The sequence below is a fragment of the Collinsella aerofaciens genome (genome assembly GCF_002736145.1).
In the GTDB taxonomy this organism is placed as follows: Bacteria; Actinomycetota; Coriobacteriia; order Coriobacteriales; family Coriobacteriaceae; genus Collinsella; species Collinsella aerofaciens_A.
The window spans coordinates 1,556,276-1,786,961 of record NZ_CP024160.1; the positions used below are offsets into that span (position 1 = coordinate 1,556,276).

Annotated in this window: 169 protein-coding genes, 8 tRNA genes, 12 rRNA genes and 1 other RNA gene (1 of these 190 only partly in view); 56 read left to right on the plus strand and 134 right to left on the minus strand. The window is 60.1% G+C overall.

The genetic code is table 11. The annotated features are described in order from the left end of the window. The 15 genes from tsaD to CSV91_RS06925 form a co-directional block, all read right to left on the minus strand. Positions 1-1,640 carry the 5' portion of a tRNA (adenosine(37)-N6)-threonylcarbamoyltransferase complex transferase subunit TsaD gene (gene tsaD, locus CSV91_RS06855; protein WP_099432307.1) on the minus strand. Its footprint begins 745 nt before the window's first position, so 1,640 of the gene's 2,385 nt are visible here — the first part of the coding sequence; it begins with the start codon at positions 1,638-1,640; its stop codon lies off the left edge, out of view. Continuing rightward, positions 1,627-2,133 carry a tRNA (adenosine(37)-N6)-threonylcarbamoyltransferase complex ATPase subunit type 1 TsaE gene (gene tsaE / locus CSV91_RS06860; protein WP_099432308.1) on the minus strand — a complete coding sequence of 169 codons (507 nt, stop codon included), beginning with the start codon at positions 2,131-2,133 and terminating at the stop codon, positions 1,627-1,629. The genes tsaD and tsaE overlap by 14 nt, the downstream gene beginning before the upstream one ends. 12 nt (positions 2,134-2,145) lie before the next feature. Further along, positions 2,146-2,766 (minus strand): uracil-DNA glycosylase, encoded by a 621-nt coding sequence (locus tag CSV91_RS06865; protein WP_089573671.1) that lies wholly within the window; start codon positions 2,764-2,766, stop codon positions 2,146-2,148. An 8-nt stretch (positions 2,767-2,774) separates the two neighbouring features. Beyond that, positions 2,775-3,920 carry an alanine racemase gene (gene alr, locus CSV91_RS06870; RefSeq protein ID WP_099432309.1) on the minus strand — a complete coding sequence of 382 codons (1,146 nt, stop codon included), beginning with the start codon at positions 3,918-3,920 and terminating at the stop codon, positions 2,775-2,777. Positions 3,921-3,922: 2 nt separating this feature from the next. Beyond that, positions 3,923-5,539: an NAD(P)H-hydrate dehydratase gene (locus tag CSV91_RS06875; RefSeq protein WP_099432310.1), complete on the minus strand. Its 1,617-nt coding sequence runs from the start codon at positions 5,537-5,539 to the stop codon at positions 3,923-3,925. Next, a complete protein-coding gene (gene acpS, locus CSV91_RS06880; protein ID WP_099432819.1) occupies positions 5,540-6,079 on the minus strand; it encodes a holo-ACP synthase in 540 nt (179 codons plus the stop codon). It lies immediately after the preceding gene. A gap of 175 nt (positions 6,080-6,254) precedes the next feature. Next, positions 6,255-6,370 (minus strand): 5S ribosomal RNA (gene rrf / locus CSV91_RS06885). 146 nt (positions 6,371-6,516) lie between these two features. Beyond that, positions 6,517-9,490, minus strand: a 23S ribosomal RNA gene (locus tag CSV91_RS06890). Between the two features lie 400 nt (positions 9,491-9,890). Then, positions 9,891-11,396, minus strand: a 16S ribosomal RNA gene (locus CSV91_RS06895). Positions 11,397-12,243: 847 nt separating this feature from the next. Then, a 5S ribosomal RNA gene (gene rrf / locus CSV91_RS06900) occupies positions 12,244-12,359 on the minus strand. A gap of 146 nt (positions 12,360-12,505) precedes the next feature. Beyond that, positions 12,506-15,479 (minus strand): 23S ribosomal RNA (locus CSV91_RS06905). Positions 15,480-15,879: 400 nt separating this feature from the next. Then, positions 15,880-17,385: ribosomal RNA gene (locus tag CSV91_RS06910) — 16S ribosomal RNA — on the minus strand. Together the 16S, 23S and 5S rRNA genes form the textbook arrangement of a ribosomal RNA operon. Before the next feature lie 406 nt (positions 17,386-17,791). Continuing rightward, positions 17,792-19,192: a phosphoglucomutase/phosphomannomutase family protein gene (locus tag CSV91_RS06915; RefSeq protein WP_099432311.1), complete on the minus strand. Its 1,401-nt coding sequence runs from the start codon at positions 19,190-19,192 to the stop codon at positions 17,792-17,794. Positions 19,193-19,349: 157 nt separating this feature from the next. Next, positions 19,350-20,243, minus strand: a complete 894-nt coding sequence (locus CSV91_RS06920) for a homocysteine S-methyltransferase family protein (RefSeq protein WP_055252635.1) — start codon at positions 20,241-20,243, stop codon at positions 19,350-19,352. Between the two features lie 10 nt (positions 20,244-20,253). Further along, positions 20,254-20,676 (minus strand): metal-dependent transcriptional regulator, encoded by a 423-nt coding sequence (locus CSV91_RS06925; protein ID WP_099432312.1) that lies wholly within the window; start codon positions 20,674-20,676, stop codon positions 20,254-20,256. A 120-nt stretch (positions 20,677-20,796) separates the two neighbouring features. On the opposite strand from CSV91_RS06925, the gene pepT reads away from it, so the two are divergent. After that, on the plus strand, positions 20,797-22,044 hold the full coding sequence (gene pepT, locus CSV91_RS06930) for a peptidase T (protein WP_099432820.1): 1,248 nt from the start codon (positions 20,797-20,799) through the stop codon (positions 22,042-22,044). Between the two features lie 346 nt (positions 22,045-22,390). Here the strand turns inward: pepT and CSV91_RS06935 are convergent, their stop codons facing one another. The 30 genes from CSV91_RS06935 to CSV91_RS07080 all read right to left on the minus strand — a co-directional run bounded on the left by CSV91_RS06935 (position 22,391) and on the right by CSV91_RS07080 (position 53,247). After that, a complete protein-coding gene (locus tag CSV91_RS06935) occupies positions 22,391-23,626 on the minus strand; it encodes an LCP family protein (protein WP_089573100.1) in 1,236 nt (411 codons plus the stop codon). Between the two features lie 12 nt (positions 23,627-23,638). Further along, positions 23,639-24,922 carry a UDP-N-acetylglucosamine 1-carboxyvinyltransferase gene (gene murA / locus CSV91_RS06940; protein ID WP_099432313.1) on the minus strand — a complete coding sequence of 428 codons (1,284 nt, stop codon included), beginning with the start codon at positions 24,920-24,922 and terminating at the stop codon, positions 23,639-23,641. 88 nt (positions 24,923-25,010) lie between these two features. Further along, complete coding sequence (atpC, locus tag CSV91_RS06945) at positions 25,011-25,403, minus strand: ATP synthase F1 subunit epsilon (protein WP_006235718.1); 393 nt, start codon at positions 25,401-25,403, stop codon at positions 25,011-25,013. 3 nt (positions 25,404-25,406) lie between these two features. Then, the gene (gene atpD, locus CSV91_RS06950; RefSeq protein WP_006235717.1) at positions 25,407-26,861 is read right to left on the minus strand and encodes a F0F1 ATP synthase subunit beta; all 1,455 of its coding nucleotides are present in this window, start codon (positions 26,859-26,861) and stop codon (positions 25,407-25,409) included. After that, positions 26,861-27,769 carry an ATP synthase F1 subunit gamma gene (atpG, locus tag CSV91_RS06955; protein ID WP_006235716.1) on the minus strand — a complete coding sequence of 303 codons (909 nt, stop codon included), beginning with the start codon at positions 27,767-27,769 and terminating at the stop codon, positions 26,861-26,863. The genes atpD and atpG overlap by 1 nt, the downstream gene beginning before the upstream one ends. A gap of 5 nt (positions 27,770-27,774) precedes the next feature. Next, positions 27,775-29,373, minus strand: coding sequence for a F0F1 ATP synthase subunit alpha (atpA, locus tag CSV91_RS06960; RefSeq protein ID WP_099432314.1), 1,599 nt, complete (start codon positions 29,371-29,373; stop codon positions 27,775-27,777). Then, entirely contained in the window at positions 29,373-29,849 is a 477-nt protein-coding gene (locus tag CSV91_RS06965) for a F0F1 ATP synthase subunit delta (RefSeq protein ID WP_099432315.1), read from the minus strand. Before CSV91_RS06965 ends, atpA begins: the two co-directional genes overlap by 1 nt. Continuing rightward, a complete protein-coding gene (atpF, locus tag CSV91_RS06970) occupies positions 29,839-30,441 on the minus strand; it encodes a F0F1 ATP synthase subunit B (protein ID WP_099432316.1) in 603 nt (200 codons plus the stop codon). The genes CSV91_RS06965 and atpF overlap by 11 nt, the downstream gene beginning before the upstream one ends. Before the next feature lie 15 nt (positions 30,442-30,456). After that, positions 30,457-30,651, minus strand: a complete 195-nt coding sequence (locus CSV91_RS06975; RefSeq protein WP_022094262.1) for an ATP synthase subunit c family protein — start codon at positions 30,649-30,651, stop codon at positions 30,457-30,459. 124 nt (positions 30,652-30,775) lie between these two features. After that, positions 30,776-31,579: a F0F1 ATP synthase subunit A gene (atpB, locus tag CSV91_RS06980; RefSeq protein ID WP_022094263.1), complete on the minus strand. Its 804-nt coding sequence runs from the start codon at positions 31,577-31,579 to the stop codon at positions 30,776-30,778. A gap of 3 nt (positions 31,580-31,582) precedes the next feature. Then, on the minus strand, positions 31,583-31,894 hold the full coding sequence (locus tag CSV91_RS06985; protein ID WP_022094264.1) for a hypothetical protein: 312 nt from the start codon (positions 31,892-31,894) through the stop codon (positions 31,583-31,585). 281 nt (positions 31,895-32,175) lie between these two features. Beyond that, on the minus strand, positions 32,176-32,823 hold the full coding sequence (gene upp / locus CSV91_RS06990; RefSeq protein WP_099432317.1) for a uracil phosphoribosyltransferase: 648 nt from the start codon (positions 32,821-32,823) through the stop codon (positions 32,176-32,178). Between the two features lie 124 nt (positions 32,824-32,947). Further along, the gene (gene glpK / locus CSV91_RS06995; RefSeq protein WP_099432318.1) at positions 32,948-34,489 is read right to left on the minus strand and encodes a glycerol kinase GlpK; all 1,542 of its coding nucleotides are present in this window, start codon (positions 34,487-34,489) and stop codon (positions 32,948-32,950) included. Positions 34,490-34,502: 13 nt separating this feature from the next. Continuing rightward, positions 34,503-35,246 (minus strand): L-threonylcarbamoyladenylate synthase, encoded by a 744-nt coding sequence (locus tag CSV91_RS07000; RefSeq protein ID WP_099432319.1) that lies wholly within the window; start codon positions 35,244-35,246, stop codon positions 34,503-34,505. 134 nt (positions 35,247-35,380) lie between these two features. Next, positions 35,381-35,827, minus strand: coding sequence for a type II toxin-antitoxin system HicB family antitoxin (locus CSV91_RS07005; protein WP_157758008.1), 447 nt, complete (start codon positions 35,825-35,827; stop codon positions 35,381-35,383). Between the two features lie 11 nt (positions 35,828-35,838). Next, positions 35,839-36,024: a type II toxin-antitoxin system HicA family toxin gene (locus CSV91_RS10275; protein ID WP_089573106.1), complete on the minus strand. Its 186-nt coding sequence runs from the start codon at positions 36,022-36,024 to the stop codon at positions 35,839-35,841. A 68-nt stretch (positions 36,025-36,092) separates the two neighbouring features. Further along, a complete protein-coding gene (locus CSV91_RS07015; RefSeq protein WP_099432321.1) occupies positions 36,093-37,343 on the minus strand; it encodes a N5-glutamine methyltransferase family protein in 1,251 nt (416 codons plus the stop codon). A 589-nt stretch (positions 37,344-37,932) separates the two neighbouring features. Then, positions 37,933-39,000 (minus strand): peptide chain release factor 1, encoded by a 1,068-nt coding sequence (gene prfA, locus CSV91_RS07020; protein WP_055252487.1) that lies wholly within the window; start codon positions 38,998-39,000, stop codon positions 37,933-37,935. A 291-nt stretch (positions 39,001-39,291) separates the two neighbouring features. Continuing rightward, positions 39,292-40,719: a M20/M25/M40 family metallo-hydrolase gene (locus CSV91_RS07025; protein ID WP_099432322.1), complete on the minus strand. Its 1,428-nt coding sequence runs from the start codon at positions 40,717-40,719 to the stop codon at positions 39,292-39,294. A 57-nt stretch (positions 40,720-40,776) separates the two neighbouring features. Continuing rightward, positions 40,777-41,562, minus strand: a complete 786-nt coding sequence (locus CSV91_RS07030) for an amino acid ABC transporter ATP-binding protein (protein ID WP_099432323.1) — start codon at positions 41,560-41,562, stop codon at positions 40,777-40,779. A gap of 22 nt (positions 41,563-41,584) precedes the next feature. Then, complete coding sequence (locus CSV91_RS07035; protein ID WP_099432324.1) at positions 41,585-42,733, minus strand: amino acid ABC transporter permease; 1,149 nt, start codon at positions 42,731-42,733, stop codon at positions 41,585-41,587. A gap of 9 nt (positions 42,734-42,742) precedes the next feature. Beyond that, positions 42,743-43,669 (minus strand): transporter substrate-binding domain-containing protein, encoded by a 927-nt coding sequence (locus CSV91_RS07040; RefSeq protein WP_099432325.1) that lies wholly within the window; start codon positions 43,667-43,669, stop codon positions 42,743-42,745. A gap of 280 nt (positions 43,670-43,949) precedes the next feature. Next, the gene (locus CSV91_RS07045; protein WP_099432326.1) at positions 43,950-44,843 is read right to left on the minus strand and encodes an aldose 1-epimerase family protein; all 894 of its coding nucleotides are present in this window, start codon (positions 44,841-44,843) and stop codon (positions 43,950-43,952) included. 79 nt (positions 44,844-44,922) lie between these two features. Further along, positions 44,923-45,792, minus strand: a complete 870-nt coding sequence (locus CSV91_RS07050) for a hypothetical protein (protein ID WP_147579396.1) — start codon at positions 45,790-45,792, stop codon at positions 44,923-44,925. Positions 45,793-45,906: 114 nt separating this feature from the next. Further along, positions 45,907-47,223 carry an ATP-binding protein gene (locus CSV91_RS07055; protein ID WP_232049583.1) on the minus strand — a complete coding sequence of 439 codons (1,317 nt, stop codon included), beginning with the start codon at positions 47,221-47,223 and terminating at the stop codon, positions 45,907-45,909. Positions 47,224-47,404: 181 nt separating this feature from the next. Beyond that, a complete protein-coding gene (locus tag CSV91_RS07060) occupies positions 47,405-48,274 on the minus strand; it encodes a MerR family transcriptional regulator (RefSeq protein WP_099432328.1) in 870 nt (289 codons plus the stop codon). Positions 48,275-48,354: 80 nt separating this feature from the next. Then, positions 48,355-48,933 carry a UbiX family flavin prenyltransferase gene (locus tag CSV91_RS07065; protein WP_099432329.1) on the minus strand — a complete coding sequence of 193 codons (579 nt, stop codon included), beginning with the start codon at positions 48,931-48,933 and terminating at the stop codon, positions 48,355-48,357. A 33-nt stretch (positions 48,934-48,966) separates the two neighbouring features. Further along, positions 48,967-50,454 carry a UbiD family decarboxylase gene (locus tag CSV91_RS07070; protein ID WP_099432330.1) on the minus strand — a complete coding sequence of 496 codons (1,488 nt, stop codon included), beginning with the start codon at positions 50,452-50,454 and terminating at the stop codon, positions 48,967-48,969. A gap of 143 nt (positions 50,455-50,597) precedes the next feature. After that, the gene (locus tag CSV91_RS07075) at positions 50,598-52,055 is read right to left on the minus strand and encodes an SLC13 family permease (protein ID WP_197736862.1); all 1,458 of its coding nucleotides are present in this window, start codon (positions 52,053-52,055) and stop codon (positions 50,598-50,600) included. 244 nt (positions 52,056-52,299) lie between these two features. Next, positions 52,300-53,247: an isopentenyl-diphosphate Delta-isomerase gene (locus tag CSV91_RS07080; RefSeq protein WP_157758009.1), complete on the minus strand. Its 948-nt coding sequence runs from the start codon at positions 53,245-53,247 to the stop codon at positions 52,300-52,302. A gap of 161 nt (positions 53,248-53,408) precedes the next feature. Here CSV91_RS07080 and CSV91_RS07085 point away from each other — a divergent pair, with 161 nt between their 5' ends. The 3 genes from CSV91_RS07085 to CSV91_RS07095 all read left to right on the plus strand — a co-directional run bounded on the left by CSV91_RS07085 (position 53,409) and on the right by CSV91_RS07095 (position 56,708). Continuing rightward, positions 53,409-54,662: an MFS transporter gene (locus CSV91_RS07085; protein WP_232049584.1), complete on the plus strand. Its 1,254-nt coding sequence runs from the start codon at positions 53,409-53,411 to the stop codon at positions 54,660-54,662. Between the two features lie 195 nt (positions 54,663-54,857). Further along, the gene (locus CSV91_RS07090; protein ID WP_099432332.1) at positions 54,858-56,228 is read left to right on the plus strand and encodes an ATP-binding protein; all 1,371 of its coding nucleotides are present in this window, start codon (positions 54,858-54,860) and stop codon (positions 56,226-56,228) included. A 33-nt stretch (positions 56,229-56,261) separates the two neighbouring features. Beyond that, positions 56,262-56,708 carry a low molecular weight protein-tyrosine-phosphatase gene (locus tag CSV91_RS07095; RefSeq protein ID WP_099432333.1) on the plus strand — a complete coding sequence of 149 codons (447 nt, stop codon included), beginning with the start codon at positions 56,262-56,264 and terminating at the stop codon, positions 56,706-56,708. A gap of 161 nt (positions 56,709-56,869) precedes the next feature. On the opposite strand, the gene CSV91_RS07100 is transcribed toward CSV91_RS07095, so the two are convergent. Next, positions 56,870-57,196 (minus strand): TIGR04076 family protein, encoded by a 327-nt coding sequence (locus tag CSV91_RS07100; RefSeq protein ID WP_197736863.1) that lies wholly within the window; start codon positions 57,194-57,196, stop codon positions 56,870-56,872. Next, positions 57,189-58,013: a PfkB family carbohydrate kinase gene (locus CSV91_RS07105; protein ID WP_099432334.1), complete on the minus strand. Its 825-nt coding sequence runs from the start codon at positions 58,011-58,013 to the stop codon at positions 57,189-57,191. Before CSV91_RS07105 ends, CSV91_RS07100 begins: the two co-directional genes overlap by 8 nt. 448 nt (positions 58,014-58,461) lie before the next feature. Here CSV91_RS07105 and CSV91_RS07110 point away from each other — a divergent pair, with 448 nt between their 5' ends. The 4 genes from CSV91_RS07110 to CSV91_RS07125 all read left to right on the plus strand — a co-directional run bounded on the left by CSV91_RS07110 (position 58,462) and on the right by CSV91_RS07125 (position 65,206). After that, entirely contained in the window at positions 58,462-58,968 is a 507-nt protein-coding gene (locus CSV91_RS07110) for a MarR family winged helix-turn-helix transcriptional regulator (protein ID WP_099432335.1), read from the plus strand. Continuing rightward, complete coding sequence (locus CSV91_RS07115) at positions 58,961-60,784, plus strand: ABC transporter ATP-binding protein (protein WP_099432336.1); 1,824 nt, start codon at positions 58,961-58,963, stop codon at positions 60,782-60,784. The genes CSV91_RS07110 and CSV91_RS07115 overlap by 8 nt, the downstream gene beginning before the upstream one ends. Further along, positions 60,777-62,696, plus strand: a complete 1,920-nt coding sequence (locus CSV91_RS07120; RefSeq protein WP_099432337.1) for an ABC transporter ATP-binding protein — start codon at positions 60,777-60,779, stop codon at positions 62,694-62,696. The genes CSV91_RS07115 and CSV91_RS07120 overlap by 8 nt, the downstream gene beginning before the upstream one ends. Before the next feature lie 362 nt (positions 62,697-63,058). After that, the gene (locus CSV91_RS07125; RefSeq protein ID WP_099432338.1) at positions 63,059-65,206 is read left to right on the plus strand and encodes a Tex family protein; all 2,148 of its coding nucleotides are present in this window, start codon (positions 63,059-63,061) and stop codon (positions 65,204-65,206) included. Between the two features lie 381 nt (positions 65,207-65,587). Here CSV91_RS07125 and CSV91_RS07130 read toward each other — a convergent pair whose 3' ends face one another. Then, on the minus strand, positions 65,588-66,292 hold the full coding sequence (locus CSV91_RS07130) for a transaldolase (protein WP_172622463.1): 705 nt from the start codon (positions 66,290-66,292) through the stop codon (positions 65,588-65,590). A gap of 190 nt (positions 66,293-66,482) precedes the next feature. Further along, positions 66,483-67,313 carry an HAD hydrolase family protein gene (locus CSV91_RS07135; RefSeq protein WP_157758010.1) on the minus strand — a complete coding sequence of 277 codons (831 nt, stop codon included), beginning with the start codon at positions 67,311-67,313 and terminating at the stop codon, positions 66,483-66,485. A 75-nt stretch (positions 67,314-67,388) separates the two neighbouring features. Here CSV91_RS07135 and rlmKL point away from each other — a divergent pair, with 75 nt between their 5' ends. Beyond that, positions 67,389-69,956 (plus strand): bifunctional 23S rRNA (guanine(2069)-N(7))-methyltransferase RlmK/23S rRNA (guanine(2445)-N(2))-methyltransferase RlmL, encoded by a 2,568-nt coding sequence (gene rlmKL, locus CSV91_RS07140; protein WP_099432341.1) that lies wholly within the window; start codon positions 67,389-67,391, stop codon positions 69,954-69,956. 94 nt (positions 69,957-70,050) lie between these two features. Here rlmKL and CSV91_RS07145 read toward each other — a convergent pair whose 3' ends face one another. The 7 genes from CSV91_RS07145 to CSV91_RS07175 all read right to left on the minus strand — a co-directional run bounded on the left by CSV91_RS07145 (position 70,051) and on the right by CSV91_RS07175 (position 77,277). Next, a complete protein-coding gene (locus tag CSV91_RS07145; protein WP_232049585.1) occupies positions 70,051-70,764 on the minus strand; it encodes a response regulator in 714 nt (237 codons plus the stop codon). 4 nt (positions 70,765-70,768) lie between these two features. Beyond that, positions 70,769-72,394 carry a sensor histidine kinase gene (locus CSV91_RS07150; RefSeq protein ID WP_099432343.1) on the minus strand — a complete coding sequence of 542 codons (1,626 nt, stop codon included), beginning with the start codon at positions 72,392-72,394 and terminating at the stop codon, positions 70,769-70,771. A gap of 87 nt (positions 72,395-72,481) precedes the next feature. Continuing rightward, positions 72,482-73,333 carry an IS3 family transposase gene (locus tag CSV91_RS07155; RefSeq protein WP_099431659.1) on the minus strand — a complete coding sequence of 284 codons (852 nt, stop codon included), beginning with the start codon at positions 73,331-73,333 and terminating at the stop codon, positions 72,482-72,484. 20 nt (positions 73,334-73,353) lie between these two features. Next, entirely contained in the window at positions 73,354-73,851 is a 498-nt protein-coding gene (locus CSV91_RS07160) for a helix-turn-helix domain-containing protein (RefSeq protein WP_099431658.1), read from the minus strand. 114 nt (positions 73,852-73,965) lie between these two features. Further along, positions 73,966-74,190, minus strand: coding sequence for a hypothetical protein (locus tag CSV91_RS07165; protein ID WP_157758011.1), 225 nt, complete (start codon positions 74,188-74,190; stop codon positions 73,966-73,968). A gap of 31 nt (positions 74,191-74,221) precedes the next feature. Beyond that, entirely contained in the window at positions 74,222-76,249 is a 2,028-nt protein-coding gene (locus CSV91_RS07170; protein ID WP_099432345.1) for a KUP/HAK/KT family potassium transporter, read from the minus strand. Positions 76,250-76,407: 158 nt separating this feature from the next. Next, the gene (locus CSV91_RS07175) at positions 76,408-77,277 is read right to left on the minus strand and encodes a nitroreductase family protein (RefSeq protein WP_099432346.1); all 870 of its coding nucleotides are present in this window, start codon (positions 77,275-77,277) and stop codon (positions 76,408-76,410) included. A 213-nt stretch (positions 77,278-77,490) separates the two neighbouring features. Here CSV91_RS07175 and CSV91_RS07180 point away from each other — a divergent pair, with 213 nt between their 5' ends. After that, entirely contained in the window at positions 77,491-79,791 is a 2,301-nt protein-coding gene (locus tag CSV91_RS07180) for an LTA synthase family protein (protein ID WP_099432347.1), read from the plus strand. 455 nt (positions 79,792-80,246) lie between these two features. On the opposite strand, the gene CSV91_RS07185 is transcribed toward CSV91_RS07180, so the two are convergent. The 10 genes from CSV91_RS07185 to CSV91_RS07230 form a co-directional block, all read right to left on the minus strand. Beyond that, positions 80,247-80,945, minus strand: a complete 699-nt coding sequence (locus CSV91_RS07185; protein ID WP_099432348.1) for a hypothetical protein — start codon at positions 80,943-80,945, stop codon at positions 80,247-80,249. 2 nt (positions 80,946-80,947) lie between these two features. Then, complete coding sequence (locus tag CSV91_RS07190) at positions 80,948-81,517, minus strand: hypothetical protein (protein WP_099432349.1); 570 nt, start codon at positions 81,515-81,517, stop codon at positions 80,948-80,950. Between the two features lies 1 nt (position 81,518). Then, the gene (locus CSV91_RS07195) at positions 81,519-87,014 is read right to left on the minus strand and encodes a hypothetical protein (RefSeq protein WP_099432350.1); all 5,496 of its coding nucleotides are present in this window, start codon (positions 87,012-87,014) and stop codon (positions 81,519-81,521) included. 3 nt (positions 87,015-87,017) lie between these two features. Next, positions 87,018-87,665: a hypothetical protein gene (locus CSV91_RS07200; RefSeq protein ID WP_099432351.1), complete on the minus strand. Its 648-nt coding sequence runs from the start codon at positions 87,663-87,665 to the stop codon at positions 87,018-87,020. Positions 87,666-87,758: 93 nt separating this feature from the next. Continuing rightward, positions 87,759-88,472, minus strand: a complete 714-nt coding sequence (locus CSV91_RS07205; RefSeq protein WP_099432352.1) for a SipW-dependent-type signal peptide-containing protein — start codon at positions 88,470-88,472, stop codon at positions 87,759-87,761. Positions 88,473-88,543: 71 nt separating this feature from the next. After that, complete coding sequence (locus CSV91_RS07210; protein ID WP_099432353.1) at positions 88,544-89,098, minus strand: signal peptidase I; 555 nt, start codon at positions 89,096-89,098, stop codon at positions 88,544-88,546. 511 nt (positions 89,099-89,609) lie between these two features. Next, on the minus strand, positions 89,610-93,698 hold the full coding sequence (locus tag CSV91_RS07215; RefSeq protein ID WP_099432354.1) for a fibronectin type III domain-containing protein: 4,089 nt from the start codon (positions 93,696-93,698) through the stop codon (positions 89,610-89,612). 801 nt (positions 93,699-94,499) lie between these two features. Continuing rightward, positions 94,500-95,051, minus strand: a complete 552-nt coding sequence (bilS, locus tag CSV91_RS07220) for a flavodoxin family protein BilS (protein ID WP_099432355.1) — start codon at positions 95,049-95,051, stop codon at positions 94,500-94,502. A gap of 127 nt (positions 95,052-95,178) precedes the next feature. Continuing rightward, positions 95,179-97,038: an ABC transporter ATP-binding protein gene (locus tag CSV91_RS07225; protein WP_099432356.1), complete on the minus strand. Its 1,860-nt coding sequence runs from the start codon at positions 97,036-97,038 to the stop codon at positions 95,179-95,181. Then, positions 97,039-98,883 (minus strand): ABC transporter ATP-binding protein, encoded by a 1,845-nt coding sequence (locus CSV91_RS07230; RefSeq protein WP_099432357.1) that lies wholly within the window; start codon positions 98,881-98,883, stop codon positions 97,039-97,041. A gap of 209 nt (positions 98,884-99,092) precedes the next feature. On the opposite strand from CSV91_RS07230, the gene CSV91_RS07235 reads away from it, so the two are divergent. Both CSV91_RS07235 and CSV91_RS07240 read left to right on the plus strand, forming a co-directional pair. Further along, positions 99,093-100,103, plus strand: coding sequence for an LPXTG cell wall anchor domain-containing protein (locus CSV91_RS07235; protein WP_099432358.1), 1,011 nt, complete (start codon positions 99,093-99,095; stop codon positions 100,101-100,103). A 299-nt stretch (positions 100,104-100,402) separates the two neighbouring features. Then, positions 100,403-101,395 carry a coiled-coil domain-containing protein gene (locus CSV91_RS07240; RefSeq protein ID WP_099432359.1) on the plus strand — a complete coding sequence of 331 codons (993 nt, stop codon included), beginning with the start codon at positions 100,403-100,405 and terminating at the stop codon, positions 101,393-101,395. 348 nt (positions 101,396-101,743) lie between these two features. On the opposite strand, the gene ffs is transcribed toward CSV91_RS07240, so the two are convergent. Together ffs and tadA are read right to left on the minus strand one after the other, a co-directional pair. Beyond that, positions 101,744-101,839, minus strand: an RNA gene (gene ffs, locus CSV91_RS07245) — signal recognition particle sRNA small type. Positions 101,840-102,292: 453 nt separating this feature from the next. Next, positions 102,293-104,074, minus strand: coding sequence for a tRNA adenosine(34) deaminase TadA (tadA, locus tag CSV91_RS07250; protein ID WP_099432360.1), 1,782 nt, complete (start codon positions 104,072-104,074; stop codon positions 102,293-102,295). Positions 104,075-104,125: 51 nt separating this feature from the next. On the opposite strand from tadA, the gene CSV91_RS07255 reads away from it, so the two are divergent. After that, positions 104,126-104,215, plus strand: a tRNA-Ser gene (locus CSV91_RS07255). A 3-nt stretch (positions 104,216-104,218) separates the two neighbouring features. On the opposite strand, the gene CSV91_RS07260 is transcribed toward CSV91_RS07255, so the two are convergent. Beyond that, entirely contained in the window at positions 104,219-104,803 is a 585-nt protein-coding gene (locus tag CSV91_RS07260; protein ID WP_099432361.1) for a TetR/AcrR family transcriptional regulator, read from the minus strand. A 211-nt stretch (positions 104,804-105,014) separates the two neighbouring features. On the opposite strand from CSV91_RS07260, the gene CSV91_RS07265 reads away from it, so the two are divergent. Beyond that, complete coding sequence (locus CSV91_RS07265; protein ID WP_082421874.1) at positions 105,015-105,566, plus strand: LemA family protein; 552 nt, start codon at positions 105,015-105,017, stop codon at positions 105,564-105,566. Between the two features lie 479 nt (positions 105,567-106,045). On the opposite strand, the gene CSV91_RS07270 is transcribed toward CSV91_RS07265, so the two are convergent. Next, positions 106,046-107,098: a branched-chain amino acid aminotransferase gene (locus CSV91_RS07270; protein ID WP_099432362.1), complete on the minus strand. Its 1,053-nt coding sequence runs from the start codon at positions 107,096-107,098 to the stop codon at positions 106,046-106,048. Positions 107,099-107,386: 288 nt separating this feature from the next. Then, on the minus strand, positions 107,387-108,034 hold the full coding sequence (locus CSV91_RS07275) for a DedA family protein (protein ID WP_099432363.1): 648 nt from the start codon (positions 108,032-108,034) through the stop codon (positions 107,387-107,389). A gap of 223 nt (positions 108,035-108,257) precedes the next feature. On the opposite strand from CSV91_RS07275, the gene cysE reads away from it, so the two are divergent. Then, positions 108,258-108,962, plus strand: a complete 705-nt coding sequence (gene cysE, locus CSV91_RS07280) for a serine O-acetyltransferase (RefSeq protein ID WP_099432364.1) — start codon at positions 108,258-108,260, stop codon at positions 108,960-108,962. A 113-nt stretch (positions 108,963-109,075) separates the two neighbouring features. On the opposite strand, the gene CSV91_RS07285 is transcribed toward cysE, so the two are convergent. From CSV91_RS07285 to CSV91_RS07300, 4 genes are all read right to left on the minus strand, one after another. Next, positions 109,076-111,088, minus strand: coding sequence for an ABC transporter ATP-binding protein (locus tag CSV91_RS07285; RefSeq protein ID WP_099432365.1), 2,013 nt, complete (start codon positions 111,086-111,088; stop codon positions 109,076-109,078). Between the two features lies 1 nt (position 111,089). Next, positions 111,090-112,814 (minus strand): ABC transporter ATP-binding protein, encoded by a 1,725-nt coding sequence (locus CSV91_RS07290; RefSeq protein WP_099432366.1) that lies wholly within the window; start codon positions 112,812-112,814, stop codon positions 111,090-111,092. After that, positions 112,814-113,314 (minus strand): MarR family winged helix-turn-helix transcriptional regulator, encoded by a 501-nt coding sequence (locus CSV91_RS07295; protein ID WP_099432367.1) that lies wholly within the window; start codon positions 113,312-113,314, stop codon positions 112,814-112,816. Before CSV91_RS07295 ends, CSV91_RS07290 begins: the two co-directional genes overlap by 1 nt. A 181-nt stretch (positions 113,315-113,495) precedes the next feature. Continuing rightward, the gene (locus tag CSV91_RS07300; protein WP_055251737.1) at positions 113,496-113,786 is read right to left on the minus strand and encodes a hypothetical protein; all 291 of its coding nucleotides are present in this window, start codon (positions 113,784-113,786) and stop codon (positions 113,496-113,498) included. Positions 113,787-114,080: 294 nt separating this feature from the next. On the opposite strand from CSV91_RS07300, the gene CSV91_RS07305 reads away from it, so the two are divergent. After that, the gene (locus CSV91_RS07305) at positions 114,081-114,602 is read left to right on the plus strand and encodes a nitroreductase family protein (RefSeq protein WP_099432368.1); all 522 of its coding nucleotides are present in this window, start codon (positions 114,081-114,083) and stop codon (positions 114,600-114,602) included. Positions 114,603-114,730: 128 nt separating this feature from the next. Here CSV91_RS07305 and CSV91_RS07310 read toward each other — a convergent pair whose 3' ends face one another. The 3 genes from CSV91_RS07310 to CSV91_RS07320 all read right to left on the minus strand — a co-directional run bounded on the left by CSV91_RS07310 (position 114,731) and on the right by CSV91_RS07320 (position 117,908). After that, positions 114,731-115,306, minus strand: coding sequence for a hypothetical protein (locus CSV91_RS07310; RefSeq protein WP_147579398.1), 576 nt, complete (start codon positions 115,304-115,306; stop codon positions 114,731-114,733). Between the two features lie 84 nt (positions 115,307-115,390). Beyond that, on the minus strand, positions 115,391-116,608 hold the full coding sequence (locus CSV91_RS07315) for a helix-turn-helix domain-containing protein (protein ID WP_099432370.1): 1,218 nt from the start codon (positions 116,606-116,608) through the stop codon (positions 115,391-115,393). A gap of 265 nt (positions 116,609-116,873) precedes the next feature. Further along, on the minus strand, positions 116,874-117,908 hold the full coding sequence (locus tag CSV91_RS07320; protein ID WP_099432371.1) for a YeiH family protein: 1,035 nt from the start codon (positions 117,906-117,908) through the stop codon (positions 116,874-116,876). 193 nt (positions 117,909-118,101) lie between these two features. Here CSV91_RS07320 and CSV91_RS07325 point away from each other — a divergent pair, with 193 nt between their 5' ends. Beyond that, positions 118,102-118,803 (plus strand): GntR family transcriptional regulator, encoded by a 702-nt coding sequence (locus CSV91_RS07325; RefSeq protein WP_050766156.1) that lies wholly within the window; start codon positions 118,102-118,104, stop codon positions 118,801-118,803. 66 nt (positions 118,804-118,869) lie between these two features. On the opposite strand, the gene CSV91_RS07330 is transcribed toward CSV91_RS07325, so the two are convergent. From CSV91_RS07330 to glmS, 3 genes are all read right to left on the minus strand, one after another. Continuing rightward, a complete protein-coding gene (locus tag CSV91_RS07330) occupies positions 118,870-119,721 on the minus strand; it encodes an IS3 family transposase (RefSeq protein WP_099431659.1) in 852 nt (283 codons plus the stop codon). 20 nt (positions 119,722-119,741) lie between these two features. Then, the gene (locus tag CSV91_RS07335) at positions 119,742-120,239 is read right to left on the minus strand and encodes a helix-turn-helix domain-containing protein (protein WP_099431658.1); all 498 of its coding nucleotides are present in this window, start codon (positions 120,237-120,239) and stop codon (positions 119,742-119,744) included. 139 nt (positions 120,240-120,378) lie between these two features. Then, positions 120,379-122,226 carry a glutamine--fructose-6-phosphate transaminase (isomerizing) gene (glmS, locus tag CSV91_RS07340; protein WP_099432373.1) on the minus strand — a complete coding sequence of 616 codons (1,848 nt, stop codon included), beginning with the start codon at positions 122,224-122,226 and terminating at the stop codon, positions 120,379-120,381. A gap of 541 nt (positions 122,227-122,767) precedes the next feature. On the opposite strand from glmS, the gene CSV91_RS07345 reads away from it, so the two are divergent. Continuing rightward, complete coding sequence (locus CSV91_RS07345; protein WP_232049586.1) at positions 122,768-123,880, plus strand: LacI family DNA-binding transcriptional regulator; 1,113 nt, start codon at positions 122,768-122,770, stop codon at positions 123,878-123,880. Positions 123,881-123,990: 110 nt separating this feature from the next. On the opposite strand, the gene CSV91_RS07350 is transcribed toward CSV91_RS07345, so the two are convergent. The 4 genes from CSV91_RS07350 to CSV91_RS07365 all read right to left on the minus strand — a co-directional run bounded on the left by CSV91_RS07350 (position 123,991) and on the right by CSV91_RS07365 (position 128,929). Next, a complete protein-coding gene (locus CSV91_RS07350) occupies positions 123,991-125,418 on the minus strand; it encodes an arabinose isomerase (RefSeq protein WP_099432375.1) in 1,428 nt (475 codons plus the stop codon). Positions 125,419-125,544: 126 nt separating this feature from the next. Further along, positions 125,545-126,375, minus strand: coding sequence for a rhamnulose-1-phosphate aldolase (gene rhaD / locus CSV91_RS07355; protein ID WP_099432376.1), 831 nt, complete (start codon positions 126,373-126,375; stop codon positions 125,545-125,547). A 199-nt stretch (positions 126,376-126,574) separates the two neighbouring features. After that, positions 126,575-128,059, minus strand: a complete 1,485-nt coding sequence (locus CSV91_RS07360) for a rhamnulokinase (RefSeq protein WP_099432377.1) — start codon at positions 128,057-128,059, stop codon at positions 126,575-126,577. Between the two features lie 219 nt (positions 128,060-128,278). Further along, positions 128,279-128,929 carry an HAD family hydrolase gene (locus tag CSV91_RS07365; protein WP_099432378.1) on the minus strand — a complete coding sequence of 217 codons (651 nt, stop codon included), beginning with the start codon at positions 128,927-128,929 and terminating at the stop codon, positions 128,279-128,281. Positions 128,930-129,102: 173 nt separating this feature from the next. Here CSV91_RS07365 and larE point away from each other — a divergent pair, with 173 nt between their 5' ends. Beyond that, positions 129,103-129,981 (plus strand): ATP-dependent sacrificial sulfur transferase LarE, encoded by an 879-nt coding sequence (gene larE / locus CSV91_RS07370; protein ID WP_099432379.1) that lies wholly within the window; start codon positions 129,103-129,105, stop codon positions 129,979-129,981. A 384-nt stretch (positions 129,982-130,365) separates the two neighbouring features. After that, positions 130,366-131,334 carry a DNA/RNA non-specific endonuclease gene (locus CSV91_RS07375; protein WP_099432380.1) on the plus strand — a complete coding sequence of 323 codons (969 nt, stop codon included), beginning with the start codon at positions 130,366-130,368 and terminating at the stop codon, positions 131,332-131,334. A 113-nt stretch (positions 131,335-131,447) separates the two neighbouring features. Here CSV91_RS07375 and CSV91_RS07380 read toward each other — a convergent pair whose 3' ends face one another. The 4 genes from CSV91_RS07380 to CSV91_RS07395 all read right to left on the minus strand — a co-directional run bounded on the left by CSV91_RS07380 (position 131,448) and on the right by CSV91_RS07395 (position 136,285). Further along, positions 131,448-133,523, minus strand: a complete 2,076-nt coding sequence (locus tag CSV91_RS07380) for an elongation factor G (RefSeq protein ID WP_040359539.1) — start codon at positions 133,521-133,523, stop codon at positions 131,448-131,450. 310 nt (positions 133,524-133,833) lie between these two features. After that, complete coding sequence (locus CSV91_RS07385) at positions 133,834-134,598, minus strand: amino acid ABC transporter ATP-binding protein (RefSeq protein WP_269148480.1); 765 nt, start codon at positions 134,596-134,598, stop codon at positions 133,834-133,836. Between the two features lie 173 nt (positions 134,599-134,771). Continuing rightward, a complete protein-coding gene (locus tag CSV91_RS07390) occupies positions 134,772-135,425 on the minus strand; it encodes an amino acid ABC transporter permease (RefSeq protein WP_099432382.1) in 654 nt (217 codons plus the stop codon). After that, on the minus strand, positions 135,425-136,285 hold the full coding sequence (locus CSV91_RS07395; RefSeq protein WP_099432383.1) for a transporter substrate-binding domain-containing protein: 861 nt from the start codon (positions 136,283-136,285) through the stop codon (positions 135,425-135,427). Before CSV91_RS07395 ends, CSV91_RS07390 begins: the two co-directional genes overlap by 1 nt. A gap of 572 nt (positions 136,286-136,857) precedes the next feature. Between CSV91_RS07395 and rlmD the strand changes: the two genes are divergently transcribed. Next, the gene (gene rlmD, locus CSV91_RS07400; protein WP_331219376.1) at positions 136,858-138,072 is read left to right on the plus strand and encodes a 23S rRNA (uracil(1939)-C(5))-methyltransferase RlmD; all 1,215 of its coding nucleotides are present in this window, start codon (positions 136,858-136,860) and stop codon (positions 138,070-138,072) included. 77 nt (positions 138,073-138,149) lie between these two features. Here rlmD and CSV91_RS07405 read toward each other — a convergent pair whose 3' ends face one another. The 5 genes from CSV91_RS07405 to tilS form a co-directional block, all read right to left on the minus strand. After that, entirely contained in the window at positions 138,150-138,971 is an 822-nt protein-coding gene (locus CSV91_RS07405) for a phosphatase (RefSeq protein ID WP_099432385.1), read from the minus strand. A gap of 159 nt (positions 138,972-139,130) precedes the next feature. Further along, entirely contained in the window at positions 139,131-140,321 is a 1,191-nt protein-coding gene (locus CSV91_RS07410; protein ID WP_099432386.1) for a pyridoxal phosphate-dependent aminotransferase, read from the minus strand. 178 nt (positions 140,322-140,499) lie between these two features. After that, the gene (gene ftsH, locus CSV91_RS07415; protein ID WP_269148481.1) at positions 140,500-142,578 is read right to left on the minus strand and encodes an ATP-dependent zinc metalloprotease FtsH; all 2,079 of its coding nucleotides are present in this window, start codon (positions 142,576-142,578) and stop codon (positions 140,500-140,502) included. Positions 142,579-142,639: 61 nt separating this feature from the next. Then, on the minus strand, positions 142,640-143,188 hold the full coding sequence (gene hpt, locus CSV91_RS07420) for a hypoxanthine phosphoribosyltransferase (protein WP_055251779.1): 549 nt from the start codon (positions 143,186-143,188) through the stop codon (positions 142,640-142,642). 147 nt (positions 143,189-143,335) lie between these two features. Further along, positions 143,336-144,877, minus strand: a complete 1,542-nt coding sequence (tilS, locus tag CSV91_RS07425) for a tRNA lysidine(34) synthetase TilS (protein ID WP_172622465.1) — start codon at positions 144,875-144,877, stop codon at positions 143,336-143,338. Between the two features lie 48 nt (positions 144,878-144,925). Here tilS and CSV91_RS07430 point away from each other — a divergent pair, with 48 nt between their 5' ends. After that, positions 144,926-145,735 carry an MBL fold metallo-hydrolase gene (locus CSV91_RS07430; protein ID WP_099432388.1) on the plus strand — a complete coding sequence of 270 codons (810 nt, stop codon included), beginning with the start codon at positions 144,926-144,928 and terminating at the stop codon, positions 145,733-145,735. 81 nt (positions 145,736-145,816) lie between these two features. Here CSV91_RS07430 and CSV91_RS07435 read toward each other — a convergent pair whose 3' ends face one another. Further along, complete coding sequence (locus tag CSV91_RS07435; protein ID WP_099432389.1) at positions 145,817-146,248, minus strand: Hsp20/alpha crystallin family protein; 432 nt, start codon at positions 146,246-146,248, stop codon at positions 145,817-145,819. A gap of 275 nt (positions 146,249-146,523) precedes the next feature. On the opposite strand from CSV91_RS07435, the gene CSV91_RS07440 reads away from it, so the two are divergent. Continuing rightward, positions 146,524-146,991: a hypothetical protein gene (locus CSV91_RS07440; protein ID WP_099432390.1), complete on the plus strand. Its 468-nt coding sequence runs from the start codon at positions 146,524-146,526 to the stop codon at positions 146,989-146,991. Between the two features lie 129 nt (positions 146,992-147,120). On the opposite strand, the gene rrf (CSV91_RS07445) is transcribed toward CSV91_RS07440, so the two are convergent. From rrf (CSV91_RS07445) to CSV91_RS07535, 19 genes are all read right to left on the minus strand, one after another. Beyond that, positions 147,121-147,236, minus strand: a 5S ribosomal RNA gene (gene rrf / locus CSV91_RS07445). 146 nt (positions 147,237-147,382) lie between these two features. Then, a 23S ribosomal RNA gene (locus CSV91_RS07450) occupies positions 147,383-150,356 on the minus strand. 400 nt (positions 150,357-150,756) lie between these two features. Beyond that, positions 150,757-152,262, minus strand: a 16S ribosomal RNA gene (locus tag CSV91_RS07455). Between the two features lie 426 nt (positions 152,263-152,688). Next, positions 152,689-154,383 (minus strand): phospho-sugar mutase, encoded by a 1,695-nt coding sequence (locus CSV91_RS07460; RefSeq protein WP_099432391.1) that lies wholly within the window; start codon positions 154,381-154,383, stop codon positions 152,689-152,691. Positions 154,384-154,631: 248 nt separating this feature from the next. Then, a 5S ribosomal RNA gene (gene rrf / locus CSV91_RS07465) occupies positions 154,632-154,747 on the minus strand. Positions 154,748-154,893: 146 nt separating this feature from the next. Further along, positions 154,894-157,867, minus strand: a 23S ribosomal RNA gene (locus tag CSV91_RS07470). A 400-nt stretch (positions 157,868-158,267) separates the two neighbouring features. Beyond that, positions 158,268-159,773 (minus strand): 16S ribosomal RNA (locus tag CSV91_RS07475). A 777-nt stretch (positions 159,774-160,550) separates the two neighbouring features. After that, positions 160,551-160,623: transfer RNA gene (locus CSV91_RS07480), tRNA-Lys, on the minus strand. Between the two features lie 28 nt (positions 160,624-160,651). Beyond that, a complete protein-coding gene (locus CSV91_RS07485; RefSeq protein ID WP_099432392.1) occupies positions 160,652-161,932 on the minus strand; it encodes an aminopeptidase in 1,281 nt (426 codons plus the stop codon). A gap of 89 nt (positions 161,933-162,021) precedes the next feature. Then, complete coding sequence (locus CSV91_RS07490; RefSeq protein ID WP_099432393.1) at positions 162,022-162,597, minus strand: ABC-2 transporter permease; 576 nt, start codon at positions 162,595-162,597, stop codon at positions 162,022-162,024. After that, positions 162,598-163,476, minus strand: coding sequence for a phosphoribosylaminoimidazolesuccinocarboxamide synthase (locus CSV91_RS07495; RefSeq protein WP_035136481.1), 879 nt, complete (start codon positions 163,474-163,476; stop codon positions 162,598-162,600). A gap of 118 nt (positions 163,477-163,594) precedes the next feature. Continuing rightward, positions 163,595-165,160 (minus strand): sensor histidine kinase, encoded by a 1,566-nt coding sequence (locus CSV91_RS07500; RefSeq protein WP_099432394.1) that lies wholly within the window; start codon positions 165,158-165,160, stop codon positions 163,595-163,597. Between the two features lie 11 nt (positions 165,161-165,171). Further along, complete coding sequence (locus tag CSV91_RS07505) at positions 165,172-165,894, minus strand: response regulator transcription factor (protein ID WP_006236208.1); 723 nt, start codon at positions 165,892-165,894, stop codon at positions 165,172-165,174. Positions 165,895-166,047: 153 nt separating this feature from the next. Further along, positions 166,048-167,259 (minus strand): twin-arginine translocation signal domain-containing protein, encoded by a 1,212-nt coding sequence (locus CSV91_RS07510; protein WP_099432395.1) that lies wholly within the window; start codon positions 167,257-167,259, stop codon positions 166,048-166,050. Further along, on the minus strand, positions 167,259-167,522 hold the full coding sequence (locus CSV91_RS07515; protein ID WP_089572560.1) for a TIGR03905 family TSCPD domain-containing protein: 264 nt from the start codon (positions 167,520-167,522) through the stop codon (positions 167,259-167,261). Before CSV91_RS07515 ends, CSV91_RS07510 begins: the two co-directional genes overlap by 1 nt. A 113-nt stretch (positions 167,523-167,635) precedes the next feature. After that, positions 167,636-169,435 carry a GGDEF domain-containing protein gene (locus CSV91_RS07520; protein WP_099432396.1) on the minus strand — a complete coding sequence of 600 codons (1,800 nt, stop codon included), beginning with the start codon at positions 169,433-169,435 and terminating at the stop codon, positions 167,636-167,638. Then, the gene (locus tag CSV91_RS07525; protein WP_157758012.1) at positions 169,432-170,133 is read right to left on the minus strand and encodes a substrate-binding periplasmic protein; all 702 of its coding nucleotides are present in this window, start codon (positions 170,131-170,133) and stop codon (positions 169,432-169,434) included. Before CSV91_RS07525 ends, CSV91_RS07520 begins: the two co-directional genes overlap by 4 nt. A 276-nt stretch (positions 170,134-170,409) precedes the next feature. Further along, positions 170,410-171,756: an adenylosuccinate lyase gene (gene purB, locus CSV91_RS07530; RefSeq protein ID WP_055251306.1), complete on the minus strand. Its 1,347-nt coding sequence runs from the start codon at positions 171,754-171,756 to the stop codon at positions 170,410-170,412. Between the two features lie 555 nt (positions 171,757-172,311). Next, positions 172,312-172,386: transfer RNA gene (locus tag CSV91_RS07535), tRNA-Gly, on the minus strand. Positions 172,387-172,683: 297 nt separating this feature from the next. Here CSV91_RS07535 and CSV91_RS07540 point away from each other — a divergent pair. Next, positions 172,684-176,115, plus strand: a complete 3,432-nt coding sequence (locus CSV91_RS07540) for a SpaA isopeptide-forming pilin-related protein (RefSeq protein WP_099432398.1) — start codon at positions 172,684-172,686, stop codon at positions 176,113-176,115. A gap of 66 nt (positions 176,116-176,181) precedes the next feature. Here CSV91_RS07540 and CSV91_RS07545 read toward each other — a convergent pair whose 3' ends face one another. Together CSV91_RS07545 and CSV91_RS07550 are read right to left on the minus strand one after the other, a co-directional pair. Further along, the gene (locus CSV91_RS07545; protein ID WP_022094153.1) at positions 176,182-176,400 is read right to left on the minus strand and encodes a hypothetical protein; all 219 of its coding nucleotides are present in this window, start codon (positions 176,398-176,400) and stop codon (positions 176,182-176,184) included. Between the two features lie 21 nt (positions 176,401-176,421). After that, positions 176,422-179,619 (minus strand): hypothetical protein, encoded by a 3,198-nt coding sequence (locus CSV91_RS07550; protein WP_099432399.1) that lies wholly within the window; start codon positions 179,617-179,619, stop codon positions 176,422-176,424. 198 nt (positions 179,620-179,817) lie between these two features. Here CSV91_RS07550 and CSV91_RS07555 point away from each other — a divergent pair, with 198 nt between their 5' ends. Beyond that, positions 179,818-180,840, plus strand: a complete 1,023-nt coding sequence (locus CSV91_RS07555; RefSeq protein ID WP_099432400.1) for a helix-turn-helix transcriptional regulator — start codon at positions 179,818-179,820, stop codon at positions 180,838-180,840. After that, a complete protein-coding gene (locus tag CSV91_RS07560) occupies positions 180,827-181,744 on the plus strand; it encodes a helix-turn-helix transcriptional regulator (RefSeq protein ID WP_099432401.1) in 918 nt (305 codons plus the stop codon). The genes CSV91_RS07555 and CSV91_RS07560 overlap by 14 nt, the downstream gene beginning before the upstream one ends. On the opposite strand, the gene CSV91_RS07565 is transcribed toward CSV91_RS07560, so the two are convergent. Both CSV91_RS07565 and CSV91_RS07570 read right to left on the minus strand, forming a co-directional pair. Then, complete coding sequence (locus CSV91_RS07565; protein ID WP_099432402.1) at positions 181,741-184,635, minus strand: helicase C-terminal domain-containing protein; 2,895 nt, start codon at positions 184,633-184,635, stop codon at positions 181,741-181,743. The two genes, CSV91_RS07560 and CSV91_RS07565, sit on opposite strands and share 4 nt — an antisense overlap. Beyond that, positions 184,629-185,594, minus strand: a complete 966-nt coding sequence (locus CSV91_RS07570; RefSeq protein WP_099432403.1) for a D-alanine--D-alanine ligase family protein — start codon at positions 185,592-185,594, stop codon at positions 184,629-184,631. Before CSV91_RS07570 ends, CSV91_RS07565 begins: the two co-directional genes overlap by 7 nt. A gap of 85 nt (positions 185,595-185,679) precedes the next feature. On the opposite strand from CSV91_RS07570, the gene rlmN reads away from it, so the two are divergent. Beyond that, on the plus strand, positions 185,680-186,732 hold the full coding sequence (gene rlmN, locus CSV91_RS07575) for a dual-specificity RNA methyltransferase RlmN (RefSeq protein ID WP_099432404.1): 1,053 nt from the start codon (positions 185,680-185,682) through the stop codon (positions 186,730-186,732). 199 nt (positions 186,733-186,931) lie between these two features. Here rlmN and CSV91_RS07580 read toward each other — a convergent pair whose 3' ends face one another. From CSV91_RS07580 to rpmH, 9 genes are all read right to left on the minus strand, one after another. Then, positions 186,932-187,186: a hypothetical protein gene (locus CSV91_RS07580; RefSeq protein WP_099432405.1), complete on the minus strand. Its 255-nt coding sequence runs from the start codon at positions 187,184-187,186 to the stop codon at positions 186,932-186,934. Then, positions 187,176-188,081 (minus strand): ParB/RepB/Spo0J family partition protein, encoded by a 906-nt coding sequence (locus CSV91_RS07585; protein ID WP_172622466.1) that lies wholly within the window; start codon positions 188,079-188,081, stop codon positions 187,176-187,178. The genes CSV91_RS07580 and CSV91_RS07585 overlap by 11 nt, the downstream gene beginning before the upstream one ends. Next, positions 188,074-188,874, minus strand: a complete 801-nt coding sequence (locus tag CSV91_RS07590; RefSeq protein WP_022093800.1) for a ParA family protein — start codon at positions 188,872-188,874, stop codon at positions 188,074-188,076. Before CSV91_RS07590 ends, CSV91_RS07585 begins: the two co-directional genes overlap by 8 nt. 134 nt (positions 188,875-189,008) lie before the next feature. Continuing rightward, a complete protein-coding gene (gene rsmG, locus CSV91_RS07595) occupies positions 189,009-189,674 on the minus strand; it encodes a 16S rRNA (guanine(527)-N(7))-methyltransferase RsmG (protein ID WP_232049588.1) in 666 nt (221 codons plus the stop codon). 168 nt (positions 189,675-189,842) lie between these two features. After that, the gene (locus tag CSV91_RS07600) at positions 189,843-190,412 is read right to left on the minus strand and encodes a Jag family protein (protein ID WP_022093802.1); all 570 of its coding nucleotides are present in this window, start codon (positions 190,410-190,412) and stop codon (positions 189,843-189,845) included. Between the two features lie 44 nt (positions 190,413-190,456). Beyond that, positions 190,457-191,227: a YidC/Oxa1 family membrane protein insertase gene (locus tag CSV91_RS07605; RefSeq protein WP_055251326.1), complete on the minus strand. Its 771-nt coding sequence runs from the start codon at positions 191,225-191,227 to the stop codon at positions 190,457-190,459. 29 nt (positions 191,228-191,256) lie between these two features. Continuing rightward, on the minus strand, positions 191,257-191,481 hold the full coding sequence (yidD, locus tag CSV91_RS07610) for a membrane protein insertion efficiency factor YidD (RefSeq protein WP_022093804.1): 225 nt from the start codon (positions 191,479-191,481) through the stop codon (positions 191,257-191,259). Then, positions 191,478-191,816, minus strand: a complete 339-nt coding sequence (rnpA, locus tag CSV91_RS07615; RefSeq protein ID WP_082435526.1) for a ribonuclease P protein component — start codon at positions 191,814-191,816, stop codon at positions 191,478-191,480. The genes yidD and rnpA overlap by 4 nt, the downstream gene beginning before the upstream one ends. Positions 191,817-191,836: 20 nt before the next feature. Then, a complete protein-coding gene (gene rpmH / locus CSV91_RS07620; protein WP_019127408.1) occupies positions 191,837-191,971 on the minus strand; it encodes a 50S ribosomal protein L34 in 135 nt (44 codons plus the stop codon). A 345-nt stretch (positions 191,972-192,316) separates the two neighbouring features. Between rpmH and CSV91_RS07625 the strand changes: the two genes are divergently transcribed. The 14 genes from CSV91_RS07625 (at position 192,317) to typA (ending at position 207,408) form a co-directional block, all read left to right on the plus strand. After that, positions 192,317-193,669, plus strand: a complete 1,353-nt coding sequence (locus CSV91_RS07625) for an ATP-binding protein (RefSeq protein WP_099432407.1) — start codon at positions 192,317-192,319, stop codon at positions 193,667-193,669. 15 nt (positions 193,670-193,684) lie between these two features. After that, complete coding sequence (locus CSV91_RS07630; RefSeq protein WP_099432408.1) at positions 193,685-195,409, plus strand: DnaA ATPase domain-containing protein; 1,725 nt, start codon at positions 193,685-193,687, stop codon at positions 195,407-195,409. Positions 195,410-195,647: 238 nt separating this feature from the next. Continuing rightward, on the plus strand, positions 195,648-196,751 hold the full coding sequence (dnaN, locus tag CSV91_RS07635; RefSeq protein WP_099432409.1) for a DNA polymerase III subunit beta: 1,104 nt from the start codon (positions 195,648-195,650) through the stop codon (positions 196,749-196,751). A gap of 9 nt (positions 196,752-196,760) precedes the next feature. Continuing rightward, positions 196,761-197,867, plus strand: a complete 1,107-nt coding sequence (recF, locus tag CSV91_RS07640) for a DNA replication/repair protein RecF (protein ID WP_099432410.1) — start codon at positions 196,761-196,763, stop codon at positions 197,865-197,867. After that, on the plus strand, positions 197,854-198,417 hold the full coding sequence (locus tag CSV91_RS07645; protein ID WP_099432411.1) for a DciA family protein: 564 nt from the start codon (positions 197,854-197,856) through the stop codon (positions 198,415-198,417). The genes recF and CSV91_RS07645 overlap by 14 nt, the downstream gene beginning before the upstream one ends. A gap of 105 nt (positions 198,418-198,522) precedes the next feature. After that, complete coding sequence (gyrB, locus tag CSV91_RS07650) at positions 198,523-200,553, plus strand: DNA topoisomerase (ATP-hydrolyzing) subunit B (protein WP_099432412.1); 2,031 nt, start codon at positions 198,523-198,525, stop codon at positions 200,551-200,553. 41 nt (positions 200,554-200,594) lie between these two features. After that, the gene (gyrA, locus tag CSV91_RS07655; protein WP_172622503.1) at positions 200,595-203,300 is read left to right on the plus strand and encodes a DNA gyrase subunit A; all 2,706 of its coding nucleotides are present in this window, start codon (positions 200,595-200,597) and stop codon (positions 203,298-203,300) included. Positions 203,301-203,595: 295 nt separating this feature from the next. Then, positions 203,596-203,672: transfer RNA gene (locus tag CSV91_RS07660), tRNA-Ile, on the plus strand. A 67-nt stretch (positions 203,673-203,739) separates the two neighbouring features. Further along, positions 203,740-203,815: transfer RNA gene (locus tag CSV91_RS07665), tRNA-Ala, on the plus strand. Between the two features lie 4 nt (positions 203,816-203,819). Continuing rightward, positions 203,820-203,896, plus strand: a tRNA-Ile gene (locus CSV91_RS07670). A gap of 185 nt (positions 203,897-204,081) precedes the next feature. Next, on the plus strand, positions 204,082-204,582 hold the full coding sequence (locus CSV91_RS07675; RefSeq protein ID WP_099432413.1) for a bifunctional nuclease family protein: 501 nt from the start codon (positions 204,082-204,084) through the stop codon (positions 204,580-204,582). Between the two features lie 33 nt (positions 204,583-204,615). Next, complete coding sequence (locus CSV91_RS07680) at positions 204,616-204,972, plus strand: hypothetical protein (RefSeq protein ID WP_117735835.1); 357 nt, start codon at positions 204,616-204,618, stop codon at positions 204,970-204,972. A 30-nt stretch (positions 204,973-205,002) separates the two neighbouring features. Beyond that, positions 205,003-205,452: a hypothetical protein gene (locus CSV91_RS07685; RefSeq protein WP_089572580.1), complete on the plus strand. Its 450-nt coding sequence runs from the start codon at positions 205,003-205,005 to the stop codon at positions 205,450-205,452. Between the two features lie 117 nt (positions 205,453-205,569). Next, the gene (gene typA / locus CSV91_RS07690) at positions 205,570-207,408 is read left to right on the plus strand and encodes a translational GTPase TypA (protein WP_006235837.1); all 1,839 of its coding nucleotides are present in this window, start codon (positions 205,570-205,572) and stop codon (positions 207,406-207,408) included. Positions 207,409-207,536: 128 nt separating this feature from the next. Here the strand turns inward: typA and CSV91_RS07695 are convergent, their stop codons facing one another. The 4 genes from CSV91_RS07695 to CSV91_RS07710 form a co-directional block, all read right to left on the minus strand. Next, positions 207,537-208,682, minus strand: coding sequence for a bactofilin family protein (locus CSV91_RS07695; RefSeq protein ID WP_099432415.1), 1,146 nt, complete (start codon positions 208,680-208,682; stop codon positions 207,537-207,539). A gap of 106 nt (positions 208,683-208,788) precedes the next feature. Then, positions 208,789-209,478 carry a trimeric intracellular cation channel family protein gene (locus CSV91_RS07700; RefSeq protein WP_229057814.1) on the minus strand — a complete coding sequence of 230 codons (690 nt, stop codon included), beginning with the start codon at positions 209,476-209,478 and terminating at the stop codon, positions 208,789-208,791. 369 nt (positions 209,479-209,847) lie between these two features. Continuing rightward, positions 209,848-209,938: transfer RNA gene (locus CSV91_RS07705), tRNA-Ser, on the minus strand. A gap of 48 nt (positions 209,939-209,986) precedes the next feature. Then, positions 209,987-210,077: transfer RNA gene (locus CSV91_RS07710), tRNA-Ser, on the minus strand. Positions 210,078-210,581: 504 nt separating this feature from the next. On the opposite strand from CSV91_RS07710, the gene rpsF reads away from it, so the two are divergent. The 12 genes from rpsF to carB all read left to right on the plus strand — a co-directional run bounded on the left by rpsF (position 210,582) and on the right by carB (position 225,312). After that, entirely contained in the window at positions 210,582-210,875 is a 294-nt protein-coding gene (rpsF, locus tag CSV91_RS07715; RefSeq protein ID WP_006235831.1) for a 30S ribosomal protein S6, read from the plus strand. A 48-nt stretch (positions 210,876-210,923) separates the two neighbouring features. After that, positions 210,924-211,376: a single-stranded DNA-binding protein gene (locus CSV91_RS07720; protein WP_006235830.1), complete on the plus strand. Its 453-nt coding sequence runs from the start codon at positions 210,924-210,926 to the stop codon at positions 211,374-211,376. A 72-nt stretch (positions 211,377-211,448) separates the two neighbouring features. Next, on the plus strand, positions 211,449-211,715 hold the full coding sequence (gene rpsR, locus CSV91_RS07725) for a 30S ribosomal protein S18 (RefSeq protein ID WP_006235829.1): 267 nt from the start codon (positions 211,449-211,451) through the stop codon (positions 211,713-211,715). A gap of 15 nt (positions 211,716-211,730) precedes the next feature. After that, the gene (gene rplI / locus CSV91_RS07730; RefSeq protein ID WP_022094073.1) at positions 211,731-212,270 is read left to right on the plus strand and encodes a 50S ribosomal protein L9; all 540 of its coding nucleotides are present in this window, start codon (positions 211,731-211,733) and stop codon (positions 212,268-212,270) included. Between the two features lie 218 nt (positions 212,271-212,488). After that, positions 212,489-213,886 (plus strand): replicative DNA helicase, encoded by a 1,398-nt coding sequence (dnaB, locus tag CSV91_RS07735; protein ID WP_099432827.1) that lies wholly within the window; start codon positions 212,489-212,491, stop codon positions 213,884-213,886. A gap of 93 nt (positions 213,887-213,979) precedes the next feature. Next, the gene (locus CSV91_RS07740) at positions 213,980-215,266 is read left to right on the plus strand and encodes an adenylosuccinate synthase (protein ID WP_099432416.1); all 1,287 of its coding nucleotides are present in this window, start codon (positions 213,980-213,982) and stop codon (positions 215,264-215,266) included. Between the two features lie 118 nt (positions 215,267-215,384). Further along, positions 215,385-216,689, plus strand: coding sequence for a phosphoribosylamine--glycine ligase (gene purD, locus CSV91_RS07745; RefSeq protein ID WP_099432417.1), 1,305 nt, complete (start codon positions 215,385-215,387; stop codon positions 216,687-216,689). Positions 216,690-216,710: 21 nt separating this feature from the next. Then, positions 216,711-217,406, plus strand: coding sequence for an NUDIX domain-containing protein (locus CSV91_RS07750; RefSeq protein WP_172622467.1), 696 nt, complete (start codon positions 216,711-216,713; stop codon positions 217,404-217,406). Between the two features lie 184 nt (positions 217,407-217,590). Next, entirely contained in the window at positions 217,591-219,363 is a 1,773-nt protein-coding gene (locus CSV91_RS07755) for an ABC transporter ATP-binding protein (protein ID WP_099432418.1), read from the plus strand. Between the two features lie 19 nt (positions 219,364-219,382). After that, positions 219,383-220,348, plus strand: a complete 966-nt coding sequence (locus CSV91_RS07760; protein WP_099432419.1) for a hypothetical protein — start codon at positions 219,383-219,385, stop codon at positions 220,346-220,348. A 208-nt stretch (positions 220,349-220,556) separates the two neighbouring features. Then, positions 220,557-221,996: a glutamine-hydrolyzing carbamoyl-phosphate synthase small subunit gene (gene carA, locus CSV91_RS07765; protein ID WP_099432420.1), complete on the plus strand. Its 1,440-nt coding sequence runs from the start codon at positions 220,557-220,559 to the stop codon at positions 221,994-221,996. A 1-nt stretch (position 221,997) separates the two neighbouring features. Then, positions 221,998-225,312: a carbamoyl-phosphate synthase large subunit gene (gene carB / locus CSV91_RS07770; RefSeq protein WP_099432421.1), complete on the plus strand. Its 3,315-nt coding sequence runs from the start codon at positions 221,998-222,000 to the stop codon at positions 225,310-225,312. Here carB and CSV91_RS10280 read toward each other — a convergent pair. Beyond that, positions 225,275-226,132, minus strand: coding sequence for a DMT family transporter (locus CSV91_RS10280; protein WP_099432422.1), 858 nt, complete (start codon positions 226,130-226,132; stop codon positions 225,275-225,277). The two genes, carB and CSV91_RS10280, sit on opposite strands and share 38 nt — an antisense overlap. A 53-nt stretch (positions 226,133-226,185) precedes the next feature. Between CSV91_RS10280 and CSV91_RS07780 the strand changes: the two genes are divergently transcribed. After that, positions 226,186-226,512, plus strand: coding sequence for a PDDEXK nuclease domain-containing protein (locus tag CSV91_RS07780; protein WP_197736867.1), 327 nt, complete (start codon positions 226,186-226,188; stop codon positions 226,510-226,512). A gap of 218 nt (positions 226,513-226,730) precedes the next feature. On the opposite strand, the gene CSV91_RS10055 is transcribed toward CSV91_RS07780, so the two are convergent. Further along, the gene (locus CSV91_RS10055) at positions 226,731-227,075 is read right to left on the minus strand and encodes a hypothetical protein (RefSeq protein ID WP_157758013.1); all 345 of its coding nucleotides are present in this window, start codon (positions 227,073-227,075) and stop codon (positions 226,731-226,733) included. 251 nt (positions 227,076-227,326) lie between these two features. On the opposite strand from CSV91_RS10055, the gene CSV91_RS07790 reads away from it, so the two are divergent. Continuing rightward, positions 227,327-228,715, plus strand: a complete 1,389-nt coding sequence (locus CSV91_RS07790) for a glycoside hydrolase family 1 protein (RefSeq protein WP_099432425.1) — start codon at positions 227,327-227,329, stop codon at positions 228,713-228,715. 20 nt (positions 228,716-228,735) lie between these two features. Here the strand turns inward: CSV91_RS07790 and CSV91_RS07795 are convergent, their stop codons facing one another. Then, positions 228,736-229,557 carry a MurR/RpiR family transcriptional regulator gene (locus CSV91_RS07795; protein WP_099432426.1) on the minus strand — a complete coding sequence of 274 codons (822 nt, stop codon included), beginning with the start codon at positions 229,555-229,557 and terminating at the stop codon, positions 228,736-228,738. Between the two features lie 288 nt (positions 229,558-229,845). On the opposite strand from CSV91_RS07795, the gene CSV91_RS07800 reads away from it, so the two are divergent. Then, a complete protein-coding gene (locus tag CSV91_RS07800; protein ID WP_099432427.1) occupies positions 229,846-230,613 on the plus strand; it encodes a ChbG/HpnK family deacetylase in 768 nt (255 codons plus the stop codon). Positions 230,614-230,686 lie beyond the last annotated feature (73 nt).

Sequence of the window (230,686 nt, forward strand, 5' to 3'; positions counted from 1 at the left end):
CCCACCAGGCCCGGACCCTGCGTCACGCCCACGGCGGCAAGCTCGCTGGGAGCAATGGCTCCACCCTCAAGACCAAGCGATGCTGCGGCATCCTCGAGCGCCGCATCCACGACACTCACAATCACCTCAACGTGTTTGCGCGAGGCAATCTCGGGCACCACGCCGCCAAAGCGGGCATGAAAATCAATCTGTGTCGACACCTGGTTGGCCAGCATATTGCCATCCGCATCGATAATCGCCACGGCCGTCTCGTCGCAGGAACTCTCGATAGCGAGCACTAGGCGGCGGCGCTCAATTTCGGCACGCTCCCCCTCGGAGCGCCCAGGCGCAGGCAGCGGCCATACGCGCTGCTCTGCCGCCGTCGGCTCGGGCGAAGCATTGTCGACCGGAAGCACCAGGGGCAGCGGAGCCGTCATGACGATGGCATCCTTGCCGGCACCATAGTAGCCGCGGCGCCGTCCCGCCTCGGTAAAGCCCAGAGCGTTATAAAGCGCGATCGCTCCCTCGTTGCCATCCTCGACCTCGAGCGAAGCCGTGGTGCAGCCGAGCATCTGGGCATCATAGCTCACATGCGACAGCAGCTTGCGGGCAATGCCCTCACGGCGATGTGCCGGGTCGACGGCGACATCCAGAATCTGCACATCACCGTCCACGACCATACCGCCGGCAAGGCCCAGCAGCTTGCCGTCGTCGTGTGCCACCCACCAACTACGCGGCGCAGCGACGTCCTCGCCCAGCTCGGACAGGAACATGCCCGGCGTCCACGCCTTGTGTCCGGCACCTTCAAAGCAGGCAGCCTCCAGCGCGCTTGCGCCCTCGGCATCCGCCGCGCCCATGGGACGGAACTGCAGATGACGACCGGCGAGCTCATCGGCAACGCCCGTAATTTCGCTCTGCGCACTCTCGGCAAGACCAAGACGCTTGCGCTCGTTTTCCTCGGCATCCGAAAGGCGCGTGTAAATCGGCAGGACGCGAGCCGGATCGCCGTCACCCGCAGCGTGCGCAAGCAGCAAGCCCTCGCCCGAAGGCCACCACAGGTCGCGCTCCACGCAGCGGGCGGTCTCGTCCTCACCCAGCAGCTTGCCATAGCGCACGAGACCGTCACCGGTCAGCTGAACCTGGTCCCAGTCCGCTGCTTGGCGCCACTCATCGAGCGCCACGGCGGCCTTGACCACGTGCTCGCGCTCAAATTGACGCTCGGGACCATCATCGACCAGCATATACAGCGCCGGATATACCTCACCGCGCATAGCATCGGCCAAGATACCAAGCTTGCCGCGCACGCCAGCCTTCCACGCCGTCCAAGCGCAAGCATCGAGCGTCGACACGCCCAGCAGCGGAACATTGGCACCACGCGCGAGGCCCTTGGCAGTGGAGATGCCGATGCGCACACCCGTAAACGACCCCGGGCCGCGGCCGACCACGTAGCAACCAACATCGCTGCGATCCAGACCGGCTTGGGCCAACACGCCATCAACGGTATTCACGAGCTCAACGTTGGCGTGACGGCGACACATGTGGTCGCCACTCACGAGCTTCGTCTCGCCCGTCTGCCCATCAATCCAGCTTGCCGCGCAGGCAAGCATGTCGGTCGAGGTATCGAGCGCCACCACCAGCGCGTTGTCGTTATGCAAACTCATCTTGTACAGCCTTATCAATCAAATGGAAAAGCTCCATTGCGCGGTCACCGTGCGCCTCGAGCGTTATCGTTCGCACATCGCTGTCGCCCTCATCACGCTTGAGCGTCACCGAAAGATACTCATCCGTCAGCTCGCCCTGGAATTGTTCGCCCCATTCCAGCAGGCAAGCACCCTCATAGCCCAGCACATCGAAAATGCCCGTATCCTCGAGCTCATAGGCATGCTCCAGGCGGTATAGATCAAAGTGAAACAGCGGAATACGACCTTGATCGTGAACGGCCATGAGCGCGAACGTAGGGCTCGTAACCATATGCCCATCGCCCAGCCCGCGCGAGACGCCCTTGGTAAAGTGAGTTTTGCCCACTCCCAGGCCACCAGTCAGGATGAGCACATCGCCGTCCTCAAGGCACGGTGCAATTAGCTCGCCAAAGTACTCCGTATCGGCAGCGCAAGTCGTTTTGTAAGTACCTACCCCCAGGCGCTCCAGGGACATATATGCTCCTTATTATTCCGAGGCGTCCTCTGGTGCGGGATGTCGCTCCAGATAGTCGCCCAGCATCTTAAAGTCTTCCTCCAGCAGCTCCTGCCACGCCGGATTGCGTAGCGCTGCTGCCGGATGGAACGTGGGCATTACCACAAAATGCCCCATCTGGTGGAACCTGCCGCGCAGCTTAGTAATGCCGATCTCGGTCTTAAGCACAAAGTGCGTCGCGGGATTGCCGAGCGTCACGATGATATCGGGCCAGATGCTTCGAATCTGCTCACGCAAAAACGGCGAGCAAGCCAGCACTTCCTCGGGACGCGGATTGCGGTTTCCCGGCGGGCGGCACTTAAGCACGTTGGCAATGTAGACGTCTTCGCGTTTGAGCCCCGCCAGCGACAAAATGCCGTTGAGGTCCTCGCCTGCCGCCCCCACAAAGGGCTCGCCCTGCAAATCCTCATTGCGGCCCGGCGCCTCGCCAATAAACATCACGCGAGCGTGGGGGTTTCCCACGCCAAATACGATGTTATGGCGCGACTGGTAAAGCTGGCAAAGGTGACAATCGCCCAGAACGGCCTCGATCTCCTCGAGTGCGACCTCACGCGGCGCCTGATGGCTATGGCCGGGGATGTGCATGACGCCCATAGCGACTCCTACACGTAGACCTTGTCGAGACGCATACCAAAGCCGCAAGCGACCTCGTAGTTAATCGTGCCGCGTAGGCGCGCCATCTCGTCCATGGTAATCTCGGCATCTCCATCGCGGCCAACAATGATCATCTCGTCACCATACTCGGCCTCGGGAATCTCATGCGCCGGGTTGGACTGAATGGCGACCATAAACTGGTCCATGCAGATATTGCCCACCTGACGCACACGCTCGCCGCGATACAGCACGTCCATACGATTGGAAAGCGTACGCGAAAGGCCATCGGCATAACCGATCGGAAGGGTGCAGATCTGAACGCGCGTGCGCGGTACGCGGTAGGTAAAGCCGTAGCCCACGCCCTCGCCCATCGCAGGATGCGCCACGCGCGTCACACGCGCGTGGACGCTCATGACGGGATCAAGCTGCATCACGCGGCCACTCAGCTCGCACGGCTGCATGCCATACAAGCCAACGCCGGCGCGGATCATATCAAAATGCATCGAGGGGTCGAGCATCGAGGACGGCGTGTTGGCGCAGTGCACGATACCGCACTCAAAACCCGCATCCTTAATGGCCTGAACGGCCTCGGTAAAGCGCTGACACTGCAGCTTGTAGTCCCAGCCCGAAGGTTCATCGGCCGTGGCGAAGTGCGTAAATACGCCGTCGCACTGAATACCGCGATGGAAACTGATGCCGCGTACAAAGTCGAGCACCTGCGTGTAGTGAACGCCGATACGATTCATGCCCGTCTCGATGGCGAGATGATACTTGCCCACTTTGCCCGCCGCGACGGCACATTCGCCATACGCAAGAGCAAAGTCAGACGTATAGACCGAGGGCATGATATCAAACTCGAGCAACGTCGGAATGGCCTCGATAGGCGGCTCGCTTAGGATGAGGATGGGTTTCGTAATCCCGCCCTGTCGGAGCTCAACGCCCTCGTTAACCGTCGCCACGGCAAACATGTCGGCACCGGCCGAATACATGATCTTGGCGCACTCAACAGCTCCATGACCATAAGCATCGGCCTTGACCACGCAGCACAGGCGCTGACGTGGATTCAGCAAGTTCTTATAGGCCCTCGTGTTGCGACGGAGCGCCCCGCGGTCGATCTCGACCCAGGACCAGCGCGTCAAATCGGCTTTATTCATGATTAGTCATCCGACCCTTCGTCCATGATTCCCAGATCTTCGAGCGCATCCTTTGCCGCCAGTTCCATGGCAGGACCGATCAAGTCGATAAGATCGGTCGCGATGACGCTCTTCTCACCATACTCCGTCGCCGCGGCAAAACCAGCATAGCTGTGAAGTGCAACGGCGTACGAATACAGTAACTCCCAACGATCCATCTCGTCGCGCATGGTGGCAAGCGTGCCGGCCAAAATACCCGCGAGAACATCACCCGAACCGGCAGTTGCCAGAGAAGCCGGACCCGAGAGTGGCAGCAGCACGCGCTCAACGCCACAGATAGCCGTCGTCGGCCCCTTGGCTATGACCACCAGATTGTCGGAGCCTGCAGCCCAGACAACCTTCTGCGCAGCTGCAATCGCGGTACCAAGGTCGTTCACCTCGTCACCGGCAACCAGACGCGAAAGCTCACGATAGTGCGGCGTCATAACCAACGGCTGCTCGCGACGATACATCTCGGGGTTACTATCAATACCGTCAATGGCAATCTTAGCAAGGCAGTTGAGTGCATCGGCGTCCAAAATTAGCGGTACATCAAGCTCGAGCAAGCCCGAAACCACCTGCATAGCGCCAGCAGACGTCGTCATACCGGGACCGCACAGCACGCAGCTGTACTTCTTTGCGATCTCGCACACCGTCATGCGCGCAGCGGCGCCAAAGGAGCCGCGGGAATCAGACGGAATAGCAAAGACGGGAATCGAAGGGAGTGCCATGCGAATGAGATTAGCGCAGGCGTCAGGAGCCGCGACTGCCACGTAACCAGCACCCGCGCGAGCTGCAGACTCGGCCGCCATAATGGCAGCACCAGGATATTGCGCAGATCCGGCGACAATAAGCACGGAGCCACGGGAATACTTATCGATATTCGATGGTAGCGGAGCAAAGTAATCAACTAAGTCACCGGGCTCGACAATCTCGGCGGCGTGGTCGACATCATCGATGACTTCGTCAAGACGGTCGTAAAGATTGCCGCAGATCAAATCGCCAGCATACTCAGGGCCATCAGCGCTATACAGACCAATCTTGGGCGCAATCATCGTCACCGTGCGCTCGGCACGAATGCAGTCGTCATCAACAACGCCCGTCTCGGCATTCAGGCCCGAGGGGACATCAATGGATACGACACAATCGGCGCATTCATTGACCGTAGGAATCCAAATGGAGAACGGCGCACGCAGATTCCCGTGGAAACCGGTACCAAAAATGGCATCGACAACAACATCGGCCTTATCGATCAAAACCTCGAGTTCGTCACGCGAAGGACCGACGCAAACGTGCACATCGCGACCGGCAGTTCGACGAGCAACATGACGTGCCAGAGCAGCAGGAATCTCATCCGGCTCAACCGGAGAAACGATATCCACGTCCACACCCTTGTGGCTCAGGATATCGGCGGCAACCCAACCGTCGCCGCCATTATTACCAAAACCGACCAGAACGAGAACCCGATCGGGATTGAGCTTCAAGACCTCGTTGGCGGCAAACTCACCCGCTAGCTCCATAAGCTCGGCCTTCGAAGTCCCTTCGCGTTCGATGATATCCTCGAGACGAACGACTTCTTCGGTACTCAAAACCGGTTTCATCTATGCTCCTAGCGTATCTTGCGAAGCATCGCCCAGGTGCTCCGTCAATGCTGAATTCTGCAGCTGTTCAAGCTCATCTAAAACAGAGCGAGCCTCTTTAAATGTCTGCGCAACGCGATTCTTGTTGCTCACTTTTTCTTCCTTAGGCTTAGGTCGAGCATCCTCGGTGATTGCAATGGCATTAGCGACAGCCAAGTCACCCGTAAGGGTAATAGAAAGAGCGACCTCGACAACACCCAAATCCTGGGCGATTTCGAGAGCACGACCAGAAAGCAGAGCCTTCGGTTTGCCGAGTTTATCACGCGTTACCGAAACATCCTTGCGACCCACGCCTTGACTAAAACCCGTGCCGAGAGCTTTAAGCACCGCCTCGCGCGAAGCAAAGCGGCTCGCATAGTGAGCAGCGGGACGCGATGATGCATCGCAATACGCACGCTCTTCTTCGGTAAACACACGCCGAGCAAACGACGGCGTCTTTTCAAGAATTGATTTCATGCGGGAAATCTCGACGATATCAACGCCGATACCAGCTTCAGCCATGTTCACCTCCATATCGCACAGACTAAGTTATTGTAGCCCGTTCACAGAAGAAGCGACAAACGAGGGTTATAAAACACAGCTACTATGTGAGACAAATTGCCCGAGATACAAAAAAGGGGGAGGCCGCGAGGCCTCCCCCTTCTTCATTCTCGATGACGGCTCGGTGCCGTCCACCGGTCAGCGGCGCCCTGGCCTCCCACGGGCTGACCCCGCAGTACTCTCGGCGCGATGGGGCTTAGCTTCCGGGTTCGGAACGGGACCGGGCGTGCCCCCCATGCTCTGGCCGCTGACCGGTGGGCGGCGCCCACCGTTACGGTGTCCGGTGTCTACTCACGTGCCCTGGGGGCCGCATGGCGCATAGGAAAGTATGACTCGGGGGCATCCTCGTGCCCGGACCGCGCGCATGAGCGCTCAGTCCCGCGGGCCGCGAGGTGCGGTTCCGGAAGAGCTCGGGCGATTAGTGCGGCTCGGCTGAGGCTGTCGCCAGCCTTGCACCTGCCGTCTATCGACCAGGTAGTCTACCTGGGCCCTTACCGGAAGGAGAACTAATCCCTGGAACGGCTTCCCGCTTAGATGCCTTCAGCGGTTATCCGCGCCGCACGCGGCTACCCGGCCGTGCCGTTGGTCGACAACCGGTTCACCGGAGGTGCGTCCACCCCGGTCCTCTCGTACTGGGGGCAGCCTCCATCGATTCTCCTGCGCCCACGGAGGATAGGGACCGAACTGTCTCACGACGTTCTGAACCCAGCTCGCGTACCGCTTTAAACGGCGAACAGCCGTACCCTTGGGACCTGCTCCAGCCCCAGGATGCGATGAGCCGACATCGAGGTGCCAAACCTTGCCGTCGATGTGGACTCTTGGGCAAGATCAGCCTGTTATCCCCGGAGTACCTTTTATCCGTTGAGCGACGGCCCACCCACTCGGGGCCGCCGGATCACTAGAGCCTGCTTTCGCACCTGCTCGGCTTGTGGGCCTCGCAGTCAAGCCCGCTTGTACTCTTGCATTCAAAAGGACGGTTGCCGACCGTCCCGAGCGGACCTTCGCGCGCCTCCGTTACCCTTTAGGAGGCGACCGCCCCAGTCAAACTGCCCGCCTGGCACGGTCCCCGAGCCGGTTGACGGCCTCGGGTTAGGACGCCGGTCGCGCGAGGGCAGTATTCCAAGGGCGGCTCCCCGGGGGCTGGCGCCTCCGGATCTGTGCCTCCTGCCTATCCTCTACACGCGGGACCAGCGGCCAATGCCAAGCTGCAGTGAAGGTTCACGGGGTCTTTCCGTCCTTCCGCGGGTAAGTCGCATCTTCACGACCAGTGCAATTTCACCGGGTCCATGGTCGAGACAGCGCCCAAGTCGTTGCGCCTTTCGTGCAGGTCGGAACTTACCCGACAAGGAATTTCGCTACCTTAGGACCGTTATAGTTACGGCCGCCGTTTACCGGGGCTTGGCTTCGGGGCTTCGCCTTGCGGCTAACCCCTCCGCGTGACCTTCCGGCACCGGGCAGGCGTCAGACCCTATACGTCGCCTTGCGGCTTCTGCAGAGTCCTGTGTTTTTGGTAAACAGTCGCTTGGGCCTCTCCACTGCGGCCCGCCTCCGCTCCCCGGGCAAGCCGGTTCACGTACGCGCGGGCACCCCTTCTCCCGAAGTTACGGGGCCATTGTGCCGAGTTCCTTGACCATGGTTGACCCGATCGCCTCGGTATGTTCTACCCACCCACCTGTGTCGGTTTGCGGTACGGGCGCGCACGCGCCTGCCTAGGGGTTTTTCTAGGGACCTCGGGCTCACTCGCTTCGCTCAATCGCTTCGTCCGGAGCCTCGCCCTCGTGCGGACCGGATTTCCCTGGTCCGCGGGCCGCGCTCCATCACGGGGACGTCCAGAACCCCGCCGAGCCACCCCCATCCGTCGCCCCGTCGGTCGTAGCGCCGCGTGCGCGGTGCAGGAATGTCTGCCTGCTGCGCGTCGGCTACGCCTACCGGCCTCGCCTTAGCCCCCGACTGACCCTGGGAGGATTAGCCTTGCCCAGGAAACCTCGGGTTCACGGCGGACGAGTTACTCTCTCGTCTCTCGCTACTCATGCCAGCATTCTCACTCCCATGCGCTCCACCGTCGGTCGCCCTCCGGCTTCTCCGCCCATGGGAAGCTCCCCTACCGATTCTACTTAGGTAAAATCCCGCCGCTTCGGTGTCCAGCTTAGCCCCGTGTATTGTCGGCGCATGTCCACTCGACCAGTGAGCTGTTACGCACTCTTTGAATGCATGGCTGCTTCTAAGCCAACATCCTGGTTGTCTGGGCGGACGCACATCCTTTGCCACTCGGCTGGAACTTGGGGACCTTAGCGGGCGGTCCGGGCTGTTTCCCTCTCGAGCACACAGCTTAGCCCACATGCTCTGACTGCCGCGCTCTGGGCCGCCGGCATTCGGAGTTCGGTTGGATTCGGTAGGCGGCGAAGCCCCCTCGTCCATCCGGTGCTCTACCTCCGGCGGTGAACGCGCGACGCTAGCCCTAAAGCTATTTCGGGGAGAACGAGATATCTCCGGGTTTGATTGGCCTTTCACCCCTATCCGCAGGTCATCGCCGCCGTTTTCAACCGACGTGCGTTCGGCCCTCCACGGGGTCTTACCCCCGCTTCAGCCTGCCCACGGATAGCTCACCCGGCTTCGCGTCCGCGGCGCGGGACTCAAGTCGCCCTGTTAAGGCTCGCTTTCGCTCCGGCTCCCTTTCGGTTAACCTCGCCCCGCGCCAGCGACTCGCTGGCTCATTCTACAAAAGGCACGCCGTCACACCACAAGGGTGCTCCGACTGCTCGTGGGCGCACGGTTTCAGGTACTGTTTCACTCCCCTCCCGGGGTGCTTTTCACCTTTCCCTCACGGTACTGGTGCGCTATCGGTCACAGGGTAGTACTCAGGCTTGGATGGTGGTCCACCCAGGTTCGGACCGGGTTTCACGTGCCCGGCCCTACTCAGGGACCGCGTCGCGCCGTCCGGTCTGGGTTCGCGTACGGGGCTGTCACCCGCTGCGGCCGGCCCTCCCATGCCGTTCCGCTCCCCAGCCGGACCTGCGCCCGGGGGCGGCAGCCCCCGGATGCGCGGCCCTGCAACCCCGTCGGCGGAACCCCTGCCGGGTATGCCCGCTCGACGGTTTGGCCATCGGTCCCCTTTCGCTCGCCGCTACTCGGGGAGTCTCGAGATTGATTTCCTCTCCTCCGGGTACTTAGATGTTTCAGTTCCCCGGGTTGTCCTCCCCCCGCCTATGTGTTCAGCGGGGGGATATGCACACTGCTGTGCATGGGTTCGCCCATTCGGAGACCCCCGGGTCGAAGGATGTGTGCTCCTCGCCGGGGATTATCGCAGCTTGCCGCGTCCTTCATCGGCTCCCTGTGCCAAGGCATCCGCCGTGCGCCCGTGGTATCTTGCGGGACCGCATCGGGCCCGCGGGATATCCACGTGTCGCTAATTAAGTCAATTAATCGATATCATGAATAGCGCTCGTATGTCGCAATTCGGGTATCTCATACCGCGGCACAGTCTTGACTGTGCTCGCGATCAGATGCTCCTCACTCATAATTAAGTGAATTCTTCTTGTTTGGATCGGATGAATGATTGCTATCATTCTGTCTTTAAATCGCAGAAAAGAATCGAGTCTGGAAGATTCGGATCTTCCATCTCTCTCCTATCGCTATGCGGCTCTCAAGGTACGCGGGTGCGACCCCGGGGACCGGGTGCTGCGGGGAATCATCCGTGGCGGGACATCTACCGGACGGGCTCCTGCCCTCTATTCGAGTTAAAGTGTTTCTCTCTAAGAATGTATCTCCCTAGAAAGGAGGTGATCCAGCCGCACCTTCCGGTACGGCTACCTTGTTACGACTTCACCCCCCTCACCCTCCACACCTTCGGCGCCTCCCCCCTTGCGGTTGGGCCGGCGACTTCGGGTGCAGACGACTCGGGTGGTGTGACGGGCGGTGTGTACAAGGCCCGGGAACGCATTCACCGCGGCATGCTGATCCGCGATTACTAGCAACTCCGACTTCATGGGGGCGGGTTGCAGCCCCCAATCCGAACTGGGGCCGGCTTTCCGGGATCCGCTCCCCCTCGCGGGGTGGCATCCCTCTGTACCGGCCATTGTAGCACGTGTGCAGCCCAGGGCATAAGGGGCATGATGACTTGACGTCGTCCCCGCCCTCCTCCGCCTTGACGGCGGCGGTCCCGCGTGGGTTCCCGGCATCACCCGATGGCAACACGCGGCGGGGGTTGCGCTCGTTGCGGGACTTAACCCAACATCTCACGACACGAGCTGACGACAGCCATGCACCACCTGTATGGGCTCCTCTCGGCCACGGGGTCTCCCCCGCTTCACCCATATGTCAAGCCCTGGTAAGGTTCTTCGCGTTGCTTCGAATTAAGCCACATGCTCCGCTGCTTGTGCGGGCCCCCGTCAATTCCTTTGAGTTTTAGCCTTGCGGCCGTACTCCCCAGGCGGGACGCTTAATGCGTTGGCTGCGGCACGGGGGGATCGTCCCCCCACACCTAGCGTCCATCGTTTACGGCTGGGACTACCAGGGTATCTAATCCTGTTCGCTCCCCCAGCTTTCGCGCCTCAGCGTCGGTCTCGGCCCAGAGGGCCGCCTTCGCCACCGGTGTTCCACCCGATATCTGCGCATTCCACCGCTACACCGGGTGTTCCACCCTCCCCTACCGGACCCAAGCCGCGGAGGTTCCGGGGGCTTCGGGGGGTTGAGCCCCCCGCTTCGACCCCCGGCCTGCCGGGCCGCCTACGCGCGCTTTACGCCCAATGAATCCGGATAACGCTCGCCCCCTACGTATTACCGCGGCTGCTGGCACGTAGTTAGCCGGGGCTTCTTCTGCAGGTACAGTCTTGACTCTTCCCTGCTGAAAGCGGTTTACGACCCGAAGGCCTCCGTCCCGCACGCGGCGTCGCTGCGTCAGGGTTCCCCCCATTGCGCAAGATTCCCCACTGCTGCCTCCCGTAGGAGTCTGGGCCGTGTCTCAGTCCCAATCTGGCCGGTCGGTCTCTCAACCCGGCTACCCGTTGTCGGCACGGTGGGCCGTCACCCCGCCGTCTACCTGATGGGCCGCGGAGCCATCCCCTCCCGTCGGGGCTTTAGCCGGGGTGCCATGCGGCACCCCGGGGTATCCGGTATTACCCGTCCTTTCGGGCGGCTATCCCGGGGGAGGGGGCAGGTTCTCCACGTGTTACTCAGCCGTTCGCCACTCGCTTCCATCCGAAGATGGGTGCCGTTCGACTTGCATGTGTTAGGCGCGCCGCCAGCGTTCATCCTGAGCCAGGATCGAACTCTCCGTCCAAAATGTATGGGCTTCGAGCCCGTCCGGTCCTCTCAGTTCATCGCTGATCGGTTCCGTTCGATTCATATGGTTTTAGTATAGGAAAAGGAATTTCTCGGGGCCGCCTCTCGGCGGCCTTGCGAAAAACAAATCCAAGTTAGACCATTTCAAATGGTTCGATGTCTGCCCGGATGCGACACTGAATGTGTCCATCCTCGCAGTATCCGGTTCTCAAGGTGCACGCCTGGCGGCTGGTCCGGTCCGACCGGGCCGCGCGGCAAGGAGATATATTGCCAGACCGGAGGGGCCCCGGGGGCGGGAATCTCGCACTCCATATTTTGTTCACAAATCAATTAACTGGGCTCCGAGTTGCTCGGAGTCACACATATGGTCATAAACCTTGGACAGACCGTATGACCTCGGGAATCTTGCTGTCCACTGTAGACATAGCATCTTTATACCCTCGTCGGTCACCGCTAGTTAGCCCGTTATAAATTGAAGGACAACGTTAACAAATCTATAAAACGCCAGCGGGGGCTCTATCACTAATTAGGTAGAGCCCCCGCTGGCAGAGTGTATTTGATTGAAACAACGTCCCCTAATTGATTTACTGGAAATAAGGAGCAAAAGATCCGTCCGGATATACGTGGCGACAGAACCCTGGAGCCGACTGAGCGCCACCAGAAAGCGACATAAGCAAAAAGATCGGCTCTACCTCACCGCGAACGACAACGATGCCCTCGACTAAAGACAATCCGAGCACTCCTGAAACAGATAGGGCAAATGTCAGCTTATATAGCGCAAAAAAGGGGGAGGCCGCGAGGCCTCCCCCTTCTTCATTCTCGATGACGGCTCGGTGCCGTCCACCGGTCAGCGGCGCCCTGGCCTCCCACGGGCTGACCCCGCAGTACTCTCGGCGCGATGGGGCTTAGCTTCCGGGTTCGGAACGGGACCGGGCGTGCCCCCCATGCTCTGGCCGCTGACCGGTGGGCGGCGCCCACCGTTACGGTGTCCGGTGTCTACTCACGTGCCCTGGGGGCCGCATGGCGCATAGGAAAGTATGACTCGGGGGCATCCTCGTGCCCGGACCGCGCGCATGAGCGCTCAGTCCCGCGGGCCGCGAGGTGCGGTTCCGGAAGAGCTCGGGCGATTAGTGCGGCTCGGCTGAGGCTGTCGCCAGCCTTGCACCTGCCGTCTATCGACCAGGTAGTCTACCTGGGCCCTTACCGGAAGGAGAACTAATCCCTGGAACGGCTTCCCGCTTAGATGCCTTCAGCGGTTATCCGCGCCGCACGCGGCTACCCGGCCGTGCCGTTGGTCGACAACCGGTTCACCGGAGGTGCGTCCACCCCGGTCCTCTCGTACTGGGGGCAGCCTCCATCGATTCTCCTGCGCCCACGGAGGATAGGGACCGAACTGTCTCACGACGTTCTGAACCCAGCTCGCGTACCGCTTTAAACGGCGAACAGCCGTACCCTTGGGACCTGCTCCAGCCCCAGGATGCGATGAGCCGACATCGAGGTGCCAAACCTTGCCGTCGATGTGGACTCTTGGGCAAGATCAGCCTGTTATCCCCGGAGTACCTTTTATCCGTTGAGCGACGGCCCACCCACTCGGGGCCGCCGGATCACTAGAGCCTGCTTTCGCACCTGCTCGGCTTGTGGGCCTCGCAGTCAAGCCCGCTTGTACTCTTGCATTCAAAAGGACGGTTGCCGACCGTCCCGAGCGGACCTTCGCGCGCCTCCGTTACCCTTTAGGAGGCGACCGCCCCAGTCAAACTGCCCGCCTGGCACGGTCCCCGAGCCGGTTGACGGCCTCGGGTTAGGACGCCGGTCGCGCGAGGGCAGTATTCCAAGGGCGGCTCCCCGGGGGCTGGCGCCTCCGGATCTGTGCCTCCTGCCTATCCTCTACACGCGGGACCAGCGGCCAATGCCAAGCTGCAGTGAAGGTTCACGGGGTCTTTCCGTCCTTCCGCGGGTAAGTCGCATCTTCACGACCAGTGCAATTTCACCGGGTCCATGGTCGAGACAGCGCCCAAGTCGTTGCGCCTTTCGTGCAGGTCGGAACTTACCCGACAAGGAATTTCGCTACCTTAGGACCGTTATAGTTACGGCCGCCGTTTACCGGGGCTTGGCTTCGGGGCTTCGCCTTGCGGCTAACCCCTCCGCGTGACCTTCCGGCACCGGGCAGGCGTCAGACCCTATACGTCGCCTTGCGGCTTCTGCAGAGTCCTGTGTTTTTGGTAAACAGTCGCTTGGGCCTCTCCACTGCGGCCCGCCTCCGCTCCCCGGGCAAGCCGGTTCACGTACGCGCGGGCACCCCTTCTCCCGAAGTTACGGGGCCATTGTGCCGAGTTCCTTGACCATGGTTGACCCGATCGCCTCGGTATGTTCTACCCACCCACCTGTGTCGGTTTGCGGTACGGGCGCGCACGCGCCTGCCTAGGGGTTTTTCTAGGGACCTCGGGCTCACTCGCTTCGCTCAATCGCTTCGTCCGGAGCCTCGCCCTCGTGCGGACCGGATTTCCCTGGTCCGCGGGCCGCGCTCCATCACGGGGACGTCCAGAACCCCGCCGAGCCACCCCCATCCGTCGCCCCGTCGGTCGTAGCGCCGCGTGCGCGGTGCAGGAATGTCTGCCTGCTGCGCGTCGGCTACGCCTACCGGCCTCGCCTTAGCCCCCGACTGACCCTGGGAGGATTAGCCTTGCCCAGGAAACCTCGGGTTCACGGCGGACGAGTTACTCTCTCGTCTCTCGCTACTCATGCCAGCATTCTCACTCCCATGCGCTCCACCGTCGGTCGCCCTCCGGCTTCTCCGCCCATGGGAAGCTCCCCTACCGATTCTACTTAGGTAAAATCCCGCCGCTTCGGTGTCCAGCTTAGCCCCGTGTATTGTCGGCGCATGTCCACTCGACCAGTGAGCTGTTACGCACTCTTTGAATGCATGGCTGCTTCTAAGCCAACATCCTGGTTGTCTGGGCGGACGCACATCCTTTGCCACTCGGCTGGAACTTGGGGACCTTAGCGGGCGGTCCGGGCTGTTTCCCTCTCGAGCACACAGCTTAGCCCACATGCTCTGACTGCCGCGCTCTGGGCCGCCGGCATTCGGAGTTCGGTTGGATTCGGTAGGCGGCGAAGCCCCCTCGTCCATCCGGTGCTCTACCTCCGGCGGTGAACGCGCGACGCTAGCCCTAAAGCTATTTCGGGGAGAACGAGATATCTCCGGGTTTGATTGGCCTTTCACCCCTATCCGCAGGTCATCGCCGCCGTTTTCAACCGACGTGCGTTCGGCCCTCCACGGGGTCTTACCCCCGCTTCAGCCTGCCCACGGATAGCTCACCCGGCTTCGCGTCCGCGGCGCGGGACTCAAGTCGCCCTGTTAAGGCTCGCTTTCGCTCCGGCTCCCTTTCGGTTAACCTCGCCCCGCGCCAGCGACTCGCTGGCTCATTCTACAAAAGGCACGCCGTCACACCACAAGGGTGCTCCGACTGCTCGTGGGCGCACGGTTTCAGGTACTGTTTCACTCCCCTCCCGGGGTGCTTTTCACCTTTCCCTCACGGTACTGGTGCGCTATCGGTCACAGGGTAGTACTCAGGCTTGGATGGTGGTCCACCCAGGTTCGGACCGGGTTTCACGTGCCCGGCCCTACTCAGGGACCGCGTCGCGCCGTCCGGTCTGGGTTCGCGTACGGGGCTGTCACCCGCTGCGGCCGGCCCTCCCATGCCGTTCCGCTCCCCAGCCGGACCTGCGCCCGGGGGCGGCAGCCCCCGGATGCGCGGCCCTGCAACCCCGTCGGCGGAACCCCTGCCGGGTATGCCCGCTCGACGGTTTGGCCATCGGTCCCCTTTCGCTCGCCGCTACTCGGGGAGTCTCGAGATTGATTTCCTCTCCTCCGGGTACTTAGATGTTTCAGTTCCCCGGGTTGTCCTCCCCCCGCCTATGTGTTCAGCGGGGGGATATGCACACTGCTGTGCATGGGTTCGCCCATTCGGAGACCCCCGGGTCGAAGGATGTGTGCTCCTCGCCGGGGATTATCGCAGCTTGCCGCGTCCTTCATCGGCTCCCTGTGCCAAGGCATCCGCCGTGCGCCCGTGGTATCTTGCGGGACCGCATCGGGCCCGCGGGATATCCACGTGTCGCTAATTAAGTCAATTAATCGATATCATGAATAGCGCTCGTATGTCGCAATTCGGGTATCTCATACCGCGGCACAGTCTTGACTGTGCTCGCGATCAGATGCTCCTCACTCATAATTAAGTGAATTCTTCTTGTTTGGATCGGATGAATGATTGCTATCATTCTGTCTTTAAATCGCAGAAAAGAATCGAGTCTGGAAGATTCGGATCTTCCATCTCTCTCCTATCGCTATGCGGCTCTCAAGGTACGCGGGTGCGACCCCGGGGACCGGGTGCTGCGGGGAATCATCCGTGGCGGGACATCTACCGGACGGGCTCCTGCCCTCTATTCGAGTTAAAGTGTTTCTCTCTAAGAATGTATCTCCCTAGAAAGGAGGTGATCCAGCCGCACCTTCCGGTACGGCTACCTTGTTACGACTTCACCCCCCTCACCCTCCACACCTTCGGCGCCTCCCCCCTTGCGGTTGGGCCGGCGACTTCGGGTGCAGACGACTCGGGTGGTGTGACGGGCGGTGTGTACAAGGCCCGGGAACGCATTCACCGCGGCATGCTGATCCGCGATTACTAGCAACTCCGACTTCATGGGGGCGGGTTGCAGCCCCCAATCCGAACTGGGGCCGGCTTTCCGGGATCCGCTCCCCCTCGCGGGGTGGCATCCCTCTGTACCGGCCATTGTAGCACGTGTGCAGCCCAGGGCATAAGGGGCATGATGACTTGACGTCGTCCCCGCCCTCCTCCGCCTTGACGGCGGCGGTCCCGCGTGGGTTCCCGGCATCACCCGATGGCAACACGCGGCGGGGGTTGCGCTCGTTGCGGGACTTAACCCAACATCTCACGACACGAGCTGACGACAGCCATGCACCACCTGTATGGGCTCCTCTCGGCCACGGGGTCTCCCCCGCTTCACCCATATGTCAAGCCCTGGTAAGGTTCTTCGCGTTGCTTCGAATTAAGCCACATGCTCCGCTGCTTGTGCGGGCCCCCGTCAATTCCTTTGAGTTTTAGCCTTGCGGCCGTACTCCCCAGGCGGGACGCTTAATGCGTTGGCTGCGGCACGGGGGGATCGTCCCCCCACACCTAGCGTCCATCGTTTACGGCTGGGACTACCAGGGTATCTAATCCTGTTCGCTCCCCCAGCTTTCGCGCCTCAGCGTCGGTCTCGGCCCAGAGGGCCGCCTTCGCCACCGGTGTTCCACCCGATATCTGCGCATTCCACCGCTACACCGGGTGTTCCACCCTCCCCTACCGGACCCAAGCCGCGGAGGTTCCGGGGGCTTCGGGGGGTTGAGCCCCCCGCTTCGACCCCCGGCCTGCCGGGCCGCCTACGCGCGCTTTACGCCCAATGAATCCGGATAACGCTCGCCCCCTACGTATTACCGCGGCTGCTGGCACGTAGTTAGCCGGGGCTTCTTCTGCAGGTACAGTCTTGACTCTTCCCTGCTGAAAGCGGTTTACGACCCGAAGGCCTCCGTCCCGCACGCGGCGTCGCTGCGTCAGGGTTCCCCCCATTGCGCAAGATTCCCCACTGCTGCCTCCCGTAGGAGTCTGGGCCGTGTCTCAGTCCCAATCTGGCCGGTCGGTCTCTCAACCCGGCTACCCGTTGTCGGCACGGTGGGCCGTCACCCCGCCGTCTACCTGATGGGCCGCGGAGCCATCCCCTCCCGTCGGGGCTTTAGCCGGGGTGCCATGCGGCACCCCGGGGTATCCGGTATTACCCGTCCTTTCGGGCGGCTATCCCGGGGGAGGGGGCAGGTTCTCCACGTGTTACTCAGCCGTTCGCCACTCGCTTCCATCCGAAGATGGGTGCCGTTCGACTTGCATGTGTTAGGCGCGCCGCCAGCGTTCATCCTGAGCCAGGATCGAACTCTCCGTCCAAAATGTATGGGCTTCGAGCCCGTCCGGTCCTCTCAGTTCATCGCTGATCGGTTCCGTTCGATTCATATGGTTTTAGTATAGGAAAAGGAATTTCTCGGGGCCGCCTCTCGGCGGCCTTGCGAAAAACAAATCCAAGTTAGACCATTTCAAATGGTTCGATGTCTGCCCGGATGCGACACTGAAGTAAGTGTCCATCCTCGCAGTATCCGGTTCTCAAGGTGCACGCCTGGCGGCTGGTCCGGTCCGACCGGGCCGCGCGGCAAGGAGATATATTGCCAGACCGGAGGGGCCCCGGGGGCGGGAATCTGGGCGTACACATTTCCTACACAGTTTGGGATCCGACTAACGTTTGCCAGCCGTTAACTACCGCTCGCCGAGCATCTCTTTATATAAGGCAGTCTCATGGTTAAAGCGGATACGTTCCCCTAGCTAAAGCACAGCCAGCATCGAGCAACTCATCACGTTCTTCCACCGAGAACCCCTCGGCGTAGACGCGCACCACTGGTTCGGTCCCGCTAGGACGGACCAGCAGCCACGTGTCATCCTCGAATGCTAAACGCAAGCCATCCATATGACTAACGTTTTGCGGCACCTTGCCACAAATCGACTTGGGGTTTACGCCCGGCAGCAGGGTTCGTAACGTTTCGGCATCTTCGGCCTCAAGGCGCAAATCGCGTCGACCGTAACTCGTCTTACCAAAACTGTCCTCGAGTTGGTCGACCAGAACGCCCAAAGGCGCGTCCGTCTTTGCCATAAGCTCACACAGAATCAGACAGGCGAGGATTCCATCGCGCTCGGGCATATGCGCGGCGATGCCGATACCACCGGCTTCTTCGCCGCCCATGAGGACGCCGCCCTTCTTCATCTCCGCCGCTATATATTTGAAACCGACTGGTTTGACGGTCACGCGGCAGCCAAGCGCCTCGGCAATGCGACGCACGAGCGTCGAGCATGAAAGATTGACGACGACGCGCCCCTCCAAATTACGAAATTGAACCAAGTCGCCTAAAACGAGCGCCATGATCTGATGCGGATGTATATATCTGCCGCGCTCGTCAACCGCGCCGATACGGTCGGCGTCGCCGTCGGTCACCAGGCCAGCGCAAGCTCCGTCCTCGATAACCGTGCGCTCGCAAGTGTCCACCCAAGGCTCAACGGGGTCGGGGCAGATATCTTCTTGATCAGACGCCTGCCCGGCGTGAATCTCGTGCACCTCAACGCCAAGCTCGCGCAGCAAGTCGGCTAGATAGCCCTGGGCTGCGCCGCCCATGGGGTCGACAACCACGCGCAAGTGCGCGGCGCGGATGGCTTCGGCATCGACAAACGATGCCACCGCTTGCATATAGTCAGGAATGATATCCGCGGTGCGATATTGCCCCTCGATCCCCATTGGCTCGGGAGCCATGGTCTCTTCGAGCTCTTCGATGACATCCTGGTTGGCGGTCGAGCCGTCACCCATGCGAATCTTGAGGCACAGATAACCCTGCGGATGATGGGACCCCGTCACCATGAGCGCGCCGCACGCCTCACCGTCATAAGCCGCCGCCCACGTAAGGGCAGGGGTCGGAACAGGTCGCGAAGCGAGCACGGTGTCCAGCCCGTGCGCTGCTAGCACGCCCGCCGCAAGCTCAGCGAACTCGCGCGCCAGGGGCCGGGTGTCGAACCCTATATATACCGTTTTGCCCGGATTGGTCTTTTGCCACAACTCGCCGACGGCATCGGCGATACGGGCAACGTTATCGGCAGTGAAGTCCTTATCGACGCGAGCGCGCCAACCGTCAGTTCCAAAATGAATTATCGCGCACACGCGCAGACACCTCACAGTGTTTGGATCATGGTACGCATGGGGTATACCCGCAACATGCACTCGGCAACCTGCCGGCACCAGCATTCACCATTTGGGCAAATGCTGCCGAGGACATGCAAGCAATAAAAAACCGCCCCGTATGGAGCGGTTTTGCCCTTTATATATCGAGCGCCTCGGCCATCGCTGCCGTAGTGATTGCCGTGGTTCCACAGCAACTGCCCACCATTGCGGCACCGGCATGTCTCCATTCGATGCATGCGCGCGCGAAAGCTTCGGGGTTCTCGTGCCATACGGGGCCATCCTGAGTCTGGACCGGATCGCCCACGTTGGGACGCACCGTGACGGGAGTAGTCGCCGATGCAACCATCCTGGGCACCGCCGCGTTCGCGGCCGCAAGCGAACAGCAATTAACACCAACCGAGTTTGCGCCGTGTTTTTCGGCGTACAAAACGGCTGCCTCGATGTTGAGGCCATCGCCCAACAGGTCGCCCTTATCGTCAACGACAAAACTCACCAGAACAGGCATGCCGTCGGCGGCATCTCGGGCGCCGGCAAGCATGGGCTGCAAATTACGGATAGACGTCACCGTCTCGATCAGCAGACCGTCAACACCAGCATTGAGCAAGGCGTGCGCCTGTTCGCGCGCAATGCCTCGGATCTCACGAAACTCGGCCGAGTCCTCGGCAAACCACTCAATACCGATCGGACCCATCGAGCCTAGCAGCAGCTGAGGGTGCGCCTGGCGGGCATCGTCGACGGCCCCGCGATTGACCTCCGCCACGGACGGCGCAATCTGGTCGTGCTTGAGGGCATAGCTTGATGCCTGAAAGGTATTGGTAATGAGTACCTGCGCGCCGGCGGCGACATACAAGCGATGGATACGAGAAACGGTCTGCGGCTCTGCCAGATTCCAAAACGCCGGTGGAATATCGGCGGCATCGTACTCACTCAACAGAACACTGCCCATGGGGCCCTGCGCCAACAAGGTCTCGCTCGACAAGCGGCGCGTAAGTTCCTCGGCACCAAAGCGATTGTAATAACTCGTATCCATATATATCCCGCTATTCCTCGACGCTGATTCCCTGCTTTTCGAGATAGGCGAGCCAGCGGTTCATCGTGTCCTCGGATAGCGCATGCTCCATCATGCAGGCCTCGGAATCGGCTCGCTCAAATTCGACACCGAGCTCCTGAACCAAAAACGTGCGGATGAGGCGATGACGGTACCAGATAGCCGTGCCAACCTCGCGGCCGCGATCGGTCAGGATTACCTTGCCGTAGTGCGATTGCTCGACAAGCTCGGATGCCTTGAGCGCCGAAACCGCTTTATTGACCGATGCCTTGGAGACGCCAAGGCGCTGCGCGATGTCGACCGATCGCACGCCGTTGGTTTCCCCCTCTTCGTTTTCAATGCGAACCATGCACTCCAAGTAGTCTTCGTTCGCCACCGTCAGATGTAGTTCGCGCGAGCTATTTGTCGTATCCATGATCTTCCGTCCCTTCTGCATTCAATGGCTGATTCTACCCCATCCAAGCGTCGCGGTATGCCGTGGCATACCGTGCTAGAGTTCTTGTTGCACACGACGACCAAGATTGGAGCGGTCTTTATGGAAAACACCACCACGAACCCCGATGTCCTCGAGCGCTTTTTGCGCTACGTCCAGATCAACACGCAGTCCGAGGATGCAAACTGCGACCAGGTACCCTCGAGCGCCGTTCAGTTTGACCTTGCCAACGTGCTGGCTGAAGAGCTGCGCGAGCTTGGTGCGGAAGATGCCCACGTGACCGAGCACGCCTATGTCTGCGCGCATATCCCCGCAAGTGCGGGCGCTGAGAACAAGCCCGCCCTGGGCCTGATCGCCCATCTCGACACCACCGAAGTTGCACCGGGCGCCGGCGTGAAGCCGCACATCGTACACTACGAAGGCGGCGACCTGGTCTGCGGCACGGTTGACGGTAAGCCCGTTGCCATGAGTACCGCCAAGCTTCCCGCCCTGAACGACCTCGCGGGTGAGGACCTGGTCTGCAGCGATGGCACCACGCTGCTGGGCGCGGACGACAAGGCAGGCGTCGCCGAGATCATGTCGCTTGTCGCGCGTATCGCTCAGGACCCCTCTCTGCCCCATCCCGCACTCGGCATTTGCTTCTGCCCTGACGAGGAGATCGGCCACGGAGCCGAGCTGTTGGATATCGATACCTTTGGCTGCAAGTACGCCTACACGGTCGACGGCGGCCCCATCGGCGAGCTGGAGTGGGAGTGCTTTAACGCCGCCGAGGCGACCATCCGCTTTGAGGGCCAGTCCATCCACCCGGGCGACGCCAAGGGCCGTATGGTCAACGCAGGCAATCTGTTCTGCGACTTCAACGCGTTGCTCCCCTACGTGCAGCGCCCGGAGTATACGGAGGGCTACGAGGGCTTTTATCACCTTGAGGGTGTATCTGCGACCGTCGATCACGCCACGGCGCGCTATATCGTCCGCGACCATGACGCCGCCAAGTTCCAGCAGAAACTCGACCTTATTGATGCCGCCGCCTCGATGCTCAACCAGCGTCTGGGTGAGGAGCGCGTGACGGTCGAGATTAAGCAGCAGTATCGAAATATGGCCGAGATCGTTCGTGACTATCCCGAGCTTATTGATGTTGCCAAGGAAGCCTACCTTGCCTGCGGCGTTGAGCCCCAAGTGCTGCCGATTCGCGGCGGCACCGACGGCGCCCAGCTGTCGTTCCGCGGTCTGCCCTGCCCCAACCTTTCCACCGGCGGCTATTGCTACCACGGCGTCAACGAGTTCGTCCCGGTCAGTTCGCTCGTCAAGATGACCGACGTGCTCCAGGAGCTCGTCGCCCGCTTTGCATAAGGAACTCGAACAATCTAGGTAAGCAAAACCGCCCCGTCCTCAAAACCGAGAACGGGGCGGTTTTTGGCGCAAAGGGAGTAGTCAGCACCGCAGGTTGAGCCAACGTCAGCGAGCGACGTCCAAGGCGAACAAGTTGGCATGAAAAAGGCAGGGCATTGACCTTCTGGTCATGCCCTGCCTTTTGAATGACAAATTGTCGCCTTGGGCGGCGCGCAGCGTCGAGCCGTTACGGCGTTTGGTAAAACGCCGTAACTTTTTGATCATGCCGCCGAAGTTGAAAGGCAGATTGCCGCTCTGGCGGGTTTGCAGCGTCAAGCGGTTACGCGGTTTGGTAAAACCGCGTAACTTAGTAGTTGGCTTCGTAGCCGTTGCCGTCGCCGGTGGGCTCTTCGTAGTAGTCCGAATCGCTCGAATCGCTTGAGTCATCAGAATCGTCAGAGCTGACCGATGAGGTTGCGGTACCGTTTGCGTAATCGTCAGACGTGTTGTTGTTCAGGTCGCCGATCGTAGAGCTGGAACCGTCGGAAAGACCCATGGTGTTGGGACCCTTGGGATCCTTGCCAGCATCGACGCGCTCCATCATTTCCTTAAGCTCGTCTTCGTAGACAAAGACATAGCTCACGCCGTCGATCATGGTGCTGTCGTCGGCGTACGAGGGCAGGTTGGCCGAGTAGATACCGTCGACATCCATACCGCGCATGGCATTGACCGTAGCCACGATATCCTGAACGCTCATATCGGTTACGAGCATATCGGACAGCGAATTAACCAGGCCAAAAATCTTCGTGGCATCGAAGTTATTGAGAATCTGGTTGGCAAGGGCGCCAAGCACCTGACGCTGGTGGCGCATGCGCGTGTAATCGCCGTCGGCATAGGTGTAGCGGCAGCGGGCATAGGTAAGGGCGGTGGCACCGTCCATATGCTGCTGACCAGCGGTAATCTTAATATCCAGGTGCTCGGGGTCGTCAACATCATCGGTTGCGTTAATGTCGATACCGCCAACCGAATCAATCAGCGCCTGCATACCGTCGAAGCTGACCTCGGCATAGTGGGAAATCTGAACACCGCACAGCTCGTTGACCGCCTCGACCATGGCCTCGGCGCCGCCAACGGTATGGCAGGCGTTGATCTTCATGGTCTCGCCCTTGTACTCGACCTTGGTGTCGCGCGGAACGGAAATGAGCGTCGCCTGCTTTTGCGTGGGGTCGATGCGTGCCAGGATAATCGAGTCGGCACGATACGTATCTTCGCCCGGACGGCCGTCGGTGCCAAGAAGCAGCACGTAGAACGGATCCTTTGCCTCATCGGTGTCAACCAGAACCCGACGCAGATTGTCGGTAATGACATTAGAATCGCCGAGCTTGCCCATAATGGTGGCAAACCACAGGCCGGCAGCGGTAGTGGCACTCAGCAGCACGCCAAGCACGACAATGAGCGCGACGTGACGAATCGTGTGGCTACGACGACGTTGACGAGCGCGCTCGGAATAGCGAGCCACGTTATCGCGACTATAGATCTTGGCCTGCGCACCAGTTGAGGGTCTTCGGGTGGTGGTATCCGCGAGGGGCTTTTTATTAAACATAGGCAACCTGTATTAGTAGATGACGGGATCGGGGACGGTAGCATGCTCGACATGCGCGCCGAGCGCCTGCAGCTTTTCGACAAACTGCTCGTAGCCGCGCTTGATATGATGGATGGCCGAAACCTCGGTCGTCCCGTCGGCGATCAAGCCCGCTACGACGAGGGCCGCTCCGCCACGCAGATCGGGCGAGGTAACCTGTGCACCCGAGAAGCCCTTGACGCCATGAATCATGGCATGATGGCTCTCGATACGAATGTTGGCACCCATGCGCACCAGCTCAGAGGCAAACATAAAGCGATTCTCGAAGATGTTTTCGGTAATAACGGAACTGCCGTCGGCAAGGGCGGAGAGCACCATAATCTGCGCCTGCATGTCGGTCGGGAAACCGGGGAACGGAAGCGTCTGGATGTCGACCGGCTTGATACGCCCGGCACGGTTCACATGGACGCCATCCTCGACGCGCTCGCAGTCGATACCCATGAGCTCCATCTTCTTGAGCACCATGCCCAAATGAATGGGGCAAAAGCCCGTGACATCGACACCGCGATCGTCGGCCATCAACGCACCGGCAACGATAAAGGTACCGGCCTCGATGCGGTCGCCCACCACGCGATGGATAACGGGATGGAGCTCTTCCACGCCTTCGATAGTCACGACGGGCGTACCGGCGCCAACAATCTTGGCGCCCATCTCGTTGAGCATGTTAGCGAGATCGACGATCTCGGGCTCGCGGGCGGCATTGTCGATAACCGTGGTGCCCTGTGCGCGCACAGAGGCCATGATGAGGTTCTCGGTCGCACCGACGCTGGCGAACTCGAGCGTGACGGTGGTACCGCGCAGACCTTGGGGCGCATTAGCGTTGATGTAACCGTGGGCGGTATCGAACTCAACGCCCAGGGCCTCGAGACCCAGAATATGCATGTCGATCTTGCGAGCACCTAGGTTGCAGCCACCCGGCATGGCGATCTTGGCGCGATGGAAGCGACCCAGCAGGGGCCCCATGACGGCGGTGGAAGCACGCATCTTGGCAACGAGCTCGTAGGGGGCCTCCCAAGAATCGACCTGAGAGGTATCGATCTCGAGCGTGTGCTCGTCGAGGACATCGATCGTGGCGCCCATGCCCTTGAGCACCTTGCCCATCACGTGGACATCGGAAATATCGGGCACGTTCTGCAGCGTCGTCTTGCCCGGCGCCAGAAGCGTTGCCGCCATGAGTTTGAGCGCGGAGTTCTTGGCACCCGAGACGGGCACGGAGCCTCCGATGGCGTGGCCACCCTCAACGCGGATAATATCCAAGGTCTACCCTTTCAAAAAGCATGCCCGGGGTGGCTGGGCCATCCCGGGCATGATGTGTTCGCAAATGGTCGAACGCTAAATCGTTTGACTATTGGGCAAGCTTGAGCTTACACCATGCGATTTCATTATAGAGGTAGGCGCGGCGTGCATCATCCTCCGACAAATTACCCAGCTTCTCTTCAAAACCTTGAATATCAGCTTTAAGCTTGTCGGCATCGACGGTCGCCAAATCGCAAGCGCGCTCGGCGAGAACGGTCACGACATCGTCCGCAACCTGGGCATAGCCGCCGGCCACGGCAAACGTGTGGTCAACAGTGCCCATGGCCTTATCGGAAACGCGAACGTAACCGCGGTCGATCGTGCAGATCTCGCTGGAGTGAGCAGGCAGAACGCCAAACTCGCCATCCGTGGACGGAATCGACACAAACGCAGCGTCGCCCTCATAGGCGCAGCTCACGGGGCACACGATGCGGATACGCATAACCTACTTCTCCCCCATCTTGCGGGCGCGCTCGCGCACGTCCTCAATCGTGGAAGCATAGCGGAAAGCCTGCTCGGGCAGGTCATCGGCCTTGCCGTCGACAATCTCGGCGAAAGAGCGGACGGTATCCTCGACGCGGACGTAGACACCGGGGTTGCCGGTGAACTTCTCGGCGACGTGGAAGGACTGGGAGAGGAACTGCTGGATCTTACGGGCACGGTTGACCGTAAGGCGCTGCTCCTCGGACAGCTCGTCCATACCCAGAATGGCGATGATGTCCTGAAGGTCGGAGTACTCCTGCAGGAGCTCCTGGACCTTGACGGCGACACGGTAGTGCTCCTCGCCGACGATCGAGGGATCGAGAGCGTCGGAGGAAGACGCGAGCGGGTCGATAGCCGGGAACAGGCCGAGCGACGAAATGCTACGCGAAAGAACCGTAGTGGCGTCGAGGTGCGTAAACGTCGTGGCAGGCGCCGGGTCGGTCAGGTCGTCTGCGGGGACGTAGACAGCCTGGACGGAGGTAATGGAGCCCGTCTTGGTCGAGGTAATGCGCTCCTGGAGGTCGCCCATCTCGGTTGCCAGCGTGGGCTGGTAACCAACGGCGGACGGCATACGGCCCAGCAGTGCGGAAACCTCGGAACCTGCCTGGGAGAAGCGGAAGATGTTGTCGATGAACAGCAGAACGTCCTGGCCGCGATCACGGAAATACTCAGCGGTGGTAAGGCCGGCCAGACCGATGCGCAGACGCGCTCCGGGCGGCTCGTTCATCTGACCATAGACCAAGCAGGTCTTGTCGATAACGCCAGACTCGCTCATCTCGAGGAACAGGTCGGTGCCCTCGCGGGTACGCTCGCCGACGCCGGTGAACACCGAGGTGCCGCCGTGCTCCTGGGCGAGGTTGTTGATGAGCTCCTGAATCAGAACGGTCTTGCCAACGCCGGCGCCGCCGAACAGGCCCGTCTTGCCGCCACGGATGTAGGGCTCGAGCAGGTCGACGGCCTTGATGCCGGTCTCGAAGATCTCGGTCTTGGTGGTGAGCTCGTCGAAACGGGGCGCTGCATGGTGGATGGGATAGAACTCCTCCACCTCGGGCATGGGCTTGCCGTCGACGGGCTTGCCCATGACGTTCCAAATGCGGCCGAGCGTCTTAGGACCAACGGGCATCTTCATGGGCTCACCGGTATCGGTGGCGATGAGGCCGCGCTGCAGGCCGTCGGTCGAGGACATGGCGACCGTGCGGACCACACCGCCCGGAAGCTGGCTCTCGACCTCGAGGATCGTGCTCAGATGACCGATCGGGGTCTCGGCCTCGACCGTGAGCGCGTTGTAGATCGGGGGCACCGCACCGTCAAACTTGACGTCGACGACAGGGCCGATGATACGCACGATGCGACCATCACCGGCAGTCGTCTTCTTGGTGGCTTCCTCGACCGCAAGCTTTACGGTGTTATTAGCCATTACTGTTCCTCCAATGCTGAGGCTCCACCGACGATCTCGTTAATCTCGGTCGTGATCGAAGCCTGACGCACGCGACTATACGTGCGGGTAAGGGTCGAGATGATCGCGGTGGCGTTTTCCGTCGCGGAGTGCATGGCCTTGCGGCGTGCACCCTGCTCGGCAGCCGCCGAATCGATCAGGGCCTGGTAGATGACCGTCAGGATATAAGACGGCACAAGCTTGCCGAGAACATGCTCGGGAGAGGGCACGAACTCGAACGTGGACGAGATGCGCTTAGGGGCGTCGGTCTCGTTCTTACGCGGACCGTGGGCCATAGCGATCATCTCGGGGTCGAGCGGCAACAGATGCTCGACGCGAAGCTCCTGATCCACGCGGTTCTTGGCGTGGTGGTAGACAAGCTCGACACGGTCAAGCTCACCGGCACGATACGCATCGCAGATATGAGAGGAGATCATGCGGGCCTGATTGAAATCGGGCTCAGAGGAGTTGCCCTCAAAGTGCATGACGACGTTTGCGCGGTCACGGAAATACGTGGCCGGCTTACGCCCGCACGCGATGATCTCGCACTCGATGCCGTCGTTCGCCCAAGAAGCGGCGAGCTTTTCGGCCGTGCGCTCCACCGTCGTATTGAAACCGCCGGCAAGGCCGCGGTCCGAGGCAATAACGACAATCAGGCCATGCTTGACGCTCTCATGCTTCTGCAGCATGGGATCGGTGCCCGAACAGGAGGCGTCGCCGGCGACCGTCAACATGACGTCGGTCAGCGCCTCCTTATAGGGCTCGGCCTGCTTGGAGCGATCGAGGGCACGACGGATCTTGGCCGTAGAGACCATCTCCATCGTGCGCGTGATCTGCTTGGTCGTGGTAACCGAGGAGATTCGCTTCTTAATGTCGCGAAGGTTGGCCATGGGGCTTAGTTCTCCTCTGATCCAGTCGTATCGGCATGGTGCTTGGCCATGAACTGCTGCTTGAAGTCGCCGATGACGCGCAGGAGCTCAGCCTTGGTGTCATCGTCGATCTTCTTGGCGCGAACCTTGTCGAGCAGCGAGCCAAAGCCATTGTCCATGTACTCGACGAGCTCGGCACGGAACGGCAGCACGTCGGCGATCTCCAGATCGTCCAGGAAGCCCTCGTTGCCGGCAAACAGCGTAACGATCTGCTCGCCAACCTCGAACGGTTTGTAGCGCGGCTGCTTAAGGAGCTCGGTCATGCGAGCACCGTGGGTAAGCTGCTTCTGCGTAGCCTCGTCAAGGTCGGAGCCGAACTGCGTGAAGCCGGCGAGCTCCTGGTACGAAGCGAGGTCCAGACGGAGGTTGCCGGCGACCTGCTTCATGGCCTTGGTCTGTGCGTCGCCACCGACGCGGGACACGGAAATGCCCACGTCGACTGCCGGGCGCTGGCCCTGGAAGAAGAGCTCGGACTGCAGGTAGATCTGACCATCGGTAATGGAAATGACGTTGGTCGGAATGTAGGCCGAGACGTCGCCGTCCTGGGTCTCGATGATCGGAAGAGCCGTCATGGAGCCATAACCGTTCTTCTTGGACATCTTGACTGCACGCTCGAGCAGACGAGAGTGCAGGTAGAAGATGTCGCCAGGATAGGCCTCGCGTCCGGGCGGACGATGCAGCGTCAGCGACATCTGACGGTAAGCCACAGCCTGCTTGGACAGGTCGTCGTAGATGACGAGCACGTGGCCGCCGGGGTTGGTCTCGCTGGCGGGCTTGCCGTCCTCACCGTTGTACATGAAGAACTCGCCGATAGCGGCACCGGCCATAGGCGCGATGTACTGCATAGGGGCGGAATCGGCAGCGGTGGCCGAAACGATAATGGTGTAGTCGAGCGCACCGTGCTGAGCGAGGGTCTCGCGGATGTTGGCAACCGTAGAGGCCTTCTGGCCGATGGCGACATAGATGCAGACCATGCCCTTGCCGCGCTGATTGAGGATAGCGTCGATGGCAATGGCGGTCTTACCGGTCTTACGGTCGCCGATGATGAGCTCACGCTGACCGCGGCCAATAGGCACCATGGAGTCGATAGCGAGCAGACCGGTCTGAACCGGCTCACACACCGGGGTACGGTCGATGACGCCGGGGGCCTTGAACTCGATGGGGCGACGGTGCGTGGCGACGATGTCGCCCAGGCCGTCGATGGGCTGGCCGAGCGGATTGACGACGCGGCCGAGCATGGCGCGGCTCACAGGGATATCCATAATGCGGCCAGTGGTGCGGCACTCGTCGCCTTCCTTGATGGAGTCGACGGCACCGAACAGAACGGCACCGACCTCGTCACGGTCAAGGTTCTGGGCAAGGCCAAAGACGGTCTCACCGGTATCGGAGCTCTTGAACTCCAGAAGCTCGCCTGCCATGGCGCTCTTGAGGCCGGAGACGCGCGCGATGCCGTCGCCTACCTCGTCGACCGTTGAAACCTCATGCGTATCGACCGTCGCGGAGAGGCTCGTGAGCTGCTCCTGCAGTTTCTTGGCGATATCCTGGGCATTGAGGGTTTCGGACATTAGGCTTCACCTCCGTACGAATTAGCAGAGTTTGCGAGGGTCTCCTGCGCGACGCGCAGCTGCGTCTTGACGGAAATGTCACGACGCTCGCCGCGTGCCTCGAGCACCAAGCCGCCCACGATAGACGGGTCGACCTGCTCGATAAGGAATACCTTGCGGCCGAAGTCCTGCTCGCATTTCTTAGTGATGGTTTGACGCAGCTCGTCGTCGAGCGGGATCGCCGTGGTGACGGTCACGCCCACTACATCCTCGTCTTCCTCGGCAACATACTTAAAGGCAGCTGCCACCTTGGGAAGAAGGTCGAGCTGGTCGCGCTTGGACATGGTGTCGAGCACGGCGATGATCTCGGGGCTGGCAGAAGCCAGGCGCTCGATCATCTCGAGGTCCTCGAACACATGGTTCTCGGCCTTAGCGGCTTCCAGAAGGGAGCGCGCGTAGGTCTCGAGCACCTTGTCCTGATAGCGGCTAGTCGGCATTCAGGCTACCTGCTTCCTGGATGTAGCGCTCGATGAGCTTCTTCTGCTCGGCCTCGTCCTCGAGTGCCTCGCCCACGATCTTGGTGGCGACGGCAACGGACAGGTCGGCGATGGAGCTCGCGGCACCGGCGTAGATGGACTTGCGCTCGTCCTCGACGGTCGTATGGGCCTTGGCGATGATCTCCTCGGCCTCCTTGTGAGCAGCCTCGATGATACGGGCGCGCTCGGACTCGGCGTCCTTACGGGCCTCGAGAACGATGTCGGCAGCCTGACGACGGGCGTCGGTGACGATCGAGTCGGACTCAGCGCGCTTGGCGATAGCCTCCTGCTTGGTCTTCTCGGCCTCGTCGAGGCTCTCCTCGATCTTCTTGCCGCGCTCCTCCATGGTTTTGATGATGCCCGGCAGGGCGACCTTGGCCAGCACGATCCAGATAATCAGGAAGGCGATAAGCGCCGGGATGAACTCCGCCATCTTAGGGATGAGGATGTCCGCACCGGCAGCGCCGTCCTCGGCGAACGCGGAAACCGGCATGAGCAGCGCGGCCGCGGACGCGGAGAGTGCGATCGCGCTCTTCTGGGATGAAAGATTCATACTTGACGCTCCGTGCTATTTAACGATCAGCGCGACAACGAAGCCGATCAGAGCCAGAGCCTCGCCGAAGGCGGAGCCCATGATGAAGACGGTGAACACGCGGCCCTGGACCTCAGGCTGACGGGCCATAGCACCCGTAGCACCCAGAGCAGACAGGCCGATAGCAAGACCAGCGCCGATAACACCGAGACCGTAACCGATAACTCCCACGATTCCTCCTTTGTCGTGCGTGTCTTATTTCACGCAGGATAACCTTTTTATAACTGCCGGGCTCCATGGGTACGGGCACCGGCGGTTTAACGAATTGCCTTACCTTTAAGGCGCGAACGGAAGGCTACTCCTCCTCCGCGACCTCCTCTGCCTCGGAGACATACACGGCGGTAAGGACCGTGAAGACGTAAGCCTGGATGGCGCCGACCACAAGCTCGATCGCATAGATCAGGATGAGGATGGCAAGCCAGGCCAGCGAAGGCAGGGCGCCGACGGCGTGGGCCGCGGAAACCTGCTGAAGCAGCGGCTGCATGAACATGCTCGCCATGATGGCGAACGAGCCCATGACCACGTGTCCTGCGAACATGTTGCAGAACAGACGGACGGCGAGCGTGATGAGGCGCAGGAAGGTCGAGAAAAGCTCGACGACCCACACGAGCACGTTCATCGGGAAGCTCACGCCCTGCGGGGCGAGGCTCTTGATGTAGCCGATCACGCCGTGAGCCTTGCATCCGTAGTAGATGAAGTACACGAAGGCGAAGATGGCGAGCGCGGCGGTGGAGCCGATTGCGCCGGTGCCGGGCTTCATTCCCGGGATCAGGCCGATCATGTTATTGATCAGGATGAACAGGAAAAGCGAGCACAGGAACGGGAAGTGCTTCTTCCAGTTCTCACCCACGACGCCCTTGCCGATATCGTTCTCGACGTACTCGATGATGTACTCGAAACCGTTGACGAAGAAGCCCTTGGGAACCAGGGTCTGCTTCTTCTTGAACACGGCCAGGACGATCAGGAGCACGATCGTGGAGACGATCAGCCAAAACGAGTACTGCGTGATGCCGCAGCTCAGATCGCCCACGACAGGGGTGGAGCTGAACTCGCTGACCAGATGATTAATCTCATCAGGCAGCTTTTCAAAAATTTCCACGACTTACCTTTCGACCTCATGAGGATCTCGCAGCGCCTTGGCGACGCGAACCGTGCAGGCGGCCATAAAGGCCACGAAGCCGATCGCCTCGCCCAGGAGGAACATGCGAAATGCCTCTCCGAACAACACAAACACAACCAAGGTAAAGACGAGCAGGGCGATTGCCGAGACCGCCAGACTCACCATACCCTTGAGCATGTCCGCATTCTGTTTATCGTCAAGAACCGGCTTGAGCGTAAAGACAAAGGGAAGGAAGGCAATTGCGCCCGCGATGGCGCCTGCAACGATAGCGAGCAGATCGGCTATCTGAAACACTGGCGTCCTCACTTTCCTTTTTAACGCTTCACAGAACAGTTCCCGCCAAACATTGGTGACTATTGTACGAGCCAATCGCTAAAGTACAACCGAAAAAGCATCGGTTAATACGCACCTGTTCGTTTTCTTAAGACCTTCTTTATGCCGCAGGTACGGTAATACGTTTTTCTCGAACCCTGCAGGGCAAAACGTCCGTTAACAGGAGTGCGCGCGGTCGCCTTTTGTTCGTCCGCGCGCACCGTTTCTTCGTATTTGCAGCCGCGGCCGTCTTAGCCCAGCGACTAGAGCGTGCCGTAGATGCGGTCGCCGACGTCGCCGAGGCCGGGAACGATGTAGGCAGCCTCGTTGAGATGGTCGTCGATGGCGCAGGTATAGATATGCACATCTGGGTCCTTCTCGGTCAGCGACTTGAGACCCTCGGGGGCCGCGACGATGCACAGCATGCGGATGTCCTTGACACCGCGCTCGCGCAGGTAGCTGATGGCCATCTCGGCCGAACCGCCCGTGGCGAGCATGGGGTCGACGACCAGGCAGATACGCTGGTCGATATCCTTGGGCATCTTGCAGTAATACTCGTGCGGCTCGTGGGTGACCTCGTCGCGCTCCATGCCGATGTGGCCCACGCGAGCGGAGGGCACCAGGTCGAGGATGCCGTCGACCATGCCAAGGCCCGCACGCAGGATGGGCACGATGGCGAGTTTCTTGCCGGCAAGCTGTTTGAACGTGGCGGTAGTGATGGGGGTCTCGACCTCGACGTCTTCCATAGGCAGGTCGCGCATGGCCTCGTAGCCGTCAAAAAGCGCGAGTTCGCGCACGAGCTGGCGGAACTGGTTGGTGCCGGTGTTTTTATCGCGCAGGATCGACAGCTTGTGCTGAACGAGCGGGTGATCGACAAGCGTCACACGGGACGCATCGTAGGTGACGGTCATGGGTTGATTGCCCCTTTCGTTGCGGCCGCAAAACGGCCTTGCTGACAAGGGCGCGCAGCAATGTCGCTACCGCACGCCATGCATTAGTTTAGCGGTTTGTTGTATCGAGCAGCTCATCGCGGCCCTACTGTGCGGTACTGAGCGAGCGCTTGACTGCATCACGCCAGCCCGCAAGGTTTTGCTCGCGGCGCTCGGCGGACATGTGGGGAAGGAAGGTCCTAACGATCTGGGCATTTTGCTCCAGCTCTTCCAGGTCTTCCCAATAGCCGACGGCAAGACCCGCCAAGTACGCGGCACCGATTGCCGTGGTCTCCACCGTCTCGCATTGCAGCACGGGGATATCCAGCAGGTCGGCCTGGAATTGCATGATGAACTCGTTGCGCGAGGCACCGCCATCGACAGACAGGCGCTCGATCGAAAGCCCCACGTCCTGCTCCATGGCGCGCAGCACGTCGTAGCTCTGATATGCCATGGATTCGCAGGCGGCACGTACGATGGTCGCACGGCTCGAGGCGCCGGTCAGACCGCACACGATACCGCGAGCATGCGGGTCCCACCAGGGAGCACCCAAACCCGCAAAGGCGGGAACGAAGTAGCAGCCCTCGTTGTCGCTAATCGAAGCGGCGAGTTGTGCCGACTCGCTCACGCTCGAGATGATGCCCATGTTGTTGCGAAGCCAGTTCATCGTTGAGCCGGCGGCAAAAATAGAGCCCTCGAGCGCATAGCTGACTTTGCCGTCCGCAGCGATACCGATGGTGGAGACCAGGCCATTCTTGGATTCGACGATCTCGTCGCCGGTGTTCATGAGCATAAAGCAGCCAGTGCCATAGGTGTTTTTGGTCTGGCCGGGACGGAAACAGCAGTGGCCGAACAGCGACGCCTGCTGGTCACCCGCCACGCCCATGATGGGCGGCATGTTGGTCATGATGTCGCTCGCGACGCGGCCGTAGTCGCCCGAGCTCCAGCGAACCTCGGGCATCATGGAACGTGGAACGTCAAAGAGTGCCAGCAGGTCGTCGTCCCAATCGAGCGTATGGATATTAAAGAGTGCCGTGCGGCTGGCATTGGTGTAGTCGGTGGCAAAGACCTGGCCGCCGGTGAGGTTGTAGATGAGCCAGGTGTCGATGGTGCCAAACATGAGGTCGCCCGCCGCCGCGCTTTCGCGTGCGCCGTCGACGTTGTCGAGAATCCACTGCACCTTGGAGGCCGAGAAATACGGGTCGAGCGTGAGTCCCGTGCGGGAGCGCACCAGCCCTTCTGCGCCCTGCTCGACCAGCTCGTCGATCAGAGGTGCGGTACGGCGGCACTGCCATACGATGGCGTTATAGATCGGCTGACCGCTCACACGGTCCCAGACCACCGTGGTCTCGCGCTGGTTGGAGATGCCGATGGCGGCAATGCGGTCGGAGTGGATACCGCTCTTAAACTGGACTTCCATCATGACCGCGATCTGGCTGGCAAGGACCGCCATGGGGTCTTGCTCTACCCAACCGGGACGCGGGAAGCTGGTTTTGACGCTGCGACGTGCCTGCGCGACGATGCAGCCGTACTCGTCGACGATGGTCGCAAGTACCGAGGTGGTGCCGCAGTCGAGCGCCATGATGTAGGAACCGCCAAAGTCAAACGAGGCATCTTCCATGCCCAGGCTGCCCAGATTCAACGACATCGCTTAAACCTTTCTATTGCATCGGGTCGGACAGGACCCGTTCGATCTCTGATGCGGGAAGTGCGCCTTGGCGCAGGATCTGGAGCTCGCCGTGCTGAAACGACACGATGGTCGAGGCGTCGCGACACGGGGTCTCACCGGCGTCGACGGCAACATCGACCCCCTCCAGGATGCGACCCTCGACGGCGGCAAAGCTTGCCGGCGAGGGTGCGCCGTGCGTATTGGCGCTCGTGCAGGCAAGTGGACTGCCGCAGGAGCGGATGAGCGCTTGGACCACGGGAGAGGCCGAAGCGCGCAGGGCCACGGTGTCGTCGGCAGCACGCATAAAGGTCGGCACGCAGGGGGCTGCCTTGACCACGATGGTCAGGGCTCCCGGCCAGCATCGTCGCGCGAGTACGCGGGCATCTTCCGGGATATCCACGCCATAGCGGTCGAGTGCTTCGACACCATCGACCAGCCAAGCCACAGTTTGCGTGAGTTCACGTTGCTTGAGAGTGAAGATACGGCGATAGCCGGTACCGAGCGCAGGGACTGCGGCGCCATTGACGGCAGTCTGCGGATCGCGCGACCACGATGGGAATTCGCTTGTATCTTGGGGGACAGCATCGGAGAAGACGTTGACCGCCACGGCGACACCGTAGACTGTCTCGGTCGGGATCAGGGCCAGGCCGCCGCGGCCGAGCACCTCGGCCGTGCGCTCGACGGCAAGCCGATGCGGCTCGCGCGTTCCCTCGTATACCCGATAGACCGTCTGCATGCGTATGCCAGCCCCTTACGCTCTAGTAAATGTTTGTTTGCTGAGGGGCATTTTCGCACGAAACGTTTAACCCATTTGCCCAGAGCGCATGTTGGTTTGGTGAGCGGCCGTAGTAGTCGGTGAAAGTGAGGGGGTTATTGGACGGCTACGAACTTCTTTGGTCTTCCGGCGTGACGTTCTTGGGCGGCGTAGCGCTCGATGCTGTTTATCGTTATCATCCGACGGCCGTCGACAAGCTCAACATCGAGTTTGCCGGCTTTGACCAGCGCGGTGATCCGCGGTGCGGAGACTTTGAGGTCCAGCGCTGCGTCTTTAAATGTTCGGCACGCCGCTTCCCGAGCGTCCTCGTGGTCGATTTCGACTGAAAGGGCCACGACCTCGGCCGAGCGTTCGTACCCCGCCGGAGTCAAACCGTTGTTGAGGTCATCGGCCAAAAACGCCATCAGTGCCTCGGTGGCATGGGCAATCGCTTCTTCGCGCGTATCGCCATCGGCAAAGGCGCCGGGAATCTGCGGGAAGCTGGCGCAGTAACCGTCGTCTTCTTTTATGAGAACGCAGTCATAGGTAAATCGCTGCCTCATTTTGCCTCCAACTACCATCCAGCTTGGCGACGAATACTTGCCCATGTGCCCTTCTTTGGTCGATCGCCACCAGAGCCGTTCACGGTGACAACACGGTCACCAGAAACATACTTAGCATGACTACCGACTTGCGCGACCTTCACGAATCCATCGTGCTTGAGTAGGGCAATGATTTCCCGAAAGGTAGGGGGTTGCATGGGCCGACCTCTTTCAGCCGTCCTAATTATAAACTACTTTATAATTTTTGCTAACCAGTTAATAAATATTACTGGCGCTGTTTGGGCTCGGTGACGATGGCTCGGACGATGCGGGGGCGATCGGTGAGGTCGTGGACGATGCGCACGTCCGAAAGGCCCGCCTGGCGGCAGAGCTCGGCCGCAGCGTCGAGCGCGCCCTCGTAGAGCTCGCAGGCAAAGAGGCCGCCGGCGCGCAACATGTAGGGCGCCGCGTTGAGCAGGCGGCGGAAGATATCGAGGCCGTCGGCGCCACCCTCGAGCGCCAGATCGGGCTCAAAGTCCTTGACCTCGTGCGGCAGTGAGCGCATGACATCGGTGGGGATGTAGGGCGGGTTGGAGACGAGTACGTCAAAGGTGCCCCACTCTTCACGGGGAATGGAGCTCACCAGGTTCGTGAGGCTGAAGGCAACCTCGTCGGACGTGAGGCCAAGCGCATCGCGGTTTTTGGTAGCAAGGTCGATGGCGCGCGGCTCGACATCGGTAGCAGTGCAGGTGACGTGGCCGCGACGCTCCCAGGCGATCGAGAGCGAGATACAGCCCGTGCCGCAGCCGACCTCGAGAACGCGGGCAGTGCGGGGCTCGGCTGGGGCAGGCGCAGCGGCATCCTGAGCTGAAGCCGTCTTCTGGTCGGCACCCTCGATGGCGATGCCGTATTCGTCGAGCTCGGGCTCGGCGGCTTCCGCGGCTTCGGCTTCTGCTGCTTGCGCGGCGGCTTCCTCGGCCTCGCGGTCGGCCAGCTCCTCGGCATAGGCACGGCTACCGAGCACGTCGCTACCCAGCGCAGCCTCATCGGCGGCCGTCAGGTTGGCAGCACGACGCTCGGCGGTCGCGCGTTCGTCGGCCAGCGCCGCCTCGGCTTTGCGGGCCTGCTCGACCTCATCGTTCCAAGGCAGCTCAACACGCTGACGGGCAGCGACCTCGGGGCTCAGCACCTCGGTATCCAGATAGTTCAAGACTTCTTCGACGAGCATCTCGGTCTCGGGGCGCGGGATGAGCACGCCGGGGGCGCACGCGACATCGATCATGCGAAACTGCGTGCTGCCGGTGATATACTGCAGCGGCTCGCCTTTGGCGCGACGAACGACGGCCGCGTGCATGGTCTCGAGCTGGGCCGCGTTAAGCGTCTCGTCCATGCGCATATACAAGTCGATACGCGCCAGGCCCGTGGCCGCGCACAGCAGCCACTCGGCAGAAAGACGGGGATGCTCCTCGCCGCGCTCGGCCAGGTACTCCTTGGTCCACTCGAGACAACGCTTGATGGTCCAGATCTCGTTTGCCATGGGGCCCTCCCCTCTTAAGCGCCGGGCGGCGCGCGAATGTCGGAGCAGATTGTACGCGAGGCCAGCGCTTGGCAAGGGACGATTAAAGGCAATTATCGAGAATCAGCCCAGATTTTTGTACCGGGCTTGCTCAAAGTGTTCATTCGCTGACGTCTAAATTTGCATTCGTCAAGCTTTTGGCAAGGTTGACCCAAAACTGACCAATATCTAACCAAGAACTTGCCAAATCACTTGACGCACGACGCATCAAAAAATGCACTGCGACTTCTTGAACGATATTTTGAGCAATATTTTCGATAGCGGACTTATGCCGTCAATTGCCTTAAGCAGGTAAGCAGCTCAAATGACATCACAGCCGGCTGAATAAAATATCAAGGCAATGTCACCAATGACTCCCTACGGATCATTTGACAACCAAGGAAACGCCGATGTTTTGGCAATGCCAGCGAGCGACGTCCAGAGCGAACAAGTTGGCATGAAAAAGGCAAGGCATAGACCTTCTGGTCATGCCTTGCCTTTTGAATGACAAATTGTCGCTCTGGACGGCGCGCAGCGTCGGCTGGTCCGCCGTTCGGTTGAACGGCGGAACTTAGACTGCCTGTGCCAGCTTCTCGGCACGCTCGGCGGCGGCGAGCGCCTCGATGACGGTGCCGAGCTGGTCGCCCAGAAGGACGCCGTTGTAGGTGGAGTTGAAGCCGATGCGGTGATCGGTCACGCGGTCCTGGGGCTGGTTGTAGGTACGGATCTTCTCGGAACGGTTGCCGTGGCCGATCTGGCTCTGGCGCTCGGCACCGAGCTCCGCCTGCTGCTTCTCGAGCTCCATCTCGTACAGACGGGCGCGCAGCATCTGCATGCAGACTTCGCGGTTCTGGATCTGGGAGCGCTGTTCCTGCGACTGCACCACGGTGTTGGTGGGCAGGTGGGTGATGCGCACGGCGGAATAAGTGGTGTTAACGCACTGACCGCCAGGGCCGGAGGCGCAGTAGGTGTCGATGCGCAGGTCGGACTGGTTGATCTGGACGTCGATTTCCTCGGCCTCGGGAAGTACGGCGACGGTCGCCGTGGAGGTCTGGATACGGCCCTGGGACTCGGTCTTGGGAACGCGCTGGACGCGGTGCACGCCGGACTCGAACTTCATGACGGAGTAGACGCGGTCGCCCTCGACCTTGAACTCGATAGACTTAAAGCCGCCGGCCTCGCTGGGGCTGGAGTCGAGCACGGTGGTCTTCCAGCCGCGCGACTCACAGAAGCGCTGGTACATCTTGTACAGATCGCCGGCAAAGATGGCCGCCTCGTCGCCACCGGCGGCGGAGCGAATCTCGACGATGGTGTTCTTGTCGTCGTTGGGGTCGCTCGGAATGAGCATGTACTTAATGTCTTCCTCGAGCTGGGGAAGCTTGGCCTCGTTTTCGGAGATGTCCATCTGGAGCATCTCCTTCTCATCGGCATCGGTAGTATCGTGGAGCATTTCCTTGGCAGCCTCGATGTCATCGAGCGCGCCGATGTACTCGCGCGAGGCGGCGATGAGGTCGGACTGGTGCGCGTACTCCTTGTTGAGACGCGTGAACTCCTTGATATCGGAGGCGACGGCCGGGTCGGAAAGCTTCTTCTCGAGCTCCTCGTAGGCCTTGATGATCTTTTCGAGCTTGTCGCGCATGACGGGACTCCTTTATATGCGTGAAGGTGAAAATCGGCAGAATTGATGGGGCGCACGGCGCCACTGCGGGGGTAAGTCCAGCTAGAACATGTCGATCTTCAGATACATGCGCATCCCTTCGCGTACGGGGTACATAGTTGCGGTCTAACCCATACATGATAGCGTGCGCAGGCAAACCTGCATATAACCCGCACGGAATGAGTGGACGTAGCCGTTGGGGACGTTCCTTAACGGCTAGTCGTTTAAGAACGTCCCCAACGGCTAACAAAGGGAGCGTCGCTTTGTCACATTCTAGAGCGTTTGAAGCAGGGCGATGAGGAAGCGAACACCCTGGAGGTAGGCGCGACGGGTGATGCGCTCGTTGGTGCCGTGGACGCCGCGGTCGCATTCGTCATCGTCGACCACAAAGGCGGAGAAGCGGATGCACTCGTGGCAAATGCGCTGGTAGTTGGCGGCATCGGTTGCACCAATCACGGTCGAGGGCACGATGCTCATCGGCTCTTGGCCCACCGCAGACGATCCGTTTTCCTCCGTCGGCTTGGGATCACGGAAATAGCGGGCGGCGATGGCGCGGACGGCCTCGAGCCCCGGACCGCCCACGCGCGGGGACGGCGAGGGCTCGGAGCTGCCGGGGCCCAGCTCGACCTCGACTCGGCCGGCGAGCCCAGCGGTGGCAACGGCCTCGCGGCAGCAGGCCACGACATCGGCCACGCTCGTACCCTCGAGCATGCGGAAGTTGATATTGACCCACATATCTTGCGGCATTACGTTGGCACCGGTACTGCCGCCCTCGATTTGCGTGGGCGCACAGGTGGTGGTCACAAGCGGGTACAGCTTTTTGCTGGCAAGGCAGTCGCGCACGATGGCATCCTTGCTGGCAGCAATCTCGTCTGCGGTATAAAGCCCCAGCTCGACGAGCTGCGCGGCAAGCAGATCGGTCACACGCGCCGGCCACTCGATATCGCAAATCGCGGCAATAGCGCGGCTGAGCACTTCGAGCGACGTGCCACCGTAAGGGTTGGAAGAATGCCCGCCCTCGCTCTTCGTCCTGAGCACGATATCGGCATAGCCCTTCTCGGCAAGATCGGCATGCATAAGCCAACCCTCGCCTGCGCCGTACTCGGCAGCCTCAACGATACGATAGTCACCCTCGTCGATCAGGTACTCAAGCTCAACGCCGCGCTCCTCGAGCACGCGGCCAATGGCACCCGCGCCGCACTGCGTGGTCTCCTCATCCTGGCCAAAGGCCAGCAGCAGGGTTCGTTCGTGTTGCCAGCCGTGCGCCAGCGCATACTCAACGGCCTCCAGGATGCCTGCGACCTGGTCTTTCATATCGATGGCGCCGCGACCCCAAATATAGGTGTCGTCCACGTGCCCGCTAAAGGGATTGTGCGTCCAGTCTGTCTCGGTGCCCGGCACCACGGGAACCACGTCCATGTGGCCCATGAGCATGACCGGCTTGAGGGCGGGGTCGATGCCGGCAAGCGTCACGAGCAGCGAATGGTCGATGAGCTCGACCTCGCCCGCCGCAAACACGCGCGGCCAGGCCTGCTGCATATAGGCGCGCAGGTCGGCAAACGCCTGCCAGTCCACCGTCTGGGCATCCATGCTCGAAATCGTCGGAAACGACAGCACGCGGCCCAGGCGCTCGCACGCGCCGACCTCGTCGATATCGGCAAAATCATCCTCGTGCGCAAAGAAGCGCCAAACCTCGGCCATGCCTTCCTCCAAAAACAACGTGGCAAAGAGGCGGTCCCTTTGCCACGTTCGCTTGCATTATTTGTCGTTGAGATAACGCGAGAGGAACTCGCGGGTGCGCTGGTGCTTAGGATTGCCAAAGAGCTCAGCCGGCGCGGCGTCCTCGAGCACCACGCCCTGGTCCATAAAGACCACGCGGTCGGACACGGTACGCGCGAAGGCCATCTCGTGGGTAACGACGACCATGGTCATGCCGTCGGCGGCGAGCTTGCGCATAACGTCGAGCACCTCGCCCACGATCTCGGGATCGAGCGCAGAGGTAGGCTCGTCAAACAGCATGATCTGCGGGTTCATGCACAGGGCGCGGGCGATGGCCACGCGCTGTTTTTGACCACCGGACAGACGACCCACGGCGGCGTGCGCGAACTTTTCGAGTCCCACGCTCGTCAGATGCTCCATCGCAATTTTTTCAGCCTCGGCCTTGCTCATCTTTTTGAGCGTGACGGGCGCGAGCGTGCAGTTGTCGAGCACATCCATGTTGTTGAACAGGTTAAAGCCCTGGAACACCATGCCGATGTCCTCGCGCAGCTTGTTGATGTTGCAGCGCTCGGCCGTGAGGTCCTGGCCGTGGAACCAGATGTGGCCCGCGTCCGGGGTCTCGAGCAGGTTGAGGCAGCGCAGGAAGGTCGACTTGCCCGAACCCGAGGCGCCGATAATGGTGACGACCTCGCCGGGGTTAACGGACAGGTCGATGCCCTTGAGCACCTCGAGCGAGCCGAAGCTCTTGCGCAGGCCCTCGACGCGGATGAGCGGCTCATTGGTCTGTGCGGCGGCCGCAACGCCGGTAGTGGCGGTATCTGCCATGATGATTCTCCTCGTCTTGCGCCTAGTTGGAGCTGGGCAGCGTGGCAGGGGCCTCGGCGCCCAGCTTTTTGCCAAAGGCTTCGAGCAGGCGGCTCGCCACGAGTGTCAGGATCAGGTAGACCACGAGCGCCACGCAGTAGACCTCCATCTGGCGGTAGTACACGCCGGCGACCGTGGTAGTAGCGTACATAAGGTCGAACACGCCGATGACCGAGAGCACCGACGAGTCCTTGATGTTGATGATGAGCTCGTTGGTGAGCGCCGGAATCGCGTTTTTAATGCCTTGGGGGAACACGACCTTGCGCATAGCCTGCCACTGCGACAGGCCCAGCGAGCGTGCTGCCTCGGCCTGGCCGGGATCGATGGACTCGATGCCGCCGCGCAGGACCTCCATCATGTAGGCGGTGGAGTTGAGCGAGATGGTGACGAGGCCAGCGGTAAAGGTGCTCCAGATCTGGTTGGCCTGGGCGGTCTCGAAGCCCATGCCGCGCAAAACGGTGAAGCCCGCGTAATAGATGAGCAGGCCCTGGACCATCATGGGCGTACCGCGCACGATGGTGGAGTAGACGGTCGCAAAGCCGCGGCCGATACTCTTAAAGAAGCGCACCAGGTCGTTATCCACGCGGTCGAACGTCTGAATACGCAGGAACACAAAGAGCAGTGCCAGGAAGAATGCGATGACCGTGCCGAAGGTGGCGAGCGCGATGGTGATCTCGATACCGCGAATGAAGAAGTCGCCGCTCTTGTAGGTCATGTAGACCAGGCTCGACAAAAAGTCGCTGGGGTTGGAGTCCGAGACAATGCTCACCTGCACCAAATCGATAAACGACATGACGCAGCGGTCCGCGAAAAAGATCGCCGCGATGGCGACCACGACATAGCTGCCCAGGCGCGCGCCGCGACGGAAGCGCTCGGATGCGAACGGCGACGTTTCGCGATAGTCGCTCCAGTGCATAAGCTTGGTGACCAGCGCCGCCGCCGACACGACGAGCCAGGCCCAAAGGATCGCCCAGAGGCAGTCTTGGAACACGCCCGTAGGCGCCAAGAAGCTCAGCGGCGTGGGGTTGCGTTGGCTAAATGCCAGGCCGAGCGCCGCGATAACGCTCGTGCCCAGGTATACATAACGGTGGTCGGCCTTGATAAAGGAGGCCAGGCGATTGATGGTTTTCATGCTGCCTCCCTATGCCGGCTGACGGTCGAGGCACGCGTCCCACATTTGGTCGCGCTCCTCTTGGCTAATGCCCTTGAGTGTCTTGTCGATGAGCTTAAGCAGCTTGTCCGAGCCCTTGCGGCAGCCGACATTTGCCGTGACCTCCTGCTTAAAGCCCTCGCCCTCGGCAAAATGGATGGGGACGATACCGGGATTTTGGGCCATATAGCCCTTCTCATTCTCGGTGTTGTAGGTCACGGCGTCGCACGTGCCCTGCAGCAGATTCGAGAACACCGTGGGGACGGAGTCGACCGGGTTTTTGTGCACAACACCCGGGATCTCGTCGATGACAGTGTCGAGCATGGTGTCCTTTTGGCCGAGCACCGTAGCGCCGCTAAAGTCGCTGAGCTTGGTGGCGTTTTGGTAGGGCGAGCCCTCTTTTACGAACAGGCCAAAGTAGCCGATGAAGTACGGGTCGGAAAAGCCGACGGACTCCTCGCGCTCGGGCGTGGCGCTCATGCCGGCGATGATGAGATCGATCTGGCCGTTGTTGAGCGAATCGATAAGACCCGAGAAGCTCTGCTTGACGGCAACGGGCTCGCCACCGAGAGCCTTGCAGACAATCTTGGCGATCTGCACGTCGTAACCATCGGCATAGGCGCCCTGCACGTTGTCGATGGGGATGGTGTACTCGCTGGCTTCGGAAACTTGCCAGTTGTACGGGGCGTAGGCTGCCTCCATACCGATGCGGATCTTGTCCTTGCCGATAACGGAATCGGACAGGTCGTCGCGACCGCCGCCCGTCGTGGGCTGAACTACTTCCAGCGTGGAGGGGCGCTGGCAACCGGCAAGTGCGCCGGCGACGACAGAAGCGCTCGCAGCGAGAGCGCTACCCAAAAAGATGCGACGGCTGCATACCGGCTGTGGATGCGCGTCGCGTTGATGGGGAGAATGCATAATCTGCCTTCCCTGTTGAATCGTATGCTGACGACTTTACAGGATATACGCCAGCGACCAGCAGCGCAGCACAAGCTCGAAAAATTAATAGACACACGGTAGTCATTGGGAGCGTCGATGTTTTGGCAATGCCAGCGAGCGCCGCCCAGAGCGAACAAGTTGGCATGAAAAAGGCAAGGCATAGACCTTCTGGTCATGCCATGCCTTTTGAATGACAAATTGTCGCTCTGGGTAGCGCGCAGCGTCGACCGGCCCGCCGTTCGTCAGAACGGCGGAACCTCTAGAGCAAGGTGACGCTAAAGCTGCGGACGTCCGTCTCGCCCGGCGCCAGCGTAATGGTGTTGACCTTGTGCTCAAAGACGTCGTCCTCGGTGTCCATGGTGGTATGACCGGTCCAGGGCTCGAGCGCCACAAACGGAGCATCGTTGGCGGCAGACCACACGCCGATGTACTTAAAGCCCTCAAAGTCGATCTTGACGCCGTGGCCCGACTTGCGACCGCGCAGCGTGAGCGTGGAGCCCGGGGTATCGGTGAACATGATGGCGTCGTTATCGAAGCTACGGTGCGTGATGGGCAGCACGTCCGAGTTATCGGGGGCCTTGTAGCTGCCCTCGAACGTCATGAGGCCATCGGGCGTGATGATGGGGGCCTCGTTGGTCCAAGCCTCGGTAAATGCCAGCTCGTAATCCTCGAACGTCTCGTCCTCGGCACCGGAGACGGGCACGTTAAACGCGGGGTGGCCGCCCACCGAGAACGGCAGGTCCACGTCGCCGGTGTTGGTGACGGCAAAGGTCTGGGTAAGCGTGGCGTCACCAGTCAGGGCATAGGTCATGTTGAGCTTAAAGTGGAACGGGAAAGCCTTGAGCGACTCGGGCGTGTCGGTGATCTCGTAGGTGACGGACGAGCCGTCCTCGGAGACCTCGACCAGCTTGTGCTCGACGATGCGCGCGAGGCCGTGGCGCGGCATCTCGCAGGTGCCGGCCGCAGACGTCGCCGTGTTGTTGCGCAGCGATCCCACGATGGGGAACAGAATGGGCGCGTGCTTGCCCCAAAAGGCCGGGTCGCCCTGCCACAGATACTCGTTGCCGTTGAGGGCGAGGCTCGTGAGCTGGGCACCCATGGAATCGATGGCCGCGGTGAGGCCGCCGCGCTTGATGGTGGTGACGGTGGACATGCTACTTCCTCCAAAAGTAAACAACAGTGTCGAGGGCTATTGTCCCACTCTTGGCGGCAAGGAGAAGCGGCAGGCGCAGTTATTGAGCGATTGCGTAAAGGTCAAACCCGCCCTGCGGTGTGGTGTCGACCGTGTCGGGCGCCTGTGAGTTAAAGCTCGCGGGGACCATGCGCTTTGAGGCGCGGAAGCGCGTGCCGTCGGTGGCGACGGGCGGTTCATCGACCGTGAGCTCGTAGTCGCCAGGCTTGAGCTCGATGCCGTCACCAGCGGAGTTGACATATTGATACTCGTCAATCGTCTGCCCTTTGAGCGTGCGCCCCACGATGTGGATGAGCATTTGGCTGTCGCCGCGCGCGGTGTCCCACGTCGCGCCGTCCTTGACCTCGACCGACACATGTACCGAGCGCGTACGACCGAGCGATTGCTCGACGGACATCTCGACCTTGGCGGCGTCTTTTCGCTGTTGCTCGACATGGCTCCAGACGTTTCCAATTGCTGAGCAGGCGATAACGCCGGCCATGAAGGCGATAAGGATGGGGCCAAGCGGAGAACGACGTCCTGCATCTTCCTCGCGAGACAGATTGGGGCGATGCGTGGGCGCGGGCGCCTGGGCACCCTGCGAGGGCACGTCGAGAATGCTGAAGGACGCCGTGCTGCCGGGATCGATGGTGTGACGCGGCTGCGGGGTCTTTGCCGGCGAGATGGACATGTCGGCTGGCTCGCCGAGCGTGGCCGTAGCGTCGGCCTTGGCCTCGTCTGCCTCGGCCTGGGCCCAGGCCTGTTCAAAGGTTAGGGGCTCGACGGGGTCGAGGGCGGCGTCCGAGTCGGCGGCGACGACGTTGCCGGTCTCGTCCTCGTCGCTCGACACGTCACGCGGCGCGGGCTCGTCCCACTCTTCGTCCGGAGCCTCGCCCTCGCTATACCACCATTCAAAGTTATCAATATCCATACGGGGCGCCCCCTTGGCCTCGCAAATAAACACTTGCCAGCCTTATACCCCCAGATGGCACGGCGGCTCGCATGGAATGTAACAAAGGGACTATCCCTTTGTCACATTTTGCGTTTAGCCGTGGGCGATCTTGTTTCTCAGCAAGAAGTCGACCGCCCCTACGATTCTGATGCCGTCGATGTCTGTTGGATGCTCACCATCCCTGACGATCAGGATCTTCTCGTACGAATCAGGGATTTTTCCCAGCGTGTTTAGTTTGAGCGGTCGCAGCTCGCGCTCTCTGGTCGCCTCGGCATCGATCCGTTCGGTAACCTGGATATATTTACGGTCCGATCCCTCGCCGATTGCGACAAAGTCGATTTCCCCCGCGCGCAGATGGCCGCAAAACACTTCGTATCCTTCAAAGACAAGCTGGTTGTAGATAACGTTCTCGAGCATCCTTCCGCTATCGCTGCCTCTATATCCGTCAAGATAGCTGCGGATTCCCGTATCGGCTATGTAATATTTACCGCCTGTCTTGAGAAGCTCCCGCCCCTTGACGTCATACCTTTTTACCTTGGTAAACAGGTACGTCTCTTCCAGAGCGTAAATATACGCCGACACCGTCGATGCGTTGGTCTTACCGCCCGATGATTCGTTGAGCGTCCCTACGATTTTGTTGACCGAGGTTTGATTGGAGATGTTGTCTGCCAGATACGCACAGAGCCGCTCGAGAACGTCGCGCTTGGTGATAGCTCCGCGACCTCTACGCGTCGCGCGCAATAGGATATCGCGCGCGACAATCGTCTGATAGAGGCTGCGGATGTAATCGCGGCACGGTTCGCGTCTCGGCTCGTCATGAGCCAGAAACGGCATGCCGCCATAGGTTATGTACTGCTCGAGCACGGTGTTTGAATTAAGGCGATCGCCCGTCTTGGAAACGAGCTCAACCCTCTCGCCAAGCCCTTCGGCGACGACCGCATCAATCGAGCGAAAATCAAGATACTCGCCAAACGTGAGCGGCTGCATCTTGACCTCGATATACCGGCCCGAGATAAGCGTTGCAAGCTCGCTCGATAGCAAAAAGGCATTGGAGCCCGTGACATAGATATCGCACGGCAAATCGATTCGGAGCGAGTTAACCGCCTTTTCCCAGCCCTCGACATTCTGGAGCTCGTCAAAGAACAGATAGGGGCGATCGACACCGTCAACGCGCTCCCGAACCATGCGATAAAACGTCAGGTAATCTGTAACTCCTGCATACTCTAGAGATTCCATCTTAAAGGTCAGCAAACGCTCGGCCGGCACCCCCTGTTGCGCCAGGTGCTCCCTCATCATGTCCAATAACGTGGATTTGCCGCAACGGCGTATACCCGTCACGATTTTGATGAGGTCGGTATCCTGAAAAGCAATGAGTCGATCAAGATAGCGGCTTCGGCGAACGATGTTCATAGAGTCTCCCTAGCGCCCGTCCAGACGTAACATCTTATAAACTTGCAGATTTTACAAGTTTATAAGATGTTACCTTACAAACTTGCAAATAATGCGAGTTTATAAGAAATGAGCCGCCTCCTCCGCTTTAAAACAAACTCGCGGTGCCGCTCGTCAATGTGACAAAGGGACTATCTCTTTGTCACATCTGGAGGGTGACGGGGATTTGGATGCAGCAGAAGTCTTCTTGGTGGGACTCGTCGTAGCTCGTGGTATCGAGGTAGCAAAAGTCGAAGGCGTTGCCGATGGGCTGGAGTGCGTGCTCGTCCATGCATGCCACGATGGCACGAATGCCCTCGGGTTCGTACGGCATGCCCCAGCGGCTCATGCACAGGTATGTGCCCTCGGGCAGCACTTCGATGCCGATTTCTGCCAGCTCGGCGGGATCGCTCGGCAGTAGCCCCTCGGCACCGCGCGGCAGCACGGCAAAGGAGCCGGCGCCGGCGATGGGGTCGTCGGAATGCAGTGCCTCGCGACGTAGCATGGCGCCCCAGCCGCGCATGGGGCGCGTGCCCGTCAACGTACGCATGCGCAGAATCGCCCGCATGAGCGTGGGGTGAAGCATCGAGCGGCCACGCTCGATATCGCCTGGAAACTCCTCAAAGACCACGTAGCGGCGCTCAAACTGCTTGAGCTCCGGCCTGCCCTCGCGCTCGCGCCAGTAAACCGCCTCGTCGTAAAAGCTCAGGCGCTCCTGCACGCTCGCGCGCTCGGCTTTGAGCTCGGCGATCTGCTCATCGAGCGCCTGCACCCGTGAGCGCAGGTGATCGGTCATCTCGCCAATGTCGAACGTCGAGGTCAGACGGTCGATCTCGTCGAGTTCGAGCCCCAGGTCGCGCAGCATGCAGATCAGACGCATGAGCGGGATCTGCGTGGGCGAATAGAAACGGTAGCCCTTTTCGTTAACCACGGCGGGCTTAAACAGACCGATCTTGTCGTAATAGATGAGCGTTTGGCGCGAAACGTTAAACAAGCTCGCCATCTCGCTAATCGCATACATGCCCGTCTGCATAGATCCTCCCGACACACCAAAGCCCGCCGCCCACAGGGGCAGCGGGCTCAAACACTACTCGTATCCTACCCTAAAGACGCCTATGACCAGCGCTTATAGTTTGCGCATGACACGCCAACGGCCTCGAGTGCCTTGGCGGCGATGTGATGCACCGCGTCGTCGAGCGTGGCGGGGCCGTTGTAAAACGTGAGCATGGGCGGCATGAGCATGACGCCCGGTACGCGCGCCAGGCGCGCCATGTTGTCGACGTGAATGGCGCTGAAGGGCGTCTCGCGCACCATGAGCACCAGGCGGCGCTGCTCTTTCATCTGCACGTCGGCCGCACGCAGCAACAGATTGTCGCTGTAGCCGCTCGCGATGCCGGCGAGCGTCTTCATGGAGCAGGGAGCCACGATCATACCGTCGACCGGATAGGTGCCGCTTGCGATGGCGGCGCCGATATTCTTGTTGTCGTAGACCACATCGGCATGCGTGGCATACTCGTCGAGCGTCATGCCGAGCTCCTGCTCGATGGTGATCTCTCCCCCGCGCGTGACGACAAGCGCCGACTCGTCACCGGCCTGACGCAGGCATTTGAGGCACTCAAGGCCCAGCGTGGCACCGCTAGCGCCAGACACGCCAACGACAATGCGACGGGGACGGCCAGAAGACTCAGGCATGACAACTCCTTAACTACTTGGTAGGGCTACGTACTAGAAAGAAAGCTCTGCTGCCCACTTATCTGTATCGATCTCCATGAACTGCGAGCGGATGAAGTTCTTCTTGAGGTTGAACGGGACCGTGCAGTCGAAGATGGCCTTGCAGGCGATGCCGTGCTCGCGGATCGAAGAATCGAACGCGGGGTCGTTGGACGGGTCGAGCACGTGGCAGTGGCAGCCGGGGATGGTGATGAGGTCGACGTCGGCCTGGAAGCGCGTGGTCATGGCCCACATCACGTCGCTCATGTCGAAGATGTCGACGTCTTCGTCAACCAGGATCACGTGCTTGAGCTCGGAGAATGCCGAGAAAGCGAGCATGGCGGCGTTGCGCTGACGGCCCTCGTCATTTTTGCTCGACTTCTTGAACTGCATGATGGCAACGAACTTGCCGCCGCCGCAGGGGGCAGCGTGAACGTTGAGCAGGCGGCCCGGGATAGCAGTCTCGACCATCTTGTAAATAGAGGCCTCGGTGGGGATGCCGGCCATGGACACGTGCTCGTGCGAAGGGCCGATGCAGCTCTCCATGATGGGATTGACGCGCGTGGTGACGGCGGTGATCTTGATCACCGGACAGACCTTGGCGCCGCCGGTGTAGCCGGGGAACTCGGGCATGGCGTAGCCGTGGCCGTTAACGTCCTCGTTGATGGTCTCGTCGTGCATGAGGTAGCCCTCGAGCACGTACTCGGCATTGGCGATGCACTTCTGCGGAACGGTGACGCAGTCGGCAAGCTCGACGGCGTGGCCACGCAGGGCGCCGGCAATCTGCAGCTCGTTAAAGCCGAGCGGCGTGGTGGGAGCCTCGAAACCGCAGCACATGTACACGGCGGGGTCCAGGCCGATGGAGATGGAGATGGGCATGTCCTCGCCGCGCTGGCAGTACTCGTCAAAGAACGCGCCAAGGTGACGGCTGCCGGGGGTGATCCACATGGCGAGCTTGTCCTTGTCGACGCAGGAGAAGCGGTGGATGGTCACGTCGGACTGGGAGCCGTCGGGGCTCGTGCCATAGGCGAGGCCCATGGTGATGTAGGGGCCGCCGTCGACGGGCGTGTTGGTGGGAGCGGGGACGATCTTGCGCAGGTCAAAGCCCTCGTCGGTCGCCTTGTACACGACCTCCTGGCAGTCGACGTGCGCACCCTCGGCGATCTGCTCAGGCGCGATCAGGTTCTCGAAGCGCTTGCCGATCTCGAGGCCCAGGTGCTCCTCGTCCAGGTCGAGCAGGGCGGCAACGCGCTTGCGGCTGGCAAGCATGCCGATGCAGACCTTGGCATCGTCAAAGCCCTTGACGTTGTTGAAGACCATCGCCGGGCCCTCTTTGGTCGGGCGCATAACGGTGCCGCCGGCACCGACGTGGCGATAGACGCCCGAGACCTCGGCATCGGGATCGACCTGGGTGTCGGTCTCGAGCAGCTGGCCCGGCATCTCGCGCAAAAAGTCGAGCGCGGAGCGCAGGTCGTGGATCTGGGAAGCATCGGTAGTGGACATAGCATGCTCCTTTCGGGAGAGTGCCCGGCGGCGAGGATGCCGCCGGGCTGGGTAACGTAGTGGGGCCGCGGCGCTCATAGATGGGACGCTCGGCCACTCGCAGTTCGAGCACTCGGCTGCTTACAGCCCAAGCGCTCGACCGCTTACATCAGGCCAAAGAGGTGGAACCAGGCGGCCTCGACCAGCACGACGATAAAGACGACCGCGGTGAGGGGAATACCCATGCGCATGGCCTCTTTGGAGGTGTAGCCGCCGGCGTCCTTGCCCTCGCCGATAAGGATCGGCAGGTTGTGGAACGGCAGGATGTAGTGGATGTTGATGGACGTGAAGACGATGAGCGCCACGGCGAGCGGGCTTACGCTGGAGCCGGCCGCGAAGCTGATGAACGCCGGCACGCACACACCGAGCACGGCCATGACCGAGCCCATGAACATGTGGATGATCATGGAGAGCGCGGCGACGAGCAGGGCGAACAGGAAGATGTTCTCGGGCACGGAGCTGGGAAGCACGACATCGGCGATCCAAGCGTTCATGCCGGTGGCACCGCCCACGGAACCCACGGCCATGGCAGCCGTCAGGAACATGAGGGACTTGATGTCGACGGCGTTCCAGCTGGCGGGCGTGAGGACCTCGCCGATGATGGGCATGGCGAGTGCGACGCCAATGGCCAGGGTGACCCAGCCGATATAGTCGCCCGAGACGGTGAGCCACAGCGCAATGGCGATGACAAGCCACACGATGGTGCGGATCTCCTTGACGGAGAGCTTGCCGAGCGCGGCCTGCTTGGCCACGATCTGCTCGCGATCGTAGACGAGCTCCTTGCTGGGCTTAAAGAGGAAGAGACCCAAGAACAGGGTGCACAGCAGCGCGACCAGCATAGGCACGCTCATGTACAGGAACCAGTCGACAAAGGACGGGCTCATGCCGCCGGCCTCGGCGCTGTACTGCGCAACGAGCGGGTTGAGCGTGGAGTCGCCCGTCAGGAAGAACATGGAGCCCGGGGCGGCAGCGGCAAACACGAGGAAGCCGAGCTTGCCGCGGTCGTCGTCACCGTAGCCGGCGGACTCGGCGATGACCGAGACGACGGCGAGGATGAGGAAGGCGCGGGGGAACGGATGCGGAATCAGCAGCGACAGCACAAAGGTGAGCGCGAAGATCGAGATGATGAGCGACTTGGCATCGCGCACGAACTTGAGCATAAAAGCATAGGCGATGCGCTCGCCCAGGCCCGACTCCTTGACCGCGCTGGCGATGAGATAAGCGCCGATGACGAGCCACATGGTGGCTTTGGTCCACGAGCTAAACGTGGAGGCGACCGTCGCCGAGATGCTCGCGGCGCCCGTGTCGTCCACGCACACCTTAAACAGAACGAGCAGCGCGCAATAGAGCAGGCCCACAAAGCCCGGCTGTGCCACGCCACACGCCCAGAACACCACCGTGGCGAGTGTCAACGCCAGACAGGTCTGACCGCCGACCGTGAGCTCGACCGTCGAGCTCAGCTCCGCCAAAGGAAGAAACTTCACCAGCAAAAAGACAACGATACCCAGCACAAAGCCAATTTCGCGCTTGGTAATCTTAAACGCCTTCTTTTCCGCTTCCATCTCCCCACCTTTCTTGTTGGGGGCGCTCCGGATTCGCAGCCACGTTGCCACTTAAAAAGGGGCGCCCGTTATCGGACACCCCTTACGTTGCGCTGTGTTGCGGCAATACAGTCAAGCGGATTTTTTTGGATGAGAAGCGATCCTCTGGGCAAAAACCGTCACAACATTCGACGCTTTTCCTCGTTTTCGAGATTTTCGTCGAATGTTGCGACGGTTTGGATATGGCAAAGGAACTGTACCCTTGTTACATAGCGAGGGCCGTACGGATGGATGGGTCGCTGAGTGCCTCGCGGAGCCAGGGGGCCAACTGCTCGGGGTGACCCTGCAGGTAGCCGCCGAGCTCGGACGGGGCCACGCGGCGCACCTCCGAGATCTCCTCTTGGTTGATATGCAGCTCGCCCGGCTCAACATGGGCTGCGAACACCTCGCACCATTCGCACTCGCAGCGGCCGTCGCCGTGGTCCTCGCGGTACACCACGTGTCCGAGGTGCTTGAGCTGATCGGGCTCGCGCGTGATGCCAAGCTCTTCGTTGATGCGGCGCGCCGTCGCGGCGGTAACGTCCTCCCCGGGGAGCGGATGGCCGGCACAGCTATCGGCCAGCACCCCGCCCCACAGTCGTTTGAGAGGACTGCGGCGACAGAGCAGCAGGCACGCGTCTTCGCCCCGGCCCTCGACCAGAAGCGTCAGAAATGCCTGATGCAGAATGCCCTCATCGGCATGGGCATCGATGCGGTCGACGGGGCCAAGCGTCTCGCCGGTCGCGGCATCGACCGCCACGACCTCGACGCCCGCGCCGCCCTCATCCCAGCCGGCACGCAGAATGCGCGTGGCGGCTTCCTCGAGCGCGGCGATGAGCTCCTTGGTGGTGTCGAGCACGCGCTGCAGGTCGTCCTTGCTCGCCTGCTCGACATGAAAACCTGTGCTCGCCGTAACGGGCACGCCAAAGCGCGTGGCCAGCGCCGCCGCGATATCGTGCGCCGGAATCTCGTCTCGATGGCACGGAACGGCCAGGATGCTCACCGTCGCCGTGCGGCCGGGCTCGGGACGCGGAATGGCCTGCGCCGTGGCGCCCAGATGCGCGTACTCCGGCGAGCAAGCGTACACCGCCATGCCCCGCGGCGTCACCATCAGCTGGGCCTCGAGCGCAAACTCGCCCTCGCCCACCGCAATCTTTATCGTGTGCATACCCATGGGATCTCCTGTCGCCCGCGATGTACCTGAGACCATCTTCGCCTGTATTGCGACTATACAGGCAAGCGCAGCCTGCGACAAAGGGGGCGGGCACCTGACACATTCTGTTAGAGTTGCAGGGATTGAATCCCGCTTATTCATGCGACATTGGAGTGACAACCTTGACCGCCGCAACCACGTCTAAAAGTAAATCAACCGCCACCGCGCTCTCCCCCGCGCGCACCAAGCTCTGCCTGGCGCTGCTCGTGCTGTTGGGATTCTCGCTCGGCTGCTCCGAGTTCGTGGTCATCGGTATCGAAAGTGACTTGGCGACGGAACTCGGCATATCGCTTGCCACTGCGGGCCAGCTCATCAGCGTTTTTGCACTGGTCTACGCCATCGCGACGCCGGTGCTTGCGCTCAGCACGGGGCGCTTCCGTCGTTACCAGCTGCTCGTGTGCTACAGCATTATCTTTGTGCTCGGCAATCTGGTCATGGCGTTGGCGCCCAACTTCCAGGTACTGTTTATCTCGCGCATTGTCCTGGGATCCGTCTCGGGCGCACTGCTCGCCGTGGGCGTGACGTACATCCCCGAGTTGCTGTCCCCGCAGCAAACTTCGCTTGCCATCTCGGTGGTATATGGTGCGTTTTCCGTGGCAATGGTCTTTGTCACTTCGATCGGCAAGTTCGTGGCCGACACGCTCGATTGGCACGTGGCCATGTACGGCACGCTGACCTTTGCCGTTTTGATCTGCGGAGCGCTCGTGGCGTTTATGCCGCGCGCTGGGCAAACCGACGAGCCTGCCACCTTTCGCGAGCAGGCGGGGCTTCTACGCGAGCCGAGCATCATCACCGGCATGCTCATCTTTTTGTTTGGTGTGGGCTCGGTCTACGTATTCTACGGCTACGTGACGCCTTATCTTGAGCAGGTGCTGGGCATGGGCACTGTTCAGGCGAGCACCACGCTCATGGCCTACGGCGTGTTCTGCCTGATCTCGAACATCCTGGGCGGATGGATCGATGCGCGCTTTGGCATGAAGGCGCTACTTGTGACGTTTGTGCTGCAGGCTGCGGCGCTGCTCGGGCTGTTTGCCGTGGGCGGCACCATGCCGCTCGCGCTGGTCTTTGTCTTTAGCTTGGCGTTGCTCATGTACCTGTTCTCGGTGTCGTGCATCACGCACTTTATGGACGTGGCTCGCAGCCGCCATCCCAAGTCGATGGTACTCGCAAGTTCGGTTGAGCCCATGGCGTTTAACGTCGGCATCTCGTTTGGCACTGCGGTGGGCGGCGCCGTGGTAAGCAGCGTTGGCATTGCCTACGTGGGCGCGGTTGGTGCCGTGTTCTCGCTTGTGGCCTGGGCGCTCACGCTGGTGACGATTAAGCTGGCTCGCCGGGAGCGCCGTCGTCAATCAGCACAGCCCCGGATACAGGCATAGGGGCGAACATAGCCCAAGGTGGCGAGCAACCGGTGAAAACCGTCCCATACGAGTAGTGTTTATCCGCCTGCAAGCTCCAGCAGTGCAATTTCGTGTATTTCAGATACACGCTTTTCTACGATTTCGTGTATTTTAAGTACACGAAATCGTACTAAACTATGTATCTGAAGTACACGAAATCGGAAAGGCGGCCCCATGCGCAGATCAATCGAATCCGTTATCGAATCATGGGCGACAAAGGACGCCTCACGCCCCCTCCTCATCCGTGGTGCGCGACGCGTAGGCAAAACGTACGCTGCCGAGGAAATCGGCAGGCGAATCGCCGGCGATGCGTTTGTCAAACTCGACTTTCAGACCGATCTTGAGCTGATCGCCCCTCTGTTCGACTGTTCCACCGACGACGTTGACACCATCGTGGCGCGGATTTCAGACTATAAACGCACCCCCATTCGCAAGGAAACCGCCTTCATCCTGTTTGACGAGGTGCAGCTCTGCGAACGGGCGCTCAACTCGCTTCGCTTTTTCTCGGATTCGGGCTGGCGCATATGCGCGACCGGCAGCCAACTCGGTGTCGCCACGCGCAAGCGCAAGTTGCCTTTTCCCAGTGGCGTTCGTCAAGAGACCATGCATCCCATGTCGTTCGAGGAGTTTCTCTGGGCGCTCGATGAGGAGCAGATGGCCGATGCTGTTCGTACCCACGCCGGCACGCTCGATGCTTACGCCGCGCACCAAGCCGCGCTCAGCCTGTTTCATCGATACCAGATCGTGGGCGGCATGCCCGCCGCCGTCAACGCATATCGCAAGACGTTATCCATCGAAGACGCGCGCGTCGAGCAGCGCGAAATCGACGAGACCTACACCGCCGATATGACCGACCCCGAAAACGGGATCAGCGGCGTGGCGGCGCGCAAGGTCTGGCGCTCCATTCCGTCCCAGTTGCTGAGATCGTCCACAAAGAAATTCAAGTACTCCGAGGTCGAACGCGGAGGCCGTCGCGCCAAGCTTATCGAGCCGCTCGACTGGCTCGAAGGCGCCGGCATCATATCGGTCAACAACCTGACCGAAGGCATCGAACCTCCCCTCGTTCCCTTCGACGACGAAGACGGAAGTTTCTTTAAGGTCTATCTTCTCGATACGGGTCTCATGTTCTACAAACTCGGTATCAACCCGCGGCTCTGGCTCGACCTCAAAGAGGATTCCGCCATAGCACTGTCTTCCGACTTTCGAGGTGCCCTGGCTGAAAACTCGGTCATGCAGGCATTTTCGAGCAATGGTCTGCGGACGTACTATTGGGTGCCGCCGTCGTCTTGGAAGACGAGCGGAGAGCTCGATTATCTACTTCAGACCGACCGAATGGAAATTGTGCCCGTCGAGGTAAAGTCCGCACGCAACGTGCGCACAAGAACCCTCAGGTCGTTTATGGACAAAGCCCGGTCGCCATATGCCTACATTTTGTCCGAGAACAATTTTGCCCGCAGCGAAACTGATGACGGGCGCGAGCTACGCCACCTCCCCTTGTACGCAGCGGGTTTTATCGGAGCAAACTGTCTCAAGGGCAGTCTGTAAGCCCCGCACGACCGCCCAGAAAGGAAACCGCTCATGCAACGCATTCTTTTTATCTGCTATGGAAATATCTGTCGCTCGACGATGGCTGAGTCGGTGTTTACCGAGCTGGTGCACCGCGCTGGGCGCGCGGGCGAGTTTGTCATCGATTCCGCGGCGACCTCGACCGAGGAGCTTGGCAACCCACCGCACCGTGGCACCGTCGCCAAGCTGCGCGAGGTCGGGATTCCCGTCGTTGCCCACCGCGCGCGACAGGCGCGTCACGCGGAGTATGGCGACTGGGATCACATTGTCTATATGGATGCTGAGAACGCGCGTGGCCTGCGTCGCATCTTTGGCGACGACCCCGACGGCAAGATTACGCGCTTGCTCGATTGGACCGAGCGCCCCGGCGACGTGGCCGATCCCTGGTACACCGGCAATTTCGATGCCACCTACCGAGATGTGCTCGCCGGTTGCACCGCTATGCTCGAGCAGCTGTAGGCAAGCGAGCTCGCGGGCCACGCCTTCGGCGCGAAACAAGCGTGGATAATTTCCCCCATGAAAAATGAGCGTGGAAAATCTCCCACTTTGAGCGTTCAAGTGCGCTCTAAACGGGAGAAAATCCACGCTCATTTTCTCGGTGGGAGATTATCCACGCTCACCTATTCGTCGACGATCTCGGCAAGCCAGACGTTCAGCGTATCGACCTCGGGGCAGCAGAACTTTGCCGTACCAGGCTCGTTGCCAGGCACGGTTCCGCCATAGCGCAAGATATCGATATAGGGAAAGCCCACGTGGCAGGCCATGGCGCACATCTTGCCGCGGTCTCGGTCGAAGTCAAAGACGTCGCCCGGCTTGTGACCATGGTGGCAGCGGCACGCACCCAGCTGGTCCACGCAGCTCACGCGGATACGCGGACGCTTGCCGCGCGGCGCGCCGAGCGGCTTGTTCCCGCCCGCAGGCCTGACGCCCTCGCCAGCGTTACTCATGGTCGATCACGTCCAGGCAGGCCTCGATGGGCAGACCGGCCGACTTGTCCTCTTGGTCGGCATTGCGCTCGATAAGCTCGGCTACCACGCGCATGGCATCGCTCGTCGCGCGCTGCAGGCTCCAACCGGCCATAACGCGACCGACGAGCACCGCCGAGAACGTGTCGCCCGTACCTGGGAAGTAGACCGGGATCAGGTCGAAGGGGATCGTGAAGTACTCCCCCGCCACATGGTCGTAACCGATGACGACATTCGCACCGTCGACCACAGCGCTCGTAATGACCACCGACTTGGCGCCCAGGGCACGCACGGCATCCACAAGAGCGCGGCCCTCATCGGGCGTGATTTGCTCGGCAATGGGCGTATCGGCGAGCAGACACGCTTCGGTGTAGTTTGGCACCGCATAGTCGGCGCACTCGAGCAGACTGCGCATGAGGCCGATCGTGGACTCGGGCACGCCGGCATAGAGCTTGCCGTTGTCGCCCATGATGGGATCGACGAACACCTTGGTGCCCTTTTGCGCGCGGCGGTGGCAAAAGTCCGAGATGATACGCGTCTCTTCCTCGGTCACGATAAAGCCGGTCGAGATGGCGTCGAACTCAAAGCCAAGCTCCTCCCAGATAGCGAGGCTTTGACGCACGTACTCGGTGGTGTCGTGGATGTAGAACTTGGGGTAGTTGAGCGTATCGGAAACGAGCGCCGTCGGCAGGTTATGGATACGGTAGCCCATGTGCGACAGCACCGGCAGCATGGCGGAAAGCGCGACCTTGCCGTAGCCGCACATATCGTTGATCAGCAGCAGCTGAGTGTTCTTCATGAGAGTCCCCCCTTAGTTCGGGCGCGGCGCGGCAGCGCCACAGTGCGACTAAGTGTAGCGCAGGGGACGTTGTGAGCGGAGGCGAGCGGTGCGAAGTGCAAATTGTTGCGGAAAGGTTTCGGAAAATGATCCCTTTTCCTCCGTCCCCAAGGGATCACATGCACCGAAGCGGACCGTGGCTGAATCACAGGTTGAGAACGGACAGCGAAAGCGTTCCTAAGCGAGCAAGGTGACGTGAAAGAGGAGGGCATAGGCCTTGTGGCCATGCCCGACGATTGAACGTCAGATTGCCGCTTAGGAACGCTTGCAGCGTCGAGCGGTTACGGCGTTTGGCAAAACGCCGTAACTTAATAAGTTTGGTACCTTGACATTCATTTCTCATGCTCCTAGATTGGTTAGGCACAAAACAATTCCACTACCTAACTAAAGAAAGGAGCAACACTAATTCATGTGCGATGAACCTCTTAACCTTTGTTCGCACGAGCCCGGCGGCGACCCGTCACAGCCGGCGGATGCACCCGAAGCGGTTAGCTCAGAAGACAAGCTTGCCAAGCGCATCCTCAATGGCCTGGGCTTTTGCGGCCATTACATGCATTTTCATGGCGGAGGCGTGTCCGGCAAGGCGCCCATCATCTGCCTGCTGGCCAAGCAACCCGGCGGCGAGATGTCGCAGCAGGAGCTCGGCATGCACTTCGACCTCAAGCCGGGGTCGCTTTCCGAGATCCTGTCCAAGCTCGAGCTCAACGGCCTCATCGAGCGCAGCCGTAACCCCAAAGATCGACGGCAACTCACCATTCGCCTGACCGAAACCGGCCGAGAAAACGCCCGCATCGATCAGGCGGCCCGCATTCGCTTTAGAGAGCAGGCCTTTAGCGCGCTCACCCACGACGAGCGCGAGGACCTCGCCGAAATGCTCGAGAAAATCCGCGTAACCTGGGAGGAACTGGATGATTAAAACCCTTATGGGCAGCATCCGCGATTACATGAAGGTCACGATCGCCACACCGCTGCTGGTGCTTGGCGAGGTAATCTGCCAGATGATGATCCCGTTTATCACCGCCGACATGATCGACGCCATCAAGGACGGCACCGCCGTTACCGAGATGCTGCCCACCGCCGGCCTTCTGGTGCTCATCGCGCTGACGTCGCTCGCCTTTGGCGCCGCCGCGGGCATCACCTGCAGCCATGCGAGCTGCGGCTTCGCCAAGAACCTGCGTCACGACCTGTTCTACAAGATCCAGACGTTCAGCTTTGCCAACATCGATGAGTTCTCGAGCTCCTCGCTCGTCACCCGCCTCACCACCGACATCAACAACGTGCAGCAGGCCTTTATGATGATCATCCGTATCGCCGTGCGCGCGCCGCTGGTATTGATCTTCGCCTTTACCATGGCGTTTATCATGGGCGGCAGCGTTGCCATGGTCTACCTGGTCATCATTCCGCTGCTGGGCTTTGGACTGTTCTTTATCATCTTTAAGGTGCGCCCCATCTTCTCGCGCGTCTTCCACAAGTACGACGCGCTCAACGAATCCGTTGAGGAAAACGTCACCGGCATGCGCGTGGTCAAGAGTTACGTGCGCCAGGACTACGAGAAGGAGAAGTTCGCCACCGCCGCGCGCGACGTCCAGATGGACTTCACCCGCGCCGAGAAGCTGCTCGCCTTCAACAACCCCATGATGAACATCTGCGTCAACGGCGCGTTCGTCGTCATCATCTACCTGGGTTCCAAGCTCATCATCACGAGCCAGGGCACCCTGTTCGACGTGGGCCAGCTCTCCTCGACCTTTACCTATGGTTTCCAGATTCTCATGAGCCTGATGCAGCTGTCGATGATCTTTGTCATGGTGACCATGGCCGACGAATCGGCACACCGCATTACCGAGGTGCTGGCTGCCGAGCCCACGATCGCCGATCCCGCCGAGCCCGTGCTCGAGGTTGCCGACGGCTCCATCGACTTTGACCACGTGAGCTTTAAGTATTCCGAGTACGCGAAGCGCCAGGCGCTCGACGATATCGACCTGCATATTAAGAGCGGCGAGACCATCGGCATTATCGGTGGCACCGGCTCGGCCAAGTCGACGCTCGTAAACCTGATCGCCCGCCTGTACGATGTCACGGAGGGCACCGTGCGCGTCGGCGGCGTGGACGTGCGCGACTACGACCTGGACGCGCTGCGCCACCAGGTAGCCATGGTGCTGCAGAAAAACGTGCTGTTTAGCGGCACCATCGCCGAGAACCTGCGCTGGGGCGACCCGAACGCCACCGACGAGGAAGTCCGCGAGGCCGCACATCTGGCCTGCGCCGACGAGTTTGTCGACGGCTTCCCCAAGGGCTACGACACCTGGATTGAGCAGGGCGGCTCCAACGTTTCCGGCGGTCAGAAGCAGCGCCTTTGCATCGCGCGTGCCCTGCTGCGTCGCCCCAAGATCTTGATCCTGGACGACTCCACGAGCGCCGTCGACACCAAGACCGACGCCAAGATCCGCGAGGGCCTGGCGAGCTATCTGCCCAACACGACCAAGCTCATCATCGCCCAGCGTATTAGCTCCGTGCAGGATGCTGACCGCATCATCGTCATGGAGGGTGGCCGCATCAAGGACATCGGCAACCATGACGAGCTGCTCAAGACGAGCGAGATCTACCGCGAGACCTTTACCTCGCAAAACAAGATGAGTGCCGAGGGCGAGGAGGCGGCCGAGACCGTCGCAGCCGACACCGAGGCATCCGCACCGCAAGCTCAGACCCAGGAAGGAGGCGAGGCACATGAGTAAGGCAGCTACCGCCGAGCGCGCACGCAACCGCAAGGGTGGCACCATGACGCGCCTCATCAAGATGCTCTTTGGCTTCTACCCGGTGCTTTTGCCCCTCGTCGTCGCCGGCGTGGTGCTCTGCGCCATCATCAATTCCATCGGCGCGACGTTTCTCCAGAGCGCGCTGCAAGTCATCAGCGAATCATGGCAGTCGGGCGACTGGACGGCCGCGCAGCCCAAAATTCTGAAGCTTGTGACCACCCTCGGCTGCATCTACGCCGTGGGCGTCACGTCTTCGCTCTTCTGGAACCGCGCCATGGCCGTCATCACGCAGGGCTCGCTCGAGAAGCTGCGCGAGAAGATGTTCAACCGCATGCAGGACCTGCCGATTCGCTACTTCGACACGCACCAGCGCGGCGACATCATGAGCCACTACACCAACGACATCGACACGCTGCGCCAGATGATCAGCCAGTCGCTGCCCAACCTGCTCATGACGATCATCGTCATCGTCACCGTGTTCTTCATCATGCTGTATTACAGCGTGTGGATGTGCCTGGTCATCATCGCCGGCGTCACCTTTATGGCCTTTATGACCAAGCTGCTCGGCTCCAACTCCGCGCGCTTCTTTATCGCGCAGCAGACCGAGCTCGGCGTGGTCGAGGGCCATATCGAGGAAGTCATGAACGGCCAGAAGGTCGTCAAGGCGTTCTGTCACGAGTCCGCCGCCGAGGCCGATTTTGACGAGCGCAACGAGAAGCTCTTCGAGGTCTCGCAGAAGGCCAACATGTACGCCAACATCCTCATGCCGATCCTCGGGAACCTGGGCGACCTGCTCTACGTGCTGGTCGCGCTGGCCGGCGGCATCTTCCTGGCGCTGGGCGTGCCCAACCTGAGCCTCTCGGGCATGGCGCTCTCCATTGCCGTCGTGGTGCCGTTCCTCAACATGACCAAGCAGTTCTGCGGCCAGATCGGCCAAATCTCGATGCAGATCAACGCCGTGGTCATGGGCCTTGCCGGCACCGAACGCATCTTTGAGCTGCTCGACGAGGAGCCCGAGGCCGACGAGGGCTACGTGACGCTTGTCAACGCGCAGGTGAACCCCGAGACCTGGGAGCTCGAGGAGGCCGACCACCACACCGGCATGTGGGCGTGGAAGCATCCGCACCGCGCGACCGGCGAGATCGAGTACGTGCCGCTGCGTGGCGACCTGGTCATGGACAACGTGGACTTTGGCTATACGCCCGACCACGAGGTGCTGCACGGCGTGTCCGTGTTTGCCAAGCCGGGCCAGAAGGTCGCGTTTGTCGGCGCCACCGGTGCCGGCAAGACGACCATCACCAACCTCATCAACCGCTTCTACGACATCGCCGACGGCAAGATCCGCTACGACGGCATCAACGTCAACAAGATCCGCAAGGCAGACCTGCGCCGCTCGCTGGGCGTCGTGCTGCAGGACGTGAACCTGTTCACCGGCACCGTGATGGATAACATCCGCTACGGCAACCTGGACGCCACCGACGAGGAGTGCATCGCGGCGGCCAAGCTCGCGGGCGCCGACGACTTTATCACCCGCCTGCCCGACGGCTACGACACCATGCTCACCGGCAACGGCGCCCAGCTGTCGCAGGGTCAGCGCCAGCTGATCTCAATCGCACGCGCTGCCGTCGCCGATCCGCCGGCGATGATCCTGGACGAGGCCACGAGCTCCATCGACACCCGCACCGAGGCCATCGTGCAGGCGGGCATGGATAAGCTCATGGAAGGGCGCACGACGTTTGTCATCGCGCACCGCCTGTCCACCGTGCGCAACTCCGACGCGATCATCTGCCTGGACCACGGCCGCATCATCGAGCGCGGCAACCACGACGAGCTGATCGCCAAGCGCGGGTATTACTACCAGCTGTACACGGGTGCGTTTGAGCTGGAGTAGGACCGGTTACTGACGGAGGGCGCCCCGGGGGCGGGCGGGGTAATTCCTCCGTGCTCAAACATTCTCGCTTCGCTGCGAAACTGCGCGCGGAGGAAATACCCCGCCCGCCCCCGGGGCGTCCTCCTGCGCGCGATCAGCCCGTCATTTAGAACGGAATAAAAGTTTGCGAGGCCCTGGCCGTTTGGCCAGGGCCTCGTTTTGTAAGGATGATTTTTATATCCCCGTCCCAGAAAAATCATCGCGCAGGCTAGACGACGAAAGTAGCTAAAAAGCCCCGTCCCAAAAAGACTGCTTTGGTGGAGTGGCAAGTGGTATCCTTGGTAGCTCTGTGCTGCAAACGCACCTTAAACGCAAGGAGTCCCATGGATCTTATCGCCCAGCTCGCCCGCGAGCTCAACCTTAAGGCCGGCAACGTCGAGGCGGCTGTCAAGCTCATCGACGAGGGCAACACCATCCCCTTTATCTCGCGCTACCGCAAGGAAGCCACGGGCGGCATGGACGATGTCGCCCTGCGCGCGCTCGACGAGCGCCTGTCCTACCTGCGCAATCTTGAGCAGCGCAAAGAGGACGTCATCCTGCTCATCGACGCCCAGGGCAAACTCACGCCCGAACTCGAGCAGCAGATTCGCGAGGCCACGCAGCTCCAGCGTGTCGAGGACCTCTACAAGCCCTACCGCAAAAAGCGCATGACCCGCGCGCAGAAGGCCCGCGAGGCCGGCCTGGAGCCACTCGCCAACATGATCATCATGCAGGCCTCGGCCAAGGGCAGCGCACTCGACGCCGCCGCGGCATACGTCAACCAGGAAGCCGGCTTCGACACGCCCGAAAAGGCGCTCGCCGGCGCCGCCGACATCGTTGCCGAGACGGTGGCCGAAGACCCTGAGAACGTCGCCGACCTGCGCGCCTTTACGCAAAACACCGCCGACATCGTCGTCGAGGCCACCGACCCCGCCGAGAAGACCCCCTACGAGCCCTACTACAACTTTGACGAGCCGCTACGCCGTATTCCCAACCACCGCGTGCTGGCTATCGACCGCGGTGAGCGCGAGGGCAAGCTCCGCGTGCGCGTGAACGTCGACGGCGCCGCCGCCACGGCACGCCTCGGCAGCCGCTGGCCCCGACGCCAGGGCGTCTTCGCGCCCGTCTTTGACGCCGCCATCACCGACGGTTACAAGCGCCTCATGGCCCCCTCGCTGGAGCGCGAGGCCCGCGCCAAACTCACCGTTCGCGCCCAGACCGAGGCCATCAACGTCTTTGCCAAGAATCTCGAGGGCCTGCTCTCGGCGCGCCCCGTACGCGGCGCCCGCGTGCTCGCGCTCGACCCGGGCTACCGCACCGGCTGCAAGGTCGCCGTCATGGATGAGACCGGCAAGCTACTCGACCACGGCGTGGTCTACCCCACCAAGCCGCGCCACGACGTCGCCGGCACCAAGCGCGAACTCGCCCGCCTCGTCAAAAAGGACGGCGTCAACACCATCGTCATCGGCAACGGTACCGCCAGCCGCGAGACCGAGGAAGTCGTCTCGGAGTTCATTGCCGAGCAGGCGCCCGGACTGCAATACACCATCGTCAACGAGGCCGGCGCGTCGGTGTACTCCGCCTCCGAGCTCGCCAGCCAGGAATATCCCGACCTGGACGTCACCGTGCGCGGCGCCATGAGCCTGGGCCGCCGCCTGCAAGACCCGCTGGCAGAACTCGTCAAGATTCCGCCCCAGTCCATCGGCGTAGGCCAGTACCAGCACGACCTCGACCAGGCCGAGCTTTCACGCACCCTGGGCCACGTGGTGGAGGACGTCGTTAACCGCGTGGGCGTCGACGTCAACACCGCAAGCGCGAGCCTGCTGGGATACGTATCGGGCATCACGCCGAGCGTGGCCAAGAACATCGTGGCATACCGCGAGGAAAACGGCGCCTTTACCGATCGCCGCCAGCTTAAGAAGGTCCCCAAGCTGGGACCCAAGGCATACCTCAACGCCGCGGGCTTCCTGCGCATCAGCGGTGGCAAGAACCCGCTCGATGCGACGAGCGTCCACCCCGAGAGCTACGAGGTGGCCACGTCCGTCCTGGAGCGTGCCGGCGTTGCGGCAAGCGAGCTCAGCCGCGGCGGCGTGCCCGACATCGAGCGCCGTCTGGGCAGTATCTCGGCGCTGGCAAGTGACCTGGACTGCGGCACCCTCACGCTCATCGACATTGTCAACGAGCTCAAGAAGCCCGGCCGCGACCCGCGCGACGACGCGCCCGAGGTGGTCTTTAGCCGCTCGGCGCTTTCCATCGACGACCTGGAGCCCGGCATGGAGCTCAAGGGAACGGTGCGCAACGTTGTGGACTTTGGCGCCTTCGTCGACGTGGGCGTGCACCAGGACGGCCTCGTGCACATCTCCAAGCTCGCCAACCGCTTCGTCAAGCACCCGAGCGACGTGGTGCGCGTCGGCGACACGGTCAAGGTGTGGGTCGAAAAGGTCGATCGCGACCGCAAGAAAATCTCGCTCACCATGGTGCAGGGGAAGTAAACCGCCAAAGCAAGGGTACCCCCTGCAGCGACGTGCAAAATCGCGAGTATTCTGCAATTTCCACCGTTCCGGATGCCCCTCAGAGACGAAAAAGCAAGAAACAGCCCCCGTTTTAGCGTCATCAGAGCCAAAACGAGGGCTGTTCCGTGCTTCGGTTAACTGGTAAAAGCCTTTACCTTGCTGAATACTCTCAATTTTGCACGGCGCGGGCGGGGGTACCTTTGTCCACGGCAGGATATGGAAGCCTATCACCAACCTACCGGCAAGCTCGTGTCGGCAGCCCCGGCCTTTCCTTTGCCTAGCGCGACCCTCGCGAAGCGCGTGAGCGATAGGGAAAGGAAAGGCCGGGACGAGCAGCCCGCGGCGTAGTCAGTGTTCGCGTTACGGCAGGATATGGAAGCCGAGCGAGGCGATATCCTTGGCAAAGCCGCGGACGGTGTCGAGCGAGACCTCGTACGGATCGCGGCCGATGTTCTTGCGCTTGGCCAGGATGCTGTTGGGCACCGTAATGATCTGACAACCGCATCCTTCCGCCTGGTAAATATTGATAAGCTCACGCGTGGACGCCCACAGGACCTCGCAGTTGGGCTTGGCGGCGGCCTTCTTGACCGACTCCGTCATAAACGGAATGGGGTCGACGCCGGTGTCGGCGATGCGGCCGGCAAAGAGCGAAATGATGGACGGCGTCTCGGCGTCAACGGCCTCGACCATCTCGTCGACCTGCGCAGGCGTAAAGATGGTGGTAACGTTGACCTTGATGCCGTCGGCCGAAAGCTTGCGGACCAGCTCGGCGGTGGACTCGCCCTTGGTGGTCACGCACGGAATCTTGACGTAGACGTTATCTGCCCAGGTAGCGATCTCGCGGGCCTCGATCTCCATGGTCTCGACGTCGTCGGCAAAGACCTCAAACGACACGGACACATCGGTGATGTGGGCCAGGACCTCCTTGGCAAACGCGCGGTAATCCGTCACGCCGCCCTTCTTCATAAGGGACGGGTTGGTCGTGAAACCCTGAACGTTGCCGTTCTCGTACATGTCGAGCATGCCCTCGAGGTTTGCACCGTCAGCGAACACCTTGATTGCCATCTGCCTGATTCCTTTCGTTTGCACAAGGCCGGTAAACTGCTAAACACTTTACCTACGTTTATCAAGGTGTGAGCTGCGGTTTTTTATCTTCTCGGCGAACGGTATAAACGCCTCAGTGTTTGGATTGATAAATCGATTGAGCATGCAAAAGCAAAGAGTCGCAGTTTGAGCAAACGTCAGAAGGCGAGATTCATGAGATGAGGCCGAAATGTTGCATCGCTGTGACGGTGCCGTCGTGGACGACATCGTCGGTCACGTAGTCGGCGACTGCCTTGACCTCGGGCATGGCGTTGCCCATGGCTACAGCCGTCTCGACGGCGGCGAGCATGCCCAGGTCGTTGCCCGAATCGCCAAAGCCAAAGGTGCGCGCGTTGCCGGTGCGGCCCAGATACTCCAGCGCTCGCGCCACGCCCAAGCCCTTGTCGATGCCTTTGGGGCTCAGCTCGCGATTCTGGCCACCGGTGTTGCACAGCTCAAACTCGCGATCGATAAAGCCATCATCGTTGGCTACGCGAGCCAGGTCGCACGCGTTAATGCACACCTTGCCTACGCGCAAGCGGCCATCGACGCGCATCTGGTCAACGCCGTGCACCACGCCGGCGCCTAGCAGAAATGACTGTTCGACGCCAACTGGCTCAAGTGAATAGGTGGCACCGTTCGTCTCGAACAACGCCTCGCCGCCCGCCACAGTAATACGACGCGCGAGCTCCGCGATAACGTCCTCGTCAAAGCAATCCTCGTGCACCACGCGGCCCTCGACCTCGAGCGTAGCGCCTGCCATGGCAACGATACCCGCCGGGTTCAGCGCACGCAGGCCATCGGCAATCAGCCACAAGGGGCGACCCGTGCAGATAAATGCCCGGTGACCCGCATTGCGCAGTCGACCAAATGCATCGACAACAGCCTTCGACGGATGGACTGCATTGAAGTCCTTATCGGTCATATCGTCGGGATCGAACGACGTCAGCGTGCCGTCCACGTCAAAAAAGAGCACGGCGGAATCGGGGCACGCATCAATCATATGGGTTCCTTTCGAGGATAAGGGCAAACGAAGCATCCATCATATAATGGAGCGACGCAATCAGAGAGGTCACCCATGGAATTTTATGCAAGCTGCCCCGAGGGCTTTGAATCCGCACTCGCCGACGAGCTCAAGTGGCTCGGGCTTTCGCATGTCCGCCGCCTGAAGGGCCGCGCTACGTTTGAGGGCGAGCTCGAAGAAGGCTACCGCGCCTGTCTGTGGTCGCGCCTGGCCAGCCGCGTGTTTGTGGTGCTTGGGCGCTTTGAGGCGCAGGATGCCGATGAGTTGTACGACGGCGTTTACGACATCGCCTGGGAGAGCATCGTCCGCCCCAGCGCCACCATCGCCATCACCGCCCGCGGCGTGACCGAGCAGTTGCGCAACACGCGCTTCTCGGCCCTGCGCGCCAAGGACGCGCTGTGCGACCGTCTGGCCGAGACCACGGGCCGTCGCGCCGATGTCGATGCCGCCGATCCCGACGTCCACCTGCTGCTTTCGCTGCGTCAGCGCCGCGCGAGCATCAGCCTGGACCTTTCGGGCGACCCGCTGTTCAAGCGCCTGCCGCCCGCCGCGACCCGCGCCGGCGAGGGCACACACGTGCTGCGCCCCGACTACGCCGCCCTGGTGCTGGCGCAGGTCGGCTGGACTGCACTGTGCGAGCGCGAGCTGACGGCCGACGATTACGAGAACGAAGCCCTGCCCACGCTGGTCGACGCTTCGTGCGCCGGCGGCGGTCTGCTGCTGGAGGCAGTGAATATCCTAACCGACCGCGCCCCGGGCGCCACACGCGAGCGCTGGGGCTTTGAGGGCTGGCAGCTGCACGACGCCGCCCTGTGGGAGCAGCTGCTTGCCGAGGCGCGCGAGCGCGAAGCGGCAGCGCGCGAGCGCCAGGCGCGCATCGTGGCCGTAGACATCGACCCCGCCGCCCGCAAGACTGCCGAGCGCATGGTCAAGTGCGCCGGCTACAAGCGTTTTGTCGACTTTTGTGCCGCCAAGCCCGCCACCGTGCTGGACCACGCAGGTGCCGTTGCCGGTGCCGCCGTGGTCGCAGACACCACCGAGACCCCGCTTTCGCTCATGCACGACGCCATGACGCTGGTCGGCGAGCTGCGCCGCGCGCCCGAGCTCGCTTCGGCACCGGTCGCCGCACTCACCCGCGATGGCCTTATGGCCCGCGCGCTCCACGCCGAGCCCGCGCGCTCCATCGCCGTCATGCCCAATAATGAAGAGGCAACTATTGAGGTTTGGCCCTCGCTCGACCACGCCGCCGCAGCGTTTGAGGCTGCGACCAGTGCGGATGCCGAGGCCGAGGCTGCGGATGCCAACGAAGTCAACGATGAAGCCGCCGCTTCCGCCATGCCCGAGCCTGCCGCCACACTCGACTTGGGCGACGGCAAGCCGCTGCCCGTGCTCATCCCGGAGTCCGAGCAGTTCGCCAACCGCCTGCGCAAGAACGCCCGTCTGCGCCGCAAGTGGGCCAAGCGCGAAGGCGTGAGCTGCTACCGCGTCTACGATGCCGACCTGCCCGACTACTCCGCCGCCATTGACCTGTACGAGGGCTGCCCGCAGACGCCGGGCCGCTGGCTCGTCATCGCCGAATACGCCGCGCCCAAGACCATCGACCCCGCACTGGCCCAGGCCCGCATGCTCGACATTCTGGCCATCGCGCCGCGTATCCTAGATGTCCCGGCCGAGCACGTGCACGCCAAGGCCCGCATGCGTTCGCGCGGCGGCTCGCAGTACGGCAAGCAAGGCGCCGGCAAGGGCGGCTCGGGCGAGCGTGCCAATATCGCGCGCCGTCGCCTGCCGCTCATCGAGGAGGGCGGCCTTACCTTTGCCGTCAACTTTGACGACTATCTGGATGTGGGCATCTTCCTGGATCACCGCGTCACCCGCAACCTAGTGCGTGAGCACGCCAAGCAGGCGCGCCGCTTCCTCAACCTGTTTGCCTACACCGGCACCGCCACCTGCTACGCGGCAGATGGCGGCGTCGAGGAGACCGTGACGGTCGACCTCTCCAACACCTATCTGGACTGGGCCGAGCGCAACATGCGCCAGAACGGCTTTGTGGGGCCTCAGCATCATTTTGTGCGCGACGACGTACTCGCTTGGATTCGCGACCAGCGCCAGACGCGCAACCGCTGGGACCTGATCTTTGTCGACCCGCCCACGTTCTCGAATTCGTCCAAGATGGGCCACCGCACCTGGGATGTCCAGCGCGACCATGTTGAGCTTTTGGCCGGCGTATCGCGCCTGCTCGCGCAGGGCGGCCATGCCATCTTTAGCTGCAACCTGCGCGGCTTCCGCCCCGAAACGCGCAAGCTCGCCCGCGCGGGCGTGGTGCTGGAGGACATTACGGCGCAGACCATCCCCGAGGACTTCGCGCGCAACCAGAAGGTGCACCACTGCTACATCGTGCGCCGCCTGCCCATCGAGGACGCCATGGCCGAAGTCGGCTTTAGCGCCGAGGAAATTGCCGAGCGCGTCGAGGAACTGCGCAACCCCGAGGCCCGCAAGCCCCGTGCGGCAGTACCCGCGCACGCGCAGGCCGGCAACGGCAAGTCCAACTTTGCCGGCAAGCCCTTCCCCGCCGGCAAGCCCAAAAAGAAGAAGTTCTACGCCAGCAAGCCCAAGGGCAAATAACAAAGTTGCGGTGGAATACGGACTGTTTTGCCTGGAATTAGGCAAATTTAGACCGTATTTCACCGCAACTCATATTGGGATGATGGTTGGCGATCTAGCCTTGGGTGACCAGGCGATAGCCGATACCCACATGCGTCTGGATATAGCGCGGATGCGCGGGGTCGGACTCGATCTTCTTGCGCAGCGTGCCCATAAAGACGCGCAGGCTCGCCAGGTCGCTCTTGGTCGCCGTACCCCAAATCTCGTGCAGGATAAACTGGTGCGTCAGTACCTTGTCGGCGTTATGCGCCAGCAGGCACAGGAGCTTATACTCGATCGGCGTCAGATGCAATTCCTCGCCATCCATCGTGGCGATGCCGGCATCAAAATCGATATGCAGCTCACCGGTATCGAACGAGCCCTCGGAGACAACGCCGCCCGTCTGCGCATACGAGAGACGCCTGAGCGTGGTGCGAATGCGCGCGAGCAGCTCCTCGACCGAAAACGGCTTGGTCAGGTAGTCGTCGGCACCGGCATCGAGTGCCCGGATCTTGTCCGCGTCCTCGCTGCGCGCCGAGACCACAATGATTGGCATGCCCGACCATGTGCGCACCGACTCCACCACCTTGACGCCGTCCATATCGGGCAGGCCCAGATCGAGCAGAACGATGCTCGGCGCCTGCGACGAGGCGGCGGCGATAGCGGCATGGGCGGTCTCCACAGCCATATGGCGCAGGCCGTGCGCCTCGAGCGCGGCAACGATGAGGTTGCGAACGGCGGGATCGTCCTCGACAACCAAGATGAGCGGTTTTACGGCAGAGTTCGGCACGGCGCTACTCCTTATCAAACGAAACATCGGCGACGGGAAGCTCGATCGTAAAGACCGAGCCGTGCGGGTCCGCCGCGGCAACCTCTATGCTACCGCCATGTGCCAGCGCAATGGAGCGGCAAAGCGAAAGCCCCAGGCCCACGCTGCGGTGGCTGTCGGCCAGGCCATGGTTGGCGGTGTAGAACGACTCAAAGATGCGCTCACGGTCCTCGGGCGCAATGCCCGGCCCGTCATCGGCCACCGAGCACGCCACGTGCCCATCGTCGACGCCAATCGAAATCACGATATGCGAGCCTGCGGGCGTATAGGTGATGGCGTTGTTCACCAGGTTTACCACCAGCTGCACCATCAGACGCGCGTCGACGTTGACGAGCGCCGGCTCATCGCACGCCACCACCTTAAGGTCGTGCTCGCGCACGGCCGGATTTACATGGCGCAGCGCCTCCTCGACGATATCGTCCATAAGCTCGAGCGTTGTCGACAGATGCATGCCGCCGCCCTCGAGCTTGGTGATGGCAAGCAGGTTCTCGACGGTGGCGTTGAGCCACAGCGCATCCGAGCGAATGGATAGCAGCAGGCCGCGGCGCGTCTGGGCATCGAGCACCGCGGTGCCGGTCGAGCCCTGGTCGAGCAGCACGTCGGCATTGCCCGAAATACTGGTAAGCGGCGTGCGCAGATCGTGCGAGATCGAGCGCAGCAGGTTGGCGCGCAGCTGCTCGTTTTTGGCGAGCACCGCCGCCTCCTCGCGGGCCTCCATGGCGCGGGCGCGATCGAGTGCCAGCTCGCCTTCGCTCACGATGGCATCGGCAAGTGCCCGCTCCTCATGCGTCAGCACGTCGGGCTCGGCAACGATAGCCAGCACGCCCACCACCGAGGCGGGGTCGCCCGAGCGCACGAAGCCGTCGCCCGCGCGAACCGTCAGGTAGATGCCATAAAACGCCGAGCCGCCATAGGTGGCATCGAGCGGCGTTCCCACATAGGCGGACGCCGAGAGCCGCGGCGGCATCTGCGGCGCCAGCTCGTGCACCGGCACGGCATCGCCCACGGCCGTGTATGTCGCACGCGGCAGCAGGTCATCGCCCTCGGCGTCGGCGCCGTACCACACGACCGGACGGCCCGAAAGACGCGCCAGCTGCGTGGCCATAGCGTGAACGATCTGCTGCTGATCGGCGCAGCGCTGCAACATGCGGTTGGTCTCGAGCACCATATGCGTGCGGCGGTCGCTGGCGGCAGCCTGTGCCAAGGCGCGGCGCAGGGCCAACGCAATCGAGCTCGACACAAGCGAGACCACGAACATGATGAAGAACATGCCGGGATAGACGCGGTCGATAAGCGACAGCGAGTAGCGCGGGTCGACAAACAAGAAGTTGTAGAGCGCCACGGCGGCAGCCGAGCTCAGCAAGCAATACAGGCGACTCCAGGTAAAGAATGCGCACAGCTGAACGGCGAACACATAGACGATCATGATGCTCGGCGCGAGACCCGGATGGTCGAGCAGCGCGCCCACAATCGTCGCCGCGACCAGCAGCCCCACCGATACGCAGGCGTCATACAGAGGAGTGCGGCGCGTCAGCGTTGTACGCCGCCACCAAAAGCTATCGGCAATATCGCCGTCCGTACGGACGTCCATCAGCGCCCCGCCCCTCTCTCAAAAACAAAAACCACCACAAAGGGGACAGTGAACTGCGCCCCGAAACTTGGACTGAATAAATAGCGACTACGCCGCAAGGGCCCGGTCCCGGAACTCCTCCGGCGTCAGGCCCTTCAATCTTACCTGCCTGCGCCGCGTGTTCCAATGGACTATGTACTCCTCCAGGTCGCGCTTGAAGTCCTCGAAGCTGCCCCACTCCCTGCCGCGGTAGAACTCGTCCTTCACGTGGCCGAAGAGCTGCTCGGTGGCGGCGTTGTCGACGCAGTTCCCCTTGCGCGACATGCTCTGGGTGATGCCCGCCCCCTCCAGCCTGGAGGTGTAGGACTCGTGCTGGTACTGCCAGCCCATGTCCGAGTGCATGGTCGGTGCCGCCCCGTCGGGCAGGGCCTCGAGGAGCCGGTCGAGCATCCTGTGCTGCTGGGCGAGGTCCGGCGAGGTCGATATGTCGCTCGCCACGATCTCCTTCGTGCAGAAGTCGAGCACCGGGGCCCAGTAGGCCTTGGCGCCGGCGACCTTGAACTCGGTGACGTCGGTGCCGAGCTTCTGCCACGGCCCCTCGGCGCCGAAGTCCCTCGCGATGACGTTCTCGAACGTGCTCCCCACGAGCCCCCTGTAGGAGCTGTACCGGCGGCGGGAGCCCCGGCGGCGTATCCCGCACCGGATGCCCATCTCGCGCATCATCTTGAGCACGGTCTTGTCGGCCACGACCGCGCCCAGCTCGGCGCGCAGGCACATGGCTATCTGCCGGTGCCCGCAGCCGTTGGCGGTGCGCGAGAATATCTCGGCCGCGGCGTCGCGCAGCTCGGGCCTGGTCGGCCTCCGCGGGTGCGCCAGCGCGTAGTAGTAGGTCGACCTCCTGAGCCCCGAGCACTCCAGCAGGTGGCGCAGGGAGTGCCCCTCCGCCCTCAGCGCCCCCACCGCCTCGGCCGCCGCCCTGGTCAGAGCCCGTCCCGCTCGACCAGGGCGCGCAATTTTTTTAGGTAGGCGACCTCGGCCTCGAGCCTGCGGCAGCGCTCCTCGAGCTCCTGCTCGCGGGTGCGGGCCCGGGGTTTCGACCTCGACCCCCTCGGCCTGCCCTTCGGTCCGGGCCGCAGCGCCTCGGCGCCGCCCTCGCGGTAGAGCCTGCACCAGCGCTCCAGCGGGGACTTCGACCTGATCCCGAACTCGGCCATGGCGTCGGTCTTCGCCATCCCGCCGTCGACCACGGCCGATGCCGCGGCGACCCTCTGCTCGAATGTGTACCTGGATTGTTTCCCGCCCATGGACAGCAGCGCCTCGCTTCCGAACGCCCGGTATACCCACTGCCATTCTCTCACGGTCTCGCGGGGGACGGACAGGGCCTCGGCCGCCGGTTTGCAGCCGACGCCGGCGTCGAAGAGCTCGACGGCCCGCCTCCTGGACTCCAGGTCGTGCTTCACCCTGAGGTCTATACTCATGGAAAACCTCCCATTTCCCGATGTCCAAGAAATGGGAGGCAGTTCACAGGCACCTTTGTGGTGGTTTTCCCTCGTGGTGGTTCTAAGTGTAAAGCCTTCTACGACCGGCAGCCGCTAGACAAACAGCACGTGCGCGAGCAGGGCACACACGCACACCGCTCCAAATACCAGTGCCACGATCGAAATTACGCGATCAGCCATGTCCATGTTGGCACGATTCGTAAAGAACCGATCTTCGGCGGCGTCGGCGCGTGCCTCACGCACCATCTCGGCAACCACCTCGCGGCCATCAAGCATCTTTGCATCCATGTTTGCCTCCCCGGCCCCAATCTTGTCCATCGAAAACCAACTCCATGCAACCCGTCGGCGCCTACGGGCGCTCGTTGGGAGCCAGGCGCTGCATCTTGCTCACAGCCTTAAACTTGGTGAACAGCGGCACATACTCAAAGCTCACGTTGGAGTTCTCCAGGCCGTACCAGCGCGCAGGCGTGCCGGCGGCGCGGCGGATGATGTACTTGAGCGTGATGGCCGTACGCTCGCTCGGCTCCACGTCGCTTTCGGGTGCCAGAAGCTTACGGATCATGACGAACTTGAACGTGCCGATGTTGCCCGGATCCTTGTAGACCGAGTAGTCATGCGTCTGCGCCGGCAGCTCGCCGGTGGCAGCCAGGTCCTGAACGACCTGACGCAGGTAGGCATTGACGCGCTGGTTGATCTTGTAGCCCAGGTACAGATGCACGCGGAACACGTAGTCGGTGCCGAACGTCTCGACCGAATAGGCAAAGGTATGCGGCTCGTCCATGGTCTCGACATTCACGAACCACCAGGCGCGAGCGCGCTTGGGATGCTTGTCCAAGATCGAGTAGACGATATCACGGTCGATGTAGTCGGTATGGGTGTCCTTGGTCAGGTACACGATGTTGTCGCTCAGGCGCTCGTAGCGATCGTCATCGCGCAGCCGCTTGAGCTGCGGCAGGTAGCTGCGCAGCGGCAGCAGCGTAAACTGGCGCTGCTCGACCGCCGTGCCGTTGTACCAGCACACCATAATGCCCATGATGAGTGCAGCCATGAGGATGGTGAAGTAGCCGCCGTGGAAGAACTTGGTGAGCGAGCTCACGAAGAAGAAGCCTTCGAGCAAAAGGAAGAAGGCCGCGAAGATCCACGGAGCAACCTTGAGCTTGCGCTCCTCGTGCAGGTAGAAGAAGAGCAGCAGCGTGGTGCACATCATAGTCAGCGTAATGGCAAGGCCGTAGGCGGCTTCCATATGCGCCGAGTTCTGGAACAGCAGCACCACGATAACGCAGCCGACAAGCATGACGTTGTTGACCATGGGAATGTAGAGCTGGCCTTTGGTCTCGGCAGGGTAGAAGACCTGCATGTGCGGCATGAGGTCCAGACGGCTGGCCTCGGACACCAGCGAAAACGCGCCGGTAATGAGCGCCTGCGAGGCAATGATGGCCGCGATGGTTGAAAGGCCGACAGCAAACGGGCGCAGGCCCGGGGCGAGCATCTGGTAGAACGGGTTAAGGTCGGCAATGCCCATGAGCTCGGGGTTGGCAGCGTTGTTGATAAGCCAAGCGCCCTGGCCCATATAGGAAAGCAGCAGGCAGCACTTAACGAACGGCCAGGTAGCGTAGATGTTGCCGCGGCCGACGTGGCCCATGTCGGAGTAGAGCGCCTCGGCACCGGTGGTGGCGAGGAAGCAGCTGCCCAGAATCATGATGCCCGCATGGTTGTTGGGGCTCAGCAAAAAGGCGATGCCGCGCACCGGGTTGAGGCACAGCAGCACGGCGGGGTGCTGGAAAACAAAATACAGACCCGTGCCGCCCAGGAACAGGAACCACAGCGTCATGATGGGACCAAAGGCATGACCGATCTTGGCCGTGCCGATGCGCTGAACCAAGAAGAGCACGATGATAATGGCGAGCGTAATGGCGACGACGCGGCCCTGGTCATCGCCCAGCACGGTATGGACCGCCGGGATGGTGCGCAGGCCCTCGATGGCTGTGGTAACGGTAACGGCCGGCGTCAGGATGCCGTCGGCGAGCAGCGCGGCGCCACCCAGCATGGCGGGGATGATAAGCCACTTGCCGCAGCGCTTGACCAGGCTGTACAGGGCAAAGATGCCGCCCTCACCATGGTTATCGGCACGCAGCGAGATCAGCACGTACTTGATGGTCGTCAGCAGCGTGACCGTCCACACGACAAGGGAGAGCGCGCCAAGCACGAACTCCTCCGTGACGCTTCCGATGCCGCCGTTGCCGGCAACGAGCGCCTTGGTTACATACATAGGGCTGGTGCCGATATCGCCGTACACCACGCCCAGCGTGACGAGCATCGCAGAGATGCTCACAGGAATCGCAGCGTGCGAGGCTGCCTCCTTGGCCTTTTGTTCCATAAGCCGGTTTCCTCCCAACTTTAATGTTCGAAGGGATTATAGGTAATCGGCCCATGTTTGAATGCACTGTTTTCCCAGCTAGATAAAGATTTATACAGTCTTTAGACCACCGCGACGATATGGAATGCGGCAAAGGGACTGTCCCTTTGCCGCATCCGTCATTTTCCGAGCCAGTTTTTGAACCACCACTCCATGGAACGGCTCATCTCGGCCATAAAGGGGCTCGTGTGCTTGCGGGTGTAGATATCCACCACGCGCTCGCCCACCTCGCGGGCATGTGGACGGAACATCGCGTCCATCTCGGCCACCTGCGCGTCCATGGTCGCGGCATCGGCCCGGCGATAGCGCTCCTCGTGCACCAGGTTCACCACGGGATGAGCAATCGCCGGGCGCTCTTTGCGAGGCGTGCCGATGATGAGCATCGATAGCGGCATGGTATAGGGCGGCAGATCGAGCAGCTCGGCAACTTCCTCGGCATTCTCGACGATATCACCGATGTAGCAGCTCCCCAGCCCCAAGGCCTCGGCGGCAACCACGGCGTTTTGCGCGGCGATCACGGCATCCTGCGCCGCGATGGCAAAGTCGCCCAAACCCGGCGCGCGGCGGGGCGCCTTGCCCGTGCGCTCGGCAAACTCGGGCTCAAAGCAACCCACGTGCTCAAACAGATCGATCCATTTGGCATAGTCGACCACAAATATTAGTGCCCAGGGCGCCTTGGCGATCATGGGCTGGTGGTCGCACAGGTCGGCAAGACGATTCAGCGTAGCCTGCTCGCGAATGCTCACGATGGAATACATCATCATGGCGCCTGCCGACGGCGCGCGACTCGCCGCATGCAGAATCGCCGCCCGCTGCTCGTCGGTCACCGCTGCGGGACGGTCGTCGTCATCACGCGCGAAGGCACGCGTAGACGAGCGATGCTCCAAAATGTCCAGCACCGCGTTGCCCGTAGTCTCGACCGGATAGCCGCACGTATCGACCGCCGCTCCGTCGCCGCCCATGTCCGCCTTGCAAACCTGCTCGCTCATCGCCCTACCCTCGCCATTTCTTTAAGAAGCCTTTACGTTTCCGTGTAATTCCCGTCCATTATCGCGCAGGTCGCCGCTACATTGCGCAACACCGCCACGCACGCGCGTTATTATGGCTGGTTGTTGTGCGCAGTCACCAAATGCAGCGCATATCTTGGTAACAATCGGGTAAACCCCCGCTTTCGTAGGTTTTAGTTTGTGAGGAGTCTCAGCATGTTCGCTGCCGCCATCTCGCTCGTCGGTCTTGCGGCGACCGTCTACCTTGTCTTGCGCGAGGCCAAGGCCATTCGCGCACAGTCGGGCACCGTCACCAAGGGCGCCTTCGCCTGGAGCGTCGCCTTTGGCCTGTTCCAGCTCTTTTTGACCGTCTGGGGCGCCGTGGGCCTCGTCGCCCAAAACGAGCCGCTCGCCTTCGTGATGCTCATCCTGACCAATGCCATCCTTACTGGATGCGCCTGGGCCAGCATCGCCCGCGACCGCATCGCCCCGCGCGTCTTTGCGTTCGCCGGGTCCGATGCCCCCGTCCCCACCGGCAAGCTCGCCCGCCTGCGCGGAGCCTTTGTGGGCAAACCGCTCGTCGCCGCCGTCCTGTGCCTGCTGCTCGCCGGCGTCTTTGCGCTGCTGGGCATGGAGGTCTCGTCCAACCACGACTTTACCTGGGTCTACCCCCTGTGCATCCTGCTCGAGTGGGCCATTATCACCGTGCTCATGATCGGCTTGTTCTTCCTATTCCAGCGCCACGGCGCAGCTCCCGCGGTCCTGGCCTTTGCCCTCTTTGTCCTGGGCATTGCCGAGTTCTTTGTCATCACGTTTAAATCCATGCCCATCCAGCCGGGCGACCTTTCGGCCATCTCCACCGCCGCCGCAGTCGCCGGCACCGGCTACACCTTCTCGATCTCGCTGTTCTGCGTGCTATCCATGGGCTTTACCGCCATCGCCATGCTGCTGTGCGAGTACGCCGACCTGGTCGCGCCGCACCGTCAGAAGGGCGCCGCCAACGCCAAGCGCATGCTGCTCACCAACCTGCTCGTAGCGGTGCTGTGCCTGGGCGGCGTGACCGCGCACGTCACGCTTATCGACTACTACAACACCCTCGGCATCACCGTCTACACCTGGCGTCCGCTCGAGAGCTACTGGCGCGAGGGCTACCTGCCTGCCTTTATTAGCGCGGCACAGTCCATCAAGCCGCCCAAACCCGCCGACTACTCCGTCGACGACGCCAAGGCCACGCTCAAAAAGTACGCCAAGGCCTACGACAAGTCCGACGCCGCCAAGAGCGACGAGCGCGCCGCCGCAAAGGAGCAGTTCGACAGCGAGAAGCCCACGGTCATCGCCATCATGAACGAGACGTTCTCGGATCTGTCGATCTACCAGAACATGCGCGCCGGCTACGAGGGTCCGCAGTACTTTAAGAGCCTGTCCAACTGCCTCAGCCGCGGCAAGCTCTATGTGAGCGCCTACGGCGGCGGTACCGCCAATACCGAGTTTGAGTTTATGACCGGCAACTCCATGGCCAACCTGGGCTCGGGCGTGTACCCCTACACCATCTACAACATGGAAACGACTGGGAACCTGGCAGAGCAGTTCAAGTCGCTCGGATATTCCACCACGGCCATGCACCCCAACCACGCGACCAACTGGAACCGCGAGAACGTCTACAAGGACTTTGGCTTTGACCAGTTCCTGTCCATCAACGATTTCCAGGGCGCCGATACCCTGCGCGGCATGGTGACCGACCAGGCTACCTACGACAAGATTCTTGAGCTGCTCGACCAGAACGCCGATCCGCAGTTTATCTTCGACGTGACCATGCAGAACCACTCGGGCTACGACACGGGCCTGTTGCCGGTCGACAAGCAGATGCACCTGAACATCGACACGACCGACCTGGACGCCAAGACCGTCGAGGACGGCACGCTCTCCGATGTCGACGAGTATGTCTCGTGCATCGAGCAGTCCGATCAGGCGCTTCGCTACTTCCTCAACGCCCTGAGCAAGCTCGACCGTAAGGTGGTCGTGGTGTTCTGGGGCGACCACCAGCCGTTCTTCCCGTCCAAGTTCAACGACAAGTGGTTTACCGGCGAGGACGACGCCACCCACCAGGAGCGCTTGTGGCAGACCGACTACATCATTTGGGCTAACTACGACGTTGCCGGTTGTGACCAGACGAGCGAGGTCGACGACCTGTCCACCAACTACCTGTCCACCCAGCTGATGCAGCTGATCGGCGCACCGCTGACCGACTACCAGAAAGCGCACATGACGCTGCGCGAGTCACTGCCCGCCATCAACTCCGTGGGCTACGAGGACGCCAGCCTGCGCTGGGCGCTCTCCTCCAACGTCACCGGTGACGACGCCGCTGCCGCAGCCGCCACCAAGGCGCGCGAGGATTACGCCAAGATGCAGTACTACGAGATGTTCCGTGACGGCAAGAACGTGTACACCGAGCACTTCCAGACCGAGGCCAACGAGACCGACCCCAACCTGGCACCGGGCACGACCAAGATCAAGTAGCGGGTCTATCGACCTGGTTCGTCCGCCCGGGCGGCGCGGAACGTAAGGTTCCCTGCTCGGACAGTCCTGCTCGCACGGAGAGCACATTAAGTGCTCTCCGGCTCGTGCGGAACTCGCGATGAACCTTACGTTCCGCGCCGCCGAGCAGACGCCTCGGTGTTGAGGCGCGGCTTGTCATGAGAGCATCCGCAACATATGTAAGTTGAAGGCCACATTAAGTGGCCTTCTTTGTATTCGGAAAGCCCATCCCGCTCTGAATACATCCGGGCATGGAATATCCGCTTATTAGGCCTTCCATCAATAAAGGGGCGCCCTCCCGGACGGCGGGCACGAAGTTTATCGCGAGTTCCGCACGCAAAGAAGGCCACTTGATGTGGCCTTCGTCTTGCGCAGGACTGTAGAGCAGGGAACTTCGTGCCCGCCGTCCGGGAGGGCATTGCATTTAGAAAATGGACCTAGCGCTTATCCCTCCGGGACAAAAGCAGCGCAGCCATGAAAGCGATAATCGCTAGCGTTAGCAGCGTCAAAAGCAGAGCGAGCGAGTTGTCGCCCGTCGCAGCCAGGCCAAACAGGCCGGGCTTTTTGGAGCCAGCGGGCTGCACAGGAATTGTTTTGCCATCGTCCTCGGCGGTAATCTCCCAGCGAATTGCCTTGTTTGCGTCGGCAAGTTCGTTGCCCACCGACGTCGGGACACTTAGTTGCAAATTGAGCACCGTGCTGCCATCGCTCGTAAACGTTGCGACCTGCGTGGGGTAAGCAAACACACTGCCCGGCGTTCCCGTCTGGAGCCAGCCTGCAGACGCATCGCCCGCCGACGCCGTTAAGGTAATGGGCGACAGCAAGTGTGCCGTCTCGTGATCGACAACGGCCCGCACAAACACGCGTACCTGGGACTTTACGCCCGTGGCACGAACCTCAATCTGCTGCTCACGCACATCGCCGGGCATTAGATCTTTAAAGGCGGGAAACAGATCGGGGTCCCCCGAGGAGCCCGTCGCCCCCGAGACCGTCAGCTGACGCGCATTTCCGTCATAGGCAATCGCGGGAGTATCGGCAAACGCACGGGCGGGAACAGCGAGCGCGACCACGCAGAAAATGGCCGCGACCATGCAACGCAAGGAGCGCGCAACACCTTTGCGAATTGGGAACGCCATACTTACGCACCTCCATGCGGCGGCACCAGCACGCCATCATTGACCGTGCAGTCCCATGCATCGTGCACGGCCTCATCGGGCGTCGCCTGGACCGCCTGAGTGGAGATATCAACGACAAGATTGCGACCTTCGGTTGCCTTGAGCTCGGTAACTCTATTAATGAGCACGCCGGTTTCACCGCCGGGAGCAACGGGCGACGTCCAGTAATAGAACCCGTCGCTCGCCTTAACCCAGTTATCAGCCGAGTTCGCGTCCGAGGCATCAGCCACGCTCCACGCAATCTCGTAATCCGCCTCCTCCTTCGGCTCCTCCCACAGGCGGGCACCGTTTCCATCCTGCCAGTAGATATCCACTGCAGCACGAATATAGGCGGGCGCAGTACCCGTGTTCTGTGCCTTGACATCGCTTTTCACATTGCCGTTGAGCGTTTCCTGAACCGATGGCGTCACCGATCCGATGCCGAACTGGTTGACCAGCACGCCCGTAACCGAAAGCCAGGCCAGCGTGCCTGCCGTACCGGCCAGGAGGATAACCCCCACCAGCAAGGCGATGATGCGCTTGCGCTTGGACATGCTAATCCTCCTTCTTTGCTACGTTGTCGTTGCTCCAAACGTTATGGGCACGATCGCTGCCATCGATCCATTTGTCGTTCACACGCGTGTTCGTGCAGGTGAACGTGGCATCGTTCGCGCTCGATGCAGCGGAGATAGTCGCCTGCGCCTTATCGCCCGGCTGCTTGCCAGGGACGCCGATTTGGCTGCTGTAGCGCCATGCCCACGCTGAGTCCTCCTCGACGGTGTAGATACCCGCCGGGACCGCAAGCTCGATAGCGCCGGAGTACCAGGCGGAACCGTCCTTCAGCTGCGCATCCGATGACACCGTTACCTCAACCGTGCGCTCATCCAAGGCGTTGCCGTCCATGTCGGCCCGGGAAACCTTGAAGCGGAACGTCTTGCCCTTCGCCCAGCTATCCTGGGTTTGCTTGACGATCTTGAGCGTATGCGTAGCGGCGAAATCGAACACCGCATTGCCATCGCCCTGAGTGCCGTCGCCCGTGAGCTTGTAGTCCAAACGGTTCGTCAGCTCAAACGAGCCCTCGCCCGAACCCGAGCTGTAAAGCGATACATACTTCCCGTTGACAGGCGTAGGAGTCTGGCCAGAAAGACCATAGCCCACACGGTCAACGTGCACCGTCAGTTGCGTGCCCATGAAGGGCTTTGCAAAGCAAGCCTTGAACGGCGCCTTATCGCTCTTGTCATCTACCGTGTTCGCGGCATTGGGATCAAGCAGCCACTTGAGCTGCCCGGTCACATTCTTAGGGCTCGCAGCTTCCGACGTGTCGTTAGCGACGACCTTATACGTCACCGGATACAAATCCATGTCGGCCTTAACCGGTTTACCCTTGAAGTCGCTCCACGCCACTGCTTCGTCGCCATTAACCCACTGCCACTCCAAGAACAACTCCTTCAAGCTGCTATCCGCTCGCTCGCCCAGGAATGAGACGATTGCGGAGTAGGCTTCGGGATCGTAGGCCACTTCCTTTGGCTCCATGACGGGTTCACCCTTGTTGTCATAGACCGGGTTGCCGCTCTCATCCATCTTGGGCACTTCGACCGTCTGAACAAAGCCGGCATTACCATCCTGGCCACGCAGATCCCCCGTATCGTTCGGGTCTACCGTAGCGGTGTAGATGACCTTGCCATCGGTGTCGTGATAGCGCACTTTAAGCGGCGTCTTCTTGTACACCGCAGTGTAGGTCACGCTCTCAAAGGGCTCGCTGCCCTCGAGGGGATACTTCTCATCGTCAGTCATCAGGGTGTACTGCCCGTCATTGACATAATCGCGCGACCAGCCGACAAAGTCGTACTTGGTGCCGTCAGTGCCCTCAACCTCCTCGGCGGCCTTGACCTCAAGAGAAATCTGGTCGTCGGAATCAGTGCGGCCGAGGCTACGGACAAGATCGGGATTCGCAAGTTTAGAGTCGATGTTCGATTGAACGGTAACCAGGCTGGGACGGTAGACCGGGTACAGCTCCATGGGGGCCTTGACCACGGTAGAAGCACTCACCATACGGATGCCCTCCGACCAAGCGACATAGCCCTTGTCAGGTGCCGGCTGGGCTTCCGTCCAGCCCACGAAGACGTTGATCTTACCCGTATCCCCATCGATAGTGCGGACGTCATAAGTAGGCTTCGGGATGCCGCCATCAAGGTTGCCGAGCATATCGCCTTGCTGAGCAACTTTGCCGTCCACATCCGTGGCATTGAGGTGGTACACAACCGCCAACGGCGAATAGTACGCCACGAATGTATAGGCTCCGCCAGGTTCCACCGGATAAGAGCAAGTACCATGCTCCACATCGTAGGGAAGCGTCTTGATCTCGCCGTTCGGAAGCTCGATCTCAACCTTCTGCAACTTATACAGCTCACCGCCTGCTTTATAAACCATCGTTGTAATGTCAGGGGTCACCGTTGCCGTAGCAGGATCGGTGTCCGCGTTGATAACGGGAGCGATGTTGTAGCTAGGCACATTGACCTTGTCCGTGCCCTTAAAACCTGCGCGATACAGGTTGGTGGTGTACCTAACATCGTACTTCGCGTACACCGGATAGGCATCCTGGTACTGGGTGACCTTGAAATCTGGTTTCACCAGATACGGTTCGGCCTTATCCGGGTCGGACGTAGTGAAGGAGTCGCCATTCACGTCATAAATATAATTCCAGACCGCAGAGTCCTTCCGAACCTCAGCCGTAGAGATCCAGCCCAGGAACTTATGACCCGGCACCGCCATCTCGGTATCGGTCGGAGAGGCTTCGAGCGTCAGATTGGGATTGACGTCACCATCCTTTCCGTCGTAGGGCTTTGTATTAACCGTCCTATCCTTATAGAGATGCGGATAGCAATACAGGAACGTCGGATCACCTTCCGCCGTTTTCTGCTGAAGCAAGTTGCTTTTATAGCGTCGAGTAGCAGCCTGCTTGACGTTGCCACTCTTGTCATAGAAGTTGACGTCCGTGGTCACCATAGCACGGACATAATATTGCTCCGTCGTTTCAACAAAACTCGAAAAAGGATTCTTTATATAAGTCCAGGAACCGTCGTCGGGTCTTTCGAGCGTCCAAAAACTGAAGTGGTATCTATCATGCGCGGGGGTAAATTGAACTTTAATACTTGAGGCTTTCCACTCATCACTCAGTTTACCGGCTCCTGGAAAATCAGTGTCGGCAATCATATCCTTGAGAGTGTTTGCGCCAGTGTCATTACGCACATTATGCGAGTAGGCGTTAATAGGCGCAACGATTTGCGTCGCATCAGAGAGAGCGGTGGTGCACTTATCTGCTGGATTCTTATCATCGTGTAGCACATGGGCGGAGTCGTCCGCGCCAGCACCCCAATGGATAATGTTTTCACGAACATATGTCGCGCCGACGTTTTCCTCAAAGGGCGACTTGTATTTATTCCAAATCGAGCACAACTTCTTGCTGTCCGTTAGACCGCTATTTGTGAATGCCCGAACGTAATAATCCACGCGATACTCAAAGCGCGCCGTATAGGTATGTCGGACGGTCAGATCGACGTTTGCGGGAAGCGTGTAGCTGAGGTCACGGCTTACGCGGACCTCAACCGTGGACCCATCGGCGGCCTGCTTGTTTTCGTACCAGCCCAGGAAGCGATACCCATCGGGCAGCTCGTCGTCTTTGGACAGGGGCGTATCGTTCGTGTCGCACACCTGTACCGTGTAGACGCTGGCGCCGCCCCCGGCAGTCTTGACGTCGACTTTGGTTGTGCCCACGCCAACGCGCTGACGCACATCATCGAGCTCATCCTGCTCATTGCCCTCGAACACCGTTATGATGTTCGACGCGTAGTCGCTGTACACGGGATAGAAGTCGGTTGGACGGACAACAGTAATCTCGCTACCCGCAGGATAAAAAGCTCCCTGATTTTTAAGATTGGCTAACTTATCCGAGGTGATGGCAGCATAGCCACCATTCATCCCCGCCTCGCTGCTAGGCTGCGTGGTCCAGCCGATAAATTTCGCGGTAGGCTTCAACCTGCCGCGATCGTCGGGGGCAGCTGGCGTCAAACCGACGCCATAGCGGTACCAATCCGTGGACTGATCAGGTTGTGCCTTGCCGTCATTCCAATTGAGCGTCTCGCCCTTAACGTTATAGAACAGCACCTGCGCCTCGTATGAAGCGATAAAGAGGTCATTACCCTTGAAGCCCTCACTCGCGTCATGATCCTTGCCGTTGTCGGCAGTATAATAGGTCGGCGTTTTGTCGTACTCCTCGTTCTTCTGGACCTGCTTGCCAGCAGCCACAGCATCGGCATCGGTCTTGCCGTCAAACCAGCTGTTGTCTTGTCCAATTCGGTTCACACGCACATCGGGCTCGCGGAACCAGCCCATAAAGCGGTAGCCACCGTTAGCCTCGGTCAGGCCTGCGGGCTTCGCCGAGGCATCCTGCTTAAACGTTACCGACGTATCGCCCGTGGCAAGGCCCTGGGCTGTTCCCGCCAGCACGGCGCTCACGGCAAAGGTGTACGGATCGCTGGTAGATTGATCTTTTCCCAACATGGTTGCCAGAACGGTTGCCGTACCCGCGCCGGGGAAGTCGGTCGTCGTCTTCACGCTTTTGCCGTGTACGGGGATATTCAGTTTGTAGTCCATCGCCCATTCGTTTGTATGCTTGTCCCCCAAGAGCAGGTCATTGGCAGTAGAGCGTATGGTGCCGGCACAGAAGTCGTAATCATGCTGCTCCCACAGCTCACGTGTGACGTAGCGTTCGTCGTCCCAGGGACCGAATCCGGCACCGGATACCGTGCCATCACCCGCAAGGGCGTAAATCTTCTTCTTGGCTGCCGTACCCTGGCTAAACCCGGATAGGCTGACACTAGGCTTGAAGTAGCAATCAGTGATAGTCGCATCACCCGCGTTAGCGCGTGCAGCAATACCGCCCAGGTTCACGTCGTTTTGAATAATGGGGATCACGGCGATGGGGTTGTACTGGCGCGAGCTCAAATCGCCGGCGAAATGGCTGCGAGCGATTTCATTACCGCTCTTAGACAAGATGCGGCCTGCAAGACCGCCCGTCCAAGCGCGCGTTACGGAAACAACGCCCACGTAAGAAGCAGCATAGCTATAGCATTTCGCCGTTGAAAAGCAGTCAATGACTTTAGCGCCTTCTGCCATGCAGCCGACGAAGCCCGAAGCGTACACGTTGTTGCCGCCCAGGGCACCAATGGCCACATCGTATTTATTGGTAACGTCGGTCATTCCCTTCTCGGCAATCGAGCCATCCTCGTTGCGCGTAGGCGTCACACGGCAATACTCGATGGTCGAGTTCTCGACGTAGCCGGCAAACGCCGCCATATACAGGCCCTCGCCACCGATTGCCTGTACGCCCGAAGTCGTGTTGTTAACGGCGCGGCCACCACGGACCTCGCAGTTGTAGAGGGTGCAACCGTTGAGCTCGCCGGCAATCAGGCCTCCCTCAAAGCCCGCATTAGTAATCACATTGAGCATGTTGTTGGCGCACGTAACGTGCAGGGTGCTCTCCATGACCATAACGTTTTCGAAGTGGGTGTTGACGGCCTTGCCCACGATAATGCCGCCGCGGAAGTCAGCCCAAATGTTGGCATCCTTGACCAGGAAGTTCTTGATGGTGGCGCCATCGGTCTCGGCAAAAAAGCCCGTATCGCGCTCGGGATCCAAGACCTTATTCTCGTAGTTCAGGCCCTTCACGGTATGGTTTTGACCGTCAAAGACGCCCTTAAAGGGATGCTCTTTGTTGCCAAAGGAGAGGTGCTTGACCGTATCCTCAACAATGGCGTTCATATCATCATCGTTAAGAACGATATCGTTATCGAGATAGACGAGCCACTTCGACGTGTCGCGCTGTCGCGACAGCGCGACACACGCCAGGAAGTCGTTCCTGTTTGTGATATGGAATTCGGTCTGATCCTCGGCATGCGCCACCGCCGGCAGCACCATAACGCAGCAAAGGGCGATCGCCGCCACAGCGATCAGCCTACCGAGCACACCTCGGTTTCTGTTCTTGATTTCCATGGGCTAGTTCGCCTCCGGCCAGCCCACGACGTCAAGCACGTCGAGGACGGTATCGTTTGCCTGCTGATTTTTGGCCTGCACGGCCTGGACGTCGATATCGAGCCTGTATGAGCCGCCGCGCGCGGCATCGTGGTAGTCGCCCACAAATCGCAGCGAGTCCATGAGGCTCTCCGTCATGGCGCCGGAATCGAGCACGCCCCCGCGTCCGGCCAATCCGCGGTAGTAGTACCACCCATCGCCGCCATCGATCCACGGGGACCCCTCGCCCGCGTTCACGTGAAAGGCGACGTTGCCCGAGGCGTCCGCACTCGTACCGTCGGGCGCCACCGACGTCATGCGCAGGCGAGCGCGAACGTACTCAGGCTGCGCGCCGGCGTTCTCCACGCGCACGATGCGGCTGATGTCAGAGCCCCCGGCCTCGGTGTCGGGATAGTCCCCGTGCTCGTCGGCCTCAAACGGAATCTCCTCGCCCTGCTCGTTTAGGGTGTATTCGCAGACTCGTACCTTCACGCTGCCAAACGATAGGACGTTGTTCGCCGGAACCATATCAACGGTGAAAGCCAGCGTGCCACACAGGCACGCCAGGGCCAACAGCGCCATCGCGGCAAGCGCCAAGGTGCGTTTCTGATTGTCGGAAAGATTGTTGAGCATTACGTTCGCCAATCGTCAATCAAAGGGGGACCGAGATCCCGACCCGAAAATGGGGATGGGGAGCGGGCCGGGATCTCGGTGGAGGGGGTTGGATTACTTCAGGTGGTTATTCGGGTCGTTAACCCAAGCCTTGGCCTGCTCGATGGCGTTCTGGGCATCACCCTGATCAGCGCCGAAAATGTAGCAGGAGACCGTCATAGCGGGATCGGTGACGACATCCGTGCTGTTCATAGCAGCCGGGATATGCACGGTGCTGAACAGCTCACCGGTGTAAGCGGCCTTGCCATCAGCGGGAGTAAGCTGGGCGGGCTGGCCGGTGCCACCAGCGGTATACATAAACAGACCGCTCACGTACTGGCCACCGGTGCCGTTGGTCGTCACCTGGTCATCAGCAACCGGCTTCCAGTTATTGTTAAGCGTGAAGTACGGGGTCTTGGCAAGCGCGCCTTCACCGTCCTTCACGATGGCGTTCTTGACGTAGATGAACACATAGGACTTATCAGAGTCCTTGCCGATACCGACGTTGGGGTTCTTATTGATGTCGGTGTCGGGAATCATCTTGGATTTATTGGTCCAGTTGGTCTCGAACAGATAACCATCCACTGAGGGGTTCGTGGGATCAGTGCCGGGCTTGTCCGGATGATCGGGGTCGGGCTTCACATCGGGCTTGTCGATGCTGCCAACCGTGAACTCATTCTTCACCTGATCGGTTGCCGACAGCCATGCGTAGGTGCCCACGCCGGCGGCCAGTACCAGCAGCAGCAAGGCGGCAATGATGCCGTAGCGTTTTTTCTTCTTGCTTTCCATCGTTCTCTTCCTTTCGAAAATCGACTTCCCCGGCAACGGCCCTTGCCGTTGCCGACACCTCTCCCCTGCCGCTATGAACGCCGCTCCCTCGCATGCGTGCGGGCATGCTTGTCCGCAGGCTCGTCGGGAACCATCCGATCGAGCACTATCGACGCCGCGACCAGCAGCGCCAGAACGGCCACCACAACAAGCAAACCGGGCATCGTCGTGCAATATGCGTTAACGAAGCCCAGGTAAGGGACACAAAAAGAAACGACACCGATCACGCGTGAAAAAGGCGTCTGCTCGGCGTCGTGCATGATGGTTCCATCTGCATTTTTGTTTGCGATTCCCTGCGTGCTGATCGTCCGCGCCACAGGGTCGACCTCATATACCTGGTGCGTCACCACGGCGCCGTCGGATCGGTAAAAAGTTACACTGTCGCCCGCGGCAATATCCGTCGGCTCAACTTGGCGAACAAACACCATGGAGCCAACGGGCAACTCGGGCTCCATAGAGCCCGAGAGCACGGCGAAGGGCATGTAACCAAATGCACGGGGAGCGAAAGAAACGACGGCAAGGGCTATGACAAGCGCGAGCGCCATGCCACTAAGAAGTGAAATAAATCGTCTGAATCCGCGCGCCATCAAAATGATTATTTCATCCCCATCGAAGCTACATTCGATCCCTTCAAGGATCAGACACTTTCCTCAAACAGCGCAAGGCCCTTAAAAATTAGGTTCGAAAAAAGCCAATTTGAAATCCTTTTGTAGTAAAAACCATAGCGATGTCCTACACGTTTATCAACGTTTTAGCGCCAAATGCTACTATTTTTGGCGTAAGCGGTCATTTATACACATATTCGTCTGCTTTGTCCCATACCCGCGGCTAACCCCCCCCTGCGCAACTTCTTCACAGAGGGTACAATATTTGCATAGCTCAGATATCGTACCCCCCCCCCCACATTAAATTTAAACTGCTTCAGGTACCATTTATTTTCAACCCCCCCTTCTTCGGTAAGCTCCATGCGCCTTGCCCAACCGCCGCTCGACGGCATGCCGAAGCCCGCCGCAACTTGAGCCGCGCAAAGAGAAAACCCGGGTAGCCAAGTTGTTTGGCTACCCGGGTTTTTGGGTTGTCGATATGTTCGACTGGCTACTAGTGGGTCTTGCGGCGCTTGATCAGCATGATGAGGGCTATCACTACGAGCGTTGCTCCCGCTGCTGCTGCGGTGGCGACTAGGGCGAATGTTTGGTCGCCGGTGTTTGCGAGGTTCTTCGCTGTGGTCGTAGTCTTGACCTTGGTGTCGGTCTTAGCTCCGTTGTCGGACTTGGGCTTGTCCGGGTTCGTCGGGGTCTCAGGAGTCTCGGGGTCCTTTGAGCCTTCGGAATCGGTTGGGCCGGCGGTGTTTACCAGCGTATGGTCCAGGAACTTCTTGGCGCCCGCACTTGCCTGTGAGAACAGGCGGCGCGTGCGGATCGGGGTGGCGTTCACCGTTGTGGGCGCCGTCTCCTCGGCCTCGATATTCACGAGCGTCGTGCCGGTGTCGAGGCCCACGTCGTTGTATCCCACGTGGCAGTAATACTGCGCACCGTCATCGTCTGCGGTCAGGTCAATCTCGAGCTTTGAGGCCGTTCCAGCCGCGAGGTTGCCATCGGCACCCACGAGCTTAAACTCTGTCTCGCCGCGGCCCTTGCGGTACCACATATAGGTCGGTGCCAGCCCTGTTTCGCTATCGTCGGCACCGAGTTGCTTCACATGGCCAATCGCCGAGAGCGTCAGGTGGCTTCCCGCCGTGCGCTCAACCGAAGAGTCGTATCCAAAATCCGGCCCCTCCGCAGCATCCGCCGCAGGTCCGCTCACGGTCATCGTCATGCCATCGGGCATGGTCTTGACCGTGATGATTGCCGAGCGAATACCTGTTTCGGTCGTGGATCCATTCTTAACGGCGGCGATGGCGAATCGATACTCCGTATTGGGCTGCAGCCCATCCCACTTGAGCGAGGTCTGCGTGTTGTCGGCAATCTTCCAGCTATTGACGACCGCATCCGCCGCATTGCTCTGCAGCATGCCCACGCCGTAGCTAAAGCCACTCTTGTTTGCGAGTACATCGTCCCAGCTAAACGTAACGCTGGTCGAATCGACGGCGTTTGCCGTAAAGCCCGTCACGGCCGGCGCGTCGGGCATCTCGACGTCCTTAACGTCATAGCCCACGATCCAGAACTGGTCGGTGTCCTTGGTGCCGAGCTTGTCGCCCGAGTCTGCCTCGAACTTGTCGACATCCACCGCGTTGACGCCCAGACGCCACACAAAACCGTACTTGCCCTGCGCGGCCTCGGGCAGGTTGTCGACGGTGCCGCCGTATTCGGTCGATTCACTCGAGGAGTTACCCGTAGTAAAGCCGGCGTTGGCACCAAAGCACAGGCCGCCAAACAACTCGTGCTTTGCGAGCTTCGCGCCCATGACAACGCTGCCGTTCAGCGTCAAGCCGAGCTCGAGCTCCTGCTCCTTGCCCTCCTCGACTTCGATGGTCTGCTCAATGCTCGCCCCCGACTGCGCGGCGGCGCCGTTAAACCCATCGTGCGTGTAGGCGCGCGTTACGCCAGGCTTGCCCAGGCCAAAGGAATCCCCAACGGGAGTCTCGCCGTTGAGCGTCGTTTGATAGGTTCCGGGTTCTCCCGACCGGTTGGTCAAAAAGTAGCTGAGCGGCGTCATATTGTGCTGTTTGGCAATGCGGTCATAGGCCTCGACATTAACGACCGAGGTCTGCGCGCCGAGCGACACGGGCGCCGCCATCACGCCCTTGCCACCAGTTTCCTCATTTTCGATCTCATACTCGTAATAGACCATCGGAATCGTGTAGAGCACGGCCTTGTCACCCTCGCCGGCATGCGACTCATAGCTTACGCTTGTGCTGACCGTGCGCTCGCTCCGGTAGTCATAGCATCCCTCGGCGGCAAAATCGACTGAAGCATTCATCGCGACCAGGGGCGGACCGGTCTGCACCTCGACGGCAACGCCCAACTCGGCGCCAATGGTATAGCCCTGGGATGTCCCCGTGCCCTTTTCCTCTCCGTATGACGTGCCGCCCAACACCAGATAGCCGTATGCCTGCTCCAGATCCTCAACATAGGGCGCATCCTGCAGCACGGCAAGCACGCGCGGGTTGGTATAGACCTTGTAGCGGTCCTTGTACGTGATCTTGACGCTGTCGTTGTCGACATCGGGCAGCGCGAGCGAGATAAATGTGCCGTAGGTAGTGCCGCGACGGTTGCTCTCGCTAATCACCTGCTCCTCGCCGCGGCGCACCTTTCCGTTCTCGTCGAGCGAAAAATGCGAGGCGGTCATCCAATAGTAGTCATCGTTCTTGCGCAGGTCCTCGTCGCGGTGCTTGCCCACCACGGCGATAAAGCTCTCGTTATAGCGGTCCGAACCCGAGACGCTGCCCGCCTTGACGTCGCTGATCCACACCTGCTCTATACCCTTGTGGTCATGCTTGTTGCTGCTGTTGTATTGCTGACCGCTCATGCTCATGGTTCCGACCATGGACCCCAAGCCCTGAGCCCCGCTCTGTGCCGTGTTGCAGGCAAAGTCGCGGAACACATCGCCGCCCACGAGCACCTCGTCGACCGCCAGCTGCTCGGACAGGCCGTCAAGGTTGGCAGTGGCAAGGGCAATAGGCGCCAAGGTGCACGGATAGCGCTTATCCTGAACGCTATCCTTCCATGCGCTGTTGGGCACATGCATCAGCCCATAGGAGGCGAGGAGCCCGTCTCTGTATTCCTTGCAATCGGAAAGCTTGAACTCGCCAGACTCCGAGTCAAAATACGCGTAGCGGTACAGCGCGCCGTACAGCCCCTTGCTGCCGTCAGAAGCGCCGTAATCAAAAGCGCTGCGTTGCCAGTCATAGCCCGCAAGAATAAGGCCCGTGACGGTTTCACCCGTCTTCTTTCCTTCTTCATCGTAGGCGGCAAACGTGCCGAACGTCGCATTCGCAGCGACCATGGTCTTGCCGTTCGCGGAGAGGGAGATTGCGCCCGCGTCGCCCAGAGCATCGACATGGACGAGCGCACCCTTGGATGCATCCCACGAAAACAGCTCGCAATGCGTCGACTTATCAATATTCTTCTTGCCGTAGGGTGCCGAGACCACGATGGCGAGGTCATCGCAAAAATCGCGATCGAGGTCGCCGGCCGCTAGCGAAACGACAGGAGCTGACTGAAGCTGCGTCCAGGAGTCGCTCCCGCCCTTGTTGTGCGTGGTGTAGTCCGCGGCGTTACCGGCATCGATCTTGACGACGCTTTGCTTCCAGTTGCCGCCCTCCAAGTCATACATGTCGACTACAGCCTTGCGCACGCCGTTCTCGTCGACATAGCAGCCCGCGTAGACAAAAAGCTCGTCGACGCCGTCGCCATCGACATCGCCCGCCTCGACATCAAAGACGGCGTCGTGCTCTTGCAGGTAACCGGCATCCAGGTACTTAAAACGGCCTTCGTACATCATATTAGTGTTGACCGTCACCGGCAGGTGTGTGTCGAGAGTGCGCGTACGCCCGTTGCTAAACGAGTAGAGGACCAGCTCAACCTTTCCGGCGTATGACTTGCCGTCAATCGTCGTGGAGGAACTGTCGCCGTAGGCACGGAGCTCGGCAACGCGGCTCTTTTTGCCCGTGCTGGCGTCGCTGCAGAACTCAACACTCGTGGCGTGAATGCCCGAGAAACCGTTGTTGTCGTTGGCGAGTACTGTTGAGGACTCATTGTTGCTTAGGTACGACCAGGTGCCGCCACCGTAGTCGCTATGCTTGTAGAGATCGCTGTTCGTATCGAAGTTGTTGACGTTTTGCCAGAACTTTGCGGCGCCCCACACACTTCCATAGCCATCGGTGAGTTTGCTGCTGCCGCCAATGTCACCGCGCTCGACGTTCTCGAGCTTGTCGCGCAGAGTGTAGCGATTGCCATGGCTACCGTTAGCTGCCATATAGACCTCGCTGCGCGTGGCAAACGTCGTGGGGGTATCAGTGGAATAGGGGCCAACGGTATCGGCCGGAATGTCCTCGCTCGTGCCCAGACCCAGGGCTTGATAATCCTGCTCGGTCATATCGGTGATTGCGGGCGCGTCTGCCGCCTGGGCAACCTGGGGCGTGGCCGTGAAGCAGGCGACGCTCGTGGCGATCAACGCAGCAAGCGCCGCCGTCCCAACAAGCGGGATTTTCGACAGCCTACGGATACGGGAGTGTGGAACGTACATGAGGGACCTCGCTTTATTCGAATGGAGTGGACTCATTTTTGCAAATGATACGTCCGATGCCCGATATCACGTGTCTCATTTTCGCCAACGGCGTGTCTCATTTTTGAGAATCCGAGATGCCGCGGAAATCTTATCCCAGCTCAAAGGCCATTTCTGGGATGTATTTTCCGTCGAGTGCCTCATCGGGAAACTGCATCCCATTTCAAGCGTCGATTCTGGGACGCACTTTCCCCTTAGACCCTCAACCGGAAACCGCATCCCACTTTGAGCGCAAATTCCGGGATGCATTTTCCGCTTGAGCCTCATCGGGAAACGGCGTCCCACTTTGAGGGCTGATTGTGGGATGCATTTTCCGTTTTTGCTCTCATTGGGAAAATGCATCCCGTTTCTTGACCGAATAATGGGACGCAATTTCCCGTTGGAGCGCCTTTGGGAAAGTGTGTCCCACTTCGACCGCCCAGAGTGGGATGCACTTTCCGCAAAGCACCTCAACGGGAAACTACGTCCCATTCCAAAGGCAAATTCCGGGACGCATTTTTCGAAAGCCTGCCCATCCGGAAAGCCCGTCCCACTTTGGACGCATCCGGGCACGGAACCATCGACCTATCAGGCCTCCCATCAATAAAGAGGCGTCCTCCCGGACGGCGGGGCACGAAGTTCATCGCGAGTTCCGCACGCAAAGAAGGCCACTTAATGTGGCCTTCGTCTTGCGCAGGACTGTAGAGCAGGGAACTTCGTGCCCCGACGCCCGGGAGGACGTTTCATTTAGAAAGATGGACCAATCGCCGTCAGCGATGGGAGCTACTCCCCCAGCACGGCCTTTTTGGCGGCTGCAGCCATGTTGTCCAGATCCTCCTTGGTGGGGTGATCCTTTGCGGCAACCCAGTTGTCGAGCAGCATCTTAAATCGGGCGTTGTCGGGATCTTGCTCGAGCATGGCCTCGTAGCGCTGCTTGACCGCGGGGCCCATCTTGCCCTGGCACATCGCCCAACCCGCAAGCTCGGCATCCCCAGCCAAATTGGAAGTTACGCGGTCGATAATCTGCTGATAATAGCTCTGGTCGGCCCCAAAACCGCAGGTGCCAAACAGAAAGACGCGCTTGCCGTGCAAGGCGGAGAGCAACGCCGCGACCGAAGGCGTGCACGCGCCCTTGTCGCACCAAAAACCGACGAGCACTGTGTCGGCCGCGCAGGCGCCCTGCGCCTCGAGCGCAACCTGATCTGCATCCGCATCGTCGCTCAACGCCGCGGCATGGACAAACTCAACGCCCGCAGCCTGCAGAGCGCGCTTGATCGCGCCCGAAACCATCCTGGTATTACCGCTCTTGCTGTTAACCACCAAAGAGCACGTCATAGTCACGTTGCCTCGTTTCCCCCAAAACTAAAGCCACTAATGCAATTTATTAGATGAATATCTTAGTACTAACGTGACAGATGTAAACCACCGTCTGTCGATTGATTAATTTGCCCCACGGGCTTGCTCACTGGGCGAATTGGCTGCGGTAGAGCTCGGCGTAGAAGCCGCCTGCCGCCAGCAGCTCGTCATGCGTGCCGCGCTCGATAATCTGGCCGTCGCGCATCACCAGAATGCAGTCGGCGTTGCGGATGGTGCTCAGGCGGTGCGCCACGACAAAGCTCGTGCGACCAGCCATGAGCTCGTCGAATGCCGCCTGCACCTGCAGCTCGGTGCGGGTATCGATGCTCGACGTTGCCTCGTCCAGCAGCAAAATCGCCGGGTCGGTGAGCATGACGCGCGCGATGCACAGCAGCTGTTTTTGACCCTGGCTAAACGTGCCGCCGTCCTCGCCGATCACTGTGTCGTAGCCTTTCGGCAGCTGCACGATAAACTTGTGCGCATGCGCGCGCTTGGCCGCCTCGATAACCTGTTCGCGTGCGGCATCGGGACAACCGTAAGCGATGTTTTCCGCCACCGTGCCCTCGAACAGCCAAGTGTCCTGCAGCACCATGCCAAAGGCACGGCGCAGGCTTGCGCGCGTGTAGTCACGCGAGGAACGGCCATCGACCGCAATGCGACCGGCATCGATATCGTAAAAACGCAGCAGCAAATTGATGAGCGTTGTCTTTCCGCAGCCCGTGGGGCCAACGAGGGCAAAGCGCATGCCGGGCTTAGCCTCGATGCAGATGTCCTGCAGCAGCTTGCGGTCGGGCACGTAGCTAAAGTCCACATGCTCAAAGGCGACCTCGCCCTGCGGCGCGGCAAGCTCTACAGCGTCCGACGCGTCGGGCTCCTGTTCGCGCGCATCGAGCAGCGCAAACATGCGGCGCGCCGAGGCGTACGCGGTCTGGATCTGCGTAATGACGTTGGTGACCTCGTTGAACGGCTTGGTGTACTGGTTAGCATAGGACAGGAAAATCTGCACACCGCCCACCGTAAGCGCCGCGGGCACGCCCGTGATCACGCCCGCGCAGCCGATCACAGCGACCACGGCATAGATGATGTTATTGATAAAACGCGTGCCGGGGTTGGAGAGCGAACCCATAAACTGCGCGCACTCGCCCGCGGTGTAAAGCTCGGCATTGAGGGCATCGAAGCGCTGCTGAGCGTGCGGGCCGTAGGCGAAGGCGTCGACAAGCTTCTGCTCGCCTACGTACTCCTCGATATGACCACCGAGCTGCCCTTGAATACGCTGCTGCGCCGTAAAGCTCTTGTTGGAGAGCTTGGCAATAGCACCGGCTGCAAAAATGGAAAGCGGCGTGACGAGCACCACCACGAGCGTCATGGTCAGGTTAATAGAGAGCATAAACGCGAGCGTGCCAACGATGGTGATAACGCCGGTAAAGAGCTGGGTAAAGCCCTGCAGCAGACCGTCGCCGACCTGGTCGACGTCGTTGACCACGCGACTCATAAGGTCGCCGTGGGCATGGCTGTCGATAAAGCTGAGCGGCATACGGCTGAGTTTGTCGCTCGCCTCCACGCGCATGTCACGCACCGTCTCGTAGGACAGACGGTTGACGCAGTAGCCCTGCAGCCACTGGAAGGCCGCGGCTCCCACCACGACGAGCGCTAATTTGGTAACGAGCGGCAGCAGCGCATCGAAGTCCACCTGCCCGGTGGCGACGATCAGGTCGATGCCCTCGCCGATGAGGATGGGCGTGTAGAGCTGCAAGATCACCGAGACAGCGGCACTCACAAACGATGCCGCAAACGAAATGCGGTGCGGTCGGACATAGCCCAGCAGGCGGCGGGTCACCGCGCCCACGGGATAGCGCTCGGGATCGCCGGGCTGGCGCGGACCGTCGCCCAGGTCGTTAAGGTTATCGTTACCGGACACATTGGCCGTCATCGTGGCGACCGAACCGGAAGAAGTATACGGATTCATCTAGCAGCCCTCCTTTGCGCAGACGGATGCGGGGACGGTTGGGGCAGACGCGGGCGCCGCACTCCCCTGCTGGCCCTCGAGCTCCTCGCGGCGAAGCTGCGACTGGCAGATCTCTCGGTAGAGCTGGCAGCTTGCATACAGCTCGTCATGCGTGCCCAGGCCCGCAACCGAGCCGTGATCGAGTACGCAGATCATGTCGGCATCGCGCACGGTCGAGACGCGCTGGCTCACGATGACGGTCGTGAGCGGCAGCCCGCCCTCGGCGGCACCGCGCACGCTACGCTCGCGGACGGCATGGCGAAGCGCCGCGTCGGTCTTAAAGTCGAGCGCCGAGGCGGAGTCGTCCATGATCAGAACCTGCGGCGAGCCCACTAAGGCGCGCGCGATGGTCAGGCGCTGGCGCTGGCCACCGCTAAAGTTCTTGCCGCCCGCCTCGACCGGGGCGTCGAGCCCCTGCGGCTTGTTGCGCACGAACTCGCTCGCCTGCGCCATATCGAGCGCCGCCCAGAGCTCATCGTCGGTCGCCGACTCGTCACGCCAGGTCAGGTTGCTGCGAATGGTGCCGCTCACCAGCGACGTGCGCTGCGGGACGGTCGCGACCACATGGCGCAGCTGGTCGAGCGGCCAAGTGCGCACGTCGGCACCCATCACGCTCACGCTGCCGGTGCCCGCATCGTACAGGCGCGGGATAAGCGAGACGAGCGTAGACTTGCCGCTGCCCGTGCCGCCGATAATGCCGAGCGTTTTGCCCAGCGGCAGCTCCAACGTCACATCGCTCACGGCATTTGCCGCGCCCACGCCAAACGAAAAGCTCGCATGGTCAAAGCTCAACGCAGGAACGGGAGCGACATTGCCCGGCTCGGGCAGCGCGACCGGCTCGTTGTCCTCGTCAGTGATGCTCGGCACGCAATTGAGCACCTCGTTGATGCGCGACGCGCTGGCGCTCGCCTTGGTAAAGACCACGACCAGGTTGGCAACATACACGATGGAGGTGAGGGTCTGCGTCATGTAGTTCACAAACGCCATGACCTGACCCTGCGTGAGCTCGCCCACGTTGACCTGGATGCCGCCGACCCACAGGATGGCGCACACGCCCAGGTTCATCACAAGAAACGTGACGGGGTTGAGAATCGACGAGAGCTTGCCCACCGCGATGGCAGTATTGGCCTGGTCATCGGCGGCCTGCGCAAAGCGCTCGCGCTCGTGATCTTCACGCACAAACGCACGGACCACGCGAGCGCCCGAAAGGCCTTCGCGGCAGATAAGCGCGATGCGGTCGAGCTTTGCCTGCAGCTGCTTGTAGTACGGAATACAGCGCGCCATGACAAACCAAAACACCAGGCCAATGGCGGGCGTGCAAATCAAAAAGATGATGCCGAGCTTAAGGTCGATGGCAAGGGCCGCGCACATGGAGCCCACCGCTAGAAAGGGCCAGCGGATGAGCATGCGCACGCCCAGCGCCACGGCAAGCTGCACCTGGTTGACGTCGTTGGTGATGCGGGTGATAAGCGACGGCGTGCCAAAGCGGTCGAGCTCGGCATAGCTCAGCTTATTAATGTGCTGGTAGAGCGCGCCGCGAATGTCGGTGCCCATGCCCTGCGAGGTGAGCGCCGCCATCTTTTGACAGACGAGCGTAAACGAGATGCCGATCACGGCCATGGCGGCGAGCACCACGCCGTAACGGACAACGGCGTTGACATCGTGCGCGCCGATGCCCTTATCGATCATCTGGGCAATCACCAGCGGCGTAAGCAGGTCAAAGATCACTTCAATCAGCTTGCACGCAGGGCCAATCACCATATACCGGCGAAACTTACCACCAAAACGCCTGAGCAGCTCAATCATAAAAAGGCGCTCCCTATCATCATTCACACTCAATTCGAACCATGATAGTACGGTGAGCCCAAAAGAAGCGTAAACAACTCGTCATTTCTAACGGGATTCAGTTTTCAGAGGGGTATACGCGCACGCCCGATCAATGGCGGGCAAACCGCCTGATATACTTACATTAGTGCTACCAGCTGAGTCGCCAACCCTTGAAATGAGGTGCCGAGATGAACGACATTCTCGCAAGAAGAGCAAGACGAGCAACCGTGGGCATCGCCCTTTCCGCGGCACTTGTCGCGGGAATCGCCCCCGTAACGGCGATCGCGGCAGAAACCAGTTCCCCCACCGGCGCAGTTGCCTTGCAGACGGAAGATGCGGCCGCCGCAAAAGAAAAAGCGTATGCAGCCATGCAGGAAGCGCTCAAAAACCTCGAGGCCGCAAAAGACGCCGCAAGTCCCGAGAAAATTGCGAGATTCAATGATGACATTGCCCGTTTTCAAGAGCTCCACGACAAGATGGCGGCGCAAGCCACCGAATTGAGGGAATCCCTTCCCACCATGCAAGCGGACGTCGATGCAGCCCAAGCCAAATACGACGAGGCCATCAACCGGGTAAGCGAGCTCCAGGCAGAATTAAAGGCACTTGAAGCACTCGGCGACGAGGAGCCCAGCATAACTATTAAAGAGCATATTAAGCAGTTGCGAAGTGAGATCATGGCGGCAAAAGCGCAAGAAGACTCTTGCGAAACGGAGCTCCGCGAGCGCCGCGACGGCCTCAAAAAGCAGGAAAGACGAGTTAATGACTGTGAACTTGCTGCAGAGAAATATAAAGCCCATATCGACCAGTTCATAGCCTGGCGAGATGCGCTCCTCGACAATTTGAAAAAAGCGCAAACGGCCTATGACGACGCCTGCAAGGCATACGAAGAGGCAAAGGCCGCGGCAGACAAGGCCACCTCGCCCGAGATAACGCAACCGACCGAGACGACGCCTCCCTCCAACTCGGCGCAACCGGCCGAGGCGACACAGCCCACCGGCTCGTCCGCGACCGGCAAAAATACCCCGCCAAGCTCCATCAAGCAGGCGAACTCGAGCAGCGGCAAGCAAGCAGATACGACCGCTGGCAAGCTCGCGAACACGGGCGACGCAGCGCCGAGCGCAATCGTACTCGCAGGAATCGCCGCCGCAGGCCTCGGAATAACCGCCACGGGTGTACGCCGCCTCAAGAACTCAAAATAGCCGCCAGAGCATACCACCTTCGCCAATCCACAAACCCAGAGACAAAAGAGGCCCGTCTCCCCAACCCAGGGAAACGGGCCTCTTTACTTGAAAAAACAGATGGTAATGCCGCCGTCTCTTGAACCGCGCAGCCATCAATGCCCAGACAACACTAGCAAGCCGCATTCCTTAAGGGATAGATTTAATGGCCGTTAATCAAGGGGTATACGCGCACGCCCGATCAATGGCGGGCAAACCGCCTGATATACTTACCTTAGTGCTACCAAGTTAGTCGCCGACCCTTGAAATGAGGTGCCGAGATGAACGACATTCTCGCAAGAAGAGCAAGACGAGCAACTGTGGGCATCGCCCTTTCCGCGGCACTTGTCGCGGGAATCGCCCCCGTAACGGCGATCGCGGCAGAAACCAGCTCCCCCACCGGTGCAGTTGCCTTGCAGACGGAAGATGCGGCCACCGCAAAAGAAAAAGCGTATGCAGCCATGCAGGAAGCGCTCAAAAACCTCGAAGCCGCAAAAGACGCCGCAAGTCCCGAAAAACTTGCGGAAATCGATAATGACATTGCCGCATTTCAAGAACTCTACGACATGGTGGTGGCGGAAGCCGCCAAACGGAGGGAACCCCTTCCCGCCATGCAAGCGAACGTCGATGCAGCCCAAGCCAAATACGATGAGGCCCACAACCGGACAAGCGGCCTTCAGGCAGAATTAAATAAGGCAATCGACGACGGAGCTTCTAGCGAAACTATTAAGCAGTTGCGAAGTGAGATCATGTCGGCAGAAAGGCGAGAAAAATCTTGTGAAGATGATCTTCACTCCTACCAACACCGGCTCGAAAGCCAGGAAAGACAGGTTCAGCATTTCGAAAGTGAGGCGGAGGAAGCTAAAGCCCACATCGATGAGGACATAGCCAAGCGAAATGCGCTCCTCGGCGATTTGGAAAAGGCGCAAGCGGCCTATGACGACGCCTGCAAGGCATACGAAGAGGCAAAGGCCGCGGCAGACAAGGCCACCTCGCCCGAGGTGACGAAACCCGCCGAGACAGTGCCTCCCTCCGGCTCGACGCAACCCGCCGAGACGGCACAGCCCGCCGGCTCGTCCGCGACCGGCAAAGACACCTCGCCAAGCTCCACCAAGCAGGCGAACTCGAGCAGCGGCAAGCAAGCGGATACGACCGCCGGCAAGCTCGCGAACACGGGAGACGCAGCGCCGAGCGCAATCGCACTCGCAGCAATCGCCGCCGCAGGCCTCGGAATAACCGCCACAGCCACACGCCGCCTCAAGAACTCAAAATAGCTGCCAGCGGCTATTGTCTCCGCCAATCCACAAGCCCAGAAACAAAAGGAGGCCCGTTTCCCCACCTAGGGAAACGGGCCTCTTTAACTGCAAAAATTCAAGCAACAGCACCGCCGCCTCTTGAACCACATAGCCACCGCGCTCCAGACAACGCCAACGAGCAGCAAAAGGCACGGGATTAAATTATTCAGATAAATGTGACCCTTCAGGCGGTTTTGGTCGGCTACCCGCGAGTGCCGGCAGGGCGCTTGGTAGTCGAGCGATCCCGCAGGCGAAGCCGAGGACCAGCGAGACACCAAGCGCCCTGCCGGCACTCGCGGGTAGCCGCGGCACCAAAAAACGCCTGCGCACTCGATGGATTCGGATGCCCGACAGAGGCTCCTTATGGCTGCTTCCTTCCGGACCTGACCAGATTCGGAACATGTCGTCATCCGAACCCATCGAACGCGCTAGGCGCTCGGTATATCTTACCTGCTCCCGCCCGATGGGGCAAGACAGCTAATTTGGGACGGGGCCTTTTTGACTACTTTTTGACTGGGGGCATCAGGGTGGCGAAAGTAGTCAAGAAAGCCCCGTCCCAAATAGACTGATCCGGTGCTGCGCCACGAAAAGGGCCTATCTACTACGTTTTGGTCGCATGGGTCGACCATAGCCGACTTTTTCGGAAATCGGCAAGCTCTCTACCTGCAGTTTTAATTTCACAAAATCCGGGATGGTCGAGGTAGCTCGGTCAAACGTAGCAGATGGCCGCATTTCGTGGCAAACGGTCCGACTCGAGACCCATGTCGACCAGCCTCGGATAGCAATTCACGAAGTTGCGGTGGAATACGGACTGAATTGGCACCTTAAAGGCAAAAACACTCCGTATTTCACCGCAAGTTATTGGGGGGATTGGTTTTAGAGGCGACCGAGGTCGTAGGCTCGCGCGGCAGACTCGCCGGCGCAGATGAGGTTGGTTGTGGCTTCTTGCGGATCGAGTGCCCGCTCCAGGTCCATGGGCTTGCGACAGATCGGCAGTACAAGGTCGATGCCCTGCTCGTACACCGCATCCAGGTTGTCGGCGCGACCACCCACGACGGCGACTACCGACTTGCCATATCGCTTGGCGCGACGCGCCACGCCCACCGGCGCCTTGCCGGCGGCGGACTGCTCATCCATATTGCCCTCGCCCGTTATGACCAGGTCGACATCGCGCACGTGCTCGTCAAACCCAATCAGATCGAGCACCGTCTCCACGCCCGAGCGTAGCTCCGCGCCGAGCGCCAGCAGCGCGGCGCCCAAGCCACCGGCAGCGCCCGCACCGGGCACGCCGAGCACCGAGCCAAATGTCCGTGCGCTCTCAGGTGTGCGCAACAATCCCTGGGCTCGAGCTCCGGCAATCGCAGCGTCGAGCAAGCGACCGTAGCCGACCATCCAGCTGTCGCACCTGTTCAGCGCCTCGGCATCATCCGCCGGCAGGCCTTTCTGCCCACCGAACACCGCCAGAGCGCCTCGGCGTCCCACGAGTGGATTCTCTACATCCGAAAGCACAACGATACGAGTGCCATCCAAAGCCTGCAGCGCTGGCGCCAAATCAACGCTCGCCACCTGCTCGAGACCCGCAAGACCGGGGGCGACAACGCAGCCCCGATCATCGACCACACGCGCGCCCAGCGCCTGCAGCATACCGGCGCCGCCATCGTTGGTAGCACTGCCGCCCAAGCCAATATAGATAGTCTTTGCGCCCGTGCGAACCGCGCGAAGCATGAGCTCGCCCACGCCATAGGTTGTAGCGGCCAGCGCCGACGACTCCGTGCAAGGCGAATACCCAATGCCGGCGGCCTCGGCCATCTCGATGACCGCGGACTCGCGCTCGACATCAACCAGCATCCGGGCAGGCACACGCTCGCCCAAGGGACCTGCAACCTCGCAGGTCACAAGCTCGCCACCGCAGGCGGCAACGGCGTCGAGCGTTCCCTCGCCGCCATCTGCCAGCGGCAAAGCGGCCACCTGGGCATCGGGCCACACACGGCGCACGCCTTCGGCAACCGCCGCCTCCGCCTGCGCACTCGAAACGCTGCCCTTAAAGGAATCGATCGCCAACAGCACACGGCGGGGCCGGCGGCACGCGGCACCAAAATCGACCGCCTCAACGGCGATATCTTCGGCACACGCGAGCGCCTCAGCGTGAGCGGCATGTGCCTCAAGATCGTCCCCACAACCGCAGCCAGCACCATCGTTGCCACGCAGCCCACTAAAATAGCTGCTCAACACCTCACGACACTCGTCTGCCAGCACGCCGGCGGTCACATTAAACCGGTGATTCAGGCGCGAGTCGGCATTCAAATCGTACAGGGATCCCAACGCGCCCGCCTTGGCGTCGCTCGCGCCATACACGCAGCGCCCCACGCGCGCGTTAACCATAAGCCCCGCACACATGCAGCAGGGCTCGAGCGTCACGTAGACCGTACAGTCGGAAAGGCGCCAGCGGCCAAGCACCTGGGCAGCGGTGCACAGGGCCGCGAACTCTGCATGCGCCGAAGGGTCCTGGTCGAGCTCGCGACGATTATGCGCCCTCGCGACGACCTCGCCGTCGCACACCACTACGGCTCCGATGGGCACCTCGCCCACCGCCGCGGCGGCTCGCGCCTCCGCCAGCGCCTCGCGCATGAACTTCTCGTCGATTTCGGTGATCGTCATCGTTCGCCTTCCCTGTTGCAAATTCAAAACGATGCTATCATTACGACTCACGGAGAGATGGCAGAGCGGTTGAATGCGGCGGTCTTGAAAACCGTTGAGCGCGAGAGCGTTCCGGGGGTTCGAATCCCCCTCTCTCCGCCACTTTTAGTGATGCACCGGCGTCATGGTCCGCTCGAACAGCGCATCGACCACGTCGGCCATCTCGGGTCGACGCTCAAGATCGTGGCCCGATTCCCACCATATCGTGAAAAGTCGAATAATACCGCCGGCGACAAACTCAGACGTCGTCTCGAGCGACACGGGGGCCAGGGCATCCTCGGCAAGCACGTTCATCACACGCTCGCGGATGGAGCGGGCAATACGGTCGCAAATAACGTTGGTCAACATACCCGACATGCTGCTAGCCAAAATGTTATCCATGAGCTGCTCGTGCGCCAGAATCAAATCCATGGCATCGTCCAAAATCGCGTGCCGAAGCGCGCGCACGTCCTCGGCAGACACTGTGCCGGCCTCATCGGGCTGTTTTTGCGGCAAACCCGACATGAGCTCATCGATATAAAAGGCAAAGTAATCGTTCTTGTCGCGAAAGTGCTTGTAGAACGTCGTGCGGCGAATCATGGCGCGGTCGCACAGCATGGCAACCGTCAGGTCCTCAAAACGATGCTCCTCGAGAAGCTCGGTGAAGGCATCGAATAGGGCGCGGTAGGTTTTCTTAATGCGAAGGTCCACTGGTATCGCCATCCTCAGGGCAAAGACAACACTCGTCAATCTGTCGCATATCTTACACCTGTACCTCGCGCGTTTTACCTCGGTGCCGACCCCGCCGAAAACATAACGCTTACCGGAAAGTTCGGCACGGCAAAACGTTGCGGGTATACTAGTAGCGTTATACCAACGGCAGCTGGCGCATGCCGCCGCGGCCATTCGAAACGGAGACATCATGATTACCGTCATCATCGGCATCGTTGTTGTCATTGTGATTGTCTGCGCCATCGCCGGCATCTACAACAACATGGTCACCAAGCGTAACCGCATCGATAACGCCTGGCAGAACATCGATACGCAGCTGCAGCGCCGCAACGACCTGATCCCCAACCTGGTCGAGACCGTCAAGGGCTACGCCAAACACGAGCAGGAGACGCTCTCCGCCGTGATCAGCGCGCGTAACACCGCCGTCAAGGCCACCACGCCCGAGGCCAAGATGGAAGCCGACAACGTGCTGACCGGTGCGCTGCGTCAGCTCTTCGCCGTAGCCGAGGCCTATCCCGATCTTAAGGCAAACACCAACTTTACGCAGCTGCAGGCATCGCTCGAGGATACCGAGAACAAGATTAGCTATGCACGCCAGAGCTACAACGATTGCGTGCTCAGCTACAACAACGCCATTCAGACGTTCCCGGCTGTCATCTTTGCCGGCATCTTCCAGTTTAAGGAGCGCCAGGGCTTTGAGGCCGCCGAAGCAGCCCGCCAGGCCCCGACCGTCAAGTTCTAACAGATCCGCAGCGTATCCTTAATCGGGTAGATGCATAAACCGCCCCGTCGAATGCATACTTCGACGGGGCGGTTGCTTTTTTAGCGAAGGTCCCCCTCTAAGCACCGTGCATTTTTGGGAGTATTCAACATAACCAAGAGCTTCGGGCGCCACGATAAATGCCAAAGACCGCGAATATCCCTGCAAATCAAGCGCTGTCGGCCCATAACCCCGCCTATTATTCGCGAAAAGCATCGACGAGCACGGATTTTTGCCCGAACGTCGGTATGCAGGGGCCTTCGATTGCAGAATACTCGCAAAAATGCACGTCGCCACCACCCCCACATGGCGCGAAGCAAAACAAATGCGCAACCTTCCTTTTCGGCGCACTCCGCAGGACGAAAGAACCTCCGCCGCACGAAGTGTGCAGCGGAGGTTCTTTCATGTCCGAGGACGCGCCGGAAAGGAAGGTTGCCCTCGGGCCGAACAGCTATGGCAGCTTACGCGACGGTGTAAACCCAGTTGTGCTTATCCTCGACAGCACCGGACTGGATACCAGTCAAGGTCTCGCGAAGCTTCTTCATCACAGGGCCGATCTCGGTGTAGCCAGCCGGGAAGGTCACGGTCTCGTCGGCGCCATAAACCTTGTTGTCGATCTCGCCAACCGGGGAGATGACGGCAGCGGTGCCGCACAGGCCGCACTCGACAAAGGTACCGGCCTTGACCTCGGCCCACTCGACGGGACGCTCGTCGACGGTGATGCCCAGGTCCTTGGCGACCTGAACGAGCGAACGGCGGGTGATGGAGGGCAGGATGGAGTCGGTGTGCGACTGCGGAACGACGAGGGTGCCATCCTCCTTCACGAACAGGACGTTAGCGCCACCGGTCTCCTCGACATAGGTGCGGGACTCGGAGTCGAGATACAGGTTCTCGGCATAGCCCTCGCGATGAGCCTCCATCGTGGGCTTGAGGGACATGGCGTAGTTCAGGCCGGCCTTGATGTTGCCGGTGCCGTGCGGTGCGGCACGGTCATACTCGGAAACGCGCAGCTTGACGGGCTTGAGGCCACCCTTAAAGTACGGACCGACCGGGGTCACGAGAATGCGGAACGTGTACTCAGGAGCGGGAGCCACGCCGATCACGTCACCGGAGCCGATCATAAACGGACGCACGTACAGGGTCGCGCCGGAACCGAAGGGCGGAACCCAGGCGGCGTTGGCAGAAACGACCTGCTTGACGGCCTCAACGAACTTGTCCTTGGGGAACGGGGGCATCTCGAGGCGCTGCGCAGAGTTGTACATACGCTCGGCGTTCATGTCGGGACGGAAGCAGACGATGCTACCGTCCTCGGCGGTGTAGGCCTTCAGGCCCTCAAAGACCTCCTGGCAGTAATGGAAGATGCCACCGCACTCGGAGACATGCAGGGTGTGGTCGGTGGTCAGGCCGCCCTCGTCCCACTCGCCATCCTTCCAATGAGCCTCGTAACTGTAATCGGTCTTCATGTAGCCAAAGCCGAGGCTACCCCAATCGATATCCTTCTTCTCGACAGTCATATGTCGCTCCTTACATACACAGTTGCAAACTCGCGAACCCGCACGCGAGGACCGAGGCCGACCGCGTCGCAACGTCGCACGTCCGGAGCGTAGAGCCGGACGGGACACGCGAACGGCATCAAAGCCGATGGCACGTCGATTCGCATGCACGAGATTGTACTCCCCGTACGCGTCTGATAAAACGCTTTTCTTTAACTAAGTAAAGTATTTTCATTTGACCGAAGCAAAAAGGCCCGCCACCGTAAGCGGTGACGGGCCTCAATGGCACGGTTTGCGCGCTGGCTCGAGCTACGCGTTCTTTTTGCCCAGCTTTGCCTTAACCAGACCGACCACGGTCGGGATGATCGACACGGCGACGATGCCGATAATCAGCAGCTCAAAGTGGTCCTGCACAAAGGGAATGCCGCCAAAGAAGTAGCCCAGCAGCGTAAAGAGCGTTGACCAGGTAATGCCGCCCAGCACGTTAAAGATGACAAAGTTGCGCCAGTGCATGCCGCCCATACCGGCAATAAAAGGCACAAAGGTGCGGATAAACGGGAAGAAGCGGCCCAGGAAGATGGCCAGGTGACCCCACTTGTCCAGGAAGTCCTCGGACTTTTTGATACGCTCGGGCGTCATGGCCTTGACCTTGCCCGAGGCAATGATCTTTTTGCCAAAGAAGTGACCGATCATAAAGTTGCACTGATCGCCCAAGATGGCAGCGGCCCATGCAACGGCCAGCAAAGCCACGATGTTAAAGCCACCGTTGTGGGCAAAGAAGCCCGAGGCAAACAGCAGCGAATCGCCGGGAAGGAACGGGAAGAACACCACGCCCGTCTCGATAAAGATAATCAGGAACACGCAGCCGTAGGCCATAAGCGGGCCGGCGGCAATCCAGCTAGCAATCGCGGTGCGCGGGTCTTTGAGCAGCTCGGCGATAAAATTAATGAAACCCATGAAGTAAAACCTCTCAGTTGTGGGCGCGGACACGTCCAAGTTGACCAGTATACGGTCGCAGCGCCCCCTCGTGCGCAACCCCACAAAAGCATGACTCCATTACCAGCAAGTTTGCATAACTGACACCTGTTGCGCAATGCCGCCAAGATTGTTCTTCCTAATCCCTAGCGAATCGCTATACTTTATTGAATCGCATTGCCTTGGCGCTAAGGGAGGGCGGCCGGTGAGCTTTATCAATACCATTCGCGAGGACATCAAGACCGTCCAGGCGCAGGACCCCGCCGCGCAAAACGGCCTGGTCATTTTCCTTTCTTATCCCGGCCTGCACGCCAAGTGGAACCACGTACCCGAGCACTGGCTCTGGGAGCACGGTCATCGCTCGCTCGCCCGTGTGCTCTCGCAAATCACTCGCCATATCACCGGCGTCGAGATTCATCCCGCTGCAAAGATCGGCAAGCACTTCTTTATCGACCACGCCATGGGCGTCGTCATCGGCGAGACCACCATCGTGGGCGACAACTGCGTGCTCTACCAGGGCGTCACGCTCGGCGGTACCGGCAACGAGACCGGCAAGCGCCACCCCACCCTGGGCAACAACGTCACCGTGGGCACGGGCGCCAAGGTGCTCGGCAACATTCGCATCGGCAACAACGTCAAGATCGGCGGCAACTCGGTCGTCGTTAAAGACGTGCCCGACAACTGCACCGTCGTGGGCGTGCCGGGACGCATCATCAAGCGCAACGGCTGCCGCGTGTTCGAAGAAAGCTTCGATGCCAAGCAGCATCGCGAGTACATGCCCGATGACGCCGCCGAGCAGAGCGCCCTCAACCGCCAAGGCATCACCGAGAATGCCCGCCGCGTCAAGGAACTCGAGCGAGAGGTGGCCGAGCTCAAGGCCCTCGTCGCCAAGCTCGTGGACGAGCACTAGGAACGCGAGCGGCACAAAAACAACATCGACACCGACGCAAAAGGCGCGCCAGGGAATCAATCCCCGGCGCGCCTTGTTTCCAATGTGACATGCGGGACTGTCCCTTTGTCACATTATGCGAACTGACTCAGATAGAGGTCGGCGTAAGCACCCTCGGCAGCCAGCAGTTCCTTATGCGTGCCTTGCTCGATAATGTTGCCGTGATCCATGACCAGAATCAGGTCGGCGTCCACGATCGTCGACAGACGATGTGCGATCACAAAGCTCGTGCGCCCATGCATGAGCGCGTCCATGGCACGGCCGATGGCAAGCTCGGTACGCGTGTCCACGCTCGACGTCGCCTCGTCCAAGATGAGAATCGCCGGGTTGTTGAGCAGCACGCGCGCAATGGTCAGCAGCTGACGCTGGCCCTGGCTGATGCTTTCGGCATCATTGGCCACGCGCGTGTCGTAGCCCTGCGGCATGGTGCGCACAAAGAAGTCGACCTGCGCGGCACGGGCAGCCGCCACGATCTCCTCGCGCGTTGCCTCGGGGCAGCCGTAGGCGATGTTCTCGGCAATCGTGCCGTCGAACAGCCAGGCGTCCTGCAGTACCATGCCAAACTGCTGACGGAGCTCACCGCGGTTCATGCGGCTCGTATCCACACCGTCGAGCGTAATGCGGCCGCCGTCAATCTCGTAGAAGCGCATGAGCAGGTTGATGAGCGTGGTCTTACCCGCACCCGTGGTTCCCACCACCGCAATCTTCTGACCCGGTTCGGCGGTAAACGACACGTCGCGCATGAGCGGCTTTTCGGGCGTGTAGCCAAAGCGCACATGCTCAAAAGCGACGCGGCCCTCCACGCGACCCGGCAGATTGGCAGCCTCGCCCGGCTGCGGATCGGCCTCCATCTCGGGCTCATCGAGCAGGTCGAACACGCGCTCCGCACTCGCCAGCGCGCTCTGCAGCGAGTTGAAAGTGAACGACAGCTGCGTCATGGGTTCGGACGCCTCGTAGATAAACTGGAAGAACGCCTGGAACACGCCGACGGTCATATGACCGGCGACCAGCATGCTGCAGCCCACGAGCGCAATCACGATCTGCGCCAGGCGACCAATAAAGCGAACCGCGGGTCCGACGGCGTTGATCATAAAGTCGGCCTTGGTGCTCACGCGGGCCAGCTCGCCCGAGGCCTCGTGCACCTCGGCAGAGCTCTGGTGCTCGCGATTGAATGCGCGAATCACCAAGCGGCCCGAATAGCCCTCCTCGACCGCGCTCGTGATTTTGGACACCCATTCCTGACGCTCGCCCGTCACATCATGCGTACGGCGCGAAACCACCTTGGTCACCAGCAGCGATACCGCCGTAAAGCCCAAAAAGACCAACGTGAGCTTGACGCTATAGACGAACATCATGATGATGGCACCCGTCACGGTACCGATCGATACCAGCAGCTGCAGCAATCCGCGCTGCATACTCTCGGACATCTTGTCCAAGTCGTTGGTCGCGCGGCTGACCACTTCGCCGGGGCGATGCGCGTCAAAGTAGGCGAGCGGCAGGCGGCTGAGCTTTTGCGCGATGCGGTTGCGCAGACGCAAGTTGAGTCGCTCGGCGACGCTCGACATCAAAAAACTCTGCAGCGCATAGAACGATCCGGCGGCCGTCCAGATCAAAAAGTAGACAAAGATGGTCTTGCCGCATTGGTCCCAGGTGATGCTGAAGGTGGTTCCGCTGGCAAACGCCACCTGTATATGGCCCCACAGCTCGTCGATAACATGAGCGCTATATGCCGGCGCGGCGGTGTTAAAGATGACGTAGAACACGATGCTCGCAAACACGATGTAGAAGCGCCAATGGTCGCCGGCGGCCTCGCTCCACAAGCGGCGCGCCGTCGCCCAGGTATCCCGGGGTTTCTCGTCCTCTTCTTCGTCGTCCACGTCGCGCATACGCTCCGCTTCGGCACGGGCGCGCTCGTCCTCGGCACGCTCGTTTTCCTCGTACAGCGCTTGGCGGCGAGCCTCACGCTCGGCCGCGGCCTTGGCAACGTCATCCAGCTCGGTCGACGTGGCAGCCTGCTCGACCGCTTCGACCGCGTCCACAACGACGGCATCGATAGCGTCGCTGCGCTTCTTGAGCTCCCCGGTCATGCTACTCACCTCCCTTCATTTGCGATTCCGCGATGGCGCGGTATACCTCACAGGTTTCCATAAGTTCGCCATGCGTGCCCAAGCCCACGACCTCGCCATCCTTGAGCACGACAATCTGGTCGGCGTGCAGAATCGTCGAGATGCGCTGCGCGATGATGAGCACCGCGGCGTCGCGCGTCTCGTCCTGCAGCGCATGGCGCAGGGCCGCATCGGTCTTAAAGTCTAGGGCCGAAAAACTGTCGTCGAAGATATACAGGTCGGCACGCTTCATGAGCGCGCGAGCAATGGCCAGGCGCTGGCGCTGACCACCCGAGAAGTTCGTACCGCCCTGGGCAACCGGGGTATCGAGCCCCTGCGGCTGATCGAGCACAAAGGTGCTCTGGGCAGCCTGCAGCGCATGAAGCATGTCCGCCTCGGTCGCGTCCTCGTTGCCAAAGCGCAGATTGCTTGCCACGGTGCCCGAGAACAGCCATGCCTTCTGCGGCACATAGGCGATGCGCCCGCGAATCTCACCTTGCGAAAGCTCGCGCAGATCGACGCCGTCCAGGCGAATGACGCCCTTGGTGGCATCGTGAAAGCGCAGCAGAAGCTTTGCCACCGTCGACTTGCCCGAGCCCGTCGAGCCCACAATCGCGGTCGTCTGACCGCGACGACAGACAAAGCTCAGGTCGCACAGGGTGTCCTCATCGGCATCGTCAAAACGAAACGACATGTGATCGAACTCAGCGACCGCATCCGCATCGCCCCCGGAGGCAGGCGCTCCGTCACCCAGCGTACGCTCGCCGTCCACGATGCTCGGCTTAATCTCCAGCACCTGCTGTGCGCGGTTCAGGCACGCGGCAGCACGCGGAAGCGTCAGCACCACCATCTGGGCCATCATCACAAAGAACAGGATCAGAAGCGCGTACTCCAGCACCGCCGAGATGCTCGCGATCTGCATGGCGTGGGCACCCACGCGGTTGCCGCCCACCCACAGTACCGCCACCTCGGCGATATTCATCAGAAAGAAGGTGGAGCTGTCGAGGCCCACAAACAGATGGTTGACTTTTATGGCGTTGGCGGCGTAGTCGCTAAACACCTCGTCCAGGCGCTGTTCCTCACGACGCTCCTTGTTAAACGCACGGATGACGCGCACGCCCACGATGTTTTCGCGCAGCACCACGTTCATGCGGTCGATAAAGCTCTGCAAGCGCATAAAAATCGGAGCCGCGTTGGCAACCGTAAAGACCGCCGCAACCAGCACGATCGCAACCACGACGCCCAGAAGCATGCCCATGGCCGGATCGATGAGCCAGGCGAAGATGATGCCTGCCACCGCCAGGAACGGCACCGGCAGCACCAGCTGAATGGTCTGCAGAATCGCCTGCTGAATCACGTTGATGTCGTTGAGCGAGCGCGTGATCATCGAACCCGTGCCAAAGCGCTCAAAGTCACTGGCAGACAGCTCGAGCGACTTGTCGTAGACGGCATTGCGGATATCGCAGGCCACGTTGGCGGCCAGGCGCGCCGAAAGATAGCAGCCCAACACCGCGCCGCCGCTGGCCATGCCGGTCGCGATAAGCATGTAGAGACCGTTGCGCAAAATGTAGTCGACATCGCCCGTGGTGATACCGGTGTTGACCATGTTCGCCAACATCGTGGGTACCAGCAGTGTGCCAACGTTGTCGATTAGCAGCACCAACAACGTCACCGCGACAAGCCTGCGATACGGCTTCATAAACCTCATTAAGAGTCGCACGACTCCCCCTCACCTTGATTCTCGGCCTGGCTCTCGGCAGCGATATGCTGCTTAAAGGCATCGCACTCATCGCCGAGCGCATGGGAAAATTTTCCGATCAAGCGCATGATTTCGCGTTGCTCACACGGCTCAAGCGCGCCAAAGGCTCGCTGCTCGGCCTTGAGTGCCGGCAGCGCATAACGCTCGGCAAACCGCATGCCCGCTTCGGTCAAACGCACAACCTTGTTCTTACGGCTGCCTTCGGCAAACTCCAACGTTGCAAAGTCCCGCGCCGTCAAGGTTTTAATGGCCGAGTTGATGGTCTGCTTGCTGTAGAACCATTCGCTCGTCAGGCGGCTTACGGCAATACTGCCGCCCGCCGTGCTGGTATCGACGAGCATCCAGTAAGCGCAGTCCGAAAGACCGCAGGCGCGCGAGAACTCCGAATAGATATGGTCGAGTCCATTGAGCAACCGGTCGAAGTCGACCAGCGTAACCGCACTATTCATCTATCCCACCATTCGATTGTCCGATTTTTGACCAATTTTGTATCTCTAGATTAGTCCGAGTTTTGACTATCGTCAACAGGCTCTCCGCAAATGCTTGCACTTTTATGGCCTATCGGCATAAAAAGACCGCCGGCGCGGGGACAGCGCCAGCGGTCACGTGAAAATCGGGTTTTATTGCCCGTTAAGCGGCGACGGCCTCATAGACCGTAGCGCCCGAGAAGCTGTCATGCAGGCTCTTGCCAGCAATCCACGGCAGCTCGACGACCTCGCAGACCGTGTTGACCAGCTCGGAGCAGTCAGTAAAGTGGCCCTTATCGTTGAGGGCCTCGCAATCCTGAACACGCCAATAGCCATCGGTGTGCGTGATGTAGTACTCGTGATCATCAATCGTCACAAAAGCGCGCGTCTTGGAACGCAGCAGCTTCAGAAATCCTTCGAAGTCGGTCTCGACGACATCTCCAGCCTGGAACATGATGTTACCTCCTGGCCCGGCGCCACCACGGCGCATTGATAAACGTTGGTACTCCTTTAGTAAAACCTTTATCAGAGGTTATGCGTTCGTCATTTAGGCAAGTGGTAAAAAACCGCAGGGTAGACGGGATAAAACGTTTAACCATCCCATTTGTTTGTCACATTCTGAAGGCACTTTTATGCAAACCTACTTTCCCAATTGGAATCTATCCTTTTGGCCGGGCAATTGACCGTCTATCGTTTAAGCCCGACGGGTATGAACGGGGCATCTGCAACGCCACTACAAGGAGACACCATGGAGACTATCGAAGCGCTCATCCACCGCCGCAGCTGCCGCAAATACAGCGATCGTCCCGTCGAGGCCGAAAAGCTTGCACGTATTATCGAAGCCGGCCAATATGCACCGAGCGGCATGGGCCGCCAGCCGGTGACGTTTGTCGCCGTCACCGACCCCGCGACCGTCGAGCGTCTCTCACAGCTCAACGCCCAGGTCATGGGCGGCAGCAGTGACCCCTTCTATGGCGCCAAGACCGTTGTGGTGGTGCTGGTCGACCGCAGCGTGCCCACGCATCTGGAAGACGGCTCGCTCGCCATGGGCAACTTGCTCAACGCCGCCTATGCACTGGGTGTCGATTCGTGCTGGATTCACCGCGCGCATGAGGTCTTTGACTCGCCCGAGGGCCTGGAGCTGCTGGCCAGCTGGGGCCTGCCCGCCGACGGCAGCCTGCGCGGTGTCGGTCACTGCATCCTGGGCTATGCCGATGACGCGTTACCCGAGCCCAAACCCCGCCGCGACAACGTGGTGTACGTAAAGTAGGAAGGTCCGCCGTTCTACCGAACGGCGAACGCTCGCTGTTGGTGACTGACATCGGGTGCGCCACTGGTGACATCTGGCACTTGAGCAGCTAAAAGGCCCAATCCCAAATTTGCTGTCCCGCTCGCAACTTATCTTGCCGATGGAGTTGTCGTCGTTTCGTTCGTTTGAGTCGTTTCGGCGCCGTCGCCCTGTTCACCCTCGTCCTTTTGAGCGTCGACGATGGTGGAGGCTGCCGCAACGATACCGCGTTGGGGCGCGACGCCCGTCTGGGTCTGAGCGCCCTCGACAACTTCTGTGCCTGCATGCGCGAGCTCGGGCGATTTAAACATCGCGTCCAAGTTGGCACCGCCGCCGGCGTAGCCAAGCGCAGCGAGTGCGATGACGATCACTGCAACGACGACCGCGATCGGAACATAACGATGCCAACCAGCCGGATTGAGTCCGCTGCGACGAGCCGCCCCGCGGCTGATGTAACCGAGCGTTCCGTCGTGCTTGAGCTTTGAGCCCACCACGCGTTTGCGGCCCCACAACGAGGACTCGGCCTGCATGGCCAAGCGAGCGCTTGCCGAAGGATAGCCGTATTTAGTGCGCTTGAACGAGCCATCAAACCCCGAGGCGTGTTTGCCCCACGTCACCGATGTCGTGCGTCGGTTGACCGGCGCGGCACTCCGCCTTCTGCGGCTCGGTTTTGTAGTCTCAGCCATACGCCCCCGCACGCCGTAACCAAATCGAAACAATAACGCTTTGGACTGTAGCACACGCGTCGCGCGCGGTCACGGGCGCCTCGCTCAACGGTCATCGTCCTTCAGCAAGCGCCACAGCGTTGTTCGGCTTATGCCCAGCACCTCCGCCGCACGGGTTCGGTTGCCATGGAGATGGTCTACAACCAGATGCGCGATATCTCGCTCGGTATCGATCAACGGTCGCAGGATATACAGGTCGCTTTCGAGTGTCGGGGCGCCAAAGGTTGCAGTCTTAATCACGTCCTCTTGGGCTAGCACTTCCTCCGCCACAGCGCGATCCACCGTGCCCGCCCCCACCAATATATACAGTCGTTCCGAGACCTCGCGGAGCTGCAGATAGTTGCGCGGCCAGCGGTAAGCATCGAGCGCCTTCGTCGCCGCGGCAGACAGCGTGGGCGCTGCCGTCCCAAATGCATCAGCGAGATATTCCAAATACCGCGCAACCTTCGTCGACGCGGCTCCCTGCTCGGCGATTGCCGGTGCCACGCCCACCGCACAGGCGAAGCGCTCGGTCACAAAGGCGGCTTGATCACTTTCGCTGCCACCCGGCATGTCATTCGCCGTCAGCACCACATGACAGCGCGTCGCCAACGCGGTGTCGGCCATCGTGGAAACGAGCTCGCGGAGGCGCTGGGGGCCAACCGCATTCCAGCCCGCAATGCAAAGTGTCAGCCCCGTTTGGAACAGCGGCGATTCGGCGCTTTTGAGCACGTGGCGCCAGCCGCGATCGGTGAGCTCATCGAGCGCAACGGCAACAAAGGGCTGATCGGCAAAAGGGCCATCCAGATAGAGGCGCTTGGCAATCTCGACCTGGCCCGCGCCCAGCTCGCCCTCGAGCATAAGGGGCACACCTCGCGCATAGCTCTCGGCGACCGGCGCAGCCACCGCGGCCGCCCCCTCAACGATGCCGTACGCGCTCGATTCGTAGCGGGCCTCAACTTCGTCGGCATTGAGCCACTCGACGCCCGCATGTGCCGCGGCGCCGCGCACCTCGCGGACCACGACGACCCAAAGGCCCCCGCCCTCTTTGTCGGTGGGGCGAACGGTCAGGCTCAAGCGCGTACCCGCACGTCCCATAACCAGACGCGCGCCGTCTCCTATACGGTCGAGGCGTTCGGCAACAAAAGCCGCCACACCCCGCTCAAGCGCCGCGTCATTCATGGTCGAAATCGCGACGTCCCCACGCGCATCAATTGCCAATGCCGAGGCCCCGGCAGCAGCCAGGGCCTCGGTCAAGATGTTCAGCTTGGCATCGCTGTCCATGGTTCGCCCCGTCTCCAGCCACGACCCTTATCTGTGGCTTGGCATCTCAAGTGTTTCAAAATTGAACGATATTGCTCACCAAACACTATAGGGCAGAAAGCGCCGTCCTGCGAGTATAGGTGTTGCCCCGCATCGCCATCCTGGCGGGGCGATAAGAGCTCTTCGGGACTTATAAACCTGCGGACAAGCCATACCCGCAAGAGCTCCTATCGCTCCACCGCAAGCTTGCGCTCACCGGCAACCAGCACGCAAATAAGCTACTTCTCTACCAGATTCCCAGCACGTGCTGCATTCCCAAACTCATGCACGCAATGCCAATCCAGCAGCAAAAGCCCAGCGCGATGGGCTTGCCGCCCTTTTTGACCAGCTCGACGATATCGGTATTAAAGCCAATAGCCGCCATGGCCATCACGATAAAAAACTTCGACAGCTCCTTGATGGGCGCCGTGATGGACACGGGAAGCTGAAGCACCGTGGTGATTACGCTCGCCAGCACAAAGAACAGCACAAACATGGGAAACGCGCGTTTCAACGAGAACGTGCTTTTGGCGTCGCCCCCGGCCTTGCGCGCCAGATGCATCTGCCAGCACGCAAGGACCAACGTGATGGGGATAATGGCCAACGTCCTGGTGAGCTTGACCACCGTGGCGCTCTCGAGCACATTGGCGCCGGGATGCATGCTGTCCCAAGCGCTCGCCGCAGCCGTTACGGACGAGGTGTCGTTGATGGCGGTGCCGGCAAACAGGCCAAAGCCCTCGTTGGTCAGTCCGAGCATGCCTCCGAGCGTTGGAAACACGAGCGCCGCGATAACGTTAAACAGGAAGATGACCGAAATAGCCTGGGCAATCTCTCGATCGTCGGCATCGATGACGGGTGCGGTCGCGGCGATGGCCGAACCGCCGCAAATCGACGAACCCACACCCACAAGCGTCGCAATCTTGCCCGGCACGTTCATGACGCGGCAGAGCACAAAGGCGATGACAAGCGAGGTCGAGATCGTCGCCACGATAATCGGCAGCGACTGGGCGCCCTTGGACAGAATCTGGGAGAGGTTCATGCCAAAGCCAAGCAGGATAACCGCGTACTGCAAAACTTTTTTGGACGTATAGGTAACACCGGCGGCGAGCTGTTCGCGACGATTCTTGGGAAAGACAAGCGCCAGGACCATGCCAAAGAGGATGGCAAATACCGGCCCGCCGACCACCTCAATCTGTTTGCCGAGCAGCGTTGCGGGGATAGCGATGATCAGGCAGAACAAGACACCCTTCCAGCGCTCGCGTACGGTATTCGCCAGTTGCATATGGGATTCCTTCTTTCTATTTCACGTTTGCGACGGCTTATGATACGGCAACATCGAGCACAGTCTCGCGCAAACAAAGACTAAGATGCCGCAATAGTTCTCGGGCGACAGTCGAATTACTCACCGCGGAGAGCTGATTCGCGGCATAATAAACAACTGACATATGAGTTTGATAGAACGGTTGCGAGGCACTATGGAAGAATCGATGCACGTCGGCGAGCAAGAAACAAGCCTACAAGACCAGTCCTACCACACCATTCGACGCAAAATCGTCTATCTGGACTATAAGCCGGGCGAAAAGCTAGGCGTCAAGCAGCTTTGCGACGACCTAGATATGGGGCGCACCCCCGTGCGCGAGGCTTTGGTTCGTTTGGCGCAGGAAGGCCTGGTGCGTACCGTGCCCCAAAGTGGCACCTATGTCTCGCCCATCAACCTCACCCTTGCCGAGAGTGCCTGCTACATTCGCGAGCACCTGGAAAAGCAGGTAATTGTGGAGTGCTGCGCCCGTGCCACCTCGGCCGGCATCGAGCAGCTCGACCGCGCCATCGTGCTGCAGGAAAAGGCCATGGCCGAAGAGGATCGCATCGGCTTCTTTTTGAGCGACAACCTCATGCATCACATGATTTTTAGCATCGCATGTCGCAGCACCGTGTGGTCGTGGCTCGAAGAGACCAATGCCGACCTGGAGCGCTTCCGCTGGCTGCGCGCCGCCACGCAGGTTCTCGACAATCAGGACATCGTGAACGAGCACAAGCAGATTCGCCGCGCTATTGCCGGTCGCGACCCCATCGAAGCGAGCTTTTTGGTCAGCAAGCACCTGCACATGATGTTCCGCAACCAAACCGAGGTTCTGGACCAGTTCCCCGAGTACTTCGAGACCAGCAAGCTCCGCTAACCTGCCAAAACCACCACAAAGGGGACAGTGAACTGCGCCCCGAAACTTGGACTGAATAAATAGCGACTACGCCGCAAGGGCCCGGTCCCGGAACTCCTCCGGCGTCAGGCCCTTCAATCTTACCTGCCTGCGCCGCGTGTTCCAATGGACTATGTACTCCTCCAGGTCGCGCTTGAAGTCCTCGAAGCTGCCCCACTCCCTGCCGCGGTAGAACTCGTCCTTCACGTGGCCGAAGAGCTGCTCGGTGGCGGCGTTGTCGACGCAGTTCCCCTTGCGCGACATGCTCTGGGTGATGCCCGCCCCCTCCAGCCTGGAGGTGTAGGACTCGTGCTGGTACTGCCAGCCCATGTCCGAGTGCATGGTCGGTGCCGCCCCGTCGGGCAGGGCCTCGAGGAGCCGGTCGAGCATCCTGTGCTGCTGGGCGAGGTCCGGCGAGGTCGATATGTCGCTCGCCACGATCTCCTTCGTGCAGAAGTCGAGCACCGGGGCCCAGTAGGCCTTGGCGCCGGCGACCTTGAACTCGGTGACGTCGGTGCCGAGCTTCTGCCACGGCCCCTCGGCGCCGAAGTCCCTCGCGATGACGTTCTCGAACGTGCTCCCCACGAGCCCCCTGTAGGAGCTGTACCGGCGGCGGGAGCCCCGGCGGCGTATCCCGCACCGGATGCCCATCTCGCGCATCATCTTGAGCACGGTCTTGTCGGCCACGACCGCGCCCAGCTCGGCGCGCAGGCACATGGCTATCTGCCGGTGCCCGCAGCCGTTGGCGGTGCGCGAGAATATCTCGGCCGCGGCGTCGCGCAGCTCGGGCCTGGTCGGCCTCCGCGGGTGCGCCAGCGCGTAGTAGTAGGTCGACCTCCTGAGCCCCGAGCACTCCAGCAGGTGGCGCAGGGAGTGCCCCTCCGCCCTCAGCGCCCCCACCGCCTCGGCCGCCGCCCTGGTCAGAGCCCGTCCCGCTCGACCAGGGCGCGCAATTTTTTTAGGTAGGCGACCTCGGCCTCGAGCCTGCGGCAGCGCTCCTCGAGCTCCTGCTCGCGGGTGCGGGCCCGGGGTTTCGACCTCGACCCCCTCGGCCTGCCCTTCGGTCCGGGCCGCAGCGCCTCGGCGCCGCCCTCGCGGTAGAGCCTGCACCAGCGCTCCAGCGGGGACTTCGACCTGATCCCGAACTCGGCCATGGCGTCGGTCTTCGCCATCCCGCCGTCGACCACGGCCGATGCCGCGGCGACCCTCTGCTCGAATGTGTACCTGGATTGTTTCCCGCCCATGGACAGCAGCGCCTCGCTTCCGAACGCCCGGTATACCCACTGCCATTCTCTCACGGTCTCGCGGGGGACGGACAGGGCCTCGGCCGCCGGTTTGCAGCCGACGCCGGCGTCGAAGAGCTCGACGGCCCGCCTCCTGGACTCCAGGTCGTGCTTCACCCTGAGGTCTATACTCATGGAAAACCTCCCATTTCCCGATGTCCAAGAAATGGGAGGCAGTTCACAGGCACCTTTGAGGTGGTTTCTCCGTACAAAAAGGCCCGGCTCCGTCTGATGACGCGGAGCCGGGCCTTAGTCGTTAGAACGGCGGAACCAACTACTCGACAGTAACGCTTTTCGCCAGGTTACGGGGCTGGTCGACGTCGCAGCCGCGCAGGATGGCGACCTCGCGGGCGAGCAGCTGCAGCGGGACGCTCGCCGTGATGGGGCTGAACACGTCGCGGACTGCCGGCACGCGAATGATGCAGTCGGCAATCTTGTTGATTTCCTCGTCGCCCTCGGTGGCAACGACGATGACCTTAGCGCCGCGCGCCTTGCACTCCATGAGGTTCGACACGGTCTTGTCGTAGGTGGCACTCTTGGTGGCCACGGCAATCACAGGGAAGCCCGGGTCGATCAGGGCAATGGGGCCGTGCTTCATCTCGCCGGCGGCGTAGGCCTCGGCGTGCAGGTAGCTGACCTCTTTGAGCTTGAGCGCGCCCTCGTAGGAAATAGCGGCACCCATGCCGCGACCCACGAACAGTGCGGACTGCGCGTCCTTGCACAGCAGGGCGGCCTCATGAACGGCCTCGGTTTGGGTATCCAAAATCCACTGGATCTGCTCGGCCGTATCGGAAAGCTCGCGGAACAGCATGCGCGCCTGCTTGGTGGTCAGGCGGTACTTGACCTGCGCCAGCAGCAGAGCCAGCAGCGTCAGGCTCACAACCTGGCCGATAAAGCTCTTGGTCGAGGCAACCGCGATCTCCTTGTTGGCCTTGGTGTAGATGACGCCGTCGCTCTCACGCGCCACGGGGCTGCCCACCACGTTGGTGATGCCGAAGACCTTGGCGCCCTTGATGCGCGCGTCGCGAATGGCGGCAAGGGTGTCGGCCGTCTCGCCCGACTGGGACACGGCGACGACGAGCGTCGTCGGCGTGATGATGGGATTGCGATAGCGGAACTCGCTGGCCGCCTCAACCTCGGTGGGGATGCGAGCCCAGCCCTCAATGAGATTCTTAGCAATGAGGCCAGCGTGATAGCTGGTGCCGCAAGCGATCACGTAGACGCGGTCGATGTCGTTGAGCTCCTCGAGCGAAAGGCCCAGCTCGTCGATGTCGAGCTCGCCGGCCGGCGTCATACGACCGACCAGCGTGTCGCGCACGACGCGCGGCTGCTCATGGATCTCCTTGAGCATAAAGTCGGGGTAGCCACCCTTTTCGGCCATGTCCAGGTCCCAGTCGATGTGGGTGACCTTGGGCTCGATAACGTTGCCGGCCTCGTCGGTGTACTCGACGCCTGCGGGCGCGAGCTTGGCAAACTGACCGTCCTCGAGCACCACGACATCGCGAGTGGCGTCGATGAGCGCGATGACATCGGAAGCAACATAGGAGCCGGTTTCGCCCACGCCGACTACAATCGGGGAATCCTTGCGGGCCACGGCGATCACGCCAGGCTCGTCGGCGGAAACGGCGGCCAGACCATAGGCACCGACCACATGGGTGCAAGCCTCGCGCACGGATGCCATCAGGTCGTGCGTCTCGGCATAAGCCTCTTCGATCAGATGCGCGAAGACCTCGGTATCGGTCTCGCTCTTAAAGTGGTGGCCGCGACCCTCCAACTCTTCGCGCAGCTCGGCGAAGTTCTCGATGATGCCGTTGTGGACGATGGCGATACGACCGTCGCAGCTGGTGTGGGGATGAGCGTTAACGACGGAGGGCTTGCCGTGGGTGGCCCAACGGGTGTGGCCGATACCGCAGGTAGCGTCGCTGTCGATGTTGGAAAGCTCGCTCTCCAGGCCCGCGACCTTGCCCACGCGGCGGATGACGTCGAGGTGCGCCGCGGCGCCCTCGCCCACCTCGAGCGCGACGCCCGAGGAGTCATAGCCGCGATACTCCATACGCTTGAGGCCCGTGACCAGGATGTTCTTTGCAATATCAGAGCCGGTGTAGCCGACGATTCCGCACATAGGATAAATCCCTTCGTTCGCGTGACTGCAAGACGTCCACGCACAGGGGGCGCTGAGACGTATAACGTTCGAGTATTGTACTCACGCAAACGCAAGCTGATATACCAGAAGTGGTATCTCAACTTAGATACCACCCGATGCACACACGTCCAGCCGGTCCAAACCACCACAATGGGGACAGGCACCTTTGTGGTGATTTGGATCGGGGCGGCGCTCTGTCCCAGCGAAAGATCTCGATCTGTAACATCTGGGGCTCCGGAAGCCGGCTTAGTGTTACAGATCGAGACATTACAGTTCGGCCCCTGCACTATGTCTCGATCTGTAACAGGTAGAGCCGGTTTTGCCGTCCAGATGTTACAGATCGAGACAATTGAAGGCCCGGGCAGCTCAAACCACCACAAAGGTGCCTGTCCCCTTCGTGGTGGTCGCGCCGGCAACGGCGTTTCCCCAGATAAAACCTGCCAAAATAAACCTGTCCCTTTTTGGTAGGTTTGGGATGCTACAATCTGGCTTGTACTTGAAACGCATCAAAGGGGCCGCTATGGCAAAGGTAAAAATCAGCGACGTCGCGCGCGAGGCCGGGGTTTCGTTGGGCACGGTGTCCAACGCGCTCAACCATCCCGAAAAGCTGCGCCCCGAGACCCTCAAGCTCATCAACGAGACCATCAATCGCTTGGGCTACCTGCCCAACCAAAGCGCTCGCCAGCTGGCCGGCGGCACCACCAAGTCCTTTGGCCTGGTCCTCCCCCGTCTCGATCACGGCTTTTCGCTCCAGATTGCCAGCGGTGCCCACAACGAGGCACGCAAGCACGGCTATGACTTGCTCATCGCCAACGCCGACAACGACGACATTCTCGAAGACCATTACCTGCGCTACTTTATGGGCACGCAGATGTCCGGCGTCATGGTTCAGCCCATGGCGTCCCCTGACTGGCACCCCGCCATGGCCAAGATGCCCGTGCCGATCGTCCATCTGGACATCCACTGTTCCGAGCCCGGTTATTACGTGGCCGCCGACAACGAGGCACAGGGGCGCATTATCGCCGAACTCGCCATCGCCCGCGGCGCGCACCATGTCACCGTTGTGGGCAGAGCAGCATTTATGCAGCTCACCCTGCGCGTGCTTGGCATTCACAAGGCCCTTGCCCTGCACCCCGATATCAAGATCGAAGTCATCGACGCCGGCGAATGGAATACCGCTGCCGACGGCTACGGCATCGGTGCCCAAATCGCCGAGCGCCCTGCGGACGAGCGCCCCGATTTTGTCATCGGCCTGACCGACGTACTGGCGTCGGGCGTTATCTCGGCGTTAATCGACAAGGGCATCTCCGTCCCCGAGCAGGTCCGCGTGGCAGGCTGCGACGGCAATCCGCTCGCCTGGAGCGGGTCGGTCCCACTGACCACAGTAGCGCCTCCGGGCTACGAGATTGGCCGCAAGGGCGTTCAGTTGCTGATGGAGCAGATCGAGAACAAGCCCGCCGCCAAGACCAAACGCGTCCGCATCGGCTCTGCCGCGCGCACCGTCACCGCGGTCACGGCCATCGAGGACATCAACCGCCAAGAGCTCGTGCGGCCGTTCCTGCTGGAACGCGCCAGCACTCAAGCAAGCAGCCAGGCCGAAGCCACCGCCATCAACCTGGGCGCCTACCTGTAGCATCTTTCCTCAACAATCCAATCCATCGCCGAACAAAAAGAGCCCGACAAGCAAACACTTGTCGGGCTCTTCCCTATCGTTTCAGCCGAAGTTAGAACGGAGGAACACAGCTAGCGGCAGACAACGTCCACGGGCACGTTCAGGATCTTGGCGACCTTGAGGATCGTGTCGGTCTGGCTGCCCAGGCAGGCGGCCATGTGGTGGGTCGGGCCCGTCTCGTTCCAGCGGTCCATGAACTCACGGGCGCCGATCGAGAACTTCATGCGCATGTTGGTGTCGCCGAAGGTAAAGATCGGGCCGTCGACGTTCTCACCCTCGGCAACCACGAACTTAAAGTTGCCGTCGCCGTCCTGCGTGATGCCCAGGAAGGTGATGGTGCCGTGGCCGGGATAGAACTGGGTGAGGTAGCCGCCGCCGGTCTTGCCGTGAAAAACGGGGACAACTTTGAGCGTCGGCTTCTTGGCGGTCGAGATATCGGCATCGCCAGAGCCGGAGTGACCGATGATGACGATGTCCTCGGGGAAGTCGATGGAGTACATCTCGGAAAGCTGGCCGGTGCCAGAGATGGTCTTGAGGATGCTCATGGCGATGGCCACCTTCATATCGCCCTCGACCGCGCAGCTCGTGCCCTGCTTGATGAGCATGGAGAACGCCGGGATGAGCATGGAGTCGAGCACGCCGGCCTGACCCTTGGCATAGCCGTCGTAGTGGCTAGCAACCAGACCGATCTCCTCGTCCTTGACCCACTGCTCAAAGGCGATGACGTACTTGGCCATCTCCTGGATGGGCTCGTCGGTGACCTTGGCGCCGCCCTCAACGTCGAAGGTGTCGAGAATCTCGGCAGCCTTGGCGTCCACGGCAGCCTTGTCATCGATGTTGTCGGCGATAGCCCACATCTTCTCCCAGTCAAACTGCTTGGTGTAGAGACCCAAGCGGTTGTAGAGGTTGGTCTCGTCGATGTAGAGGTCCATCATGCCCGGGTACGGACGGCCGATCTGGGCAATGTTGGTGCGACGCAGGCGACGACGCACCTGGGCGGCACGGCACCACTGCTCGAGCTGCTCGGCCACAGCCGGGTCGCCACCCTCGACGACGCCGGTCACGACGGCATGACGCTTGCCGGCGCGGTTAAGGTCGGCCACGACCTCGCCGGGAGCGCCGCAGGCGTACAGATCGCCCAGCCACGTGGGGATGTCGGTGTTGGCGTAGTCGGGCTGGGCCTTCTTCTGCACGTTGACCACGACGACGGGCACGTCCAGGTCGCGCACGACCGGCAGCACGTTGTAGCTCGTGGCATAGGTGAGCATCTGCAGGATAACCAGATCGACGTCCTCGGCGCGGAACTTGTCGCCAGCGACCTGGGCCTGCTCCTTGGTGGTCACCATGCCGCCGTCGATAAGCTCGACAGTCGTGGGCAGCGTGGCCTTAAAGTCCTCGTACTGCTGCTCAAAATTGGGAACGAGCTGCGGGAACTGCGGAAGATAGGCACCGAGGGCGATCGAGAAAACGCCAACCTTGGCTTTGGTGTTAACGAGCATGATTTCCTCCCATGAGAAAAGTTGATGTTTGCAAGCAAGCGGGCGCGGCGGTTATCAGATCAGCAGCAATTAGACGGCGGTTTCCACGAGCTCCCCAGCAACCGGAACCGCCGTTTTTCTTACTTGCTAGTCAACAAATGCCTCGTTGATCTTGATACCAAAGTCGCGGCAGGTGTCCCTGAGGCCCTTGTCGCTAATCTTGTTGAGGAAGTCGTCCGAACCACCGTTGGCGGCACGCGCGGCCAGGTAGATCTCGGCGGCCTTCTCGACGGTGTGCGCCAGGCCAAAGGTCGTGTCAAAGTCAGGACCGGCAGCAAACAGACCGTGGTGAGCCCAGACGATGGTGTCGTAGGTCTTCATGAGCTCGGAGCTTGCCTCGGCGATGGCCGGACCACCGGGGACCATCCAGGGCACAACGCCCACACCGGTCGGGAAGACGACGACGCACTCGGTCATCATCTGCCACAGGATACGGGTGAAGGCACGGTCCTCCAGCGGCACCACAAAGGACATCTCGATGATGCCGGGGGTGTGGGCGTGGTAAATCACCCGGTCGGCGCCATCGGTACGGGCGGCGGCGACACAGTGGTTCATATAGTGGCTCTCGAACTCACTGGTCGGACGGGCGCCGTTGGCAAGGCCCCACACAATGCGGAAGGCGTCGCCGGTCTCGTTGATCTCGACGATGCCGATGTTGGCATACGGATCCTCCAGGACATTGCGCATATACTTGCCCGAGCCGGTGCTCACAAAGTACTGGCCGGCAAGATTCTCGCCGCGCACGCCCATCTTGACCCACTCGCGAGGCTCCTCAAAGAACGGCTTGGCCTCGGCAACCTCCTCGTCGGTCATACGGTAGGTGAGGTTGCCGCCGTTGCGCTCATGCCAGCCCTGCTTAAAGCCGTCATCGCATAAGCGGCAGAAGCCCTTGATAAACGCCAGATCTTCCATTGCCATTGTTTGTCTCCTCTCCGGGACCCGCAGGTCCAATTGAAAAACTTAGGTAAGCCGATTGACGACGGCGCGGAGCATGGTTCGTGTAGGGCCTCCGCGCCGCATGTCATCGGAGAGAGCCGCTCGCGCCCGGCAGAAGTCGCTTGCCGCGCGCGGGGCTGGGGGTAGGTAAAAGGTGAGTCGGGGCGGGCCCCGCGCTCGTTTAGGCCTGGGCGTCCTTGGGGTCGATGCGCTTGACATCGAAGGAGCGGGCAACGCAGGCGCGGGCATCGGCCAGGTCGGTAAAATCGCCGCCGGCGATCATCTGCACGATAAAGTTGCCGATGCAGGTGCCCTCGATGGGGCCGGCGAACACGGGAAGCCCGCAGGTGTCGGCCGTCATCTGGTTGAGGTAGTAATCCTGGCAGCCGCCGCCCACGATGTTGATGCTCGTGTAGTCGTGGCCCGAAAGCTCGCGCAGGCCCCCGATGGCCTTGGCATACGAGCGGGACAGGCTGCAGTAGTTGGTGCGCATGATCTCGCCCACGGTCTGCGGAACCGGCTCGCCGCCCTCGGCGCAGGCCTGCTTAATCTCCTGGATCATGGAGTCGGGAGCCAGGAAACGGTCGTCGTCGACATCGACATACGCCTCGAAGGGCTCGGCCTCGCGGCAGAGCGTGCGGAGCTCGTCAAAGCCAACCTTATGATCCATGAGAGCCTTGTGCGAGGTCTTGCCCTCGACATAGTCGACGCCGTTGATCTCGCGGCGGACGGATTGGTTCATCCACAAGCCCATGATGTTCTTGAGGAAACGGTAACGCTTGAGGTAGCCGCCCTCGTTGGTAAAGTTCTGCTTGCGAGCGAGCTCGTTGGTGATGGCGTGCTGGTTCTCAACGCCCAGCAGGCTCCATGTGCCGCTCGAGATATAGACGGCATTGTCATCCTTGGCGGGTACGGCCAGGAAGGCAGAGCCGGTGTCGTGCGTGGCGGGCAACACAACGGTCGCGGAGTAGCCGATCTTCTCGGAGATGTCGGCCGTGAGCTCACCGAGCACGGCGCTGGGCATGGTCGGCTCCAGGAAGATGCCCTGGGGAATACCAAAGCGCGAAAGGATCTCGGTGTCCCACGTGCACTTCTCGGCATCGAGCATACCGGTAGTGCTCGCGTTGGTGTACTCGTTGGCCTTGATGCCGGTCAGACGCCAGTTGAGATAGTCCGGGATCATCAGGAAGGTGCGAGCTGCCTCGAGCTGCTCGGGATGCTCGTTCTTGAGGGCGAGCAGCTGATAGAGCGTGTTGAAGGGCTGACGCTGAATGCCGGTACGGGCATAGACCTCGGCCGGATCCATAATTTGGTCGGCAACTTCGTAGATGCCGTCAGTGCGGGCATCGCGGTAGGCAACCGTATCGCCGACGATCTTGTTGTGCTCGTCGAGCAGCACGAAATCAACGCCCCAGGTATCGATACCGATGGCGGCCGGAGCCTGTCCGGTCTGATCCTTGACGGCGCGCAGGCCTGCGACGACATGGTCGAACAGAGCCTCAACGTCCCAGCAGTCGTGGCCGTCTACGCGCTTTTGCTCGTTATCGAAGCGGTAAACCTCCTGATAGGACATCTTGCCGTCCTCGACCCAGCCAGCAAGAACGCGACCGCTCGAGGCACCGATATCGACCGCCGCGTAATGCTTGGACTCGATGCGACTCTCCATGTGCTCTCCCCTTTTTGAAGCGGTTCATTTACAGTTTTCATTATTATTTGAACCGTTTCAATTTCAATATGAGTCAACCTCGTTCCTGTGAGCGGTTGTTATTAGACGGTAAACGGTAGTTTTTGATTGAAAATGCTCCCAAATAAAAAGATGCGGCCACCCGCGCTGAGCAGGTGACCGCATCTTTAAAATGATATTGAAATGGCTCGGATGCAAACGCTAGCGCACGGCCTTGACCGCCGCCGTCAAATCGAACAACGTATCGAGCACGGCCTCGCAGCCGTCCACGACGTCCTGCGGCAGCGGCACGATATCGGGAACGGCAAAGACGTGGCAGCCAGCCGTGATGCCCGAGACGCAGCCGTTGCGTGAATCCTCGACCACGGCACATTCCTCGGGAGCAAAGCCCGCGCGCTCGCAGGCAAGCAGATACATCTCGGGGTCGGGCTTGCCGTGCACGACGTCCTCGCCGCAGGTCACCGTTTCAAACTTGTCAAAGAGGCCGACCATCTTAAGGTTGCGTTCTGCCGTGACATGGCGCGATGACGTCGCAAGGCCCACGTGATAGCCCGCAGCCAGCAGCTCGTCTATGCACTCGGCGGCGCCGGCCTTAAGCTCCAGGTCGGTCTTGACCATCTCGTCGCGAATCTCCTTGTGGCGATGATAGAGCGCCTCGGCGGTTTCTCTGCTGCCGTAATGCGCCTCAAGGATGTCCATGACATCGGGCAGCGTGCGACCGATAAACTGATGGATCAGCGCTTCATCAATCGCGACACCCAGCTCAACAGCGGGCGCTTTCCATGCCTTGATGCCCAGACGCTCGGTATCGACCAGCGTTCCGTCCATGTCAAAAATAACAGCCTTGATCATATCGGTCCCCCATCGACTCTCGCTGTCGCATTGCCGAAACTCTACCGCATTTGGCAACTTGTATATAACGTATATACCATATTGCACTTTCGTTACATAGATAGAAGTCTTATGACAAGCAGTCCAGTAGGATTATAGTTTTCGACCGAGTACTCAACGATAAGGAACGTTTCATGATTTTAGACACCGCGGCACCCGCAGAGGAGCTTCAAGACAAGCTATCGGCGCTCGAGCAGCTGCTTTTGGCATACGGGCGCGTGGCTATCGGGTTTTCCGGCGGCGTTGACAGCAGCTTTTTGGCCGCCGTATGCGCCCGCATCATGCCTACCAATACCCTCCTCGTCCATCTCACCACGCCGCTCATCGGCACGCCCGAGCAGGCTTCGTTTGAGCGGTCCGTTGATGGACAAGCCAATGAAGGGGCGCATTTTAAGCTCCCCGTGCTCAATCTTTCGGTCGATCAGCTGCAGCTCCCCCAAGTAGCCTGCAACGATGCCAATCGCTGCTACCACTGCAAGCACGCCGGCTTTACCGCCATCGTCAACCACGCCAAGTCGCTCGGCTTTCCCACCGTCATCGATGGCAGCAATGCAAGCGATCGCGGTGACTACCGCCCCGGCATGCGTGCGGCAGAAGAGCTCGGTGTGCGCTCGCCGCTTATGGAGGTCGGCTTTACCAAGGACGAAGAGCGCGAGCTGCTGCGCACATGGGGCTATCCCGTTTGGAGCCTGCCGGCGGGAGCCTGTCTTGCCACGCGCGTCCCCACGGGCGAGGAGCTTACGCGCGAGAAGGTCTCCCTGATTCGCGCCTGCGAGGATTACCTGCACGATCTTGATCTGGCACAGGTACGCGCGCGCTTGGTCGGCGGCTGCATGCATATCGAGGCCGCACCCGCAGATGTTGCCAAGATTGCCGCCCTCGGCGGTGCCGCCGTCGACGACAAGGGCAAGACCCCGCTGCCCGCCGCTATCGAGTCCGCGCTGCGCGAGCTGGGCTGCGGTCACATCTCCCCCGAGGTCACCCCCTACATCCACGGCAACATGAACCTGTAGGTTGCGCCGTTTTACAAACGGCGTAACTGCTCGGCGCTGCGCAGGCCCCGGACGCGGCAATCTGACGTTCAACTGCACGGGCGCGACCAAAAGGTCCGCGCACGCTTGTTTCACGTCACCTTGCCGCGCCCGGAACCTGCTCGCTCGCGTATGCTCAACCTGAACCACATTAATAGTTGCCGACCTTCCGAAAGGGGACAGGTTTATTTTGGCAGGTTTTATCTGAGGAAACGTCGAGCCCCACACGTCCCAACCATCGCAACCCCTTCTAGGGCAAATGGATCGATAGCGCGTCTCCCAATCTTTAAGTATTTGTTCGGTAAAGCGGCCCCTGCCGGCTCCTGCTAGACTGGTAGATTCCCAACCGTCCATCCAGGAGCCGCAATGTCGCGCAAGTCCGCCTACAAGCAAGTACTTTCCATCGGCACCGCCGTGGTGCTGGGGTTTGCGTTGTTCACAGGGTCGCTCGACGGAGCGCCCAAGTTGTTGTCGCCGCAAAGCGATGAGCAGGCGACGGCTCTGGCCGAAAAACAAAACGAGAGTCCCAGCCGCACCGACGACGAGGCAGACCTGGTTGCCCGGCTCGAATCGGGAACAGCAAGCTCCGAGGACTCCGGCGATGGCTCCGAATCCACCGCGACCAACACCAACGGCAACGTTGCCTCCGCGGACAGTGCCGCCACCCCCATCGACGAAGTGGAAAACCCAGATCTCAACCGCGCCCGCGGCGTATATCTCAGCAGCATTCCCGACTACGCCGGCAACCCCTACGTTGCCCTTCGCGCCGACAGCACGCACCCGCTCGGCACGCCATCATTCACGCTCGACGAATACGAGCGAGCTACCGAAGAGGGCTGCTTTAAGAAGTTCTCTAAGCTCGATAGCCTGGGCCGCACCCGCAAAGCGCTCGCCTGTGTGGGTCCCGAGTCGCTCGGTCAAGGCAAGCGCGGGGATATCTCGCGTATCCACCCCGCCGGATGGCACCAGCAGCGCTACGACTTTATTCCGGGTCAAAGCCTCTACAACCGCTGCCACCTTATCGCCTGGTCGCTCTGCGGCGAAAACGCCAACCGCAAGAATCTCCTCACCGGCACGCGCTATCTCAACGAAACGGGCATGCTGCCGTTTGAAGAGCAGATCCTCGACTACATCCACGACACAGGCAACCATGTGCTCTACCGCGTCACGCCCATGTACAACGAAGAGGAACTTGTCTGCCGTGGCGTGCGACTTGAGGCGCAATCGGTCGAGGACCACGGCAAGACGCTGTGCTTCCACGTATATTGCTACAACCTGCAGCCGCATGTGCAGATCGACTACTCCACCGGCCGCAACCAGGCCTCGGGTGATTAAGCCCCTAACCGCGACAAGAATCGATTTGCAGTCCCCAAGAGATCAAATGAGGCCGCCCCGGTTACCCGGGGCGGCCTTTTCGTCAGCACCTATATTGCAGGCAAAGCCACGCGCTACTTGGCGCGACCCTCCTCATAGCGCTCGACCAGCTTGGCCTGAACGTCATAGGGCACCTGCTCATAGCCCGCAGGCTTCATGGTAAAGTCGCCCGTGCCGCGCGTGATGGAGCGCAGACGCGTCGAGTAATCCGTCAGCTCGGCCAGCGGCGCCTGGGCAATGACCACGGTGTCGCCGCGCTCATCGGTCTCCATGCCCGTCACGCGACCGCGCGAGGCCGAGATGTCGCCCATCACAGCGCCGGCGTAGCTCTCGGGGATAGTCACCGTAATTTCCTCGATAGGCTCCAGCACCACTGGATCGGCATCGGCACACGCCTTGCGCAGGCCGATGCGAGCCGCCGCGCGGAACGCCATCTCGTTGGAGTCGACGCTGTGATACGAACCATCGTACACAGCCACGCGAATGCCCGTAAGCGGGTAGCCGGCAATGATGCCGTCCTTCATGGTCTCCTGGACACCCTTGTCCACGGCGGGGATGAGCGAGCGCGGGATGCGGCCGCCCACGACCTCGTCCACAAACTCATAGCCGTCGCTCGTGCCGTCGGGCCCGATGAGCGGCTCAACGCGCAGCCAGCAGTCGCCATACTGACCGGCACCGCCAGTCTGCTTCTTGTGGCGGCCCTGGGCACTCGCCGTGCGGCGGATGGTCTCGCGATACGGAATGCGGATCGGCACGCTCTTGGCCACGACCTTGGTACGATCCTCCAAACGGTTGAGTAGCACCGAAACCTGCGCCTCACCCACGGCGGAGATGATAGTCTGACCGGTCTCCTCGTCACGATCGATGCTCATGGTCGGATCAGCCTTGCACGCCTTCTCGATAAACGTGTAGAGCTTCTCCTCGTCCCCGCGATTCTCGGCCTCAATGGCGATGCGGTACTGCGAGTTGGGGAACTTAAACGCCGCCGCCTCGACCTTACCGGTAATGGAGAGCGTATCGCCCGTCTCGGCAGCCAGCTTGGGCGCCACGATGATGTCGCCGGCATAGGCGTGACCGACCTCGGTCATGTCGCGGCCGCACATCACATACAGGTGAGCCAGACGGTCGCTCTTGCGGGTACGTGCGTTGATGAGCTCAAGGCCCGGCTCAAGCGTGCCCGTCAGCACCTTGATAAAGCTGATGCGGCCCTGCTGCGGATCGGCCAGCGTCTTAAACACAAACGCCACCGGGCGGTCATCGTCGCTCGAAATCTTGAGCGAATCGCCGTCGATGAGCGGCATCTCGCCATAGTCGGTCGGTGCCGGGAAGTACGTTGCGATGTCGTCCATCAGTGAGTTGACGCCCTGCTCCTTAATGCAATCGCCCGCAAAGACCGGCACAAAGATGCGCTCGGCGATCGCCTTTGACAGCAGGCCTTCAAGCTCCTCCTGCGTCAGCGTCTCCTCGCCTTCCAGGTACTTCATCATCAGCTCGTCGTCGGCCTCGGCCACCAGCTCGCACAGATGGTCATGGGCCTCCTCGGCCTGGGCACGATACTCCTCGGGAATCTCCGACTCAACGGCTTCGGCGCCGTTGCAATGGCGCGCCTTCATGCGCACGAGGTCGATGATGCCGTCAAAGTCCTCGCCCTCGCCCCAGGGAAGGGTCACGGCGCCCAGGCGCGTACCAAAGCGCTCCTGCAGCAGGTCCATGGTGGTCGCAAAGCTGGCCTCGGAGCGCGACAGGCGGTTTACGAACACCGCACGCGCCAGGCGCAGGTCCTCGGCGGCATACCAGAGCTTAACCGTCGTAGGCTGCGGGCCGGCCTCGGCGTCGACCACAAACAGGGCCGTCTCGCAGACGCTCATCGCGGCAAAGGCGTCGCCGATAAAATCGGGATAGCACGGGGCATCGAGCACATTGATGCGAGCGCCCTTCCAGTCGATCGGCGCAATGGTCGTCGAAATGGAAAACGCACGCTTGACCTCTTCGGGGTCATAGTCGAGCGTGGGCTTGGTGCCGTCGTGGCCGCCCAGGCGGGCGGTCTTGCCGGAAAGGTGGAGCATGGCCTCGGCGAGTGAGGTCTTGCCCACCCCGCCTTGGCCTACGAGCACCACGTTCCTTACGTTACCGGTCTTGGGAGCACCCATGATGACCTCCTTGCAGGGCCGCGCGCAATGCGCGACGCCAACGGGGAGAGTTCGCGGTCGGTGCCGTCCCGGGAGCAGCATGGTCGGCAGCCGAGCCGACTCACCCTCCAAATGTCCTATGCCACCACCCTACCCTCACGGGCGGCTGTCCATGCATACCTTTCGGCACACGTATGAATACAGGCGGCGAGAGGAAGAGACAAGCTTGTGAGGCAATTATTGAACCCCGTCGATGTAAACAAAAAGCCGCCACAGACCGTAAGACCTGTGGCGGCTTCGCCTCGATTAATAGTTGAGTAAATACCTGAGCCTATCCCTCGATGCGGCTCAAGAACTCACGCGTGCGCCGCTCGCGCGGATGGTCGATGACCTGCTCGGCAGGACCCTCCTCGACAATACGACCGCCATCCATAAAGACCACGCGGTCGGCAACATCGCGCGCAAACTGCATTGCGTGGGTCACGATCACCATCGTCATGTTCTGCGCAGCGAGGTCCTTAATGACACGCAGCACCTCGGCCGTCAGCTCGGGATCGAGCGCCGAGGTCGGCTCGTCAAAGAACAGGATCTCCGGGTCGAGCGCTAGGGCGCGGGCAATACTCACGCGCTGCTGCTGACCGCCCGAAAGCTCACATGGCACCTTGTTCTCGTTTCCCGTCAGCCCCATTTGTGCAATCAACTCGTGAGCGCGGGCTTCCGCCTGCTCGCGCGGACGCTTAAGCACGCGAATCGGCGCATCGGTGATGTTTTTCATCACCGTATAGTGCGGGAACAGGTTGTAATTTTGGAACACCAGGCCGAATCGCGAGCGCGCCTGCTTGGGCACATCGCCCTTCGCATAGACCGCGCCCGAACCCGCATCCGTCGCAACGGCAAGGTCGCCAAACGAGAGCGAGCCTCCGTCGAGTGTCTCGAGCAGCGTGGCACACCGCAGCAGCGTAGACTTACCGCCACCCGAAGGCCCGATAATCGCCACGACCTCGCCACGCTTTACCTCGAGCGAGATATCCTTGAGCACCTCATTGCCGCCAAACGCCTTACGCGCGTTCGATATATTCATTACCGTTCCGGACACGGGAACCTCCATGTGTTTGAGAAGTCAGCGAGCGTGTGGATGACGAGACAATGTGCTTCGAAAGAGGAGCGCCGCGTACTTCTGTACGCAAGCGACGGCTTGAGAAGCAGATTGGCCGTCAGACACGCGCGCAGCGTCGAGCAGTCCGCCGTTCGTTAGAACGGCGGAACGATCTAGTCATGATAATAGTCCAGCTTCTTTTCGGCGGCGCCCAGCAGCATCTCGACCACAAAGTTAAAGACCCAGTAGATCAACGCCGCAATCGCAAACGGCACCATGCTCACCTGCGAGGCGACCAGCGCCTTGGCGGTCGAGAACATCTCACCCACGCCAATGGCAAACGCCAGCGACGTGTCCTTGACCAGTGTGATGATCTCGTTGCCCATCGCCGGCAGAATACGCTTGGCGACCTGCGGCATCACGATATACAGAAACGTCTGCAGACGCGAGTAGCCCAGCACCTCGGCGGCCTCATATTGACCACGCGGAATCGACTGCAGGCCCGAGCGATAGATCTCGGCAAAGTAGCCGGCGTAGTTGATGATGAACGCCACAACGCACGCCGTCCACTTGGAATCGGGCGTGAGCGAAATGCCGAATACGTAGTACGGGGCAAAGTAGATGGCAAACATCTGCAGCATGAGCGGCGTACCGCGCATGACCGAAATATAGATGCGCGCAATCCAGCGGAGCGGCGCAATTTTGCTCATGCGCATGAACGCCACGGGGATTCCCAGCGGAATCGACCCGAGCAGCGTCAGCACAAACAGCTGCAAGCTGACCAAGAATCCCTGGCCAAGCATCTGCATCATGACCTGAATAGACATTACTTGAGCACCCAATTATCGAAAGATAGACCATAGCTTGAATACTTATCGCACAGGTCCTTGACCGTGCCGTCCTCGTAGAGCGCCTTGAGCGACTCGGTTACAGCATCGGCCGACTTGGTGTCGCCCTTCTTAAAGCCGACGGCGTAGTGCTCGCTGGACAGCGGCTCATCAAGCTGCGTGTAAGCATCGGGCTTGGCGGCAAGCTGATACTGGGCAATCGAAAGGTCGCACGCCACGGCATCGACCGCACCACTCTCGAGCTGCATAAACGCCGTGTTGTACTCACCGATGGTATCGAGCGTGGCAAACGTTGCGGCCAGATCCTTCTGGTCGCCCTCGAGCACATCCTGCGCAGCGGAATCAGTCTGGGTAATCACGGTCTTGCCGGCAAGATCGTCCCAGCTCTTGATACCCGCGTCCTTCTTGACCACGAGCACCTGCTCATTGAGCATGTACGGCTCGGAGAACGTGTAGTCGTCCTCGCGGCCCTCCATGGTAAAGCCGTTCCAGATGCAGTTGATGGCGCCTGAGTTAAGCAGCGTATCCTTGGCGTCCCAGTCGATGGCCTCGTATTTGACCTCCCAGCCCTGCTTATCGGCAACAGCCTTGGCCAGATCGAGATCAAAGCCGGTGTACTCGCCATCGTCGCCCACAAAGCCGTACGGAGGATAGGACTTATCAAAGCCCACCACGAGCTTCTTGGACTCCGCGGCGCCCTTCACATCCTTGGCCGCGGCAGAACCAGCAGCGGAGCCCTTGCCGGCACCACCGCCGCAGCCGACAAGACCAAGGCCAAGCACCGTGGCAAGCGAGCCGGCTAGACCAACAAACTGACGACGAGACATATCGGTATTCATGGTATTCCCCCTCGATAGCACTTTAGTTAGGTAAAGTGAGTCATGTAACGTTCAGAATCATACACTTTAGCGTGATAGAGCACAAGGCGAGTTTGCCCGCCGCGTGAGGGGTGTGGGGGTTAAGTTTCCTGCTCTACAGTCCTGCTCACGACGGAGGCCACATTAAGTGGCCTCCTGTTCGTGCGGAACTCGCGATAAACTTAACCCCCACACCCCTCACGCGGCGGGCAACCGTCGTTGGGCTTATCACTGGCACGAATAAACCGCTTGCATATCGTCTGCTGGCTTGGCACGGTACAATACTTGCAGCTTAAATTTATGAATTAGTGGAGTTATTGATGGCAGAATCTCGTGCGGAGCGTAGGGCTCGTCGTGCTTTGGTGGAAGCGGCTGAGGGGTCAAAGGAGGAGAAATCTTCTACGAAATCCAAGTCTTCTAAAGCTGCAAAAAGCAAATCGACCAAGAGCAGGGCTAAGACCAAGCGTTCTGGCTCTCGTCGGGGCGGGGATAAGGCGCCTCAGGCTCGCCCCAAGCGCCCGCTTAACGATTCGGTTCCGTCCTCGCGTAAGGCCGTGGATCCCAAGTCGCCTTGTTCCATCATGCGGGCTTGTGGTGGGTGTACGGCGCTCAATCGTCCTTATAAGAAGCAGTTGGCGGCCAAGCAGGCTGCTATGGAGGAGCTGTTTGCTGAGCTCTGTGAGCGCGAGGGTGTTGCCGTGGATCCCATTCGCGGTATGGGTGTTACCCTGGGCGACCCGGGCAAGTATCCTGCGCCGCGTGGTTTTCGTCATAAGGCTGCCACACCGTTTGCTCCCGGTAAGGAGGGTGCTGTCCGCTGCGGCTTCTTTGAGCGCGGCACGCACAAGATCGTTGCCGTACCCGAGTGCCCTGTCGAGGCGCCGGGCGCTCGTCAGATTCTCAACGGCATCGCTCGCGAGGCCGAACGTCTGCACATTCCCGCCTTTAACGAAGACAAGCATCTGGGGCTGCTTCGCTATGCCGTCGTTCGCTGCGGCTGGCGCACCGACCAGATTATGGTCACCCTTGTGACCGCCCAGCGCGACTTACCACATGCACAGGAATTCTTTGAGGCCGTTGCCGCACTCGACCCGCACATCGTCGCCGTTGCGCAGAATATCAACGGCCGTCCCGGCAATGCCATCCTGGGCGAGGAGACCCGCATCGTCTATGGCGCCGAGTGCATGCGCGATCAGCTGCTCGGCTGCGAATTCGACATCTCCCCCACCGCGTTCTATCAGACTAATCCGCAGCAAACCGAGTTGCTCTACCGACTCGCCATTGACGGCATGAATTTGCAGCAGGGCGACGTACTCATGGATGCCTACTGCGGCAGCGGAACCATCGGTCTGTGCGCCGCAAAAGATGCCCAGGACAAAGGCGCCGGCATTATGCTGCTCGGTGTAGAGCGCAACCCCGCCGGCATTGCCGACGCACGTCGCAACGCCGGGCTCAACGGCCTCACCCGCAACGCGTGGTTTATGGCTGACGATGCCACTGACTACATCCTCGATGCCGCCGACAACAACGAGCGGATCGATGTCCTTTCCATCGACCCGCCACGCGCCGGCTCCACACCAGAGTTCCTCGAAGCCGCTTGCGCACTCAAGCCGCGCCGCATCACCTACATCAGCTGCAATCCCGTCACCCAAGAGCGCGACCTACACCAGCTCCTCGACGGTGGTTATCGCCTGCTCAAGATCACGCCGGTCGACATGTTCCCTCACACCGACCACACCGAGACCGTCGCGGTCCTCGAGCGCCGCTAATCCACCCCAGTAGATTTTTGGGACAAGAAGGGGACGACCCATCTGGGCCGCCCCCTTTACTTGGTTTATGAACGCCGTTACATGCCCTTGCGCAGGTCGCATACACCGGCCGCCGCCATCTCGCGCAGCAGCGTCTCGCGATCGCGCGTCACGATCAAATCCAGCGGGAAGTGAATCTCGTCGAGCATCTTGCGCGCGTGATCGAGCTTGCCGATGGCCATGCCAATGTGGGCATCGGTCGACACGCCAATGCCCACGCCCAGCTCGGCGCAGCGCTCGGCGATCTTGCGGCATACGGCCCAATGCTCGGTGTCGGCACCGTGCTCAAGACTATGGTTGTTGATCTCGATAATCTTGTGCTTGGCCTTAGCCGCCAACAGCACCTCGTCGATATCGAACGACACGCCCGAGCGCCCCGTGTGGCCCAGCATGAACACCTTGGGATGTTCTAAGGCATTGATATACATCTGGGTCGTTTGAGCCAGCGTCGCGCCCTCGGCAAACTGCGGATTCTGCACGCTTGCCACCAAATAATCCAAATTGCGCGTCACCAATTCGAACAGTGAGTGTTGACGACTGTACGAATCGCCGGCGATATCGAGGTCGACGGGAATATCCTCGCCAAACAAGCTGCCGTCCAGCGAAACGATATCGGCCTCGGCGCCGCGAAGCACCAGCACGCCGCTCCAAATGCGTGGCCAGATATCCTGGTTAATAAAGAATTGGAAACTGCGCAGGTCATTGGGACAAGGCGTAACCATCGAGCTTAAATGATCGGCGGAACCGAGCACCTGAAGGCCGCGCTCTGCCGCCCAATAGATGTTCTCCTCGATGGTTGAGTACGCATGCGCAGAGAACATCGTATGAGTATGAATATCACAAGAAAGAAGGTAGGGCATCGGGTCTCCTTGTCCAGTATGGCCGTCGCGTATATTCATTGTACGCATAGCTTTCGGCAGTCGTAAAACTGCTTCATCCCAATCACACAACGGCATAGACAACGGGGTCTGGCTTAAAACCAAACCCCGTTTCACGTAAAACATTGTAAGCAGAGCGCTTTACTTTCGACGATATTCGTCGGCCAGTTGCTTCCAGGCAGGCAACGAATTGACGATGGTCTCGTAGCTCACACAGTAGCCAAGGCGGAACCAGCCCGGCATGCCAAAACTATCCGAAGGCACCGCGAGCAGTTCGTACTTCTTCGCGCGCTCGCAGAAAGCGTTCGCATCGGGCTCCAGCGCCTTCACCCACAAGTAGAATGCACCATCCGGCTCAACATAGGTGTAGCCGTACTCCGCTAGTGCATCGGTAAGCGCGGTGCGGTTGCGCGCATAGGCCTCGACATCACTCGGCTCATCAATGCAGTCGATGATTACACGCTGGAAGAGGGCCGGTGCGCACACGAAGCCCAGCGTGCGGGCGGCACCGGCAACGGCCGGCATCAGGCGAGCAGCCTGCGGATTGGTATTGGGAACCAAAATCCAGCCCACGCGCTCGCCCGGTAGCGAAAGCGACTTGGAATACGAGTAGCACACCACGGTGTTCTCGTAGATCGAGGGCACCCAAGGCACCTCGGCGCCATAGACAATCTCACGATACGGCTCATCAGAGATGAGCATAATCGGATTCTCGGGATCGCGCTGAGCGTTAGCCTCGCGCAGAACATTGGCCAGTCGCGTCAGCGTGTCGCGTGTATATACGGCACCGGTCGGATTGTTGGGCGAGTCGATGATGACGGCAGCCGTCTTATCGGTAATCGCCTTGAGCACGTTACTCACGCTCAGCTGGAACGTATCTTCATCGGCGAGCGCCTCGATACACGTACAGCCGGCCTTCTCAATCCACACGCGATACTCCGGGAAGTACGGGGCGATAACAATGACCTCGTCACCCGGGTTCGTAACGGCATTGAGCGTGCAGGTGAGCGAAGCCGCGGCACCCACCGTCATAAAGACGTCCTTGCCCTCATAGCTCGTGCCAAAACGGCGGTTGAGCGACTCGGCCACGGCGGTACGGCACTGCGGCAGACCCGGTGCAGGCGTGTATCCATGCAGCTGGTCGCTCGGCAGCTCCAAGGCCTTCTTAATGGACTCAGCCACGGCGGCAGGTGCCGGAACGCTCGGGTTACCCAGTGAGAAATCGAACACGTTTTCCGCGCCGATCTGCGCTTTGCGCTCAAGGCCGTAGCTAAAGATCTCACGGATGATGGAGCTTTCCGCACCGCGAGCATACATAGTTTCGTTGATCATCTGTTCCCCTTTCGCATAGGCGCTATTGTACGCTTTAGCTGAGCAAAGTGCCGCAGCAATGTTGATTGGGGACAGACTTAAATGCGTGAAAACGCTCATTTAAGTCTGTCCCCAATCAACATATCGCTCAAAAGAAAAGCCTCCGCAGGTTTCCCCGCGGAGGCTTTCGCCACAAAGACTATTTTTCGTCGTCGGTGTCGGCACCGGCATTGACGGCACAGTCATCGCCGGCATCATCGGATGCGGCCTCTGCATCTTCCTGCATGGCCGCCTGCGCAAATGCCGCGGCGTCCGCCGCCAGCTCCTCCTCGCTCATACGAGGCGCGCGCTTCTTGGTCGGCATACCGGCCGCTTTGGCATTGCGCTCCTCCTTGGCCGCCAGGATATCGCCCTCGCGCTCAAGATAGGCATCCCACTCGTTGTCGAGCAGGGCGTTCACGGCGTCGCCTTCGACGGTCTCGCGCTCAAGCAGCACCTTCGCCATCAGATTGAGCTGATCGCGACGGGCATCCAAAATCTCGACCGCACGGCGATGGGCCTCGCGCATGATGCGCTGAACCTCGATATCGATGCGGCGCGCCGTCTCCTCGGAGTAATCCTGGTGATCGGCGTAATCGCGGCCCAGGAATACCTGATGCTGCGCCTCACCAAACACTTGCGTGCCCAGCTCCTCGCTCATGCCCAGGCGCGTGACCATCTCGCGCGCCATCTTAGTCGCGCGCTCCAGATCGTTGCTCGCGCCCGACGTGATGTCGTCGCACATGAGCTCCTCGGCAACGCGACCGCCCAAGAACACGGCGAGCTCGTCGAGCGTCTCGTTCTTGGTCTTGAGGAAGTGATCCTCCTGCGGAAGCTGCAACGTGTAGCCCAGAGCCTGGCCGCGGCTGACAATCGAAATCTTATGAACCGGATCGGAATGCTCCAAGATGTGGCCCACCAGGGCGTGACCGCTCTCGTGGTAAGCAATCGTGGTGCGCTCGGCTTCGGTCATCACGCGGCCCTTGCGTTGCGGTCCGGCAATCACACGCTCCATCGACTCCTCGACCTCGTCCATCGAGATCACAGAACGATGACGGCGAGCGGCCAGCAGCGCAGACTCGTTGAGCAGGTTCGCCAAATCGGCACCAGTAAAGCCAACGGTCATCTGGGCGAGCTTCTCAAACTTAACGTCCTCGTCCATCGGCTTGTTCTCAGCATGCACGCGCAAGATCTGCTCGCGGCCCTTTACGTCCGGGCGGTCAACCGTGACTTGGCGGTCAAAACGGCCGGGACGCAGCAACGCCGGATCCAGAATGTCGGGACGGTTGGTCGCGGCGATCAGGATGACCGACTCGCTTTCCTCAAAACCGTCCATCTCGACCAGCAGCTGGTTGAGCGTCTGCTCGCGCTCGTCGTGGCCGCCGCCCAAACCGGCTCCGCGCTGACGTCCCACGGCATCGATCTCGTCAATAAAGATGATCGACGGAGCCTGAGACTTGGCCTCCTTAAAAAGGTCGCGCACGCGGCTGGCGCCGACGCCCACGAACATCTCGACAAAGTCAGAGCCCGAGATGCTAAAGAACGGCACGCCCGCCTCGCCGGCAACGGCCTTGGCCAGCAACGTCTTACCGGTACCCGGAGGACCCACCAGCAACACGCCGCGGGGAATCTTGGCGCCCAGCTTGCGATAGCGGTCCGGGTCGCTCAAGAAATCGCGAATCTCTTCGAGCTCCTCGACCGCCTCATCCACGCCAGCGACATCCTCAAACTTGACCTTGGGACGCGTAGCCTCGTTGGTCTTGGCATTGGTCTTGCCAAACTGCATGTTCCTGTTGTTGGCACCCATCATCTGGCGCATAAAGTAGAACATGATGGCGATCAAGGCAATCGTCGGAAGCACACTCACCGCCAAGTCGCCCCAAAAATCGGGATCGTTGGTGTTGACGATGTACTTGGTATCGGGGTGCTCCGCCATGAGCTCGGCAAGCGAATCGGAACCGACATAGGTCGAGGAAAAGCTCTTGAGCTCGCTCGTGTCGCCCTTGTCCTTTTTCGTCTTCCAGTAATGACCCGTCACGCTTCCGTCCTGAACCGTATAGGTCAGATCTTCGACGCGATCCTGCTTGATGGCGCTGACCATCTCGCTCGTCGCGAGCTTTACGGTATTGCTGGAATTGGCAAAGCCGGAGCCCATGTTAAAGAAGGCGTAGCCCAGAAGCGCGCAAGCCAAAATAAAATACAGCCAGCCCGTACGCGTGGGCTTCTTGCCTCCGGGCATCCCCGGGATCTTAGGCTCCCGGGGAGTCTGGGAATTGTTATCGTTACGGTCGTCGGGCATCTTACGAATAAACCTCCGGTTTCAAAATGCCCAGATACGGAAGGTTACGATAGCGCTCGGCATAGTCGAGGCCGTAGCCCACCACGAAGGCATCGGGGCAATGGGTTCCAACATACTTGGGCGTGACGGCCGAGGTACGGTCCTCAACGTCCTTCCACAGGAAGGCGGCGACCTCCAGAGAAGCGGGCTTGCGGCTCTCGAGGTTCTTCATCAGGTACTTGAGCGTCAGGCCCGAGTCCAGAATGTCCTCGACGATCAGCACGTCGCGACCGCGGATGTCGATATCCAGGTCCTTAATGATACGCACGATGCCCGAAGACTTCACACCGTCGCCATAGCTCGAAACAGCCATGAAATCGATGTTGGTCGGCAGCTCGATCTTGCGCATCAGGTCGCCCATAAAGACCACGGCGCCGCGCAGGACCGCAATCAGTACCAGATCCTTACCCGCGTAGTCGCGCGTAATCTGCTCGCCTAGGCGAGAGACGATACCGTCGATATCCTCCTGCGTAAACAGAACCTTCTCGATATCCGGATGTTGAGAAGCCATGACAACCCTTTCTTGTGCTTATCGCCCACACACCGCCGTATGGACGCGAACTACACATTCTAGCAGCGCACGGGGTATATTTTCCAGCCCGCGCACCATCAGTGCGGGAATACCGTCAACGCCGCACAGAAAAGCTGGTGCGAGGGGCTAATCCGCATCAACCACGCGAAGCAGATAGGCCACGCGCGTCGCCGCCGTGCACTTAAAACGTTCGTCCGCGCGAACGCCCGCGACCCATACTACGGCACCTCCCGGAGCCGTTCTTACCACGGGTACGCCAGAGCGGTCTGAAACAGGAATACGCGCCTCGTTCAACAGGTCTGACACTTTCTTGCTTCGACCGTTCATCCCCAACGGGCACATCACGTCTCCCGGCACAGGGCTATCCACCCACAGGCGCGCCAATCGCGCCTCGGCGGGAATCTCCCCACGCGAGCCCGCCAGGATCCGCTCGCTATCGCTGTCGGCAAAACCCAGGGCAGCCGCGTCTACCAAAGCTGTCGCTTCCCCGGCAGCCGCAAGCTCACGGGCGCGGCGCACGATATCGCATCCCGGCTCAACGGCCATCGGTTCTGTGACCAGCATACGTCCCCCGCCCAACGGCAAGCGACCGGGTACGGTAACCCAGTCCGCGACCAGGCCCTCGCGAGCCACCGGCGCCTTGAACGCCAGCATGCCAAACTCCACACGGGCATCAATTCCCGCAGGAAGCGTTACCGAGCCCGAGCCCGCAGCGACACAGGAGAGCACGCGCTCCACGTGCCGCATCTCCGGTCGCGCGTCGGGATCGATGCGCTTAATCGCCAACCGCACGATACGCCGTGCAATCACAACCTCAGCGGCGGCAAGACGGCGCGCATCGAGCACCAGTGCGCCCGCCGCTTCCTTGCGCAGGCAACTTCGAAACGACTGTGCCGAAAGCTGGGAAAGAAAGGCGTCTTCGTCGCCCAGAATTTCGCAAGCGGCGCCAATCGTCTTACAGACGTTCGTGTTGCGCTGCGCCACCACCGGCATCACCCGATGGCGCACATAGTTACGCAGGTACGAAACGTCCTCGTTGCTTTCATCTTCCCGCCATGGCTGACCGTGCACCTGCAGATAGCTCACGAGCTCATCATGCGTGAGGTCGAGCAAGGGGCGCACCACAATGTTCCGACGTCGTGGAATGCTTGATAGACCCGCGGGACCCGACCCTTTAATGGCATTCATCAAAAATGTTTCCGCGCGGTCCGACGAGGTATGCGCGGTACAGATACGAGCCGCCGTCCGCGGTGCGCCCGATTCGGCACAAAGTTCGCGAACATATCTCCGTGCCGCGGCATAGCGCACCTCGCGGGCCGCGGCCTCGATATTGCCCGATTCGTCATCAAAATAGGCATGCTCAACGCACAGCGGCAAGCCGTATTGCACGCACAAATCACGTACAAAGGTCTCGTCGCCATCGGATGCCTCCCCGCGCAGATGATGGTTCACATGCAGCACGTGCAAACGCTCGCGTGCAATGGAAGCGATGCCGCGCCCGTCCTGGATATCCAGCTTTGATGTGCAAGCCATAAGGAGCAGCGCCGTCGAGTCCGCACCGCCTGATACCATGAGCACTACGGGGGCAGCGGTCTGCCGCGTTGCCAGAACGTTCTTATCCGTCCTCGGCGCGGCATGATGTCCATAGTGCTGAGATACCGTTGGCATTCGCTTCCTCCTCTATTCGTCCGCACCCATTGTATCCTTTGGAATCTTATGTCTCGCCTGCACCTTCATATCCTCGGCAGCGGCTCAAAAGGCAACTGCGCACTCGTCGAGGGGCCTCAGGGGCTCATCATGATCGATAACGGCCTGTCCCGCCGCGAGACACTTAAACGCATGGCGGAGCTTGGCCTCTCGGCAGACGACGTCGCCGCTCTTGTAATCACTCATGAGCATGGAGACCATATCAAGGGGCTCGATGTATGGTGCAAGCACTGGCATGGCCCCCTCTTTGCCAGTAGGGACACCCTTTCATGCAAAGAAAACCTCGCACACCTGCCCGTGGAGGAATTTGACCCCGGTGACACGCTCCCCATTGTCGGCATCCAGGTACAAACCTACTCAACATCGCACGATGTCATCAATCCTGTCGGCTATCGATTCAATGCTCTCGATGATTCCATTGGGTTTGCCACCGACACCGGAGAGTTGTCGAGCAAGGCCATAGGCATCCTCAAAGACTGTCGAGTTCTCGCGCTCGAAAGCAACCACGATGTAACTATGTTGCGCGAAGGACCGTACCCACGCTTTCTTCAGGAGCGCATCCTGTCCACAAAGGGGCATCTCTCCAACAACCAGGCCGCCGATGCCGCGCGCGAACTTGTTACCGATCGCACCGAACAGCTCATCGCCATGCATATCAGCCAGGACAATAATCGTCCAAGCCTTACCGTCAAAAGCTATGCCAACGCGCTTGATGCGAGTCTCGATGATGAACTCGGCAGCTCAGCCACCTGTCTTCAAGGGCCACGGAAGCTCTCGATACGCCCTGCAAGTCAGTATCAACCGACAACTATTCAATAGCCCACTCAAGACAACAAAAGGGGGCTGGGAATCACTTCCCAGCCCCCTTAATTCATACTCTCGATTGAAGCAGAGCCATCGTTAGTCGATAGAAATCTTCGTGACGTTCTTCTTCTCGACAATCTTAGGAACCGTAACGGTCAGGATGCCGTCAGCATACTTAGCCGAAAGGCCCTCGCTCGAAGCGTCCTTCAGATACACGCCGCGCGTCGCGCTGTACGAGCCGAACTCCTTCTGGAGGAAGTTCTTGCCCTCGTTTTCGGCGCTCTCCTCGACGTTCACACTGATCGACAGGCGACCCTCATTGAGCTCGACGTCGATGTCATCCTTGGCGACACCGGTCAGATACGCCTTGACCTCGTAGCCATCGCCCTTGTCCTCGACGTCAACGGGGAACGCCTTGGAGGCAATCGAGCTATTCGCCAGGTCGGTCATGTCATCAAACAAATCGAACAGCGAACTTGCAGAAGGACGGACGCCAAAAACCGAACGATAAGGAACCATGCTTGCCATGTTTACCACTCCTTGTAAGGACTGCCGAGCCATCTTCTAGGTGACTGGGACTTCTTTTGACGCTCTTATATATGCCCAGCCGCTTCTTATATATACATCGACTATAAAGTTTTTTAAGTCTATTGATATAAGCATATCTAAGTCTGGTTGACTAAGGTTTTGTCTAATAAACGGAATTTGAACGAAGGCTTAAATAATGTATGCAATCCCATCAAAACTAGACGGCTGGCTTACAATGGGCGCATACACGATATTGATGACGAACTAAGGGCATCATGGACGATCAAAAACAGGACAACACGTTTATGCCGGAGCAGGACGAAGCATCCAGCCCGCAACCGATTCGATTCCATCGCCCCCACATCTCGCAAGAGCCCATCAATGACTCAGAGCCCGAATATGTGACAAGAAACCGATATCAAACACTCGAAGATGCGCAAACGGGGCACAAACATATGGGCGTCGCCTCGGGAGACCCTGTATATCTGAAAGACGCACCATTATCTAAATACAGCGTAGCTAGTGATGAGCCGATGAAAGCATCCGCCGCTCATCAACAAAGAGGGCCTCGACCCAAGCAAACCTTGACGCATTCGGCTCGCTATCTCGAAACGCCAAAACAGGGAAAATCAATCTTCGTTTCGTCAAGTAAACGACGCAAGCAACATCGACTGACAATCCTGCTTTTGATCATTGCGGCCATAGCAGTTGCCCTCGTTATTCGATTTATTTTCTTTAAATAAAAGCTCAATACCAAAAACGATAAGATCATCTGGTGTAATTGAGTCATTTACGCCCGGTAAACGAAAAAAGGGGGAGGCCGCGAGGCCTCCCCCTTCTCAGTTCAAGCGTACGGCTCGGTGCCGTCCACCGGTCAGCGGCGCCCTGGCCTCCCACGGGCTGACCCCGCAGTACTCTCGGCGCGATGGGGCTTAGCTTCCGGGTTCGGAACGGGACCGGGCGTGCCCCCCATGCTCTGGCCGCTGACCGGTGGGCGGCGCCCACCGTTACGGTGTCCGGTGTCTACTCACGTGCCCTGGGGGCCGCATGGCGCATAGGAAAGTATGACTCGGGGGCATCCTCGTGCCCGGACCGCGCGCATGAGCGCTCAGTCCCGCGGGCCGCGAGGTGCGGTTCCGGAAGAGCTCGGGCGATTAGTGCGGCTCGGCTGAGGCTGTCGCCAGCCTTGCACCTGCCGTCTATCGACCAGGTAGTCTACCTGGGCCCTTACCGGAAGGAGAACTAATCCCTGGAACGGCTTCCCGCTTAGATGCCTTCAGCGGTTATCCGCGCCGCACGCGGCTACCCGGCCGTGCCGTTGGTCGACAACCGGTTCACCGGAGGTGCGTCCACCCCGGTCCTCTCGTACTGGGGGCAGCCTCCATCGATTCTCCTGCGCCCACGGAGGATAGGGACCGAACTGTCTCACGACGTTCTGAACCCAGCTCGCGTACCGCTTTAAACGGCGAACAGCCGTACCCTTGGGACCTGCTCCAGCCCCAGGATGCGATGAGCCGACATCGAGGTGCCAAACCTTGCCGTCGATGTGGACTCTTGGGCAAGATCAGCCTGTTATCCCCGGAGTACCTTTTATCCGTTGAGCGACGGCCCACCCACTCGGGGCCGCCGGATCACTAGAGCCTGCTTTCGCACCTGCTCGGCTTGTGGGCCTCGCAGTCAAGCCCGCTTGTACTCTTGCATTCAAAAGGACGGTTGCCGACCGTCCCGAGCGGACCTTCGCGCGCCTCCGTTACCCTTTAGGAGGCGACCGCCCCAGTCAAACTGCCCGCCTGGCACGGTCCCCGAGCCGGTTGACGGCCTCGGGTTAGGACGCCGGTCGCGCGAGGGCAGTATTCCAAGGGCGGCTCCCCGGGGGCTGGCGCCTCCGGATCTGTGCCTCCTGCCTATCCTCTACACGCGGGACCAGCGGCCAATGCCAAGCTGCAGTGAAGGTTCACGGGGTCTTTCCGTCCTTCCGCGGGTAAGTCGCATCTTCACGACCAGTGCAATTTCACCGGGTCCATGGTCGAGACAGCGCCCAAGTCGTTGCGCCTTTCGTGCAGGTCGGAACTTACCCGACAAGGAATTTCGCTACCTTAGGACCGTTATAGTTACGGCCGCCGTTTACCGGGGCTTGGCTTCGGGGCTTCGCCTTGCGGCTAACCCCTCCGCGTGACCTTCCGGCACCGGGCAGGCGTCAGACCCTATACGTCGCCTTGCGGCTTCTGCAGAGTCCTGTGTTTTTGGTAAACAGTCGCTTGGGCCTCTCCACTGCGGCCCGCCTCCGCTCCCCGGGCAAGCCGGTTCACGTACGCGCGGGCACCCCTTCTCCCGAAGTTACGGGGCCATTGTGCCGAGTTCCTTGACCATGGTTGACCCGATCGCCTCGGTATGTTCTACCCACCCACCTGTGTCGGTTTGCGGTACGGGCGCGCACGCGCCTGCCTAGGGGTTTTTCTAGGGACCTCGGGCTCACTCGCTTCGCTCAATCGCTTCGTCCGGAGCCTCGCCCTCGTGCGGACCGGATTTCCCTGGTCCGCGGGCCGCGCTCCATCACGGGGACGTCCAGAACCCCGCCGAGCCACCCCCATCCGTCGCCCCGTCGGTCGTAGCGCCGCGTGCGCGGTGCAGGAATGTCTGCCTGCTGCGCGTCGGCTACGCCTACCGGCCTCGCCTTAGCCCCCGACTGACCCTGGGAGGATTAGCCTTGCCCAGGAAACCTCGGGTTCACGGCGGACGAGTTACTCTCTCGTCTCTCGCTACTCATGCCAGCATTCTCACTCCCATGCGCTCCACCGTCGGTCGCCCTCCGGCTTCTCCGCCCATGGGAAGCTCCCCTACCGATTCTACTTAGGTAAAATCCCGCCGCTTCGGTGTCCAGCTTAGCCCCGTGTATTGTCGGCGCATGTCCACTCGACCAGTGAGCTGTTACGCACTCTTTGAATGCATGGCTGCTTCTAAGCCAACATCCTGGTTGTCTGGGCGGACGCACATCCTTTGCCACTCGGCTGGAACTTGGGGACCTTAGCGGGCGGTCCGGGCTGTTTCCCTCTCGAGCACACAGCTTAGCCCACATGCTCTGACTGCCGCGCTCTGGGCCGCCGGCATTCGGAGTTCGGTTGGATTCGGTAGGCGGCGAAGCCCCCTCGTCCATCCGGTGCTCTACCTCCGGCGGTGAACGCGCGACGCTAGCCCTAAAGCTATTTCGGGGAGAACGAGATATCTCCGGGTTTGATTGGCCTTTCACCCCTATCCGCAGGTCATCGCCGCCGTTTTCAACCGACGTGCGTTCGGCCCTCCACGGGGTCTTACCCCCGCTTCAGCCTGCCCACGGATAGCTCACCCGGCTTCGCGTCCGCGGCGCGGGACTCAAGTCGCCCTGTTAAGGCTCGCTTTCGCTCCGGCTCCCTTTCGGTTAACCTCGCCCCGCGCCAGCGACTCGCTGGCTCATTCTACAAAAGGCACGCCGTCACACCACAAGGGTGCTCCGACTGCTCGTGGGCGCACGGTTTCAGGTACTGTTTCACTCCCCTCCCGGGGTGCTTTTCACCTTTCCCTCACGGTACTGGTGCGCTATCGGTCACAGGGTAGTACTCAGGCTTGGATGGTGGTCCACCCAGGTTCGGACCGGGTTTCACGTGCCCGGCCCTACTCAGGGACCGCGTCGCGCCGTCCGGTCTGGGTTCGCGTACGGGGCTGTCACCCGCTGCGGCCGGCCCTCCCATGCCGTTCCGCTCCCCAGCCGGACCTGCGCCCGGGGGCGGCAGCCCCCGGATGCGCGGCCCTGCAACCCCGTCGGCGGAACCCCTGCCGGGTATGCCCGCTCGACGGTTTGGCCATCGGTCCCCTTTCGCTCGCCGCTACTCGGGGAGTCTCGAGATTGATTTCCTCTCCTCCGGGTACTTAGATGTTTCAGTTCCCCGGGTTGTCCTCCCCCCGCCTATGTGTTCAGCGGGGGGATATGCACACTGCTGTGCATGGGTTCGCCCATTCGGAGACCCCCGGGTCGAAGGATGTGTGCTCCTCGCCGGGGATTATCGCAGCTTGCCGCGTCCTTCATCGGCTCCCTGTGCCAAGGCATCCGCCGTGCGCCCGTGGTATCTTGCGGGACCGCATCGGGCCCGCGGGATATCCACGTGTCGCTAATTAAGTCAATTAATCGATATCATGAATAGCGCTCGTATGTCGCAATTCGGGTATCTCATACCGCGGCACAGTCTTGACTGTGCTCGCGATCAGATGCTCCTCACTCATAATTAAGTGAATTCTTCTTGTTTGGATCGGATGAATGATTGCTATCATTCTGTCTTTAAATCGCAGAAAAGAATCGAGTCTGGAAGATTCGGATCTTCCATCTCTCTCCTATCGCTATGCGGCTCTCAAGGTACGCGGGTGCGACCCCGGGGACCGGGTGCTGCGGGGAATCATCCGTGGCGGGACATCTACCGGACGGGCTCCTGCCCTCTATTCGAGTTAAAGTGTTTCTCTCTAAGAATGTATCTCCCTAGAAAGGAGGTGATCCAGCCGCACCTTCCGGTACGGCTACCTTGTTACGACTTCACCCCCCTCACCCTCCACACCTTCGGCGCCTCCCCCCTTGCGGTTGGGCCGGCGACTTCGGGTGCAGACGACTCGGGTGGTGTGACGGGCGGTGTGTACAAGGCCCGGGAACGCATTCACCGCGGCATGCTGATCCGCGATTACTAGCAACTCCGACTTCATGGGGGCGGGTTGCAGCCCCCAATCCGAACTGGGGCCGGCTTTCCGGGATCCGCTCCCCCTCGCGGGGTGGCATCCCTCTGTACCGGCCATTGTAGCACGTGTGCAGCCCAGGGCATAAGGGGCATGATGACTTGACGTCGTCCCCGCCCTCCTCCGCCTTGACGGCGGCGGTCCCGCGTGGGTTCCCGGCATCACCCGATGGCAACACGCGGCGGGGGTTGCGCTCGTTGCGGGACTTAACCCAACATCTCACGACACGAGCTGACGACAGCCATGCACCACCTGTATGGGCTCCTCTCGGCCACGGGGTCTCCCCCGCTTCACCCATATGTCAAGCCCTGGTAAGGTTCTTCGCGTTGCTTCGAATTAAGCCACATGCTCCGCTGCTTGTGCGGGCCCCCGTCAATTCCTTTGAGTTTTAGCCTTGCGGCCGTACTCCCCAGGCGGGACGCTTAATGCGTTGGCTGCGGCACGGGGGGATCGTCCCCCCACACCTAGCGTCCATCGTTTACGGCTGGGACTACCAGGGTATCTAATCCTGTTCGCTCCCCCAGCTTTCGCGCCTCAGCGTCGGTCTCGGCCCAGAGGGCCGCCTTCGCCACCGGTGTTCCACCCGATATCTGCGCATTCCACCGCTACACCGGGTGTTCCACCCTCCCCTACCGGACCCAAGCCGCGGAGGTTCCGGGGGCTTCGGGGGGTTGAGCCCCCCGCTTCGACCCCCGGCCTGCCGGGCCGCCTACGCGCGCTTTACGCCCAATGAATCCGGATAACGCTCGCCCCCTACGTATTACCGCGGCTGCTGGCACGTAGTTAGCCGGGGCTTCTTCTGCAGGTACAGTCTTGACTCTTCCCTGCTGAAAGCGGTTTACGACCCGAAGGCCTCCGTCCCGCACGCGGCGTCGCTGCGTCAGGGTTCCCCCCATTGCGCAAGATTCCCCACTGCTGCCTCCCGTAGGAGTCTGGGCCGTGTCTCAGTCCCAATCTGGCCGGTCGGTCTCTCAACCCGGCTACCCGTTGTCGGCACGGTGGGCCGTCACCCCGCCGTCTACCTGATGGGCCGCGGAGCCATCCCCTCCCGTCGGGGCTTTAGCCGGGGTGCCATGCGGCACCCCGGGGTATCCGGTATTACCCGTCCTTTCGGGCGGCTATCCCGGGGGAGGGGGCAGGTTCTCCACGTGTTACTCAGCCGTTCGCCACTCGCTTCCATCCGAAGATGGGTGCCGTTCGACTTGCATGTGTTAGGCGCGCCGCCAGCGTTCATCCTGAGCCAGGATCGAACTCTCCGTCCAAAATGTATGGGCTTCGAGCCCGTCCGGTCCTCTCAGTTCATCGCTGATCGGTTCCGTTCGATTCATATGGTTTTAGTATAGGAAAAGGAATTTCTCGGGGCCGCCTCTCGGCGGCCTTGCGAAAAACAAATCCAAGTTAGACCATTTCAAATGGTTCGATGTCTGCCCGGATGCGACACTGAAGTAAGTGTCCATCCTCGCAGTATCCGGTTCTCAAGGTGCACGCCTGGCGGCTGGTCCGGTCCGACCGGGCCGCGCGGCAAGGAGATATATTGCCAGACCGGAGGGGCGCCGGGGGCGGGAATCTGGGCGTACACATTTCCTACACAGTTTGGGATTCTCAGCTGTATTTACCAGTAATAAAGAGGGGACCTCGTTTCCGAGATCCCCTCCTCCGTCTATCTATAGAAATTGGCTTTCAAAGCCTTAGGCCAAGAGCTTGCGACCGGACTCCTCGATCGCGTCAAGTGCTGCATCAGCCTCGGCGGCATCCGCGCCCTTAGCGAAGATGTACAGCTTAATCTTGGGCTCGGTGCCAGAAGGACGGACGATACCCTTGTTGCCACCCTCGAGATCGAACTCAATGACATTAGCCTTCGGCAGGCCGTTCACGCAGGTGTTGTAATCCACGACGGCCTCAATCTTGGACCCAGCAAGCTCCGCAGGCGGGTTCTCGCGCAGACCGGCCATGATGCCGGCCATCTTTGCCGCACCCTCAGCACCCGGATAGCTCAGCGAAATCGTCTTATTGTGGTAGTAGCCATACTTCTCGTACAGCTCGTGCATCGCGTCGGCGAGGTTCTTACCCTGCAGCTTGTAATACTGAGCCATCTGGCAAATCAGCAGCGAAGTGCTCACAGCGTCCTTGTCGCGCACGTGGTCGCCAGCCAGATAGCCGTAGCTCTCCTCGAAACCGAAGACAAAGCGATCGACCTCGCCAGCATCGGAAAGAGAAGTAATGATGTCGCCGATGTACTTGAAGCCCGTCAGGCAGCGGCGGAGCTCAAAACCGTACTCGTCGGCCAGAGCGTCAACCATGGCGGAAGAAACGATAGTAGTAACGGCAACCTTCTTAGTAAGGTCCTCACCGCGGGCAGCACGGGTCTTGCAGATATAGTCGAGCAGCAGAACGCCCATCTCATTGCCAGTCAGCAGCAGATAGTCATCGCCATTCTTAACGGCAACGCCAACACGGTCGGCGTCGGGATCGGTTGCAAGCAGCAAATCAGGGTGAACCTGCTCACAGAGATCGATACCCTTCTGCATGGCCTGACGGATCTCGGGGTTAGGATACGGGCAGGTCGGGAAATCGCCGTTAGGCTCCTTCTGCTCGGGAACAACCGTGACATCGGTGATGCCAGCGCGCTCGAGAACCGTCGTGACGGGAATGAGGCCGGTGCCGTTGAGCGGAGTGTAGACGAGCTTAAGCGGAGCGCCAGCGATCTCCTCGGCAGAAAGGTTAGTCACGCCGCGGGCGAGAACGGCGTCGTAATAGCGCTCGAGGCACGAGTCATCGATCCATTTGACCAGACCCTGCTCAAGAGCCTCATCGAAGTCCATGGACTTCACGCCGGTGAACGTATCGGTCTCGGCGATAGCCTTAGAAATTGCATCGGCGGCCTCGCTGGTGATCTGGCAGCCGTCGGGGCCATAGGCCTTATAGCCGTTATAAGGAGCCGGATTATGACTAGCGGTCATGCAAATGCCACCGGAGCACTTAAGGTCGCGGACGGCCCAGGAGAGCGTCGGCACAGGAGAAATCTTGGGATACACGAGGGCAGTCACGCCGTTTGCTGCAAGAATGGCAGCCGTCGTCTTGACGAACAGCTCACCTTTATTGCGGCTATCGCGAGCGATGGCGACCGTCGGATGCTCAAAGGTCGCATTGAGGTAGTCAGCGAATCCCTGGGTCGCACGACCGACCGTATAGATATTCATACGGTTAGTGCCCGCACCGATAGTGCCGCGAAGGCCGGCAGTACCGAAGGCGAGATCCTGGAAGAAAGCGTCGGTGATGGCGTCCTCATCACCCTGCTCCTTCATCGTGTTGAGCTCAGCGAGGAGCTCCTCGTCCTTGACATTGGCAATCCAAGTATCAAGCAGCTCATGAACATCTGCCATGTGAGTCCTTCCGTCACAATCAATAAAACGACCCGTGTAAAAACAGGACAAGCGCAGCAGTGCGCTAAAGCAAATATTAGTCCATTGAGAACAGAGAACCGGCCAAAGAACGGTGAACGTCTATATTCAGCGGTGGATGATTAAATTGATTTAATTGCATAAGGAATGTTGCCCGTAAACGCAAAAAAGGGGGAGGCCGCGAGGCCTCCCCCTTCTCAGTTCAAGCGTACGGCTCGGTGCCGTCCACCGGTCAGCGGCGCCCTGGCCTCCCACGGGCTGACCCCGCAGTACTCTCGGCGCGATGGGGCTTAGCTTCCGGGTTCGGAACGGGACCGGGCGTGCCCCCCATGCTCTGGCCGCTGACCGGTGGGCGGCGCCCACCGTTACGGTGTCCGGTGTCTACTCACGTGCCCTGGGGGCCGCATGGCGCATAGGAAAGTATGACTCGGGGGCATCCTCGTGCCCGGACCGCGCGCATGAGCGCTCAGTCCCGCGGGCCGCGAGGTGCGGTTCCGGAAGAGCTCGGGCGATTAGTGCGGCTCGGCTGAGGCTGTCGCCAGCCTTGCACCTGCCGTCTATCGACCAGGTAGTCTACCTGGGCCCTTACCGGAAGGAGAACTAATCCCTGGAACGGCTTCCCGCTTAGATGCCTTCAGCGGTTATCCGCGCCGCACGCGGCTACCCGGCCGTGCCGTTGGTCGACAACCGGTTCACCGGAGGTGCGTCCACCCCGGTCCTCTCGTACTGGGGGCAGCCTCCATCGATTCTCCTGCGCCCACGGAGGATAGGGACCGAACTGTCTCACGACGTTCTGAACCCAGCTCGCGTACCGCTTTAAACGGCGAACAGCCGTACCCTTGGGACCTGCTCCAGCCCCAGGATGCGATGAGCCGACATCGAGGTGCCAAACCTTGCCGTCGATGTGGACTCTTGGGCAAGATCAGCCTGTTATCCCCGGAGTACCTTTTATCCGTTGAGCGACGGCCCACCCACTCGGGGCCGCCGGATCACTAGAGCCTGCTTTCGCACCTGCTCGGCTTGTGGGCCTCGCAGTCAAGCCCGCTTGTACTCTTGCATTCAAAAGGACGGTTGCCGACCGTCCCGAGCGGACCTTCGCGCGCCTCCGTTACCCTTTAGGAGGCGACCGCCCCAGTCAAACTGCCCGCCTGGCACGGTCCCCGAGCCGGTTGACGGCCTCGGGTTAGGACGCCGGTCGCGCGAGGGCAGTATTCCAAGGGCGGCTCCCCGGGGGCTGGCGCCTCCGGATCTGTGCCTCCTGCCTATCCTCTACACGCGGGACCAGCGGCCAATGCCAAGCTGCAGTGAAGGTTCACGGGGTCTTTCCGTCCTTCCGCGGGTAAGTCGCATCTTCACGACCAGTGCAATTTCACCGGGTCCATGGTCGAGACAGCGCCCAAGTCGTTGCGCCTTTCGTGCAGGTCGGAACTTACCCGACAAGGAATTTCGCTACCTTAGGACCGTTATAGTTACGGCCGCCGTTTACCGGGGCTTGGCTTCGGGGCTTCGCCTTGCGGCTAACCCCTCCGCGTGACCTTCCGGCACCGGGCAGGCGTCAGACCCTATACGTCGCCTTGCGGCTTCTGCAGAGTCCTGTGTTTTTGGTAAACAGTCGCTTGGGCCTCTCCACTGCGGCCCGCCTCCGCTCCCCGGGCAAGCCGGTTCACGTACGCGCGGGCACCCCTTCTCCCGAAGTTACGGGGCCATTGTGCCGAGTTCCTTGACCATGGTTGACCCGATCGCCTCGGTATGTTCTACCCACCCACCTGTGTCGGTTTGCGGTACGGGCGCGCACGCGCCTGCCTAGGGGTTTTTCTAGGGACCTCGGGCTCACTCGCTTCGCTCAATCGCTTCGTCCGGAGCCTCGCCCTCGTGCGGACCGGATTTCCCTGGTCCGCGGGCCGCGCTCCATCACGGGGACGTCCAGAACCCCGCCGAGCCACCCCCATCCGTCGCCCCGTCGGTCGTAGCGCCGCGTGCGCGGTGCAGGAATGTCTGCCTGCTGCGCGTCGGCTACGCCTACCGGCCTCGCCTTAGCCCCCGACTGACCCTGGGAGGATTAGCCTTGCCCAGGAAACCTCGGGTTCACGGCGGACGAGTTACTCTCTCGTCTCTCGCTACTCATGCCAGCATTCTCACTCCCATGCGCTCCACCGTCGGTCGCCCTCCGGCTTCTCCGCCCATGGGAAGCTCCCCTACCGATTCTACTTAGGTAAAATCCCGCCGCTTCGGTGTCCAGCTTAGCCCCGTGTATTGTCGGCGCATGTCCACTCGACCAGTGAGCTGTTACGCACTCTTTGAATGCATGGCTGCTTCTAAGCCAACATCCTGGTTGTCTGGGCGGACGCACATCCTTTGCCACTCGGCTGGAACTTGGGGACCTTAGCGGGCGGTCCGGGCTGTTTCCCTCTCGAGCACACAGCTTAGCCCACATGCTCTGACTGCCGCGCTCTGGGCCGCCGGCATTCGGAGTTCGGTTGGATTCGGTAGGCGGCGAAGCCCCCTCGTCCATCCGGTGCTCTACCTCCGGCGGTGAACGCGCGACGCTAGCCCTAAAGCTATTTCGGGGAGAACGAGATATCTCCGGGTTTGATTGGCCTTTCACCCCTATCCGCAGGTCATCGCCGCCGTTTTCAACCGACGTGCGTTCGGCCCTCCACGGGGTCTTACCCCCGCTTCAGCCTGCCCACGGATAGCTCACCCGGCTTCGCGTCCGCGGCGCGGGACTCAAGTCGCCCTGTTAAGGCTCGCTTTCGCTCCGGCTCCCTTTCGGTTAACCTCGCCCCGCGCCAGCGACTCGCTGGCTCATTCTACAAAAGGCACGCCGTCACACCACAAGGGTGCTCCGACTGCTCGTGGGCGCACGGTTTCAGGTACTGTTTCACTCCCCTCCCGGGGTGCTTTTCACCTTTCCCTCACGGTACTGGTGCGCTATCGGTCACAGGGTAGTACTCAGGCTTGGATGGTGGTCCACCCAGGTTCGGACCGGGTTTCACGTGCCCGGCCCTACTCAGGGACCGCGTCGCGCCGTCCGGTCTGGGTTCGCGTACGGGGCTGTCACCCGCTGCGGCCGGCCCTCCCATGCCGTTCCGCTCCCCAGCCGGACCTGCGCCCGGGGGCGGCAGCCCCCGGATGCGCGGCCCTGCAACCCCGTCGGCGGAACCCCTGCCGGGTATGCCCGCTCGACGGTTTGGCCATCGGTCCCCTTTCGCTCGCCGCTACTCGGGGAGTCTCGAGATTGATTTCCTCTCCTCCGGGTACTTAGATGTTTCAGTTCCCCGGGTTGTCCTCCCCCCGCCTATGTGTTCAGCGGGGGGATATGCACACTGCTGTGCATGGGTTCGCCCATTCGGAGACCCCCGGGTCGAAGGATGTGTGCTCCTCGCCGGGGATTATCGCAGCTTGCCGCGTCCTTCATCGGCTCCCTGTGCCAAGGCATCCGCCGTGCGCCCGTGGTATCTTGCGGGACCGCATCGGGCCCGCGGGATATCCACGTGTCGCTAATTAAGTCAATTAATCGATATCATGAATAGCGCTCGTATGTCGCAATTCGGGTATCTCATACCGCGGCACAGTCTTGACTGTGCTCGCGATCAGATGCTCCTCACTCATAATTAAGTGAATTCTTCTTGTTTGGATCGGATGAATGATTGCTATCATTCTGTCTTTAAATCGCAGAAAAGAATCGAGTCTGGAAGATTCGGATCTTCCATCTCTCTCCTATCGCTATGCGGCTCTCAAGGTACGCGGGTGCGACCCCGGGGACCGGGTGCTGCGGGGAATCATCCGTGGCGGGACATCTACCGGACGGGCTCCTGCCCTCTATTCGAGTTAAAGTGTTTCTCTCTAAGAATGTATCTCCCTAGAAAGGAGGTGATCCAGCCGCACCTTCCGGTACGGCTACCTTGTTACGACTTCACCCCCCTCACCCTCCACACCTTCGGCGCCTCCCCCCTTGCGGTTGGGCCGGCGACTTCGGGTGCAGACGACTCGGGTGGTGTGACGGGCGGTGTGTACAAGGCCCGGGAACGCATTCACCGCGGCATGCTGATCCGCGATTACTAGCAACTCCGACTTCATGGGGGCGGGTTGCAGCCCCCAATCCGAACTGGGGCCGGCTTTCCGGGATCCGCTCCCCCTCGCGGGGTGGCATCCCTCTGTACCGGCCATTGTAGCACGTGTGCAGCCCAGGGCATAAGGGGCATGATGACTTGACGTCGTCCCCGCCCTCCTCCGCCTTGACGGCGGCGGTCCCGCGTGGGTTCCCGGCATCACCCGATGGCAACACGCGGCGGGGGTTGCGCTCGTTGCGGGACTTAACCCAACATCTCACGACACGAGCTGACGACAGCCATGCACCACCTGTATGGGCTCCTCTCGGCCACGGGGTCTCCCCCGCTTCACCCATATGTCAAGCCCTGGTAAGGTTCTTCGCGTTGCTTCGAATTAAGCCACATGCTCCGCTGCTTGTGCGGGCCCCCGTCAATTCCTTTGAGTTTTAGCCTTGCGGCCGTACTCCCCAGGCGGGACGCTTAATGCGTTGGCTGCGGCACGGGGGGATCGTCCCCCCACACCTAGCGTCCATCGTTTACGGCTGGGACTACCAGGGTATCTAATCCTGTTCGCTCCCCCAGCTTTCGCGCCTCAGCGTCGGTCTCGGCCCAGAGGGCCGCCTTCGCCACCGGTGTTCCACCCGATATCTGCGCATTCCACCGCTACACCGGGTGTTCCACCCTCCCCTACCGGACCCAAGCCGCGGAGGTTCCGGGGGCTTCGGGGGGTTGAGCCCCCCGCTTCGACCCCCGGCCTGCCGGGCCGCCTACGCGCGCTTTACGCCCAATGAATCCGGATAACGCTCGCCCCCTACGTATTACCGCGGCTGCTGGCACGTAGTTAGCCGGGGCTTCTTCTGCAGGTACAGTCTTGACTCTTCCCTGCTGAAAGCGGTTTACGACCCGAAGGCCTCCGTCCCGCACGCGGCGTCGCTGCGTCAGGGTTCCCCCCATTGCGCAAGATTCCCCACTGCTGCCTCCCGTAGGAGTCTGGGCCGTGTCTCAGTCCCAATCTGGCCGGTCGGTCTCTCAACCCGGCTACCCGTTGTCGGCACGGTGGGCCGTCACCCCGCCGTCTACCTGATGGGCCGCGGAGCCATCCCCTCCCGTCGGGGCTTTAGCCGGGGTGCCATGCGGCACCCCGGGGTATCCGGTATTACCCGTCCTTTCGGGCGGCTATCCCGGGGGAGGGGGCAGGTTCTCCACGTGTTACTCAGCCGTTCGCCACTCGCTTCCATCCGAAGATGGGTGCCGTTCGACTTGCATGTGTTAGGCGCGCCGCCAGCGTTCATCCTGAGCCAGGATCGAACTCTCCGTCCAAAATGTATGGGCTTCGAGCCCGTCCGGTCCTCTCAGTTCATCGCTGATCGGTTCCGTTCGATTCATATGGTTTTAGTATAGGAAAAGGAATTTCTCGGGGCCGCCTCTCGGCGGCCTTGCGAAAAACAAATCCAAGTTAGACCATTTCAAATGGTTCGATGTCTGCCCGGATGCGACACTGAAGTAAGTGTCCATCCTCGCAGTATCCGGTTCTCAAGGTGCACGCCTGGCGGCTGGTCCGGTCCGACCGGGCCGCGCGGCAAGGAGATATATTGCCAGACCGGAGGGGCGCCGGGGGCGGGAATCGCGCACTCCATATTTTGTTCACAAATGAATAGGTCCCTCAGTCGCATCACTGAGGTTAAAACTGAAGCATTGGCTTCTGATATTGGCGATGACCAGCTGGTTTATAGGTGTTAAGGCATCGGTCATCTCTGGAGCGCCACTTTACTCCAAAAGCATCAGCTATTTGTTTCCCGTCGGTAAAAGGCAGGTTTTGTTCGCCAAGCGTTGTTATATATAGAGAAGTTCGGGTTCGAACCCGTGTCGCGGCAACAAAAAGCGGCCGGCATCCGCCAGTCGCTTTTTTAGTCTATGGTGGGCCGTCAGTGGTTCAGCCTGCTCCGCAGGCGGCCGCTGCGGCGCTTTCGCGCCTTGCGCGCTGCGCTGGCAAACGCTCACGCGTTTACTCAGCTCCGCGCCCCGACGGGTTCGAACCCATGAAAGGGCGACAAAAAAGACGGCCAACCGAAGTTAACCGTCTCAACAATCTTTGGGTGGGCCGTCAGGGGTTCGAACCCTGGACCTTGGGATTAAAAGTCCCCTGCTCTGCCAGCTGAGCTAACGGCCCGCGGGTGGCATTGTACCACGGTCTGGGACTATTCCCAACTCCATTGACCGTTCTGGAAAATCACAACTTCACGTCCATCAGGCGTAATGCCCGTAATATCGATGTCGTCCGTGCCAATCATAAAATCGACGTGCGTGCTCGAGACGTTAACGCCATGCTCCAGGAGCTCCTCCTTGGACATGTCATACCCACCTTCGATGCATTCGGGGAAACCGACACCCAGCGCGAGATGGCAGCTGGCGTTCTCATCATAGAGCGTGTCATAGAATAGAACGCCACTTTCACGGATCGGCGTGTTCTTGGAGATAAGCGCGACCTCACCCAGATGAGCGGCACCTTCATCGGTGTCAATAATGCTCGCAAGCGTCGCCTTACCCACGCGGGCATCGTAGTCCACTACGCGGCCCGCCTCAAACTTAATCCAAAAATCGTCAACCTTGTTACCGTGGTGAATGAGCGGCATAGCCGAATACACGATACCGTCGGCACGCATACGGTCAGGCGAGGTGAAGACTTCCTCGGTGGGAATGTTGGGGAAGAAGGGGTGCCCATCGGGCGTCTTGCCCTTGCCGCCGGCCCACTCGTGACCTTTCGTCATGCCGATCGTCAGATCGGTTCCATTTGCCGAGGTGTAATGCAGGTAGTCGAAACGATTGTCGTTCAGGAAACGCAGGTTCTTTTCGAATGCGGCGTCATGGAGTTCCCAGTCGCTCTCCGGGTCCTGGCCATCGGCGCGAGCGGTGTGCAGAATCGCATTCCACAGCTTATAGATTGCAACCTCATCGGCGTCTCCCGGGAACACCTCGCGCGCCCAGGCGACGACCGGCGCGCCGGCGATGCACCACGGGTTGATGTTGTAGTCCAGTCCGCGGCGGAAGACCTTGCACTGCGTGTTCCTTGCCTTAGAAGCTGCAGCAGGCTTAGCGGGATCGATGCCCTTCAGAGCCGCAGGGTCCGCGCCCTCGATAAAGATAAAGCAGGCGCCGTCCTGGGCCAACGAATCCAGCTGCATGCGCTTCCACTCGGGCGTCTGCTCAAAATAGCTTTTCTCGACATGCTCGTACGTGAGCCTCGTCACGGCATCATCGGCCCAAATGACCGTCACGTGGCCGGCGCCGGCAGCATAGGCCTCCGCGACCACCACGCGCGCAAACGGCGCGCACTCGACCGGAGACTGAACGACGACCTCCTGGCCGGGCTTGACGTTTACGCCCTTGCGGACGACCAGGCGCGCGTAGTTTTTAATCTTGGGCTCCAGGGCCTTCATGCCCTCCAGAGCCTCTTCGACCGTCAGGGCAGCTCGAATCATGTGCCACTCCATCTATCTATAGAACAGTAAAAAGGCGCGCCGCAAAAACGACGCGCCTTATATCTTAGCGATAAGTATGTATGCAAACGCTACTTCTTCTTGGAGTCCTTCTTGTCCTCCTCGGCAGCCGAGCGCTCGATAAGAGCGTTGAGCTTATTGTCGGACATGCCCTCGGCCTGCGTGCGGTACATGTTGCGCAGGGGACGAATACGAACGAAGTCGTAGATAAAGTCACCCAAAATGACGACGTAGGACAAAACGATGCCGACCATCTGGACGGGGCTGGACACCATGCCAGCGGGAGCGAAGTACAGCGAAGCCCAAATGGCCACGACGAGCACCATGCCGATAGTGAGCACGGCCCACCAGATGCGGCGGCGCTTGGTGTAGTCCTCATCCTGCTTGAGAAGGATATTCGACACCGTGTAGATGCGGTCCTCCTTGGCGCGCTGCTTAGCCTTGCGGGCGCGCTTCTCCTCTTTAGAGAGGCCCTCGAGGTTCTCGCCCTTCTCGAGCTCTTTGCGGCGTGCCTTAGACGAAGCCGGCACGACGCGGACAGAGCTCGCTGCCTGACGGGCGGGCTTGGCGGATGCGGCGGACTTGCGCGCAACCCCGGTAACCTCGTGGGATTGCGTGCGCTTGTTCGTGGCGCTACGGGTACTCACTTATGCGTTCTCCTTCATGCTTGTGAACTGGGAGCCCGTAATGATCTGGAAGGCCTCGCGATAGCGCTCGGACGTGCCATCGATGACCTCGGCGGGCAGGTGCGGGGTCTCCCCCGTCATATCCCAGTTGGCCTTGAGCCAATTGCGGACGAATTGTTTGTCGTAGCTAGGCTGGATCTTGCCCTCCTCGTAGCTGGCAGCAGGCCAGAAACGGCTGGAGTCGGGCGTGAGGCACTCGTCGATCAGCGTGACCTTGCCATCGATGACACCGAACTCGAACTTGGTGTCGGCGATGATGATGCCACGGGTCGCGGCGTACTCGGCAGCGGCCTTGTAGATCTTGAGAGACAGGTCGCGAATCTGCGTGGCGATGTCCTCGCCAACGATCTCGCAGCAACGCTCGAACGAGATGTTCTCGTCATGGTCACCGATCTCGGCCTTCGTGGAGGGCGTGAACAGCGGTTCGGGAAGCTTGGAAGCCTCGGTCAGGCCCTCAGGCAGTTGGATGCCGCAGACGGTGCCGTTCTCGTCGTAGGTCTTCTTGCCCGAACCGGTCAGATAGCCGCGGACGATGCACTCGATAGGAATCGTCTGCGCCTTCTTGACCAGCATGGCGCGACCAGCGAGATAGTCACGGTACTCAGCAAACTCCTCGGGGAAATCCGCCGGGTCGATGGAGACGAGGTGGTTGGGAACGATGTCGGCAAACTTATCGAACCAGAATGCCGAGATGCGGTTGAGCACCTCTCCCTTAAACGGAATCTCGTCGGGAAGAATAAAGTCGAACGCAGAAATGCGGTCGGTGGCGACCATCAGCAGGTTTTCACCGGCATCATAGATATCACGAACCTTGCCACGGGAATCCGGACGACGCTCCATCGTTGTCACGTGAGTCACTCCTTACCAAAATACGACAGTAATGCGGGTTCTTTCCCGCATGTTTTCGCAAACTCGGAGCGGCAGGGACGAAACCCCTCCTTCACCGAATAGCGAAAAGCTAGTGCTCCATTGTAGTAGATGCCGCGTCCGCCGTGTGCTCGCGAGGCAGATGAATCGTAAAAGTCGTACCCTTTCCAAGCTCCGACTCCACGGAAATATAGCCATGGTGGCGCTCGACGATTTGCTTGGTCACGGCGAGGCCCACGCCCAGACCGCCCGCCTCGCGGGCGCGGCTGGCGTCGGCACGCCAAAAACGTCCGAAAATACGCGACAGGTCTTCCTTGGCGATACCGATGCCGGTATCAGAAACGGCGATGCTGACGTGTTTGCGGTCACTGAGCACCGACACCACGACCCAACCGCCCTCGGGGGTGTAGCGCATGGCGTTGCTCATGAGATTGATGACGCATTGTGTGATCATGTCGGGATCGGCTTCGACGACATCGTCGTGACCTTGGGTCTCGTCAGCAAAGCGCAAGCGCAGATCGCGGTCGACAAACAGGCGCTCCTGGGCATTGACGATGGAACGCACGAAAGGAACCATGTCCACCGGCTCAAGGTTGAGCGGAGCCGTGCTGTTTTCCATGCGCGACAGGTCGAGCATCTGCTGCACCAGACGAGCCAGGCGACGCGTCTCGGAAGCAACGGTCTCCAAATGCTCATCGTCGGTGGGATACACGCCATCCTGCATGGCCTCGACCGTTGCGAGCATGGCCATAAGCGGCGTGCGAAGCTCGTGTGCAACGTCTGAAGTCAGGCGCTTCTCGTGTTTCATATCCTTCTCGAGCGAAGTGGCCATCTCATCGAAGGTCTCACCCAGCTGATCGATCTCGTCATCACCGCGCAGTCCCGTGCGAGCCGACAGGTCGCCGTCACGGATTTGCTTTGCGGTACTGGTGATGCGATGAATCGGCTTGGTGAGCATGCGCGACACGAGCGATCCGATAGCGACCGAAATGCAGATTGCAACAACCGCGGCGAGGGCCATGGCGTTAAAGGTCTTCTCCCTAAACGCAGAGTCCGCCTTGGTGAGCAGAGCGTCGGAGCCGATGGCCCACAGCTTTACCTGTCCGACATGCTCGCCGGAAGACGTTACAATCTCGACGTTAGCAACGCTATCGGAGTCGGTTGGAGCAGACGAGACCGGGCTATGCGATGCCCTCTTGCCGCTCGTGTCGTCGGTCGTAGCCTGGTTTTCGCGTACATCGGCGGTGGCGCTTGCCGAGGGCCAGGAATCGTCATAAACGATCACGCCCTTTTTATTGACGACCTGCATGCCCAGATCGTCGGAAACCAAACTCGACGTTGCGACCGTGCGCAGTTCTCCCGCGGTCCAAGAGCCGTTTTCCTCATATGAGGTCGCCAACTTCTCGGCAGCGGAATTTGCGATTTCGACGATATTGGAGCGCGTGTAATCCGAAAAGACCGTGCCCCACACAACAGAGACCACGCCCACCAGCACCAATACCGTCATGAGCGATGTCAGAGCAAAAGCAAGTGCCATGCGCGAGGGATAGCTCATCGTTGGCCGTGAATCGGAACGAGGCGTGTTCCAACTAGCCTTGGAACCCGCCTCGCTCTCCTGCTTGTGCTTTTGTCCGATTTCAAAGCGCGCAGGTGTCATATGTGATTTCCCTATTTCTCGTCCGACTTATCGGTCTTGGCCGGAGCCTCGAAGCGATAGCCGACACCGTGGACGGTGTAGAGCCACTTGGGCTTCTTGGGATCATCGCCCAGCTTGGCGCGAAGGTTCTTCACGTGGCTATCGATGGTGCGCTCATAGCCCTCAAAGTCGTACCCAAGCACCTTCTCGACCAGCTCCATACGGTTGTAGACACGGCCGGGATGACGAGCAAGCGTGGTGAGCAGCTTGAACTCGGAAGCCGTCAGATCGACTTCCTTGCCTTCGACCAAGATCTTGTGGCCCGAGATATCGATGACCAGATCGCCGAAGTCGAGTACCTCGACGGCGGGCTCGTCGGCCTGATGGGCACGACGGAACAGGGCGCGTACGCGGGCGACAAGCTCGCGCGGCGAGAACGGCTTAATCAGGTAGTCGTCGGCGCCGAGCTCAAGACCGATAATACGGTCCTCGATCTCGCCCTTGGCAGTCAGCATGATGATGGGAACATCCGAGGTATCGCGAATGGTGCGGCAAACGCGCTCGCCGGGGATCTTGGGGAGCATAAGATCGAGCACGACCAAGTCGAACTGATGCTTCTCGAACTCCTCGATCGCGGACTGGCCGTCGCCGACGCCCACAACCCAGTAGCCTTCGCGCTCGAGATAGGCAGCGACGGCGTCACGGATTGCCTTCTCATCCTCGACCAGCAGAATCTTTTTTGCATCTGAAGCCATAACACGGCCCCCCTGTCTCAATTAGCTAAGAACAAGCCCATTTTAACGCACCTGAGCCCGCCGGATGCCACTATGACGCGGCAGCTCGGCGGGCGGTACTCACAATTACAACGCGTTTATTCCCCTGTTGGCGCCTTTTTAACCCCTCTAAGCTTAAAGAGAGAATAGGCGTGCAGCGACCGTCTCTGGTATACCCTGGCTGTTGCGCACCGTGGCGTACGTAAGGAATGAGTCCGATTTTCCCGCCGTAGCTGGATAATCACCATACTCCAAAGCGCGGTCGGGCGACAGCAGCGAACCATAGGTCTTGGCAGAGGTGTCGATCAGGAAATGCGATGCCTGTACCTTAACAAGGTATTTATTCTTCTTGCCAGCCGCACATGCGAGAGGCTCGCGGGACAGGAAGAGGTACGGCCCTCCCTCATTACCGATATACGTGCCCATGTTGCCCAAGCTGCCCACGCCACTATAGGTCGCCTCGATAGAAAACACGAAGGTATCGCCCATATATACGGCCTCGAAAGGCGAGACTGACGAGGGAAGGACTAGCTGGGCACGTTTGGTGTTGTTGCCATCGGTCAGATCGATTGCCGTTATGCCGTAGTAGACGCCCTCGTCGTTGCGGACACGCGGCGAGATGGTCAAAATGCCGTCGCTCGCGCGTGGGGCCGACGCAAAGCGGCCCGTCGATTTCCAAATTGTCTCGGCCTTAGATTCATCAAGCGAGCGACGATAGCAAAACGAATCGTTACTCGTTTTATTGCCGCCTGCCGAAGGCATTTTATACCAGATGACTGATGACCCGAACGCCGTAAACAGTGGCGGATCGTAGTCCTTGCCACCTCGATCGAGCTCAACCACGTCGCCAGAGAGCGAAGCGCCCGACAGATTTTGAGCGTAGAGCTTCCACGATGAATTGGCAAAGTTCATCTCAACCCACGCAAACACGCCATCGCCAGCACGGACATCGTAAAAAGCATATCCCGTGCCCTCGATAGGATCCTCAATTAATGTGGTAAGTGAGCCATCGCCCAGGTTGAGCACACCGAGTGTGTTGGCGTGCAGTGCCGATGCGGGCGCCATCATTGCCGCAGCATAGTCACCCTCGCAGTAGTACAGCAACGTGCCCAGCGGCAGCGTCCACGATGCCACCGGCTCAAGATCGATGTCGACTGCCTCGTACTCATCCGTAATCGAGATGATCTTGGAATCGTCCTTGATAACCTGCGGCTCGCCAGCGGCATCATCACTGGTGCCTGTTTTTTTCGAACATCCGGCAAGCACCGTGGCAGCGCCCGCGGCAGCTCCACCGAGCACAAAGCCGCGGCGCGATATTCCGTTCTTGATGTGGTCGGCGATACCCATTAGGCGATCTCGGCGCGGGCGGCCTCGATAGCGCGCGTAAGCTGATCGGCGCAAGAGGTCTTCTTCATGCCGCAGGTATTGCCGGCAAGAACCTCGATCACACGGTCGGCAGGAGCGCCCTCGACCAGTTTGGAGATGGCCTTGAGGTTGCCATCGCAGCCGCCGGTAAACTCGACGCCCAGTACCTTGCTGCCGTCGTCGGAAAGATTGAGATGGATATTGCGAGAGCACACGCCCTGAGGCTTGTAGTCAAAGCTAATCATTGAGATCCCCTCTCATAGAGAAATTTCAGATGTCTATTATCCCCGCCCGGGCCGATATAGTATCGCGGGCACCGATTCAACATCCTACGATGCACAAACCGGTGACTGCAATACTAACGATTCGCGTCCTGAGCGTGAACTTCACGCTTCTCTTGATACATGTTATGGTCGGCAACGCGGTATATCTCGGCCAGCGTACAGCCGGGTGTCTCTACCGTCGCGATGCCAAATGACGCGCTGACGGCCAGCGCATCATCGCTCGCCGCAGCAAGACCGCGGCGAAGATCTTGCACCAATTGACGCGCGGACTCGCGATCAGTGTAGGGGCATATCAACAAAAACTCATCTCCACCAACGCGCATGGGCACAAACTTCTCGCCTGCCACCCGCCTCAATACAGACGCCGTACGCCGCAGCAACTCATCACCCATTTCGTGACCGTAAAGATCGTTGGTGCGCTTGAGGTGGTTGCAGTCCATCATGATCACACTCACGGGCAGGGATTTGTTCACCGAGTCGTCGCCAAGGGACTCAAGGTAATTTCTATTGCGAAGCCCCGTCAGTTTATCCTGAAAAGAAAGCTCTTCGGCGCGCTTTGCCATCGAGATGTTATGCGTCGCCACGACGACCGATTCCAGTCGGCCCCGCTCATCGCGACGCTGCGGAACAACCTGCAGCGAATACCAAGCACCTCGGCAATCTCGCACCTTGGCATCCAAGTGCGGCACGCCCTCCATACGGTCCCGAAGCGTACTTGTATCTATAAGCTCCATGACCACTTCGCGGCTTTCGGGACTCACAACGTCTCGACAAACCGTGTCCAAAAAGTCATATGCCTCGGTATGCTCAGCAAATATTTTCGCCATCGACGGCGACATGTTAATTCCCTCGATCTCGACCGTATCGAGATGCAACAGGAAGGTCGACTCATACGCAGAACTGATGGCATTGATGATGCCGAGCTGCTTGTCCTTTTCGGCCAAGTTGCGACGGTCGGCAATAGTGCGCACCAACAGCACTACGACCCAAAACGCCAGGCACGCCAGCACGCCGGCAGCGACAAATGCAATCCTGCCAGACATGACCTCAGATTTGGGGTAGAGCGCAAACAGGCGGTAGTCCTTATACGCCGCACGCACGGCATACCAGGTAGTTCCCTGATATTCGACGCGCGTTAGGCTTTCGTCTTTCCAGTCAGTTCCGCTATCGGCAAGAAGTCGGGCAAGGGCTATATCGACGGTCGAATCGTTTGAGGATACGATTTGCGCATCGCGCATCACGAGCACCGTTGGACCCTGATGGAACGTGTTGTTCACGAGCACGTCGGCGATAACGTATGAATAGTCATCGGAGGGCTCAGCCGCAAGCGATTGATACCCCAACGCCACCCCATCACCGTACGGAATGGCACTCACGGCAAAGTCGACGCCGCGACGCTCTACGACGGTCGAGTAGGACACTTTGGAGCCTCGATACATCGATGCGACCGGCGAACAGGCCAGCTCCTCTCGCCACAGCATCAGAGGATCGCGACCGTCGACATCGTAATGAGCGGCCATATGGCCGTCGGCGTCCATGACCAACATTCCCGAAAGACACTCGGTATGGACATATTCCTCGACCAGATCGTCGTTGACTTCAACGCGATCAGGCGGCAAGAACGCCGCAAACGACTCGAGCGCAGCATCCAAATTGTGCGTCGCCTCGGTTTTTCTTCCCTGTTCATATCGGTCATATTTTTTGCAGGCGTTTTTTAGAAACACCATGGTTTCCTGGCCAAACCCAAGCGTTTTATCGAGACAGCGATGCGTGCCGACCATGTAGAGCAAACTCAATAGGACAACGCTGGCCACAACGCCGATAGCCGCGGCGACCAAACCCTTTCGACGCAAGCGGCACTTGTCATTTGTCATGATTCCGCCCTTTGCCCGTCCGCCGTCGCTCCTGCCTTGTAATTGCTCACAATACGATCAATCGTGCCGTCCCGATCCATGTCGAACAGCACGGTATTGAGGTTTTTGACGTACTCCCCTTCATAGCTGTTCTCAAACGCAACGCCCAGGTCAACTGTCATAACGTCGTCGGCAAACACGCGATAAACACCGGGATACTGCGCGACGAGCCGGTCGAGCGATTGAACGTCCGCCATCCAACAGTCAACATAACCTTTGACCAGGGCAGCTTTGCAGAGTTCGGCAGAGCCATATGATTTGACGTGCACATCCGGCGAGATACCCAGGTCCCCGGCAAGCAATCGGCGTTCACTCACCGAACCCGCAATCACCGCAATGGTCTTGCTTTCATCGAGAGACGTCAAACCCTTAATACCACTCGTTTTCTTGGCGGCGACCGAGACTGTCACGGTCAGATACGGCTCAGTCCAGCAATAAACGTCTTCGCGATAATTGGGCGAATAGTCGCACCACAGACAATCGATATCGCCGTTTTTGAGCAGGCGATCGCGATCATTCCAAGATATGTCAACAAATTGCGGTTTGATTCCAGCACGCTTGCAGGCCTCGCGGGCGATATCGATATCGATACCGGCGTAATCGCCTGTGGTATCGACATACACATAGGGGTCATTATCCGTAACGCCAATCTTGAGCACCGGGAGATCTTTATCGGCTTCATTCGAGGAGGAAGGACTGCGTCGAACGGTATACGTCAGGGCGCCCGCACAGACGGCAACAAAGAGTATGAGCACAAACGAGACGATAGCGCCTCGTTTAATACGTCTGGGCACGTGCCTCCTTTCATCAAAACAGCAGCCGAATTTTCATTCTATTACCGGAGCCTGCGGCAGCAACGAAAAAAAGCGCCTCGCCCAAGACGGGCAAGGCGCCAATGGTTGAAATGTATCCGCAAGCGGTCGAATAAAGCCAGCCTACTCGAAGCTCAGCTGCTCCAGACGATCAAAGACCGTGTCGATACGGGTGAGGAAGTCCCACGGATCAAAGATCTCGTCGAGCTTCTCCTGGCTGACGGTGCAGCGCGGGTCGGCCTCGAGACGCTCCTTAAAGGTGGGGCCGGAGACACAATCCTGCACCTCGTGCCAGGTTGCCATGGCGTTCTCCTGCACAATGGCGTACGCGTCCTCGCGGGTGATGCCCGTGTCGACGAGGGCCAGCAGCACCTTGGAGGAGAAGATGAGGCCGCGGGTCTTATTGAGGTTGGCCATCATGCGGGCAGGGTACAGCTGCAGGCCGTCGATAACGCGGATGAGGCACTGGAACATGTGGTCGAGGGCGATGAAGCTGTCGGCCTGAGCGACACGCTCGGCAGAGGAGTGCGAAATGTCACGCTCGTGCCACAGGGCGACGTTATCGAAGGCAACCTGGGCGTTGGACTTCACGACGCGCGACAGACCGCAGACCTTCTCCATGGTGATGGGGTTGCGCTTGTGCGGCATGGCGGAGCTGCCCTTTTGGCCCTTACGGAACGGCTCCTCGGCCTCGAGCGTATCGGTCTTCTGCAGATTGCGAACCTCGGTAGCGATGCGCTCGCAGGTGGCCGCGGTGGTGGCGAGAACGCCGGCGAGATAGGCGTGATGGTCGCGGCTGATAACCTGCGTGGACAGCGGGTCGTGAACCAGACCCAGGTGCTCGCAGACATACTCCTCGACAAACGGTTCGATGGAGCTGTACGTGCCAACAGCGCCCGAGATGGCACCGAAGGCAACATTCTTGCGGGCGTCCTCAAGACGATCCAGATCGCGCTTGAGCTCCCAGGCCCAAGAGCCGAATTTCATGCCGAAGGTCATCGGCTCGGCGTGGATGCCATGAGTGCGGCCGGCACAGAGCGTGTTGCGCTCCTCAAAGGCGCGACGCTTGCAAATCTCGCCGAGCTTCTTGACGTCCTCGATGATCAGGTCGCAGGCCTGGGTGAGCTGGTAGCACAGAGCCGTGTCGCCCAGATCGGAGCTGGTCATGCCATAGTGAACCCAGCGGCTGGGCTTGGGGTCGCCCTCGGGAACATCGGCGTCGATGTACTCCTTCATGTTGGTCAGGAAGGCGATGACATCGTGGCGCGTGACCTCCTCGATCTCGTCGACCTTTGCCTTCTCAAAGTTGGCATGGTCGCGGATCCACTGGGCCTCGTCTTTAGAAATGCCGATCTTGCCGAGCTCCGCTTGGGCCTCGCAGGCCAGGACCTCGATCTCCTGCCAAATGGCGTACTTGTTCTCGAGGGAGAAGATGTGTCCCATCTCCGGGCGGGTATAGCGATCGATCATAGCGGCTCCTTTTTGGTTATTGGCACGTTGGTCGTAACCCAACCATTGTACCGTGCGCAGGTGCAAGTATGGGCAGCAGGCATTAACCTAACATTTTGGAATTGGAGCGGGCAACGGGACGTCCGCGTATTTGCTTCGCAAATCCGCACCGGCTGCGATCGATCTCCTCGGATTCACGGAGACGATGGGGAAGACTTTGTTGAATTGGCCGTCCCAAGGTCTCCCGCGCTCGATGGAGCGGGCAACGGGACGTCTGCGTATTTGCTTCGCAAATCCGCACCGGCTGCGGTCGATCTCCTCGGATTCACGGAGACGATGGGGAAGACTTTGTTGAATTGGCCGTCCCAAGGTCTCCCGCGCTCGATGGAGCGGGCAACGGGACGTCCGCGTATTTGCTTCGCAAATCCGCACCGGCTGCGGTCGCCTATCGGCGACCTTGCCTGCTCGCTATAAACGCTTCGCGTTTATTTAACGCTCGCACCCTGTCGGGTTCGAGTCCCGGCACTTTATTGAAAAAGGCACGGTAGCGAAACGTTACCGTGCCTGAAATTCGAATGGAGCGGGCAACGGGACTCGAACCCGCGAGTGTCAGCTTGGGAAGCTGATGCCTTACCACTTGGCGATGCCCGCTTGTGTGTTGGCTAGTATAACGCGGTTGTCTTGTTCGATACAAGGGTGGCGATGCTTGTTTTAGCTGTGGAGATTCGTTTGAAAATCGCATCAATTGTGGAGACGAGGACCTTTGGCCTCCTGTTCTCCTTATCTTCTACCTGCGCTTTTGCCTGATTGTTGTATTCGAGCTCAATTTGTCAGGAATTGGGCAAGCTTTTGGTCAGGCTCCGGTACTTACCCGCATGAACCTCGGGGGTAGCCTCATCCTACGCGTCGCAACCTCCCCATGCGGCGCACGAGGGATAAGGAGCAGCCATGTCCAACGCACCCACGCACTCTGTCCACAGCGCAATCGCAACAGGTCCGCTGCTCCTGCTCCTCTTCCTGCTGTTCGGCTGCCTAGCACCGGGAGCCGCATTTGCCGTCGATGGCTACGACCAGCTCGGCTTCCGTACTATTAGCGATGATTGTGGGCCCTTCTTCATCGGCAAATATGAAGCTCAAGACGCCTCGATTGCCTACTGCATGAACCAGGAACGCCCCGGGCCCACCAAGCCGGGCGGCCCATGGCTCAACTTTGATCAAGGCTGGGTGTGGCTCGACGACGAGTTCGCGGCAATCGTTTGTCACGGATATCCTACCGCCACGTCGTTTGGCGGTTACCATCTTTCACCCGATCGCGCCCGCGCCGCCACCCAGCTTGCCGTATGGATGCTCAACGGCACTACCCATGTCGACGGCACCTACTCCTACACGACCGCTCAGGGCAAAACCAAGAGTGGGCACTTTACCGCCGACAATGAAGTCGTGGCGGCTGCGCGGTGGCTCCACGACAGCGCAAAATCAGGAAGCATCAAAGCCGCTCCGCACCGCGCGCGGCGCTATATAGGAACCGTATCGGGCGGCAGCAAACGTCAAGACATGCTCTATGTACTGCCGGCGGTCTCTGTTTCCTTCCAAAAGCAGTCTGCAAACGCTGCCATTACCAGCGGAAACAATACTTATCAGTTTGACGGGGCAACATTCGATGTTTTTGAGAGCGCCAGCGGCGCGCGTGTCGGCACCGTCCAGATGGACAGCAACGGTCGAGCGCGGGCAACACTCCTACCCAACACGGCATACTACCTAGTTGAAACAACAGCGCCAGCTGGTTATATCCCCCTGCACGATCGCATTACCTTTACCACGACGGATAACGGCGGATACGTCACCATTGATGAACAACCCGGCACCATTACCTTGCGCATTGTAAAGCTCGACGCCGCAACGAATGCAGGCCCCCAAGTTGGGGCTTCGCTCGCAGGAGCAGAATTCGTGTGCGTATCGCAATCAACCCCTGGATGGACACAAACTCTCAGGACCGATGAAAGCGGTCGAGCTACCCTCACCGATGTCCCCCTGGGAACCTTTACCATCTATGAATCGAAGGCGCCCGAGGGCTATTTGCCCTCCGGTGACAGTTGGTCTTACACCGTTGGAGCCGACCAACTCGGCGATTCAGGCGTGGTCGAGATCGAATCTCGCGTTTCCGATATCCCTATTGCGTTTGACCTTGAGATTTCCAAATTCAAGGACTACGGCAATAGCGATCAATCCGGCCTGGAGCAGCCGGCAGGAGATGTTGTCTTTGAGGTTGTCAGTAACAGCTCTCAGCAGGTTGTTGGCACACTGACTACAAACATCTATGGCTTTGCCTCCACCAAAGACCAGCCCGAAGCATGGTTCGGCACAGGCAAGCGACCAGCCGGTGTCCACGGAGCCGTCCCATACGACCGCGCCGGCTACACGGTTCGTGAGGTTCCGGAAACCGTCCCCGAGGGTTTTAAACGTGCGGGGGAATGGACCGTCGAGGCCAATCAGATTTCCGACGGCGCCGAGCTTCAATATATCGTGGACAACCACGCTCTGTCGACGCATCTCCAGATTGTAAAACGCGATGCCCAAACAGGCGCTTCTGTTCCCCTAGCCGGATTCACCTTCCAACTCCTCGACAGCAATCACAAACCTGTCTCACAAACATGCTGGTATCCAGCACATAACGTAATGGACACCTTTACGACTGACGCGACCGGCACCGTCACACTGCCCGAATCGCTCGTGCCGGGCACCTATTATGTACGCGAAACCTCGGCCAAAGAGCCCTATCTTGTCGGCGGAGAGATCGAGGTAAACATACCCGCCGATATAAACCTAACGCCCGTTGCAATCGTCTCGTATTATGACCACGCCGCGACCGGAAACATCAGGATCGTTAAAACCGATGCCGTAGACGGCAGCAGCCTCGCGGGCGCCATCTTTGAGATCCGTGCCTCAGGTGATATCGTGCGCCCCGACGGTAGCATTGCCGCGCTCGACGGTGAGACTGTCGCTACCGTCACGACGGATGAAACTGGAGAAGCACGCGCGGACGACCTCCCGCTGGGATCTGGCACCGCACGCTACGAGGTTGTCGAGACTCAAGCGCCGACCGGCTTCTTACTCGACCGGACGCACCATATCGTCGACCTTACCTATGCCGACCAGAAAACACCCGTTGTGGAAGCACGGCTTAACGTATCCGACGATTACACCAAGGTTGATATCTCCAAGGTCGATGCAAGCGGAGAGCAGGAAGTGAAAGGCGCACAGCTCACCTTATATGGTCCCGATAAAACCGAAATAGACTCCTGGACCTCATCCGACAAGCCGCACCGCATCGAACATCTTGCACCCGGCACTTACTCGTTGCGCGAAACGATGTCTCCGCGGACCTATGACCTTGCCGAGGAGATAGCGTTTGAAATAAAGGATACGGGAGAAGTCCAATCCGTCGCGATGAAGGATGCGCCCATCGAGATCAAAGGACAGGTCGACAAGCGTCAGGAACTTGTCCAACCTATCGGGAAGGGTCTGTTGGCTAACGGCGATGGAAAAAACCGCGCCGCGATGCAAACCAATACGGATGGGCTTTTCTCCTATACCATCGATGCTCGAAACGATTCCGCTACCTGGGTTGATGAGTTTACGATTACCGATGATCTTGAGTGCGCCAAAGACGGTACGGCGAGATTCGTCTCAATCGAAACCCCCGTCGCCATCGGCGACCTCAACGGTCTGTGCAACGTGTGGTATCGCACGACGCCGTTGGACTCGACAGACGTCGATGAGCCGGCAAACGCGACGCTTGACGATGGGCACGAAAATCCTTGGCTTGAGTCCGACGAAGTAAAAGAGAGTCTGGGTGAAGATTGCCGCCTCGTCGATTACGACGGCTGGCACCTCTGGAAGGCGGATGTCTCGACCACGGAATCCGCCACACTCGAGGCGAAAGAACTCGACCTTGCATCCAATACCGTCGTAACGGGCATTCGCATTGAATACGGTGCGGTAGCCGCCGACTTTACGACTCGAAGCGATACGGATTCTTGGACCCGTGATGATCTCAAAGATGAGCACGACGACCTTGACGATGCCAAAGCAATCCTTGGCACAGATGCTTGGGGCGCAGTCGTGCACATGCAGGCAACGTCGGCTTATACACCCCAAACTGCACTCACCAACAGCGCACGCGTCGATCTTTGCCGCAACGGCGGCGGCGATAAACTTGAGTCACATGACGAGGACCGTGTCATTCAACGCTGTACCCTACCGCAGGACCTACCGGCAACAGGATCAGCTCCCATCGCCGCTTGCATCACCGCGCTCCTGACCTCGGGTGCCGCAGCCCTATGGTTCGCTCGCCTTAGGTCAATCCCAAAGAAGCGCTAGCGCGATGAAAAAGCGGGCGAGCCAGTCCCCCGGCTCGCCCGCTTTCAATCATTTAAATCGCCGTATCTACTCTGCAGACGAAGATCCACCATCAACGATTGCCTGCTCGGACTCAGGAATCCCATCGGCACCTGTGCTCTGTTCTTGCTCCACCTCTTCGCTGATTGCGGAGGCGGGGGTCGAGCCCTTCGCGCCCACGATGTAGGCAGCTCCAAACCCTAACGCAATGGCAATCAAGGTCAAAATCACGTAGACAGGCCAATGGCGCTTAATATACGAAAACACGTTGACTCCTTAGAGCTCCGTCTACGAACGGCGGATAACCTCGGTCACGACCTCGGATACCGTGGCAATGTTCGTCGGGTTGACATTGTGGGGCAGGTCGTCCTCGGTACGAGCGCAAGCCAGACGCGTGCCGTCCACGCCCGCGATGGTGAGGGCTCGGCGGCTCGCCTCGAGCGCGGCGTAGGCATCGGTCTTGGCATAGGGCATCTCGAGCGCGCCACAATCGACATGGAACGACTTGCACACCTTGCTGACCAGGTTCATGATGCGGCGATCGCCCTTGAGCAGCTGCTGTTCGCCCTCAACCGTCACCACCGAAAGCCTACCGGCGCCGACGGATTCAAGATTGATGAAGAAAACGCCGCGGAGCTTATCGCGATGCGAAGCCAAGAAGGCCTTCATGCCGGCGCCATCACAATCCAAGGCGCCCGTTGCCACAAACCAGATATCGTGACCGAGCAGTTCATCATCGCCCATAGAGGCGACAGCCGAGAGCATATCTTCGGAAGAAGCGCCGTCGGAAGACGTAGCGCCGCCCTTCCAGCCATCGTTATCGTCCTCGAAATTATCCCACGAACCGATGCCGCGACCGGACTTCTTGGCATCGTAATCGTCTTCGACGCCCAGCCAATCACTCATGCTGTCCTGTTCGTTTTTCTTTTTACGACCGAACAGGCCGCCCAGACCGCGCTTGCGAGGCTTGGGTGCCGCCGGGGCGGGAGCCGAAATGGTCTCGATCGGCTGCGCGCCCGACGCAGCGGGCATAGGAGGCGCAACGGGTGCCGATGTGGGTTCGGGACCCTGAGCGGTAGCAAAGGGGTCGTTGACCTGGGCAGAGGGATCGGGAAGGTCGAACAGCGACGTGCGAGACGCAACGTTTGCCTGCTTCATAGACGGCAGCGACGGATCGGGGACCGAAGCCAGCGGAGACGAGGAAGGTGCGGGCGACGGAGCCGACGCCGGATCGGGAACATTCATCTGCGGGCGTGGTGATGCCTGGGAGGAAATCTGGGCCATAAGGGAATCGACTGTTTCGTCCTGGGTGGGAGAAACATCGGCAACCGTGGCACCGGAACCACTCGGGGTCGGCATGGTGAAAATCTGCGTGGAGTAAGGCCTCGACTCATCCGTCTCGGGAGTCTCGGAAACCGCAGACACTTCCTCCTGCTCGACCTCGGTCGAATCATCTTGCTCGGCTGCCGCGTATTGCTCTTCGTCAGAGTTGGCCTCGACGGGCTCGTCCTCGGCAGCATCCTGAATTTCGGCAGCATCAATGGGCTCGTCATCGTCTGCCGCGTCGTCCTGCTCATCGGAAGCAGGAAGGGGCTCGGCAATCGCGGTGCCTTGCTTTTCAAACGTTATCGTGGAATCGAACTTCGCGGCATCAAACGACATGGTGCTATCGACGTGCTGCTGAGCCTCGAAAGACGTCGTCGCCTCAACAACATCCGCGGACGCCGGTTGCTGGGACTCAAAGGACGTTGTAGCTTCGGCAGCGTCGACGGGCACGGACTGCATAGTCTCGTTCTGCTCGAACTCTTGCGCCGCGCGCTCACGTGCCGCCTCGGCTGCCTGCTGCTGAGCGATAGCCTCCTGCTCGGCAGCCTCGCGTGCGGCAGCGCGCTTCTCCTCGAAATCGTCGACAAATTTCTTGCCCTTTGCAAGCGCACCCTTAAAGAAGTTGGAAGCACTGGCGCCAATCGAAGAGAACGCGGATGCAATATCGGCATGGGGCGTTGCCGCGGGAATCTCGGCCGAGAAATCAGTATCGCTCTCGTAAGACACGCGCCTCGGCTGTTCAACGTAATCGTCGTCAGACTCGTCCGCAACGTCTTGCGCCGGCGCGGCGGGGGCCAAAATGTCCAGTCCTGCCGCGGGATCGATCGCGGACACCGCCTCGGGCTCGGCAACGGCAGCGGTAACCGCGGCAGACTCATCATCCACGGCGACAATGGGCGCAGGTGCAGTCACGACGGGGGCAGGCTCGGGCTCAAACGTCGGCTCCTCGCCTTCCTCGTAATCGAGCGTGCAGGACTCGGGAAGCATTCCGAGCGCACGGATGGCATCCGAACCAAAGCGGATGTTGCCGGCGGCATTGCGATAGAGCTTGGGCTCGGGCTCGGCCGCGACAGGCTCCTCCGCCGGCTCGGCAGTGGGAACCTCGTCATTGAACTCTTCGGCCTGGACAGCCTGATTCTGATCCTCGGGCACGATGGCGCCAATCAGCGTCTCGTCGGCAGACGCACCCTCAAAGCCCTCGATCTGCTCGTCGAAAGCCTCGCCCTGTTCGGGCTCGGTCTGAGCGTCGGGAGCAATCGGCTGACCGAACTCGTCCTCGGCGTAGGTAGGCTCTTCATACTCGATGGTGTTGCCGTAGTCGTTTTGCTGTTGGGCCGCGGCATACTCCGCTGCTGCGCGCGCCATCTCCTCGGCACGACGCTTCTGCTCCCCAAAATAGGTATCGAACGGAACATCGTCGGGAAACTCGTTTTCGCCCTGGAAGGGAGCAACGTTGTCCATAACGCCGAGCATAGCGGCGACAGAAGACTTGTTGCACACCGCGCCGGACGTATAGGGAAGAATGTAGCGGTTAGAAATGATGTTTGCCGCGTTGGCGAGCGCAACGAGGGAAGCGAGGATCGCGACAATCCACAGCAGAACCTTGAGCGCGCCGGGGAGCGGCAGGATACGCAAGATGGCAACGGCAGCAGGGGCAACCGTGGCAACGGGCAACAGCTTGGCGATGAGCGCACGATACGAAGCATAGGGCTCGCGAGCGAGCAGCTCAGCACGGGGAGAGTCGTAGTGTGCGACAACGACCACCGGGCGGTTGCGCGGAGACGCGAGCGGGCCCGAGGCCTTGTGATAGGCGATGACATTTTGGCTCACGCCCGTCTTGCCCAGGCGCGAAACCACAGGGTGGCCCGTGCGCTCGAGCACGTAAAGAACGGCGCCGACAATGGCCAGCAAGGTGCCGACCAAGCCGATGCCGCCGCCGATGCCCATCAGCAGGGCGCCGGCAAACGCAAGAATACCGGTAACGGCAAATGCCAACCTACTGGGCGCCGGGGCATTGAACTCCTGAACCTCGGGATCAAAGCCGTGGTTGCGGAAGATCTGAGCGATATCCTCGGCAGCCAAGCGCTCTTCTTCGCTGCATGCCGGCGTAATGCCGGTGTTCTGCAGCAGGTGGTTAATATAGTTCTGGGTGTTCGCCATGTGCGCTCCACATCCATAATCCGACAAATAGGCCCAATGCATGCACATTAGAACCGTATATAGTCGAAAGTATACCCCGAGCGAGCGCAAACGACCGAATTCGGGCCATCTTAACGCCCCGAGCGGACAAGGATATAGCCTAATCTCCATATCGGACTAAAATCATGGCAGCAAACCACCTTCTCATGCGAGGACTCTATGACGGCAAGCGACGCGACCGCGACAATTAAACAGGAAAATTCGGAGCCCAGTTTCGATAAAACGGCTCAGCGCATCCTCAATCTTTTCTTTGTGCTCAACAGCTCCCCCGAACCGCTGACGACCGAGCAGATCGTCTTGGATTCCGACCTGGGATATGGCTCGGGCAACATCGACTCGGATAAGCGCAAGTTTCGGCGCGATCGTGACAAACTGCTCGAACGTGGCATCTTAATCAAGGAGGTTCGCCCCGCCGGTGCGCAGGAGACCGAGGAAAGCTCGTGGACAATCGACCGCGAGCACACGTTTGCAGCAGGCGGCCTCATCACCGCAGACGACGCCGACATCCTACTCAACGCCATCGACCAGACGCTAGCGGCCGGCTCTTCCACCTTTGCCGCGCCGCTTGCCGATATTCGCTCCAAAATTGCCTACCTCACCGGCATGTCGGCGGTGGACGAAGCACCGATCCGCCGCTCTCCCACCGTCGATGCGGTATGGAGCGCCTTTGCCGAGCGATGCGCGCTGCGATTTTTATATCAGAACGGACGCGGCGAGCAGAAAGAGCGTACCGTCTGCGTCTACGGCATGTTCGAGCGCGAGGGCGTGGCGTACTTCTGCGGCCTCGACAATGCCACCGACGACATCAGGACATTCCGCTGCGACCGTATCGTTCGCGCTTGGCGTCCTTCGAAGACCTACACCATCCCTGCGGACTTCAACCTCAACGACTACCTGTTCTTTGAATTCGATTTTGCCGACCGACCGCCCGTTGCAGCCACGTTCTCATTCGCCCCTCAGACGCAGATCGATATGATCAACGGTCTCACGCGCGGGCGAGGTAAGCTCGCACACACCGATGCGGGATGGATCTGGACCGTTGACGTGCGCGACCTTGAAGCCGCCGCTTCATTTTGCATGGCCCACGCCATGGACGGCATGAGGCCCATGGCCCCCAAATCGCTCAAACAGGCGTGGAACCACCTCATCGAAAGGACGGTGCACGAGCATGCCCGTGCGTAAACTCACCAGCGAGCAGAGGCTCTCGCGCGCCATCGACCTCATGGAGGCCCTCTACGCCGCCGGCGAGAACGGCATGACTCGAAACGAGATTTGCAGTCGCTTTGACATCACGGGGGCGTCGCTCGACGAGATTCTCGAGATCGTCTCGACGCTCGCGGACCGAGAATCGGGTGCGCGTATCATCTGCGAATGCCACGGCGAGCGTGTGGTCCTCACCGGTGACGCCGGACGTGTGCTACCGTTGCGCTTGAGTGCCGCCGAGGGCGCCGTGCTCAACCACGAACTTGAATCGTTGGGGATCGAGCCGCAGACGGCAGCTCGGATTCGACACGCTCTTCTACCCGAAGAGCTCGGCTATAACCAGCGCGTCTTTGACACCGTCAACCACGGGTCGCACTGGCAGCAGCTGAGCTGCGCCATTCAGGACGGCGTTCGCTGCCTCATCTCGTATCGTTCGATGGACGATGCACGGCCACGCGAGCGTCTGGTCGACCCCTTGCGCATTACGGCAAACGGCGACCAAACATACCTGATTGCCTGGGACATCGCAGTCGATGAGCAGCGCACCTATCGCATGGATAAAATCGAGGGACTCACCTTGACGGAAGACTCCGTCGTGCCTCACGCACCGGACGTTGCATCCCTCCACGATTCCCTTGCCCGGACGCAGCGTAGCGCAAAGCTCTTGATGCCATTCGATATGGCGGAGCATCTGGACTGGGCCGGCATCACCCTCATCGAGCGCAGCGGGGCAGACATGGCAACGGTAACCGTGCATTACGGCTCCGAGCGTTGGCTACTGAGCCAGATAATCGCAGCGGGTGGAGCCATCCGCATCTTGGATGACCCCACCCTGTCAAAGCGTCTGTGCGATATGGCAAAAACCCTCGTCTGTCCGCTTTAGCGCCGCCGCTCGTGGCGTGCGCGCCACAGTTGCAGATAGTGACCGATCTGTGCCGATTCGATGCGCTGGTAGGAGCTCGTGGGCAGCGACGTTAAGAACTTCTTTCCGTAGCCCTTCGTCACCAGGCGCGGGTCGGCCAGAATCAGCACGCCGCAATCGGTCGACGAGCGGATAAGGCGGCCGGCCGCCTGCTTGACCTCGAGCACTGCCTCAGGCAGCGAATAGCGCGCCCAAGCGCGGTCTTCGCGCAGGTTGCGCTCGCACGAGAGCGGGTCCGTGGGGCTCGAGAACGGCAGCTTGGGAATGATGACGCAGCGCAGCGTCTCGCCGCTGGCGTCAAACCCCTCCCAGAAGGCCTTAAGCGCAAAAAGCGACGAGGTTGGCTCGTTGATAAACCGGTCGCGTAGGCGACGAGGAGATGAGTTGCGCTGCTGGCAGTTGAGCTCCAGACCCGCACGGGCCATCTTGGGCTCAACGCGGGCGTACAGGTCTTCCATGTCGCGCCGATTGGTGAACAACGTGAGCACCGATCCGCCCATGGCAAGATGGGCGTCGACCAGCACGCGCTCGAGCGCCGTAAGATAGCTCTCACGATCGCGCGGATCGGGGATATCGCCCGCAACGACTACAGCCATGTTCGAATCGAAGTCGTAGCTCGAGTCCAAGTGCAGTGATGAGGATGTTGAAGCACCGATGCGATCGAGGCCGACCGCGTGGTTAAAGTGTTCAAAGCTTTTGGACACCGTCATGGTCGCCGAGGCAAAGATAGCCGTGTGAACCTCGGGCAGCCACTCGGTTGCCAAGGCCTCGCCAATGTCGATGCGCTCTGCGGTCATAGACTCTCCGCCGGCACGCAGCCTGCGATTGACCTGCAGCGAATACACGTAGTGTTCATCGGTACCATCAATGATGAGCTTGAGGTTCTCGGCCAGCTCGTGCAGGCGGCGCGAGATATCACCCAGGTCGACAACAACCTCTGGCTTGTCGGCGGCGACGGCTTGCACCAGCGCGTCGACGCTCTTGTCAGCTTGTTCCAATGCGTCGATGCCAGTGTAGGCCGACGGTAAGAAATCATGCCAGTCGTCAGATTCGCGCAGCTCGGGGCCAATCCATAGATTGGCATTGTCATAGCCCCCACGGGCACGGCGACCGAGCTCGCGAACGCCATCGAACACGCCGGCGATCGCCATGCTCGCGCGCGCAACCGTCGACGTCGCCTTGGCAGTAAGGCCCAGATAGAGCGTAGAGCCCTCGGAGGTTGCCAAATCACGGGAAACCTGGCTTAGCGCGCCGGTGCTCGAGCCACCCAGACGCTCAAACAGAACGCGTGATTCGTCCGCCGACACCACACGCGCCCACTGACGGCGCGCCTCGCGCTCGATGGAATGGGCCTCGTCGATTACCCAATGACGAATCGGAGGCAAAATCCTGCCCTCGGCCGCGACGTTGCGGAACAGCAGGGAATGGTTGGTGACCACCACATCGGCATGCGCCGCACGACGGCGAGCGCCGTGGACCAAACATTTATCAGGGAAAAACGGGCAGAGGCGACGAGCACACTCGCGCGAGGCCGTCGTAAAGTCGGGACGGTTGACGCTGCGCCACCGAATGCCGAGCGAGTCGAGGTCGCCATCGGCTGATTGGCAGACGTACGCCATAATGACCGCGACCGCCGTGAGCGTGTCCGCCGGATCGCGCTTGGTGGTAATCTCGACCTGGCCGCGGCTCATGCGCTCAAGCTTGCGCAGGCACGGATAGTGGTCATACCCCTTGAGAGCGCAAAATGACAGACCACCGTCCAGTTGCTCGGCAAGTTTTGGCAGCTCATGGTACATGAGCTGGTCGGCAAGATTGTTCGATTTGGTCGCAATACCAACCGTGATGTTGTTACGGCGTGCTGCCTCGGCAAAAGGCACCAGATAGGCCATCGATTTGCCGACGCCTGTGCCTGCCTCAATTACTCGATGAGTGCCCGTGACCAGCGCATCGCGGACCTCGAGCGCCATCGCGATCTGCTCATCACGCGGCTCGTAGGTGGGATACATGCGATTGACCAGGCCACCTGGCGCATAGTCTGCCTCAATCTCCTCACGACTCGGCATCTTGAGAACCGGCAGTTCATCGGCGTCCACCCGATCGTCGGCGCGATCGGCCTTGAGAACGTCAGCACGAGCGGCGCTGAGAGAGAAGATAGAACCAGGGTTCTGCCCTGCCAAGAATGAGAAGATAGGACGATAGGACCAAGGCACGTCCGGATGCATGTCGGCTAGGCGCGCCATGAGGCCCTGGGGCAAGTCGGTGAGCGCCACGAGCAACACGCGCCATACGCCACACAGGGCGTCGACATCGGCATTGGCACGGTGTGATACCGAGTCGCAGCCAAACAGATCGGCCATAAAAGACAGCTTGTGCGAGGCCAGGCGCGGAAGCGCGATGCGCGACAGCGCCAGCGAATCGATCCAAATATCGCTCACGTTGACGCCGCCTTTGACCGACTCGATAAACGAGCGGTCGAACGTGGCGTTGTGTGCGATCACCGGGCAGCCACCGACAAAATCGGCGAGAGCGGCGACGGCCTCAACCGCCGACGGGGCATCTGCCACATCGGCATTTGTAATGCTCGTGAGCTCGGTAATCTCGGCGGGAATCAGCTGCTTGGGATGCACGAAGGTATCGAAGCGGTCGACGATCTCGCGGCCCGAAAGACGGGCCGCCGAGATCTCGATCAGCTCGTTGTCCTGCACCGAAAGACCCGTGGTCTCGGTATCGAGGACAATCACATCTTCCTCGATAAGGCCGAAGGACTGCGTTTTGGCGCGGTCGGCAAGCGTGGCATAGGAGTCGATGACAAACTGCGGCGTTCCTGACGAAACCGCGTCCTCGATTAGCATGCAATGCCCGCTCGACGAAGGCCCATACGGATCAGGCTGTCACAGACCTGCGGGAACGTCATGTCGTCGGTGTGGCGGATCTCATCCGGATACAGCGACGTATCGGTCATTCCGGGAATGGTATTGGTCTCGAGGATAACGGGGCCGTCCTCACTCACAATAAAGTCGCTGCGCGAGATGCCCAGGCAACCGAGGGCCTTGTGAGCGGCGCAGGCAAGCTCCTGAGCGCGAGCGTAATTCTCGGGTGAAATCTGCGCCGGAATGCGATGGATGTCCGTAGGGTCAACATACTTCACGTCCAGATTGTAGAACTCGCAGTCCTCGGGCTTACGAATCTCGACAATCGGCAGGGCGCGCACGTCATCTTCGCCGTATACGCCGACGGTGATCTCGGTACCCTCGATGCACTTCTCGACCAGCACTTTGTCGCCGTACTCAAACGCCTTGGCGATTGCCGCGGGCAGCTCGGAGGGCTCATGGACCAGGGAAATGCCATAGCTGGAACCGTTGACGGCCGGCTTCACAAAGCAGCGCTCGCCACAAACCTCGACGATATGATCGATATCGACTTCGTCGCCCACCTCGAGCGCAAGGCCGGGGGCAATGGGAATGCCCGCCTTGACGTATAGGAGCTTAGAGACCTCCTTGTCGGCACCGCAGGCGCTGGCAAGTACGCCCGAGGCCGTGTAGGGGATACCCAGGGTCTCCATGGCACCCTGCATGGCGCCATCCTCACCGCCGGCGCCGTGCATGGCGATAAATGCCACATCGAATCCGCTGGTCGCCATGGTTACCATAAAGTCATCAGCGGCCGTGTCAAGCAGCTCCACCGAGGTGTAGCCGGCTTCCTTCAGTGCCACCACAACGTTCTTTCCCGAATCGAGCGAGATCTCGCGCTCGGCGGAATGACCGCCCGCCAAGACCGCTACGTGCATGTTCTCTAGGCTTTTACCCGGCATGGGCAGACTCCTCCTCTATAATTTCTGCAGCTGATACCATATTGTAGCGATACCCTCTACGTTTCCCCAAAATCGAAAGGCTTCCATGAATCCCAGGACTAAATCTCAGGACATTCGCGACTTGAGCCAAAACGATATTCGCGAGCTCGTGGCCGAACTTGGCCAGCCCGCCTTCCGCGCGAAGCAGCTCATCGAATGGGTCTTTGAGAAGAACGTTTGTTCGTTTGACGATATGACCAACCTTCCCAAGGCTTTCCGTGAGCAGCTTAAAGAGGCTTTTGCCTTTGATACGCCGACTGAACTCACCAAGCAGGTTTCCAAAGATGGCTCGCGCAAGTATCTGCTCGAGTACCACGATGGCATTTCCGTCGAGACTGTCGGCATGCCCCGTCGTAACAAGCTTTCTGTCTGCGTTTCCACCCAGGCAGGCTGCGGCATGGGCTGCGCCTTTTGCGCTACCGGTCTCAACGGCCTCAAGCGCTCTCTGACCGCTCAAGAGATCGTCGACCAGGTGCTTCATGTATCCAACGACTTTGGCGAGCGTGCCACAAGCGTTGTCTTCATGGGCCAGGGCGAGCCGTTTGCCAACTACAACGAGGTTCTCAAGGCATTGCGTATCCTAAACGACCCCGATGGCATCGGTATCGGCGCTCGTCACCTCACCGTCTCTACCAGCGGCGTTATTCCCGGTATTCGCAAATTTGCCGATATCCCCGAGCAGTTCACTCTTGCAGTTTCCCTGCATTCCGCCATCCAGTCGACGCGCAATAAGCTCATGCCCGGTGTTAAGAAGTACACGCTGCTTCGCCTTCACGAGGCGCTTCAGCTCTACACCGAGAAGACTGGCCGCCGCCCGACCTATGAGTATGCCATGATCGAAGGCGTCAACGATACGAATCCCGAGATGCAGGCGCTCTGCGACTTCTGCGAGGGAACGCTGTGCCACGTTAACCTCATTCAGCTTAACGACATCGAGGGCAGCCCGCTCAAGCCGTCGCCGATTCATAAGGTTGAGGATCTTCAGCGTCGTCTTGAGTCCCGTGGCATCGAGACCACGATTCGTAACTCCCGTGGTAACGATATTGACGCTGCTTGCGGGCAGCTGAAGCAGCGCTTCAAAGTTCAGAAGAACGCATAGGGGAGTCGCACCCCAAAACGTTTCATGTGAAACATCGAACGGCCCCGGTTGCAGGATATGCAACCGGGGCCATTTCATTTATTGACCTCAATTTTGGACCAGCTGCTACCTTTCCCATTTTTTACGGACAAAATAAGGGGCCCTTGTCTCATGAATCAGACAAGGGCCCCTCAAAATATGCAGGGTAATTGTTAGGTACCTAATAGCCTACATTTTCCCATTGGTTGCTAACCCAACCTTGATTAATCTTAGGATTTTTCGTTACCTGAGCAGTCCGCATGGCAACATCTTCTGTCATAACATCCATTTTCTTCTTGGATGTATCAACGATATCTTGCGCGCCACGAAGCAAACGACCTCGAAGTTCATCGTCTGTCGCGATCTTATAGCCAGCAAAGGCACCAGCCGCGACAGTCGTCGCCAATGCAATTGCAGTAAAAATCTTATTCCTCATCTTGGCCACCTTGATCAAACTGAATCATTTCACCAAGAATACGAGAGAGCTCTTCCTCGTCTTTAAACTCAATCTCAATCTTATTCTTTCCACGCGAACTCTTCACGCGCACGTTGGTATTAAATACCTGACGAAGTACACGCGCAGCCTTTTTAAAAGACTGAGGCGTTGCAGGCCGCGGCGTCTTAGGTGTCTCTCCGGCAGAAAACAATGGAGCAAGATTTTCTGTCGCTCTTACGGAAAGGCCCTCCGCAACAACCTTCTCTGCAAGTCGAATTCGAGCATCCTCATAGGGAACTGCAAGAATCGCACGTGCGTGACCAGCAGTAAGTTTACCCTCAAAAATCATCTGCTGAACTTCTTCGGGGAGATCGAGAAGGCGCAGCGAGTTTGTAATTGCAGAGCGTGACTTGCTTACGGCCTTCGACAATGCCTCCTGGGTCATACCGCTAGCATCGATGAGCTGGCGATAGCCCTTAGCCTCTTCGACGGGATTCAGATCAGAACGCTGAAGGTTTTCGATAAGAGCAAGAGCGAGCATTTCCTCATCATTAACTTCCTTAATGATGACAGGCAGTTCCTCAAGACCAGCAAGCTTTGACGCCTGGTAACGACGCTCACCAGCGATGATCTCATAGCCGTTTCCATGCTTGCGAACCAAGAGCGGCTGCAAAACGCCATGTTCTTGGATTGACTCGCTCAACTCGCGAAGTTCAGTTTCATTAAAGTGAATTCGCGGTTGATTAGGGTTGGGAACGATATCCTCAATAGGTAGTTTTGTTTCAGATGCGGCATTTGAAGCAGATGCAGCGGAACCACCGGTCTCATACTCGGCCTCAGAGACCAAAGCATTGAGTCCACGCCCCAATCCGCCACGTTTCTTTGCACTAGGCACGCTTGATCACCTCTTTTGCAAGGTTCATATACGCTTTTGCACCCTTGTTTTGAGGTGCATAGGTAATTACCGGTTCTCCAAAAGACGGAGCTTCAGAGATTTTAACCGTACGGGGAATCAGCGTCTTAAACGCCTTATCACCAAAGTACGATTGAACTTCCTCAACAACCTGATTCGACAAAGAAGTACGTGAGTCATACATGGTCATAAGCACGCCATAGGTGTCTAAGCCCTTGTTCAGACGTGATTTGACCATCTTCATTGACTCAAGCAGCTTCGTAACGCCCTCAAGTGCGTAATACTCACACTGGATTGGAATCAAAACGCTATCTGCTGCGGTCAAGGCATTGATAGTAAGCAGGCCGAGCGAAGGAGGACAGTCAATGAAAATAAAATCGAACTCGTCCTGAATCGGCTCAAGCAAATCTTTGAGGCGGGTTTCACGAGCAATTGCGCTTACGAGCTCAATTTCGGCACCTGCAAGCTGAATCGTAGCTGGAATTACGAATACCTTTTTGCAATTTGTATCAAGAACAAGCGATTCTGCCGGCACATCATTCAACAATGCATCATAGATGCAGTGATCAAGGTCTTCTTTTTCAATACCAAATCCACTGGTGCTGTTTCCCTGCGGATCAAAATCGACAATCAGTGTCTTACGACCCTGCTCACCCAGTGCTGCTGCAAGGTTTACAGCCGTCGTTGACTTTCCGACGCCGCCTTTTTGATTGATGATTGCAATGATACGCGTGTCTTTTGCGCTCTTAGAACGCTTAACGTCGCGAAATCCCACGGTCCCTCCTGGTGTGTATTAAAGCTGTCAAACGGAGGATGTTTCACGTGAAACATTCCGATTCGATATCAACCGCCATGTTTCACGTGAAACACTGCAAGTTGTTAGTATCCATTATGTTTCACGTGAAACATCTAGGCAAGCGGATTCTTCTTTGCCATGCCATTTGCACGAGGCAATGAAACGGATGCTGGATGACTCTTTTTAAGAACAATGAACTCCCTGTGGCCCAAGCCCTCAGGCAAATCGATTGCATCATTCAGAAGCAAAGTGAAGCCGCAAATCTTAGCTGCTGACATGCCGGAAGCAAGCTCCTCATCCGAAGGATTACCCTTGGTGATAACAAATAGCCCTCCATCCTTGAGGAACGGAGCTGCATACTCAACAAGAATCGGTAGAGGAGCCAGTGCGCGGGCGGTTACGACAGAGAACTGCTTCTTATGGCTTCGAGCATATTCTTCAAGACGATCATGGACCGCATGAGCATGTTTCAATCCAAGAGCATGGACAAAAGAATTGACAGCATCAACCTTCTTGCCAACAGAGTCAATATAAGTAGCTTTACGATGCGTGGTTATGGTTAAAGGAATACCGGGGAATCCCGCACCTGTTCCCATATCGAGCAAAGCTCCCTCAGGAGCCTTATTGATATAAGGGAGCAAAACAAGAGAGTCGAGGATATGAAGAACCGCAGCATCTTCTATGTTAAGAATACGGGTGAGATTGGTTGTCTTATTTGTTTCCAGAACCAAATCCAAATGCTGAATACATTTCCTCAGCTCAACATCAGTTACGCTCAAGGAATACTCTTTGCAATAGGAAGTTAGACGACTCAACATCTCGTCAGCCTGCTGATCAGTAAGTACTAACAACGAAAGCTCCTTTCTGACAAAAATGAGTGTATCGAGAACTTTTGACAAAAAAAGGGGACGTGGAAACCACGTCCCCTTAGCATAAGCTCGAGTAGTTTATCGAGCAACAATCACCACATGGCGATCGGGATCAGAACCCTCAGAATGAGTATCGACGGCGTCATTGCCACGAAGTGCAATGTGAACCAGTCGGCGCTCGTAGGCATTCATGGGCGGAAGCGAAACACTCTTATGAGTGCGGATGGCACGCTCGGCAGCAGACTGAGCCATGGAGGCAACCTTGTCCTGACGGCGGCTCTTGTATCCCTCGACGTCCACTACAACCGGATACCTAAAGCCGAGCTTGCGGCTCACCAGCAATGAGAACATAACCTGAAGGGCATCAAGGGTGCGACCATGACGGCCAATGAGAACAGCAAGGTCGGGAGCCGTTACATCCAAAATCAGCTCACCCTCGTCGCCCTCATACTCATCGATAGGAGAGTTGGCGGCATCGAAGTGCGAAAGGATGGAACGCAGGATGGAAATCGCAACATCGGCAATGGTGTCGAGCTCCTCATCGGTCAGCTCTTCACCGGCCTTGTAGCGCTGTGCAATCTCGGGATAATCGCCCGCGACCTGCGGGGCAACCTCCTCAAGCATATCCTCGATGATCTCTTCAGACATAACGTACTCCAAAAGTTAGGTACCTAAATAAGATTGATATCCCACTACTTCTTCTTGTGCGGGCGCGGCTTCTTCTCGCGACGAGTGACCTCAACCTGCAGCGGCGCGTTCTTAAGACGCTCCTCCTCATCGGCCTTCGCCTTGTCGATGACCTTCTGCGTCACAAAAATCTGCTGGATAACCTGCCAAGCAGACGAGACGTCGTAGTACAGCAGAACACCAACGGGAAGGCTCCAGCCCATCCAAAGCATCATGACCGTCATGACAACGGCCATCATACGCATACTCTGAGCCTGCTGGCCGGTCTGGTTGCGCGACATATAGAGCTGCGGAATCAGGGTCAGGACAGCGAACAGGATCAGGCAGACCAGCGCAGGCAGCGCGACCATAAAGCCATCGGCAAAGGAGGCACTCGGCGTGGTGGTCAGGTCGGGCAGAATATTAAAGAACGAGAACGTGCCGTCGTTAAAGTAGTCCGGCAGGTTACGCAGCAGCGTAAAGAGGGCGAACAGGACAGGCATCTGAATCAACAGCGGCAGACAACCAGCCATCGGGTTGAACTTGTTCTCGCTGTAGAACTTCTGCATCTCCTCGGCCTGACGCTGGGGATCGTCGGCATAGCGCTCCTGGATCTCGAGCATCTTGGGCTGCAGCACCTGCATGCGCGCCGTCGACTTAGTCGACTTGAGCATAAGCGGCGTCAGCAGCAGACGGATGATGACCACCAGGATGATGATGGACAGGCCCCAGTCGACCGCAAAGGTCTGGATGAGCTTGAGCAGCTCGAAAAGGATGTTAACGATCCAATCCCACATGTAAGTTTTCCTCCGATAGCGAGTGCCCGCTAGGGCACAGGGTCATAACCGCCGACGTGCAGGGGATTGCAGCGAGCGATGCGCCTCACGGCAAGCCAGCAGCCTCTCAAAACACCGTACTTCTCAATCGCCTGGACGGCGTATTGCGAGCACGTTGGGTAATAAATGCAGGCGTCAGGCAATAAGGGCGAAATAACCTGTTGATATATGCGAATAGGAGCGATGGCAACACGTCGCAAAACGTGATTGCTCATCGCTCCTCCCCGGCAACGCCGGCGCGTTTCATAAGCGAACGCAATGCATTGTCCATCTCCTGCGGCGAGGAAACCCTCGTCTTGGGAGTTGCGAACAAGATGATGTCATAACCCGCAACGGGAAATCCACAGCTGCGGGCGGCCTCGCGCATCACACGCTTAGAACGGTTGCGCACGACAGCACAACCGAGCCGTTTAGCACCAACGAAGGCGACCCTTCCGGAGTCGCCTTCGCCAACCGATTCACATATGGTCATTCGAATCAGAGGGTGATTGAAACGACGCCCCTGACTGAACACATGCTCGAAATCTTGCCGAGACTTAATAGTCTTCATGCGAGATGTGTGTATCGCTGCTAGACAGTGAGACGCTTGCGGCCCTTGGCGCGACGACGGGCGAGCACGGCACGACCACCCTTAGTGGCCATACGGGCACGGAAGCCATGGGTCTTGGCACGCTTACGCTTATTAGGCTGATACGTACGCTTCATCTTAAGTTCCTCCTGCTGCATTTCGAGTGTCCGCGGGGGCGCGGACGCAGATATAGACACGTGAGCTTGAAGATTGTAGGGAAATCAATGTTCAAATGTCAAGAAATCAAAGGTAAAAGGTTGCGCAGTTCACACGGTTCCCCCATAAGCCGAGCTCGATTTAGCGGTGCATGGCAACTTTTCACGATATTTCATCGAGTTTTCAACAGGTCATGTTGGCAATGTTGAGAACTTTTCGTCCGTTTTCCAAAGTTTTCAACAGGTTTTGAAAAGTTGTCGAAAGATGAGAAACATTGCCCGGTGAGCTACTATTTGTTCGAAACCTTTTGAAAGATTGCGAGCGGCATGTCTGACGACTTTTACACCATGGTCGATTCCGGAGACCCGGCACCCGACAACGAGCACATCACCGGCGTGCGCGAAGAGCGTAAGGAAGGCGAGCAGACGACCACGCGGGCGCCAAAAGCCATGTACGCCGCGCGCATCGCCGTCTATGACGACATGCTGTCGACACCGCGTGTGATCGTCATTGATCCGCAAGATGTCCGCACGTATTTGGAAGAGACGACCAACACCGTCTACCAGTGCATGAAAGAACAGGGTGGCCATATCTCGCTCATGGTCATCCGCGAGATTGTCGAAAACTTTATCCACGCGCACTTTGCCGAGCCCATCATCTCGATTCTGGACGGCGGAGACACCATCCGCTTTGCTGATCAAGGACCCGGCATCGACGACAAGGAGCGCGCTTTCGACTTTGGCGTTACCAGCGCAAACAGCAAGATGAAGCGCTATATCCGTGGAACCGGAGCAGGGTTTCCCATGGTGCAGGAGTATTTGGAAAACGCCGGCGGGGCCGTGTCCATCGAGGACAACATGGGCAACGGCACCGTGGTTACGGTAAGCCTGGACCCTAAGCGCGTGCAGGAAATCGAACGCGCCGGCGGACGCGGTGCTGCCGTGCGGCCCGAGACGGAGCAGCCCACATATCCCCTGCCGGGAGCTTTTGCGCAGCAGCCCATGGCAACGCAGCAGATGCAGCCCCGCGTGGGACAGATGCAGCAGCCCGGAATGCTTCCTACACAAGAGCCCCAGGCGGCATCGGTGTCGATGCCGCCAAACGTGCCAGAGGCCATGCCGCTGGCGGATCAGGATGCAGCGGCAATGCAGCAGGCGACGGGGGCGCCGGGTGGCCAGCAAATGGGCTATCAGCCGTACCAACAGGGATATCCATATCAGCAGATGCCGCCACTGGGGTATGGCCAGCAGTTCCCGCAGCAGTACCAGCAGGGATATCAGCAGCCGTACCAGCAGATGCCGCAGCAGCAGTACAACCCCTGGGCCCAGCAGATGCCTCCGCAGCCTTACCAACAGTGGCCTCAAAGTTTTCAACAGCAAATGCCGCCGATGCAGAGTTCTCAACAACCAGCAGCTCAAATGATGTATCCTAATGCAGCAAATCAGTATGCGCAGCCACAACCGGACGTGTTCGTAAGCGATCGCGGCAACGCCGCGCTGGGCTATCTGGCGCAAAATCAAGCGTGCGGTGCTACCGATCTGGCGAGGGCGTTTGGAAACTCGGCCCCCACTTGGTCACGCACGCTCAATGACTTGGCGCAGGCCGGCTTGGTCATCAAGCATGGCCAGAAATACCATCTGACCGAACTCGGCGCCGCTCGCGTGCGAGCTCAGAGCTAAAGAACGGGAGAGACAGTGGACGAGGAAGCAAGCATCATCCTGGGGGATGCCATCGCCTTTTGCCAGCGCGACGGCCAAGATGCACGCCTCATCAACATGCTGGGGCAATCGCGCGCCATAAGCCTGACCGAAGATACGCTCACGATCGAGGCCCCCTCGCGCTTTGCCATCGCGCAGCTCAAAAAGCATCAGCCGACTATTGAGGCCTATCTGGAAGAAATCGCCTTTGCACCGATTGCGCTCGACATCGTGGCACCGCAAGGCACCGCAGCGGAATCCGCTGCCGCGACGGCGCCCGCCACGGCACCCGCTGCTTCCCCGGCGGCGCCGGCCTCCGCAGGCGACGTGCCGACAATCGAGCACCAGCACAGCGATGTTTCCCGTGAAACCATGGCACCGTTGCCGACCGCGGCGGCGACGTCAACGAACGCACCCGTCACGCACATGCCCATCGCTCACGACGCAGCGGCGGGCGCAGATTCGGGCATCGCAATCAAGAACACGCTCTCGGCCGATGATTTTCGTCGCATGATGAACCAGATGAAGGGCGGAGCGCCGACTAAGTCCACGCAAGCCGCGACCCCCGCTTCACCCATGCCAGCACCGACCGTACTGGCCGAGCAGAATACGGATGGAGCCCCGCTCGCCGCGAACTCAAAATTTACCTTTGAGAACTTTGTCTACGGCCCCGAGAACAGCCATGCCTATCGCTCGGCACTCAAGTTTGCCGCCCTCGCGGACGAGCGCGGCACGTGCACATCACTGTTCATCTACGGCAAATCGGGCCTGGGCAAGACGCACCTGCTGCTTGCCATCAAAAACGAGCTCGCCGAGAAGTCGCCCGAGATCAAGGTCAAGTATGCCAACTCCCAGGCATATCTGGACGACCTGATGACCGAGTTCGACCGCCAAAAGAAGAGCAACGCCCCCATCATGCAGGCGTACCACGGCGTGGACGTGCTCATCATCGATGACATCCAAAACATCATCGGCAAGCGCGCGAGCGTGGACTATTTTTTCCAGCTCATGGACGAGTTCATCCGCAACAACAAGAAGGTCGTCATCGCGGCAGACCGCGCCCCCAAGGACCTGAGCATGGACGAGCGTCTGACCAGCCGCTTCAACGCCGGCATGCTCTGCCTGGTCGCAGAGCCCAGCTACGAGATGAAATACAAGATCTTGCAGCGCTATTACGAGAACACCATCGTCGCCGCTCCCGAGGCAGGCGACGACTCGCTGCTGGCGGCCTATGGGGGCGACAGCGGGCACCTGACCGACGAGCACTTTAAGCACATGGCTGAGGTCTCGGGCACCAACATCCGCGAACTCGAGAGCTTCTGTGAGCGCTGCGCCGGCGAGGCGGGCGACCGCGAACGCGAGGGCGGGGAGCTCAACTTTGACGATATCGACGCCATCGCCAGCCAGTACTTCGACACATCGGCCAAAAAGATCAACGTCCAGACGGTTCAGTCCGTCATCGAAGAGCAGTACGGCGTGACGCACGAGGAGCTCATCGGCCCGCGTCGCAACGCCAATATCGCCAAAGCACGCCATATTGCCATCTATCTGGCCATCGAGATGTGCGAGATGACGACCACGGCGGTGGGCGCCGAATTTGGCAACCGCAACCACTCGACCGTCAGCACGAGTTACAAAAAGGTCCAGAAGATGATCCAGGAAGACCGCACCGTCACCGAAGACCTCAAGTCGCTGCGCGATAAAATTACACTGCGCTCGTAGGGAAATAGAGACACCTGTTGAAAACTTGTCGAAACCACGGGCATAAGGTGTCTAAAACCCAACCCGCGGTGATGAAAAGTTTTGCGCAGGTTTTGAACGTGGAAAACCACCCCTGTTGCACACAGGTTGCTGTCGATTCTCTTTCTGGGTCTGACCTGCGTCTTTGGGAGTAATCAACAGTTTCGTCAGTGCTATTACTATTATTAAGATATTTATATCTATAGAAAGGTATTAAAAGATGAAGTTCACCGTCAGCCAGAGCTCGCTTACACAAGCCATCGGCGTCGTTATGAAGGGTGTCGCTTCGGCATCCACCCTCCCCATCCTGTCGGGCGTGCTCGTTAAGGCCCAAGACGGCATCTTGGAATTCCAGACCTCTAACTACACCATCTCGATCCGTCATCGCATCGCGGCGCATGTCGAAGAAGAGGGCGAGATGGTTATTCCCTGTAAGATGCTCTCCAATATCACCAAGACCCTCCCCGATGCCCCGGTCACCTTTGAGCTGTCCGAGCGCCAGGTGCTGATTGGTTGCGAGAAGAGCTCTTTTAGGCTGAACACGCTCGATGCCAATGACTTCCCCGAGTTTCCGGCCTATGCCATCGAGAGTGCCGTGGAGCTGCCGACCGATGTCTTGTCCGAAATGGTCGGCCGCGTGTGGCGCGTCACCTCGACCGACAAGGCTCGCCCCATCCTGGGCGGCGTGCACATGAAGGTCGAGAACAACACCGTACGCCTGGTAGCGACCGATTCCTTCCGCTTGGCCGTGTGCGATACGCAGGTCGAGACCTCGACCCTCGAGGGCTCCTTTGAGCTCAACGTTCCGGCTGACGCCTTTAACGACGCGCTGAACATCATGGCCAGCCAAGCGACCATCATGATCGGGGCTACCGACACCCAGGTCGTCTTCGAGGCCGGCAACACCACCTACGTGTCGCGTCGTATCGAGGGCGTGTACCCCAACTACAAGCAGCTCATCCCCGATTCGTGCGTGACGAGCGTCAAGATCGACGTCGCCGCCTTTAACGCCGCCCTCAAGCGCGTGGCCGTTATCGCGAGCGCCAACCCCGCTGTCAAGTTCGAGATCGATGTCGAGAACGGGCAGATGGGCCTGTCTTCCATTTCCAATGACCAGGACCTTGCGCAGGAGACGATCGATGTCGAGGCCGAGGGCGAGTCGGGCACCATCGCCTTCAACTACCATTACATCTTCGGCTGCCTCAATGCCCTGTCCAAGGAGAAGGAGATCACGCTGGAGCTCAAGAGCTACTCGCAGGCGGGCATCTTTAAGTCCTACGACAAGATTAACTACCTGTACCTGGTCATGCCGGTCCGCATCTAGCGCTGCGCCATGACCATGTTCGCCCGCGATCTTTCCGTCGCGCACTACCGCAGCTTCGATAGTTATCGCCTTGCCCTGGACGAGGGCGTGACGATACTTGCGGGACCCAACGCGGCGGGAAAGACCAATCTCATAGAGGCGCTGCAGCTGCTGACGAGCGGCGCCTCGTTTAGGCATCCGACCGCAGCCGAGCTCGTCCATGACGGCGTGGGCTCGTGCAAGATTGAGCTGAGGCTCGAGGGCGACGGCCGCGTGCTTGATATGGGATTGAGCGCGGAGGACGGTAAGCGTTCGTTTAGCCGCAACGGCAAGAGATGCTCTGCCGCCGGTGTGCGCGGGGTTCTGCCGAGCGTGCTGTTTTGCCCCGACCATCTGGACATGGTTAAGCGAGGCGCCAGTGTGCGCCGCGCCGCCCTCGATGACTTTGGCATGCAGCTGAGCGCACGCTATGCCGATCTTGCGAGCACCTATGGGCGCTGCGTAACCCAGCGCAACGCCTTGCTCAAGGAGACCTGGTGCTGCCGCGAGATGCTCGGCGCGTGGAACGATTCGATTGCCCGCGCGGGCTCGGCCCTGCTCGTGCACCGGTTGGCCCTGCTCGACCGGCTGGCGGGTCATGTGCACACTGCCTACGGGCAAGTGGCGTCCGGTGAGGCCGCCAACGTGACCTATGCGTCCACGCTGGGGGATTTGCCCCAGGTCGAGGATCGCGAAGAGCTGAAGGGTTGGGCGTACGAGCGCATGCTGGCTGCCCTTGATGAGCACGCCGACGAGGAAATTCGCCGCGGCGTGACGTTGGTGGGACCGCACCGCGACGAGATCGAGTTCACCGTGGCGGGTCGCTCCGCCCGTTCATTTGCCAGCCAAGGTCAGCAGCGAACGTTGGTGCTGGCCTGGAAGGTGGCCGAGGTTGCCGTGGCTCGCGATGTCCTGGGCACCGCCCCGCTGCTGCTTTTGGACGACGTGATGAGCGAGCTCGACGGCGAGCGTCGCGGCGCTTTCCTGCGGCTGATCGGCGATGATATCCAGACGGTCATAACTACGACCAACCTGGGGTACTTTACCGATGACCTGCTTGATCGAGCCAAGGTGGTGAGCATGGGTGAGACGTGCTAATTACGAGCGCGAGAGCGAAACGGTCGCCTTCAGCGGGTTTTTGAACGCAGAGCGCCAGCGCATCTTGGCGGCTGCGACCCCTGAGCGCCGCGCGCAGATGGAGGCCGCCGAGGAGTCGCGCACGGTCTATCGCGCATGGAACGCTGTGTGCTCGGGCACGCGCGAGGGACGGCATGTGACGGGACTGCGCTACCTGCCCGAGTCCAATGAGCTGCTGGTGTATCTCGACTCGCCCTCGTGGACGCAGGAAATGACGCTGTTGCGCGAGATCATCCGCGCGCGCATGGAGCGCGCCGGTGCGCATGTGGACGGCCTGGTGTTCAAAACCACCGCGCCCGGTCACACGCCGCCCGCCGCCAAGGAACGCCTGCGCCCGGCGCCGACCGAGCGACCGCCGGCCCCGCACGCCGACCTAAGTGAGGCCGAGCGTACCGAGATCGAGTGCCAAGTGGCGCCCATCGAAGACCAAAAACTGCGCGAGGCCCTCGAGAATGCCATGAGAGCCAGTGCTGAGTGGGCCAAGGGCGTGCAAAGCAAAAAAGAGCCTTAAATCGCATCTGGTGGCCTTGTAGAGCCAAATACCCTCGTTCCCGAGGGTATTTTTTTACGATAAACTAGTAAGGCTGTACACATTTTCTTGACTGAAGGAGGACGTGTGGCAAACGAAAACGATTACGATGGCGGCGAGATTAAGATTCTCGAAGGTCTCGAGGCCGTTCGTAAGCGCCCGGGCATGTATATCGGCTCGACGAGCGCCAGCGGTCTGCATCACCTGGTGTGGGAGATCGTTGACAACTCCGTCGACGAGGCCATGGCCGGTTTCTGCACCGAGATCCAGGTGACGGTCCACGCCGACAACTCCATCACGGTCGTCGACAACGGGCGCGGCATCCCCGTCGACGAGCACCCTGTTAAAAAGATCCCGACGCTCGAGGTCGTCATGACGATCTTGCACGCCGGCGGTAAGTTCGATAACTCGGCCTATAAGGTCTCGGGCGGCCTGCACGGCGTGGGCATCTCCGTCGTCAACGCGCTGTCCAAGCGCGTGGTCGTTCAAGTTCGTCGCGATGGCAACACCTACGAGATGGAGTTCTCGCGCGGCAAGACCGTCAAGAAGATGGAGGTCGTGGGCACCTCGGACTCGACGGGCACCACCGTCACCTTCTGGCCCGACGACGAGATCTTCGAGACCTGCATCTACGATTTCGATACGCTGCACAACCGTCTGCAGGAGACGGCGTTCCTCAATAAGAACCTCAAAATCGTGCTGACCGACGAGCGCGAGGCGACTCCCCACGTGGAGGAGTTTTGCTACGAGGGTGGCATCATCGACTTCGTCAAGTTCCTCAACGAGGGCAAGGACGTCCCTGAGGCCTTTAAGGAGCCCATCTACATCGAGGGCAAATCGGACCCGGACGCGCCTGTGGCCAAGATGGGCGAGGTCGAGGTTTCCCTGCAGTGGAATGGCGGCTACGGCGAGAACGTCATGTCGTTTGCCAACGACATCTACACTCCCGAGGGCGGCATGCACCTTGAGGGCTTCCGCACCGCGCTCACCCGCGTGATCAACGACTACGCGCGCAAACAGAACCTGCTCAAGGAAAAAGACGCCAACTTGACCGGCGACGATGTGCGCGAGGGCCTTTCGGCCGTTATCTCGGTCAAGCTGCCCGATCCGCAGTTTGAGGGCCAGACCAAGGCCAAGCTCGGTAGCTCCTATATGCGCGCGCTCACGCTCAAGATCGTGACCGACGGACTCGCCGATTACCTCGAGGAGCATCCCAAGCCCGCTCGCGAGATCGTCAAGAAGGCGCAACAGGCCTGCAAGGCGCGAAACGCCGCCCGCAAGGCGCGCGAGGCGACCCGTCGCAAGAGCCTGCTCGAGACGGCGTCCCTGCCCGGTAAGCTCGCTGACTGCTCGGTGCGCGATGCCGAGCTGACCGAGCTCTTCATCGTAGAGGGCGACTCGGCAGGCGGTTCGGCCAAGGACGGCCGTCGCCGAGACATCCAGGCGATTCTGCCCCTGCGCGGCAAGATTCTGAACGTCGAACGCGTTGGTGACCATCGCGCGTTCTCGAGTGACACCATCCAGTCGCTGATTACCGCGATCGGCTGTGGCGTCACGACGAGTGCCGGCGACGGCGGCGACTTCGATATCACCAAGGCGCGCTACCACAAGATCATCATCATGACCGATGCAGACGTCGACGGTGCGCATATCCGCATCCTGCTGCTGACGTTCTTCTACAAGTACATGCGTCCGCTGATCGATGCCGGCTACGTCTATGTTGCCTGCCCGCCCATCTTTGGCATTAAGGTGCGCAACAAGATCCACTACGTGTATCCCAACGGCCGCCAGCCCGAAGACGAGATCCTGCGCGACACCATCCAGAGCCTGGGCCTGAACCCCGACGATAACGACGAAGACGGCAAGGCCAAGGATGGCAAGATCACCAAGAAGCGCAAGGGCTATACCGTCCAGCGCTACAAGGGTCTGGGCGAGATGGACCCCAAGCAGCTTGCCTCGACGACGATGGACCCCAGGACCCGTATCCTGCAGCGCGTGTCGATCGAGGACGCCGTGGTGGCAGACCGCGCCGTGCGCGAGCTGATGGGTTCCGAGGTCGGCTATCGCCGTGAGTACATCGAGAAGCATGCACATGATGCACGATTCCTTGACGCTTAAGAGGAGGTAACGTGGCAGACGATATCAACAATAACGAGGGTATGGGCGAGGCCGGCGATGCCGGCATGCCCGACGATCTGAAGCGCCTGCTTGCCCGTGCTGAGCAGGGCGAGGACGGCGATCCTGACGCCTATAACCCCGATGCCGATGATGACGAGGAAGAGGACGACGACGGCGAGCTCGAGGAGAGCTTTGGCGAAGTCGATCGCGGCGCCTCGGCCGGCGAGGATATCAATGGCGGCCAGCTCCAGATTTCGGAGTTCGGTCGCGAGATGAAGCAGTCGTTTATCGAGTATTCGATGTCGGTCATCACGGCGCGCGCCCTGCCGGATGTGCGCGATGGCTTAAAGCCGGTGCACCGCCGCATCCTGTACGCAATGAACGAGAGTGGCATCTACCCCAACCGCCCACACAAGAAGTCGGCCTGGACGGTCGGCGAAGTTATCGGTAAGTACCACCCGCATGGCGACTTCGCGGTCTATGAGGCCATGGTCCGCCTGGCGCAGTGGTTCTCTATGCGCACGCCGCTCATCGACGGTCACGGCAACTTCGGCAACATCGACGGCGACGGCGCGGCAGCCATGCGTTACACCGAGAGCCGCCTGGCCAAGCCCGCCATGGAACTGCTGCGTGACCTGCAGAAGGATACCGTCGACTGGCAGCCCAACTACGACGAATCGCTCGCCGAGCCCGTGGCACTGCCTGCACGCTTCCCCAACCTGCTGGTCAACGGTAGCCAGGGCATCGCCGTCGGCATGGCCACCAACATCGCCCCGCACAACCTCACCGAGGCGATCGAGGCCACCTGCTACCTGATCGATAATCCCGACGCCACTGTCGACGAGCTCATGCAGATCATGCCCGGTCCGGACTTCCCCACCGGCGCCATCATCATGGGCAGCGCCGGCATTAAGCAGAGCTACGAGACCGGCCGCGGCTCCATTACCGTGCGCGCCAAGGCACATGTGGAGTCCACCAAGACCGGCCGCAACCGCCTGGTCTTTACCGAGATTCCCTACATGGTCAACAAGGGCACCCTGCAGGAGAAGATCGCCCAGCTCGTCAACGACAAGCGCATCGAGGGCATCTCGGACATGCGCGATGAGTCCAACCAGAAGGGCATCCGTCTGGTCATCGAGCTCAAGAAGGGCGTCATTCCGCAGGTCGTGCTCAACAACCTGTATAAGTACACCTCGCTGCAGACGACCTTCGGCGCCAACAACCTGGCGCTCGTCAACGGCGTTCCCAAATGCCTGAGCCTGCGCGAGATGCTGCAGCACTACATCGATCACCAGGTCGACGTCGTCACCCGCCGCACCCGCTTCGACCTTAAGAAGGCCCAGGCCCGCGCGCATATCCTCGAAGGCTACCTGATGGCTCTCGACCATATCGACGAGGTCATCAGCATCATCCGTTCCTCGCAGACCGATTCCGAGGCCAGCAGCCGCCTGATCGAGCGCTTTGGCTTTACGCCCGAGCAGACCACGGCCATCCTCGAGATGAAGCTGCGCCGACTGACCGGCCTGGAGCGCGACAAGATTCAGGAAGAGCTGGACGGCCTGCGCCGCGCCATCGCCTACTACGAGGACCTGCTGGCGCACGAGGAGAAGATCCTGGGCGTCATTAAGGAAGAGATGCGCGAGATCTCCAAGAAATTTGGCGATAAGCGTCGCACCGAGATCAGCCAGGTCGAGAAGGACCTGGACGTCGAGGACCTCATTGCCGACGAGGACATGGTCGTGACCATCACCCACACCGGCTATGTCAAGCGCATCCCGGTGGCCGCCTACCGCGCCCAGAAACGCGGCGGCAAGGGCGTGTCGGGCGTCAACCTCAAAGAGGACGATGTCATCGACGAGATGTTCATCGCGTCCACGCACGAGTACGTGCTGTTCTTCTCGAGCAAGGGCAAGGTCTATCGCCTGAAGGTGCACGAGCTGCCGGTGGGCACGCGCCAGGCGCGCGGTACCGCGATCGTCAACCTGCTGCCCTTCGAGGAGGGCGAGAAGATCGCGAGCGTCATCAGCTGCCGCGAGTTCCCTGCCGACGAGTACCTGATGTTTGCCACCAAGAGCGGCATGGTCAAGAAGACCGTGATGAGCGCATATGACCGCAGCCGTCGCGACGGCCTGATCGCTATCAACCTGCGTGACGACGACGCGCTGCTGAACGTGCGCCGCGTGCGCGAGGGCGACAAGATTATCCTAGCCACCACCGCGGGCAAGGCGATCATGTTCTCCGAGGAGCAAGTGCGCGCTACCGGCCGCGATACCAGCGGCGTTCGCGGTATCGGTATGAAGGACGGCGTGAGCGTTCTGGGCATGGAAGTCACTAACGGCAACGGCGATCTGTTTGTCATCACCGAGCGCGGCTACGGCAAGCGCACACCGGTTGCGGACTACCCGGAGCAGAATCGCGGCGGCCAGGGTGTCTACACCATCCAGATGACCGAGCGTAAGGGTAACCTCGCGGCCATGAAGACGGTGGGCCCGCAGCACGAGCTGTTCATCGTGACGGAGGGCGCGACGGTCATTCGCGTCAAGACCGATGAGATTAGCCAGACTGGCCGCGCCACCCAGGGCGTCAAGATGATGACCGTCGACGACAACGACCGCATCTGCGCCGTAGCCCGCATGACGGCCGCCAAGGAGAAGCCCGAAGGCGCCGAGGCCGCAGCCGACACCGAAGAGGCCCCAGTCGACCTAGGCGACGGCAACGACATGCCAGAAAATCTCCTAGACGAGTAAGAGGCCCTAGCTGGTAGAAAATATCAGACCCCATATATCGGCGGTCGGCGCACTGCGCGCCGACCGCTTTTTTGACAATCGTGGAACCTGTGTCTGACGGGCGGGCGGGATGGGTTAGGTTTGTCGCGAGTTCCGCACGCAAAGAAGGCCACTTAATGTGGCCTTCGTCTTGCGCAGGACTGTCCGAGCAGCAAACCTAACCCATCCCGCCCGCCCGTCAGACACGCCCCCAAAGATTTTCAAAAAAGTTGTTGACGCGCGCGTAACGACTCGTCTAATATATCCCTTGCGCGATGGACCTGTAGCTCAGTTGGTTAGAGCGTCCGGCTGATAACCGGGAGGTCACAAGTTCGAATCTTGTCAGGTCCACCACTTTCTTTCGCAATAAACACCCCAGCGAGAGCCGAGTCGCCGCTGGGGTGTTTATTACTGTCTCCGTGGGGGTTTAGCTCAGCTGGGAGAGCGCGGGCTTTGCAAGCCTGAGGTCAGGGGTTCGATCCCCCTAACCTCCACCATGATGGACCTGTAGCTCAGTTGGTTAGAGCGTCCGGCTGATAACCGGGAGGTCACAAGTTCGAATCTTGTCAGGTCCACCATCAAAACCGTGAAGAGCCTCGAGGCAATTGCCTCGAGGCTTTTTTCTTACCTACTGAAAGTAGTCAAAAAGGCCCCGTCCCAAATTAACTACTTTGATTTTGTGTGCTGTGCGAAAGTTTGGGTAGTATAGCTATTCAATGCGGCGGGCTGCCGCGTGTTAACCGCTACGTACCGGAGGTGTTCCATGGTTCGTGTCGACATAGAGACCATCGTCATGGCCGCCGGTCCCGTGCCATCGCTTATCGTGCTTCGTGAGCGCAGCAGCAAATCGGACTCGCCCGCGCCACTGCGTTCCCTTTCCATTCAGACTGGTTCGTTTGAAGCTGCTGCCATCAGCCGCGGCATCGATAGCGGCCGCGCCGAGCGCCCGATTACCCATGACCTGCTGCTCGATACCGTTGACGCCCTGGGCGCCAAACTCGAGCGCATCGAGATCGTTCGCGCCGAGCCGCCGGTGTTCTACGCGACGATCGTCGTACTGGCCGATGGCGAGGAGCGCAAGATCGACGCCCGCCCCAGTGACGCCATTGCCCTTGCCGTGCGCAGCAATGCCCCCATGTTTGTGGAGGACGACATCATGAATCGCCTGGGTACTGTTTCTACCCACGCCGAGGAAGTCGACGACGAGCAAGAGTTCGAGAAGTTCGACGAGTTCGTCCATACGCTCTCCCCCGATGACTTCTAAATGCGGGGCGGCAGAGTTGCGGAGTGTTCGCTGATGGCCGGCGGTATGTCGGCTGAGGCGGCGGCCATTGCGCGCGAGGCCCAGATGCGCTCGGAGGCTTCTGAGGCGGCACGCATTGCCTATGTGACGCAGGCCCGCACGCTTCGCGAGCGCCGCGGCTCGTTTATCAAGATGGTTGTCGTCTCCGCCCTTGTCGCGGCAATCTGCTCGCGCCTTCGTGGTACAGTTGGTGCGCTTGGGTTTTCGATTTCAACAGGCTTGGTAATCTGGGGTGTGGTCGATGCAGTAATGCTGACCAACCAGATCAAGGTACTCGACAAGCGCGCGATGGATATGATGCGCGCCCGCGACGCTGCCGCCAAGATCGCCGCCGAGGCACAGGAACTGTAACGACGCCAGACTCGATGGGAAGGTCTAAAGATGGCACAGGATATGCAGGACGCCGGTAACGTCTCCGCCGAGCTCGACGCCATGGTGTGTGACCTGATTGGTGCGTTCTTGGACGACCTTGCCGCCGGCGAGAATCCGGGCGTAGTTGTGGCGATCGAGGACGCTGCTTCCAACCGATATCTGGCGGCGCTCGACGAGGACGGCGAAGAGGCGTGCCTCGAGGCGGCCACCAACTTTATCTCCGAGCACAAGATGGGTCTTAAGGACGAGGGCCTGGGCCGCATCGCCCGCTATGCCATCGGCTACACCGGTTGTGTCGAAATTGACGGCGGCTATCACGACGCCTTACTCGTGAGCTTCTTCGAAACCACGCTCGAGAGCGGTTTTTCGGCATACGTGCTGTATGAGGGCATGGGCGCCGGCGATGGTTTTATGTGGAGCGACCCTGAACCTGCAGGTGAGGAAACCCCTCTTATCTAAAATCGCTAAAATAAACGAGTTTTCGGTAAAAGGCTCAATATTCCCGCTGAGCGTTGTATCGCTGGGCGGGCCGCATACGCGTGCCGTTTGTATATGGATAGAAGATAGGGGAACTACATGCGCGTAGACAATCTGAGGAACATCGCCATCATCGCCCACGTCGACCACGGCAAGACGACGATGGTCGACAAGCTCCTGCGTGCCACGGACGCCTTCCGTGCCAACCAGCAGGTCGAGGACCGCGTCCTGGACTCTAACGACCAGGAGCGCGAGCGCGGCATTACGATTCTCGCCAAGAACATCTCTATCGAGTACAAGGACGTCAAGATCAACGTCATCGACACCCCGGGCCACGCCGACTTTGGCGGCGAGGTCGAGCGCGTGCTGCGTATGGCCGACGGCGCCCTGCTGCTGGTTGACGCTTTTGAGGGCCCCATGCCCCAGACCCGCTTCGTGCTGCGTCACGCTATCGACACCGGCCTCAAGATCATGATCGTCATCAACAAGATCGATCGTCCGGGCGCCAACCCCGAGAAGGCCTACAACGACTGCCTGGACCTTATGGCCGACCTGGGTGCCACCGACGACCAGCTCGAGTTCGCCATGGAGCACGTGGTCTACGCCAGCGCCATGAATGGCTTTGCCCGTCTTGACCCCAACGACGGCAACATGGACATGTATCCGCTGCTCGATATGATCATCGACGACATGCCCGCTCCCGAGGTTGACGAGAACGCTCCGCTGGCCATGCAGTGCGTGACCATTGACCACTCCAACTTCGTTGGCCGCATCGGCATCGGTCGCGTGTACTCCGGCACCATCCACCAGGGCGACCAGATTCTGGTCGTCAAGAACGACGGCTCCAGCGCCACCGCTACCGTCAAGCAGCTCTTTACCTTCGACTACCTGGGCCGCACCGAATGCCAGGAAGTCGGCGCCGGCGACATCGCCGCCGTCGTGGGCATCGACCGCACCGATATCGGCGATGTCTACACCGATCCCGAGAACCCCGTTGAGCTCGAGCCCATCGAGATCGACCCGCCGACTCTGTCCATCGTCTTTGAGGCTTCGACCTCTCCGCTCGTCGGTCGCGACGGCGACATCGTGGGCGCCCGTCAGCTCAAGGAGCGCCTGTTCAACGAAGCCGAGAACAACGTGACCATGAAGATCGAGGAGCTCGAGGACAAGAGCGGCGTCGAGGTCTCGGGTCGCGGCATCCTGCACCTGTCCGTTCTGATGGAGTCCATGCGTCGCGAGGGCTTTGAGTTCCAGGTCGGTCGTCCCCGCGTTCTGTTTAAGAAGGACGAGAACGGCAACAAGATGGAGCCTGTCGAGCAGGCCGTCGTCGAGTGCCCGGACGAGTACTCGGGCAAGGTCGTCGAGGTCTTCGGTACCTCCGGCGGCATCATGACGAGCATGGATACCTCGGGCATCGTGACGCACCTCGAGTTTAAGATCCCGACCCGCGGCATCATGGGTCTTAAGAACCGCATCATGAATGTCACCCACGGCGAGGGCGTGTTCTACCACACCTTCCTGGAGTATGGTCCCTACGCCGGCGAGATCGGCAACCGTCAGAACGGCGCCATGATCTCCATGACCACCGAGAAGGCCGTTGCCTACGCTCTGGGTACGCTGCAGGAGCGCGGCCAGCTGTTTGTTGAGCCGGGCACCGAGTGCTACGAGGGCATGATCGTGGGCGAGCGTAGCAAGGCTGGCGACATGGTCGTCAACATCGCTCGCACCAAGAACCTGGGCAACCAGCGTTCCTCGACCTCCGATATCTCCGTCCAGCTGGTGCCGCCTCGCACCTTCTCGCTGGAGGAGGCGCTGGAGTACATCGCCGACGACGAGCTGGTCGAGATCACCCCCAAGAACATTCGCCTGCGCAAGCGTCTGCTCAACGCCACCGACCGCAAGAAGGCTGCCGTCCGCGCCGGCCAGGTCAACAAATAAGCGCTGAGCTTTATAGCGACTAACAAGAAAGGGCGTCGACCGCAATGGTCGACGCCCTTTTTGGTGCAAGGGGACAGGTTGCTTTGCACCACCATAAAGGTGCCTGTCCCCTTTATGGTGGTTGGCGGCTAAGCGGTGGGGAGTTCTGGCGTGTTAGCCGGCTGCTGCGGCTTGAGGTGGGCGTTGCGCCAGATGATCTGGATAACGTAGCCGAGCATAAAGACAAAGGCCACGCCGCTGATGAAGCTGCCTACGAGGGGAAGCCCCGTGAGGGCGCCTGCGATTACGCCACCAACGGCTGCCATGGCGTAGCGGTTCTGGCTGTGTCCGACCATGCGCGCGATTGCGCACCCTGCAAAGGCACTCGATACCAGCGCGATGCCAATAACACCGCACATGAGGGCTCCGGCAAGCGACAGACCAGCGATAGAGATAATTAGCAGTAGGACGGCGGGGACGATAGCGACCGTGCCCAGAAGACCGCTCACCCACAGGGGCATGGGGCGCTGGTGGAGCATACCGGCGGCGCTGGCAGTCGCGCGCGGAAAGACGAGCTCGAGCAGTAGAGCGACAAAGCAGGTCGAGAGTGCCGCGGCGACGATACCGCCGATGACATCGTTAACGGTGGAAGTATCCTCGTTCTCGGTGCGGTCGATCTTGAGCGCGCCGACCTCGGCTCCCGCGGCGCGCTCGGGGTCCTCGGAAACATGGGCGTTCACGGTGCCGGTGATGTGGGCGTTCTTGCCCAGGATGAGCTTATCGGCCCAAACCTCGACATCGCCCTCGACGGTGCCATCGATAGTCACCGTATCGCCCGCAAGCGCTGCCGACTTGGTAGAGCCGCGCAGGGCAACCGTCTCGCCTATCGCATAGAAACAGTTGGCGGTGCTGTCGGAATTGAGCACGACATGCTGGCCGGCAACGGTCACGCTGCCATCAACCGTAGTCTTGGCAATGTCGATGGTGCGCGCCGCCAAGCGGACGGCGCCGCCCACCGTGCAGTCGCGGATGGAGAGGCTCTCGCCTGCTGCAATTATGTCGCGGCCGATGGGCGCATCGTCCAAGTTGAGGGCCTGACCTGCCCAGTACAGGTCACCTTCGACGCCGGACGAATTGGCGTCATTGTCGGTCGCAAGTACGTTGCCTGCGGTGTCTGTGCCGGCAAACGACGCCGTGGGAAGTGCGGTGACCGCTAGGGCGACGAGCGCGAATAGGATCGTGATGCGGACCCACGCTTTACGGCGCTGGGTCGACGGGAATTGATTACAGGGCATAGTGAATCCTTCGTCAGATGCTCGACATACACCTAACAGGGTACCCAACGCGTGGGCGCTCTAAAAGAACCTCTCGGTTGCATTTCGAAGGGTCGTGCCGTGCTGTTTACTTTTTGCGGTGCAAGAAGCGCGCGATGTCTTCCTCGGTGGGGCTTTTGATGTCAAAGCGCAGCGAGAGCCAGCGCAGACCCATGGTCACGACGACGCATACGACCAGCGCGGCGACATTGCTCATGATGCCGCTCATAACGAGACACACATAGCTTGTCGATCCGGCGATGGCGGCGATGGCATAAAAGTTAGTACGTTGGAAAATGCCCGGAACCACGCCCATAAAGCCGTCGCGCAGCATGCCGCCGCCCACCGCGGTGAAAAAGCCCATCATGATGCACACCGCCGGCGCAAAGCCGTAGACCAGCGCCTTGTCTGCTCCAGTGGCGGCGTAGATACCGACCGAGATGATGTCGAGCAGGGGAATGAGTTTTTCGGGTTTGTCGACGATTGCCGGGAAAATATAGATGATGGCTGCCGTGGCAATGGAAAGCGGCAGCGCCATTGGCTGGTTGAGGATGTAGACGTTGCCCACCTGCAGCGTCATGTCGCGTAAAAGACCGCCGCCCAAGCCACAGACCACGGCGAGCGCAACTGCACCCACCAGGTCGAGTTTGTGCTCGCGCGCGACCAACACGCCCGAGATTGAAGCCGCGACGACGGCGAACATTTCGAGCCAAAACGGGATGGCGACCATGGCATCCGTGGCGTGTGAGGTAACGGTCATAGCGGCGACGACGGGCAAGATGGGGTCCTTTGGATTACGGATTTGGACAATGCCCGTACATAGTACATGTTCGGCGCCGATTGCGACCCTATTGCTCGGCAAACGGTCGGGACTGGATGCGGGCGTAGGTTCCATGTTTGGGGATCTGGGTTGATGCTGAACGCGATGGGGGCGTGGTTGAATAGGAGGGATGTCTAAATTTTGAGCAGCGCTCAAAATTTATCCGGTCGGCTTACGCCGACCGCGCTGCGCTAAAAACGCGCCACGGGCGCGTTTTCTTTACGCTTTGCGCCCTGGCGGGTTCGAATCCCTCCTCCTTCGCCGTATTTGTTTGTAAGGGACTCAAAACAAAAAAGCTCCCGTTGTTGGGAGCTTTCTCAACCAAAATGGCGGAGGAGGAGGGATTCGAACCCTCGTGACCTTATACAGGCCAAACGGTTTTCGAGACCGCCGCATTCAACCACTCTGCCACCCCTCCGCGTGGGGTAAAAACAAAGCAGGCTCGAAGGCCTGCTTTGGAATTAACTGGCGGAGAGTCAGGGATTTGAACCCTGGAGACGCTTTTGACGCCTACACGATTTCCAATCGTGCTCCTTCGGCCACTCGGACAACTCTCCGTTAAATGCGAAAGTCAGTATACACGAGGAATCGCAAAGTGCAAACAGAAAAGTTGGCATTTTTTAAAACGCTTGGCCGCGCTTGGCGCTGCAGTGGGGTTTGAGGTGCCAAAAAACGGCTTCCGACCAGCGTGGTTGATCAACTCAATTGTTCAAAAAGGGTATTCATAAGCGACTTGGCAATGAATTTAAAAATCTTTGGGTGGTGCTGTGGGCCACTGGTATGCATTTTGCGACCACAGTCTTGTGCCCGTTGACCTGCGGCTTGGCTCAGCTTGTCCCCACGGCACCGTATCTTGTCAACAGATCCGTCAAGCTTTTGGTCAGCATTTGGTTGGAATGCGCATGAAACGTCGTGTGAGTATGGGCATATGTGGAGGTCATGAGGTTGTAGCTGCATATTCTTGCAGCCTAGGAGGTTGAAAGATATTATTACCAAGTCTTTTCCTGCTTCAGGCGCACCTTCACGACCTGAAGCCACATTTGCCCAGAGGAGGTGACAATATGAAGGCTTATGAACTGCTGTTCTTTGTTGACCCGTCGCTCGACCCCGAGACTCGTCTCGCTGTTATGAAGCGTATCGATACCACGATCGCCGAGGGCGCTGGCAAGGTCGACTCCGTTGACGAGTGGGGCAAGCGCAAGCTCGCCTACGAGATCAACGACCTCACCGATGGTGACTACACCCTCATCAACTTCCACGCAGATCCTACCCAGATCGCCGAGCTTGATCGCGTCCTGCGCATCACCGACGCTGTGGTCCGCCACATGATCGTCCGTCGCGACGACCAGGAGTAAGACTGTCGTTTTGGACTGGGCTTGTGCCCCAAGAGGAAGTAGTGAGTTATGAGCATCAATCGAGTGAACATCACCGGTAACCTCACCCGCGATCCCGAGCTGCGCGCCACCGCCGGCGGAACCCAGGTTCTGTCCTTTGGCGTCGCCGTGAACGATCGTCGCCGCAACGCGCAGACTGGCGAGTGGGAGGACTATCCCAACTTTGTCGACTGCACCATGTTCGGCACCCGCGCCGAGGCCGTGAGCCGTTTCCTGGCAAAGGGAAACAAGGTCGCGATCGAGGGCAAGCTGCGCTACAGCTCTTGGGAGCGCGACGGCCAGCGCAGGAGCAAGCTCGAGGTCATCGTCGATGAGATCGAGTTTATGAGCTCCCGTGGTGGCCAGGGTGGCTACGATCAGGGCGGTTACGCCCCCGCAGCTCCCGCGCCCGCAGCACGTCCTGCCGCACCGGTGGCTACGCCGCCCGCGGTCGACGTCTACGATGAGGACATCCCGTTCTAAGGGTTGTTCACCTATTTTTGAGTGAGAGGCGGCTTCGGTTCGCCGAAGTTGCCAAATGAAAGGTATTTTGACATGGCTAATGATTTTTCTGCACGTCAGCCGCGTCGTAAGTACTGCCAGTTCTGCAAGGAGAACACTGAGTTCATCGACTATAAGGACACTCAGCTTCTCCGTAAGTACATGACCGACCGTGGCAAGATCAAGCCCCGTCGCGTCACTGGCGCTTGCACGCAGCATCAGCATGACATCGCCAACGCCATCAAGCGCGCCCGCGAGATGGCTCTCCTGCCGTACACCGTCCCCGTGGTTTCCTCTCGTGGCAACCGCGACCGCGGCTAAGAAGGGAGACGCATCATGAAGGTTATTCTTCTCGATGAGATCAAGGGCAAGGGCGGCGAGGGTGACGTCGTAGAGGTCGCTCAGGGTTACGCTGAGAACTTCCTGTTCCCCAAGAAGCTCGCTGTTGCCGCCACCAAGGGCAACCTCAAGCAGCTTGACGAGCGTCGCAACAACATCGCCAAGCGCGAGGCCGTCCGTCTGGCTACCGCCAACGAGACCAAGGCTGCCTTCGAGGGCAAGACGGTCACCGTTGACGTCAAGGTCGGCGACGAGGGCATCCTCTTTGGCTCCGTTACCGCCGCTATGATCGCTGACGCCATCAAGGCTCAGCTCGGTATGGACATCGACCGCAAGCGCGTCGAGCTCGGTAAGCCCATCAAGGTTGCCGGTGCCCACACCGTTGCCATCTCGCTGTACCGCGAGATCAAGGCCGAGGTTGTCGTTCTCGTCGGCGTTACCGCCGAGGAGCTCGCTGCCGAGGCTGAGGTCGAGGAGGCCGCTGAGGTCGCCGAGGCCGAGACCGCCGAGGTCGAGACTGAGGCTGCTGCCGAGTAGCATTTGCTGCAACGCAACAATCTTGTTCTAAGAAGGGCGCTCTGGGAAACCAGGGCGCCCTTTTGTTTTTTGCGCTGAGTGAGTGTCATGGTGAACGTTGCGTCGAAGTCCTATATACAGGACCGTTCATCCGTTTGGTTCGGTGATGATTGGCGGCGCGCGGCGCGTTTGGGGACCGTGGCTGATACTATGGATGCTCGCAAGCGATATGAATGAGGATGCTCATGGCATATGACGATAGGGAGACCGGGCTGACGGTTGAGGACCGCGGCTCCAAGTTGGGTCTTCCCCAAAACCAAGATGCAGAGGCCAATGTACTGGCCGCTATGCTGCTATCGCCCGAGGTGGTCGAAGAGGCCCAGGTCGAGCTGCAGCCCGATGACTTCTACCGGCCCATTCATAAGACCATCTATACCGCGATGGTCGATATGTACAACAGCCGCATTCCCATCGACTCCATCTCGCTGATCGATTACCTGCGAAGCATCAACAAGCTCGATGCCGTGGGCGGCGAGGCCTACATTTTGGAGTTGATGGGTCAGACCCTGTCGCTCGTCAACTGGCAGCACCATGCCGCTATCGTTCGCCGCGATTCGATGCTGCGTGAGCTGATCGGCGCCACCAACGAGATCAACGCGCTGGCCTATAACGCTCCCACCGATACCAAAGAGGTCGTGGAGCTGGCCGAGAGCAAGTTGCTCAAGGTCACGGCGCGCGAGGTCAAGTCGAGCTACAAGACGCTGACCGAGTTTATGGTCGAAGCCTATAACGAGGCCGAGGAAGTGTGCCAGGCCGGTGGACAGGCCGCGGGCGTGCCCACGGGTTTCCCGTCGCTCGACCGCATGCTCATGGGTTTTCGCGAGGGTCAGCTCATCATCATCGGCGCCCGCCCTGCTGTTGGTAAGACGTCGTTCGCCCTGAATCTGGCGCTCAACGCTGCCGCTGCCGGTTATACCGTCGGCTTCTTCTCTCTGGAGATGTCGGGCAAGGAAATTGCCCAGCGTCTGATTTGCGCCTACGCCATGATCTCGATCAGTGACTTCCGCATGGGCCGCATTAGCCCCGAGCAATGGGCCAATATCAACGAGGCCACGCAGACCTTGTCTAAGCTCGATATTCTGATTGACGATACGCCCGGCACCACAGTGACCGAGATTCGCGCCAAGAGCCGCCGCATGCTCCACAACAAGGAGAAGGCCATCATCATCCTGGACTACCTGCAGCTGGTGAGTCCTCCGCCGGGACGCCGCTCCGAGAGCCGTACCGTCGAGGTCTCCGAGATGTCGCGTGGTCTGAAGATCATGGCCAAGGAGCTCAAGATCCCGCTCATCGCGCTGTCGCAGCTCTCGCGTCAGGTCGAATCCCGTACCGGCAAGCGCCCGCAGCTTTCCGACCTTCGTGAATCGGGCTCCATCGAGCAGGACGCCGATATCGTTATGTTCTTGGACCGCTCCGCCGACGAGGCCGAAGCCTCGCGCGAGGATCGACCCGACGAGGGCGTTACGCGTATCGTCGTGGCCAAGAACCGTTCGGGCCCGATCGGCGACGTCGACCTGATGTTCCTGCCGGCATCCACCAAGTTCTATGAGCTTGATGGGGCACATGCCGAGGAGTAGGACAGGCGCCCGTTGCACGGGTATACTGGGAATGTTTTGTGCTTCTGCGTGCCGGCGTGGCGCGTAGACAGTCCATGAATGTAAGGAGTAAACATGCCGTCAACCGTTTTGGTCGGTGCCCAGTGGGGCGATGAGGGCAAGGGTAAGATTTGCGACCTGGTCGCCGGCGACTTCGATGCCGTCGTGCGCTACTCGGGCGGCAACAACGCCGGTCACACCATCGTCGTCAACGGCAAGAAGTACGGCCTGCACCAGGTGCCCTCCGGCATCATGTATTCCGACCACGTGTCGGTGATCGGTAACGGCTGCGTCGTCAACCCCAAGGTTGTCCTTGAGGAGATCGACATGTTCGAGGCCGACGGCATCACCACCAAGAACCTCAAGATTAGCGGCAATGCGCATGCCATCATGCCGTACCACATCGATCTGGATGGCGCCTTTGAGCAGAAGCTCGGCAAGAAGAACATCGGTACCACCAAGCGCGGTATCGGTCCGTGCTATCAGGACAAGATGGCCCGCATTGGTCTGCGCATGCAGGACATGCTGGACGAGGCACTGTTCCGCGACAAGCTGGAGACCGCTCTCGCCCGCGTGAACCCTGAGCTCGAGCTCATCTACAACCTGCCCACCTACACCGTGGACCAGATTTGCGACGAGTACCTGCCGATGGCCGAGCGCCTGCGCCCCTACATCACCGAGACGAGCCTGCTGCTCAACAACATGATCGACGAGGGTAAGGACCTGCTGTTTGAGGGCGCCCAGGCGACGCTGCTCGACATCGACCACGGCACCTATCCGTACGTGACGTCTTCCAACTGCACCGCCGGCGGCGCCATCACCGGCTCCGGCGTGGGCATGAAGAATGTCGACCGCGTGCTGGGCGTCATGAAGGCCTATATCACCCGCGTCGGTTCGGGCCCCATGCCCACCGAGCTTTCCTATGAGTCCGAGGCCGGCCACACGCTGACCGAGGAGGGTTATGAGTACGGCGTGACCACCGGTCGCCGTCGTCGCTGCGGCTGGTTCGACGGCCCCATCGCCAACTACGCCTCGCGCGTCAACGGCCTCACCGATATCGCCCTGACCAAGCTCGACGTGCTTTCGGCTTTCGACACCATCAAGGTGTGCGTGGCCTACGACGTCGATGGCGAGCGCTACACCAGCGTGCCCGAGCATCAGGTGCGCTTTGAGCATGCCAAGCCCATCTACGAGGAACTCCCCGGCTGGAAGTGCGACATTACCGGTTGCCGCAGCTTTGATGAGCTGCCGCAGGAGGCTCAGGACTACGTGGCGTTTATCGAGGATCTGGCACACACCCGCGTGACGTTTATTGGCGTTGGCGCTGGTCGCGAGCAGGTCATCAACCGATTCTGGAAGTAATCGGGACTATTTGGTTATTGCGATATACCCCTTTGCAGCCCGGACGGGCGGCCGAGGGGTATATTTGCTTGCAAAGGGCTCGCGCGGAGCGGGCCATTCATCCATAGAGGAGGCACCCTTGAAGGCGGACACTCAAACCATCGACATCCTGTTGTTGGGCAGCGGCGGCCGTGAGCATGCTTTGGCAGCTAAGCTCGCAGCATCACCGCGCGCCGGCAAGCTCTACATCGCGCCGGGCAACGGCGGCACCGCGAGCTGTGGCGAGAACGTTGTTCTCGACGACTGCGATCCTGCGGCCGTGGCGGCGTTTGCACAGAGCCACGGATGCGGACTCGTGGTAATTGGCCCCGAGGCTCCGCTCGTGGCGGGCGTGGCCGACGCCGTGCGCGCGGCGGGTATTCCCTGCTTTGGCCCGGGTGCCGAGGGCGCCCAGATGGAGGGCTCCAAGCTGTTCTCCAAGCAGCTCATGGAGCGTGCGGGCATTCCGACGGCAGCCTATGGTTCATTTACCGACGAGGCTTCGGCTCTCGCCTATGTGCGCGAGCAGGGCGCCCCGCTGGTCGTGAAGGCCGACGGCCTTGCCGCGGGCAAGGGCGTTATCGTGGCGACCGAACTTGAGCAGGCCGAGGAGGCCGTGCGCGAGTGCTTTGGCGGCACCTTTGGCGATGCCGGCAACACCGTGGTTATCGAGGAGATGCTGACCGGCCCCGAGTGCTCGCTTTTGGCCTTTACCGACGGCAAGACCGTGCGCCCCATGGCCACCTCGCAGGACCACAAGCGCGCCCTCGAGGGCGACAAGGGCCCCAACACCGGCGGCATGGGCGTCTACAGCCCGGTGCCCATCGTGACCGACGAGGAGCACGCCACCATGGTGAAGGTCATGGAGCAGACCGTTGCCGAGCTCGCTGCCGAGGGCATCGACTACCGCGGCTGCCTGTACGGCGGCTTTATGCTCACGCCCGCCGGCCCCAAGGTGCTGGAGTTCAATGCCCGCTTTGGCGACCCCGAGACGCAGGTCGTGCTGCCGCGCCTTAAGAACGACCTGGTCGAGGTCATGCTCGCCTGCGCCAACTGCGAGCTCGATCAGATTGAGCTTGACTGGCGTGACGAGTGGGCCGTGGCCGTTGTCCTGACGAGTGCGGGCTATCCCGGCAGCTACGAGAAGGGCAAGGTCATCACCGGTATCGCCGATGCCGAGGCCATGGAGAACGTGACCGTGTACCACGCGGGCACTGCCGTGGTGGACGGCCAGCTCGTGACCAATGGTGGCCGCGTGCTTGCCGTGACCGCTCTGGGCGACACGTTCGAGAGCGCTCGCAACCTTGCCTACGAGGCCTGCGAGAAGATTGATTTTGAGGGTAAGACCCTGCGCCACGACATTGGCCTGCGTGCGCTGCGCGGCCGCGACGCCTGGGATGCCTAAAATCCGAGAGGAATGAGACGGATGGACGAGAAGAACGAAGAGCTCGTGGATGCGCAGATCGTCGAAGAGGACAGCCGCATGTATGGGCACGCCGAGGGCGAGCCTGGTGGCGAGGTCGCTGACGAGCCGGCGCTGGTGCTGGGCGACGACGACCCGCACGATGCCGAGCTGCACGAGAAGATTCTTTCGGAGGAGTGCGCCTGGAAGGGCAAGATCCTCGACGTCCACCGTCTTGAGGTTGAGCTGCCCAACGGTCGCCGCAGCGCCCGCGATATTGTTCGCCATCCGGGTGCGGCGGCCGTTGTGGCACTGACCGAGAGCGGCAAGATCGTACTGGTGCGTCAGTACCGCACCGCCATCGACCGCGTGACGGTCGAGATTCCCGCCGGCAAGCTCGATCCAGGCGAGGACCCGCTCGATTGCGCCAAGCGCGAGCTGCATGAGGAGACGGGCTTTAGGGCTGGTCGCATTCGCTTTTTGACGTCGATTGTCACGTCCTGCGGTTTTTGCGACGAGATCATTCACATCTACTTGGCTACCAAGCTCGAGTTTGATGCGCCCAACCCCGATGATGACGAATTCGTCAACGTTGACTTGGTGCCACTGCACGAGCTGATCGACGCCGTGCTCGACGGCAAGATCGAAGACGCCAAGACCGTCGTAGGCGCCTTGGCCTGCGATAGCATCGCGCATCGCCTTGGGGGTGCGGAGCTTTAACGAGCGGGGATGATCCCGCAGGTTTGTGTAAGTCAGCGAAAGTGCTCCATTTGGGACAAGGTGGCCCAAAAGAGGAGGGAAGCGTATGGATATACGCGACCGACGATTGAAGGCCAGGTTGTCCAAATGGAGCACTTACAGCGTCGAGACGAAACGCGGTTTGGTAAAACCGCGTAAGGTGATTATGCTGAAGAGGTTTCTTTCTTACTACAGGCCCCAGATGGGGCTTTTTGTTGCTGATACTGTTTGTGCTCTGGTGCTTGCCGCCATTGACCTTGCGTTTCCTATTATTCTGCGCAATTTGACCGGTGGGCTGTTTACCCAGGGTCAGGCTGCCATCATGCAGGCGCTCGGTATGATCGCGGTGGGTTTGGTGCTGATGTATGTCATCCGTTGCGCCTGTCGCTACTTTGTGAGCTACTGGGGCCACGTGATGGGCGCGCGCATGGAGTCCAAGATGCGCGAGGACCTGTTTGACCAGTACGAGCGCTTTAGCTTTGCGTACTTCGACCGTAACAGCTCGGGCGACATGATGAGCCGCGTGGTCAACGACCTGTTCGATATCTGCGAGGCGGCGCATCACGTGCCCGAGTGGATCATCATCTGCGGCATCGAGATTATCGGCTCGTTTGTGATTCTCTTTACCATCGCCCCGGTGCTGGCGCTTGCCATGGCTGCGGTGACAGCAGCGTTTTCGGTCATCATGTTTTGGCAGAACATGCGCATGCGCGAGGTCTTTAGCGACAATCGCAAAAAAATCAGCGGCATCAATGCACAGCTGCAGGATTCGCTGGCGGGCATGCGCGTGGTCAAGAGCTTTGCCAATGAGGAGACCGAGCGTGCCAAGTTCCGTGCCTCTAACGACCGCTACCTTTCGTCCAAGGAGAACATGTATCACGCCATGGGCGTCTATACTGCGACGTATGGCCTGCTCTCGGGTGTGCTCTATGTGATCGTGGTGCTGCTGGGCGGCTGGCTGGTCGCCCAGGGACAGCTGCAGGCGGTCGATATGGCGACCTTTGCACTCTATATTTCGCTGTTCTGCACGCCGCTTGAGACGCTCGTCAATTCGGCCGAAACGTATCAGAAGGCTATCGCCGGCTTTAAGCGTATGGACGAGGTGCTCTCGACCGCGCCGGATATCCAGGACAAGCCGGGCGCCACGGATCTGCAGGTGACTGCCGGCGCCGTGGAGTATCACGACGTGTGCTTTAACTACGAGGATGTTGAGCTGGGCGAGGGCGATGCCGATGAGCGTCCCGTTATCGACCATATGGACCTGTCCATCAAGCCCGGGCAGACCATCGCTTTGGTTGGCCCTTCGGGCGGTGGCAAGTCCACGACCTGTTCGCTGCTGCCGCGCTTTTATGACGTGGCTGCCGGATCCATTAGCATTGACGGCCAAGACGTGCGCGATGTGACGCAGCAGAGCCTGCGCCGTGCCATCGGCCTGGTGCAGCAGGATGTCTATCTGTTTGACGGTACGATTGGCGAGAACATCGCCTATGGCAAGCCGGGCGCTACGGCGGAAGAGATCGCCGAGGCCGCCCGTCGCGCCAACATCGATGCCTTTATCGAGTCGCTTCCACAGGGCTATGACACGGTCGTGGGCGAGCGCGGCAGCCGTCTTTCGGGCGGACAGAAGCAGCGCGTTGCCATCGCGCGTGTGTTTCTCAAGAACCCCAAGATCCTGATTTTGGACGAGGCGACGAGTGCTTTGGATAACGAGAGCGAGGAGGCGGTGCAGGAGTCGCTCGAAGAGCTGGCACGCGGCCGCACCACGATCATCATCGCCCACCGTCTTTCGACCATTAAGCATGCCGACGAGATTGCGACCGTTGAGCATGGTCGCGTTGTGGAGCGTGGCACGCACGAGGAGCTTCTCGCCCGTGGCGGCACCTATGCCCGTTACTATCGAATGCAGTTCGAAGGTGCGCGTGCGCACGAGCTCGACTGATTGATATGACAGGAAGTTTATGGCTGACAAGAACCCTTTGACTCCGGAAGAAGTGACGGAGTTATTCTCCGAAATCGATGCATCCGGTGTCTTGGATCCCACGCTTGCCAAAAAGCGCACCGAGCGCATGCGCGAGAAGGAGGCGGCGGCCAAGCGCGGTGACAAAGCGGCGCTGGTGCAGCTGCGCAGCGAGGACCGCGCGAGCCAGGCAAAACATATCGACCCGCTGTCCGAGGACGATCCTTCGGGCTCGCAGGTGAGCCATACCATTACGAAGACTGCCATGGCCGTGGTTATCGGCATCTTGGTGCTGATCGTGGGCATGCAGATTGGCTACGGCGTGATGCGTCGCCTGAACACCGCCAACCTGTCCGAGAGCGTTTCGGTCGATACTGTTTCGACGGCGCTGAAGGGCGGCCTTGAGTGGGGCAACGGCTTTACGCAGTTTCCACTCGACTTTACCGTCGATGAAGCCGATGAGCGTACGGGCACGGTCGAGGTGACGGTGTTGGACACATCGTCTGCCAACGAGCTCGAGCTGCTGTCCAACGGGCAGATTCAGGCCGCGGCGCTTGCGACCAACGCGTTGCTCAACGATAAGATTGACCGCGTGGTGTATAACGTTCACGCCTATATCGACGAGGATAGCAATATTCAGCACGATTCCTTCTTTGGCATGTTCCCCGCGCGGGGCCACCAGAGCGCCATCCTGACGTTCGTGTGGACCAAGAGCTCATCCAATGCCACGAATATCGACTGGAAGATGCGCATCGTGAGTATGGATGACACCATCGCCGAGCGCATTCAGAAGCAGGTGAACTCGGTGTCGTCGTTGATTGAGGACCCGGTGGTGAGCCAGACCAAGATTGACGAGGAAAAGGCCGAGCGTGACCTGGAGCATCGTCTGCATGGCCGTGAGATTTTCCGCGGCGGCAAGCCCGACCGAACGCCGTCCGATCTGCTGGAACAGGACAAGAAAAAGTAAGAGGCCATCATCCCGCGTGAGCCACAAGCCTACGCGGGATGATTTTTCTGGGACGGGGATTAGAAAATCATTATGCATAGAAAGTCATAATTATCATTTCGTAAACATTTCGATGAAATTAACGCCATGAGGCATGCTTGCGGTTACAATACCGCGAGGCCTAACTACACACCTTTAAGCCGGTCCTGTGAGACCGGGAAGGAGAATTATGGCGAACAACCATACCGCGGGCGCTGCCGCCCGCACCTTCGCGCCCAGCGAGCTTTGCCAGCGTATGCTGGCCAAAACCAGCAAGGGCACCTGCGGTCCCTGCATCCTGTATCTTGAGGATGGGACCATTTTTTATGGACGTGCATGCGGCGCCGAGGGCACCGCGACCGGCGAAGTCTGCTTCAACACCTCGCTCGAGGGCTACTTTGAGGTCATGACCGACCCGAGTTATGCCGGCCAAATCGTAACCATGACCTATCCGCAGATCGGCAACTACGGTATCGACGAGACCGACGTCCAGTCGGCCTTCCCCGGCGACGACGTGCGCCCTACGAGCGCTCCGGCTATGCGCGGCATGATCGTTCGCGACATGTGCGCCACGCCTTCTAACTGGCGCTCGGCCGTCAGCGTGCCGGAGTACCTGCGCGCTCACGGCATCGTCGCTATCGAGGGTGTCGACACCCGCGCTCTGGTGCGCCATCTGCGCGACAATGGTTCCAAGATGGGCATTATCTCGACCGAGATCTTCGACGTCGACGAGCTTGCCGAGCGTCTGGCAGCAGCGCCCACGCTGGTAGGCGAGAACCTGGTGAAGACCGTAAGTTGCCCCGCGCCTCACGAGTTTGTGGCCGCCGACCTGCCTGCCACGCATGACTTTGCACTTGCGGTTGCCGCTCCTGCCCGTCACAAAGTGGTCGCCTACGACTGCGGCGTCAAGCGCGGCATTCTGGAGGGCCTCGTCCGCGCCGGCTGCGACCTTACCGTCGTGCCGTGGGATACGCCCGCCCAGCAGGTGCTCGACATGAATCCCGACGGCGTCTTTTTGTCCAACGGCCCCGGCGATCCCGATGCCGTGGTAGAGACCTATGAGCAGGTGCAGCAGCTGATCGGCAAGGTGCCGGTCTTTGGCATTTGCCTTGGTCACCAGATGATCAGCCTGGCCTGCGGAGCCCAAATGGAAAAGCTTAAATTCGGTCACCGTGGCGGTAACCAGCCGGTTATGAATCTGGTGAGCCGTCGCGTGGAGATCACCGCGCAAAACCACGGCTTTGGCCTGCTGTTCCCCAGTCTGGGCAAACTGATTCCGGAGCTTTCCGGCGGCGAAACCGAGCATGCGGCCGATGGTGACCTGCGCGCCTGGGTGCGTCGCGGCATCGCGCCGGTCGTGATGAACGAGCGCTTTGGTCGCATTCGCCTGACACATGTGAACCTCAACGACGGCACCGCCGAGGGCATCCAGCTGCTCGACGCCCCGTGTTTCTCGGTCCAGTACCACCCCGAGGCTTCGCCTGGCCCCACCGATGCCCACTATCTCTTTACCGCCTTTACGCGACTCATGGACGGCGAGGAGAACTACCTGGACATCGACACCGCGAAGGACCGCCTCGCCGGCTGGAATTTCGCCGAGTCCGAGAACGCTGCGACCGAGGAGAACTAACATGCCTAAACGTACTGACATCAAGCGCATCCTCGTTATTGGTTCGGGCCCCATCGTTATTGGCCAGGCCTGCGAGTTCGACTACTCTGGCGCCCAGGCCTGTAAGGTGCTCAAGGAGGATGGCTTTGAGGTCATCCTGGTCAACTCCAACCCGGCGACCATCATGACCGACCCGGGTCTTGCCGACCGCACCTATGTCGAGCCCATCACCGCCGAGTTTATCGAGCGCGTAATCAAGAAAGAGCGCCCGGACGCGCTGCTGCCCACGCTGGGTGGCCAGACCGGTCTGAACGCCGCTGTCGAGCTGGCGAAAGACGGCACGCTGGACAAGTACGGCGTCGAGATGATCGGCTGCGACCTTGCCGCCATCGAGCGTGGCGAGGACCGCAAACTCTTTAACGAGGCCATGGCCGAGATCGGTCTGGAGGTCGCGCGCTCGGGCTATGCCTACAGCGTGGCTGACGCCGAGGCTATCGCCGAGCGCGTGGGATATCCCTGCGTGCTGCGTCCGAGCTTTACCCTCGGCGGCGCCGGCGGCGGCATCGCTCACACCCACGAGGAGCTCGTCTCCATCGTGAGCCAGGGCCTGGAGCTCTCGCCTGCCCACGAGGTGCTGGTCGAGGAGTCCATCGAGGGCTGGAAAGAGTACGAGATGGAGGTCATGCGCGACCACGCCGGCAACGGCATCATCGTGTGCTCCATCGAGAATCTCGACCCCATGGGCGTGCACACCGGCGACTCCATCACCGTGGCGCCGGCGCAGACGCTCTCCGACCTTGAGTATCAGCGCATGCGCGTGGCCTCGCTCGCCATCTTGGAGAAGATCGGCGTCGAGACCGGTGGCTCCAACGTGCAGTTTGCCGTGAACCCCCAGACCGGCCGCCTGATCGTCATCGAGATGAACCCGCGCGTGAGCCGTTCGTCCGCGCTGGCCTCCAAGGCCACGGGTTTCCCCATTGCCAAGGCCGCCGCGCGCCTGGCTGTGGGCTACACGCTCGACGAGATCGTCAACGACATCACCAAGGCTACGCCCGCCTGCTTTGAGCCCACAATTGACTACTGCGTCGTCAAGGTGCCGCGCTTTGCCTTCGAGAAGTTCAAGGGTACCGACCCCACGCTCACCACGCGCATGAAGGCCGTGGGCGAGATTATGGCGATCGGCCGCACCTTTGAGGAGGCCTTTGGCAAGGCCATGCGCTCGCTGGAGGACGGACACCAGGGCATTTGCGCCGGTGGAAAGGAGGGTGCCGACAAGCTGGGCGACGACGAGCTCGCTCAGGCCGTGGCAACCCCGACCGAGCATCGCATCTTCTTTGTGGTCGAGGCCCTGCGCCGCGGCTGGGATGTCGCACGTATCCATGCCATCTGCGGTATCGATCCGTGGTACCTCAACCGCATCAACGATATGGTGCAGGTCCAGGAGAGCATCCGCGGCCTGCGTGTGGAGGATATCGACGCCGACGCGATGCGTCTGCTCAAGCAGTACGGCACGAGCGACGCCGAGATTGCCGCGCTGACCGGCTCGGACGAGCGCTTTGTGCGCGCCTATCGCAAGGGCCTGGGCGTGGTTCCCAGCATGAAGACGGTCGATACCTGCGCTGCGGAGTTCTCGAGCGCCACGGAGTACCACTACAAGACGTACGAGAACATCTACCGCACGAGTCCGGATGCCAAGAAGTGCGTGGCTCCCGACGAGACCACGCCGGCGGACAAGCCCAAGGCGATGATCCTGGGCGCCGGCCCCAACCGCATTGGCCAGGGTATCGAGTTCGATTACTGCTGCGTGCACGCGAGCTACGCGCTGGCGGCCCGCGGCTTTGAGACCATCATGGTCAACTGCAATCCCGAGACCGTCTCGACCGACTATGACACGTCCGACCGCCTGTACTTTGAGCCGCTCACCTACGAGGACGTCATGGATGTCATCGATGTTGAGCGCCCCGACGGCGTCGTGGTGACGCTCGGCGGCCAGACCCCGCTTAAGCTGGCGCGCATGCTCGAGGAGAGCGGCGTGAACATCATGGGCACCAAGCCCGATGCCATCGACTTTGCCGAGGACCGCGAGCGCTTTGCCGCCCTGCTCGACAAGCTGGGCATTATGTATCCGCCGGCGGGCCAGGCAACCTCGTTTGAGGAGGCCGAGGCCGTGGCCGCGCATATCGGCTACCCGCTGCTGGTGCGTCCGAGCTACGTGCTGGGCGGCCGCGGCATGATGATCGCCTACGATGCCGAGCATCTGCGCGATTACATGGCCGAGGCCGCGCGCATTAGCCCCGACTACCCGGTGTATCTGGACCGCTTCTTGGAGGGTGCGATTGAGTCCGATGTCGACGCCCTGTGCGATGGCGAAGAGGTCTACATCGGCGGCATTCTGGAGCATATCGAGGAGGCCGGTATTCACTCCGGCGACTCTGCGACCTGCATCCCGCCGTTCAGCTTTAGCGAGAGCCTGCAGGCAAAGCTTCGCGAGACCACGCGCCGCATCGCGATGGCGCTGGGCGTACGCGGCCTGGTCAATGTGCAGTATGCCATCAAGGGCGAGACCGTCTACGTGATCGAGGCAAACCCGCGCGCGAGCCGCACCGTGCCGTTTATCTCCAAGGCCACCGGCGTGCCGCTGGCCAAGTGCGCGGCACGTATCATGGCAGGCGATTCCATCGCGAGCCTGGGCCTGCCGAGCGACGAGCGTCAGCTGGACTGGTTCTGCATGAAGGAAGCCGTTATGCCCTGGGGTCGTTTCCCCGGTGCCGACGTTATCCTGGGGCCCGAGATGAAGTCGACGGGCGAGGTCATGGGTATCGCCAAGAGCTATCCCGAGGCATATGCCAAGACGCAGCTGGCGATTGACTACAAGCTGCCCGACCCGAGCGCCGGTAAGGTGTTCATCAGCGTGTGCGACCGTGACAAGCGCCACATCCTTTCGGTCGCGCGTATCCTGCGCTACCTGGGCTTTGATATCTGCTCCACCGAGGGCACGGCGCGCGTGCTGCGCGGCGGCAACGTGACCTGCGAGGTCGTGGAGAAGATTAGCGGACCGCACGACGGCGAGCGTCCCAACATCGGTGACCTGATCGCCGATGGCAAGATCGCGGTGATCGTCAATACGCCGTACGGTCCGGGCTCGCGTGGCGATGGCTACCTGCTACGTACCGAGGCCGTGCGTCGCGGCGTGACCTGCGTGACGGCGATGTCTGCAGCCAACACGTACGTGAGTGCCATCGAGGCGGTGCGCGAGGACCAGCAGGGTCACGGAAGCGCCAACGACATGGGCATGGACGTCATCGCCCTGCAGGACCTGCCGCAGCACACGGTGTAGTTGACCTGGCCGGCCGGGGCGGCAGCCGGACACTTTCTCTCGGAAACTGGGCTTCGCGAAGTTTTCCGAGAGAAAGGACCGCCTCCCGCCCCGTCCTGCGGTGACTCGGTAGCACCGTGTGCTGCCGAAGGGGCTTTGAGCGATGACTAGGGCTGATAAACTGGTAGCCGCTGAGCGCCACGGGGTTCTCGCGCTGGGAGTAGGTGTGGATGAGGGCAGACGAGACAGCGTAGGAGACAGCGGCAATAAGGATGAAGCCCTCGCCTGTGAGCGTGACGGCGCCGCCGCTATCGCCACCGGTGAGGTTGACGATAACGACTCCGGCAAAACCTATAGCGCAGCCGAGGACTTTGCGCGCAGTGAGCCGTTCTTGCCGGAACACGAGCGCTGCCATCAACACGCAGAGAAACGTGTTCATAGCGTTGACGATTGAGCCGCGCACACCCGAAGCGTTTGAAACGCCGATATAAAAGAAGGCGTACTGCACGATAGTTTGGGCAAGCGAGAGTCTGATAACGAGTGGCCATCCCGTGCGTGAGACGCGAGGCAAGCGACGTCTTGTTATGACTGCAGCGGCAAGTGCGATAGCGCCGGCGAGCATAAAGCGCACGCCAGCGAAGAGAAACTCCGATGGTACGTCGCCGTTTTGGATGCCGAGAAGCTCGTAGCCGATCTTGATGCAGGGGATCGCACTGCCCCAGAGCGCGCAGCAGATGAGGGCGAGCGCAGCTACGCACCATGTGCGCGTGAGAGGGTGGCGCGCGGAGTCGGCGTAAACATCGCAAGAGCTGGCGTCGAGTGCGGATGAGGGTTTGGACATACATCTCCCAAACGAGGCGAAGCAGAAAACGCCTCTATGGTACGCGCAATTTTGTGTCCGCACGCGTTGATAGCATAGAACGCGTTTTAGTTGCAGTCGAGCTCAAGAGTGGCCCCTTCAAGCCGGCCTATCTCGGCCAGCTCTCTGGCTATCTACGCATCCTGTACGACTTTGAGCGTCGCGAGCACGAGAATCCCTCCATAGGCCTTGTGCCTTGCAAAGACATGGACAAGGGATTTGTTGACTATGTGATCCAAGACTTCACAAAACCCATGGGTGTGGCCACCTATAAGACGTCGAAGGATATGCCACGAGAGTTGCTCGATGCTCTGCCGCCCATCGATGACTTACGGATGTTGCTGGAGAGGTCTGATGGGTAGCGGTAGGAATTGTTCGGTGTTAGAAGCTTATTTCGCTTATGGCCTTGAGCTTTGCCGATGAGCATGGGGTGGGGAACGTATCAAGGCAGAGTTTGTCATGCAATGAGTATGACAAACTCTGCCTGGAGGAGAGGATACTTCCATGGCAATTGTCCACCGCAATGCTCTCAAGCATGGTTTGTCTGAGAGGGAGGTTCTAGATAATGACTGAGTACAAACTAGCTGATGGATCGGTCCTGACAGACGAAGATATCGAGCGCGAGAGCGTAGAGTTTGAGCAAGAGACTTGGACGGGTCGTCTTGAGCGCATCCATGTCAGGCCTGGCGTTGTTGCTGATGAGCCGCTTGTTGCAGTTACCGTGCGCTTTCCGGCATCCATGGTGGTGGCAATCGACCGAAAGACGGGGGATCGATCCGATTTTATTCGGCGGGCCGTTTTCCCTGCGCTGTAGTAACGTTGCGTCTCCTAAATCGACCTTGGTTTCGTCGAGGAGGTAGATCTTGAGGATGAGGTGTCCTGCTTCGGTGAACCCGTTCTCGAAGACGGGCAGCACGCGCGACACGGACTACCGCGACCTCCTGACCTTCCGCGACGGGGAGTAGCGGCTTGGCGGTGTGCGGCGCCGGCACGTGACGGTGGCGGGCATGAGGCTTGGCCTTCGCGACGGCATGTTCTTTAGAGTTTGCGGTGCATGATGGCACGGCCGTTTTCAAATCGTGAAACATTGCCCGGGAATGAGTAACAGGCTTTGGTTCGTACATCCGTTATAACGGGAGTTGCAAGAAGTGACATCCGTGACGAGAGGTTGAACTCATGACTCAGCACCGGTTTCCCGAAGGTTTCCTCTGGGGTGCTTCCACCAGCGCTTTTCAGGTTGAGGGTGGGTATGATGAAGGAGGCAAAGGTCCGGCAACCACCGATCGCGGCCCGGGGCGTCCCGGCATCGCCGATAACAAGATCGCCTCGGACCACTATCATCACTGGCGTGAGGATGTCGACCTCATGGCCGAGCTCGGCATCAAGGTCTACCGGATGGGTTTCGCTTGGAGCCGCATCATGCCCGATGCCTCGGGGGATCCCAATCCTGAGGGCTTGGCGTTTTATGACCAGCTGATTGACTACCTGCTGGAGCGAGGGATCGAGCCCTTGGTCACCCTGTATCACTTCGAATGTCCGAGTGCGTTGGTCGAGGCCTTCGGCGGCTGGAAGAGCCGTAAGATGATCGACTTCTATGTGCGCTATGCCGAAATCTGCTTCACGCACTTCAAGGGGCGCGTCAAGCGCTGGGTTACCGTGAATGAACAGCTAATTGCGACCTCCGCGCCCAGCAACACGGGTGACACCGAAACCGATCCGCGCCAACGGCAGAAGAACGCCTACCAGATGAGCTATCATGTCGCTCTTGCCGAGCATCGCGCCATCGCGTGCCTGCGACAGATCGACCCCGATGCGCAGATCGGCCCCGTTGTCGCCATGCAGGTGGTCAACCCGCGGACGAGCGCTTCGGCGGATGTGCTTGCGGCCATGAACGCCGAGGAGATGATGCAGAACTACCTGCTCGACCTGAGTGTGCGCGGCGACATCTCGCCTTATGCGCGCTATTACCTGGAGCGCGAAGGTTTCTACCCTGTTGTTGAGTGCGGGGACCACGACATCCTGGTCGCGACGAGGCCCGATTTTCTTGGGGTGAACTACTATTTCAGCAATTGTGCGCATGAGCGCACGGAGCCCATCCGCTTCGACCGGTTCCCTCCGTGGTCGGGCGGGGATTTCGAACTCTGCGATAACCCTGCGATCGCGCCGACCGAGTGGATGCCGAACGGCATCGACCCCCTTGGGCTTCGCGTGGGCATGCGCAAGCTCTACGATCGCTACCAGCTTCCGATGATCGTCACGGAGAACGGCATGGCGCTTTCCGAGTCACTTGACGAGGAGAACAGGGTGCATGATGCCGTGCGCATCGAATACCTTTCACGACATTTGGGCGAGGTCGAGGAGCTCATTCGCGAAGGCTATCCCGTCTTCGGCTACTGCGTTTGGAGCCTCATGGATCTATGCTCAAGTCATCAGGGGTTCACTAAGCGCTACGGCCTTCTGTATGTCGATCGCACGGAAACCGATGCGAAGCAATGCGCTCGTTTCAGGAAGGACAGCTTCTTCTGGTATCAGGACGTGATTAGAGAAAACGGCTTGCCCTGCTGAGCGTCGGTGGTCCGACGAGATTACTCGCCAGTACCGGAATCGGCTCCATAACGCCTCAGGTATTCCATGACTATCAAGTCGATGGCGGCAAGCGCACCGAACTTGCCCGTGTCGATGTTGTTGGTCACTCCGCAGCTCAGTATGCAGGAGGCATGGTTCCAGTAGGCGCTTGAGGTGTTTTGTGTGATGGCGAGAAGACGACAGCCGGAGGCGGCGAGTGCGTTGACGATTTCTGGATAACGAATGGGGTATGTTCCCCCTATGCTGCAAATGATGGCGAGGCTGGATTTGGTGAGCGATTGCGCGCAGGCGAGCTGCGATGAATAATCGAGGTAAAGCTCGATGAGGCGGTTCATGATGGTGAGCCTGCTTTGGAAGTAGCGGCCCACGTCCCAGAGGAAGTGGTGGGAGAAGAACGCGACATGCCCGCTGTCGTGCAAATCATCGACAATGGCGGGCAGTTTCGCGATGTTTGCCGCCGAGATGGTCGTTTCGATATTGAGCAGGATCGCCTCCCGGTAGGATGCCAGAGCGCCTTCCGTGTCGTTTGACAGCTGTTCTACAAAGGCATGTGGAAACAACCCGGTTTTGAGGACGTCATGTTCAAGCTGGTTGCGCAGGTCCTTGAAATCAGCGAAACCCATAAACCGGCAGAATCGCGACACTGAAGCCTTCGAGACGAAGCACATGTCGGCGATTTCTCCAATCGAGAGCTCGCTCAGCTTGCTGTAGTTTTTCACCAGCGTGGTCGCTATCTCGTAGTTGGTGTCGTGCTGCATTGCGGTGTCGATGTAGTCAAGCAACCGTTCGGCAACCGATCCCATCGAGATGGATTTTTCCATGATGGCTGTCCCCTTTATGCTCAGCGGCCCGAATAAGAGGGCCTCATTTGACCAAACTATAGCTCAAACATGCCGGTATTCCTGCGGAGTTTCACGTTGTGAAACTCGCGTAGCCATCTCGCAACCTTGTGGCACAGCATGTAACCGATTTTGGATATAGCCGGCGTCATACTTAATGCAAGAAGAGACGACGAAGCTTGCCGCCCCGCCGGAACACGGCATCGGCTCTACACAGGGCATCGCTTCGTTGCTTTGCCGCTCGACGAGATATCGGTTGAGGAGGATCGGATGAAGCGGTTATTGCTGCGCGCCGACGATTTAGGTTACAGCGACGGTGTTAATTGCGGGATAGCGGCCGCGGTCCAAGCGGGGCTCATTCGCTCGGTGGGCGTCATGACCAACATGCCGCTTGCAGAAAGCGGTTTGGCGCGCCTGCAAATCAAGGATCTCTGCTTGGGTCAGCACACCAATATCTGCACGGGTAGGCCCCTCAGCGATTCCTCGCTCATCTCGAGCATCGTTGACGATGATGGCAATTTCAAGCGGAGCTCAGCATATCGCGCCGCCGCGCGGGCTGGGGAGGACTTCGTGGTGCTTGACGAGGTCATTATCGAAATCGAGGCGCAGTATCGGCGATTCCTTGAGCTCGTCGGGCGTGAGCCCGATTACTTCGAGGGACATGCGGTCGCAAGCCCCATGTTCTTCCGCGGCCTTGAGATCGTTGCCGAGCGTCACGGCCTGCCCTATTTCGCGATGGGTGCTCCGGGCGAGCCGGTCACCTTTCGCTCGACGCCGGTGCTTTCCTATGTTCCCAAGGATTTCTCGTCATATGAAGCGGATCCCTTTGCGGCGCTTCGAGAGGCGCTTGAAACGACACCGGAAGGGATATGCCGTCTCATGGTGTTTCACCCAGGTTATATCGACGCGTACTTGCGAGATAACTCGACCATGCTCGAGGCCCGCATCCGGGAAGCCGCGATGCTTGTCGACCCTGATGTCGCCGCATGGCTTGCAGAGCAGGACGTGGGGCTCGTGACGTACGCGGACCTGACGTAAGCGTCCGCTGGGGCAATCTCGCCAATTCACGCTGTATGGCGTACTGCCTGAAGCACGTCGTTGTGATTTTGAA

What these genes read in the sequence shown, in the direction of transcription:
- CSV91_RS07100 (WP_197736863.1), bottom strand. Translation starts at nt 57,196, where the DNA reads ATGAGTAACGCTGGCGAGGGCGTCAGGCCTGCGGGCGGGAACAAGCCG.
- CSV91_RS07305 (WP_099432368.1), top strand. Translation starts at nt 114,081, where the DNA reads ATGGAGACTATCGAAGCGCTCATCCACCGCCGCAGCTGCCGCAAATAC.
- CSV91_RS07410 (WP_099432386.1), bottom strand. Translation starts at nt 140,321, where the DNA reads ATGATCAACGAAACTATGTATGCTCGCGGTGCGGAAAGCTCCATCATC.
- atpD (WP_006235717.1), bottom strand. Translation starts at nt 26,861, where the DNA reads ATGGCTAATAACACCGTAAAGCTTGCGGTCGAGGAAGCCACCAAGAAG.
- CSV91_RS07225 (WP_099432356.1), bottom strand. Translation starts at nt 97,038, where the DNA reads ATGAATCCGTATACTTCTTCCGGTTCGGTCGCCACGATGACGGCCAAT.
- atpC (WP_006235718.1), bottom strand. Translation starts at nt 25,403, where the DNA reads ATGCGTATCCGCATCGTGTGCCCCGTGAGCTGCGCCTATGAGGGCGAC.
- CSV91_RS07055 (WP_232049583.1), bottom strand. Translation starts at nt 47,223, where the DNA reads ATGAACATCGTTCGCCGAAGCCGCTATCTTGATCGACTCATTGCTTTT.
- CSV91_RS07560 (WP_099432401.1), top strand. Translation starts at nt 180,827, where the DNA reads ATGCCCGTGCGTAAACTCACCAGCGAGCAGAGGCTCTCGCGCGCCATC.
- typA (WP_006235837.1), top strand. Translation starts at nt 205,570, where the DNA reads ATGCGCGTAGACAATCTGAGGAACATCGCCATCATCGCCCACGTCGAC.
- CSV91_RS07675 (WP_099432413.1), top strand. Translation starts at nt 204,082, where the DNA reads ATGGTTCGTGTCGACATAGAGACCATCGTCATGGCCGCCGGTCCCGTG.
- CSV91_RS07390 (WP_099432382.1), bottom strand. Translation starts at nt 135,425, where the DNA reads ATGTCTATTCAGGTCATGATGCAGATGCTTGGCCAGGGATTCTTGGTC.
- CSV91_RS07350 (WP_099432375.1), bottom strand. Translation starts at nt 125,418, where the DNA reads ATGCTCGTTAACACCAAAGCCAAGGTTGGCGTTTTCTCGATCGCCCTC.
- CSV91_RS07270 (WP_099432362.1), bottom strand. Translation starts at nt 107,098, where the DNA reads ATGACTGTCGAGAAGAAGGATATCGATTGGGGTAGCCTCGGCTTTGGC.
- CSV91_RS06935 (WP_089573100.1), bottom strand. Translation starts at nt 23,626, where the DNA reads ATGTTTAATAAAAAGCCCCTCGCGGATACCACCACCCGAAGACCCTCA.
- rpsR (WP_006235829.1), top strand. Translation starts at nt 211,449, where the DNA reads ATGGCTAATGATTTTTCTGCACGTCAGCCGCGTCGTAAGTACTGCCAG.
- CSV91_RS06865 (WP_089573671.1), bottom strand. Translation starts at nt 2,766, where the DNA reads ATGGGCGTCATGCACATCCCCGGCCATAGCCATCAGGCGCCGCGTGAG.
- CSV91_RS07335 (WP_099431658.1), bottom strand. Translation starts at nt 120,239, where the DNA reads ATGAGTATAGACCTCAGGGTGAAGCACGACCTGGAGTCCAGGAGGCGG.
- CSV91_RS07580 (WP_099432405.1), bottom strand. Translation starts at nt 187,186, where the DNA reads ATGAGGAATAAGATTTTTACTGCAATTGCATTGGCGACGACTGTCGCG.
- CSV91_RS07195 (WP_099432350.1), bottom strand. Translation starts at nt 87,014, where the DNA reads ATGGAAATCAAGAACAGAAACCGAGGTGTGCTCGGTAGGCTGATCGCT.
- CSV91_RS07625 (WP_099432407.1), top strand. Translation starts at nt 192,317, where the DNA reads ATGTCTGACGACTTTTACACCATGGTCGATTCCGGAGACCCGGCACCC.
- CSV91_RS07175 (WP_099432346.1), bottom strand. Translation starts at nt 77,277, where the DNA reads ATGAGCGAGCAGGTTTGCAAGGCGGACATGGGCGGCGACGGAGCGGCG.
- CSV91_RS07215 (WP_099432354.1), bottom strand. Translation starts at nt 93,698, where the DNA reads ATGTACGTTCCACACTCCCGTATCCGTAGGCTGTCGAAAATCCCGCTT.
- purB (WP_055251306.1), bottom strand. Translation starts at nt 171,756, where the DNA reads ATGATCGATCGCTATACCCGCCCGGAGATGGGACACATCTTCTCCCTC.
- CSV91_RS07160 (WP_099431658.1), bottom strand. Translation starts at nt 73,851, where the DNA reads ATGAGTATAGACCTCAGGGTGAAGCACGACCTGGAGTCCAGGAGGCGG.
- CSV91_RS07520 (WP_099432396.1), bottom strand. Translation starts at nt 169,435, where the DNA reads ATGACAAATGACAAGTGCCGCTTGCGTCGAAAGGGTTTGGTCGCCGCG.
- tsaE (WP_099432308.1), bottom strand. Translation starts at nt 2,133, where the DNA reads ATGTCCCTGGAGCGCCTGGGGGTAGGTACTTACAAAACGACTTGCGCT.
- CSV91_RS07040 (WP_099432325.1), bottom strand. Translation starts at nt 43,669, where the DNA reads ATGCATTCTCCCCATCAACGCGACGCGCATCCACAGCCGGTATGCAGC.
- CSV91_RS07150 (WP_099432343.1), bottom strand. Translation starts at nt 72,394, where the DNA reads ATGGACGTCCGTACGGACGGCGATATTGCCGATAGCTTTTGGTGGCGG.
- CSV91_RS07740 (WP_099432416.1), top strand. Translation starts at nt 213,980, where the DNA reads ATGCCGTCAACCGTTTTGGTCGGTGCCCAGTGGGGCGATGAGGGCAAG.
- CSV91_RS07285 (WP_099432365.1), bottom strand. Translation starts at nt 111,088, where the DNA reads ATGACCGGGGAGCTCAAGAAGCGCAGCGACGCTATCGATGCCGTCGTT.
- CSV91_RS07510 (WP_099432395.1), bottom strand. Translation starts at nt 167,259, where the DNA reads ATGGGTATCGCCGACCACATCAAGAACGGAATATCGCGCCGCGGCTTT.
- CSV91_RS07090 (WP_099432332.1), top strand. Translation starts at nt 54,858, where the DNA reads ATGCGCAGATCAATCGAATCCGTTATCGAATCATGGGCGACAAAGGAC.
- CSV91_RS07485 (WP_099432392.1), bottom strand. Translation starts at nt 161,932, where the DNA reads ATGATTCGAGCTGCCCTGACGGTCGAAGAGGCTCTGGAGGGCATGAAG.
- CSV91_RS07190 (WP_099432349.1), bottom strand. Translation starts at nt 81,517, where the DNA reads ATGTCCAAGCGCAAGCGCATCATCGCCTTGCTGGTGGGGGTTATCCTC.
- CSV91_RS07345 (WP_232049586.1), top strand. Translation starts at nt 122,768, where the DNA reads ATGGCAAAGGTAAAAATCAGCGACGTCGCGCGCGAGGCCGGGGTTTCG.
- rpmH (WP_019127408.1), bottom strand. Translation starts at nt 191,971, where the DNA reads ATGAAGCGTACGTATCAGCCTAATAAGCGTAAGCGTGCCAAGACCCAT.
- CSV91_RS07505 (WP_006236208.1), bottom strand. Translation starts at nt 165,894, where the DNA reads ATGGCTTCAGATGCAAAAAAGATTCTGCTGGTCGAGGATGAGAAGGCA.
- CSV91_RS07070 (WP_099432330.1), bottom strand. Translation starts at nt 50,454, where the DNA reads ATGTCCACTACCGATGCTTCCCAGATCCACGACCTGCGCTCCGCGCTC.
- CSV91_RS07130 (WP_172622463.1), bottom strand. Translation starts at nt 66,292, where the DNA reads ATGGCAATCAAGGTGTTCGCTGACGGTGCAAACCTCGAGGGCATGCTC.
- glpK (WP_099432318.1), bottom strand. Translation starts at nt 34,489, where the DNA reads ATGTCGTTGAATCTGGGCAGCCTGGGCATGGAAGATGCCTCGTTTGAC.
- CSV91_RS07110 (WP_099432335.1), top strand. Translation starts at nt 58,462, where the DNA reads ATGTGCGATGAACCTCTTAACCTTTGTTCGCACGAGCCCGGCGGCGAC.
- carA (WP_099432420.1), top strand. Translation starts at nt 220,557, where the DNA reads ATGGCGAACAACCATACCGCGGGCGCTGCCGCCCGCACCTTCGCGCCC.
- CSV91_RS07205 (WP_099432352.1), bottom strand. Translation starts at nt 88,472, where the DNA reads ATGGAAAGCAAGAAGAAAAAACGCTACGGCATCATTGCCGCCTTGCTG.
- CSV91_RS07550 (WP_099432399.1), bottom strand. Translation starts at nt 179,619, where the DNA reads ATGGCGAACACCCAGAACTATATTAACCACCTGCTGCAGAACACCGGC.
- CSV91_RS07230 (WP_099432357.1), bottom strand. Translation starts at nt 98,883, where the DNA reads ATGATTGAGCTGCTCAGGCGTTTTGGTGGTAAGTTTCGCCGGTATATG.
- CSV91_RS07795 (WP_099432426.1), bottom strand. Translation starts at nt 229,557, where the DNA reads ATGGAAAAATCCATCTCGATGGGATCGGTTGCCGAACGGTTGCTTGAC.
- CSV91_RS07170 (WP_099432345.1), bottom strand. Translation starts at nt 76,249, where the DNA reads ATGGAACAAAAGGCCAAGGAGGCAGCCTCGCACGCTGCGATTCCTGTG.
- CSV91_RS07430 (WP_099432388.1), top strand. Translation starts at nt 144,926, where the DNA reads ATGTCTCGCCTGCACCTTCATATCCTCGGCAGCGGCTCAAAAGGCAAC.
- rplI (WP_022094073.1), top strand. Translation starts at nt 211,731, where the DNA reads ATGAAGGTTATTCTTCTCGATGAGATCAAGGGCAAGGGCGGCGAGGGT.
- CSV91_RS07695 (WP_099432415.1), bottom strand. Translation starts at nt 208,682, where the DNA reads ATGCCCTGTAATCAATTCCCGTCGACCCAGCGCCGTAAAGCGTGGGTC.
- prfA (WP_055252487.1), bottom strand. Translation starts at nt 39,000, where the DNA reads ATGCGCGACAAGCTCGAAAAGATCATCAAGGCCTACGAGGAGCTCGAG.
- CSV91_RS07680 (WP_117735835.1), top strand. Translation starts at nt 204,616, where the DNA reads ATGGCCGGCGGTATGTCGGCTGAGGCGGCGGCCATTGCGCGCGAGGCC.
- CSV91_RS07315 (WP_099432370.1), bottom strand. Translation starts at nt 116,608, where the DNA reads ATGGACAGCGATGCCAAGCTGAACATCTTGACCGAGGCCCTGGCTGCT.
- CSV91_RS07605 (WP_055251326.1), bottom strand. Translation starts at nt 191,227, where the DNA reads ATGTGGGATTGGATCGTTAACATCCTTTTCGAGCTGCTCAAGCTCATC.
- CSV91_RS07000 (WP_099432319.1), bottom strand. Translation starts at nt 35,246, where the DNA reads ATGCAGACGGTCTATCGGGTATACGAGGGAACGCGCGAGCCGCATCGG.
- CSV91_RS07075 (WP_197736862.1), bottom strand. Translation starts at nt 52,055, where the DNA reads ATGGAAGCGGAAAAGAAGGCGTTTAAGATTACCAAGCGCGAAATTGGC.
- carB (WP_099432421.1), top strand. Translation starts at nt 221,998, where the DNA reads ATGCCTAAACGTACTGACATCAAGCGCATCCTCGTTATTGGTTCGGGC.
- CSV91_RS07060 (WP_099432328.1), bottom strand. Translation starts at nt 48,274, where the DNA reads ATGCAGACGGGCATGTATGCGATTAGCGAGATGGCGAGCTTGTTTAAC.
- dnaB (WP_099432827.1), top strand. Translation starts at nt 212,489, where the DNA reads ATGCTCATGGCATATGACGATAGGGAGACCGGGCTGACGGTTGAGGAC.
- CSV91_RS07115 (WP_099432336.1), top strand. Translation starts at nt 58,961, where the DNA reads ATGATTAAAACCCTTATGGGCAGCATCCGCGATTACATGAAGGTCACG.
- CSV91_RS07025 (WP_099432322.1), bottom strand. Translation starts at nt 40,719, where the DNA reads ATGGCCGAGGTTTGGCGCTTCTTTGCGCACGAGGATGATTTTGCCGAT.
- CSV91_RS07685 (WP_089572580.1), top strand. Translation starts at nt 205,003, where the DNA reads ATGGCACAGGATATGCAGGACGCCGGTAACGTCTCCGCCGAGCTCGAC.
- tadA (WP_099432360.1), bottom strand. Translation starts at nt 104,074, where the DNA reads ATGACGATCACCGAAATCGACGAGAAGTTCATGCGCGAGGCGCTGGCG.
- atpF (WP_099432316.1), bottom strand. Translation starts at nt 30,441, where the DNA reads ATGAATCTTTCATCCCAGAAGAGCGCGATCGCACTCTCCGCGTCCGCG.
- larE (WP_099432379.1), top strand. Translation starts at nt 129,103, where the DNA reads ATGATTTTAGACACCGCGGCACCCGCAGAGGAGCTTCAAGACAAGCTA.
- CSV91_RS07495 (WP_035136481.1), bottom strand. Translation starts at nt 163,476, where the DNA reads ATGGAGCGTCGTCCGGATTCCCGTGGCAAGGTTCGTGATATCTATGAT.
- CSV91_RS07135 (WP_157758010.1), bottom strand. Translation starts at nt 67,313, where the DNA reads ATGATTGATGCGTGCCCCGATTCCGCCGTGCTCTTTTTTGACGTGGAC.
- dnaN (WP_099432409.1), top strand. Translation starts at nt 195,648, where the DNA reads ATGAAGTTCACCGTCAGCCAGAGCTCGCTTACACAAGCCATCGGCGTC.
- CSV91_RS07310 (WP_147579398.1), bottom strand. Translation starts at nt 115,306, where the DNA reads ATGGCTGAGACTACAAAACCGAGCCGCAGAAGGCGGAGTGCCGCGCCG.
- CSV91_RS07800 (WP_099432427.1), top strand. Translation starts at nt 229,846, where the DNA reads ATGAAGCGGTTATTGCTGCGCGCCGACGATTTAGGTTACAGCGACGGT.
- CSV91_RS07240 (WP_099432359.1), top strand. Translation starts at nt 100,403, where the DNA reads ATGAACGACATTCTCGCAAGAAGAGCAAGACGAGCAACTGTGGGCATC.
- upp (WP_099432317.1), bottom strand. Translation starts at nt 32,823, where the DNA reads ATGACCGTCACCTACGATGCGTCCCGTGTGACGCTTGTCGATCACCCG.
- CSV91_RS07235 (WP_099432358.1), top strand. Translation starts at nt 99,093, where the DNA reads ATGAACGACATTCTCGCAAGAAGAGCAAGACGAGCAACCGTGGGCATC.
- CSV91_RS07035 (WP_099432324.1), bottom strand. Translation starts at nt 42,733, where the DNA reads ATGAAAACCATCAATCGCCTGGCCTCCTTTATCAAGGCCGACCACCGT.
- CSV91_RS07265 (WP_082421874.1), top strand. Translation starts at nt 105,015, where the DNA reads ATGATTACCGTCATCATCGGCATCGTTGTTGTCATTGTGATTGTCTGC.
- CSV91_RS07375 (WP_099432380.1), top strand. Translation starts at nt 130,366, where the DNA reads ATGTCGCGCAAGTCCGCCTACAAGCAAGTACTTTCCATCGGCACCGCC.
- rlmKL (WP_099432341.1), top strand. Translation starts at nt 67,389, where the DNA reads ATGGAATTTTATGCAAGCTGCCCCGAGGGCTTTGAATCCGCACTCGCC.
- CSV91_RS07005 (WP_157758008.1), bottom strand. Translation starts at nt 35,827, where the DNA reads ATGAGGCAGCGATTTACCTATGACTGCGTTCTCATAAAAGAAGACGAC.
- CSV91_RS06920 (WP_055252635.1), bottom strand. Translation starts at nt 20,243, where the DNA reads ATGGATACGAGTTATTACAATCGCTTTGGTGCCGAGGAACTTACGCGC.
- bilS (WP_099432355.1), bottom strand. Translation starts at nt 95,051, where the DNA reads ATGACGTGCTCTTTGGTGGTTAACAGCAAGAGCGGTAATACCAGGATG.
- CSV91_RS07080 (WP_157758009.1), bottom strand. Translation starts at nt 53,247, where the DNA reads ATGGGTATGCACACGATAAAGATTGCGGTGGGCGAGGGCGAGTTTGCG.
- CSV91_RS07065 (WP_099432329.1), bottom strand. Translation starts at nt 48,933, where the DNA reads ATGCCTGAGTCTTCTGGCCGTCCCCGTCGCATTGTCGTTGGCGTGTCT.
- ftsH (WP_269148481.1), bottom strand. Translation starts at nt 142,578, where the DNA reads ATGCCCGGAGGCAAGAAGCCCACGCGTACGGGCTGGCTGTATTTTATT.
- CSV91_RS07320 (WP_099432371.1), bottom strand. Translation starts at nt 117,908, where the DNA reads ATGCAACTGGCGAATACCGTACGCGAGCGCTGGAAGGGTGTCTTGTTC.
- CSV91_RS07540 (WP_099432398.1), top strand. Translation starts at nt 172,684, where the DNA reads ATGTCCAACGCACCCACGCACTCTGTCCACAGCGCAATCGCAACAGGT.
- CSV91_RS07125 (WP_099432338.1), top strand. Translation starts at nt 63,059, where the DNA reads ATGGATCTTATCGCCCAGCTCGCCCGCGAGCTCAACCTTAAGGCCGGC.
- CSV91_RS07290 (WP_099432366.1), bottom strand. Translation starts at nt 112,814, where the DNA reads ATGAGGTTTATGAAGCCGTATCGCAGGCTTGTCGCGGTGACGTTGTTG.
- CSV91_RS07365 (WP_099432378.1), bottom strand. Translation starts at nt 128,929, where the DNA reads ATGATCAAGGCTGTTATTTTTGACATGGACGGAACGCTGGTCGATACC.
- CSV91_RS07565 (WP_099432402.1), bottom strand. Translation starts at nt 184,635, where the DNA reads ATGCTAATCGAGGACGCGGTTTCGTCAGGAACGCCGCAGTTTGTCATC.
- CSV91_RS06875 (WP_099432310.1), bottom strand. Translation starts at nt 5,539, where the DNA reads ATGAAACCGGTTTTGAGTACCGAAGAAGTCGTTCGTCTCGAGGATATC.
- CSV91_RS07275 (WP_099432363.1), bottom strand. Translation starts at nt 108,034, where the DNA reads ATGGGTTTCATTAATTTTATCGCCGAGCTGCTCAAAGACCCGCGCACC.
- CSV91_RS06965 (WP_099432315.1), bottom strand. Translation starts at nt 29,849, where the DNA reads ATGCCGACTAGCCGCTATCAGGACAAGGTGCTCGAGACCTACGCGCGC.
- CSV91_RS07050 (WP_147579396.1), bottom strand. Translation starts at nt 45,792, where the DNA reads ATGGATATTGATAACTTTGAATGGTGGTATAGCGAGGGCGAGGCTCCG.
- yidD (WP_022093804.1), bottom strand. Translation starts at nt 191,481, where the DNA reads ATGAGCAATCACGTTTTGCGACGTGTTGCCATCGCTCCTATTCGCATA.
- CSV91_RS07120 (WP_099432337.1), top strand. Translation starts at nt 60,777, where the DNA reads ATGAGTAAGGCAGCTACCGCCGAGCGCGCACGCAACCGCAAGGGTGGC.
- tilS (WP_172622465.1), bottom strand. Translation starts at nt 144,877, where the DNA reads ATGCCAACGGTATCTCAGCACTATGGACATCATGCCGCGCCGAGGACG.
- CSV91_RS07030 (WP_099432323.1), bottom strand. Translation starts at nt 41,562, where the DNA reads ATGGCAGATACCGCCACTACCGGCGTTGCGGCCGCCGCACAGACCAAT.
- rlmN (WP_099432404.1), top strand. Translation starts at nt 185,680, where the DNA reads ATGAATCCCAGGACTAAATCTCAGGACATTCGCGACTTGAGCCAAAAC.
- gyrA (WP_172622503.1), top strand. Translation starts at nt 200,595, where the DNA reads ATGGGCGAGGCCGGCGATGCCGGCATGCCCGACGATCTGAAGCGCCTG.
- atpA (WP_099432314.1), bottom strand. Translation starts at nt 29,373, where the DNA reads ATGTCCGAAACCCTCAATGCCCAGGATATCGCCAAGAAACTGCAGGAG.
- CSV91_RS07570 (WP_099432403.1), bottom strand. Translation starts at nt 185,594, where the DNA reads ATGCCGGGTAAAAGCCTAGAGAACATGCACGTAGCGGTCTTGGCGGGC.
- alr (WP_099432309.1), bottom strand. Translation starts at nt 3,920, where the DNA reads ATGAATAAAGCCGATTTGACGCGCTGGTCCTGGGTCGAGATCGACCGC.
- hpt (WP_055251779.1), bottom strand. Translation starts at nt 143,188, where the DNA reads ATGGCTTCTCAACATCCGGATATCGAGAAGGTTCTGTTTACGCAGGAG.
- CSV91_RS07095 (WP_099432333.1), top strand. Translation starts at nt 56,262, where the DNA reads ATGCAACGCATTCTTTTTATCTGCTATGGAAATATCTGTCGCTCGACG.
- CSV91_RS06925 (WP_099432312.1), bottom strand. Translation starts at nt 20,676, where the DNA reads ATGGATACGACAAATAGCTCGCGCGAACTACATCTGACGGTGGCGAAC.
- CSV91_RS07185 (WP_099432348.1), bottom strand. Translation starts at nt 80,945, where the DNA reads ATGGCGTTCCCAATTCGCAAAGGTGTTGCGCGCTCCTTGCGTTGCATG.
- CSV91_RS07300 (WP_055251737.1), bottom strand. Translation starts at nt 113,786, where the DNA reads ATGTTCCAGGCTGGAGATGTCGTCGAGACCGACTTCGAAGGATTTCTG.
- recF (WP_099432410.1), top strand. Translation starts at nt 196,761, where the DNA reads ATGACCATGTTCGCCCGCGATCTTTCCGTCGCGCACTACCGCAGCTTC.
- CSV91_RS07015 (WP_099432321.1), bottom strand. Translation starts at nt 37,343, where the DNA reads ATGGCAAACGAGATCTGGACCATCAAGCGTTGTCTCGAGTGGACCAAG.
- CSV91_RS07380 (WP_040359539.1), bottom strand. Translation starts at nt 133,523, where the DNA reads ATGGGTGCTCCCAAGACCGGTAACGTAAGGAACGTGGTGCTCGTAGGC.
- rpsF (WP_006235831.1), top strand. Translation starts at nt 210,582, where the DNA reads ATGAAGGCTTATGAACTGCTGTTCTTTGTTGACCCGTCGCTCGACCCC.
- CSV91_RS07755 (WP_099432418.1), top strand. Translation starts at nt 217,591, where the DNA reads ATGCTGAAGAGGTTTCTTTCTTACTACAGGCCCCAGATGGGGCTTTTT.
- CSV91_RS10275 (WP_089573106.1), bottom strand. Translation starts at nt 36,024, where the DNA reads ATGCAACCCCCTACCTTTCGGGAAATCATTGCCCTACTCAAGCACGAT.
- CSV91_RS07440 (WP_099432390.1), top strand. Translation starts at nt 146,524, where the DNA reads ATGGACGATCAAAAACAGGACAACACGTTTATGCCGGAGCAGGACGAA.
- CSV91_RS07210 (WP_099432353.1), bottom strand. Translation starts at nt 89,098, where the DNA reads ATGGCGCGCGGATTCAGACGATTTATTTCACTTCTTAGTGGCATGGCG.
- CSV91_RS07600 (WP_022093802.1), bottom strand. Translation starts at nt 190,412, where the DNA reads ATGTCTGAAGAGATCATCGAGGATATGCTTGAGGAGGTTGCCCCGCAG.
- CSV91_RS07360 (WP_099432377.1), bottom strand. Translation starts at nt 128,059, where the DNA reads ATGGAGAGTCGCATCGAGTCCAAGCATTACGCGGCGGTCGATATCGGT.
- glmS (WP_099432373.1), bottom strand. Translation starts at nt 122,226, where the DNA reads ATGTGCGGAATCGTCGGCTACACCGGCTCTGATATTGCAAAGAACATC.
- CSV91_RS07105 (WP_099432334.1), bottom strand. Translation starts at nt 58,013, where the DNA reads ATGAAGAACACTCAGCTGCTGCTGATCAACGATATGTGCGGCTACGGC.
- acpS (WP_099432819.1), bottom strand. Translation starts at nt 6,079, where the DNA reads ATGGCTGAAGCTGGTATCGGCGTTGATATCGTCGAGATTTCCCGCATG.
- pepT (WP_099432820.1), top strand. Translation starts at nt 20,797, where the DNA reads ATGGAAAACACCACCACGAACCCCGATGTCCTCGAGCGCTTTTTGCGC.
- CSV91_RS07045 (WP_099432326.1), bottom strand. Translation starts at nt 44,843, where the DNA reads ATGTCCACCGTCACCACCATCAAGCGCGGCGGCCTCACCGCGGCCATC.
- CSV91_RS07200 (WP_099432351.1), bottom strand. Translation starts at nt 87,665, where the DNA reads ATGCTCAACAATCTTTCCGACAATCAGAAACGCACCTTGGCGCTTGCC.
- CSV91_RS07180 (WP_099432347.1), top strand. Translation starts at nt 77,491, where the DNA reads ATGTTCGCTGCCGCCATCTCGCTCGTCGGTCTTGCGGCGACCGTCTAC.
- CSV91_RS07435 (WP_099432389.1), bottom strand. Translation starts at nt 146,248, where the DNA reads ATGGCAAGCATGGTTCCTTATCGTTCGGTTTTTGGCGTCCGTCCTTCT.
- CSV91_RS07750 (WP_172622467.1), top strand. Translation starts at nt 216,711, where the DNA reads ATGGACGAGAAGAACGAAGAGCTCGTGGATGCGCAGATCGTCGAAGAG.
- CSV91_RS07515 (WP_089572560.1), bottom strand. Translation starts at nt 167,522, where the DNA reads ATGATTAGCTTTGACTACAAGCCTCAGGGCGTGTGCTCTCGCAATATC.
- atpG (WP_006235716.1), bottom strand. Translation starts at nt 27,769, where the DNA reads ATGGCCAACCTTCGCGACATTAAGAAGCGAATCTCCTCGGTTACCACG.
- CSV91_RS07790 (WP_099432425.1), top strand. Translation starts at nt 227,327, where the DNA reads ATGACTCAGCACCGGTTTCCCGAAGGTTTCCTCTGGGGTGCTTCCACC.
- CSV91_RS10280 (WP_099432422.1), bottom strand. Translation starts at nt 226,132, where the DNA reads ATGTCCAAACCCTCATCCGCACTCGACGCCAGCTCTTGCGATGTTTAC.
- CSV91_RS07500 (WP_099432394.1), bottom strand. Translation starts at nt 165,160, where the DNA reads ATGACACCTGCGCGCTTTGAAATCGGACAAAAGCACAAGCAGGAGAGC.
- rhaD (WP_099432376.1), bottom strand. Translation starts at nt 126,375, where the DNA reads ATGGCAATGGAAGATCTGGCGTTTATCAAGGGCTTCTGCCGCTTATGC.
- CSV91_RS07720 (WP_006235830.1), top strand. Translation starts at nt 210,924, where the DNA reads ATGAGCATCAATCGAGTGAACATCACCGGTAACCTCACCCGCGATCCC.
- CSV91_RS07295 (WP_099432367.1), bottom strand. Translation starts at nt 113,314, where the DNA reads ATGAATAGTGCGGTTACGCTGGTCGACTTCGACCGGTTGCTCAATGGA.
- rnpA (WP_082435526.1), bottom strand. Translation starts at nt 191,816, where the DNA reads ATGAAGACTATTAAGTCTCGGCAAGATTTCGAGCATGTGTTCAGTCAG.
- CSV91_RS07405 (WP_099432385.1), bottom strand. Translation starts at nt 138,971, where the DNA reads ATGCCCTACCTTCTTTCTTGTGATATTCATACTCATACGATGTTCTCT.
- CSV91_RS07460 (WP_099432391.1), bottom strand. Translation starts at nt 154,383, where the DNA reads ATGGCAGATGTTCATGAGCTGCTTGATACTTGGATTGCCAATGTCAAG.
- CSV91_RS07165 (WP_157758011.1), bottom strand. Translation starts at nt 74,190, where the DNA reads ATGGACAAGATTGGGGCCGGGGAGGCAAACATGGATGCAAAGATGCTT.
- CSV91_RS07395 (WP_099432383.1), bottom strand. Translation starts at nt 136,285, where the DNA reads ATGAATACCGATATGTCTCGTCGTCAGTTTGTTGGTCTAGCCGGCTCG.
- CSV91_RS07760 (WP_099432419.1), top strand. Translation starts at nt 219,383, where the DNA reads ATGGCTGACAAGAACCCTTTGACTCCGGAAGAAGTGACGGAGTTATTC.
- CSV91_RS07555 (WP_099432400.1), top strand. Translation starts at nt 179,818, where the DNA reads ATGACGGCAAGCGACGCGACCGCGACAATTAAACAGGAAAATTCGGAG.
- CSV91_RS07325 (WP_050766156.1), top strand. Translation starts at nt 118,102, where the DNA reads ATGGAAGAATCGATGCACGTCGGCGAGCAAGAAACAAGCCTACAAGAC.